Origin of the sequence: Stenotrophomonas maltophilia, from assembly GCF_006974125.1 — a bacterium.
Lineage (GTDB): Bacteria > Pseudomonadota > Gammaproteobacteria > Xanthomonadales > Xanthomonadaceae > Stenotrophomonas > Stenotrophomonas maltophilia_O.
Window position 1 is genome coordinate 114648 of record NZ_CP037858.1, and the last position, 226857, is coordinate 341504.

Below are 226857 nucleotides of genomic sequence, written 5' to 3' on the forward strand. Positions count from 1 at the left end.
GCGCCGGCCAGCAGCATCGCCACCAGCTTGTGCGGATCGGCGTCGGCAACCGCACTGGTCACTCCCACCTGGCGGTACTGCTCGGCATATTGACGGCTGGAACCGTACATTCGTGATTCTCCTTGCGCTGGGTGCCGCCGGCAGGTCGTGGGGACCGTTGCCGGCGGTGCGGCGTTGATTGCTGTTGCGTCCGTTATCGGTGCGTTGCACGCCAAACTTGAGCGTTGTACGCCGTCCTTTAGCGGTTCAGCTGTGCCAGCTGCTGCTGCAGCGACGTATTGCTCTGCTGCAGCTTGCCCATCAGGCTGTCCAGCGCGATGAACTGCTTCTTGTAGCGCTCTTCCACGTTCTTCATGCGCGTGTCGAGGTCCTTGCGGCGCTTGTCGATGTTGTCCAGCGTGGTGTTGAGGCCCTTGGTGCGGGCGACGAAGGCGCCTTCCTTGCCGACCGTGGTGCTGACGTAGCCGTCGACCATGGTGTACAGCGTGCCGGCACCACCGGTGTCGCCGGTGATCGCCGAGCGGATCTTCTCGGGCTGGCTGGCCAGCGCGGCGGCAAACTTGGTGGCGTCCAGCACCAAGCTGCCGTCGGCGTTGGGATAGCCGCGCGTCTGCAGTCCCAGCGTCTTCGGGTCCAGGCCATCGGCGGACAGCTCCTTCAACACGCCCGACATCACCGAGCGCAACTGGCTGGAGGCACCACGCATCTGCGCGTCGCCGGTCAGCGTGGCGGCTTCCTTGGTCTTGGCGTCGTACTTGGTCTCGGTGTTGATCGCCGCGATTGCTGCGTTGTAGGCGGTCACGAACTCCTGCATCACCTTGGTGGCTGCAGTGGTATCGGTGCTGATCACGACGGTGCTCTTGCCCTTGACCTTGAGGTTCAGGGTCAGGCCCGGCACGGCATCGGCCACGGTGTTGCTGGCGCTGACCACCGTGACGCCATCGATGGTCAGCTCGGCATCGGCTGCCGCGGTGTTCTCCTGCAGGCTGCCCACCAGTGCGCTCAGCTTCGGGTCGCTGCCGCCGTAATCGAGCTTGATGGCATTGGCGGCACCGGTCTTTTCCTGGGCGATCGACAGGTACTGGTTGTCGCCCGAGGCGATCAAGGTCGCCTGCACGCCTTCCTTGCGGCCTGCGGCGTCGATCTTGTTGCGCACGGTGGTCAGCGTATCGCCGGCTTCCACCTCGACCTTCATCGTCTTTGCCTTGTCGCCCACGCCAACGGTCAGCGTCAAGGTTCCGGCGCCGAAGGTGTCGGTCTTCCCCACCGAGGTATTGGCAATCAGCTTGTGTGCGGTGGCAAGGGATTTCACCTCCACCTGATGCGTGCCATTGGAGGCTGCTGCCTTGGTCGTGCCCAGGTCGTACAGCGCCACCGAGGCCGTCAGCACGTCGTCGGTGTTGGCGGGCTGCGCCTTGCCGGTGGCGGTCACCGTGCGGGTATCGAAGGCGGTGGTGGCCTTCAGTGCGGTCAGTGCGGTCTTCAGCTTGTCGAAGGCCGAAGTGACGGTGCCGATCGACGACAGCTGCATCTTGGCCTTGGACTGCTGCAGGTTCAGCGCGTTGTCGGCGGGCTTGCGGTCGGCTGCGACCAGCTGGTTGACGATGTCCGAGATGTTGAGCCCCGAGCCAATGCCACCGTATCCAAAGCTTGCCATGTGATTCTCCTGGTATCCGGGCCTGGCCGCCGTGCGGTGGCCCGTCGTCAACGAAAATAGCGGCCTGCGCCGCTGGGTCTTGAGGACTTCGTTGATGCATGCGCCGTGCCAGTTGTCTGGCGGCGGATCTGGCACGCGGATTGCAGGAGGGTTGGGGCAGGGTGCGGGTGGAATCACCGCAGGCTGCCGGGAGTCTGCAAAAAACCCTCCCCCAAGGCAGGGGAGGGATCAGGCTACTGACAATCGGGGGGAGACGAAGCCGCCCGGTACGTACAGTCAAAGGTACAGCGCTGAAAGAGAGGTCCGCAGGAGCGGGCGATGCCAAGCCGGTTCGGGAGCGATCCCGGGCCGGGCATGGCCCGCGCCTTCGTGCACCGTGGCTTCCGGGTTGCCGCTACCGTCGGTTCGATCCGACGGTAGCGGCGCCTTCTTGCCGTGGATCAGCGCAGCAGGCTGAGCACGCCCTGCGGCACCTGGTTGGCCTGGGCCAGCATGGCCGTACCGGCCTGCTGCAGGATCTGGGTGCGGGTCAGCTCTGCGGTTTCCTTGGCGAAGTCGGTGTCCTTGATGCGGCTGCGCGACGCCGACAGGTTTTCCGACGAGGTCTGCAGGTTGGCCACGACCGAGGTGAAGCGGTTCTGGATCGCGCCGAGGTCGGCGCGGGTGCTGTTGATCGCACCCAGGGCCTTGTCGACCACTTCCATTGCCTGCTGTGCACCAAGCACCGTGCTCACGTCCAGCTTCTGCACGTTGGCGGCGGTGGCGGTGCCAGCGGTGTAAGCACCGGCTGCGGTCTTCGCGCTCCACACGCCGGTCGCGGCGGTCAGATCGCTGCGCTCAAGCGCGATGTCGGCAGCGACGACGGCCTTGCCTTCCTTCACCGAGGTCAGTTTCATCGAGCCGTCGGCATTCGCCTCGGCATAGAGGCCGGCTTCGCCGATCTTTGCGTTGATCGCCGTGGCGACAGCCTTGGACGCGTCGGCAGTGGTGGCGCCGGCCTTGATCTCGACGGTGCCGATGTCCACGCCCATTACCTTGCCGGTAATGCGCGAGCCGTCGGTACTGGCGGCCAGTACGTCAGTTGCACCGCTTGCGAAGGTCGAGGTGCCGAGCGAACCCGCTTTCGCATCGATGGTCTTGTCGATGGCGATGGCCTGGCCGGCATTGGCGCCGACCTGGAACAGCTGGCTGGAGAACGTGCCGTCCAGCAGCTTGGTGCCGTTGAAGTCCGACTGCTTGGCGACGCGGTCGATTTCCGAGACCAGCTGGGTCACTTCGGCCTGCAGCGCCTTGCGGTCGCTGGCCGAGTTGGTGGCGTTGGAGGCCTGCACCGACAGCTCGCGGACGCGCTGCAGGTTGTTGCCGATTTCGGTCAGCGAACCTTCGGCGACCTGGGCCAGCGAGATGCCGTCGTTGGCATTGCGGATGGCAACGTCGGTACCGCGGATCTGCGTGCCGAAGCGCTCGGAGATCGCCAGGCCGGCGGCGTCGTCCTTGGCGCTGTTGATGCGCGAACCGGAGGACAGGCGCTGGATGGTGGTGGCCAGCGAGCTGCCGCTGGTGCTCAGATTGCGCTGAGCATTCAACGACATCGTATTGGTGTTGATGACTTGTGCCATGGTGCTTTTCCTTTGGCGAAGGTGGAACGTATTTCAGGATCCGGGCGCCGCGTCATGCAGCGCCCGGAGGTCGATCAGCGAGCGGATCAGCGCAGCAGGCTGAGCACGCCCTGCGGCACCTGGTTGGCCTGGGCCAGCATGGCCGTACCGGCCTGCTGCAGGATCTGGGTGCGGGTCAGCTCTGCGGTTTCCTTGGCGAAGTCGGTGTCCTTGATGCGGCTACGCGAAGCCGACAGGTTCTCCGACGAGGTCTGCAGGTTGGCCACGACCGAGGTGAAGCGGTTCTGGATCGCGCCGAGGTCGGCGCGGGTGCTGTTGATCGCACCCAGGGCCTTGTCGACCACTTCCATTGCCTGCTGTGCACCCTTCACGGTGGACACGTCGATCTTGTCGGCGAACTGCTTGCCCGGGACCGGGGTTGCCGCGGCGAAGCCGGCCAGCGAGCTGCCGATGGCAGTGAAAGCGCCCGCGTTGTTCACGCTGTCCTTGACCGAGGTCAGGGTCAGTGCGCCGGCGGCATCGGTTTCGGCCAGCACGCCGGTTTCGCCGATCTTGGCGTTGATGGCGGCAGCAACGGCCTTGCCGTTTGCAGCGGTGTTGGCGGCAGCGTCACCGACGCTCTTGACCGTCATGGCGCCGAAGTTGAAGACGGTGCCCTTGCTGTCGGTGATGGTGAACGCACCCACTGCGGTGTCGGTGTCAGCGGTACCGGCGATTGCGGTTGCGGTACCGCTGGAGAACTGTGCACCACCCAGGGCGTTGGCCTTGGCATCGATGGTCTTGTCGATGGCGATGGCCTGGCCGGCATTGGCGCCGACCTGGAACAGCTGGCTGGAGAACGTGCCGTCCAGCAGCTTGGTGCCGTTGAAGTCCGACTGCTTGGCGACGCGGTCGATTTCCGAGACCAGCTGGGTCACTTCAGCCTGCAGCGCCTTGCGGTCGCTGGCCGAGTTGGTGGCGTTGGAGGCCTGCACCGACAGTTCGCGGACGCGCTGCAGGTTGTTGCCGATTTCGGTCAGCGAACCTTCGGCGACCTGGGCCAGCGAGATGCCGTCGTTGGCGTTGCGGATGGCGACGTCGGTACCGCGGATCTGCGTGCCGAAGCGCTCGGAGATCGCCAGACCGGCGGCGTCGTCCTTGGCGCTGTTGATGCGCGAACCGGAGGACAGGCGCTGGATGGTGGTGGCCAGCGAGCTGCCGCTGGTGCTCAGGTTACGCTGAGCATTCAACGACATCGTATTGGTGTTGATGACTTGTGCCATGAGGAGAGGTCCTTGAGCGGTTGCACGTGAGTTGGGTTAGACGCCCCCGACGTGCCCCGGGAGCGGCTCATGTCAGCGCTGCAACAGGCTGAGCACGTTCTGCGGTACCTGGTTGGCCTGGGCCAGCATGGCCGTACCGGCCTGCTGCAGGATCTGGGTGCGGGTCAGTTCGGCGGTTTCCTTGGCGAAGTCGGTATCGCGGATGCGGCTGCGCGAGGCCGACAGGTTCTCCGAGGAGGTCTGCAGGTTGGCCACCACCGAGGTGAAGCGGTTCTGGATCGCGCCAAGGTCGGCGCGCACGCTGTTGACCGACTCGAGGGCCTTGTCGACGATCGACAGCGCCTTCTGCGCGCCCTCGGCCGTGGTGACGTTCAGGTCCTTGACGAAGTTGGCCGTGGCGCCGGTCAGCAGGCCGCCGTCGGTGCTGGTCTGGGTCAGGCCCAGGCCGGCGATGGTCGCGGCGGTGGCGCCGGCCGGCGGGGTTGCGGCACTGACGCCCAGGGTGAAGGTCTGGCCGTCCTTGACCGAGGCCAGGCTGATCACACCGGCATTGACCGAGGCCATGACGCCGGTTTCGCCCAGCTTGTTGTTGATCGCGGCGGAGGTGGCCGAGGTGATCGATTCACCCGCCTTCACGGTGAAGTCGTTGATGGTGACCGTGGTCGCAGTGCCGCCCGGCGGGGTCACCGAGATCTGCAGGCCGGAGTAGGTGGTGTCGGCGGTGGCCTTGTCGGCCGCGGCCAGGCTGGTGCCGGTGTAGCCGTTGGCGAAGGTCGCCGCGCCCAGCGAATCGGCCTTGGCGTTGACCACGCTGTTGATGGCGATGGCCTGGCCGGCGTTGGCGCCGACCTGGAACAGCTGGCTGGTGAAGGAGCCGTCCAGCAGCTTGGTGCCGTTGAAATCGGCCTGCTTGGCGACGCGGTCGACTTCCGAGACCAGCTGGGTCACTTCAGCCTGCAGGGCCTTGCGGTCGCTGGCCGAGTTGGTGGCGTTGGAGGACTGCACGGCCAGTTCACGGATGCGCTGCAGGTTGTTGCCGACTTCGCTCAGCGAACCCTCGGCGACCTGGGCCAGCGAGATACCGTCGTTGGCGTTGCGGATGGCCACGTCCAGACCGCGGATCTGGGTGGTGAAGCGCTCGCTGATGGCCAGGCCGGCCGCGTCGTCCTTCGCGCTGTTGATGCGCAGGCCGGACGAGAGGCGCTGGATGGTGGTAGCGAGCGAGCTGCCGCTGGTGCTCAGGTTGCGCTGAGCGTTGAGCGACATCGTATTGGTGTTGATTACCTGTGCCATGGGGTCGTCTCCTCTTATATGGAACCCGTTGGTGAATGAAACGAAGCGCCGCCTGTTTTTTTGTGTGGCTGTGTGCTTCGCTGTTGCCAAATGAATAACGGCGCTTTGTCAACAACCTTTAGCCGTGAATTCCGTCGAAGCTGAAATTCGGTGCCGGAGGCAGTTTTCCCGGGGTTTTTCAGCCCTGGTCGGGCGTGAAGGCAACCCCGGAAGGGGCGGTTGGGCATGCCCAACCAGCGCTGATGAAGGTATCGGCGGGGCAGGGCCGGGCTTGATGGGAAATCACGGAAAATGCGCCGGCGCAGCTTTCCGGCAGCGGCGGACCGCGCCGGGCGAGCGCGACGGAACGGGCACGCAGGAACGAAAAAGGCCGCGATGCAGGGCATCGCGGCCTTCAGAGGGTGACGCTTGGGAAGCGTCAGCGGATCTTGTTGAACAACGACATCGACTGCATCTGCGAGAAGATCGTCTGTGCCGCCTGCAGTGCGGTGCTCTGCAGCTGGTACTGGCTCAGCGCATCGGCGTAGTCCAGGTCGCGCATCTGGGACAACGTGGTCTTCAAGGTCACGCTGTTGGCTTCGCGCATGTCGGCGGCATTGTCCAGTGCTTTCAGCTGCGCACCGCCGGCCGCACGCGAATCGATCATCCGCTCCGACGCACGGGCCACATCGCGCAGGGCGCTCTGCAGTTCGTTCTGCTGCGCGCTCATCTTCGCGGTGGTACCGGTGTCGGCATCAAGCGCGGCAATCAGCTTGTCCATGGTGTCGAAGATGTCGCGGCTGGTTGCCGGCTTCACATTGAAGCTGTCACCGGCAGCAGGTGCGCCGGTGATCTGCAGGCGTACACCGTTGACTTCCACGTTGTCACCGGCCTTGAACGTGCCGGTGCCGGTCACGTTGCCAGCGCCGTCCAGTACCTGGTACTGGTCGGCGGCGGTGAGGCGGATGCTGAAGGACTGGCCGTTCCAGCTGTCGCTGCCATCGCGGGTGATGTTGGTCAGCACGCCGCTGCCGGTATTGCCGGCCGCGGCACCGCCATCGACGAAGCCGTCGCCGGTAGGAATGCGCATGAAGATTTCACTGCCGGGCAGGGCATCCCGCACATAGGTGTCGGGGCCGACTTCAATCTGGCGCTGGGTCTGGTCGCCACGGTAGACCACCTTGCCATTGATCTTGGCGAACGGCGGATCGCCATCGTTGGTGCCGCCGAACACGTAGCGGCCGGTGCCGTCGTCGGCGTTGGCCAGCGACAACAGGCCCTCGCGGATCTGGTTCAATTCGGTGATCAGCGTTTTCTTGTCGGCGGCGCCCAGTGCCGGATTGCTGGCCTGGATGGTCAGGTCGTTGACACGCGCCATCAGGTCGTTGACCTGGGCCAGGGTGTTCTCCTGCACCCCCAGCCGGTTCTGCACGTTGCCGGCATTGAGTTTCATCCGGTCCAGTGCGGCCAGACTGCGGTCAAGCCCAACCGCCGCACCAGCGGCGACCGGATCGTCCTTGGCGCTGACGATCTTGCTGCCGGTGGCGATCTGCTGTTCCAGGTGGCTGAGCTTGGCCTGCTTGGCCATCATCAGCGACACGGACTGGTTGAACATCATGCTGGTGGAGATACGGCTGCTCATCGGCGGACGGCTCCCAGGATGGTCTGGAACATGCTGTCGGCGGTGGAGATCAGCTGCGAGGCGGCCTGGTAGGCCTGCTGCAGGCGCAGCATGTCGGCCGCTTCCTCGTCCAGGTTGACGCCGGACACTTCATCGCGCGCTTCCTGCGCCTTGTCATTGATCACCAGCTGCGCTTCCAGCGAATACTCGGCCGAGCGGGCGGCTGCACCGACCTGGGTGGTCAGGCCGCCCAGAGCGCCGTTGAGGGTGACTGTGCCACTGTTGAATGCCTTGGTGCTCTCCACCTTGGACAGCCTGGAGGCGTTGCTGTTGTCCGAAGAGCCCGCCGGGGTCGGGGTGATGTTGAAGGTGTCGCCGACCTTCGGCGCACCGTCCAGCACGAAGCTCCAGCCATTGGCGCTGATGGTCTGGCCGGGCGTGTAGGTCTGCGGCGGGCCACCATCGATGGTGTAGGTGGTGGCCGAGGTGAACACGATCGCGGCAGGATTGCGCAGGTTGGCGTTGGTCGAATCGCTGACGGTGACACCGCTCAGCTTGCCGGTGCCGGTGTTGGACGTCGCCGCCGCGCCCTTCACCGCCGCTGCGGCGGCGATGCGCGAGGGATCGGTGATCGCCACTTCCATGCTGCCAGCCACGCCTGCGGTCGGCTGCAGCAGGAAGCGGTCGTTGGCTGCCGGGGTACCGCCGACCACCAGCTTGACGCCGTTGATCACCAGTGGATCGGCGGCCGTGCCGGTGCCGGTCAGCGGAACGTTGGCGCCGGTGTCGGCACGGCTGGCCTTCCAGTTGCTGCCATCGAACTGCAGCACCACGTTCTGCGCGTCCAGCTTGCCGAGGTCGCCGTAAGTGGCGCTGAGGCTGGCGGTACTGGTGTTGGCACTGTTGGCGGTGACGCGTGGGTTGCCGATGTTGAAGAAGTCCCCCCCCAGCTGGCCATACAGGTCCACGCCCTGGTGATGCACCTGGTTGAAGCTCTCGGCCAGCCCTACCGCCAGCTTGCCCAGTTCGGCCTGGGCGGGCGTCAGCACGGTGTCGCGGAACTCCAGCAGGCCGCCGATCTGGCCACCGACCGCCTTCGGGTCCAGCCGGATGGTGTTGCCCTGCGTTTCCAGCGCCAGCTGCAGCCGCTCCGGCTGGTACGGGTCGGCAACGGTGGTGACCTTGGTCGACGTGGTGCCCACCACCAGCGCGTTTCCGCCGGCGGTGTAGACATTCATGATGCCGCCGTCCTGGATCACGGCGGTGCCACCGGTGTAGCCGATCAGCTGGGTGATCAGCTGGTCGCGGCGATCGAGCAGGTCCGGTGCGGCGGTAGCGATGTTGGTGCCGATCGCACCGTTGATCTGCGCGATCTCCTGCGCCAACCGGTTGACCTCGGTAGCGCCGGCCAGCAGGCCGTTGTTGACCTCGCTGTTGAGGTTGTTCAGGTGCGTGTTGAGCTGCACGAAGCGGTTGGCCAGGGCCTTGCCACCGTCCAGCATGTTCTGGCGGTCGGCGGTGCCGGCGGCATTGGAGGACAGGCCGCTGACCGAATCGAAGAACTTCGACCAGACGCCGGACACGTTGGTTGCCGCGTCGGAGAACAACGAATTGACCCGGTCGGCCATGCCGGAGAGCTGCTTCAGGCGCGCCAGCTCGCCGCTGCTGTCGAGCAGGCGCGAGATCGCCAGCTGGTCGGCGGTACGGCGGATGTCGGTGATGCGCGTGCCGTTGCCGACCGTGCCGTAGCCGTAGTTCTGGGGATCAGCCGTGGCGAAGTTGACCTTCTGCCGGCTGTAGCCCGGGGTATTGAGGTTGGCCACGTTGTGGCTGGTGGTCGCCAACGCACGCTGGAAGGCGAGCAGGGCACCGGTACCGGTGGAAAGTACGCTGGACATGGGGTTCCTCAACGACGGGTGATACCCAGCGCCGCAGTTGCGGTGCTGGCGAAGGTCTGGCCAAGGCGCGCGCCGGCGTCTGCCACGGCGCTGACGGCGCGCTCGATGGTCGGTCCGCCGGCGATCGCGGCGATCTTTGCTGCGTAGCGCGGGTCGGTGGCATAGCCGGCGCGCTGCAGGCCACTGGCGAAGCCCTGCACATCGGTGCCGGCCTGCAGGGCCTGCTGGTAGCGCGGGCTGGTCTTCAGCAGGCGCACATAGTCGGCAAAGCTCTCGGCCGGCGAACTGTAGGCGCGGAAGCTGGCGGTCTCGTTGCGGCGCACGCCATCGACATACTCGTGGGTGCCGGCCACGGCGCGCTGGCCGTTCCAGCCATTGGCCTTGATGCCGAACAGGTTGTGCGATGTGCTGCCGTCGGCATGCTTGATGTGGCGCTTGCCCCAGCCGGTCTCCAGCGCTGCCTGGGCGACCAGGGCGCGGGCATCCACGCCCAGTTCCTTTGCCGCACGCTGCGCGTGCTGCCAGATGCTGGCGACGAAACCTTCGGGGGTGTGCTCGCCCAGCTGGGCGACCGCGGTGCGGGTAGCCATCGCATCGGCCGGGCTGATGGCCGTGCCGCGATTGCTGGCGGTGGCCGACCACTGATCGCTGTTGGCGGCCCAGTCCTCGCCCTGCAGGCTGCCGATGTACGGATCTTCGGTGCCCAGCGAGCGGTGCATGCTGCTGCTTTCGCGACCGGCGATCAGGTCCAGCGCCTGTTCCATCGGCGCAACCGCCGCGTGTGCGCCCGACTGGGCGCCGGCGGCCATCTGCTGCAGCAGGCGCACGGCCTGGCTGCCGTCTTCCAGCGGCAGCGATGGCGCAGGCTTGGCCGGTGCATTGAGCTGATAGGCACGACTGGCCTTGGCCGGGTCCACGCGGGTATCCAGCGCCGGGCCATCGGCGGCCTGGCCGGACAGCTGCCGGCTGATCATGCCGGACAGGCCCAGGCCCTTGCCGCGGGTCATCGCCTCGGCGATCTTCTGGTCGTACATGTCGCGGAACATCTTGTTCTCGCCGGGGAACAGCGAGTCGCCGAAGCTGGCGTCACGCATGCTCTTGACCAGCATCTGCGCGAACTGGCCTTCCAGCTGTCGCGCGACCTTGTCGATCTTGGCCGGATCGTTCTGTGGCGCCGGGTGCAGATCGAATGCGGGATTGATGCGCATGTCAGATCACCTCGAGCTCGGCACTCAGGGCGCCGGCCTGCTTCAGGGCTTCCAGGATCGCAATGAGATCGCCCGGTGCCGCGCCTACCGCGTTCACCGCGTGCACGATCTCGTCCAGGGTGGTGCCGCCGCTGAACTTGAACATGCGGCTGCCGTCATTGGTGGCGGTGATGGTCGACTGCGGGCTGGCCACGGTGCGGCCGCCGGACAGCGCGTTGGGCTGGCTGACATTGGTGTTTTCCTGGATCGTCACGGTCAGCGAACCATGCGAGATCGCGGCAGGTCCGACCCGCACCTGCTGGCCGATGACCACGGTGCCGGTACGCGAATTGACCACCACCTTGGCCGGGGCGCTGCCCGGGGTCAGTTCCAGGTTCTCGATGCGAGCCAGCAGGCCGATGCGTGCGCCCGGATCGGTCGGTGCGGTGACCGCCACGGTCACGCCATCGACCGCGCGTGCCGCACCTTCGCCGAACGCATTGTTGAGCGCCGCGACCATGCGCGAGACGGTCGTGAAGTCATTGTTGTGCAGGTTCAGGGTGATCTCGCCGCCATTGGCCAGCGGGTCGGGCAGGGCACGTTCCACGGTGGCGCCATTGGGAATGCGGCCGACACTGGGTACGTTCACCGAGACGCGCGAACCATCCTTGCCCTGCGCGCCAAAGCCACCCACGATCAGGTTGCCCTGGGCGATGGCATAGATCTGGCCATCGGCGCCGCGCAGCGGGGCCATCAGCAGCGAACCGCCGCGCAGCGACACCGCGTTGCCGATCGAGGACACCGTGATGTCGATCGGCTGGCCCGGCTTGGCGAACGGCGGCAGTTCAGCGTGGATCGCCACCGCCGCCACGTTCTTCAGCTGCGGATTGACGTTCGGCGGAACATTCACGCCCAGCTCGCCGAGCAGGTTCTTCAGGCTCTGCACGGTGAAGGGCGCCTGGCTGGTGCGGTCGCCGCTGCCGTCCAGGCCGACCACCAGGCCATAGCCCACCAGCGCATTGCCGCGTACGCCACCGACCTGGGCCAGGTCCTTGATGCGTTCAGCGCTGGCTGGGGCTGCCACGATCAGCAGCATCAAAGCGACGAACGACGCCGCGCGTCGCTGCCAGGAGGAAGAGAAGAAGGATTTCATGGCCATACTCAGAACGGCGTCAGGCCGGAGTTGAAGAAGCGGCTCAACCAGCCCATCGCGTTGGACTGCGCGACAGGGCCGCGGCCGCCATAGACGATGCGCGCCTCAGCCACGCGGCTGGAGGGCACGGTGTTGTCGGCGCTGATGTCGCCGGGGCGCACGATGCCCTGTACCTGCACCAGCTCGTCGCCCTGGTTCAGGCGCAGGTTCTTCTGCCCCTGCACCACCAGGTTGCCGTTGGGCAGGCGCTGCACCACGGTCACGGTCACGTTGCCCTGCAGGCGGTTGCTCTGCGCGCTGTTGCCCTTGCCGGTGAAGTCACGCGCACCCTTGGCCGTCGCACTGAGGATGTCCTTGCCGCCCAGCGTAACGGGCGCGCCGAGGATGGAGGGCGTGCCCAGGCTCAGGTTGGACTCCTTGTTGGTGGCTGTGTTGGCACTGGTCTGCGCGGTGGTGTTTTCCAGCAGGGTGATGGTCAGCAGGTCGCCGACATCGCGCGCGCGACGGTCCGAATACAACTGCAGGGTCGGGCCGGCCGCGTAGATCGCGCCGGCGGTCGGTTCGGCCTGCGGTGGCATGATCGGCTGGATCGGTGCCATTGCCGGATAGGGGCGCACATCGCCGGCAATCACGCAGCCACCGAGCAGGGCAGCCACGGCGCAGGCGAGGGCAGTGCGGGCGAAGTTGGAAATGGGCGACATGGCGGTTTCCCGGGTTGGCCGGTCAGAGCTTGTTGTTGAGGTAGCCGAGCATCGAATCGGTGGTGGAGATTGCCTTGGCGTTCATTTCGTAGGCGCGCTGGGTTTCGATCATCGACACCAGCTCTTCCACCACGTTGACGTTGCTGCCCTCCAGCGCACCCTGCACCACGGTGCCGAGGCCGTTGAGGCCGGGATTGCCGTTCTGTGCCGGGCCGGAGGCCGTGGTCTCCAGGAACAGGTTCTCACCGCGGGCCTGCAGGCCGGCCGGATTGACGAAGTCGGTCAGGGTCAGCGCGCCCACTTCCACCGAGGCGGCGCCGTCGGCCATCTTCACGCTGATGGTGCCGTCGGTACCGATGGTCACCGACTGCGCGCCTTCGGGAATCTGGATGCCCGGCTGCACCGGGTAGCCGCTGTTGGTGACCAGCTCGCTGTCCTGGTTGATCTTGAACGAGCCATCACGGGTGTAGGCCGAGCTGCCATCGGGCATCTGCACTTCGAAGAAGCCGCGGCCGTTGACCATCACGTCCAGTGCGCGGCCGGTCTGCTGCTGGCCACCCTGTTCGAAGTTCTTGGCGGTGGCGACCACGCGCACGCCGGTACCCAGCTGCAGGCCGGTCGGCAGCTGGGTCTGTGCCGAGGAGGAGCCGCCGGGTTGGCGTACCTGCTGGTACAGCAGGTCCTCGAAGCTGGCACGGTCCTGCTTGAAGCCGGTGGTGTTGGTGTTGGCGAGGTTGTTGGAAACCACCGACATGCGCATCTGCTGCGCATCCAGTCCGGTTTTCGCGATCCACAATGCCTGGTTCATCTTCGGTGTCCTGTCTGGTGGAGCCGGCCGCGCGGTGCGGCCCTTGTCTTCGGGTGTGCAAGCGGTGTGCCAGCGCCGCATTCAAGCGGCGCCGGAATTCCGTCAGCTGCCCAGGCGCAGCAGGCTGTTGGCGCTGCGCGCGTTGTCGTCGCCGTGCTTGATCACCTGCACCTGCATTTCGTACTGGCGCTGCAGCTGGATCATCTGCACCAGCGCACCGGCGGCATCGACGTTGCTGCCTTCCAGCTGGCCGCTGTGCACCGCCGTGCCCTGCGCAGGTGCAAACGGCTGGCGCGGATCGGTGTTGCGGAACAGGCCATCCAGGCCACGCTCCAGGCGCTCGTCCGGTGCCTGCACCACCTTGATCCGTCCGACCTGGGCCATCGTCTGCGGGCCTTCGCCCTGCGGAATGATCGAGATCGTGCCGTCGGCACCGATCTCCATCGCCTGGTAGGGCGGAATGGCGATCGGGTTGTTGTTGTCATCCAGCACCGGGCGGCCGCTGGACGTCACCAGCTGGCCGTTCGGCGTGACCGACAGTGCAGCGCCGCGCGTGTACGCCTCGCTGCCATCGGTGGACTGCACGGCCAGCCAGGTGCCGGTCTGCAGCGCCAGGTCCAGCGGCTTGCCGGTGATGTGCTGCGCGCCGGGCCGGCGGTTGAAACCGGCGTCGACGTGCAGTGCATCCACCCGCGAGGCAAAGCCCGGGCCCTTGATCGGGAAGGCTTCGGTGTTGGCCAGCGCTTCCTTGAAGCCAGGGGTGTCCGAGTTGGCGAGATTGTGGCTGAGCGTGCCCTGCGCCTGCAGGGAGGCGCGGGCACCGGTCATCGCCACGTAAAGGGCTTTATCCATGCGGGAAGTTCCGAGACGGGGTCAGCAGTTCATCAACGGATATTGATGACGGTCTGGGTGATCTGGTCCTGGGTGGTGATCATCTGCGCGTTGGCCTGGAAGTTGCGCTGCGCGGTGATCATGTTGACCAGCTGCTCGGTGAGGTCGACCGTGGAGGCCTCCAGCGAACCGGCCTGGATCTTGCCGAGGTTGGACGTGTCCGGCATGCCGGTACGCGGCGTACCCGAGCTGAAGGTATCCACCCACAGGTTGTTGCCCTTCGATTCCAGGCCCTGCGGATTGTTGAAGGTGGTCAGCGCGACCTGGCCCAGCGGCTTGTCGGCGCCGTTGGAATAACGGGCGTAGACCACGCCGGTTTCCGACACGGTGATCTCGTTGAGCTTGCCGGCGGCATAGCCGTCCTGCTGGGTGTTGCGCAGCGCGAACTTCTCGCCGTACTGGGTCGAGCCGTTGATATCCAGCGTCATGTTCAGCACGCCCGCACCCGTGGTCGGGGTGAAGGTGCCGAGGCTGACCTTGCCGTTGGCCGGCGCGGTGAGCTTGCCACTGTTGTCGAAGGTGACCGGGGTCGGTGCGCCAGCCGGCTGGCCGTCCACGTAGTTGCGCACGGTCCACTCGTTCGGGTTGGCACCCTTCACGAAATAGGAGACCTGGATGTGGCTCACGCCCAGCGAGTCGTACACCGTGATGCCGCCGCTGGAGTGGTTGTAGCTGTTGGAGTCGGTCGGGTCGAAGGTGGTGACGGTCGGCTGCTTGGCGTTGGCCGGCAGGGTGAAGCCGACCTTCACTTCGCTGGTCTGCTTCGGCGGGCTGTCGGTGGTCAGCAGCTGCAGGTCGACCATGCGGCCGGCATCGAAGTTGGTGCCGTCTGCATTCGGCGCGAACACCTGCAGGCGCGCTCCCTGCGGGTTGACCACGTAACCCGATGCATCGGTCTGGAAGTTGCCCGCGCGCGAATAGACCCGGGTGCCGTTCATGTTCATGGTGAAGAAGCCCTCACCGGAAATGGCCATGTCCAGGCTGCGGCCGGTCTGTTCGTTGTGGCCCTGCTTGAACTGCTGGGCAACATTGGAGACACGGACGCCCGAACCCACGGCGTTCTTCGACAGGCCGTAACCGGTGGCCGAGAACAGGTCGGCGAACTCGGCGCGCGATTCCTTGAAGCCGGTGGTGTTGACGTTGGCGACGTTGTTGGCGGTGACGCTCAGGTCGGAATTGGCGGCATTGATGCCGGACAGCGAGACATTGAAGCCCATGGGATGCTCCTGGTAAGTGCGGGGTGTGCGGCTCAGCTGACGCGGAGCACGTAGTCGATCGGGGCCGTGCCCAGGCCCTTGAGGTTCAGGTACAGGCCGTCGGAACCGACGGTCACGCTTTCCACCGGTGCCTGCACGTAGGTGGACAACTTGGTGCTCTTGCCGGCGGTGTCGACGTGGTTGGCGACGATGGAGTACTTGCCCGGTTCCATGCGCTTGCCGTTGGCGTCCTTGCCGTCCCACTTGAAGGCGGTTTCGCCGGCGGCCTTGGCTTCCACGCTCAGCGAAGTGACCTTGGCGCCGGTGGCATCGGTGACGTCGACGGTGATGATGCCGGCCGAAGGCGCGGCCACCGTGCCTTCAACGCTGCCTTCCTTCTCCAGCACCAGCTTTTCCGACGGCACCAGCACCTGGTGGCCGACCAATGCGGCACCGCGCAGCACCTGGTCGCTGGCCATCGATTCCTGGAAGCCCTTCACCGTCTTGTTCAGATCGGTGATGCCCTGCACGGTGGACATCTGCGCCATCTGCGCGACCATCTGCGTGTTGTCCATCGGCTTCAGCGGATCCTGGTGCTGCAGCTGCTCGGTCATCAGGCGCAGGAAGTCGGCCTGGTCCAGCGTGTTCTTCTTCTTCGTAGCGTTGCTGTTCGGGGCGTTCAGGCCGAGTGCGGCGTAGACGTCCTGATTGGTCTGGTTGTTGACGGCGGTGGTCATGGCGGTATCCGGTACTGCGGGCCTCAGCGGCCCATGGTCAGGGTGGCCAGGGCCAGTTCCTTGGCGGTGGTCAGCATCTCCACGCCGGCCTGGTAGTTACGCGAGGTCGAGATCAGGTTGACCATCTGCGCCACCGGATCGACGTCGGGCTGGTAGATGTAGCCATCGCCATCGGCCAGCGGGTGGCCCGGCTCATAGCGCTTGATCGGCGCGGCCTCGCTCTGGGTGATCTCCTTGACCTTCACCGAGGTGATGTTCGGATCGTTCTTGCTGGTGACGGCCTGGAAGATCGGCTCCAGCGGCTTGTACACCGCGTCGGCGGAGCCGGCGACGGTGTCGGCGTTGGAGAGGTTGGAGGCGATGGTGCTCATGCGCACCGACTGCGCCTGCAACGCGGAGCCGGCGATATCGAAGATCGGCAGGTTGCTCATGGCTTATTGCCCCGTGATCGCGGTCAGCATGGAACGCACCTTGCTCTCGACGAAGCTGAGCGAAGCGCGGTACTCGAGCGCGGCACGGCCATAGGCCGCACGCTCGGCATCGGGATCGACGGTGTTGCCGTCCAGGCTGGGCTGCACGCCGTCGCGCGCGATCTGGAACGGGTTCAGGCCACTACTGATCTCGTAGTGCTGCTCGTGGGTGGTGGCCATCAGGCCGTTGGCATCCAGCCCCTGGGCATGGCGCAGGGCGGCATCGAAGTCCAGGTCCTGGGCCTTGTAGCCGGGAGTGTCGGCATTGCCGAGGTTGCTGGCGATCAGCTTCATCCGCTGTTCGCGCAACGGCATGGCCTGGGCATGGACGCCCAGGTAGTCGGTAATCAGGTTGCGCACGGTGCACTCCCACGGGAACGTTGCCCGGGAAGCTGCAAGGGGTGTGCCAAATTCGAGAGGGTAGTGCCGGCCGCTGGCCGGCTCCCCGATAGATCTGCGAATGCCGGCCAGCGGCCGGCACTAGCGGATCAGTGGACGTCAGGCCGCCAACGCCACCTTGCGCAGGCGGTCCAGCACGAAGTCGGCCAGCTCGTGCGGCGAGTACTTGGCGACGAAGGCGTTGGCACCCACGCGCTCGACCATCGCATTGTTGAATACGCCCGACAGCGAGGTATGCAGCAGCACATACAGGCCGGCCAGGCCCGGATGGCGCCGGATTTCCGTCGTCAGCGTATAGCCGTCCATGGCCGGCATCTCGATGTCCGAGATGACCATGGCGTAGCGTTCGGCCGGGTTCTCGCCGGAAGCGTGGATCTGCAGCAGGTGGTCCAGTGCCTGCTTGCCGTCGGAGAGCAGGGTGGCACCTACGCCCAGCTGGTCGAGCACGCTGCGGATCTGCTGGCGCGCCACGCGCGAGTCATCCACCACCAGCACCTGCAGCTGCGGGCCGTCGGAGGGCATTGCCATCGCCGGGTCGAGCACCGCCTCGCCGCGCACCTGGGCAATGTCGGCCAGCACGCTTTCGACATCGATGACCTGGATCAGCTCGCCCTGGAAGCGGGTTACGGCGGTCAGGTAGCTCGATTCGGCGCCCAGCTCCGGTGGCGGATGGATGTCTTCCACCGCGATGTTGACGATGCGCTCCACACCGCTGACCAGGAAGCCCTGGATCGAGCGGTTGAACTCGGTAACGACCAGATAGCCGGGCGAGGTGTCGGCCTCCGGCTCGCGTTCGGGATGGCCGATGGCCAGGCCGAGATCCAGCACCGGCACCGAGCGGCCACGTACGTCGGCCACGCCGGAGAACTGGCTGGGCAGCCCGGGCACCTGGAACAGCTCCGGGCGCCGCAGGACTTCCTGCACCTTGAAGACATTGACGCCAAAAAGCTGACGTCCGCCGAGACGGAACAGCAGCAGCGCCAGGCGGTTGTGGCCGGCCAGGCGGGTCCGCTGGTCGATCCGGTTGAGCAGGTCATGGGACATGGCTGCTGTATCGGCGCTGAGGCGGCAGAACTTGAGGGTGGTGTGCCGCCCGCGTGCTCCACACCGCTTCTGTAGAGTCGACTGTCAGTCGACTGCTCTTCGATCCGTTCGTGGGAACCCCCGCGCTTCGCGCGAAAGTCGACTGACAGTCGACTCTACCCATCCGGTCGCATCCCCACCCCGGACTCGCTCAACAGGCCCCGTCGCTCTGGCACGCCCCTTGCACGCAGCTGGGCCAGGTCCCATCGACAGGAGGCGCCATGCGCCGGGTCACATCTCTATTGGCCGTCGCGCTTGCCCTGGCCTCGCCGTGGGCGGCGGCCTCCGACTGGCAGCCCGTAGCCAGCATCCGCGCCGCAGCGCTGACGACCCTGCCGGCGGGCAGCGAGGGCGAGGCCCAGGTGGCCGATGCGCTGCGCCTGCCGAAGTGTGGCGGCGCGCTGCAGGTGCAGCCCACTGCCAACACCACGGTCGAGGTCAGTTGCCCCGACGCGGGCGGCTGGCGCCTGTTCGTGCCGGTAAAGGTGCGGCGCAACCAGACCGTGCTGGTGCTCAACCGTGGAATCGGCACTGGAGAAACCCTCACCGCCGCCGATATCACGACTGCCCAGCGTGACGCGGCCCGGATTGCCGGTGCTGTGCTGGCCGATCCCAACGCGGCGATCGGTCGCATCGCCCGCCGTCCATTGCAGGCCGGGGCCCTGCTGTCGAACAACGATCTGGTGGTGCAGCGTCTCATCAAGCGAGGAGACAGTGTGGCCCTGGTATCACGTCGCGGCTCGGTCGAGGTCCGCATTGCCGGTCGCGCGATGGGCGATGCCGGTGAGAATGAACGGGTCTCGGTGGAGAACCTGTCCTCGCGGCGGATCGTGCAGGGCACGGTCGACGCCGCAGGTGACGTAATCGTGGCGCGTTGATTTACCGCAAAATATCCCTAAAGATCGCGGCCCTGAGGCCGTTATCCCTTGTGAACGGCAACTCCAGGACACCCCATGAGCCAGAAAATCGACGGCAACCTGCAGGTCCCCCAGGCACTGCGCAGCGTGACGACCCCGGCCAGCAAGCCCGGCGTCAGCAGCGATTCGCCGGCACGCCCGGTCGAGGCAGCCGACAGCCTGCGTCTGACCGGCGAGGCCACCAATCTGCAGGCCATCGAGCGTGGGCTGACCACCGCCCCGGCGATCGACGCCCAGCGTGTGGCCGCCGTGCGCGAGTCGCTGCAGAACGGCACCTACAAGATCAATCCGGACGCGATTGCATCGCGCATGCTCGATCTGGACCAGCAGCTGCAGGGATGACCGCAGCGATGAGCGAGCCGCTGCAGCGTCTCGCCCAGGCCCTGGACGTTGAGCGCCAGGCCCTGGTCGAGCACGACGTGCACGCCCTGATCCGTGCCACCGGCGCCAAGCTGGAGGCGCTGCGAGCGCTGGAAGGCGCACCGCCGGTCGGCGAGGGCGAACAGCTGCAGGAACTGGCCGAGCGCAACCGCGCCAACGGCGTGCTGCTTTCGCGGCGCCGGCGCGAGGTCAACTGGGCACTGCGCCAGTTGGGCCGTACCGAAGACGCCTCGGCCTATGACGCCAAGGGCCAGTCACACACCGTTACTGCCCGCCGCCCACTCGCCGTCGCCTGACGCGACGGCGGTCGCACTACCCACCCCCGCGGGCTGAAGCCCGCTGCGTGACCGCGTATATTGGGCGCCTGTTCGAATGCCCCGAGTCGCCGTGTCCGCTGCCAACGCCCTGGTTACCGCCCCCCTTCCGCCGCAGCCGGTGCTGCAGGCCCTGCTTGAGCGCCTGCGCGAAGGGCTGTTGCTGTTCACTGAAGACGGGCAGGTGGCGCTGGCCAATCCGGCCGCGCAGAACCTGCTGGCCGGCGGCGGGGAAGGTTCATTGCCGCCGCCGCAGCGGCTGCGTGAACTGCTGCCCCCCGATGCGCTGGAACAGGCGCGGCAGCATGGTCACTGGAATGGCAGCCTGCCGCTGGGAGAGGGGGTGGTCATCGCCCACCTTTACCACCACGGTCCGGTGGGCCAGGGGCACTTCCTGGCGTTGTTCCGCCATATCGAAGGGCAGGAAGACTACGAGCGCGAGCTGCAGCAGCGCCATGCGGAGCTGCGCCAGGCCTACCTGCGCCTGAACGGCACCCAGGAGAAGCTGCTGCAGTTGGAAAAGATGGCCTCGATCGGCCAGCTTGCCGCGGGCGTTGCGCACGAGATCAACAACCCGATCGGCTACGTGCACTCCAACCTGGGCAGCCTGCAGGAGTACCTGCGCAGCCTGTTCACGGTGATTGAAGCCTACGAACGCGCCCTGCGGGCACCGGACCCGAAGGCGTTGATTCCGGAAATCGACGATATCCGTGACCGCCTGGACATCGATTTCATCAGCCGTGACCTGCCGCAGCTAATGGCCGAATCGCGCGAAGGCATCGAGCGGGTCACCCGCATCGTGCGTGACCTGAAGGACTTCTCGTATTCCGGCCGCGACGAATCGTGGAAGCTGGTCGACCTGCATGCAGGGCTGGAATCGACCATCAACATCATCTGGAACGAGCTCAAGTACAAGGTCACCCTGCATCGCGAGTTCGGCCAGCTGCCGCTGGTGGAGTGCCTGCCGTCGGAGTTGAACCAGGTCTACATGAACCTGCTGCTCAATGCAGGCCACGCCATCGCCGAGCGCGGCACGATCACCGTGCGTACCGGTGTCGATGGTGACCAGGTGTGGGTCGAATTCGAGGACACTGGCGGAGGCATCTCGCCGGAACTGCGGCAGCGCATCTTCGATCCGTTCTTCACCACCAAGCCTGTTGGCAGCGGCACCGGCCTGGGCCTGTCGATCTCCTACAGCATCATCAACAAGCACCATGGCCGCATCGACCTGGACAGTACCCCGGGCGTCGGTTCGCGCTTCCGCGTGGTGTTGCCAGTGAAGCAGCCGCGCTGACCGCTTCCGGTCGTGCCGGCCGCTGGCCGGCAACCTCATTGAACCCGATATCCAGAGCAGCCGGCCAGCGGCCGGCTCTACCAGAGAGGATCATCACCGCAACGGGCGATCCTCACCGCCATCTCCGCTTTCCACCGGCGCCGGACCGGCGTTGCTGCGGCGCTGCTCCTCATAGGTGCGGAACGCCTGGTGGATGTGCTTGCGCAGCTCATCGTCGTTCCAGGGTTTGGTCAGGAAACGGTAGATCGCACCACGGTTGATCGCGTCGGTCACGGTGTTCAGATCGGTGTAGCCGGACAGCACCAGGCGGATCGTATCGGGGTACAGCATCTTCACCCGGCCCAGGAACTCGGTGCCGCTCATGTCGCTCATGCGCTGGTCGGACAGGATCACCTGCACGTCGTTGATCGCCAGCAGGTCGAATGCATCGCGCACGTTGCCGGCCGCCAGGATGCGGTAGCCGTCGCGGCGGAACAGGCGCACCAGCGAGCGCAGCACGTTCTCCTCGTCATCCAGCAGCAGCAGTGTCCGGTCCGGGCGCGTTTCGGCGAAGGCTTCCGGACGCAGGTAGCGTCGGCGCAGGGTCATGCCGGCGGCATCGGCCGACATCGGCTCGCCGAACAGGTAGCCCTGGAACACGTCGCAGTCGTTGCGGCGCAGGAAACCCAGTTGGGCCTGCGATTCCACGCCGTTGGCGATCACGGTCATGCCCAGCTGGTGGCCCATGGCGATGATCGCGCGGGCGATGGCCGCCTCGCGGTTGCCGGCTGGCGCGCTCTTGATGAAGCTGCGGTCGATCTTCAGCTTGTCCACCGGGTAACGCACCAGCGCGCTCAGGCTGGAATCGCCGGTGCCGAAGTTGTCCAGGCTGAGGCTGATGCCTTCGTTGCGCAGGTTGGCCAGCGTCTCGTGCACGAAGTTGACGTTGTTGGTCAGCGCGCTTTCGTTGATCTCCAGCGTCAGCATCTGCGCCGGCACGCCTGCAGCCTGGATCAGGCCCATGACTTCAGCGAAGAAGTTCGGCCGCAACAACTGCAGGGTGGAGACGTTCACGGCGATGGTGAAGTCGTCGAAGCCCTGGTCGCGCCACAGGCGGGCCTGCTTCAGTGCGCCTTCCAGCACCCAGGTGCCGATCTGCACGATGATGCCCAGCCGCTCGGCGGTGCGCATGAAGCGCTCCGGCACCAGCATGCCCAGCGTGGGGGACTGCCAGCGCAGCAGCGCCTCCATGCCCACCACGTGGCCGTCGCGGGCACTGACCAGTGGCTGGTAGCGAAGCTTCAGCTCGCCATTGGGGATCGCGTCGACGATCTGGCGCGCGATGATGCTCTCGCTGTGCGCGCTCGGCGGGGTATCCACTGCGTGGATGCGCACCGCATTGCCGCCTTCGCGGGCCGCCTGGTACAGCGCATCCTCGGCGTGGTCGAGCAGGCGCGAGGTGCTGCTGGCATGGTCCGGGCACAGGCTCACGCCCAGCTTGCCGGTCATGAACAATGTGTACGGCAGCACCGACAGGGGCAGCTCCATCTGCTGCCGGATCTCCTCGGCGAAGTCCTCCGGCAGCGGCACGTCGGCGGTGCGCGGCACCGCGATCAGGAACTCGTCGCTGCCATGCCGCCACAGTTTGCCGCGGCCGCGCAGGTAGGACTGCAACCGCTGCGCCACCAGCACCAGCGCCTGGTCACCTACCTCGGCGCTCATGTTCTCGTTCACCGAAGCGAAGTGGTCGATGTCCACGTGCATCAGCATCAGCGCGGTGCCGCCGGAGGCCGCCTCGGCGACCATCGCCTGCAGCTCGGGGTTGCCGGCACCGAGGCGGTCGGGTGCATCGTCGATGCTGACCGGGGGCTGGTTGGGATTCCACATAGGCTCAGTATTCCGGTGAATCGACGGCAGCCATGCTGGCCGCCTGGTAGGGGAGGTGGACGTCGATCAGGGTGCCTTCGCCATGTGCGGATTCGATCCGCACATGGCCGCCGACACTCTGCGCACGCTCGCGCATTACGATCAGGCCCAGGCCGCGCGGACCGTCCGGGTCGAACCCCTCGCCGTCGTCGCGGATCTGCAGGTGCAGGCCGCGCTTGCCGACGTCGCGCAGCTGAAGTTGTACCTGGCTGGCGCGCGCGTGCCGCAGCACATTGGTCAGGCTTTCCTGGGCGATGCGGAAGCAGGCCTGTTCGATGCTGTTGTCGGGGCGGTGCGGCAGGGGCTCGATCTCGGCCAGCAGTTCCACCGGCGACGAACGGAACAGCACCCGTGCCTGCCAGCTCAGGGCTGCTTCCAGGCCCAGCGCGTCGAGCTGCGGCGGACGCAGCAGGGTAGAGATGTCGCGCAGCTTGGCCACCGTGGTGTCGGCCAGGCTGACGATCTGTGCCAGGTCCTCGCCGCGGCGCTGTGGATCATGCTCGTCCTGCGCCGCATGGGCGGACAATTTGATCGCCGTGATCGCCTGGCCGATGTCGTCATGCAGGTCGCGCGAGATCGCGCGGCGTTCGTCCTCCTGCAGCGAGAACAGCCGGCCGGCCATCGCCTGCAGTTCGCGGTTGCTGGTTTCCAGTGCACTGCGCGTCCGTTCGGAATCGCTCAGGTCACGCACGATCAGCAGCTTGCAGTCGCGGCCGCCGTAGCGCACCTCGCCGACCGCCAGGCCGGCATGGAAGCTGCGCCCGTCTGCGCGCTGCATGGCCACCACGCTGCTGTGGCCGGGGCCCAGGTGTGGCTGCCCGGCGCGCAGCTGGCCGCGGACGCGCGCCAGATCACCGGCAGCGACCAGCGCCGACAGCGGCTCACCCAGCAGGGTGTGGCTGCCATAGCCGAACAGGCTGGCCGCCCAGGCATTGGTGTACAGCACGTGCTCATCGGAGAGGATCACCACGCCATCGGGCAGTACCCGCACCAGCTCGCGGAACTGTTCTTCGCGCTCGCGCAGCAGGCGTCGCGACTGCTCGCGCTCGGTCACGTCCTGCAGGGTACCCAGCACGCGGCTGCGACCGGACTCATCGACACCACTGGCGGCTCGCAGGTGCACCATCAAGGCGCGGCCATCCATCGACAGCAGGGGCAGCAATACGTCCACCTGCACCGGATCACCCGAGCACAGCTCGGCCAGCAGCTGCTCGGTCTGGGTGGCGGTGGCGGGGTCGGCGGGCACCAGCAGCTCATCGAAGCGGTGCCAGCGACGGGCTTCCGGAGGCCGGCGGCCAAGCAGTCGGTAGACCTGGTTGGAATAGCGGCCCATGCCGGTGGATGGATCCAGTTCCCAGGCGCCGATGCGCGCCAGCTCGTGGGCTTCCTCGACCCGGGCCAGTGCCTGGTCGCGGCGCAACTGGGCCAGGTCTTCGGCGGTGCGGTCGATGGCGATCAGCAACCGGGCATTGTGGCCGTCATAGCTGATGGCGTTGGAGCGCAGTTCCATCTGCCGCAGCGAGCCGTCGCGCAGCTGCAGCTGGGTCCGCAGGACGCACAGCTCCTCGGGTGCTTCACGGATCGCCTCCAGCTTGGTCTGCAGCGCCTGATCCTGGCCGGGTGGCCACAGCGAGTCGATGGTCTGCTCCAGCAGCTCATCGCGCTCCCAGCCGAATGCGCTGCAGGCCGCCGGATTCGCGTCGAGGATCGCCAGCGTGTCCAGGTCGTAGACCAGGATCGGGCCGGGGTTGCCTTCGAACATCTGCCGCAGGCGCAGCTCCGAGGCCTGCTGGCGTGCATGGGTGTGCAGCACGTGCTCGGCCAGCGGTCGCAGCAGCAGGTACAGCAGGCCGGCACTGGCCAGTGCGAAGAACGAGCCCTTCACGCTCTGCCACATCGCCGCCTGCTGCGGATCCGGCACCAGCGCCTGCACGGCACTGTCGGAGGCGATCATCCAGGCCAATGCCATCACCAGGTAGCTCAGCACCACCCGCCGCCGGTCGCGGCTCAGCGCCTGCGCCATCCGCGGGTCGGGAACAGGGGCGGTGCCGGTCGGTTCTGCAGGCATGGACGGGCTGGATGAAAGGGGCGCTGGCCATCTTACCGCGCGGGTGTGCCCTGACCACTCAATTATCCGCCGCAGGCGCCGTTAACCACTGCGTGCCCCGCTGACGGGCGTGTCATCCGGAGCAAGATCGCGTGGACCAAGGGATCATCGCCAGCCTGCTGCAGCACCCGCTTGCGTCGGCGCTGGTCATCGTCGACCGCACGGGCCGCCCGCTGGCGGCCAATCCGGCTGCGCGCGAGCATGGCCTGCCGGCCACCGTGGCCGCCTATGCGCCGATGCTGGAGGATCTGCGCCTGATGGCGGCCGATGGCGGCATCGTTGCCTGCACGCTGCCGGGTGGCCCGCACGGGCACTACGACGGCCACCTGCGCGCTGTGCATGATGGCGCCGGCAATCTGCTGGCCTTCACGTTGAGCATTCCCGAGCCGGTTCCGCTCGGCGGCGGTGGGCGCTGGGAGCTCGCGCTGGACAGCGCCGGCCACAGCCTGTGGGACTGGGACATTCCCAGCGACCGCGTGGTGCGCACCCCGGCACTGGGCGATGAAACCGCCACCGAGATACTGGCGCGCGTGCACAGCGAGGACATCGCCCAGGTGCGGTTCGCACTGGACGAGCATCTGCGTGGGCTGAGCGAGCAGTACAGCGCACAGTTCCGTTTCCGCCAGGCCGATGGCCAGTGGCGCTGGGTGCTGGACCGGGGCCGCGTGGTCGCGCGCACCGCCGATGGCCAGCCGTTGCGCATGGTCGGCACCCATACCGATATCGAGCAGCAGAAGCAGCTGGAAGGGCTGCTTCAGGAACAGCAGCTGCACCTGAGCGAGGCCCAGCGCATCGCCAGCATGGGCAGCTGGTCGTTCGACCCCAACAGCGGTCACTTCTGGTGGTCGCCGGAGCTGCGTTCGCTGCTGGCGCTGGAGCAGGGCGCCGTGCCCGGCCAGCGCCGCTGGCTGAAGCAGCTGCATCCGCGTTCACGTGGTGCACTGCGTGCGGCCTGGCGGCGGCTGTGGCGCGATGGCCGCGCCGCCAATCTCGAGCTGGAACTGACCCGCGGCCCTGAGCCATCGCAGCACCTGCGGCTGTGGATGCAGCCACTGCTGGACATGGACGGACAGCCCAAGCGGTTGCTCGGACAGGTGCAGAACATCACCGAGCAGCACCAGACCGATGCGCTGATCCGCTGGCGCACCGAGCTGCTCAACCGCGTCTCCGCGCTGGGCCGCATCGGCGGCTGCGAGATCGAGGTGCAGACCCGGCACATGCAGTGGACCGAGGAGTGCTACCGCATCCACGGCCTGCGCAAGGAACCGATCACCCTCGACCAGGCGCTGGCGTTGTATACCGAGGATTCACGCAACGCCTTCGAAGCGGCGTTGGGGCGCATCGCTGATGGTGGGCTGCCCGAGCAGCTGGACCTGTGCTTCTACCGGCAGTCCGGCCTGCGCGTCTGGGTGCAGGTGCTGATCGAACTGGACCGCCGTGATGGGCTGCCGCCGCGTTTCGTGGTGCTGTTCCGTGACATCACTCGGGAGCGCGAGGCCAACGAGCGCATCGAGCTGCTGGCCCATTACGATCTGCTCACTGGCCTGCCCAATCGCGTGCTGCTCGGCGAACAGACCGCCGAAGCCATCGAAGAGGCGCGCGACCGCGGCACATCGCTGGCGATGCTGTTCATCGATCTGGATGGCTTCAAGACCATCAACGACAGTTTCGGCCACGCCACCGGCGACGCCCTGCTGAAGGCGGCCGCCACCCGGCTGCACCAGAACCTGCGCAACAACGATCTGTTCGGCCGCTTCAGTGGTGATGAATTCATCGTGGTGCTGCGCGACCTGGCCGAGCCGGAGGATGCGGGCCATGTGGCACGCAAATTGATCGCTTCGTTGGCCGAGCCGCTGCGCCGGGGCGAAACAACGTTGAAGGTGGGCGCCAGCGTCGGCATTGCGATGTTGGGTGACGCACAGACCGACTTCGATTCCCTGCTGCGTGCCGCCGATGCGGCGATGTATGCAGCCAAGGAAGCCGGCCGCAATACCTACCAGTACTACAGCCAGGACGCGCTGGCCCGCATCCAGCGCAAGCTTGAGCTTGAGCATGCCCTGCACGGTGCCATCGAGCGCGAAGAGTTCAGCCTGGCCTACCAGCCGCTGCTGCATGCCCATCACGGCGAGCCGCCGGCGATCGAGGCGCTGCTGCGCTGGCACCGACCCGGGATTGGCTATTGCAGTCCGGCCGAGTTCATCCCCATCGCCGAGAAGTGCGGCGAGATCGTACGGATCGGCGACTGGGTACTGAATGAGGCCTGCCGCCAGGCCACGGCCTGGGACCGCGCTGGTCTGCGCTTCGACCGCATCGCAGTGAATGTCTCGGCGGTGCAGCTGCGTGACCGCGGCTTTGCCGAGCGCGTGATCGAAATCTGCCACGCCCATGGCTGGCCACCGCAGCGGCTGGAGCTGGAGCTGACCGAGTCGGCGCTGATCCGTGACACCGACATCCTGCGCCATTGCTTCGATGTGCTGGAACGGCACGGCGTACCGCTGGCGGTGGATGACTTCGGTACCGGCTTCTCCAACCTCAATTACCTAAATCGATTCCCGGTGGGCCGCCTGAAGATCGACCGCAGTTTCGTGCAGGGCATGCTGCATGATTCTGGCACGGCCGAAGTAACCCAGGCCATCGTGCACCTGGGCCACGCGCTGGGCATGAAGGTGGTGGCCGAGGGCGTGGAAACGCACCAGGAAGAGGACATGCTGCGCCGCCAGGGCTGCGACGAAATCCAGGGCTACCTGTACTCGCGCCCGCTCAGCCCGCGTGACCTGGCGCAGTGGCTGCGCCAGCCGCAGCCGGCGCCGATGCGCACCGACGCCAGCGGGGAAGCGGTGCTGGTGCGCTGACAACCCGACGTTGGTAGGTGCCGGCACTTCGCGATCAACCACGCATGGCGTGGATCTACTGGCCGTGCCGACTTTGGTGGGTGCCGACCGTTGGTCGGCACGGAAGCCCGTGCCTCTCGATCATCCACGCATGGCGTGGATCTACCTCGGAAACTCCGCCTTCAACTGCATGCGCAGCGCTTCCACGATGGCAGCGTAGCGCCGCTTCTGGACCAGATAGCTGGCCAGGAACAACGGCAGCACCAGCAGCATGGGTGCCACCATCGGGCGCATCGCCACCAGTGGCAACAGCAGCAGCGACAGGGTTGCCACGAACCAGCTGCACAGGCCGATCACCCGCACTTCGTGCCGTCGCGCGTTGAGTACGATACGACCGCGCATCACCGGGAAGTAGCGCAGGCCGAAGCTCGGCGCGAAGCTCTCGCGGAACGCCATGCTGCCGTCGGGCAGCGCATGGAAGGCCAGTTGCAGCCATCTGTCCTGCGGCAGGTCACGCTCCAGGTTGCCCAGCGAGAGCCGGGCCTGCATGGCCGGTGACGCCGCGATGCGCTCATTGAACAGGGTGATGCCCCAGCTGAAATAGGCGGCCACCCACGCCATCAGAAGGATGGTCTCGATCAACAGCACTGCGATCAGGGCGATGGCCATCGGTCTTCCATGAACGGGACCGGGGCATCATGCCACAACGATTTCGCCACCCCGGTAGATCCGCGCCATGCGCGGATGTTGCGGCGAGGGCCAGGCGTCACACCGGCAGATGAAAGCCATCCACGCATGGCGTGGATCTATCGGTTCATCAACGCAATGCCTGCAATGGAATAGCTGGCGATCATCAGTCCGACCACGTACGCCGCCACGATGATCAGCCAATACGTCACCGGCTCGATGTCCCGCCATGCATCAATGGTGCCGGCGCGGTGGTGGCTTAGATGGACATGCCCGGTGTTGATCGCAGTTGCCGCCATCCAGGCACATAGAAAGGCCATCAGCATGAAGAGCAGGCTGCCGAACAGGAACGCGACAGGTCGATGCCGGGGCGGCCGCAAGGTGGCGTAGGCGGGGCGCCAGGTGAATGTGACGGCGATGAATACCATCGCAGCAAATCCCAGCCAGGTCATGAACGTGGTGCTCATGCGACGACACTCCGTGTCCAGCCGTAGGTGGCATGGCCGGATCATGCCATGGGTTTGGAGCGGGTGGCGGTGACAGCCATCCACGCATGGCGTGGATCTACTTCAGGGCTTCGCCATCCAGCCCCAGGTCCCACGCCAGCCCCAGCAGCTCCTCGTCCGCGCGGGACGGCGCCGGACGTGCATCGGCCAGCTGCTGCAGTTCGCGGATCTCTTCGCGGGCGACCTCTTCCAGCTGCTGCAGCTGCTCACGCACGCTCGCGTTGCGCGGGCGCTCGGTGTCGGTGAGGGAGGGCAGGGCGCGGATCAGGGTCATGGTGCGCGTACAGGATGCATCCAACGGCGGGTCACAGGCAAAGGCCCCGGACGAACCGGGGCCTTGCGGGCTGCCGGCGAGGGCAGCGGACATCAGGATCAGAACAGCTCGACGGTGCCGGCGCCCATGCTCTGCTGGGCAACTGGCTTGTGCGGCGGGCGCTCCCATTCGCTGCGCAGTTCGCGCAGGCGGCTGCCGGTGCGCTGCAGGGCGGTGGCGATCTCTTCGTCGAACACGCCGCCATTGCGGTGCAGCAGTTCCTGCAGGGCCACCGCTTCACGGTTGATCGCGGTCAGGCGGTCCAGGTGGGTGTGCACGCCGCCCAGCGCCTGGGTCGCGATGTCTTCGAACTGCAGGGCGCGCACGGCTTCGGCCACGCTGCCATCGATCGAACGGGCGCAGTCGGACACTTCGCGCATGCCGTCGCCCAGCGAGGCATTGATCTGCGCGACGTTGTCGAGCATTGCCGCTGCTTCCTGGCGGGCTTCGCGGGAGCGGTCCATGTCACGCGAGGCCATGTGCGAGACCGTCTCGCGGACCTTGGCGATGGCGTCCTTGGAGCTGTGCGCCAGCTTGCGGATCTGCTCGTTGAAGGTGGTCGAGCGCTCGGACAGGTTGCGCACTTCGTCGGCGACCACCGCGAAGCCACGACCGGCTTCACCGGCACGCGCCGCTTCGATTGCAGCGTTCAGGGCCAGCAGGTTGGTCTGGTCGGCGATCGACTTGACGTCTTCCAGCAATGCGAAGATGCCATCCAGGTGCTGCGCCATCTGGTCGATGTGCTGCACGGTGGTGCTGCTCTGGCCGCTCACCTGTTCCAGCGCTTCCACCAGCTGTTCCATGCGGTGGCTGGCGTGCTGGGCGAAACGGGCAACGTCCAGGCCGGCATTGCCTTCATCGCCGGCGCGGTCGACGATGCGCGACAGGGCCTGGCTCTGCTGGCGCGACTTGCGGTTCATCGCATCGAAGCTGCCACCGAGGCTGGAGACGGCCTGGCGGATCAGGTCACGGGCGCGTTCCACTTCGCCACGCGAACCGTCGATTTCGTTGCCGACGAAGTTGCGCAGTTCGGTCAGCAGCTGGTCCTGCTCACGCAGGACACGGGCATGTTCCGGGGAACGGTGCGCCTGGGCGCGGGTGGTCCACCACGCAAAGCCGAGCCAGCTCAGCGTCATCGTGGTCAGGATCGCCCAGCGCAGGGCGGCCGGCCATTCGAAACCGATGGCGAAGGGGAGCAGCAGGGTCAGAGCCAGGGGGGGCGGCCAGACGGATGAAAATGCGTGAGTACATGGACGTTCTCGGGAGGTGCACGGAGGATGTATCGGCCGTACCCCCTTTCTCTTTAACGTCGATGTGCCTCGAAGTGCATTCTGAATGCGCCGGTTTTCCGGCGCGGCCGGGCGACTCGGGGTCAGAGCCCTTTCCGTGCCGGAAAGGGATCCGACCCCTGGGAAGGCAGCGGCGGGGGCGGATCCCTTTTCATGGAAAAGGGCTCTGACCCCACACCCTCAGGCCAGCTGCCGGTCCACGGCCTCGATCATCGCCTTGCGGCTGAACAGGAAGTCCCAGTAGCTGCCGCCCAGCTGGCGCCACAGCACTGCCGACCGTACCGCAGCCAGCAGCAGGGCGCGGATCTCGGCCACCACCCCGGCCTGGCCGAGGTAGTGCGGGTTGCCCTGCACCATCACCCGCGGCTTGAGGTGGCTGATGGTGTCCGCGTACAGGCCACCCAGATTGGCCAGCACGTCCGGATGGCCGCTGTCGCCCAGCTCGGTGGCCTGGCGCTGGGCGCGTTCGATGCCCGAGGCGACCTTGTTCACGGTGGCGCCGTCCTGCACGAAGCGGCGCTCCAGCTGCAGCACCGACAGGGCCAGCTTGGGCAGGATCGGGTCTTGACCCTGGCTACGGAAGTAGTTGTGCAGCAGGCGCAGGCCGGCCTTCAGTGCATGGCGGTCACCGAACACCTCCTGCGGCGAGGACGCATCGACACGGAACACGCTGTCCACGGCGGTGCGTACGGCGGCGGCGTCGGAATGGCCGGTATCGGCGATGCGGCGTACCTGCTGCAGGGCCTGGGCAATGCCGGCCAGGGCCAGGACGCGGTCGTCGACAGTGAAACTCATGCAGCGATTACCTCAAAAGGGGAAGGGGTGGTGCGCAGGCGCTGTTCCAGCGGCGCATCGGTGGCGGCGATCACCGCGCCACCCAGGCACACATCACCGTCATACAGCACCAGCGATTGACCAGGGGTAACGGCGCGCTGTGGGCGCGCGAAGGTGACCAGCACGCTGCCATCGTCCAGCACCTCGACCGTACACGGCTCGTCGGGCTGGCGGTAGCGGGTCTGGGCGGTGCATTCAAAGCGCCGTGCCGGCGGCGAACCGGCGATCCAGTGCGCGGTTTCCGAGCGCAGCCGGTCGGACAGCATCCACTTGCTGTCGCGGTCCTGGTCCACGTACAGCACGTTGCTGGCCACATCCTTGCCGACCACGTACCACGGTGCGGCCGGGCGGCCGCGCACGCCGCCGATGTTCAGGCCCTCGCGCTGGCCGAGGGTGAAATAGAACACGCCCGGATGTTCGGCGATGACGCTGCCGTCGGCCGGGTCGAGGATCTGGCCGGGCTTGGCCGGCAGGTAACGGCCGAGGAACTCCCGGAAGTCACGCTCGCCGATGAAGCAGATGCCGGTGGAGTCCTTCTTGGCGTGGGTCGGCAGGCTGACGTCACGGGCGATCCGGCGCAGGTCGGTCTTTTCCAGGTCGCCGATCGGGAACAGGGTCGCCGACAGCTGCTCCTGGCCCAGTTGGTGCAGGAAGTAGCTCTGGTCCTTGGAGCGGTCGGCGCCGCGCAGCAGCAGCCACTGGTGGCCGCGCTGGGCCACCCGTGCGTAGTGGCCGGTGGCGATGCGCTCGGCGCCCAGCTCGCGGGCGGCATCCAGGAAATGCTTGAACTTCACTTCGCGGTTGCACAGCACGTCCGGGTTCGGCGTGCGGCCGGCGGCGTACTCGGCCAGGAAGTGTTCGAACACGCCCTGCCAGTACTCGCTGGAGAAATCGCGGAAGTGGAAGGGAATGCCGAGCAGGCCGCACACCGCCACCGCATCGCGGCGGTCGTCCTCGGCGCGGCAGTCGCCGCTGCCATCGTCGGCCCAGTTCTGCATGAACAGGCCGGCCACGGCCTCACCCTGCTGTACGAGGCGCCAGGCGGCGACCGAAGAGTCGACACCACCAGAGACGCCCACCATCACGCGCGGAGTGCTCATGCGACCTCCCGGACCAGCGAAAGCGGGTGGCGCTGGCCACCCAGGTAATCGGCCACTACCTGCCAGACCAGCGGGCTGCGCTGGCGATCGCCGGCGGCCTGCAGTTCGGCCGGGGTCAGCCACAGCGCGCGATCAATGCCGGTGTCCAACGGCTGCGCCGGGTCATGCGAGACCGGGCGCGCCGCATAGCAGAAGCGCAGGAAGGTCGTGCCGTCGCCGGCAGTCCACTGGTAGCAGCCGATGAAATGGGTCAGCTGCACCGTCCAGCCGGTTTCCTCGCGTGTCTCGCGCAGGGCTGCCTCGGCCAGGCTTTCGCCGGGTTCAAGGTGGCCGGCCGGCTGGTTCAGCACCTGCCGGCCGTCAATGGTCTCTTCAACCAGCAGCACGCGGCCGCCGTCGACCACGACAGTGGCGACGGTGGCGTGCGGTGCCCAGCGCGGGTCCGGCGTGGCGTTCAACTCAGAACTCGTCCTTCTTGGTCAGTTCCAGCTCCATGGCGTCGGCGGTGCGGATGGCCGCATCGATGGCGTCGCTGAGCTGGTCGGCAGTGGCATCGGCGTCGATCTTGACCACGAACATGGCGGTGGTGTCCTGCTTTACCCAGCCGCCCATCTTGGCATCCTGCGAATCTTCCAGCAGGCGGTTGGCCACGGCCACCGGGAACTGCTTGGTCTTGGCGCTGTAAGCGGGCGACCAGATCTCGCGGATGTTGTGGGTGCCGAAATCCTCCACCGACGAACGTACATAGACCATCTGGGTGCGGTCACCCTCGACGTCGAAGACCATGCGATAGTCGCCGTCCTCATCGACTTCGTAGGTGTAGCCCAGCTTGTCCAGGTGGCGGGCCACGGCCTTGTCGGCGTCTGCTGCAGCGGCGGAGCCGGATGCAGCCAGGGCGATCAGCAGGGTGGAGAGAAGGGTCCTTTTCATGAAGATCCTGTGAAACATTGCTGAGAGAGGGTGCAATTGTGACGGCGGGCGTGCGTGCCGTCCAATCTGCGGCGGGCCGACGCAGGCTCGCCCGAGCCTCTATAATGGCCCGATGCCCCATGAGTCTTCCCCCGATTCCCAGCACGAGCACGGCGTCGCCGTAGAGGCCGCGCGCCCGGAAGTGGCGCCGCCGCCGTTCTACCAGGTGATGCTGCTCAACGACGACTACACCCCGATGGATTTCGTGGTGGACGTCCTGCAGCAGTTCTTCAGCATGGACCTGGACAAGGCCACGCAGGTGATGCTGCACGTCCATACCCGCGGCCGTGGCGTGTGCGGGGTGTTCACCCGCGAAGTGGCCGAGACCAAGGTTGCCCAGGTCAACGAGTACTCGCGGATGAACCAGCACCCCCTGCTGTGCACCATGGAAAAGGCCTGACCGGCCCCGACCTGTGGCGCCGAGCCGATGCTCGGCTGCCTTTCGCCAAGGTGTGCTTACGCCTCACGCATCGTGCCCACCAGGGTGGGCGCCCAAGGGGTGGGTTTCATCCCTCCGCCAGTGCCTCCAGCGCCATTCGTGCCACGGTCTCATCAATGTCGGCCGGGTCGCCATCATCCCGGAACCATACCGCCGACAACCCCATGCTGGCCGCGATCCAGCGCAGCAGGCGCGTGCGTTCCAGCTCCGCCAGCGCTGTGACCTGTTCAAGGCGAGCCGCAAACCGTTCCGGTCGCGTCGCGACATGGATGCCTGGACCGCACAGGTCCGGGTTGCTGAACAGCGTGGTGTAATCGAAGGCCCGATCGCCCAGCAGCCGCTTCGGGTCGATCGCCAGCCAGCCGCGCGCGCCGAAATCCAGCACGTTGTCGTGGTGCAGGTCGCCGTGCAGCGGCCGGATCTCCTGTTCGTCCTGCAGCAGCCCCTCCGCCAGTGATCTGCACTGTTCCAGCAGTGGCGGCAGCGCAGCCCTTGGCTGCAGCAGGTCGGCGAACCATGTACGCAGGCAGACCAGTTCCGCTGGCGGCGCGCTCCGTGGCCGGTGCAGCCGCTGCAGGACCTGGCACAGGATCGTGGTGCAGGCGTCATCGTCGCCGTCGATCGAACGTTGCCGCAGCGAGTCGCCGCCGGCACGCTCGATCAGGATCGCCGGCCCCTCGTGGGCCAGCAGGCGGGCAGCGCCATCGCCCTCCCACCAGCGCAGCAGGCGATGACTGTTCTGCTCCTCGGTTTCGCCGCTGATCTTCAGCATGGCCGGCTCGCCGGCGGTGGTCAGCACCGGCCAGAGCCGGGCATGGGGCGTGTCGATGGCCGCGCCATCACGCCGCAATCGCCAGCGGCTCAGGTAGGGTTCGCTCATGCTGGGTGGGCTGTCCTGGAGTGAATGAAGATCAAGCGATCTGTACTGCTAACGCCATCTGAACGCAGCAATCCGCTAGGGTGATGGAAAACGCGTAGTCAGGCCGCATATTGTCCCCATCTGCCGCCGGAGTAATCCATGTTCAGCAAAGACCTCGAACACACCATCGGCCAGTGCTACAAGCGCGCCCGTGAGGCCCGGCATGAGTTCATGACGGTCGAACACCTGCTGTTGGCACTGCTCGACAACCCGTCCGCCCAGGCCGTACTGAAGGCCTGTGGCGCCGACGCCGAACGCCTGCGCCAGGAGCTGGAGCAGGCCATCGAGGCTTCCGTGTCCCGCCTGGCCGAAGATGACGGCCGCGATACCCAGCCGACCCTGGGCTTCCAGCGCGTGCTGCAGCGGGCCGTGTACCACGTGCAGTCCTCGGGCAAGAAGGAGGTCACCGGCGCCAATGTGCTGGTCGCCATCTTCGGCGAAAAGGACTCCCACGCCGTCTATTACCTCAACCAGCAGGACGTGACCCGGCTGGACGTGGTCAATTACCTGTCCCACGGCATCGCCAAGCTGGGCGAGGAAGGCGAGCAGCCGTCCTCCTCGTCCGAGGGCGAAGGCCGCATCGAAGGCGGGGAGGGCGAGCCGAAGGGGGATGCCCTGACCGAGTTCGCCAGCAACCTCAATGAACAGGCCCGGGCCGGTCGCATCGACCCGCTGGTCGGTCGTGCCGACGAGATCGAGCGCACCATCCAGGTCCTGTGCCGCCGCCGCAAGAACAACCCGCTGTACGTGGGCGAGGCCGGCGTGGGCAAGACCGCCATCGCCGAGGGCCTGGCCCGCCGCATCATCGAAGGCTCGGTGCCCGACGTGCTGGCCGACGCGGTGATCTACTCGCTCGACCTGGGCGCACTGGTGGCTGGTACCAAGTACCGTGGCGACTTCGAGAAGCGCCTGAAGAGCGTGCTGACGGCGCTGAAGAAGGTGCCCAACGCGGTGCTGTTCATCGATGAGATCCACACCATCATCGGTGCCGGGTCGGCGTCGGGCGGCACCATGGATGCGTCCAACCTGATCAAGCCGGCGCTGGCTTCCGGGGAGCTGCGCTGCATCGGCTCGACCACCTTCCAGGAATACCGTGGCATCTTCGAGAAGGATCGGGCGCTGGCCCGCCGCTTCCAGAAGATCGACATCGTCGAGCCGACCGTGGGCGAAACCTACGAGATCCTGCAGGGCCTGAAGTCCAAGTACGAGCTGCACCACGGCGTCACCTATTCCGACGAGGCGCTGCAGGCCGCAGTGGACCTGTCGGTCAAGCACATCGGCGACCGCCTGCTGCCGGACAAGGCCATCGACGTGATCGACGAGGCTGGCGCCCGCCAGCGCCTGCTGCCGGAAGGCCAGCGCAAGGAGCTGATCGACGTCGAGGAAGTCGAGGCGATCGTGGCCAAGATGGCGCGCATCCCAGCCAAGCAGGTCAGTGCCACCGACAAGGATGTGCTGCAGCACCTGGAGCGCAACCTGAAGATGGTGATCTTCGGCCAGGACCCGGCCATCGAGACGCTGTCCTCGGCGATCAAGCTGGCCCGTTCGGGCCTGGGCAACCCGGAAAAGCCGATCGGCAACTTCCTGTTCGCCGGCCCGACCGGTGTCGGCAAGACCGAAGTGACCAAGCAGCTGGCGTTGCAGCTGGGCATCGAGCTGGTCCGCTTCGACATGTCCGAGTACATGGAGCCGCATTCGATCAGCCGCCTGATTGGTGCTCCTCCGGGCTACGTCGGCTTCGACCAGGGCGGCCTCTTGACCGAGAAGATCGTCAAGACGCCGCACTGCGTGCTGCTGCTGGACGAGATCGAGAAGGCGCATCCGGACATCTTCAACATCCTGTTGCAGGTGATGGACCGCGGCGTGCTGACCGATACCAACGGTCGCGAAGCGAACTTCAAGAACGTGGTGCTGGTGATGACCACCAACGCTGGCGCGGCGCAGGCCTCGCGGCGTTCGATCGGCTTCACCAAGCAGGACCATGCCACCGACGCGATGGAGACCATCCGCCGCAGCTTCACCCCGGAATTCCGCAACCGCCTCGACGCGGTGGTGCAGTTCCAGGCGCTGGGCTTCGAGCACATCCTGCGCGTGGTCGACAAGTTCCTGATCGAGCTGGAGATGCTGTTGCAGGACAAGCACGTCAGCCTGTCGGCCACCCCGACGGCGCGCGACTGGCTGGCCCACCATGGTTTCGACCCGCTGATGGGTGCCCGCCCGATGGCCCGCGTCATCCAGGACAAGATCAAGCGCCCGCTGGCCGACGAGCTGCTGTTCGGCAAGCTGGTCAACGGCGGCAAGGTCAGCATCGACGTGCGCGACGACGAGCTGGTGGTCGAGACCCAGGCCGAGCCGGAGCGCCTGTTGCCGGTGACGGTGGAGTAACGTCGCGCCGGACCGATCCCGGTGCGGTTGGGAAACAAGGGCGGCTTAGGCCGCCCTTGTTGCATGTGCTGCAACTCATCGCCCCTGTTGCGCCAGGCGCCTGAAGGTCGCCGCATCGATCGGTTCGATCCGGGTCACGACGCAGTGGTTGCTGTCGGTCTTCAGGGTGCTGCGGGCGTCACCGCAGATCCGCTCAGGCGTACTTGGCGTGAAGAAGACGTAGCTGGCCGAGGCGGCAGCGCCCAGGCAGCGTTTCTGCAGATGCACCCGATAGTGGCTGTCACCGTCACGCAGCAGCACCTCGCGTTCCGTGCTGGAGGGGCGGATATCGCGATGGCTGCCGAGGGCAAGGCACTCGGACGGATTGGAGGGCTTTGTGGGTTCAGCGGCGAATGCCGCCAGGGGGAGGCTGACCAGCAGAACTGCCGGCAGCAGGACGTGCGGGAGCAGGGCGTTCATGATCGGGCGGGGGCGGCGATCCGGACTGGATCGGTTCCCACGATGCCGCGGCTGCTGCTAGCGCGAATCTGCCGCAAGCAGGGCTGACCGACGCCACGGTGAGCTCGGTCATGGTGACCTCCGGCAGGGCCGGATTCCGGGCATGACAAAAGGCCAGCAACCAGGGCTGGCCTTGTCGAAATGGCGCCAGGCGCCGACCGCTTACTTCATGCGGTAGGTGATACGACCCTTGGTCAGGTCATACGGGGTCATTTCAACCTTGACCCGGTCACCGGTGAGGATGCGGATGTAGTTCTTGCGCATGCGGCCGGAGATGTGGGCGATGATTTCGTGCCCATTTTCCAGACGAACGCGGAAAGTGGTGTTCGGCAGCGTCTCGCTGACGGTGCCCTCGAACTCGATGGAATCGTCTTTCGACATGTAGTCCTGTGCGGTTCAGAAAACGGCCACGCTGGGCCTAAGGCGCGGTATTTTACGCGTGACAGCGCCAGCTTGCAAAGTTTGTGTTAACCCCCGGCCAAACGCCGTGCTGGCAAGCGTCCGACCGCCCGGGTCCACGGGCCCTCCCGGCCGTCAACGCGCACGGCCCGGCGCACGTGCTGCAGGAATTCCGCGCGCGGGAGGTGCTCGGCACCCATCCGCAGCAGGTGCGGATTCTCTACCTGGGCATCGATCAGTTCCCAGCCCCAGCCATGCAGGGTGGAGGCCAGGGCGGCCAGGGCGATCTTGGAGCCGCCGCTGGCGCCACTGAACATGCTCTCGCCAAAGAACATCGACCCGATTGCCACCCCGTAGATACCACCGACCAGGGTCTGCCGGTCCCAGACTTCGAACGAATGGGCGAAGCCCAGGTCGTGCAGCTGGCTGTAGGCCTCGACCATCGCAGGGCTGATCCAGGTGCCGTCCTGGCCGGGCCGCGGTGCCGCAGCGCAGGCACGCATCACACGGCTGAAGGCGGTGTCGGCGGTGATCTCCCAGGTACTGCTGCGCAACTGGCGGCGGAAGCGGCTGGACAGATGCACGCCACCGGTGCGGAACACCACGCGTGGGTCCGGCGACCACCACAGGATCGGCTCGCCCTCACTGAACCACGGGAAGATGCCGCCAGCGTAGGCATTGAGCAGGCGCACCGGATGCAGGTCGCCGCCGACGGCGAGCAGGCCATCAGGCTGGCGCAGCGCGCTCTCGGCCGGAGGAAAGGGGGCGTCAGGCGTATCGGCCAGGCGCCAGGGCAACTGACGGGTCATGCCGGCATTGTATTCGTCGTGGTGATCGGCGATGTCTGGCACCATCAGTCTCCATCGGCAAGGAGCCCCGCATGAGTGAGTCGATCACTGCCATCCTCGATGTGCACGACACCCCGCGCACCCGCAACGACAGCCAGAACATGCTGCTGGTGCTGGCGACTGAGCAGCCGGTCCAGCTCGGTGTGCTGATGCTGCTGGCCCTTGCCCGGCGTTCACCCGGCTCGGCCTTTCTCGACATGGCGTTGGACCTGCTGCCCGATGAAGCTGTCGAGCCGGTCTGCGCCGAGGCCTGGCGCCGCTATCGCGACGGCGAGCGCGGTGAACTGCTGGCCAGCGTAGTGGAGTTCGCCAGCTACCAGGCGCCGCGGGTGCTGCAGGAGGACTGGGAGGCGTTGCTGGCGGTGGCCATTGAAGATGAGCTGCAGCTGGCCTCACAAGTATGGCGGGGCTTGCCCCCTGCCATTGCCGCGCACTGGGCGCAGATTCTGGCCGAAGCCGATGATGATCGCGAAATGGCGCGGGCCAGGGCGCTGCTGCTTGCCGCCCTGCCTGAGACCTACGCCGTTGCCCGCGGCTACGTGGTCGACTGGGGGCGGCTGGATGCCGAGGTCTGGGCGCACTGGGCCGGCGTCGCCGACGGGCCGCAGCCGCGACACCTGCATGACGAGCAGCCGCTGCATATCCGCTTCGGCCGTGAGCAGCATCGTGCGCAGCAGGCGGACGAGCCGAGCTGGCGCAAGCGCATCTGGCGCCTGCATCCGACCTGGAGTGGTGGGCAGGTGCGCCATGCTGGACACATGGGAGGGCGGCTGGAAGCGTTGTGTGGCAGCTGCCATGCACCGCTGCAGCGCCTGCTGAGAACCGACGCTGCCGCGCTGCAGCCGGGTGCGGCGGGCGAGATCACGCTGGGCCTCTGCCTGGACTGCTGCGGCTGGGAAGACCCGCCCGTGCGCTTCTATCGCCACGATGCCATCGGCCTGCCCAGTTGCCATCCCAGCCAGCGTCTGGAGGTGCCGGCCGCGCCGACCGACAGCGGTGACCTGTTGCGTGCCGAGGTGGGTCTGGCCGCCATGGACAGTGCGCGTTGGCAGCAGCAGGACTGGGGCCAGTCCAACCATCGGCAGAACCTGTCGCGCGTGGGCGGCGCACCGAGCTGGGTGCAGAGTGCGTGGTACCCAGCGTGCATCGATTGCGGCGAGGAGATGCCCTTCGTGATGCAGCTGGACTCGACGCTGCCGACCACGACTGAAGGCACGCTGCTGTGGGGCAGTGGCGGCATGCTCTACACGTTCTGGTGCGCGAAGTGCCGGGTGAGTGGGCATTTCTGGCAGTGCACCTGAGCACAGCGTCCTCGCCAGCGCTCTGGTAGATGCCAACCTTGGTTGGCAGGCCTCATTGCCCTGGTAGGGGCCAACCGTGGTTGGCGCGCTTTTCGGCACCGCGCCAGTCGAGCAAGCTCGACTCTACGGCTCTGCGCGGAACGGCCCATGTCCCTGCAGCTGCTGGTGGTAGCGCCGCACATCGCGTCGCTCCTGTCGGCACCAGTCCTGCAGTGCTTCTGCGAAATCCGCATCAGCCACCCAGTGCCGGCTGCGCACCAGCGTCGGCAGGAAACCCCGCGCCAGCTTGTGCTCGCCCTGTGCACCCGGTTCGAAACGGGTCAGCCCTTCGCGCAGGCAGTATTCGATACCCTGGTAGTAGCAGGCCTCGAAGTGCAGGCCGGGCAGGGTGGCGCCACCCCAGTAGCGGCCATACAGCGTGTCGCCACCGCGCAGGCACAGCGCGCCGGCAATCGGCTCGCCGTCCTGTTCGGCCAGGAACAGCACCAGCCCGCGGCCCAATGAAATGGCCAGATGGCGCAGAAAGGCCTCGGTCAGCGCCGGGGCGTTGCCGTACTCGAGGAACGTCTGCAGATAGAAGCGATACATCGCCTGCAGGTCTGCGCGGCCGGCTTCATCGCCGTGCACCACGCGGAAGGTAATGCCCTGACGGGTGACCTTGGCCCGTTCCTGGCGGATGTTCTTGCGGTGCTTGTGGTTCATCGCGCCGAGGAACTGCTCGAACGTGGCCCAGTCGCCAGGGTTCTGCCACTGGAACTGCACGTCCTCGCGCAGCAGCCAGTCGTCGCCGAACAGCGCCTCGTCTACTGCGGTGTGGAAGTTGATATGGGCCGAGGATACGTCCAGCGCGGGCAGTGCCTCTCGCAATGCCGACAGCAGCGCGGCGCGCTCTGAATCGTGACGGGCCAGCAGCCGCGGCCCGGTGACCGGCGAGTACGGCACCGCGCCGAGCCATTTCAGGTAGTAGTCGCGGCCATGGCGGGCATAGGCGTTGGCCCAGGCATGGTCGAACACGAATTCGCCGTGCGAATTGGTCTTCAGGTAGCCAGGAATGGCGCCGACCAAGGCGTCGCCTTCCCAGAGCGTGAAGTGCCGGGGTTGCCAGCCCCAGTCCTCGCGCAGGCAGCCGTGCTGTTCAAGGCCTGAGAGGAAGGCGTGGCTGACGAAGGGGTTCTGCCCATCGTGCAGGGCATCCCAGTCGGTGGCGGGAATGGACTGCAGGGAGTCGAGGAAGCGGGGGGAAGGCATGAGGGAAGGATAGGGCAGGCGGGGCGTCTTCGGGGCTTAGTGGGCGTTTGGTTACGCCTTTGGCTTGAGGAAATTCAGAACCTCATCGCATTGCGAACGGGGGCGCCCTGTCTCTCCGATCGCGCCGCCAAGGTGATGGCGCAGCCGCTGGACTGAACACCATCACTCGAGGAACTGCATATGAGCCACACACCTTTGCTTCGCAGTCTTGCCGCACTCTGCCTGATCGTCACAGGTCAAGCGATCCATTTGCCTGCCATGGCAGGCCAGGGGGGAGCGCAGATTGATGCTGCGCGAACTGATGCGGAGCTGGATACCGTTCTTACAAGAAGGGCGCAGGAAATCCTGGATCGATCACCAAGGCTTGAAGGGCAGGCGAGGCACATTCGAGTGCGGGTTGGGTTTGAACTGGGGGCGGGGATTCTGCGGATTGATTTCGGCCCGGGATTCATCCTGGAGCATCATGGCGCCAGCTTTGAAGATCAGCACGACGCATTCCGTCACGAGTTGACACTGCTTGCCGAACAGGTTCTGCCGGTTACGAAGATTGTGTATCTCTATGAGGGGCGCCCGAGGCAGGACTATTTTCCCGAGATCAAGGAGGAGGATGAGGCGGCGCTCCGCGCAAGGAGTGCTCCCCCCCGGCGTGGGCATGCATTCGTTTCGGCATCGCATGGCTACTACTATCATCACGGTTGGGGGCGATGGGTGTTGCAGCGGGATGAATTTCACGGAGTTCAAGAGGATTTCATTACGCCGGGGTATGCGGACGAGCTGCAGCTGTTGCTTGCTCAGCGGAGTGGGGTAGCGACGACGCGCCCACGATCCCAGCTGGCTGAAGTTGTTCACCCTGAAGCACTGCATCCGTGGTGGCAGATGGCCGCGCGTTACGCGATCAAGGAGCGCTTTCCAGAGAATCCCAGGATCTGGAACTCAAAAGGAGATCGCATCTACGCCAGGCGCGACTATGACGACGACATCAACAGCCGACCCTTGCTGGCAAATCACGTAGGTTCCGAGGTCGCACTGCACCTCCATACAGACGGTGTTGATGACCAGCGTGTGACAGGCACCCGCGTTGTCGTGCAGCCGGGGCGCCCGCGGGACGCGGAGCTGGGGCGAAACATCCTCTGCTACATGAAGGAGCTGATCCGAAGTGTCGACGGTTACGAGGAATTTCAGGTCACCAGCGAGCCGTTTCTTGAGGACAAAGGCGAAAATCGCCTTGCGGAGATGCCGTCGGCTATTGTGGAAATGGCCTTCCACACAAACCCAACCGATGCTGCAGCCTTGCTGGACCCGGCATTTCGCACCGCCTCAATGAAGGGTGTCGAGAAAGGCTATCGGCTGTTCCGTGAAGGGGAGGGTTGTGTGCCGTTGAAGGTGGAGCCCATCCAGTCCATCGAGCTGTCCGCAGGGAGTTCGCGGCGCGTCGATGTGGTGTTTGAGGGCCATCCCCGGTACCCGATTGATCTGGTCACCACCAATGTGGGTTGCCCGCCCGGATGGACCTGCACCGACGGCAAGGTCCACATCGCTGCGCCGGACGAGAAGTCCAGTCAGATCATCATGAGGTGCGAGAACGCTGGCAGCGCCCCCTTGTTCTGGAACACCCAGGTGGTCGATGCCGATGGCGTGAAGTCGCCGCCGGTCAGGCACAGGGTGCAGTGCATACGGCGGCCGGGTGGGTTGAGTGTTGCGGCGACAGGGCTGTCCGGCTCGTGAAAACGAAAAGGCCGACGCACTGGCGTCGGCCTTCTATCCGGAGTCGAGCGTGGCTCGACCCTACAGAAGCGGGTCAGCCTCTCAGCTGGCCTTGCCCTGTGCGTCCAGGTAGCGCTCGGCGTCCAGTGCGGCCATGCAGCCGAAGCCGGCTGAAGTGATCGCCTGGCGGTAGTGCTGGTCGGCCACGTCGCCTGCGGCGAACACGCCTTCCACCGAGGTCTGGGTGGCATTGCCGCCCAGGCCCGAGCGGATTTCCAGGTAGCCGTTGTTCATCGCCAGCTGGCCGTCGAACAGGGTGGTGTTCGGGTGGTGGCCGATGGCCACGAAGAAGCCGTGGGCGTCGATGTCGCGGGTGCTGCCGTCCAGGGTGGACTTCACGCGCACGCCGGTCACGCCGGCGTCGTTGCCCAGCACTTCCTCCACCTGGTGGTGCCAGACGGTCTCGATCTTGCCTTCGGCCACCTTCTTGAACAGCTTGTCCTGCATGATCTTTTCCGCCTTCAGGGTGTCGCGGCGGTGGACCAGGTAGACCTTGCGGGCGATGTTGGACAGGTACAGGGCCTCTTCCACGGCGGTGTTGCCGCCACCGACCACGACCACGTCCTGGTCGCGGTAGAAGAAGCCGTCACAGGTGGCACAGGCGGACACGCCGCGGCCCTTGAACTCGTCCTCGGTCGGGATGCCCAGGTACTTGGCGGTGGCGCCGGTGGAAATGATCAGCGCATCGCAGGTGTACTCGTGGCTGTCGCCGATCAGCTTGAACGGGCGCTGCGACAGGTCGGCGGTGTGGATGTGGTCGAAGATGACCTCGGTCTCGAAGCGCTCGGCATGGGCCTGCATGCGCGCCATCAGGTCCGGTCCCATCAGGCCGTGGGCGTCACCCGGCCAGTTGTCCACCTCGGTGGTGGTCATCAGCTGGCCACCCTGCTGCAGGCCGGTGATGACGACCGGCTTCAGGTTGGCGCGGGCGGCGTAGACGGCGGCGGTCCAACCGGCCGGGCCGGAACCGAGGATGACGAGGCGCTGGTGGCGGGAGGGCAGGCTGGTGCTCATGTAAACTCGCGAAAAGGTAGATGGGACAAGGTGCTGGCGATGTTTGCGCAGCATCCGTGGCAGGTCATAGAGTGGCGGCTGGGGCAGGGCGATTCAAGCCGATGAACAGAACGCCGTCATCCAGCGGTGGTTCCGGCCCTCCGCAGGCCCTGTCAGATGTCGCATAACTGAAAACTGACGCCGTCTCATTTATTATCAATCACTAACAGCGCATTCCAAAGGTATGGTCTAAGGTGGCGAAGCAGGTCCCCGAACGCTCCAAGTCCGACGACAGCAAGGCGTCACGTCGCACGGCTGCGGCGGCGACGACCGACAATCCACGCCGCCAGCGCCTCTGGCGCGATCTGGGCCTGATCGCCATCGCGCCGGCCCTGCTGTACCTGGCGGCCAGTCTTTTCACCTATTCAGCCACTGATCCGGGCTGGTCGCATACCGGCAGCGTGGTCGCGCCGGTGCACAACCTTGGCGGCCGCGCCGGGGCCTGGATCGCCGACGTGCTGCTGCAGTTGTTCGGCTACATCGCCTTCCTGCTGCCCGTGGTACTGGGCGCGCTGGCGTGGATCGCGATGTTCGGGCTCAAGCGCGAGAGCAAGGGCGAGAACGACCTGGACCCGGCGCTGCGCCTGGTCGGCCTGGTCGGCTTCCTGATCGCCGGCACCGGCTTCCTGCACGTGCGCCTGTTCAGTGGCGATGTCTCCAGTGCCGGCGGCATCCTCGGCAAGCTGGTCGGCAACTCGCTCACGGTGGGCTTCGGCGCGCTGGGCGCGAACCTGTTCGTGCTGGTGCTGCTGCTGGCTTCGATCACCCTGGCCACCGGGCTGTCCTGGTTCACGGTGATGGAGAAGATCGGCCGCGGGGTGATGTCGCTGGCGCCGCTGCTGGCGCGCAAGAAGGAAGAAGTCACCGAGTGGCAGCAGACCCGGGTGATGCGCGAGGAGCGCCAGGAAGTGCGCAAGGCCGACGCCGAAGTGCGCGCCAAGCGCGAGCCGGTGAAGATCGAGCCGCGCCCGGAGCCGGTGATCGAGAAGAGTGACCGGGCCAAGCGTGACACGCAGATCCCGATGTTCCGTGGCGTCAACGGCGATGGCTCGGACCTGCCGCCGCTGGCCCTGCTGGATGACCCCAAGCCGCAGCCGGTGGGCTATGACAAGGACACGCTGGACGCGCTGTCGCGACAGATCGAGTTCAAGCTGAAAGATTTCCGCATTGACGCCCAGGTGGTCGGTGCCAACCCCGGCCCGGTCATCACCCGCTTCGAGATCGAGCCTGCGCCGGGCATCAAGGTCAGCCAGATCAGTTCGCTGGACAAGGACATCGCGCGCGGCCTGTCGGTGAAGTCGGTGCGCGTGGTGGACGTCATTCCGGGCAAGTCGGTGATCGGCCTGGAAATCCCCAACGTCACCCGCGAGATGATCTATCTCTCCGAGTTGCTGCGTTCGAAGGAGTACGACAAGTCGGCCAGCGTGCTGACCCTGGCGCTGGGCAAGGACATCGCGGGCCGCTCGACCGTGGCCGACCTGGCGCGCATGCCGCACCTGCTGGTGGCTGGTACCACCGGTTCGGGCAAGTCGGTGGCGGTCAACGCCATGGTGCTGAGCCTGCTGTTCAAGGCCTCGCCGAAAGACCTGCGGATGCTGATGATCGACCCGAAGATGCTCGAACTGAGCGTCTACCAGGGCATTCCGCACCTGCTGGCGCCGGTGGTCACCGACATGAAGGAGGCTGCCAACGGCCTGCGCTGGTGCGTGGCCGAGATGGAGCGCCGCTACAAACTGATGAGCGCGGTGGGCGTGCGCAACCTGGCCGGCTTCAACAAGAAGGTGAAGGAAGCCCAGGACGCCGGCCAGCCGCTGATGGACCCTCTGTTCAAGCCGAACCCCGAGCTGGGCGAGGCGCCGCGCCCGCTTGAGACGCTGCCGTTCATCGTCATCTTCATCGACGAATTCGCCGACATGATGATGATCGTCGGCAAGAAGGTGGAAGAGCTGATCGCGCGCCTGGCACAGAAGGCACGTGCGGCCGGCATCCACCTGATCCTGGCCACGCAGCGCCCGTCGGTGGACGTGATCACCGGCCTGATCAAGGCCAACATCCCGACCCGCATCGCCTTCCAGGTCAGCTCCAAGATCGACTCGCGCACCATCCTCGACCAGTCCGGCGCGGAAACCCTGCTCGGCCATGGCGACATGCTGTACCTGCCGCCGGGTACGGCCATGCCTGAGCGCGTCCACGGCGCCTTCGTCTCCGACGAGGAAGTGCACCGCGTGGTCGAACACCTCAAGGCGATGGGCCCGGCCGACTATGTCGACGGCGTGCTGGACGAAGTGCAGACGATGGGTGACGGCGTGGTCGTCGGCGCCACCGGCCTGCCCGAGAACAGTTCTGCCGGCGACGAGTCCGACCCGTTGTATGACGAAGCGCTGCGGGTGGTCACCGAGACCCGCCGTGCTTCGATCTCCGGCGTGCAGCGCCGGCTGAAGATCGGCTACAACCGCGCGGCGCGACTGATCGAGGCCATGGAAGCGGCCGGCGTGGTCAGTGCCCCCGAACACAATGGCGACCGTACGGTGCTGGCGCCGCCGCCGCCCAAGTAAGACCCGACGTACCCCCACGACGTCCAAGGAACCGACGCATGCTTCACCCCGTACCCAGCGCGCTGGCACTGGCGCTGGCAGCCTTGATGGCTGCCGGCCCGGCACTGGCAGACACCGCCACCTCCGCGCCCGCCACGGCGCCGCCTTCCACCAGCGGCGATACCGAAGCCAGCAACAATTTCAGCATTGTCCGTTACCGCGCCGACTACCAGGTGCGGCCGGACGCGGGCAATGTGCAGACCGAAACCTACGAAGTCCTGCTCAAGACCAAGGCCTCCGTCGAGCAGTTCAGCCAGGTGCGGCTGAGCTACAGCGAGAAGATGGAGACGCTGGAAGTGCTCGGCGCCTACACCATCACCGCCGACGGCCAGCGCCGCGACGTGCCGGCCGACCGCATCTACACCCAGGAGAGCTACTCCAGCGCCTCGGCGGCGATGTATGCCGATCGCAAGGTGCGGGTGATCGTGTTCCCGAACCTGGCCCCGGGCACGCGCCTGTACTATCAGGTGCGTCGCACCCAGGCCACGCCGTACTTCCCGGGCTACTTCGGCCTGTGGGAGACGTTCAATGTCTTCACCGAGTACGAGGACGCCGAGGTCACCCTCAGCGCGCCGGCCAGCCTGCCGATGTTCGTCGACAGCCGTGGCGTACAGGGCAGCGACCGGCCGACGGTGAAGAACGGACAGGCGCAGTGGCGCTGGCGCTACCAGCGGCGCGAAGCCATGCCGGCACAGAACTGGTCGGCGGCGGGCTGGGAGTTCGGCCCCAACATCATGGCCAGCACGTATCGTGACTGGTCGCAGATGGGTCGCGCCTACCAGCTCAAGGCCGGCCCGGCGGCCGAGGTGACCCCGGCGCTGCAGGCGCTGGCTGATGAGATCACTGCTGGCATCAGCGACCGGCGCGAGCAGGCCGATGCGCTCTACCGCTGGGTGGCGCAGAACATCCGCTACGTGGCCGTGTATCTGGGCAATGGCGGCCTGGAGCCGAACAGTGCGCAGAGCATCCTCGACAACCACTACGGTGACTGCAAGGACCATGTGACGATCCTGGAGGCGCTGCTGGCGGCCAAGGGCATTGCCAGTTCGCCGGTGCTGATTGGTGCCGGCGGCGGTCCGACCCTGCCGAAGATCCCGGTGCTGGGCCGCTTCAACCACGCCATCACCTACATTCCCGAGTTTGATCTGTACCTGGATTCGACCACCGCGTGGGCGCGTTTCGGACAGCTGCCGGAAGGGGATCTGGGTGCGCCGGTGATGCGGACGCGCGATGCCACGCTGGCGCGCACCCCGGCCAACACGCCGGAGCGCAATGCAACCTCGATGGAGGTGCGCTTCACCTTCGACGCCAACGGCAACCTGCGCGGCGAGACCATTCCGAAACTGGGCGAGAACGCCGAGATCGGCATGCGCGCCCAGTTCTCCCAGCTCAACGCGCAGAACCGCGCGCGCGCTGAAGAGCAGATCATGGCTGCCTCCGGTTTCGACGGGCGAGGGCAGCTGCAGATCCAGGGCGTGCCGGTCGACCTGACCCGGCCGTTCGGTTATCGCATGGGGTTCCAGGCCGAGGACTACGCCGATTTCAGCGTGGCCGGCGGCATGGCCGTGCCGGACCCGCCGGGTGGTGAGTCGGTGCGTGGGCTGTATGCCACCGCCTCGGCGCCGGCCAACGAGACCCCGTTCTACTGCAATGCCAGTCTGCGCGAGGAAACCTATCGCCTGCAGTTCCCGGCCAACGCACCGATCATCGCGGTCCCGGCCAGCCAGCGCTTTGCCAACGCCGCCGGCGAGTACCGGGTGGAATGGAGTCGCGAAGGGCAGGAGGTGACCGTGCATCATCGCTTGCAGCAGAACGCGGTGCGTGGGCCGGAGGCGCTGTGCCAGCCGCAGGACTACGCCGCGTTCCGCGCGCTGTACCGCGAAGTGCGGCGCGGCTTCCGCGGCCAGGTGCTGTACGGCAAGCTGAAGTAGATCCACGCCGCGCATGGATGGCGCAACGCCTGGCGGGCATGGCCCGGCACTACTGGGTGGCAGTAGATCCCCGCCACGCGTGGATGAAATCGTCCTCGTGCGTGCATCGCCGTTCGACGATCGGGGCGTCATAATGACGCCCTGATCGCCCATTCAGCTTGTTCCGGGCACACTCGTATCCAACTTTCCTGGCCTGCGTGCCGACAGGATCTCCGCATGAACGTCCGCCTTCGCCGTTTCCTTGCCACCACCACCCTGGCCGTGGCCTGCGCCGCCGCCGGCAGCGCCTGGGCCGGTGCTCGCGATGACCTGAAGACCTTCACCAGTGGCCTGAAGGGCCTGGATGGCCAGTTCAGCCAGCAGGTGTTCGACAGCCGCGGCAAGGTGAAGGAATCGACCAGTGGCCGCGTGGCGCTGTCGGCGCCGCGCCTGTTCCGCTGGGAGTACGTGCGCCCGCACGAGCAGCTGATCGTGGCTGACGGCAAGAAGGTCTGGATGTACGAACCGGACCTGGAGCAGGCCACCGTGCGCGAGCAGGGCAAGGAAGAGCAGAACAGCCCGCTGACCGCACTGATCAATCCGGCGCTGCTGGAGCAGCAGTACGACGTCAGCGAAGAAGCCGCACAGCGTGACGGCCTGCAGTGGCTGTCGCTGTCGCCGAAGCGCGAAACCGAAGCCAGCTTCCAGTACGCCGCGCTGGGCTTCAATGCCCAGGGCCTGGCCAGGATGGAGATCACCGACGCTGTCGGCCAGCGCACCGTGATCAGCTTCAGCGGCTGGAAGCGCAACCCCGGCTTCGCCGCGGGCACCTTCAGCTTCACCCCGCCGAAGGGCACCGACGTCATCGGTAATTGATTGCGGTCGCCGGGCATGGCCCGGCGCTACCTGTCCTGGTGGGTGTCAACCGGCACCGCCTTGGTGGGTGTCAACCTTGGTTGACACTTTCTTGATCAGCCGGCCAGCGGCCGGCTCTACCGGTTCCTGAGGCCTGGCGCTGGTGGGCGCCAACCTTGGTTGGCACGCGCTCGCGGTACAATGAGCGGGTGGCAAGACATCGTTCAACTTCCTTCCCCGGCCCCGATCTGCTGAGCGTCGATCGGGAACATCTGCGCCCGCTGGCCGAGCGCATGCGCCCGCGCACCCTCGACGAAATGGTCGGGCAGAAGCGCCTGCTGGCGCCGGACAGCGCGCTGCGTCGCGCGGTCGAATCCGGCCGCGTGCATTCGATGATCCTGTGGGGGCCGCCGGGCTGTGGCAAGACCACGCTGGCGCTGCTCTTGGCCGAGTACTCCGACGCCGAATTCCGTGCCATCTCTGCGGTGCTGTCCGGCCTGCCGGAGGTGCGCCAGGTGCTGGCCGAAGCCGCGCAGCGCTTTGCCGAAGGCCGGCGCACCGTGTTGTTCGTCGATGAGGTGCACCGCTTCAACAAGGCGCAGCAGGATGCGTTCCTGCCGCACATCGAACGCGGCACCATCCTGTTCGTCGGCGCCACCACCGAAAACCCGTCCTTCGAGCTGAACTCGGCGCTGCTGTCGCGGTGCCGCGTGCACGTGCTGGAAGGCGTTTCGCCCACTGACATCGTCGAGGCGCTGGAACGTGCGCTGGGTGATCGCGAGCGCGGCCTGGGCGAAGAGGGCATCGAGGTCGCGCCCGAACTGCTGCTGGAAATCGCCACCGCCGCCGATGGTGACGTGCGCCGTGCACTGACTCTGCTGGAGATCGCCGCCGAGCTGGCAGGCGGCGAGGGTGGCCGCATCACCCCGCAGACCTTGACCCAGGTGCTGGCCGATCGCACCCGCCGCTTCGACAAAGGGGGCGAGCAGTTCTACGACCAGATCTCGGCGCTGCACAAGTCGGTACGCAGCTCCAACCCGGATGCCGCGCTGTACTGGCTGACCCGCATGCTCGATGGTGGCTGCGATCCCTCCTATCTGGCGCGTCGGCTGACCCGCATGGCGATCGAGGACATCGGCCTGGCCGATCCGCGCGCGCAGAGCATGGCGCTGGAAGCCTGGGACATCTATGAGCGGCTGGGCAGCCCGGAAGGCGAGCTCGCCTTCGCCCAGCTGGTGCTGTACCTGGCCAGTACCGCCAAGTCGAATGCGGGCTACGCCGCGTTCAACCAGGCCAAGGCCGATGTGCGCGCGAGTGGCACCGAAGAAGTGCCGCTGCACCTGCGTAACGCACCGACCAAGCTGATGAAGGAGCTGGGCTACGGCGCCGAGTACCAGTACGACCATGATGCAGAAGGCGGCATCGCGCTGGACCAGACCGGCTTCCCGGATGCGATGGGTGAGCGGGTGTATTACAACCCGGTGCCGCGCGGGCTGGAAATCAAGCTGAAGGAAAAGCTGGATCGGCTGCGCGCGGAGCGTGAGGCAGCTCGGGCAGCAAAGGGTCGCTGACCCCGCTTGTGTAGCGTCGAGTCATGCTCGACTTCGCTCTTGGCCGGGTTGTTGGCACATTCGGTAAGGCAGTCGAGCATGGCTCGACTCTACAGTGGCAACATTGTTCCCGGCGCGTGCATTTGGCACACTGCGCGGCTACTTTTTCAAGGATCGATGCCGTGCAGGAAATGATTCTGCCGTTGAAGCGCTATGCCCAGTTCGAGGGCCGCGCCAACCGCCGCGAATACTGGATGTACCAGCTGTTCCTGTTCCTGGTCGCAACGGCAGTGATGCTGCTGGCCGGCGTGCTGGCGATCCTCCTGCGCAACAGTGCCGATGCACTGGCCGCCATCCTGATCGGCATGGTGGTGCTGCTGTGTGTGATGTGGCTGGTCACGATCGTGCCGCTGATCGCGGTGACCGTACGCCGCCTGCATGATTGCGGCCAGTCCGGCTGGCTGTTCCTGCTGGCGCTGGTGCCGGGCGGCGGGATCGTGATCATGATCTTCGCGCTGCTGCCGGGCACGCCGCAGGAGAACATTTATGGTCCGGTGCCTGCGGGGCCGTGATGCTGCATGAGTCGAGCATGGCTCGACTCTGCAGGGCAGGTAAATGAAGCCGGCATTTTTGCCGGCTTCGTCTTTACTTGACGGCGCAATCGCCGAAGGACAGGTAGTCCGTGCCCGAGCTGAACTGCAGCGTGCAGCTGGCGGTGAAGAGGGCGCCTTCTTCCAGGGCGCCCAGCTTGGCGGCCTGCTGGTCGTCAGAGGTGGTCAATCGGGCCAGAACATTGCCCTGGTCATCACCGGCCTCAATGAGCGGTTCGCCAGCCAGGTTGCTGGAGACGCCCAGCGCCACAGCGGTGAAGGTCACCGTCTGGTTGAGCTCTTCCATGCTCAGGGTCGAATTGCCGGCCTCTTCATAGGCCTGGTAGAGCGTAGGCAGATCCTGCGCGGCGTGCGCGGCCAACGGTGCAAGCAGGCCGAGGGTAAGGGCGATCAGTGCGGTGTGCTTCAAGGGGGTCTCACATTCATGGGATCCAATCCCATGGCGGTTGTGCGCAGATGAACGCGACCCGGATGGCGGCAAGTGCCCGCCGTCCATGGCTGCGCTGGAAGCGGGGCGATCCAATGCCCCGGTGCGCGGAAAATAGGGGAAGTGCCGCCTCCTGTGCAACCGGGCATGCGCGCGCGTGATACACAGCGTGACGTTCGATCGATGTGATAATCATTCGCGTTTAAGGTAGACTGCGGTCCCTTGTGAACCGGCGGCCGCGGGCCGCTCCTGCCGTCGCCGATGAAGCATTTCGTCCTGCCCTCGCACCGTGGTCCGCTGGCCCGCGGACTGGTCGCCTTGATGATGGGTCTGCTCCTGGCCACCCCGTACGCCCATGCGCAGCAGCGCAATCCGCTGCAGAAGATTGGCCGCACCGTGCTCGACGAGCCGGCGGCCAGCTATCGCTTCGAGCATTTCGTGGTGGACAGCCCGGACCAGCAGCGCCGTTGGCGGGTGAACCTGGCAATCCCGGCCAAGGCCGGCAAGACGCCCTCCCCAGTGCTGTACGCGCTGGACGGGAACGCCGTCGCCATGGTCCTGGACCAGCCGCTGCTGGCCGAACTGGCCGCGCGCAAGGCGCCACCGGTGCTGGTGCTGATCGGCTACGACAACGACCTGCGCATCGACTCCAAGGCGCGCACCCGCGACTACACCGCATGGATCGATCGCGCCGACGACGAAAGCGGTACGACCCAGGCGGTCGGCGGTGGCGCGGCGGCCTTCCTGGATGTGATCGAACGTCGCATCAAGCCGGAAGTCGAGCGCCGCGCACGCATCGATGCGCAGCAGCAAGCGCTGTGGGGCCACTCGCTGGGTGGGTTGTTCGTGCTCAATGCGCTGTACACCCGTCCTGCCGCCTTCCAGTCCTATCTGGCGGCCAGTCCCTCGCTGTGGTGGAGCCAGGGCGCGGCGCTGGGTGATCCGGAACAGCAGTTCGTGCAGAACGTGCATGGCCAGCCGACAAAGCTCTGGTTGATGCTGGGCGGTGCCGAGCGTGTTGGCGATCGTGGCAAGCGTGACATGAACAATCCGCGCGTGGTCGCGCATCTGCGCCGCATCGGTGGCGCCACGCCGGATGCGGCGATGCAGTTGTCAGAACGGTTGGCCAAGGTGCCGGGCATGAGCGTGCAGTACCGTGAGTTCGACGGCCTCGGCCACGGCCCGATGCTGCCCGCGTCGTTCCATGCCGCGCTGCATGAACTGTACGGCGTGACCGACCGCAGTACCGGTGACGGTGCGTCCAACGGCGGTGACAACGCCGCCGAATGAATCCCTTCGCACGCGATGCCGTGCGACCCCACTACCCAGGCGAGGCTGCCGGCGTGCAGTGGCCCAGGCAACCGATGAATCCCGCGCCACGTGGCGCGGCCTACGTGTGCAAGGAGCCTTCCATGTCGTTCCGTCCGTCTCTCCGTCTTACCTCTCTCGCCGCCGGCCTGTTGCTGGCGGTGACCGCCACCGCGCAGCCGGTGTTCGATCAGCCGGCCAACGCCACCTTCAAGGGTGAGGTTGTCTCGCGCGGTGAGAATGTGGTTCCCGGCAGCACTGCCGACGTGGTCGGTCGTGGCTTCGTGCCGGGCCAGAAGGTCCGCCTGCTGCGTGGCGACAGCGTGCTCAACACGCAGCCGCTGGTGGTTGATGCCGATGGCAACTTCAAGACCCAGCTGAGCATTCCGGCCGACGCGGTGCCGGGTACGCACCCGGTGGTGGTGCGCGCCAGCCAGCCTGCAGCGGCGACGGTACTGAAGCTGCGTGTCTCGCCGCAGCTGCCGCTGTCCGGCCAGGCGCAGTTCGCTACCCAGTCCAACAAGCTGGTGCCGGGCCTGTACCAGTCCGCCTACAGCGCCGCCAGCAACGCGGTGTTCGTGACCTCGGCCGTGGGCCGCCCGCCGGTGACCCAGTCGCAGCTGCTGAAGCTGGACCCGAAGTCGCTGAAGGTGACCAAGGCGATCACCCCGGCGCAGGTGCCGGGCAGCACCAACGGTGCGGTGTACGCGGTCTATGGCGTGGGCGTGGATGACACCAACGGCAATGTCTGGGTGACCAATACCCGCCAGAACTCGATTGCGGTCTATCGCCAGAAGGACCTGTCGCTGGTCCACCAGTTCCCGGTCGATGCCGTGCCGCATGCGCGCGACGTGGTGGTTGACGGCACCCACGGCAAGGTGTTCGCTTCGGCCACCGGCGAGGACCACCTGTCGGTGTTCGATGCCAGGACCCTCAAGGAGCTGCCGGCAGTGACGCTGGAATCCGGCGTGGACGACGGCAAGTTCACCCCGATGAGCCTGGTGCTGGACGAGAAGGGCGGCAAGCTGTTCACCGTCAGCATCGGCACCCCGGAAGCGGCGGTGATCGATGTGGCCAGTGGCAAGGTCGACAAGGTCATCGACCTGGGCAATTCGATCAGTGCCTCCGGCGTGGCCTTCGATGCGGCGCGCAACCGCCTGTACGTGGCCTCGCAGGGCACCGACAACCTGCTGATCGTCGATGTGGCCGCCGGCAAGGTGCTGCACGATGTGCCGGTCGGCGCCGGTGCGCTGAACGTCGCCTTCGATGATGCCTCCGGCCTGGCCTATGTCAGCAACCGCGGCGCCGGCACCGTCACCGTGGTGAATGGTGACGGCAAGGTGGTCGCCAACCTCGACGGCGGCACGCTGCCGAACCATGTCCGTGCCGATGGCAAGGGCAATGTGTTCGCGGTGAACAAGTCGCGCGGCGCAGAAGACCCGAAGGGTGACCGCATCACCCGCATCACCCCGAAGCAGTAAGTCACACGGCGGGGCGGCATAAGCGTCGCCCCGTCAGCAAGGAGAATGTCCATGAACATCGCGTCCCGTCTGCGCCTGTGCGCGCTTCCGTTGGCTGTTTCGCTGGCGCTGTCTGCCTGCAGTGGTTCGTCGACGCCGCCGGATGGCCAGAAGGCCGCCGAGCCGCCCGCCGCAACGGCCGCTGCGGAAACCGCGTTGCCGGCAGGCTGGCAGCGCGTGGCCGGTGCCGAGATGCCGGCGGTGCATGACCAGAAGGCGGTGCTGCCGGCCAAGGTGCATTCCGACGATGGCGCCGACGTCGAAGTGGCCGACACCAGCCGCATCATTGCCGGCGGCGACGATGTCATCGCGGTGATCGAGGCGCTGGGGCTGGGCAAGCAGGTGTTCGCCGCGCCGACCAACACCACCACCCAGGCCGGCCTGGCCGCACCGCACCAGTTCCTGTTCAACCGCACCACGGGCGTGGAAGGCGTGCTGAGCCTGAAGGGCTCGCTGTTCCTCGGCAACAGCCTGCGTCGGCATACCGAGCTGGCAAAGAAGCTGCGCGAAGTGGGTGAGCCGGCGGTGGTCATCGATGACCTGCAGCCGGCACCGGACAAAGTGCGCAAGGTCGCCGCCGCACTAGGGCTGGCCGAGGCAGGGCAGGCGATTGCCACGCAGGTGCAGCGTCAGCTCGACGAGGCTGCAGCGATTGGCAAGGGGCTGGGCCATGCGCCACGAGTGATCCACGTCTCGGCAACAGGTGCCGGTGGCTCACCGACCGTTGCGGGTGCCGACAGCGCGTCGGCGCAGCTGATTGCATTGGCTGGTGGCGTCAACATCGGCACCGAAGCGGGGGTGAAGAACTACTCGCAGCTGAGCAATGAAGGCGTGGTCGCCGCGGCGCCGGAGGTGATCCTGGTGACCGAGCACGACCTGCAGCTGTTCGGCGGTGCCGAAGGCCTGTGGAAGGCGTACCCGACGCTGAAGCAGACCCCGGCCGGGCAGGCCAACCGGGTCTGGGTGATGCCGGATGTGCAGCTGAAGTACACCAGTGTGGGCTCCGGTGCTGGCGCGCTGGCGCTGGCCAAGGCCCTGGCGGCGTTGCCGAAGGCATGAGTCCGGCGGATCGGCGCCGCCGTCGCGGGCGGACGATGTTGCTGGTGGCGTTGCTGGCACTGCTGGGGGCGGTGCTGGCGTCGTTCGCCGTGGGTCCGTTGCGGTTGCCGCCGCTGGAGGTGATGCAGGCGCTGGCGGTGAAGCTGGGCCTGCTCGATCCGCAGGCGGTCAGCAGCCGTGATCTGGCCGTGGTCTGGCAGCTGCGCATTCCGCGTGCGCTGTTGGGCGCGATGGTGGGTGCGTCGCTGGCGATGGCCGGTGCCAGCCTGCAGGGCCTGTTCGGCAACCCTCTGGCTGATCCGGGCATCGTGGGTGTGAGCCAAGGTGCCGCGCTGGGTGCGGTGGCCGCGATCGTGCTGGGCGCTGCCGGTGCCGCCGGCTGGCTGGTGCCGGTGGCCGCATTTGCCGGCGGTGCGCTGGCGATCGGCCTGACGTATGCATTGGCCCGGCCGGGCAAGGGCACCGGTAACGCCACGCTGCTGCTGGTGGGCATTGCGATGGCGGCGTTCTGCTCGGCGCTGATCGGGTTCCTCACTTACATTGCCAGCGAAAGCGAACTGCAGTCGCTGGTGTTCTGGCAGATGGGCTCGCTGGCGCGTGCCAACTGGGCCGATGTGGCGGCGGTGGTGCCGTTGTTTGCGATTGGCGTGTTTGCGCTGCAGCGACTGGCCACGCCGCTGGACATGCTGGCGCTGGGCGAGCGCCAGGCACAGCACCTTGGGCTGGACGTTACACGCACGCGTCGCCGACTGGTGGCGTTCAGTGCGCTGCTGGTGGGTGCGGCCGTCGCCTTTGCCGGCTCGATCAGCTTCGTTGGCCTGGTGGTGCCGCACGTGGCACGCCTGCTGGTCGGCCCCGGGCATCGCTGGCTGCTGCCGTTGTCCGGACTGCTCGGTGCGCTGCTGATCGTGGTGGCCGATACCGCCGCCCGCACGCTGGATCCACCGGCGGAGATTCCGCTGGGCCTGTTCTCGGCTGCGCTTGGCGCGCCGTTCTTCCTCTGGCTGGTGCTGCAGCAGCGCCGCAAGGCGGCACCATGAGCGTGCTGCTGAAGCTGCACGAGGTGGTGGTGCGCCGCCAGCAGCGCGAGATCCTGCACGGCATTTCGCTGGCGTTCGAGCCGGGCACGGTGACCGCCCTGGTTGGCCCGAATGGCGCGGGCAAATCCACGCTGTTGGCGGTGGCTGCCGGTGACCTGCGTGCCGACGTGGGTGAGGTGAGCCTGCTGGGGAAGCCCTTGGCCAGCTACAAAGCGGGGCCGCTGGCACGCGAGCGCGCGGTGATGCCGCAGGAGCACGGCGTGCGCTTTGCCTTCAGCGTGGAGGAAGTGGTGGCGATGGGGCGGTTGCCGCATCCGCCGGATCCGCGTGTGGACGACGCGCAGGTGGAAGCTGCAATCGATGCCGCCGAACTGCAGGCCCTGCGCCTGCGCGAGGTGCAGCAGCTCTCCGGTGGCGAGTCCGCCCGCACCACGTTCGCGCGGGTGCTGGCGCAGGATACGCCGTTGCTGCTGCTGGATGAGCCGACCGCTGCGCTGGATCTGCGCCATCAGGAGCGCACGCTGCGCAGTGTGCGTGCCTGTGCCGAAGCGGGCGCCTGTGTGATTGTGGTACTGCACGATCTGAACCTGGCGGCCGGCTATGCCGATCGCATCGTGTTGCTGGAGCAGGGCAGGGTAGCTGCCGATGGCACGCCGCTGCAGGTGCTGACCGAGGACAACCTGCAGCGGGTCTACCAGCAGGATGTGGTGGTGCTGGAGCATCCACGCCGCGGAGTGCCGCTGGTGGTGGTGACCTGAGCGAAGGCTCGCCAGGTTGCTCCGGGTATCATGGTTGCTTCGTTTTCTTCAATGGACTGATGCCATGTTCCGTACCGTTACGCGAAGCGTGTTGCTTGCTGCGATGATTGCTTCGGTGTGCGCTGCCAATGCAGCTTCGACCTCCCAGGTTTCGCTGACCAGCGCGGCCGAGAACGCTTCGCTGATCGAGACGCGGCATTCCAGTGGCGATGGTGCCGCTGTGACGTCGATGAAGACGCAGTACTTCGCCAACGAGGAAATGTCGGTGAGTTGGGACGACCAGCAGGTGCTGGTGCTGTGCAGTGAAGCGGCGTACCTGCAGATTCCTGCCGCCAAGCTGAAGTCCGGAGCGTTGACCCCCGAGCAGCGGCAGATGATCGTCTATCAAGCGCTGATGTCAGGCCTGGGGGCTGTTGCGGGCGTGGTCGGGCCGGCAGGCGAGGTGGTGGCCGTGGCTGATGACGGTAGCGAGACCCGCAGCGTTGGCGAAAACAGGTGGGCATATGGCGTCGAGCGCTACGACGTGATCACCCAGCGGCTGCCGGACGGTGCACTCCGGGTCCGAGCCCGCAAGACGGAAACCGTGAATACCACGCCGCCGGCGGGACCGGACGACATGTTCAGCACCGAGGACGACCAGGCGGCACGCCTGTCCGAGCTGGCGCCGGTGGGCAGCTGGACCGAAGTCGTGGTCCGTGACGGCGCACGCCAGCCGCATGTCGATCCATCGATGTCGCTGAAGGGCTGGATCTCGATGGGCGATGACCAGGCTGCGACGGTGGCCGAGGCGCGGAAGCTGCACGGCTGCAAGTAAGGCAGACAGGGCGTCGGATCCCTTTGCCGTTGGCAAAGGGATCCGGCCCCAATGCTGGCCGGCCTCATCGTTCCATTTTTGCATTCAATATTCACTTGCGCGCCAGATTGGCAGGTCTAGAATGCGCCCCATGAACCGGATGCCGCTCCTGAAGTTTTTCACCCTGACCCGCGCAAGCGCGGAACGGGCGTGTCTGCCTGGAGCCCCACGAAGCCGTTGAGACGGCCATCGCTGGACCTTCGACAGAGCGCCCTCCGGGGCGCTTTTTTCGTTTCTGATTTCCCGCAAGTCGACTGACAGTCGACTCGACCCAGTACCGCCAAGGAGAACGTGCCATGCACCAGATCGCCGAGACCGAACGCTAGCCGCGTGCCCTGTCGCCAACCGGGGTGCGCGGCCCCTGGAGTTGGCTTTGCAGGAATCCCTTTATGAACACCCAAGTCCTTTCCCGCCGTCGCAACCTCGGCATCATTGCCCACATCGACGCCGGCAAGACCACGTTGACCGAACGCCTGCTGTGGAAAAGCGGCGAGATCCATCGTGTCGGCGAAGTACACGACGGCAACGCGACCACCGACTTCTCGGCGATCGAGCGCGAGCGTGGCATCACCATCGGCGCGGCCGCCGTGCAGGCGCAGTGGGCGCCGCGTGACCTGCCGCCGCATCGGCTGACCCTGATCGATACGCCCGGCCACATCGACTTCGCCATCGAAGTCGAACGTTCACTGCGCGTGCTCGACGGTGCCGTGGCCGTGTTCTCGGCCGTGGACGGCGTGCAGCCGCAGTCCGAGACGGTGTGGCGCCAGGCGCGCCGCCATCGCGTGCCGCTGATCGCCTTCGTCAACAAGATGGACCGCGTCGGCGCTTCGTTCGAGCGCGTGCTGGAGCAGTTGCAGGACAAGCTGCGGGCGCGGCCGTGGGCACTGGGCGTGCCGTTGGGCAGCGAAAGCGGCTTCAACGGCTGGGTCGATCTGGTCGACGAGCGCGTGCTGCAGTGGCGCGACGGTGCGGCGACGGTCATCACCCCGTGGGACGACGCGGCGCGCGCGCAGTGGCAGGCTCAGCGCAATGCGCTGGTCGAAGCCGTGGCCGATCACGATGAACAACTGGCCGATGCCTGGCTGGAAGGGCGCGTGATCGATGCCGAGCAGCTGCGCGCGGCGATCCGTCGGGCGACGCTGGCGGGTGCGGGCGTACCTGTGCTGGCCGGTGCTGCGTTCAAGGACAAGGGCATCGAGACGCTGCTGGATGCAGTGGTCGATTACCTGCCGTCGCCGCTGGATCGCCCTGCCGTCAGCGCTGAAAGCGATGAAGGCGAGGTGGTGCTGCCGCCGGATCCGGATGGCCCGCTGGCAGGCCTGCTGTTCAAGATCACTCATCAGCAGCACGGCGCGCTGAGCTTCGTGCGGATGTACTCGGGCACCTTGAAGGTGGGCGACGCGGTGGCCAGTTCGCAGCATCCGCAGGGGCGGCGCGTCAGCCGCCTGGTGCGGGTGCAGGCCGACCAGACCCATGACATCGAACAGGCCGTGGCCGGTGACATCGTCGCGGTACTGGGCTGGAAGGATGCGGTCAGTGGTGAAACGCTGAGCGGCCGTGCACAGCCGCTGCGCCTGGAGAACATCCAGGCACAGGCGCCGGTACTGGCCTGGCGGCTGGAGCCTGCGCGTGCGGCGGACCTGATCCGGATGGCGCAGGGGCTGGCCAGCCTGGCCCAGGAAGATCCCTCGTTCCGCGTCGAAACCGACCGCGACACGGCGGAGACCCTGGTCTGGGGCATGGGCGAGCTGCACTTGGAGGTGATGGTCGAGCGCCTGCGTAGCGAGTGGAGGGTCGATGTCGGCGTGGGTGCGCCACGCGTGGCCTACCAGGAGACGCCGATGCGTGCGATGGCCGGCGTGGTCGGGCGGCTGGTCAAGCAGACCGGCGGCCAGGGCCAGTTCGCGCACGTGGTGCTGGACGTGGCGCCGCGCGAGGACGATCAGGTGGTGTTCAATGACCGCATCGTCGGTGGCGTGGTGCCGCGCAGCTTCATCGCAGCGGTGGAGAAGGGCGTGCGTGCCGCGCTGTCGGAGGGGCCGCAGGGGCATCCGGTGGTCGGTATCGAGGTCAGCCTTGTCGATGGCCAGACCCATGCCAAGGACTCTTCTGAGATGGCGTTCCATCGCGCAGGTGCCGAGGCGATCAAGGCGGCGCTGGCCGAGGGTGGCACGCAGCTGCTGGAGCCGGTGATGGCGGTGACGGTGCATTCGCCGTCGGCGTCGGTGGGTGACGTTGTTGGCGACCTCAACCGCCGCCACGGGCGCATCACCCGCATCGACGACCAGGAAGGTCGCGCCGAGGTCAGTGGCTTTGCGCCGCTTGCGCAGCTGGTGGGTTACACCACCTCGCTGCGTTCGCTAAGCCAGGGACGGGCGAGTAGTGAGGCGCACCTGCACGGCTACGAGCCGGTACGCGCTGCATGAGGAAAGGTGGGGAGCCCGTTCGCGGGCTCCCCTTTTTTGTGTTCGGGGCGCGCATCCACGCATGGCGTGGATCTACCGGGCGATCGGGTCGCGAGCTCTGCAGTAGATCCACGCCATGCGTGGATGGGGCCCTCGGGATGCGATTTTTTTGCATTGCATCGCAACAAAACTGCAGAAAAAGCTGGATTAAAGTGATGCCTCACGATAAATTGCGCACCCCCCGTTGCTCGCCGCCGCCCGCACCCCTCTCATGCGTGATGACAAAGACCCCGGAACCCTGGAGCTGACCCTGCCGCGAAAGCGCGGTCGTCCGCCCAAGTTCGGGTACGCCATGAGTGATGCGCAGCGGGCCGCACGCTATCGTGCGCGCCGGGCGGGGCAGGCCAACCACGCCGATGTGCGCTCCTGCTCGGACATGGTGCTGCTGGACAAGATCCGCGCGGCGGTCAGCGCCCGCGACACCGAACTGGCCGGTTTCCTGGTCCATGTGCTCTGGCAGCGGTACCCCCTGCAGCTGAAATAGGCCGTCGATGGGGTGGCCGTTGTCATCGAGCTTGTTGATAATGCGGGATTCAGGTTGTTCCCGCTGGCGCGCCCGGGATGGCAGGCGCGCATGATCGAACGGTTCCCAAGATGACCACCACCAGCGACACCACCACCGAAGCGGCGCCGAGCAACGCCCCCCTGTTCTACACCCGTCCGGTGCCGCTGCAGGCCGATGTGCACGCCGACCTGCGCATCCTGCCGGGCAGGCTCGAGTTTGCCGCGGGCAACAACGCCATTCCGCTCGTGCTCGGCGAGTTCTCGCTGGCGCTGCACCACTTCCCGATCCTCTTCGCTGGCCCGACCGCGGTGCCGATGGCTGCCGTTGGCGTGTCCGACCAGAACCTGTTCATCAAGGACGGCCTGTGGGAAGACGAGGCCTATATCCCGGCCTACCTGCGTCGTCACCCCTTCATCTTCATCGACACCGGCTCGGACAATGATTTCCTGCTGGGCATCGACGAAGAGAGCTCGCGCTTGGTCAAGGGCGGTGACGAAGGCCAGCCGCTGTTCGTCGACGGCAAGGCCACCGAGATGGTGCAGCAGGCGCTGGAGTTCTGTGGCCAGTTCACCCGTGAGCACGAACAGACCCAGGCCTTCTCCAGGGCCCTGATCGACAACGGCCTGCTGGTCGAGCGCAATGCCACCGTGCGTACCCCGGATGGCCGCGAGTTCAACCTCAATGGCTTCCAGGTCGTCGACGTCGAGAAGTTCGTGGCGCTGCCGGAAGCGACCGTGATCGAGTGGCATCGCAGTGGCTGGCTGGCGCTGATCCACCAGCACCTGATGTCGCTGGGTCGCTTCAACGACCTGACCCGTCGCCAGGTTGAGCGTCTGGCGGCCTGATCAGGCCCTGGGCATGGCTTCCGCAGTGCGGGAGCCATGCCATTGCTGAAGGACCCGCAACAGGCGTCGCGCATCGACCCAGTCGGGCGTGGCGTCGCGACCCAGTGCCCACAGGTCGGCCGCCGTGTCCGCCTCTGCGGCAGCCCCGTACATCTGCAGGGCCCCCTGTAGGCGATGCGCGTGATGGCATAGGTCAGTGGCGCTGGCCTCATCCATGGCCTGTTCGATCCGCACCAGTTCGTGGCCGATGTCCGTGATGTAGGCAGGGTCACAGGCAGCTGTGCCCGTTGTGATGGCCTGTCCGGTCACCGGCAGCTCCAGCGCCCGCAGCAGCGACTCAAGCTGTAAAGGCTTGGCCAGGGTGGCGTCGAACCCTGCTTTCCGGCAGCGCGCCACATGCCGACGATCACGGCGTGCCGACAGCGCGATCAGTCGCAGTGGGTTGAGCGCCTGCCTGCGCAGCTGCATGGCCAGTGCATAGCCATCCATATCCCCGAGCCCGATGTCGAGCAGGGCTACGCTGCGCGGCCTCACAGCCTGCTCGGCAAGCGCGCTGGTGGCGTCGCCAAAGGCGTGCACATCGGCACCCGCGCGGCGCAGCTGCTCGCTGATGACCCGGCGATTGAGTGCATTGTCTTCCACCAGCAGCAGCTCAAGCCCGCCCAGCGGCCTTCCGACCTCGGCGGCGGCTGACACGGTCTCGGCCCTGGCGGCGCGTACCGGCAGGCGAAGGGAGAAGCGACTGCCGCGCCCGGGGATGCTGTGCACTGACAGGTTGCCGCCCATCGCGCGGCCAAGCTCATGCGCGATCATCAGTCCCAGTCCGCTGCCTCCGCGCGTCCTGCCGTCTTCGCCCTGCTGGAATGGCTGGAACAGCACGGCAAGTTGCTCGGCAGCGATGCCGATACCGCTGTCGATCACATCCAGCATGAGTTCACGAGGGTCGTTGCCGGGCGTCAGTTGAAGGCGCAGTTCGATACCCCCGACATCGGTGAATTTGAGTGCGTTTCCCAGCAGGTTGTCGATGATCTGGCGCAGCCCCTCCGGGTCGATGGCGACAATGGGGCAGGGCTCGGGAAGACAATCGAAGCGAAGCGCCAGCCCGCGCTGCCGAGCCTGGGGGCGAATCGCATCCAGCGATTGGCGGCAGAGTCGTGCGATGTCGCAGGGTCGTGCGCTCGGCTTGAAGGTGCCGCTGGCCAGGCGTGAGAATTCCAGCGAGCGATTGAGCAGGCTGCGCAGCGAGGAGCCCGCGGCATGTGCGGCCGCCAGCACTTCGCGCTGCCCCTTGGGTGACGACGGCTGGCTGAGCAGGTCGATCGAGGCCAGTACCGTCTGAGCCGAATTGCGCACTTCGTGGCTGAACATACCAATCGCGCGGGCACGAGCGCGGCCTTCACCACGCAGGCGCCTGTGCCAGGCATGCCACAGGAACGGGGCAACTGCCAATGCGGCAGCCAGGGCCGGCAGCCACAGCGGGGGAAGCTGGCGCATCCAGTCCAGGGCGTGGTCGACCGAGGGGGGCGCCACCTGTCGGGCCCACAGCTGCAGCAGGCTGGCATGTTCTTCCAGCGTAATGTCGTGCAATGCCCGCTCGATGCGCTCCAGCAGCTGGCGATCTTCGTGGTGCGCAAGCAGGTGCAGGTCGGTTGAGAAATCACTGTCGAACGACTGCAGGTGCAGGTGCCCGGCGAAATGCCGGCGGATCAGCGGGCGCAGCGTGGCTTCCAGGCCGATTGCCAGATCGGCGGTACCGTTCTCGACGGCTGCCAGTGTGGCGTGACGATCGGCCAGGTGCAGCAGGCGGAGGTGTGGGTGGCGCGCCGCCAGCCATCCCGCATACGGTCCTCCTTCGACCACGGCCAGGACTCGATGATCGAGCTCCGTGATGTCGCGCGGCAGGCGTTCGCCGCTGCGCCCGGCGAGCATCGTCTTGCCACCGCGGAACGTTCTGGATGCCACCAGCCCGTGGCAGGGGGGTGGCAGGTGGGTGCCGATCACCAGTACCAGATCCGCTTCCCGCCTGCAGACGGCAGCCACTGATGCACCGGTGCTGGCATGCGGGTGTTCCTGGAACTGCAGTTGCGAACGCCGTGCAACCAGATTGGCGTAGCCGTGGGCCAGGCTTGGCAACGTGGTGCCGTCAGCGAGTGCGGCGGGTAGCGGGTGCAGCGATGGCGCGGTCGCCACCCGCACTTCGCGTCCCGGCTCCCATCCAGGCGACGATGCATCCTCGGCCGACGCGGCAGGCAGCAGGATGAGCGCCAGCAGCAGGAGGGGGGATGTGTACAGTCGATCGCGCATCTTCAAAGTGATTCCAGCTGCTGCCGCATGGCGTAGATCTCGGCATCGTTGCGCAGCCTGAGCTTGCGCAAAGCCGCAACCTTCTGCGTGCTGACAGTCTTGATGCTGCGATGACGCCGGAGCGCGATCTCCGAAACAGTCAGGCCGGCCAGCAGAAGCTCCAGTACTTCGCGCTCGTTGCGGCTGAGTTCTTCGCAGTCTCCCGGCAGGGTGCAGTCGGGTGGCAGTCGCGGAAGCCCCTGCGATACCCGCACGATCGCGTCCGACAGCATCGACAGTGGTTCGGTCTTGCTCACCACGCCACTGATGCCGGTGGCGATGAGCTGGTTGATGTGGGTCAAGGGTGACAGGGTCGCAAAAGCGAGCAGGGGGACGCGTGGAAAGTGCTCGCGCAGCAGCGGGGTCAGCTCGGCCGCGCTGCGATCGTCGCGGGCCAGGGTCAGATCGATGATCGCGACATCCACCCGCATCTGCTGGAGGCTGTCGATGAGTTCTTCGCTGCGGGCATGGCTGGCGACAATATGGAAGCGGACGTCGCGGGAGAGATGCAGGGCAGTGCCGCGACGGACGACCTCATGGTCGTCCAGGAGTGCCAGTTGCAGCGGGCGCGGGGCAGGAAGTCCATTCATGCGCAGGGAGGTGATCGGCGCCCGTGGGGCGTGATGATCATTCTGGCGCTGCTGTCGCGGCGAACATCGAAATTGCCTGATTTTTGCGATTATTCCTAAGAGTCGATGCGCTGCATCCATCGATTCGGGGCTATCCATTGGCGGGATGGATTGCAAAGCCGGAAACAGGCCATTTCCGCATGCGTGATGGGCGTCTGGCGTGAATGTCACCGGGAACCATCAGGGGCGGCGCGGCACCGATCCGCAACGCCCGGGATCGGTTTCAGGGCGTTCGACCCCCAGCGCGCAGGCTGCGCGCCATCTCGCTGGTTCCGGCCCAGCCAAGGTCGGCATAAAGTGGCTTGCCCTGCGCGGTGGCATGCAGGACTGCGTAGGTGGCGCCACGTTCGGCGAAGGCGTCGTCTGCCAGAGCCATCAGCTTCCGGGCGATGCCCCGGCGGCGGTACTCCGGATCCACGTACACGTTCAGGACGTAGCCACGGCAGTCCTGTTCCGGATGGGCAGGGTGGGGTGGCCAGTCGATCAGCATCAGTCCAATGCCGGCGATGGTTCTGCCGTGGTCTGCAAGGACATGGCCGAAGTACTCGCCAGAGGCCAGGCGCGGTGCCAGCCAGGCACGGAAAGGAGCCGCCATCGCCCGCAGGATCTCCTCGGCGCGCCCATTCTCGCGGAACATGGCTTCGCGGTGGGCGCAGATCGCATCCAGGTCGCTCGCACGGATCTGCCGCACTTCAAGCCCGTTCCATGCCGCTTCTGCGTGGCTGCCCATCGTGCTGATCCCCGGCTCAGGCCTGTCCGGCAATTCTGGCATCCTCTGCCGGGTGATGCATGACGCAGGACGCAACCGGATCGTTGTTGCGACGCACTACCGGATGGATTGCGGCACGCGCCGCAGTCGGCGGATGTCGTAGCCCATTTCGGCGATGCGCTGCACGGCTTTCTGGTAGTCGCCGTCGGACACCTGCGGCGTACGTGCCATGTACCAGACATAGTCGCGCTTGCTGCGCGCCACGATGGTCTGGCGGTAGTCATCATCCCGCCAGGCGATGATGTACTCGGCCTGGATCGGCCAGATGAACTGCATGCCCCATACCGCGCCATGGCCTTCCTCTTCGACATGGCCGATGGGGTGCATCGACCTCTGCGGGGCATCGAATCTGCCCTTGCGATAGGTGAAGGTGGTCTGGATGCGCCCGTCGGGCTTCAAGGCATAGCTTTCCACTGCGTCGTAGGCATCGCGTTCGGGCCAGGACGGGATATGGGCGATCACGTACCAGTCGCCCATGAAGCGTGGCACATCCACCGAAGGCGCATGCGGAAGTGGCCGGGTGTCGCTGGAGGAGCAGCCTGAGCCGAACAGGCCGACCGCGATCAGCGGAAGCAGCGGGAACACGCGCATGTCACACCTCAGCGGGGACGGAACAGGTAGTGGGCCACCAGCCATTGCTGGCCGCCGTCGTAGCCGAACAGTTCGGCGCATGCCATCCAGAACATCCGCCAGCGCTGCCACCAGATCCGCGCGGCCACCGGTCCATAGGTTGCCGACAGCACCGGCATCACCCGGTCGCGTGCTGCGTCCTGATTGGCCAGCCAATGCTCGGCAGTGCGCTGGTAGTGGCGGCCATCCAGCAACCAGCGCTGATCGAGGCGCAGGTCGCGCTGGAAATGCAGCAGGGTATCGGCCGCCGGCATCAGGCCGCCGGTGAAGAAGTGGCGGCCCATCCAGTTGTCGCCGCCCTCGGTTTCGAACGGGTACATCAACGTGCGATGGGCGAAGATGTGCACGAACAGCGCACCGTCCGGCTTCAGCCACTGCGCGATGCGCGCCAGCAGGCGCTCGTAGTTGCGCACGTGCTCGAACATCTCGACCGAAACGCAGCGATCAAACTGCGCCGAGGGCAACTCCAGCTGGTTCACGTCACGGGTGAGCACCTGCACGTTGTGCAGCCCGCGGGCCTGGCACTGCGCCATGATGTGCTGGCGCTGGCTGTGCGAGTTGGACACGGCAGTGATCGCTGCGTGCGGATAGCGCTCGGCCATCCACAGCGTCAGCGAGCCCCAGCCGCAGCCCAGTTCGAGAATGTGCTGTCCATCGGCCAGGCCTGCGCGCTGGCCGTACAGTTCCAGCATTGCTTCTTCAGCCTGGTCCAGCGTTTCGTGACCGGTGGGGTAATAGCAGCTGCTGTACTTCAACCGCTTGCCGAGGCAGGCCTGGAAGAACGCCGCGGGCACTTCGTAATGCTGGCGATTGGCTGCATCGGTATGCAGGGCGAGCGGGCTGTCGGCCAGCTCGGCGATGCGGCGGCCGAAACGCGCGGACTGCGCTTCAATACCACCTTCCGATTCTTCCTGCAGGCGCTGCGCGCACAGTCGCCGGATGCCGGCACGCAATGCGGCATCCGGCAGCAGGCCACGTTCGGCCCAGGCAGTCAGCCCGGTTTCTGCTTCCTCGGCCGGATTCAGTGACGGTATCGCGTTCATGCGGAATGCTCCTTGGAAGGGCGGGGGAACCAGGGGAAGAACATCGGCGTGCTGTGCTGGTAGTCACGGTAGTCGTCGCCGCGGCTGCGCAGAGCCTGCTTTTCGGTGAACGGGATGCCGCTGAGATAGCGCAGGAATACATACATCAGCACGGGGCCGAGCCAGGCCAGCCACCACAGTGGGGAGCCGATCGCCAACAGCACGTAGGTGAACCAGTGCAGCCATTCGAAGAAGTAGTTGGGGTGCCGGGAGTACCGCCAGAAGCCATCTCGGCAGGTGCGACCCTTGTTCGCCGGGTTGGCGCGGAACCGGGCCAGCTGGTGGTCGGCCAGCGCCTCGCCGCCCACGCTCAGCAGCCAGACGAGCACGGCGGCCAGCAGCCAGCGCGTCATGCCAGCGGTTGGGTTGGCGGCGACCGCGACGAAGGGCAGGGCGAACAGTACCACCAGCAGTGCCTGCGCCATGAAGAACCCGAAGATCTTTCCCTGGTGTCCCTGCCAGTGGTCACGAAGGTAGCGATAGCGCCCGTCCTCTTCCTCGTGCCGGACGCGATGCCATAGATGAAGGGCCAGGCGACCGCCCCACAGGCCACCGAGTACAGCCAGCGCCACCCGTGGCGCCACCGCGCCATCGCCCAGCAACGCCAGCAGCAGCGCGGCCGCGGCCACGCCTTTGGCCCAGAGCACATCCACAACACCGATGTTGTGCTGGCGGCGCTGCCAGGCCCAGCCCCAACTCATCACCAGCGCCGCATACAGCAGCACCCAGAGCAGGTTGATCATGATGACGCTCCGGCGAGAGGTGGCTGCGCTGTAGTGCGCGGGCGGGCGGCGCGGCACATCAGGGAAAGTGCAATGGCCCAGCCTGCACCCAGTACCAGGACGCCCTGCCACAGCGGGCTGTTGAACTGCACCGCACCGAATCCACGCGCGGCCGACAGGTAGGCCAATGGCGCCAGCAGCAGGCCGAACAGGGGCGGCAAGGCAGGATGGCGCTGCAGGAAGCGCATCGAGGTGGTCAGGGTCATTGCGAACGCAGCCCACAAGGCCATGATCCAGGGCGGCGGCACCCACCCCAGCGGGGCAGCGGCGTAGCGCACGGTGCCGCTGGCGGCAGCACTGGCATCGACCAGCCAGGCACAGGCAAGCGCCAGCGCCAGCAGCCGCAGGTCCAGTCGCGGATGCGCCGAGGTCAGCAGCTGGCTGCCGATGTAGAGCGAAGCAGCCAGCAACGCGGGCCATTGCCAGCCGCGCCCGGCGCCGGCGACGGCGCACAGCCAGACCAGCTGGTTGCCAAGCAGGTTGGCCCAGAACCGCCGCATTTCAGTTGCCCTCACCATGGGGGGCCGCAGGCCGATGGCCCGGGCGTGCCAGCAGCAGGTGCGAGACCCCGATTGAGCGCTCCAGGAAGCCGCCTTCGCAGTAGGCCAGGTAGAAGTCCCACAGGCGGCAGAAGCGCGCATCGAACCCCTGCGCCTGCACCGCAGGCAGCTGCGCGAGGAAACGCTGGCGCCAGGCGCGCAGGGTCAGCGCGTAGGAATGGCCGAAATCCTGCTGGGCGATCAGCTGCAGGTCGCTGGACCGCGTCTTGGCCGCCATGATGGCGTTGACGGAGGGGATGAAGCTGCCGGGGAACACATAACGCTTGATGTAGTCGACGCTGCGACGTGCCTGCTCATAGCGATGGTCTTCGATGGTGATGGCCTGCAACAAGGCGACACCATCGGGCTTCAGCAGCCGCTGCAGCGTGGCCATGTAGGTGTCCAGGTACTCGGCGCCGATGGCTTCGATCATCTCGATCGACACCAGCTTGTCGAACTGGCCCTGCAGGTCGCGGTAGTCCTGCATCAGCAACGTCACCCGATCCTGCAGGCCGGCGGCCCGTACGCGCTCGGCGGCCAGCGCAAGCTGTTCGGCGGAGATGGTGGTGGTGGTGACGTGGCAACCGTAGTACTGCGCCGCGTGCACCGCGAAGCCACCCCAGCCAGTCCCGATTTCCACCACGCGATCACCGGGCTTGAGCTGCAGCTGCTGGCAGATGCGGTCCAGCTTGCGCCGCGAGGCGGACTCCAGCGAGTCGGATTCGCTGGCGAACAACGCCGACGAGTACATCAGGTCCGGTGACAGGAACAGGGCGAAGAAATCGTTGCCCAGGTCGTAGTGGGCGGCGATGTTGCGCCGGCTGCCCTCGCGGCTGTTGCGGCGCAGCCGGTTCCAGCCGCGCAGCAGCCACCCACCCACCTGGGCCGGGCCGCGCTCCATGCCGTCCAGCAGGTCGCGGTTGCGGACCAGCAGCTGTATCAGTGCGACCAGATCATCACAGCGCCAGTCGCCCTGGATGTAGCTCTCGCCAGCGCCGACGCTGCCCTGCGCAGCGACCTTCCGGTAGAACGACGGGTCGTCGATGGTCACCGTCACCTGCAGCCCGGCGTGGGCGTTGCCCAGCCGGACCTCGCCAAGGGCATCGCGCACGCACAGGTGGCCGTCGCGCAGGGGGGCAAGCTGTGCCAGCAAGCGGCGGCGCAGGAAGGCATCCAGCGCGCCGGGGCGCGGCAGGGTAACCGAAGGTGTCATCGAGTTCATCGCGGTTTCCCGGCAAGGGTGGGGTGGTCGTGTACGGGGTTGCGCTTCAGCCACAGCCGCAGTGCGTGCCAGTGGATGGCGGCCACCACCTGGGTGGTCATCAGTGGGTAGCAGGCGAGTACCCGCGCCAGCCCGCTGCCATCCAGCGGTCGGCGTTGCAGCGTCTGGGTGGCATCGAACTGGCGGATGCCGTCGCGCCAGACCTGCATGTGCACGCGCAGGTGCTCATCGGGGCTGCTGAAGCGCCAGTCGTAACGGCAGTCCATCGGCATGAACGGCGAGACGTGGAAGCGCTTGTCGAACTGCCAACGCAGTGACGCGCCTTCGTGGACGGCCGTAGCGACCGGCAGCACGTAGGCGTGCCGCTCCTTCCAGGGCGTATTGGTGATCTCGGCCACGATGCAGTCCAGCGTGCTGCCGTCGGCCTGGTAGCAGTAGTAGAAGCTGACCGGGTTGAACACATGCCCGGCAAAGCGAAGATGGGTGAGCAGCCGCACCGGACCCGAGGGTCGATGACCGAGCGTCTTCGCAGCATGGTCGCGCACGGCATCGGCCAAAGGCTGTGCGGGATCGCCGAAATAGTCGCTGCGCCGGAACTCGGCAAGGTTGCGGCGATTGACCGACCACAGCCAGCGCCCGGCAAACACGGTCTCCAGTTCATCAAGGTCGAGCAGCAGCTGCGCAACCGGGTAACGGAACGCATGCGGGTGCGGATGATGCCGACGATGCATCACCTGCCCGAAGTAAAGCGCGCTGGCGCTCATGCCGCCACCTCGGACGCTACCGATGCCTCGCGATGCGGTGCGCGGGCCTCCAGCGCATCCACCACGCGGCGGGCGCTGCGGATGCCATCCTCATGGAAGCCCCAGCCCCAGTAGGCCCCTGCGAACCAGGTGTGGCGATGGCCCTGCAGCTCCGCCCAGCGCTGTTGTGCGCGCACAGCGGCGTGGTCGTGCACCGGGTGCGCATAGTGCAGCGTTCGCAGCACCCTGGCCGGGTCGATGGCATCGCTGCGGTTGAGGGTGACTACCAGCGGCGTGCTGCCGGGCAGGCCCTGCAGCAGGTTCATGCAGTAGCTGACCGTGCAGGGTGCTGCTGGATCCTGCGGCACATGCGCGTTCCAGGCCGCCCAAGCCTTGCGGTTGCGCGGCAGCAAGGATGCATCCGTGTGCAGTACCGCCTCGTTGGATTGGTAGCGGATTGCGCCGAGGATGTCGCGCTCGGGGGCATCGGCATCGGTCAGCAGGGCCAGCGCCTGGTCGCTGTGGCACGCCAGGATCACCTCGTCGAAGGCCTCCACGCCAGCGGCGCTGTGCACGCGCACGCCCCAGGGCATGCGCTCGACGGCCGTGACCGGGCATTGCAGCCGCTCATGCACCCTCCAGTGGCGGCGCAGTGCATCCACATAGCGGGCCGATCCGCCCGTGACTACGCGCCAGTCGGGGCGACCGGTCATCTGCAGCATCTGGTGGTTGGCCATGAACTGCGCCAGGTAGCGGGCCGGAAATTCTCGCACCGTGGCCGCAGGAGACGACCACAACGCCGACGCCATCGGCAGCAGGTGCTCTTCCATGAACGCCTCGCCATAGCGCCGGCTGTGCAGGTACTCGCCCAGCGTCGGGCCTTCTTCCTCGGCCAACAACAGCGGGGCATCCCGATAGAAGCGACGCAGGTCGGCCAGCATGCCCCAGAAACGCGGTGACACCAGGTTGCGTCGCTGGCAGAACAGGCCATCCAGCGAGGTGGCGTTGTATTCCACGCCACTGCGCTCGCTGTGCATCGAGAAGCTCATCGTGGTCTGCTGCGACGCCACGCCCAGCTCATCGAATAATGCCGTCAGCAGCGGGTAGTGCAGGGGATTGAAGACGATGAAGCCGGTGTCCACGGCCATGCGTGTGCCTTCCACCTGCACCTCGTGTGTGTGGGTGTGGCCGCCAAGATAGTCGTTGGCTTCGAACAGCGTGACGTCGTGCTGGCCATCCGGCCACCAGGCACTGGCCAGCCCCGCGATACCCGATCCGATGACCGCGATGCGCATGTCAGTACCTCGCCTTGGCCAGGACCCACTCGGGGATGGGCTTGAGCCCCTTGACCAGCCCCAGCGCCGCCATCGCGCGCAGCCCATACCAGGTCAGGTCGACTTCCCACCAGCGGAAGCCCTGGCGGACGGTGCCGGGAAAGAAGTGATGGTTGTTGTGCCAACCCTCGCCGAAGGTCAGCAGGGCCAGCCAGAGGTTGTTGCGGCTGTCGTCGCGGGTCTCGAAGCGGCGACGGCCGAAGCGATGCGCCAGCGAATTGATGGTGACGGTGGCATGGAACAACACGATGGTGGAAATGAAGAAGCCCCACACCAGTAACTGCGGGCCAGTGGTGTGCAGGCCCGGCGCCCAGCGCTCCAGCCCGGCACCCAGCGCGTACAGTGCCGCGGCCAGCAGGACCGGCACGGCCGTATCAAAGCGGTCCAGCCAGCGCAGCTCCGGGAAGCGTGCCAGGTCCGGCACCCGCGACAGGTCGGTGGTGAAGGCTTCACGGGTCAGGAACCAGCCCATGTGGCTGCGCCAGAAGCCGCCTTCGCGCGGCGAATGCGGGTCCAGGGGCTGGTCGGCGTGGCGGTGATGGTGGCGATGATGCGCGGCCCACCACAATGGCCCGCGCTGCACGCTGGAAGCGCCGATCACCGCGAACACGAACTGCACGGCGCGCGATGCCTGGAAGGTACGGTGCGAGAAGTAGCGGTGATAGAACGCGGTGATGGCGAACATGCGCACCGCATAAAGCGCCGCGGCTACGATGACTGCCGTCCACGAGACACCGACCCAGATCACCGCGATGCAGGCCAGGTGCATCAGTGCGAACGGCACGGCGCGCAGCCAGTCGATCCGCCCAGGCCGCTCGCCAGTGGCTTCCGTGGCATTGCCGGTATCGAACCAGCGCTGCAGCGTGCGCAGCAGGCGCCAGCGTCGACGGGGAAGGGGCGCTACAGAGGCCATGGCGGATCTCGGCGGGTGTCGTGTCTTCCTGTACGCAGCAGGATGCGCAATGGATGCGCCACGGCGCAGTAAATTCCAACTTCACCTGGGCGTCACGACGCAACGCTCAGCCAAGGGTTGCGTCCATGCCTGTTGCCAGTCGCCTGCCGGTCGCTCGGCAGCAGGCGAGCTGAAGCGCACGGTCACCTGCGGGTAGCTGCCACGCTCATCGCGAAGGTTGCTGGTGCCGCGGAACTCCAGCAGGCGACGGTCGGCGCTGGCGTAGACCAGTGACAGGCGCGGTGCGATGCCGCCGTACCAGGTGTCCAGGCTGACCTCGATGGCCTGGGCGTCCAGGCCCTGCCAGCGAACAGGGCCGGTGCGCCGCACCTGCACCGGGAAGTAGCGCTGTCGGCCGGGCACCAGGAACGGCAGGCTGATGTGCTCGCCGCGCATCAGCGCGGGCCAGTGCAGGCGCACCGCTGAGTCGAATCCGGCATCGATCACTGCATCCGGCGGTGATTCAAGGCGGCGCTGACGCAGCTCACTGGCGGCATTTTCCTTCCAGTCAATCGACACGGAATCGCCGGCGGCCTGCACCTCTGCGGCCTGGCCGCTGCGGCGGTCTTCCAGCGAATAGCCCCGGGCCTGCGGGCGGGAGCTGGCAGGCAGATGCTTGCGGGCAAAGGGCTGGCCGCCCGGGCACTGGTACAGCACCCAGCGCTCGGCGCCCTCCGTCGCCTCGCGCCGCCAGTGCACTTCACGGTAGAGAATCTCGCCCTGCGCGGAAGTGGCCACGCCCTCGCTTCGCAGCCAGGGTGCCGCCAGCGCGGCATGGGGCAGGCACAGCAGCAACCAGGCAATGCGCATGGCGTTCATCCGGGAGGGGAGTGCTCAGGTCATACGGCGGGGATGGGCGGTTGGATGCGTTGCGCTGCCTGCATCCAATTGCTGCCCCCGCGCGTACAGAGGACAGACCTTCACCCGCCCGCCGCGAACGCAGATGTACCCTGACGCCGCCAGCACCCTCGCCAACTTCAACAGCGCACGCACCGTGTCCAGCTCCCAGCAGCCCAGCAGCGAGCCGAAAAACTGGGCCGGTGACATGGACGGTGTCGCGCGGCTGCGCGACCGCGACTGCTTCATGCGGATCTACGACTACTTCATGCCGCGGCTGTGCGTGTACCTGCGCGGCCTGGGCGCACCCGACGCCGTGGCCGAGGAGCTGGCGCAGGAATGCCTGTTGCGCCTGTGGTTGCGGGCCGTCGACTACGATGCGGCCCAGGGCGCGCTGAGTACCTGGCTGTACCGCATCGCCCGCAATCTGCATATTGATCGAGTGCGCCGTGAGCGTGGCTGGATGCAGGTGCAGGCCGCGGTGGAGGACGCGGCAACACTGGATGTGATCGAGCGCAGCAGCGCCGAACAGTTCGCTGACCACGCGCGTCTTCGCCAGCGCATCAATGAGCTGCCTGCGGTGCAGGCGCGGCTGGTGCGGATGTCCTATTTCGAGGCCAAGAGCCACAGCGAGATCGCCGAGGCGCTGGGCATGCCGCTGGGCACGGTGAAATCACACCTGCGGCGCGCGTTCCTGCAGCTGCAGTCGAAAGTAGGAGGTGCGCTGTGAATCCGCACCACCATCTGCACGAATCCACGCTGATGAGCTACGCCGCAGGCGCGCTTCCGGCGCCGTTGAGCATCGTGGCGGGCGCCCACCTGGAGCAGTGTGCGCATTGCCGCCAGCGTCTGCGCGACGCAGAGGCGATCGGCTCGGTGCTGCTGGAACAGACCCAGCCGTCCGCTGGCGACGTGCGCCGCGAACGGTTGCGCGAAGCAATGCTGATGCAGCTGTCCACGGAAACGCCGATGGCCGTGGCTGGAGCCGCGCGCCAGATGCCAAAGGAGCGCCCCGAGGCCGATCCCGATCATCTGCCGGTGTCACTGCATCCGTACTTTGGCACCTCGCTGGGTGGCCTGCGCTGGCGCTGGATGGCGCCCGGGGTGCACTGCATCCGCGCCGAGCAGATGCCCTCGCTGATCATGCTGAAGATCGCCCCGGGCAAGTGCCTGCCCATGCACAGCCATGGCCGCAGCGAACTGACCCAGATCCTGCGGGGCTCGTACAACGATGCGCTGGGGCTGTTCGCGCCCGGTGACGTGGCGGACCTGGACGAGGATGTGGAGCACCAGCCGGTGACCGCGCCAGGGGTGCCTTGCATCTGCGTGTCGGCACTCGACGCGCCGCTGGTGTTCAGTGGTTGGCTGGCGCGGAAGATCCAGCGCTTTGTGAAGCTCTAGGATGGTTGCAGCGATGGCCACAGGCGCGCTGCGGGTTCTGCTGACCGGTGCCGCGGGGCTGGTCGGGCAGGGTGTGGCCCTGGCCTGCCAGCGCTCGCCACGGGTCGCCGATCTGACCGCACTGGTCCGCCACCCGGGCAGCCTGAACGGTCGTGGCAGCGGGCTGATCGTGCCGGACTTCCTCGGGATCGAGGAACGGCAGGATGATCTGTCGGGGTTCGATGCCTGCTTCTACTGCGCGGGCGCTCCACCGTTGGGCACTGCCGAGACCGAGTACCGACGGGTGACGCTGGACACCACTCTGGCCGTCGCCGGGCACGGTGGAGTGCGCAGACATCAACCGGATCGCCGCTGGCGTGCGCGATCCGGCGGCCTGACCCCAGTGTGCTCGCCCGTCGTTGCATCCGGAAACAGTGCGGCGTAGTCGTGATCGAGAAGCTGTTGCCAGCCTCGATAACCCGTCGGTTTCGCAGACAGGACATCCGCGCTGCACGCCGGCTCGACAGCGATTGCCCTACGGTAATCGTGAATTCCAACAGATGCCACGCCCGTGAACCTGCAGACCGCACCCGCGCCCCAGTACCGCATGCTCCCTGACAGCTGCCAGTTTGAACTGCTGGATGTGGATGTGCTGCAGGATCCTGCCAGTGGCCGGCTGCTGCACCTGTACTCGCTGGTTGCCCGTTGCCTGTCCTGCGAGACGATCTTCAAAGCGGAAGAGGGGCAGGGCCTGGTCAGCCATACTGTGGCACGGGTGGTGCGATGCCCCACAGGCTGCGGCCAGCAGGCGTTCAAGCCGGCCCTGCTGCGGTCATGGCGCCCTCAGGCCATTGCCCAGGCATGAGCGGCTGGCGACCTGGTCACAGCAGCCCGGGATTGGCCCGCCACACGGCGAAGTTGAGCGCCGAGGCGAACGAGATCCAGGCCAGGTAGGGAAGCAGCAGCACCGCCGCGATCGGGCGGATTCGCGCAAACGCGACGATCGTCGCGCACACCATCACAATCAACACAAGAATGTCAGCGAAGGCCAGGGCGCCCAGCTTCCAGCCGAAGAACAGCCAGCTCCACAGTGCGTTGACGGCCAACTGCACCAGATAGAGCACCAGCGCGGATCGTCCGTCACGCCAACCGCGTTCGCGCCAGACCAGCCATGCGGCCATTGCCATCATGGAGTAGAGCAGCGTCCACACCGGACCAAAGACGCTGGCCGGTGGCGCCCACGCTGGACGGGTGAGGGTGGCGTAGAAGCTGGCCGCAGACGTGGATGCCCATGCACCCAGGGCCGCCGCAACGAAGGTGATCGCCACCCATCCCAGAAGCCCGGAAACCTGTGAACTCCGCTTCATACCTTGCAGCTCCCTGATACAAGCGCTTTTGTATACGCACAGAGGCTGCGAATGGATGCAGGCTGCGGACCTTCAGTCTGAAGAGCCGGCGGCAGCCGTTCCCTGGCTTGCTGGCAGCAGGGAAGGCTGTTGATCGAACCACTCGCGTGCCTTGGCCAGATGCCATTGGCGCCGGTCACCGTCCAGCTCGATCCCCGCACCCAGCAGCCCCCAGCGCAGGTAGAGGTCGCCGCGTTTGCGCTGTTCCAGCAGATCCAGCCGCGCGCGCACTGACAGGCGATCATTCTCGGCCTGCAGGCCATCGATCACCAGGTGGCCCGGGCGCCAGCGCAGCCTCGCCTGTGCATCCACCTGGCCGGAATCCAACAGCGACAAGGTCCAGCGCGGGTAGTCGGTGCGTTCGGCGAACAACGCCAGCAAGGGGCGCGCATCACTGAGCGTCAGATCGGTGGTGACGTCTACCTGGAAAGGCGACTGCGCATCGATGCGGCCGCGCTTGAAGGCCGCACGCCCTTTCCACGCAGTCGAGCGTTCACCACCGGCCAACTGCACGTTGCGTAGCTCGACCGTGGTGCCGGACAGATCGAAATGACGCTGGTTGAAGTCGCCCCGGCGCAGCGTTGCGTTCACGTCCACATCGCCCCCCATGTCCAGGCCGGCGACCTTGGCGCTGGTGTTTCGCCCCTGCAGGCGGGCCGTGCCATGGCCAACGCGGCCATCGGTATCGAGGGTGGCATCACCACTGAGTGAGCCGGTGCCGCGCAGCAGGCGCACCTGCTTTGAACCGAGATAGCGGTTGTAGGCGGACAGATCCGGAATCGTGGCCTCGCTGAAGCTCAAATGGGCGCGGACGCCCTTGCGCAGTTCCTGCAAACGGCCGTCGCCGGTCAGATCCAACGCCAGATCGCGGCCGTCGAACAGCCGAACGTCCTTGACATCGGTGGGACGCGCGGTGAAGTGGGGCAGGCGGACGGCAAGCAGGGCCTGATTTGGAGCGCCTGACTTCAGTTCCCCGTGCGCGCTGGCGGTACCGGCAAGCCGGACGCCCGCCACCTCGGCAACTGCTTCGGCAGAGGGAATGTCCACCGTGCTGCCTTCGCTCAGCTCGCCGTTGCGCAGCCGCAGGTCGGCCTTCAGCGTGCCGCCGCCGTCCAGTTGCAGCCACGGCTTGCGGACGAACAGGGCGGGGATCCAGTTGAGCGAGGTGAACGTCCATTCGCCGCGCACCGTGCCGGAGCTGCGCTCCAGCAACCGGGCGGGATCATGGAAGGGAATGTCACGACCGGTGATGTGCAGGTCCGCGTCCACTTCGCCGCCCGAGCCGGGCCGGGGTGGCAGGCGTGCCTGCAGGCGCAGGTCATTGGCCACATTGAGCTGAAGGGCCAGCACGCCGCGGTCGGGAGCACCGTCGCCAAGATAGAGCGGCACCTGCCAGAGAGCGTGATCGCCGGGCTGCAGCTGGCCGTCGATCAGGTGCGCCGAAATCTGCAGGCGGCCGGGCACCGGTGCGCTGGAGATCTTCGGGGCGGTGGCGTCCGTATCCATGCGCAGGCCCTGGCTGCGTGCATCAACATCCAGCTGGGCATGCAGGATCTTCAGTTTGGCGAGCCCAGGCGCCTGGTCCCGGTAATGGCGCGGGTAGCTGAAGCGCGCAGCCAGGTTCATGTTGCCCAGTAGCTGCACGCCGTCGAAACTGGTGTCCGCACCCTTGAATGTGACGGTTGAATCCAGGAGTTCCGAAGGACCGCCGCGCAGCTGCTTGACGAAGCCGACCGTGCCCTGGCCCTTGCCGATGATCAGCAGCTTGCCGAAACGGGCGCTGCGGATGCTGTCGCTGTGGATGGCATCGAAACGCAGCGTCCAACCCTGTTCGCTGCGTGGGGGCGGCGGAATGGCCTCTTCAACACGGCTGATCTCGGCCGATACGCCCGTGGCCTGCAGGCGCGGAACCCGTACTTCGCGCTGGAACAGCGGCAGGACTGCCAGTCTGGCGCTTGCCCGGTCGGCATGCAGCACGTAGACGGTGTGGTTGACGTGGCCGCGCATGTGCACGTTCCAGGCGATCACGTGGCCGGGCAGCAGCGTGATGGCCGGGCCCGTGCTCATCACGAACTTGTGCGGTTTGCGGTTGGTGACCTGGTCGAACAAGGGCGTGTTGAGGAAGATGTTGCCGGCCAGGAGATACAACAGGTAGATGCCCAGCAGGACGTAGGCAGGCACGCGCCATCGTCGAAGCCGGTGCGGGATGTGCGCGGATACAGGGGGCATCTACTGCTCTAAAGGCCGGAATTTCCTCAACTATTGCGGAGAGCATGGCGGTGGCGCGTGAAGCAGCTACGGCGCCAGAGCTCGATTCTGGTAGTGTCCGGCCTGGCCACCACCTCAGATCTGCAGGAGTCGCATGGAAATTCGACCGGCCAGCGAAAGTGACTTCGACGCCATGTGGTGCATGTTCAAGTCAGCCATTGCGACGCAGGATGCGCTGCCTTTCGGCGGTGCTTTTGAGGTCGAAACGTTTCGCACGCATTGGTTCCAGGCCCAGACCCCTTATGTGGCCGTGCTGGAGGGCCAGGTTGTGGGCATGTACAAGATGGGGCCGAATTACCCTGATCTTGGGGCGCATGTGGCCAGCGCCACCTATGTGGTGGATGCGCCGGCACGAGGGCAAGGCGTGGGCCGGGCTTTGGCGGAGCACAGCCTGGAGCGGGCGAGGGCGGAAGGATTCCTGGCCATGCAGTTCAATTACGTGGTCGGTACCAATGGCCCGGCCGTGGCGCTGTACCGGAAGTTGGGGTTTGCAGTGGTGGGAACGTTACCGAAGGCGTTCCGGCATGGGACGCTGGGCCTGGTGGATGTCTTTGTGATGCACAGGTTCCTGTGATGCGATGTGTCCGTCGCGCGTGTTCGGCGATATCCAGCCCAGGCTGGCTGCTCAATCCTTGAGGATGTCCCTTGGATCCATTGGTACAGTTTTTGCTGAGTCTGCTGGCGGGCGCGTTCCTATTTCTGTTGGATGTGGGGCATGACTACTGGAAGCGCCTGCGCTGGCTCTTCGGATGGGATCCCAATCTGGGCCATGAATCTGCCGACAAGCTCATTTCCATTGCCAACAGGATGGCGATGGTGACGACCGCCTTGCTGTTGGTTTGGGCGATGACAGGCCCATCGCCGTACCGGAGGAACTGGGAGATGGAGGTTTGGGGATTGGCGACCGGCACGTTGATTACGTATGTAGCGATCATCCTCAGCGCATCGGCGCGGGCCCGAGCCTAGCGAGATACGGCAGCCACTGGGTTACGGCCTGAAGCTCCCCGGGGTGGAATCTGCCGATTAACGTGACGCATCACGGACGATGGCCTCGAGCCTCGGCGCCGAATCGGCGAAGGCTGTCCTGCCAGGCGGGCACGTAGTCACGGCGAGAACAACTGCAAGGCGCGCTCGCAAAGCCGGCCTGGCCCGTCACTTGGAAATCCTCATGATTCGCCGCCATTCCTGCAGAGGTTGGCCGCCGGCGGCGGGCAGGCGAAAGGACGGCCAAAAGGACGGTTGACCGCCATTGGTCAGTGACAATCAGACTTGGCGTCAAGATCGGACCTGGGCCATGGCAAGCGAAGCATGGATCGGGCGATGGTGAGCTGAACATAATATACATTATGCGAAATAGCGTATCCGCCGAATCTGGGCCTTCGTCGGGTCCTCTTGGCAATGGCTGCGGCTCTGGCTTGGCTCTTGCCTCCCTGTTGGAACCCCCGACAAGGATGAGCTCGCAGCATGATCAAGATCGATCCGCACGAACGAATTGACCTGGCCGGCACCTGGGCCGGCTTCGGTTTCCAGGCTGGGCACATGTTCACTCCCGAAGGTCACCAGCTGGAGCCCTGCGACATGGCCTGGTGGTCCCTGATCTGCAATATCGCGCGGGAATGGCGGCTGATGATGGCTGAGGCGCGGCTCCCCGGGCCTCAGCTACATGAAAGGCCTCGGCCACGGCGAAATCCAGCGTGATCTACCTAGCTGAAGCGCTCAGAATTCGCCGAGAACGACGGTTCGGCGTGCGTGATCCCGACCCCGACGCCGAGACGTCCAATGTGGTCTACATGAGTCGTGGGCCGAAACCGCATCAGCGCGTGTGAGGCGTTGTTCGTAGGGGCGTAGCCCCTACCCCCGCTTCGGCTAAGCTTGCTGGTGACGCGCCGCGCGCCGTTCGGCTGCCCCTTGAAGTCGCGCCTTTCGCGTGTAGTGGGACTCCAGCAGCTCGATGGTGAAGTCGAGCAGGTCGTCTGCGTCGGCTTGGGACAGCGTGCCTCTGTGAGCTCCGTCGTTCCCATCATCCTTGATGCAGGCGGACAGTTCGTGAAGCTCCGGCGAAATTCGGTTCTCATCGTAGAGCCACTGAAGAAGCAGGCCCAGAGATCGCTTTGTCCTGGCGTCTGGCTGTTTATCCCTGTTGGCATTGACAAGGTCAGTGGCAACGAAATCAACGCACAATCGAAACATGGTGCCTGCGGCATTGATACAACCAACCGCAAGACATGTCGCGCCCTCTTGGAATGCGGCTTTCACCTGTTCGGGCAGGTGCTCTGGCGGCGAAATTCCGGCAGCGTCCTTGCAGCTTACATGCCCGTCAACCTTCATAACATGGTTGAGGCAAACTGGTACGCCGCCAGAAACTGCTTCGTCCTCATCCTCACTATCTACTTCCGAGCTTTTGAGAACAAGGATGCTCATCAGGCTGCATTTTCGGCAGACGGCTGAAGCCTCATAGATCTTTTGCCAACGATAGGCGACGCCAACCTTGTGAATCGAGTGGACATCAAAAGTAATCTGATTCGCCCGGCAGCGCGGGCAGTTATAGACGGCCTCGACAGATCTCAACATGCTTCCCTCAAGCTCCTTTGCAGGTCTGCAATTCTCTGTTTCGCTCGGAATTTTCATCGGAAGCGCGTTGGCGGACAACCTACAATCCGCCCTCTGGGGCGGCGAAAGCTGTTCCTCCAATGCATCCGGATCGAATCTCTATAGCCGTTACAGAGGCGTGGAGGCATGTTAACCGATGGGCTTCTCGACGTGGCAAGCCGCAACACTCAGAAGCTGGCCGGATATGGCGGCGTCTCGGGGAACGTGCCCAGCGGGCGCTTGCCAACTGCAATCAAGGTGCTCCCGTTCGCCGCGGCGGCGGTCGGCTGTGTCTCGCTCGCGCTCGTCACAGGCGACCCCGCCGCAGCCCTTATGCGCTCGGTGGTCGAATCGGATTGTTCGCCGAACGGATCAACGGGCCAAGTGGTCGCGATGATCTCGTGGCCTTTCGCCGACAGCAGTACGCCGAACTCCGTCCGTTTGACGGACCAGCCCAAGGCCCAAAGCTGTTCGGTGGTGAAACGGTCAAGCACCTGGCCACCGCCCAACGCCCGGAACTCGACAATATCGCGGCGCCCATACCAGCCGGCGTGCCGCGCCCTGGCTTGAACTGCCATGTCCAGGATGTACTGCACGCCGGCTGGAATAACCTCTTTCTGCTTGGGTGCATCCGCCACCTTGGTCACCACAGTGGCCGGTTGCGATCCGGGTGCATGACCCATCGCCGGGATGGCCGCCTTCTGCGAAGCGACCGCCTCTTTCATCTTGTCCGCCGTGCCGGTCGAATCGCTGCCCAGGAGGAAGAACCGGCCGAGCACGTACACGCCGACGATCAGCGCCAGACCCATCAGAATTGAAGGCGCGCGCAAGGTCTTCCACAGCCTGCGGGTGTTCCCCTTGTAGACCTCGTTGCTCTCGATGTCAGGTTGAACGCCGTGGTACAGCTCCCAGATGGCCGGGTCATACTTCCGGGTCTCGGTGCCGACCGTCTCGTACTTGCCGGTGCCCGTGGCGGCGTAGAACCTCACCGAATAGCGCTGATCCGAGCCGAGCGCATCGAGCTTGGTGTAGGTGTTCTTCTTCGCCATTCGGCGAATGATCAGCCGGTGCAGGTCTTTGCAGTCCTGCGAAATGATGACCATGTCCAGGCTGATATGGCCGTGCTTGGCAAAGAAGTTGGCCGCCCGCTCCGGGAGGTTCGCCCGGTTGGTGGGCCAGTACTCGTGCGCCTCATCGATCACCACCAGGGCGTGCTTCTCGATGTGCGGGAACGTGACCCTGCCGTCATTGTCAGTGTCGCAGACGCACCACTCCACGACCTCTTTGTCGCCCATCACGTGGACCAGGCTGCGCACCTCTTCTTCTGGCATTTCCAGGTGCGCTGCGATCTTGTCGAGCTTGTCCCCTACCCCATTCAACCGCACGTACACGTGCCGCTTGGCGCGCAGCGCCGGCAGGATGTGATGCAGCACCGCTTCGTAGCTCTTGCCGCTCCGCGGCAGTCCTTCGTGACCGAAGATCATGTCGTTACGTCCACTGGAATAGGGTCAGGAACACGCGCACAAGGCGGAAGATCAGTGCCGCGGTGAGCAGCGCGATGGCCTCGCCAGCGCGAAGCTGGGCGACGATGAAGGCCGTCCACGGACCGGCCGCGGTGAGCATCGCGCAGAAGCTCATTTGAGACAGGAAGTCCGGCGCCGGGATCAGGTAGACCAATGCCTTGACGCAGGACAGCACCAGCTCGATGAAGTCCGTCTGCAGGTCCGTCATGAAGTCGGTGAAATCGGCCCACAACGACGTGATCTGTTCCTTGGCCCGGGCTGTAATGGCGGTCAAGGGGCCAACGCCATCGGCGTAAGCCCAGGACGCCGACAGCACCAGTACGGCCGGTGCCGCGGCCAGCACGACCAGGTGTTTTCGCTTCATAGCAATGCCCACCTCAATGCGACAACACCCATGCCTGCCAGGAACACGAAGCCGGCGTACTGGAACAGCTGCAACAGCGGCCCGCTGCACAAGCTGGCCAGGTCGAACTTGCCGGCATACTGACCGCCGTCCCAGGTCGCCGTGGGGCACGATCCGCCACCCATGCAGGTGCCAAAGAAGCCCTTGACCTTGGACAGGATCGGGGCGCCCTCAATGCCGGCCTTGAACTCGGCGAGGACCTTGGCAACGGTCTTGCCCGACTTCTTGTACAGCCGTCCAGTCGTTGGCCCTGCCCTGCTCCGCCACCGTCGCCGCCCTCTTCGGCATCTCCCTTGCGAATGCGTGTGCCGTCCTTGCGGGTCCGTCCCTGGGCGATGACGTGGGTGGAGCGGCCAAGGCGCAGGGGCATCGGCGGCAGATCACCAGGCTCAATGCCGACGATGTAGATCCAGGTCGGTTTGTCGGCGCGGTGCCGCCACGCGCTTTGGAGAATCGGCAAGGTCCAGCCACCAAACTCATCGCGCTGGCCAGGTGCCGGCAGGCCAGCCGCTGCCCACAACGTTGAGCCGGCTGGATGCTCCAATGCCCCGCCCCACTTCTGCACTTGCGCGACGGCGAACATGGCCAGGTCGCGCTCACTTGGTGCCGGAGTGACGAAAGCACGAAGGCGGCCCCATGACCGGCACGGGGGATGGGCCACAACCTGCATGCCGCCGGCGAGGCTCAGCGCGTTTCGGTCGAAGTCGAACGCATCAACGCCGGGCATGGCCTTGTAGATCGAGTCACGGCGAACAAACAGGGCGGCAACCAGGCTCATGGCATGGCCTCCTGCTGCGCGGCATAGCGCGCCGCGGCGCTCCGGTCACCGCGCTTGGTGGCGGCGATTTCGGCCTGATAAAGGGTTTCGTGCTCCGGGGTCCAGCCGGTTGCGGCCAGGTCGGCACGTGCCTTGGCGACGAAGGCGGCTTCACGCGACTGCTGCGAGGCGGTGAAATCACGCCAATCGAGCAGCCAAGACACCAGTTTTGCGCAGCCGATAGAGAAGGCTGCGATGGCCACCAGCAGGGCGAAGGCAAGGAGGGGCCCTGTCATGCCAGAATCTCCTTCTTTGAAAGGATGCTCAGGGGGCTTGCGTGGACGATGACGTTGAGAACGCGATTAGCCGGAAGGACGCGACAATTGCGGCAGTCGTATCCCTTTTGCTTGGGGCTTTCATCTCCGCCGTGGTGCTTATCGGGAGCGACATCCCTCTTAAGTGCTTCGAGGCTGGAAATCTTGCGGACTGGGTTGCTGCAATAGGTGCATGGGCGGTGGGCTTGGCGGCTCTTGCCTTCACCGTGACTACCCACAGCGATAAAGTTAGAAGCCAGCGAGAGAGAGAGGCTCGCGAACAAGCGGCAGTTAGGGCGCGGCTTACGGAGGTGCTTGCGGCGATCGATCGGGCGGATTTCTTGGGCGGGGTGTTTTCGAGGTTCTCTACACTTGCTCCTGAGGAGCAAACAGTCTCGAAATTCCAGCTCATGGCCCGAATCCTGATCAGTACGTCCAAGATGATCGGCTGGGCGCAAATTCCCCGAGGAGACCTGATGCCCCGCCAGGTGGAGAAGCTTGCGGAACTCGAGTTCGCCGTCGTGCGCCTTGGTGCATTCGTTGAACTGCTTCTCGAAGAGCATGGCACGCGCCCAACTGAGAGCAGTAATCGCACATCCATTGCCAAGGACCCGCTGATCGCCGGGATGGGTAGCGCCATTCAGGCAATTGAGCTCTTGACTGCTGCCCTCCGCAAGGAAGTTTCCGAGCTTATTAGTCGGATGTGGTGACACGTGTTTTCCCCCTTTTCGTCTCGCACTCAATTCCGTTGAGCGCAAGGCGAAGATGCCGACGGCAGGAGGTGCCCACGGGAAGGAGCTGTTACGGAACATGGATGCCTTCCTGTTGTTCGGCGAAGCGGGCTGCGGCCAGCAGATCGCCGCGCTTGGTGGCGGCAATCTCAGCCTTTGCGAGTGCAATGACCTCGGCTTCGCGGGACTGCTGCGAGGTGGTGTAATCACGCCGGTCGAGCAGCCACGAAGCGATCTTTGCGCAGCCTATGGAGAAGGCAGCAATGGCTCCCAGCAGGGCAAGTGCGAACTCGGGTTCGGTCATGACAGAATTTCCCTGAGTCGCGGGTAATCACAGGAACGGGAATGGACATTTCGAAATGGAAGACCAAAGAGGCCGCGTTCGCAGGCGCAATCGGCGTATTCGCGGCCGGGGCTCTGTCGGCTTGGACGTTGATGGGCGCAGAGCCAGGAAGCAGGGCTGACTGGGTCGCTGCCGTGGGAACTTGGGTGATCGGCCTTGGCGCTTGTACGCTCAGCTACCAAGCAGCGACTGCTCAGCTGAGGGAAAAGCACGCTGATCAAAGGAAACATCTGCGCCGCATTACTCTCGAAGCTCATAGCTTGAGAAGCTTTTCGAGCAATCTGGAGAAGCTGGACAAGAAGGGCAACGCGTCCCTCGCTCAGGCAAGGACTGCAGCTGGCGCGTTGAACTATAGGTGCGCCGCAGTAAAGCTCGAGCTGCTTCCGCTCAATGCTGATGTTGCGCTGGAACGTGCTGTTTTCAGTGTGGAGTACAACGCAATGGCCCTTCGCGCCTTGATTGAGAGCTTTCTCGAAAGAACCAAGGATGTCGCTGACTTCGATAGAGGCAGCTGCCAGGAATACAGGTGGATGTTGGAGACGAGCGGTTGGCTGTCTGAATCGGCCCAGAAGCTCGCAGATGAAGCAGACGCGTTTCGAGAGAAGTTGGAGTGAAAGCGAAGCGATGATCATGCGCTAAACCCCTTCCCAGGCCCCCAAGGAGCCCACCAGCGGCCTTGGGGTGCCGATGGTGGGATGCTCAGCACCGTTGAACGCGAGGCAATGTATAAAGGGGTTGAACAAGGGTGTCAACAGAGTTGAACGATGCAGACGGTTAAAGATCTCATAGACGCAGCTCGAAAGGCGCTGAACGTCAACAGTGACGCGGAATTTGCGCGTCAACTGGGCGTGTCACGCGGAACGATTGCGAACTGGAAATCGGGCTATTCGCTTCCTGACACGGTGATGTGCGCAACTTTGGCCGGTCTTACTGGCCTCCCGTTGGCTCGAGTCCTGGGCATTGTCGGCGAGGCGCGTGCCGTCAGTCGGGAGGAAAAGGCGGTTTGGCGAAAGTTGGCCGCCACCGCGATGGCCTTGTGCCTAGCTGTGGGGTTCGCCCTGCCCCACAAGGCTCAGGCGGCGGTGGCGGGCTTCGATGCCGCACCGTCTATACATGATGCGAAATGCTGTATCGATCCTGATCCGGTTCGTGGGCTTCGCTTGGCAATTGACGAAGCAGGTAAATCTGTTACCAAGCGCCAGGTAAAAGTGTTACTTGTTCGAACACGGCGCCTCGGATCGTGAGCCTTTGCTCATCATCCCACGATCCTTTCCCGGCCTCGCATGCCGAGGCTTCCAACCAAGATGCAGCCATGCTGCCCGCGCTTGGGCGGGCTCTAGCTAAGGATTCTTTCGAAAGAACCTCAAATGCAGCCACCGCGCCCGCGCTTTCGCTCCTTAGTGTCAGATATCATGGCAAAGACGCAAAGGCTCAACTTCGGATAATCCCTCAATGAACGACACTGATCGAGAGATCATGCTGGTTGCCATGGCAATCGTCGGATTTGCGGTCTCATTCGTCTGTTGGGCTGCCTGGCTAGAACGCTATCACTCTTCGATCTCTATTCTCACAACGAAGTCCAGATACTGAGGAAGCCCATTTCTCAAGGGACACTTAAGCTCATCGTACGCATAGTGGATTTGAACTTGCCGTCCGATGGCGTATGCAGAAATGGAATTTGGATCATCCGTCAAGATTGCTTCCGACCTTGAACTCCCATCATTTAGGGTGAACTCGAATTCGTTTGGGTGATCGAGGCGCTCCTGCCCCGCAACGTACAGGCTCGCAATTACACCCGTGACGCACTCACCCTCAATGACTCCAGACTCGATATTGGACCACCACTCCTCGCTACCAAATAGACCCTTATTGCCCTTTAATCCAAGCAATGGCTTCGCGTCGTTCAACGTCAGGGATTGCGTATCTCGAATCCTGGACTGATCTTTCTCAAGATCATTGCGCAAGCTGTAGACGACCTTCATCCATCGCTCCTGACAGTGTGAGCCCGTGGTATCGGGAGATCGTACTTGAGGACGCTCGCGTTGAAAATATAGAGCGTGATCCCCATTCCAGGCACAGCTTTCACAGTCTGTCCTTGCATAAAATTTATCTCGCCTTCCTTGATTGGCAAATCATTGGTGCGCAGAAGCAAGATCTCTATCGGGCAATCGCCGCCGAGCATCGTTGCGCTGGCAATGGCTGAGGATCACTTAGATCAACCCGATGTTAGCAGGTATGTTCGAGATCCAATAAACCCCACGTCTTCACCCGTTAGATAAAGTGCACCGGTCGCGCCATCAGGTAGCGCCTGCACTCGCCGCCTGTTTGCATCTATTGCATCCACACGAATAGAGATGTCACGGACGTTTTCTGGAGAGATGCGCCGGCGTCCCAGTTGGATGTCTTCCAGTGTTCTCGGAATTTCATACATCGAGACAAACTTGTCTCCGACGCATATCGGGCCGCCTGTGACAACAAAACCTACGTACACCGACTGCCCACTGCGATCTTTGGCGATCGTCTCAACAAAGAACTCGACGGTCGAACTCATGACTGGCCTCTAGCTATTGGGATGCGCCGGACTTCTGCGATTCGTTCCAGCGTAAATTCCTGTCGCTACGTTCGAAAAGTGCTATCCGCGCCACCCGGCATCTCATCCCGTGAAGAGCAATCGTATTGTTCAGCCAATCAAACTAGCATAATCAATGGAGCGTGCAGAAATGCATCTCCAAGATCCTCAAGCCCCCCCCCTGAGCCGAAGTCATCACCTGAAATGGTTCTTCGTGCTCCACGTAGGTGTGTAGAGTCGAATTCTGGCGTCACACTGGCTTACGCCATTTATCGGATTGATCCTGTCCGTACTCTCTCGCAGGCGGATGGCTGCACCTATATCGGAATCATCTGGACCGCGGGTCCGCTTCGGCCAGAAGCGGACATCCACCCTGCCCTCGATAAACATCCCTTATCGCGACTGAACCGGTTTGGCAGGCAGAACCGGTTTTTGCGCAATCTCCAGCCTGCTCACATCGCCAGTAGGCACAAGAACTGCAGTCCTCTGCGCCGGATCCCAAAGCACATAGCTATCACCCAAGCGCCCCACCAGACTCAGGCTGCCTTGCACCTTCTCATCAATAGTCACATTGGCCGTGTACTTGCTGCCGCCAGAAGTAATCGCCTTGGCGCGTTCGAAGCCAAGCCAGTTTGACGAGATCGGGACATAGACAATCATCACGAGCGCATAGACCAGCCACGGCGAGTCCTTCACTGCGGCTGGCAGCACTGGGGACAGGCGTACTGCCATTGCACATATGCCCGTCAGCGCCACACCTATCAAAACGGGCCAGGCATTGGACCACCAAAGCAAGGCGCCCATTCCAACAAGACAAAGAGCAAGGGTCAGCCACATCAGCAGATTGGCTTGGGGCGGCCTCGCTGTCACCTTCCCTTCGACCCACCCTCCAAACAGCAGCGCAATCAGTATGAAGAACAGCACCATGCCGATCCCCGCAAGCCCTGCCAGCGCAAGCTCGCTTACGGCGACAAACTGAAAGGGATCCAGGCCGAAGTGTCCCCAATACGCCTTCAAATAGAAGGCGCCTTGAACCAAACCGAAGGTGACCAGCGCCGAACCCCAGCCAGCAACATCGGCCATCGTTAGCGTCTTCTGTGTACGTTCCATGTATCCCCTTCCATCAATGCAGCCCCGCCACATAGTGGCATGCAGCGTTCCGTCCTGCGGAACTCACCCTATTAACGTGACGCGTCACACCCAGCTGCCCCAACCCATTGGCGCCCCATCCCTACCCCACTATAGTTCCAGCCCCCACAAGGACGAGGCGGCGCACATGCCCTATATCGGAATCGGACTCCACGTACTGGCAGCCATCTACTTCGCGGTGCACGCCATCCGCTCGGGCCAGAGCCTCTACTGGCTCATCCTGCTCTTCTCGTTCCCGCTGCTCGGCAGCGTCGTCTGCTTCCTGGCGATCTACTTTCCGGAAGTCCGCCACTCGCGCGGCGCCCGGCAGGTCGTCCGTTCCGCCAAGCAGCTCATGGACCCGGGCCAGGACCTGCGCAACGCTCGCGCCGAACTGGCGCGCACGCCCACCGTGCAGAATCGGGTTCGCCTGGGCATGACGCTGCTGAATGCCGGCCAGGCCGAGGAAGCCAGAACCTTGCTGGAGCAGGCGGCCAGCTCACCGCTGGGCGACGATCCCTACATCCTGAGCGACCTCGCCCGCGCCCACCTCGAGTCCGGGCACGCCGCGCTTGCGGTGGAGACGCTGGACGGCCTGTTCGCCCGCCATCCGGATGTGCGCCGCAAGGCGGAACAGGCCCTGCTTTACGCGCAGGCACTGGCGGCCGCGCAAGCGCCCGGCACTCGCGCCGCGTTCGAGCGAGCCGTGGAGTGCGGAAATGATGCAGCTGCTCGCTGCCTGTACGCCGAATGGCTGATGGCACAGCCGCAGCCCGCCGACCGCGAGCAGGCTCGCAGCCTGTTCGCCAGCATCATCGACGATGCCCAACACTGGTCCCGGCACGCGCGCGGCCACAATGCCGCATGGCTGGAACGGACCAAGGCCGCGTTGAAGGGCTACTGACGCCTGACGGCCTTTGGCAATCCTGTCGCATCCGCCTCGCTGATGGTCTCGCCGGGCGGATGCCGACAGTCCGTAGGCCTGCACCACTGGCATCGCCGATAGCATTGCAACGCAAGGCTCCAGCCTCATTACGCGGCATGCAACGATTCTGAAAATGTTGAAAGTGGTGACGGCATCAGCCCTACTGCATTGGCATCGCGCACAACCGGGCGTATTCCTTGCTGTGCCACCTCGAACAGGTGGCCGGGCTTCGAAACCCCGGTTGTGCAATCGTAAAAAGCGCTTGCCAGTCGGCACCACCTCGCGCGGTGCCGGCTGGCAATCCGTCAGCCGGCTATGGCGGGCGGTGCGTGGGGGCCTTGCGCCCGCCGGTCTGATTGCACACCGGGTTTCGAACCTCGCACCGTCCGCCACCTTTATCGGTGGCGGCTTCTGCCTTCCCGCAAGGAGCCCAGCCATGACCCAGCCCCACTCCCCTGCCCCGCACCCGATCCACGACGCGCCCGCCAACAGCCCCGCGCTGGATCCGAACACGCTCATCGCCCTGCTGCACAGCATCGGCTCGGGCGCCGCCTCGGATGGTCAGCCCTGGCCAGAGCGACATCAGATGCCCGGCCGACGTCTCGCTCTGGCCGACACCGATTGCTCGCTGGCCGGCCTTCGCGTGGTATTGGAGATCCTGTTGGCTGCGCAGCGCGCCCGCGAAAACGGCGAACTGGAGCAGTACGTCGGGCCCCGCGTCATGGAGGGCCTGATCATGGCCGGGCTGGGCCTCGTGGCGCACGCCAGCACACGGGTACGGCCGGACGACTGAGTGGCGCGGTACTGCCGGGCGGCCACGCTGCTGTGCCTCGTGGCGGTGGTTGCGGCACAGACGCGGTGGCTGTCGCCGCCACTGCCATCTCCTATCGGGTTCCAAAGCATCAACGACGATCGAATCTCACATCTGCGCCGCCAGGTGATTCAATTCGTGGAGTCTCGGCCACGACAGGGCTTCCAGTTCGTGGAACAGCATGAAGACGCCTCGTTCCAGATTCATTGCAGAGGCGTTCCCGTGCTGTGGCTGGAGCGGCGGCCCCAGCATGTGCTGTTGCAGGTCTCACTGGATGCCATGCAGCGTGCGCCCGCAGTTCTTCAGATGCGGGCAATCCTCCAATGGCAGCTGGAGCCATTGAATTATCTGGAGCAGGTGCTGGCTGGTGTACCGGAGCCTGTTCTTATGGATCGGATGCTGCAGATTCTCGCCGGCAAGGTGCCTGATGGGGCGCGATGCGGCCCGCAGTAGTCGAGCATGGCTCAACTCTACAGCGGCGCGGGTTGCGACTGCTCCGGTTCCTGGATGGAGCCTTCCAGCAAGGCCACGTAAGTGTCCAGGCGTGTGCGCATGCTGATCAGCATCCAGCCCAACAGGTACAGCAGCACCATGGCGAAGATCAGCAATGCGCCGACAAGGCTGACGTCGAATGCGCCAGCCCAGTCGCCCCATTTCCATCCCCGGAACTGCAGATAGAGCGCAATCAACAGTGGAAACGGCCCAAGCCGCTGCAGGCCGCCATACATCATGCCCATGCGCTCGATCATGTTGGTCCGCAGCGTGCTGACATAGTGAAGGCGTCGCTCGCGCTCGATGCGAGGGAAGCCGCGAAGCTCGGTAACCACCGTTTGCCAGTGGGCGAAGTCGCCGTCCATTTCCTTGGCGTGCGAGAGACGTGGTTGGCTGAACTGACGGATGCCTCTGCGGGCGGCCAGGGCGCCTCCAACGACGAACCCACCAATCTCGATGGCCAGGCACGCAACAACCACTTGCAACACCACACTGGCGGGTAGCCACCGATCAGGCAGCTGGCCACAGAGAATGCCAACGATCGCGGCGGCCAAGCCAATGCGAAACGCCCACGTCTCCACCCTGCCCGCCTTCGGGTAGATGCTGTGCTCAACCAACCCCTGCACCCGCTGGTAAAGCCAGTGGAAGGTCAATTCCCGCGAATCGGCCTTTGTCAGCGAATCGAGTCCGCCCCCTGCCTGCATGTCCATTGCGTCCCCTGCCCCCCGGCTACGATACCGGCCGTAGCATCGTAGCCGACGCGCAGCATCTTTCAGAAATAGAACCCGATATTGAGGTTCAGCCGTGAATGCCAGCGCGACGGGCCGCCATTGTTGATGCCGATGCCATCACCGCCGGCAAACCACATGTTGCGGCCGGCAATCCAGTCGACATAGGTGAGCATCACGCCCTTCTGCAGGCTGCAGCCGGTAACGTTCTGCCAGGAGTCGCGCACCCCGCTGCTGTGTCCCACCGGGCGCGTCATGCTGAGGTTGTTGTAGCAGGTCAGGTCGTCCATCCAGCCGCGCGGGCCAAAGGAATAGGCAACGTTGGCACTGGGTACATCGGCCTCGGCCGCGATTTCAAACGGGGCCTGGAACGCCGACAATGCGATGCGCTCGCCGGGCACGGTGTAGCGATAGCGCGCCCATTGCAGCTGGGTGGTCCAGCCATCGCGCTTCCACTGCGCGTGCACGGCGGCGGCCTGATGGCCGTGATGGCGGCGGCTGCGGGTGTTCTGCACCTTGCCGGCGAAGGCCGACGCGCCGACCCGCAGTTCGCCGCCTGCCCAGTCGTGCGATTGCTCGACGCGTACATTGAACCGCTGCCGTTCGCGATACGGCAACGCATCGGTCTGTGCCACATCGAAGGAATAGCGGTCGTAGCGGGCCCCGGTTCCGTATTCGTCACCGGAGAACCAACCGAGGTGCCAGGTGGTCTTGCCGGCCTGGTGGATCACTACCACGCCCGGGTCGTAGTCGTCCTCGATGCCCAGGTAGTAGCCGGACCCGAACCAGAAACTCTGCGAGACCGTGGGCAGCAGCCCGAAGGGCACCTGCTGGATGCCGGCCTTCAGCTGCGTGGCGTCGGTGAACTGCCAGCCTGCGTAGGCGTGATGGATGGCATCGAAGCCGTCGTACCACCGGTATTGCGCAGAGAAGGAGAAAGGCCCGCTGCCGGCGTCGATGTCGGCGCGAAGCAGCTCCAGCTGCAGGCGGCTGGTGGGCCCGTAATCGAGCCAACCATAGTTGAATCGAATGGCACCGCCGAGATCGAAATGAGGCGCTGTGTTGCGGTCTTCGCTGGCCGCGCGCGCATCAAGCGAGGGTGCGGCCAGTGCTGCTGCGATGATGATGGGAACTGCCCTCACGGTCGCGTCCTGCCTCCTGTTCTGCGAGTGAAAATACTCGATTCCAGCCTTGGTGCACGTCATACCTCAACGTGAGGCATGACGTGCTGCGGCGTACAGGTTACGCAATGGAGGGTGAAGCGAACGTGGGCCGGCCGTGCTCACATACCCAGATCAGACAGCCCCGGATGATCATCCGGGCGACGCCCCAGTGGCCAATGGAACCTGCGCTCGCTTTCCTTGATCGGCATGTCGTTGATGCTCGAGAACCGATGCTCCATCAACCCATCCGCTCCGAATTCCCAGTTCTCGTTTCCATAGGAACGGAACCAGTTGCCGGAGTCGTCATGCCACTCATAGGCGTAGCGCACGGAAATACGGTTGTCGGTGAATGCCCACAGTTCCTTGATCAAACGGTAGTCCAGTTCCTTCTTCCATTTGCGGGCCAGGAATTGCCGGGCTTCCTCGCGGCCATGGGTGAACTCGGCGCGGTTGCGCCAGCGGGTGTCGAGCGAATAGGCCAGTGCGACCTTGTCGGCATCGCGGGAGTTCCAGCCATCTTCGGCAAGGCGAACCTTCTCGATGGCCGATTCACGAGTGAACGGCGGCAGCGGCGGACGGGGTGCTTCAGTGGGCACGGCGGGGCCTCCAATCAAATGGATGAACGGGGTACTTCGACGGATTCTGATGACTCAGGCGTCAGCGCCTGGCCTGCTCCAACAACACTTCTGCAACATCCCTGGCGGTGTCTGCGGCGTTGTAGTCGCCCATCACGCGCGAGACGGTGATGGCGCCCTCCATGAGAACCAGCAGCTGCCGCGCCAGTGCGTCCGGCTGCTTGATATCCAGTTGCGTGGTGAGTCCCAGCGTGTAATCCAGCAGCTTCTGCTTGTGGTGTTTTGCGATGTGGCGAATCGGATCGTCGGGGTCGCCTACCTCGCCGGCGGTATTGATGAAGGCGCAGCCGCGATAGCCCTCGGACTGGAACCAGCCCTTGAGCACGGTGAACATGCCGAGGACGCGTGCTTCGGGGCTGTCGGCCTTGTCGCACTCCTGCTGGAACCAGTCCAGCCAGCGCACGTCGCGCGCGTTCAATGCCGCAGCGGCCACCTGGTCCTTGTTTTCAAAGTGCCGGTAGATGCTCTTCCGGGCAACGCCGGAGGTCTTCACCAACAGGTCCATACCGGTGGCGTGGATCCCGTTCTGGTAGATCAGCGCCTCGGCCGTGGCCAGGATCTTCTGCTGGGTTTCGGTGGTGGTTGTGTTCACGACGCAAAGGTAGAACGATCGTTCTACCCTGTCAATGGGCGGCGAAGCTGATCAAGTGCGCCAGGCTGATTGTGTACCCAGGGGCGACCCACGGCCTGACCGATACCCACATCGATAGCCGAGCATGGCCCGGCTCTACAGGGAAGCCAGCTCGCGCGCAAGGAACGGCGCCGTCCTGCTGCCTTTGGCCCGCGCAACCTGCTGCGGCGTTCCCTTCACGACGATGGTTCCCCCTGCCCCGCCAGCTCCGGGGCCTACATCAATCACCCAGTCCGCCTGTGCGACCGAGCGCATGTCGTGCTCGATCATCACCACGGTATTGCCCGCGTCCACCAGCCGCTGCAGCTGCACCAGCAGCCGATCCGCGTCCGATGCATGCAGGCCGGTGGTGGGCTCATCCAGCACGTACAGCGTGCGCCCACGCTGGCTGCGCTGCAGCTCGGTCGCCAGCTTGATGCGTTGCGCCTCACCGCCTGAAAGCTCGGTGGCCGGCTGGCCCAGCCTCAGGTAGCCCAGGCCGATTTCCTGCAGCAACTGCAGCGGGCGGGCAATGGCGCCTTCTTCGGCGAAGAACGCGTGCGCCTGGTCAACCGTCATCTGCAGGACCTCGGCGATGTTGCGGCCGTTCCACAACACCTTCAGCGTGGCTTCGTTGTAGCGGGCGCCATGGCAGGTGGGGCATGGCGCATAGACGCTGGGCATGAACAGCAGTTCGACGCTGACAAACCCTTCGCCTTCGCAGGTTTCGCATCGGCCCTTGGCCACGTTGAACGAGAAACGGCCTGCGTCGAAACGGCGGCGGCGCGCGGCCGGTGTTGCGGCGAACAGCTTGCGCACGTGATCGAACAGGCCGGTGTACGTGGCCAGGTTGGAGCGTGGCGTGCGGCCGATGGGCTTCTGATCCACCTGCACCACGCGTTGAATGCTATCCACATCGCCGGCCAAGCGGCCTCGTGTTGCTTCGATCACGCTCGGTCCATCGTTGGGCTCGGCGTCCGCGCCCTCGTCCACCGGCTCGTGCCCGAGGTGCAGCAGCATCAACTCCGGCAACGCCTGTGCCATCAGGCTGGACTTGCCCGAGCCGGAAATGCCGGTCACTGCCGTCAGCAATCCCAGCGGTACCTGTGCGTCCACACCCTGCAGGTTGTGCCGGTGGATGCCCTGCAGTTCCAGCCAGTTGCCGGCGCTGCGTTGCCGGCTGGCAGGTGCAGGCACCTGGTCGAACAGATACAGGGCCGTACGCGAGTCCTGGACGTGGCGCAGGCCGTCGGGCTCGCCACTGTAGAGCACGCGGCCGCCGTGTTCCCCCGCCTGCGGGCCCACATCCACCAACCACTGCGCGCGGCGCATCAGCTCCAGATCGTGTTCAACAACGAACACCGAGTTTCCGCCGTCGCGCAGCCGCTCCAATGCGTCGTACAGCGCCTGGCTGTCGGCCGGATGTAGGCCGGCCGAGGGTTCGTCGAGCACGTACAACACACCAAACAGCAAGGAGCTGAGCTGCGTGGCCAGCCGCAGGCGCTGCAGTTCGCCGGCCGACAGCGTGGGCGTGGCGCGATCCAGTGAGAGATAGCCCAGGCCCAGGTCACGTAACTGGCGTACACGCGCCATGACCCCGCCGGCCAATCGTTGTGCCGCCAGGCGCTTCTCTTCGGACAAGGCCGAGGTCAGGCGCACGTCGGGAGCACCCTCGTGGGTCGCCTGGCCACTCGCCGCCCGACGGGCGCGATCGCGGGGTGTCGCACTCCTGCTGGTGCGAGCGCCATTGCCGTGCGCACCGAAATCACCCTGCGCGATGGGCTCCAGCAGCGCCGCCAGCTGATCCAGGGGCAGCCGCATGAACTCGCCGATATCCACGCCCGCGAAGGTGACCGAGAGTGCCTCAGGCTTCAGGCGTTTCCCGTGGCAGGCCGGGCACAGCCTGCCTTCCATGTAGCGCGAAACGCGCTTGCGCATCAGCGCGCTCTGCGTGTTGGCAAAGGTGTGCAGCACGTAGCGACGCGCGCCGGTATAGGTGCCCATGTAGCTGGGTTCCTGCTTCCGCTTGAGGGCGGCGCGCGTCTCGGCGGGGGTGAAACCGGCATAGACCGGGACGCTGGGTGCTTCCTCGGTGAACAGGATCCAGTCGCGGTTCTTCTTCGGAAGCTTCTTCCACGGCACATCGATGTCGTAGCCCAGCGTGACCAGGATGTCGCGCAGGTTCTGGCCATGCCATGCCGGTGGCCACGAGGCGATGGCACGCTCGCGGATGCTCAGGGACGGGTCCGGCACCATCAACGCTTCGGTCACTTCGTAGACATGCCCAAGGCCATGGCACGTGCTGCACGCGCCCTGTGGCGTATTGGGCGAGAAGTCCTCGGCGTACAGCATGGGCTGGTTGGCCGGGTAGGCGCCTGCGCGCGAATACATCATGCGCACCAGGCTGGACAGGGTGGTCACGCTGCCCACCGATGAGCGCGCGTTGCTGGCGCCGCGTTGCTGCTGCAGGGCTACCGCCGGCGGCAGGCCATCGATGGCGTCCACATCGGGCACGCCCGCCTGGTCGATCAGGCGCCTGGCATACGGCGCAACGGACTCGAAGTAGCGCCGTTGCGCCTCTGCGAAGACGGTACCGAAGGCCAGCGAGGACTTGCCCGAGCCCGATACCCCGGAGAACACCACCAGTGCGTTGCGCGGAATGGAGACGTCGACATTCTTGAGGTTGTGCTCGCGCGCGCCGCGGACCTCAACGCAACCGCTTGCGGCGGCAGCGCATGACGATTCACCAAAGGGGGTGTTGGACATCTTCGCGATCCTGCGGGCAGTGAACGGCGTGCGTCGGAGCGCGCCCAATGGTGCATTCTCGCTGCCGCGGGGTGAATGTGGGTGATGGCGCGGTCACGCAATGCGTGATTCCCGAACACCAGTACGAACACCAATAATGGACTGTCAGCGGCTATCTGGCCGAACCGGCTCGCGGGCGCCAGTCCTGGAGGCGAACGCCACCTTCTCTCCATTGACCAGCTCGACCACGAGCTGGTTGGAGCGATTGAAGCCGATGGTGCTCACCCAGGCGAAGTGCGAGACGGTACGCCGAAGCTGCGATGTGCGGCGATACAGTTGACCCAGGGTGATGGTGCGAACCAAGCGGCCACGATTGTAGAAATGCAGCACCGGCTCGCTCAACGTCACGTCAGCCGGAACCAGGTTCATGCCCTCGTAGCCGACCACGACCGATTCCCCATCGTCCGACGGGAACAGCCAGCGATGCCAACCGGGTATCAGCCAGGCATCCCCACCCGATGCCTGGGGCGTTACCCGCGTTGAATTGAGCGCCGGATCGGAATCAACACAGAGATTCCGCGTGGGGGAGCATGCCGTGAACCTCTCCGGCGGCGGCAGCGGGGAGTCGGCAAGCGCCGGGCCCGCAGCCAGTAGTGCAGCGACAAGCGTGATGAGAACCTTCATGTCACTGCACCCCTCGATGAAGTGGTGGCCGAAGCGGAAACTAAGCGGCGTGCACGTAGGGCGCTACCGCCGCGGCAAGCACATCGATTCCCCACGCGGAGCCCGCGATCTCCTCGGGCTGGCTTCTCTTGAAGCGTGACCAGTCGGCCCTGGCAAGTCTGCCGACCAGAAGCTGATCGGCAGGAAGCTGGTGCATCGACCAATAGGGAAACTGCCGGGTGGAGACGCGCCCTCGCGCCAGCTCCACCACATCGGTATGGCTGGACGATTGCAGCACGCGCTCATAGACGCTGGCCACTCCATCTTCCGGCCCTTCGAAGTACTGCACGAATCGCGCGCCGTCGTGCAGCAGCACGCCCGTCACGCCCGCCACCTTGTTGAACCTCGCGGCATCGGCCACGAGCGCCTCCAGGCGATCAATCGTAAGGCCCTCTACTGCTTGACTTGCATATACAACGGCCCGAATGGGCATGAATTTCGCCTTGAATGTGGCGCCACATCGGCACCTGTTCACACTCTAGCACCCGGTACAAGCCTGCCCCCTGATCCTGATTCTTAACCCTTCAGAATACGGAGGGTCGATGGGTGAGCCTTACGGCACGTCAGGCGGCATGATGGGCGCCCCACACGTTCAGGGCATTGTTCATCTTCATGCGAGACATCGGACAGTTCTATGTAGTAAGCGTCGAAGGAGTGGCGCGTGAGGATGGCACCCTGCTGCAGGTCACCCGGATTGATTGCTCCTGCCTGAAATGCTCAAGGCAATTCCGGGCCATTCCTGATCATGGGCTTGTCGACCTCAACGGCGCTGCTTCGCTCAGCTGCCCGGGGTGTGGCAACCACCAGTCCGTCAGCCGTGCACGGCTGGAGGAATTCACGTTGAGTAGTGACCCATGAACTGACCCGCACCACTTCTCGACACCGCGCCAACGCGCCCGACACCTCTGCATCGATATCTTCCCGTAGTAGACCCACAACGGCGTTCCAATGAGTCATACCGGCATATTCAAGATCACCGACCTTACCTACAGACCGGGTGCGGAGGGCGACCTGGCCCGGGCCCTGCAGATCGAAGCAACCTGCACGGCGTGCGGCGCAACCAGCGTCTGGGGTGAGCAGGAGATGGAGCATGTGAGAGGCGGAACCGTGCTTGCATGCCGCGCGTGCGGTACGCGCCAGGCCATCAGCAATGCCGGCCTGATCAGTTGCCCGTCCGAGATACGACAGCGCCAGGGCTGACCGGGACGGGACCGGGCAACCACATGCGCTGCCCGGTAGCCGTCATCGATGGCCCATCAGCCGCCGACTGCCGATGCCTGCGGCCGGTGCCGTTTGATCCAGTCAAGTGATTGGGCAATACCACCGAACGGAAAGAAGTGCGGGCTGACCAAGCCATGGGCGTCAGTCAAACCGCCCACCAGGTGGTCCACGAATACTTCCGGCCCTGCGGTTCCGAGCAGCCGCCCGATCGAGATGCCGTATCTTGCCAGCATCGATGCACTGGCACCCACCCCGCACATTGCGGCGTAGCGTGCCAACCGCGCGATGCTTGCCGGACCCGGCACACCGACCAGCACCGGAACGTCGATGCCACGGGCGCGCAGCGCGTCCAACCAGGCCAGAACGATGTCGGCATCGAAGGCGAACTGCGTGATGATCATCGGTGCCATGCCGCGCGCTACGATGGCCTGGCACTTGTGTTCCAGCACCTGCCAGCACTCGACACTGCCCATGACCGGATGGCCCTCGGGGTGACCGCCGATGGCGACGGCCTTGATGCCGGCCTTCTCTAGAAGCCCGGTCTGGATGATCGAAGCGCTATCAGCAAATGGGCCGGCGGGCGTGGCCAGATCGCCGGCGATCACCAGGCACTGGGCGACACCGGCCTCGTTGGCGGCGCGCTGCAGGAACCGTTCAAGCACTGCACGCGACCCGATGCGGCGGGCCGAGAGATGCGGCATCGGCTCGAAGCCCAGTTCGCGCACCCTGCGCGTCGCAGCCAGTCGTGCGTCGTCGTCCTCGCTGGCCAGCCAGGGAATGGAGATTGTCGTGCCGCGTGGAATGCGGGCAGCCTCCGTGCGCAGTGCCGGCATGGCTTTGGCGCTCACCTCCAGCGAAAAGGCATCAAGAAAGGCCCGCGTCCGCAGCGACGAAGGTGCGGACATTACGTGCCCCCGCGCGCATTGCTGGCCAGCGGCGTGCTGTTCCGCGCCAGTTCGATGAAAGCCTGCAGGTAGTCGATACCGGTATCAGCCTCGCGCGCACCCAGGTAGATCTGCTTGGGAATGCCCTTCGCACCCAGGCGAACGGGCACCACATCCATGCGGGCGGCATACTCCTCCACCAGCCAGCGTGGCATGGCCGCCACGCCGCGGCCGCTGGCCACCATCTGCATCATGATGTCGGTGGTTTCAATGGCCTTGTGCCGGCGTGGGGTGATGCCCGCCGGCAGCAGGAACTGGTTGTAGATGTCCAGGCGCTCGAACGGCACCGGGTAGCTGATCAGCACTTCCTGGCCGAGCTGGCGCGGCTTTACATGGTCGACCTTGGCCAGGGCGTGGCTGCTGGCCACCACCAGCACCTGTTCGTAGTCGAATACGGGAATGAACTTCAGGCCCGGCTTCAGCAGCGGGTCCGGGGTGACCAGCAGGTCGATCTCGTAGCCGAACAGCGCGCCAATGCCGCCGAACTGGAACTTCTGCTTGACGTCCACGTCCACATCCGGCCAGGCGGCCAGGTACGGCGAGACGATCTTCAGCAGCCACTGGTAGCAGGGATGGCACTCCATGCCGATGCGCAGTGCGCCTCGCTCGCCCTGTGCGAACTGGCCCAGTCGCTCCTCGGCCAGGTCCAGCTGTGGCAGCACCCGGTTGGCCACCGCCAGCAGGTACTGCCCGGCCTGGGTCAGCCGCAGGCTGCGGCCTTCGCGCAGCCAGACGTCGGTGCCCAGCTGCTGCTCCAGCTTCTTCATGCTGTGACTCAGGGCCGACTGGGTCAGGTTGAGTACGCCGGCGGCAGCGGTGAGCGAGCCTTGCTGCTCGACCTGCTGCACGATACTGAGGTGGATCCGCTCCAGCATGATAATGAATCCCGCTCATGGATTGGTGAAGTAATACCATTTTACGTCATGGAAGGGCGTGGCTAGCATCGGGTCATGCTTTCACCTACCCGCCCCCTTCGAATCGTCGCCGTTTCCGGCGGATTGCAGCGCCCCTCGAGGGCCGCCACCCTGGCCGAGCATCTGCTGGGCCTGATCGGCGAGGACATCCATAGCGAGCAGCACCTGGTCGAGCTGGGCGAACTGGCCCCGCAGCTGGCGGGCGCGCTCTGGCGTTCGCAGCTGCCCGACATCGTGGAACGCCAGTTGGCTGCCGTCGAGCAGGCTGATGTGCTGGTGGTGAGCACGCCGGTCTATCGCGGGTCGTACACAGGGCTGTTCAAGCATTTCTTCGACTTCATCCACCAGGACGCACTGGTCGACACCCCCATCCTGCTGGCCGCCACCGGTGGCAGCGAGCGCCATTCGCTGGTGATCGACCATCAGCTGCGCCCGCTCTTCAGCTTCTTCCAGGCACGCACCCTGCCGTTGGGCGTCTACGCCACCGACCGCGATTTCGCCGACGGCTGCGTGCACAACGATGCCCTGATCGAGCGGGCACGGCTGGCGGTGCGGCGGGCCTTGCCGCTGCTGGCCCTGCCCCGCCATCGCGCTGCCGCCCTCGAGGCCGCCGCAGCATTCTGAATGCCGGATGCCTTCGCCCGCATCCGGATGTCACCCCGCAATACGGAACGCCGCCCATGACGACCGACACCTTCACCTTCAGCATCACGCGCATCCCCTTCAACGAGGACTACCAGCCCGCCGATGGCACGCGCATCACCACCAATTTCGCCAACCTGGCGCGTGGTGCATCCCGGCAGGAGAACCTGCGCAACACGATCAGCATGATCAACAACCGCTTCAATGATCTGGCGCACTGGGACAACCCGAGTGCGGATCGCTATGCGGTCGAGCTGGACATCATCTCGGTGGAGATGCACATCGACGGCGGCGATGGCAGCGATCCGTTCCCGCTGATCGAGGTGCTGCGCCCGACCATCGTCGACACCCGCACCGGTGCCCGTACCGAAGGCATCGTCGGCAACAATTTCTCGTCCTACGTACGCGACTACGATTTCAGCGTGGTGCTGCCGGCCAGCAACGAAGGCAAGGCCACCTTTGGCATTCCGGACGGCTTCGGCGACCTGCATGGCAAGCTGTTCAAGCATTTCCTGGAGTCTGATGCCTACCGTGCCAACTTCAGCAAGGGGCCGGTGATCTGCATCAGCGTATCCAGCAGCAAGACCTACCACCGCACCGAGAACCACCACCCGATCCTGGGCGTGGAGTATCGCCAGGGCGAGTTCTCTCCCACTGACCAGTACTTCGACAAGATGGGCCTGCAGGTGCGCTACTTCATGCCGCCGGGCAGCGTCGCACCGCTGGCGTTCTATTTCCAGGGCGACCTGCTGGGCGACTATTCGAACCTGGAACTGATCGGCACCATCAGCACGATGGAGGCCTTCCAGAAGATCTACCGCCCGGAGATCTACAACGCCAACTCCGTGGCCGGCAAGGTCTACCAGCCCAGCCTGAAGCACCAGGACTACTCCTCCACCCGCATCGTCTACGACCGCGAAGAGCGCAGCCAATTGGCGGTCAAACAGGGCAGGTTCACCGAAGAACACTTCATCAAGCCGTACCGCGCCGTGCTTGAGCAGTGGGCTGCCCGCTGATCCATCGATTCCCCATTCGCCCCCAGGAAACAAGACGCAATGTCGACGAAGAAACTGCTTCCCACCTCCACCGCAGGCAGCCTGCCCAAGCCATCCTGGCTGGCCGAGCCCGAGAAGCTCTGGTCACCCTGGAAGCTGCAGGACGACGGCCTGATTGAAGGCAAGCAGGATGCACTGCGCCTGTCCCTGCAGGAACAGCAGCACGCCGGCATCGATATCGTCAGCGACGGCGAACAGACCCGGCAGCATTTCGTTACCACCTTCATCGAGCACCTCAACGGTGTCGATTTCGAGAAGCGCGAAACGGTGCGCATCCGCAACCGCTACGATGCAAGCGTGCCGACCGTGGTTGGCGCGGTCAGCCGCCCGAAACCGGTGTTCGTGGAAGATGCGAAGTTCCTGCGCCGCCAGACCGCACAACCCATCAAGTGGGCCCTGCCCGGCCCGATGACCATGATCGACACGCTGTACGATGCGCACTACAAGAGCCGCGAGAAGCTGGCCTGGGAGTTCGCGAAGATCCTCAACGAAGAGGCAAAGGAGCTGGAGGCCGCCGGCGTGGACATCATCCAGTTCGACGAGCCCGCCTTCAATGTGTTCTTCGACGAAGTGAACGACTGGGGCGTGGCTGCGCTGGAGAGGGCCGTCGAAGGCCTGAAGTGCCAGACGGCCGTGCACATCTGCTACAGCTACGGCATCAAGGCCAACACCGACTGGAAGCAGACTCTGGGCTCGGAATGGCGCCAGTATGAAGAGTCGTTCCCCAAGCTGCAGACCTCCAGCATCGACATCATCTCGCTGGAATGCCAGAACTCGCATGTGCCGATCGACCTGATCGAACTGGTGCGCGGCAAAAAGGTGATGGTGGGCGCCATCGACGTGGCCTCCAATACAGTGGAGACGCCGGAAGACGTGGCCAACACGCTGCGCAAGGCGCTGCAGTTCGTGGATGCCGACAAGCTCTACCCGAGCACCAACTGCGGCATGGCACCGCTGGCGCGCGAAGTGGCGCGCGGCAAGCTGCGCGCGCTCAGCGCCGGGGCGAAGATCGTGCGTGAGGAGCTTTCGGCGTGATCATCGACGGGGGATTGCGCTGGCGTCCCCCAAACTGCATCCGGGGCTCACGCATCAGCCCCGCCCTGGATGGCGGCCGAGCGGCCTCTTTTCCGCGCCAGCCGCAGAAAGAAGTATGCGATCACGACCAGGCCGATCACCGAAGGCAGCATCTGTGACCAGGGCTGCCCAACGCGGACGACGTTGCCAGTCAATGCAGAAAGCATGGCGAATACGGAGGCTGTCATCTTGTAGGCATGCTCGAACTGCCAGAGCGAGTGATGCCAGCGCCGGGGAAAGACCCATTTGACGGCGTCATACACGAGGATCAACCACAGCGCCGCAACGGCGGAGTAGTCCACTGTCGTCAGGCGGCCCGGGCGATCCAGTACCTCGATAGAAAGGGGCAGCGCAATCGACACAGCTGCCAGCAGCGCGGCTGCGTCGACCAGCGACGGCCCGGCACCCTGCGCTCGTGCCACGCGCCAGCCCCCCAGCAGCTGGTAAGGCACGAGCAGGCTCAGGACGGCAAATGCGGGAATGAACCGGAAGAAGATCGTGCCGGCAGCGGCCGTCGCACAGACCACCAGGGTGAGCCAGATGAAGGCCGTTCCGAGGCGCTTGTGCGCGGTGGTGCCCTTCTCCCTGAACAGGATGAGGAAGCCTACAGCCAAGGCGATGGAGCCTGCTGTCACATGAATTGCGATATTTGCCAGATGCACTGCTTTCCCCCTGGAAAGTGCCGGACCTGAAGGAGGAGTGCGCCCCTTCTCCCGCTCACTTTCGTGCTGCTTCCAGGTCAGCTGCAAATGGGTTGCGACGAGAGGCGGCTTGGGGTGACGAAACATGCTCCAGCCGCCGTGGAACCATCATCGCCTGCGTGCACGGCGCTCCGGGCAGTCCTTCGGATCGAACAGTTCGAGGGCGCTCATTATCTGGAGATTGGTAAACGCCCCGTCATGTCCCTGTGCGACAGCCTTGCAGTACCAGTAGATCTGCTCATCCCTGTCCTTGGGCACGCCCTGCCCGCTGGCATACAGGTTCCCGAGTTCGAACTGGGCGGGCGCGTAGCCCGCCATTGCCGCCTTGCGGAACCAGGCGGCTGATTGGATATCGTCCTTCGGCACGCCGATACCATCGGCATACATGGTCGCGAGCACGGCCTGGACCTCGGCGTCGCCACTTTTGGCAGCTGCCATCAGTTCCTCAACCGAGTTGAACCTCGGCGGGGGTTCGATCTGGTCACACCACACCTGGCCCTCCTTGCCACTCGAGCACAGCTTCTGGCGAGCATCGCTGACCAGAATTCCCTTCAGATCCTGGACGGCCGCCTTGGTGTACCAGCGCATGGCCTCGGCCCGGTCTTTGGTGAGGCCCGCGCCGCCGCGCTCATACAGGCTGCCAAGGTTGTACTGCCCCGCGGAAGCTCCTCCTTCGGCCGACCTGCGGATCCAGAAGAGGCCCTGCGCATCATCCTTTGACACGCCCAATCCCTCCAGGTACATCATCCCCAGGTCGGACTGTGCAAGACCGTTGCCTTGCTCCGCCGCCTTGCGCACCCAGAACAGTGCTTGCGCGAGATCCTTGGGAACCCCGGTTCCATTCAGATACATCACGGCAAGGGAGGATTGGGCAGATGCATGGCCCTGCTCAGCAGCCTTGCGATACCACTCAACCGCCGTCACCGGGTTCCTGACCACACCGTTGCCTTGGTTGTAGCGATCTCCAAGATCATTCTCGGCATCTGCGCTGCCGGTCTCGGCTGCTGCCAGCACGCTCTTCAACGAGGCCGCTTCGTCATTGCCAAGCGCGTGGGCGCTGCAGGCGAAAACAAACAGGCCCGTGCACAGAACTGTGCGAACCCGGGCTCCAATCGAATCTTCCATGAACTTCTTCACTCTTCATCAATTCCAGAAAAATACCGCGTGCAAATCAAACTCAGGCTTTGCCGCTCACTATCGCCATGCGCGCTGCACCTTTCCGGGCTTCCGCAACGGAAAATATTCCTACGCGCGTGGTCACGGCATCCCCCGGAACCCCGAGCATCGAGGGTGGCGATCGATGCTCAGGGCGCGATTATAGGTGCTGGTACTGCCCTTCGCAGCGCCAGGACCTTCTTGATCCGTGCCACTTCCCCGGCTCCGGCCTCGGCCAACCGACGGGCCTGCTGCCGTTGCTGCCGCGACTGTACTGGTGACGATCTGCCCGCTTCGAGTGTGGCACCCACCACCCTCGCCACCGCATCGCGCAGCCGCAGCTGCGGGCAGAGTCGTGCAGCGCACCAGCGCTCGGCGTAGCGCTTGGCCTGCCGTGCATTCGCTGCTGCAACGATCTTTGCCTTGGGCACTCTGCGTGCTTCCAGGCACACCCGGAAGCCAAGCACTGCATGCGGCACGATGTTCGCTACGGAGCGCCCATTCCACCACAGGTCCCAACGTTCGCCGCTCTGCACCCAGCCGGAATGCTGGGGGACGGACATTGAATCTGCGATCTCAAGGCGGGAATCCATGGCCGGAAGAATACGATCGGCTGTCGCACGGATTGAGATTGCGATGGCAACGCGATCATCGACCATGAATCGTTCAAGAAGGCGCCGGCTGTCCGCTGCCTGGACGCGCTACCCTGTTGCCCGATGTCTTCCATGCGCAACGTCCTCCATCGCGATCTCGTGTCCAAGGCCGCATCGCTGCCCCGGTTGCCTGGGGTATACACCTTCCACGATGAGGCGGGAGCCGCGCTGTACATCGGCAAGAGCGTGGACATCCGGCGACGGGTGCTGGACCACCTTCGGGCGCCGGACGAACAACGGCTTGTCGGCAGGACCGACGGGTTTTCCTGCATCCGTACCGCCGGTGACATCGGGGCGCAGCTGCTGGAAGCGCGGCTGATCAAGCAGGCCAAGCCGCTGTTCAACAGGAAGCTTCGCCGCAACAAGCGACTGTGCACGATCGTGCTGGCGGCTGACGGGGTCCGCATCGAGGATGTCCACGGCGCCGATCCTGCTCAGGCCCATGGATTGTTCCCCGGCCGTCATGCCGCCATCGCCGCACTGCAGCGCCTGGCGGACGAGCACCAGCTCTGCTACGGGCGGCTGGGGATCGAATCGGTGCGCGCCGGGGCGCCCTGCTTCCGCCACCTGCTCAGGCGCTGCGCGGGCGTCTGCAACGGCAGCGAACCGGCTTTGGCACATGACGAACGCCTGCGAAGTGGCCTGGTGGGCTACCACCGGCGGGCATGGCCCTACGCAGGTGCGATTGGCATCGAAGAGCACTCGGCGGACATGCGGCAGATCCATGTGGTGCGTAACTGGACGTACCTGGGCTCGGCGCCGACGATCGCGGCAGCGCGAAGGCTCGATACGCCAGCAGTCGGTTTTGATCGTGACGGCTACAGCGTGCTTGCAAGGCCACTGGTCGGTGCGTCGGTGAAGGTCATCGCGCTCTAGTGGAATGCTGGCCGCGGGGCCACCCGAGCCCACGGGCGATGCGCCTTCGCACAGCCATACGAACAGAACTGCGTTCAACGTGACGGGTCACATTGAACCGGACCGCAGCAACGCTATGCACAACGCCATGAAGCCGCCACCAACGGCCAACGCCAGCCACGCCCTGCCCATGCTGCGGGCACTGAATACGCCCACGCCCACCGCCACCATCAGCACGAACCCCAGCAGCGAGCTGGCCAGCACGGAGACTGCCGGCGGCACATCGGTCAGCGCAGGCAAGCCCAATGCCAGCGCGGTGGCGGTTGCCGCGGTGAACGCGTAGCCGCCGGCCGAAGCGGCCAGCACGCGACCGGCCACCTGCCAGCGATAGCCGGCGCCCCGCCCTTCCACGGGCTTGGCGCTGCGTGGCGCCTCCTGCACCTGCGGCCAACGCCGCTGCAGCATCACCGCCATTCGTGCCAACACCAGGCCGAATGCCAGTGCGGTGAGCTCCACCCCGGCCTGCTGCCACGCACCCCGCTGCAGGTACATCACCAGATGCTGGCCGGTGGTGGCCAGATTCACCAGCGGCAGCGCCAGGCACAGCACCGCGGCCAGCCACAGCTGCTCGATCCATGCCTGGCGTGGCGGGCGCCACAAGGCATGCAGCAACGAGACCGCCCAGGCCAGCAGGAATATGCGTATCTCCCAACCGCTACGGTCAGTCATTGCCAACGGCAGCAGGCGATTGGCATGGAAGTAGACAATGCTGGCCAGCGCGATGCCGGCCAACGACACCACATTGAACGCTTCCATCCATCGGTAGATGCCCGCCGTAGGCGCACCGAACTCATGCTCGCTGCGCTTGCGCCGCTTGATGGAGAACAGCAGCGTACCGATCGCGATCATCGCCGTGCCCAGCAGGCCACTGATGAAGTACAGCCACTTCATCGGCCAACCGCCGAAATCCGCTTTGTGCAGTGCTTCGATGCTCTCGTGCACCTGCGCCGCACCCACGCCATGCGGGTGCGATGCGTGCTGTTGCAGCAGTGTGCCGCTGGCAGCATCGAACGTGATCCGACTGGCCTCGGTCAGCAGGCGCCTCTCCGCGCCTTCCACCGGTTTGCGACCCACCACTTCCACCACGCTGTGCACGGTGCCGGGCGTCTGGATGATGATCTGTGCCGGCGATTGCCCGCTGATGGCCTGCGCGCGCGCCAGCAATTGCGGCAGGTCCGGCAGTCGTGCAATGGAAACCAGGATGGCGGGCGGAACCGGCTGTGCGGGCGCCAGTTCGGCTTCATAGCGCGCGTACGCGCCATCTGCATCGCCATAGGTTGCATGCACGGGCCACGGCAGGTAGCTGCTGTAGAAGAATGCGAGCCCGGTGTAGCCGATCATGAACAGGAAAGGCAGAGTCAGCACAGCGCTCAGGTTGTGCGCATCCAGCCAGCTGCGCTGGCCCTTGCCGGGGCGGAAGGTGAAGAAGTCCTTGAAGATGCGCTTGTGCACCACTACGCCGGAGACCAGCGCCAGCAGCATGCAGGCCGTGATCCAGCCGACCAGCCAGTAGCCGGCCATGCCACCGTGCAGGGTGTAGTGGAAGGACATGAAATGGCGCCCGCCCTCGGTTTCCCGTAGGCGAGGTGGCGGTTGTGGCATGCCCGTGCTGGCATCCACCCAGCGTTCGTGCGCGATGCCGTCGCCCTCCTCCCATGACAGTTCCAGCGGCCACCCTTGCTGGGCAGGCCAACGGATCTGCCATGCCTGCGCATCGGCGGCGTGGGTGGCCAGCCATTGCTGCGCACGTGCCGCCTGCGCTCCCGCGTCCATCGCTGGCGAGGAGGCCGGCATGGGACCGGCCTCCATCCAGCGCGTGATCGGCTCACGGAACACGCTGAGCGTGCCGGTCAGGAAGATCGCGCACAGCAGCCAGCCACTGGCAAGGCCACACCAGGTATGCAGCCACGACATGCTTTGGCGGAAACCTGCCTTCATGCCGTTGCCGTGGCGGGCACGCTGTCGCCCTGCCGGTTGTGGAGGATCACAGCGAGCCGCGCAGCGTCAGCGTCACGTTGCGGGGTTCACCAAAGAAGTTGCCCCGGCGGATCTGGCTGAGCATGGCGTAGTAGCGCGTATCGAACAGGTTGGCCACGTTGAGGCCAACGCTCCAGCGCGGATTGATCCGATAGCCGGCACGCAGGTCCCACACGGCGCGCCCCGCCGCCCCCATACGCCAGTCCGGGTCGTCGTAGGCCGGATAGGAGTAGCTGCTCTGCGCCGACACGCCACCGCCCACGGAGAACGCATTCCACTTGCCGGGCAGCTGGTAGGACGTCGACAGGCGCAGCAGGTGGCGGGGCGTCTCGGCGCTGATGGTCGCGCCCTCATCGTCACGGCTGGTGACGTGGGTATAGCCGGCCATCAACTGCCAGCCCGGTGCCAGTTCGCCGCTGGCTTCCAGCTCAAAACCCTTGCTGCGCAGCTTGCCGCCATTGCGGTAGCAATCGGAAGACGCCAGCGAGCCCCGGCAACTGCCCGGGTCGGACTCGTCCACCACGGCGTTGCCGGTCTTGCGGATGGAAAACACCGCAGCGGAAAGATTCAGGCGCCCATCGTTCAATTCGCCCTTCACGCCCAGCTCGTAATTGGCGCCGATGGCCGGGTCCAGCACCGAGCCGGAGGAAGTGACATACGAGCTCTGCGGCTGGAAGGTATCGGCGTAGCTGGCGTAGACCGACCATTGCGGCCCCAGGTCGTAGACAAGCCCGGCGTACGGAGTGAATTCGTGCTTCTGTTCGTAGTCACGGCTCCTGGCACCGCTGAAGCCATCGCTGGACTGGTACTTCACCCAGCTCAGCCGGCCGCCCAGCGTGAGGTGCAGGGGCTCCGCCAGCTGCAGGCGCAGGTTGCTGTACACGCCGCTCTGCTGTGCGCGGGCGTTCTCCGCCCAGTCCCAGGCTGGCTGGAGGGGCTGCGCAATGGCGCTGTGGTCCGGTGCGTAGACATCGATCGGCACGTCGATGGCCAGGTCCGCCGAGCTTTGCCGCGTACGCTGGCGCGACCACATCGCGCCCAGCAATACCTCGTGGCTGCGACCAAAGGCTTCGAAACTGCCGGTGGTGTGCAGGTCGATGCCATCGCTGCGCACGCGCGAGCGGTTGAAATAGATGTCGTAGAAGCGCGAACCGACGCCGGTGGCGCGGTCCACCCCGCCGAGCGGAACCGCAACGCGCTGGTCCAGGTCGGACTCGGTGCGGTTCACCGACAGGCGCGCCTTCCAGCGCTCGTTGAAGCGGTGCTCCGCCTCTGCGAAGGCTTCGTCGACGGTGCCTTCCTGCCGGTTCCAGTCCTGGATGAGCGAGGTGGAACGCTTGATGTCCAGTGCGCCGCCGTCGGTGTAGCGCGGCAGGCCGAACAGCCAGTAGCCGTCAGTGTCACTCTGCTGATGGCGCAGGCCGAAGGTCAGCGTTGTGTCCGCGCCCAGGTCGGCGTCGATCACACCATAGGCGACCGGTGCCTTCGAGGAGGTGCCCTGCTGGAAGTATCCACGGTCCTGGTAGGCCGCAACCAGTCGGCCGCGCACACTGCCGGCGGCATTGAGCGGGCCGCCGCCATCGACCTCGAGGCGATAGTTGTCCCACGAGCCCACGGTTGCTGCCAGATCGAGATGGGCCTGGTCGCGCGGGCGCTTGCGCACCATGTTGATCGCCCCGCTGGGGTCGGCTGCGCCCAGCATCATGCCGCCGGCACCGCGCAGCACTTCAACCCGCTCCAGTACGGCGGTGTCGATGGGCAGCCAACCCACGGGGGCATAGACGATGCCGGCCACGCCATCGACCAGATAATTGCTGTCGTCCACGGTGAAGCTGCGGATCGAGAACTTGTGGTTGCCGAAGTTGCGGGCGGTCTTGGTCACGCCCGTGGTCTGCGCCAGCGCTTCGTCCAATGTGGTGAGGTTGCGGTCGTCCAGTTGCTGGCGGGTAATCACGCTGACCGATTGCGGGGTCTGGCGGATGCTCTGCCCCAGCTTGCCCAGACTCAGCTCACGTGCCGTGTAGGAGCCGTCGCTTGGTGCATTGGCGGTCACGTTCACCGTCTGCAGGGTGGTCTGGGTGTCTTTGCTGCGCGCAGGTGCTGCTGCTTCCTGCGCCAGCGTAAACACGCCCGGACGGGTGGCGTTGACACGCACCCCACTACCCTCCAGCAGACGCGCCAGTGCCTCCTGCGGCGTGTAGCTGCCGGTCAAGGCCGGGGCGCGACGGCCCGCCACCGCTGATTCGCTGAACAGCACCTGCTGCCGGGACTGCTCGGAGAAGCTGCGCAGTGCGGCATCCAGCGATTGAGCCGGAATGTTGAACTGCATGCGCGCGGCCGGCTGGGCCTGTGCGATGGCCGGTGCCGCCAGTGCGCTGGAAATGCACAGTGCCAGCAGCGGCAGCCGCTTGGCGTGTACCCCCGTAGAGAACGCGCGGGCAACAAGTGCGCGCTTGATCTTCATGTACCCCATTACCGCTCCATCATGCTTGGCCACCACTGGCCTCACTGGGGTAAACGGAAAATGGCGGTGGAGTGGGAACCCGCGCCGGAAGAATTTTTCCTCGGGGCGTCAGCGGGTCACAGGCCGTTCGTCGATGCGATAGCCGCCCTGGGCATTGCGGGTCACCTGCACAGGCAACAGATCCGGCAACGCCTCCAGGAAAATGGCCGGGGCATCGGTGGCTGCGTACCCGGAGACGGGCAGGAACTTCAGCCCGGGCTGGCCCAGCGTGACGGGATGGCCCAGATACTGCCCGACTTCCTGCACCACTTCGTCCAGCGGGGTACGCCGGAACACCAGGCGCCCGTTGCGCCAGCCGCCGATGCTCTCTGCGTTTGCCGCAATGGGGCGATAGGCGGCTGTAAACGTGGCAACGGCCAGGCCCTGTTCGGCGTGCAGGCTGAGCGGCGCGGTGCCCTCGGCCCGATCCGGCTGTACCCGCACGTGCCCATGCAGCACCTTGACCACGACTTCGCCGGGCGCATTGCGCACGTTGAAGGCCGTGCCAATCACTGTCACCCGGCTGCGCTGCGCATCCACGGTGAAGGGCCGGTCGGCCGCCGGGGCGACCTCGAAGAACGCCTCGCCCTGGCTGAGCACGACTTCACGACGGGATCGATAGAAGTGCACGGCCAGCGAGCTGCGTGCATTGAGCGAAATCCGCGAGCCATCCGGCAGTTGCAGGTCACGGATCTCGCCCGCGCCAGTGGCCACGTCCTGCACATAGCTGGGCGCGGTGTACCAACCGTAGCCGACGTAACCCAGGGCCAGCATCGCCACGGCCGCAGCCGCCGCAACGCGTGGCAGGCGCCGCGACCGCCCACGCCACGCCCTGCCGTCCCGTCGCGGAGCTGCAAATGCCGTTGGTGCGAGCGCCGCAGGCCCGTCCGAGGCCAGCATGGGGCGCGGCAGCTGGCCCAGGTCGTGCCAGGTTCTGGCCACCTCGGCGAATGCCTGCTGGTGCGCTTCGCTCTCGGCCAGCCACCGCTGCAGGGCCGCCTCATCTTCCGGCTGCCAGTCCGCATCCTGCTGGCGCACCAGCCACGCAGCAGCCGCCTCATGCAGGGCAAACGGATCGAAACCTGCGGCAGGAGGAGTGTCGTTCATCGGCAGGAGAGATCAGCATCAGAGGCAGGCACTGCATCGCCCGCCCCGGTTGGCCGATGCAGTGCCTGCATCTGCGCCAGGGATGCATGGCGTACCCGCACTTCGCAGTAGGCAACCGCACGCGACAGATGCTTGACCACCATGCGCCGGGAGATCTGCATGCGGGCAGCCACGTCTTCCTGGGTCAAGCCATCAAAGCGGCTGAGCACGAAGGCCTCGCGCTGACGCTCGGGCAGTTCGGAAAGCGCTTCCGCCAGGCGCTGCAGGCGCTGCCGTTGTGCAGTGACCTGCAACGGGCACTGTGATTCATCGCCGGCCATCACGTGGCCGGCTTCCTCAGCGTCTGCCAGAGGCATGACCTGAAGGCGGCGGCCGGCATGATGTTCGCGGTATTCGTCGGCCACGGTGTTCATCACCGTCCGCCGGAGATAGGCGCCCTGCTTGTCACAGGAATCGAGCGCCGGATGGGCCGCGATCCACTTCACCGCACCGTCGTGCAGCGCGTCCTCGCTGTCGACGACGCTGCCTCTGAAGCGGGTAAGGCTGCGCAGTATCGGTCGCCGCCAACGCTCATAGGCCTTGGCCAGGATGCCGCCAGTGGCGGTGCTGCCGGCATCCGGGCGAGCTGCCGCAACCGATGATGCGTCGGGCCCCTCCATATCCTCCGCCGTGTCGCGACCTAGCGCAGGCACGGTATCCCCGTTGCAGGGATCTGCGATCGGCACAGGAGGGGCGTGAACGTCACTGGGGTAGCCGGATGAACTGCCGACGTGGGCGGCAGGCGTCAACAATGGGGAAGTGGCCGGAGTGTAATGCGAGTCATTTGCAATTGAAACACCCCCTGCCCGAGTGGAAGTCCAGCAGGACCGATGCAAGGCCTGGCAGGCAGCCGCGCCAGGGTCAGTGGGCAACCCCTGCCAGCGCCGGTATCACGGCTGACGGCAGGCACCGCCGTTGCGGCACATCACGTCCTCGATCCAGTCGATGTAGCGGGACACGCGAACGTTGTAGACCACCTGGCCATAGAAGCCCGCTTCAAGGGCGTGCTCGGGAACGGCAGTGATCCAGGACCCAAGGCCAACCAGCTTCCACGCACCTTGATCCTCGATCAACAGCGGGCCACCGCTGTCGCCGTTGCCGAGTACGCCTTCAAGCGGCAGGCCCTGCGGCGGCCGATCGAACCGGTACCAGAGGTAGCGTTCGTTGCCGCCGGTGATGGCGTTGTACGCCCGGCGCAGGGTCGTGCGATGCAACCCGTTCGGCACCAGGCCCGTGGCGCCGTTGCCGGTAGCGCCCTTCCCGATCAGGGCTGCAGCCTGCCCGGCCTCGCCCGTTCCCCGATAGAGCGCTACCGGTAGCACATCGCTGGCTGGCGCTGCCAGCCTGATCAGCGCGATATCGTCCGACGTGGCCAGGAAGGCGTGGATCCTGGAGGGACTTCCCGTTGCCATGGCCTCCTTGCCCAAGGCGTCCGGCATTCGTTTGAAGCCTGGATGCAGGAAAACCCGAGCAACGCCGTAGCTCTTCCCGTTGATGGCGATGGTTGCACCCATCCCTTCCATCGGCGCTGCATGGGCCGCGGTCAGCACCCATCCGGGGGCGATGAGGACACCGTGGCCCTCGCCTGGCATGTCGGCCAGCGCCGGGAACGCCGATGCTTCAATACGGTACTTCGCATCATCGACATCATCGCGGATGACAACCGCGCCGGCGCCGAGTGGAAGCACGGCGAGCGCCAGGAAGAGCCAGCGTCTCATTGGAGACCCTTAGTGTGGTTGCGACGCCCCATCATCCGCGAGCTGCTCCCGTGCAGCAATTCTCTCGACCAGCGTATCGATCGCTGCCTCCATGGCCCGCGCGGTCTGGTCGCCGCTCTGGTTGGTGATGACGAAGATGCCAAGATCATGCTTCGGCACGATGTAGATGTAGCACTGGGAGCGTGGCACGCCACCGTGGTGGGCGTAGTACACGCCCTTCCGATCGTCGCCGGAAACGATGTTCCAGAAATAGCCGATGCTGAAGTCGTCGTCGAACGTGGCCAGCGTACGGTGTGATTCCTTTACAACGGGACCGTTGGCCAGCTCGAACTGAAGGTACTTCACCATGTCGGGGACGGTTGCCTTCACGTTTCCGGAAGCGCCCCATGGCAGCTGCGGCATCGGCGTGGTCGGTAGCGGATTGTCGCTGTGGTAACCGACGGCCAGCCGTGGCGTTTCGGCATCGCCCAGGTTGATCCTGACGCCCGTCATGCCGGCCGAATCACGGAAGAAGTCACGCAGCAGCGGCTCGTAGTCACGCTGATGGACCCGTTCCAGAATGTGCGCGGAAAGCTGCGTGCCGACGCTGGAGTACGCGTACTCTTTCCCCGGCATCCGCGGAATCTGCACGGCATGCAGGTCCCTCAGGAAATCGGCCTTGCCGTAGCCTGCGTAGATCGCGTTGAGTTCAGCCGGTGTGCGGTGGTCGGTGAAATCCTCCAGCACCGTGTTCGCACGTTCCGGCAGCATGTTCGGCAGGCCACTGGTATGCGACAGCAGGTGGCGGACGCGGATGGGGTGGCCCTGGTACTGCAGGTTCGGATAGTCGCCCTGCAGGTACATGCGGATGTCATCCTCCAGGCCCAGCCTGCCTTCCAGGACCGCGTTGGCCATCAGGGTGCCGGCCAGGGTCTTGCTCAACGAGCCGATTTCGTAAACGGTTGCGTCGGTGGGCGGCCCTGGCTTGCCGGTTTCCATGTCACCGCGATGGCGGATGAAAGTCCTGCCCCGGTACACCACTCCGATGGAGGCAGCATGCAGCAGCGGTTGCTCGATCAAAGTCTGCGCGACCTGGTCGATGTCCGCCCCCAGATCCTTCGGCGTAGCCTTTCCGGCGGAGCAGCCTGCGCCAAGCAGGGCGGCGGACAGGGCGAAGGCGTTGAGCCACCGTCGGTTTCGAACGGTCATCGAAAGGGCTTCCATGCGCTGGCGCTTGAAGGGCGATCGGGAATGAGCGCACACGATAGCCCATTGCCAGGCCGATCACCCGGAGGCGGAAAGCGCCCCTGCCCCGCCTTGATGGCCCTCCCCGAGATCGATCAGCCGATCGGTCGCGGTCACGATGCTGCGCCGGTGGGTGATGGCCACGACGGTGACGTCACCGGCAATGGCACGGATGTGGTCCATGATCTCGCGCTCGGTGGCTTCATCCAGGGCAGAGCTTGCTTCGTCCAGGAACAGGATTGCCGGTTCACCATACAGCGCACGCGCGATTGCGATGCGCTGCCGCTCCCCGCCGGAAAGCTTCAGGCCACGCTCGCCCACCGTGGTCTCCAGCCCCTCGGGCAACGCCTCGATCAATGGCAGGATCGCGGCCCTGCGTGCGGCATGCCGCAGCCGGCCATCATCACGCGCACGCCCCAGCAGGATGTTGTCGGCCAGGCTTTCATTGAGCAGGATGACGTCCTGGGGAACCACCGCGACCGCGGCATGCCACGCAGCACGGTCGATATCGGACAGTTCGACGCCATCCACGAGAATCCGGCCACGCTGGGGATCGATCGACTTCAGGGCCAGCTTGAACAGCGTCGACTTCCCCGACCCGGTGGGCCCCATCAGGAAGGTGATGCCGCCCCGCCCGGCCTGGAAGCAGACATCGTCCACCCCGCGCCCGTTGCCGTAGCGATGGCTGACCCGCTGGAACTCGAGCCGGCCATTGCCTCCGGCGAAGCGCTGGGCATGGGCCACCTGCCGTTCTTCGGGCGCCGCCCACAGGGTTGAAAGCGGGCCCAGCATGCTCCAGGAGCGCGCGACGTCGTCGATGGAACGGGCAATCATCTCGAACGGCATGTTCAGCTGGAGCAGCAGCAGATTGAACAGGACGATGTCGCCGACGCTGAGCGCCCCACTCTGGTAGCGCGGCAGCAGCAGATGGAAGGTCACGATGAACTCCACTGCGAGGCAGATGCCCAGCAGGGCGATGAAGCCTATCCGCTGCAGCACGTAGGCGCGCCAGCTGTCACGCACGTCCTGGGCCTTCCGCTCGAAGCGCTGCACCATCCAGGCGCTGCCGCCGAACTGGCGCAGCGTTTCCATGGCGTTCATGGCGTTGCCAACGAAACGGGCATTCTGCTGCCCGGCTTCGACGGCGGCTTCGCGATGGATGCGGGCACGGCGGGTGGCAATGGCCGAGAGCGTGACCGCCACCGTGCCGTAAGCCAGCACGATCACCACCACCTGCAGGTTGATCAATGCACCCAGCGTCACCAGGGTCAGCAGGATCTGCAACGCACTGGGAATGAAGGCAACCAGCCCAAGCTGCACGATGATCTTCAGTGCGCCACGGCCTTTTTCCCCGGCCGATTGCAGCTCGGCGGGGTTGTGGTCCAGGAAGAAGCTGTTGGTCTTCTTCAACAGGCGGGCGAAGTAGCGGGTGCTGGTGATGAAGCCCAGATTCTCGCCACTGAGGAACGACAGGTACTGCACCGTGTTCTGCAAGGCACTGCCCACGCCCAGCACGACGGCGTAGAGCAGGAATCCCCACGCCAGCGCGTTGACTCCATCGATGGGCAGGCGGTCGATCAGGCGCGAGAACAGGTACGGCGCTGCAACACCTGCAAGACTGGATAGCAGGACACTGCCGGCGATCAGCAGCAGGAGCCTACGGTCAGCCTTCCAGTACGCCGCCAGGATCTCGGCAACAGGCGGCGGAACTGCGATCTTCGTCATTGATGTCGTCCCAGCAGCCCGACGGCGCCTGTCCATTGCCCCTTGAATGATATGATATAACATCGCTATCTGGGGCGACGCAGCCGCGTTGCAGGCCACTTTCGGATGGGATCGATGGACCGGGGAATGACGAACGTATCCACTGCCACGCCGCGCGCATGCATGGCCCTCGGCATCGCTGCTGCATTGCTGGCCAGCCTGCCGGCGGCGGCACAGAGCACGGTCGCTGGCCGTGGCTCAAGCGCGGCAGGCCCGCCGCCCGAGGCCCCGACTGCCACCCTGGACAAGGTCCTGGTGGTGGGCAGCAACATCCGCAACGCCGTAGGTGGCGGCGCCTCCCCGGTCATCGTGATCGACAGGGAGGCCATCGACCGCACAGGCGCAGCCACCGTGCAGCAACTGTTCGAGAAACTGCCGCAGAACTTCGGCGGTGGCGCGAACGGTGCGAACGTTGCCAACCTGGGTGTTGACCGCGATACCGGCAACAACTTCGGCCAGGGCACTGCCCTGAACCTGCGCGGGCTGGGTACTGGCACCACCTTGACCCTGATCAACGGCCACCGCGTGACCTCATCGAACCGCTATCAGTATGTGGATGTCTCGCTGATCCCGCTGAGTGCCGTCGAGCGCGTGGAAATCCTTACCGATGGCGCCTCGGCCATCTACGGTACCGATGCGGTCGGGGGCGTGGTCAACATCATCCTGCGGCGCGACTTCACCGGTTACGAGACCGCTGTGCGCTACGGCACGGTGACCGCCGGCAGCATGGAGGAATACCAGGCATCGCAGTCGGCGGGCTGGTCGTGGGAAGGCGGCCACGTGCTGGCCAGCTACGAGTTCCTGAAGCAGGGCAACCTGCCTGCGGTGGAGAAGGACTTCTCGAGAAACGTGCGGGTCAGGCCCTACGACCTCTATCCAGGATCGAAGCGGCACAGCCTGTACGTGGACGGCGTGCAGCAGCTCAGTGATGTGCTGACCCTGAACGTCACCGGCTCGTTTGCCAAGCGCGAGATGGATACCACCATCTCCGGCACGGCCGACGAAACGCGGCTGTTCCCGCACACGCGGCAGTTCGACCTGTTCGCCGGCCTCACGCTGGATCTTCCCAATGAGTGGCAGGCACGCCTGGATTCCGGGTTCGGCAGGAGCGATGTGTCCTACCAGCGCACCACCATCACCGGCAGCTCCGCCAGTACCGCGCCGCCCACCAACACCAATTCCGAGTCGCGCTACCTGGACGTGGTTGCCGACGGCGAACTGTTCAACCTGCCCGCCGGCGGCGTACGTGCTGCATTCGGAGCGGGGTACCGTCGTGATGGCTACGAACTGGTCGATCACCGCGGCCTGGAGAAGCCGCTCGACCTGCAGCGCACCGTCAGGTCCGCCTTTGCCGAGCTCAACGTTCCGCTGCTGAAGGACCTGCCGGGTGTGCGCAGCCTGTCCCTGACCGCGGCGGCGCGCTATGACGACTACAGCGATTTCGGTTCCACGCTGAATCCAAAATTCGGCGTGCTGTGGGAGGCCACCGAGGGGTTGTCGTTCCGCGCCAGCCATGGCCGCTCCTACCGGGCGCCGGTGTACCAGGACATGCAGTTGAACAACACCGTGGTGGTGGCGAACGTACCCAACCCGGCCGCACCCGGCGGCAACACGATCCTCATGATGCTGTCCAATGGCAACCCGGATCTGGGCCCCGAACGTGCCAAGACCTGGACCGGCGGTTTCTCGTTCGCGCCACCGTCGGTGCCTGGCCTCAAGATCGACGCGAACTACTACCACATCGACTACGCCGACCGCATCGGCAGTGGCTTCGGCGGCAGCTTCCCCTCGCTGTTCCTCCAGTCCACGGCCCCCTACGCGGACATCCTGACCACCAACCCCACGCAGCAGCAGATCCAGCAGGCACGCCAGCTGGGTGTGTCGGGGCTGGGCCTGTTCGTCTCGCGCGTGGGCCCGTATGCGCTGCCCGCCGGAACGGACGAAACCAACAGCCAGGTGATCCTCGACAACCGCTTCCGAAACAACGCCTTTACCCGGCAGCGAGGCATCGATTTCAGTTCTTCCTACGGCTTCGACGCCGGCCAGGCCCGCATCGCCATCGACCTGGCCGGGCAGTACATCATCGATTCGAAGCGGCGCGTGACCAGCACCTCTCCGGAAGTGGATGCGGTGAACGCGGTGTACTACCCGGTGGACCTGAAGCTGCGCGGAGGCATCGCACTGAGCCGGCAGCAGGCCGCGGGCGGGCTGTTCGTGAACTACGTGGGCAGCTATCGCGATCCGGCCAACCTTGCCCGCCCGCACGTCAGCTCGTGGACGACCGTCGACCTCAACCTCGCCTATCACTTCGGACCGTCGCCGGACCCGCAGCGCGGCACCTCGCTCGCGTTCAACGTGCAGAACCTGTTCGACCGGGATCCGCCGTTCATCATCAACAGCATCAATACCGGCTACGACCCCACCAACGCGACAGCGCTGGGGCGCTTCCTGTCCATGACGCTGACCCATCGCTGGTAGGCCCGCATGCACGCCCACTCCCCTGCCCGGTCGAGGCCGACGATGGCCATCCAGCAGGCCTTCGCAGTTGCGTCCACCCAGCTCACGCTGATGTGGCGAGAGCGACGTGTGCTGTGGCTCGCCGTTGCCCTGTTGCTGATTGCAGGTGCGTCGGTGCTCAGCGGTGCCGCACGCATGACCCTGCAGGCGCAGGAGCGCCAGGCAGTGAGCGAGGAAGAGACGCGGCTGTGGGACAGCCAGGGCACGATCGATCCCCACAGTGCCGCCCATGTGGGGCGTGCCATTCCTGCACCCGTGCGGCCGCTGGCGGCGCTGGACCCGGGGCTGACGGATTTCCTGGGGACCTCGGTGTTCATCGAGGGCCATGCACAGAACCCGGCCCGGCACCGCGCCGTGGACGCCGGCACCGCACTCAGTCGCTTCCAGGGCTTCTCCGCAGCATGGGCGCTGCAGGTCGTGGCGCCGCTGCTGATCATCCTGGCCGGCTTCGCCAGCCTGTCCGGCGATGTAGCCCGTGAGACGCTGCGCCAGGAACTCGGCACCGGCGCCTCGGCCGGCGTGCTGATCAGCGGGCGATTGATTGCCCTGGCGGCCGCCTCGCTGCTGCTGGTGATGGCCATGCTGCTGATCAGCCTTCCAGGGCTGTCCATCCAGTACGGGGGGGCCGCGGATATCGCCGCCCTGCTCGCACTTGCCGCAGCCTATGCGCTCTACCTGCTGGTGTTCTGCGCGTTTACCGTGGGCGTGTCGGCACTTGCCGGCTCCGCTCGAACGTCGCTGGTGGTGCTGCTGGGCTTCTGGGTGGTATCCACGCTGCTGGTGCCAAGGGTGGCGCCCGCCGTGGCCGAATCCCTGCATCCGACCCCTTCCGCACCCTCCTTCAGGGCTGGCGTCACCGAAGAAGCGGAGAACGGTGCGGATGGCCATGACCCGGCGGACAAGCGGCTGGATGCCTTGCGCACGGCGTTGATGGCGCGCTACCGCGTCGACAACGTGGACGACCTGCCGGTGAACTTCCGCGGCGTGGCCCTGGAGTTTGCCGAGGCGAACTCGACGCGCGTCTACAACCGCCACTTCGACAACCTGCATGCCACCTACCAGCAGCAGGATGCCACGCAGCGGCTGTTCGCCATTGTCTCTCCAACGCTGGCGCTGCAGTCCTGGTCGCGTGCGTTCGCGGGCACGGATTTCCGGGCACACCTGGCATTCCTGCGTGGCGTGGAGGATTACCGCTACCGGTTGATCCAGGCACTCAACCAGGAAGTGAAACTGCACAAGGCGCCAGGGGGCGGGAAGCATGTGGCCGATATCGCCGGCATCACCCGTCCGGTGCAGTACCGGGCGCCGCAGCAGACCCTGGCCGGCATCGCCGCAATCCAGGGCGTGAACCTCGCCATTCTGCTGGCCTGGCTGATGCTCGGCCTCATGGTGGTCGTCATTTCGTCCCGGCAACTGGGCAGATCGCCATGAGCGTGGTGTCGATTGCCCGCTACGAGGTCCGTCGCCTGCTGCGCGACCGGGCGCTGCCGGTACTGCTTGTCCTCCTGTTGGGGCTGGTGGCCTACGCTGCCTGGAACGGCCGCGCCTGGGTGGACCAGCGCGAGGCGGCCATCGCACTGATCAAGCAGGAAGAGCAGCAGACCAGGGATCGCAGCCGCGAGTTCGTCGGCAAGGCGCCGTCGGTGCTGCCCCGCGTGCAGCCGGTGCTTGTGCCCGGTGAGATGGCATCGCTGTCGATCGGCCAGGCGGATGCCTATCCCTACACCGCCGACGTGGTCGCGCTGGGCGATCCGACCCAGCTGCTCAAGCACGTCTGGGCCGACATCGGCAATCCGGCGGCACGGGCTGCAGGGCGATTCGATCTGGCCTTCGTCATCGTCTTCCTGCTGCCGTTGGTCATTCTCGTGGCCACCCATGACCTGTGGTCGCGTGAGCGCGAGCGCGGGATCGCGGCGCTGGTGTTGTCGCAGCCGGTTTCGGCGACGCGACTGCTCGTGGTCAAAGCCATGGCCCGCGGCCTGGTGGTGCTGCTGCCCACGCTGGCCATCATCGTCGCAATGGCCATCTGGTCAGGCGCCCGCAGCCCTGCGGGACTGATCATGCTGGCCCTGACCGTATTCGCCTACAGTGCTTTCTGGCTGGCATTGGCGATGCTGATCGCGTGCCTTTCCCGCCGCACCACCGAGGCGGCCATCGCCGCTGGCGCGCTGTGGCTGCTGATCGTGGTCATGGCCCCCTCATTGACCCTGGCCGCGGTGAACCTGATCGCGCCGCCACCGTCGCAGATGCGGTTCGCCACGGAAGTGAAGGCGATGCAGTCAGATATCGCCAATCGCCAGCAGCGCGAGCACCTCGTACGCTCGGCACCCCAGCATTGGTCATCGCCCGTCATCCCCGATGCCGTGCGCCAGGCCTATGCCGACCGGGTTGCCGCTGATCGTGAACTGGCCACGCTGATGGCCTCGCACGCCCGGGCGGAGGCAGCGCACCGTCGCGTACTGGACAGGGTGCGACTGCTGCTTCCCGCCGTGGCCACCCAGGATGCGCTTGACCGCATCGCAGGCTCGGATGCCGGCCGCGCGCTCGACTTCCAGCGTCAGGTCCACACCTTCTGGCAGGCCCGGCGGCTGTTGCACAAGGGCTATCTGGATCGCGACCGGTCGCAGACCCTCGACGAGTACGAGTCGCTCCCGCGCTTCCAGTTCCGCGACACCCAAGGCGCTGCCCAGCGGGGTGTCCTGGCCGACCTTGCCGCATTGATCATCGCCAGCCTGATTGTCCTGCTTGCCGCCACCATGCTGCGCGGCCGGCTGGCCACGCCCTGAGGAAACATCCACATGCTGTCTGCAAAAAGCCTGGTCATGGAACACGGCGCGCATCGGGCGCTGGACGACGTCAGCTTCGAGGTGAAGCCGGGGGAAATCTTCTGCCTGCTGGGCGCCAACGGCGCGGGCAAGTCGACGACCATCAAACTGTTCCTCGGGTTCCTGAAACCCACCTCCGGCTCGGCCGATGTGGACGGGCTCAGCGCGCACCGGCAGCCACAGGAGGTACGCCGGCGGCTGCTGTACATCCCCGAGACCGTGGCGCTCTACGACGAATTGACCGGCTATGAGAACCTGGACTATTTCGCCCGCCTGGCCGGTGTCGAGGAACGCTCGCCTGCGCGGCTGAAGCAGGCGTTAAGATCCGCCGGGCTGGCTACCGAGGCCTTTGGCCGGCGCGTGGGCCTCTATTCCAAGGGCATGCGGCAGAAGGTCGGCATCGCACTGGCCATCGTCAAGGAAGCCAAGGCGCTGCTGCTGGATGAGCCGACCTCTGGCCTGGACCCCACGGCATCCGCCGAATTCCACGAGCTGATCGTACGGGAGCGTGATCGCGGTACGGCGATCCTGATGGCAACCCACGATCTGTTCCGGGCCCGCGAGGTGGCGACCACGATCGGCCTGATGCGCGCCGGCCGCCTGCGCAGGACGCTGGATGCCAGCACGATCACCGCCAACGATCTCGAGAGCCTCTACCTGGAAGAGATGAGCCGGAACGCCTAGACCACGCCGACTGTCTGCGGGCCAGCCTGGCCGGACCAGCGCCTGAGCCAGGCTTCGATGTTGATCTGCGGGCCGAAGATGCCCAGCACCTGCGACGAGTGATCCGGGCTGACCCGCCGGATGCCCGCATCGGCCAGTGCGCTGTCGAGGTAGCCACGCCTGGCCAGGAACCCATCGACAAGCAGACTGCTGATGAACTGCTGGTGCCCCTGGGTGACGGCCACGGAGTGATCATCCAGATACGACTTCACCTTTCGCGACAGCAGCGCCTCCGGCAGCAGGCCGTTCAGTGCACGCCGCGCGATGGTGCGGTCCTCCGCATCGGCCATGAGCAGGTGCAGCGGTATGCGCGCGAACAACTCGACAAGCGGCTGCGCACTGATCGGTGACACGCCATGCCAGCGTCCCACGCCCTCGAACGGATCAAGCACACTGGTCGGGAATATCATCCGGCCGATATGGGCCAGCTTGTAGGGGGATACATGATGCCCCTGCTCCAGGGCATGCCGAAGCCAGGCCGGCTGCATTCCATCCTGCTCGGCGCACTCCACCCGCACCCATGGGCAGGGCTTGCCCCATCGGCCGTTGATGCTGGCCGGACGCCTGAGCAGGCCATGGACGAGCGCATCCCGCAGTACGCCGTACAGCGAGTCGCCGGACTGCGCGGTTTCGAAGGCCACGCGGAAGAATCCCCGGTCGATGCCACGACGCCAGGCGTAGTCGATCGCAGCAGCGTTGCCCTTGAAACGCAGGAACACTGCATCACCACCGACACCGGTGAACTGTACGGTGTCGCCGTCGAAGTCCACGTCGCGTCGATGGAGGAGATAACCGGAGCAATGCGCTGGCCGCGCTGTCCTCGGGAAGGACATGATCTCTTCCAGCGCGCAGTGTGGCTGCCGTCGATACTCGATGAATTCGCAGTGCCTGCCCGAGGATTGCCGGGCCCCTTCGACGGCCATTCGTGCGAATCGCCGCTCGTCGGCACCGATGCCGTCATCGTAATGATGGACACAGGTCACCTCGGGAGCTGAGGGCGCATGCAGCAGGCCCGCCAGGATGATCGAGGAGTCCAGTCCACCGGACAGCTGCAACTGGATTTTCCGGTGCTGGCCGGCCAGCGCGCCGATGCAGCCGAGTAGTGTTGAACGGGCCAGCTGCACGGCCTCGTCGATCTCCTCGACAGCCTGGTCGCGGGCCAGCCGCACCACGTCCCACTGGCATTGCCGGCCGGCCGGCTCGCCATCGCGGATCGAAACCGCTTCGCCGGGCTCGACGGAAGTGACCTCCTCGAAGCCGGTCTGCAAGCCATCACGAAACGGGTACAACAGGGAGTAGGACAGGAACGACCAGTCCACGCTGAAATCGCGCAGGCCCAGCCTCAGGCAGTCCTCCATGTTGGAGAAGACGATCGTCACCTGGCCCACCGTGGTCATGTAGCACGGGATCTCCGCAGTGGGATCGCGCAGGACAAACCAGCTCGCTGTCTGCGGCTGGTAGCCGAACGCCACGTACCGGCCCCAGTACCGCTCGACGATGCTGCGGCCGAGGGTGCTGCAGGCGCTGTCGGCCGAGTCCGCATCGAGGTCTACGCGCTCAGGTACGATGCCTGCGCCAAAATGCTTGTGGAACAGCGCTCCGAGCACCGCCAGGGAACCGGATCGATTGCATTCGAAATAGCCGGGATTGTCAGTCTGCGCGTAGATCGCAGCCCCGTTTCCGTTCATCACGCAGCTGGCACCGGGCAGCGTGGCCTCGACCCTTGCCACCGCCTGGCCCGCGTGGGCAGTCGCGGATTCGGAGAACGTGTTCCAGAGCACGGCGATGTATCGATACATGCGACAGGTTTCGTTACAGCACCAGGATGGGGACCATCCGGCGCAGGTTGAAGGGAATATCGGTCAGCACGTGATCACCGTGCTGCAGCCAGCAGTGCGCAGCGAACGGCTGTGTCCTGACTGCGAACACCCAGGCAGGGACGATCCCGTACTTCGACAGGAACTCCCTCATCGCCATGCAGTAGAGAAAGCACTCATCGGTCTTCCTGAAGGCGACGGGCCGGAGCCAATCGAACACCCGGACCAGGAAGGCCAGCTCCTGCAGGCTCGCCGCCGAGCCTTGGGAGATGTCGGCGCGCCTGCGGGCCGATGACACTGTGGCGCTGAAAGGCAGGGCCGCCCTGAAGCAGGCCGCATGGGCCGCCGACGCCATGAACCTTCCCACGTCGCGCGCGGTGATCTTCGGGCATCCCCTCGGCTCACCCTCGCGTACCCAGTGCCGTGGCAGTTCGAGACTGGGGCTTGCCGCGGACTTCCCCTGCCGTGGATCCCGGGTGATCAGCTGGCGATCGATCAGCGACTGGAGGAGCTTCGGCATCCGTCGCCCATCGGGCGGCAAGGGCCAATCGAGAACCAGGCCCCCCAGGCTTGCGGCGCCACGCCTGTCGATGGAGAGATATTTTCCCGTGCCCTGGTCAAGGATCACCATCGCATCACCGGTGACGCAGACATGCGCCTGCTTCGACAGGAAATAGGGGGTGGCGCCCTGCTCCATCACGTGCTCTCCTGCCCTGGGACCAAGAAGCGGTGCATGCAGGGCATGCACCGCAGTGACCGCATTGCGCGGCAGATCAGGGCGAGGTGGTCGGGAAGACGCCATCCCACAACGTGCCGTGGTTGTGTGCCTTCGTTTCCGAAACCACCGAGCCCAGCTCGATCAGTTCACCACCCACACCCTGTTCGTCAGGGTTCTGCTGTCCTGCCACTACACCCAGCTCAATCAGCTCGTTCATGAACATCTCCTCTAGTCAGTGGATGTATCCAGGCGTTGCATTGGATACGGAGCAGCCAAGCCACCATCGCCGCGCATGTTGCAGGGCGATTGCCGCCAAGGCATTTAAATGTTACGATATAACATATTACTTTGGCGTGACGAACAGGACGGTCTGCTGGCCGTTGATGCAATCCCCGCGACGGAGAATGGATGAGCAGCGAGATCACTGACGACGGCGTGGACGCGACCGTTCTACTGAAGGGTCTGTTTCCATTGCCGGCCTTCGTCCGCTTCATCAGGGAGCGCTGCCCGCCGGGACGCTTCGACGAGGCCGCACTGGTGGCCGCCTGGAGGGCCGCACGCAGCGACGTGCATCGCCTGCGCCAGGACGAGGCGAATGAGGCGGACGCCATTGCTGTCCAGCCGTTGACCGGGGAGATGATGCCGCTGGCCGATCAGGCGCTGCGGCAACCTTCGATGCACGGCATGACCAGCGTGCTGCCGCGCGCCTGGCAGATGGTCGAGATTGATCGACTGGTGATCTTCCAGGAATGCATCAACCTGCGTCACATCGACCAGTTGGCAGCGACAATGCCCACCTCGCCCACCGCACAGGAGATCATGCGGCTCGTCGCCCGCAGCGGACGCCATGCACACCCCGACGTCAGGTTCACCCAGTCCGATGGCAGCTACACATTTGCTTCCGCGTCCAATGACCTGCGATTCCTCGATGTGGCGACCATCGATCCGGCGACCATCACCGGCTACGAGCCGTTCGGCGCGGCCAGCCACGCCGTCGTCATCTATCTCGGTTTCAGTGACAACCTGATCAGCGCCACCCGGTTCGGCAAGCGCGTGATCCTGACCAATGGCTCCCACCGCCTGTACCTGCTGCGCAAGCTCGGCTTCCGCCATGTGCCCTGCCTTGTCACCGATGCATCCGACGGCGACCTCAGCGAAGTTCTGCTGCCAGCGGCGGTCAGGCAGGATCGCGGGTTCTATCTTTCGTCGCCGCGGCCGCCCCTTTTCAAGGACTACGTTGACCCCCGCCTGACCAGTGTCGTGCCGGTCACCCGCAAGCACTACGCCCTGCGGGCAAAGCTCGACCTGCAGCGGATCACGGTTCCTGCACTGTAGCGCACCGGGCGCAGCACTCGTCTGGGCTGTTGCACGGTAGATGGCCGGATTGCTGAATCACCTGGCGGAACTGTCGAATGACGGCCCCCGCTTTGCCCAATACGCTTCTGATCCTCGACAGAAGAGGATGCCAGCATGCGTGCAACCACGCTGATTGCCGAAGCCGGAAGAGAAGAGCTGCCGATCGTTCATGTCCTGATGGGATTCGTCTGTGTCTGGCACAGACATGAACCGCAGCAGGCGGATCATGAAGATTGACAGCGCGCACGTCCCCCCCGCCGTGTTGTGCTGGGCGATGCAGTGGTGACGTCAACTATCGAGCTGGAGGGTATCGGGGCGGACTACCCCGATCGCGTCGACAGCCCGGTCATGGTGCTGGGCGTGGACCCCATCACCGATGCTTGGGAAATGCCCTTTCATGAGCATCGGAAAGCACAGCTCCTGGTAGCCACGAGCGGATTGATCACGCTGGAGACCCGTGCAGGCCTGTGGGTCGTCCCGCCACAGGGAGCGATCTGGATTCCCGGAGGGCTGTCCCACCGGGCCAGCAGCACAGGAAAGCCGCATGGCTTCGTCGTATTCGTGGAGCCCGGGGCTATCGCTGGACTGCCGACACACTGCTTCGCAATGGCGATCAGTCCATTCATGCATGCCCTGCTTGAACGAACCTCAGCGCTTCCCTGGCGGTACGCCGCTGGCAGTGCGGACGCGCGCCTGATGGCTGTGCTTCTGGACGAGCTCATCGCGGCACCGCCGGAATGGCTGCACCTGCCCATGCCCTCCGACCCAAGGCTGCGAAAGCTGGCCAATGCAATGCTGACCGCTCCGGCCGGGCGGGCCACGCTCGAGGTATGGGCGAGCCGGATTGGAATGAGCGAGCGCAACATGTCCCGCCTGTTTTCCGGCGAAACGGGTCTGAGCGTGAGACGCTGGCGCAGACAGCTGCATGTGGTGGTCGCACTGCCGATGCTGGCCAAGGGCCGTACGGTGCAGGCCATTGCCGATGACCTGGGCTATGACAGTTCGGGCGCGTTCGTGACCATGTTCCGAAAGACGGTGGGCGCCCCACCCAAGCGATTCCTTGCCGAACGGGGTGCACGGCTGCGCGGACCTGGCGCTGAAACCCTGGCGGTACGGGAGCCCTCGGCTCCCGTACCGCCAGTGACCGCCCTGCCCCTCAGCGCTGGTAGCCCTTGAGGAACAACCAGGTGATCAGCGTGGCATCCGGGCCCTTCGGGTCGGTGAACGGCAAGCCCGACTGGCTGCCACTCCACGCATGCCCCATGCCCTGTACCACATAGTGCTGTGCCAGCGTGCGCCCGCCATAGGTATAGGTGTCCACCGTATAGGCGCGCCCACCCGGTACCTGGCCGTGGTAAGTGCTGGTCGGCACGTACTTCACCGAGTCGTTGTCCTGGCCGTCATCGGCCAGGTCGTTGGTCTGCAGGAACTGGCGCACCGCCTGCTGGCCGTTCACCGGGTTGACGGTGAGATCGGCACTGCCATGGAACACCAGCACCGGCAGCGGCCGCGGCGACGGTGAGCCCGAGCACTGCCAGGCCAGCCGACCGTTGCTGTCCGGCGAATAGATGCTGCCGGCCAACAGCGCATAGGCGCTGCCGGAGATGGTGGTCGCGCCCTTGAACATGCCGCCGGAATGGATGGCACCGGCGGCGAACACGTCTGAGTAGCAGGCCAGCATGATCGAGGTCATCGCACCGCCAGCAGAAATGCCGGTTACATAGACCCGATGCGGATCGACGCTGTAACCGGCCTTCACCTTGTCCACGATGCCGGCCAGGATCGAGGCCTCGCCGCTGTCACGGGCCTGGTTGATCGGCAGCTGCCAGTTCCAGCAGCGCGCCGGGTTGGAGGTCACGTTCTGGCGCGGATAGACCACGATGAAACCTTCGGTGTCGGCCACATCATTGAAGCCGGAGGCCTCGCCCATCAGGTTGGGCCCGTTGACGCAGCCGTGCAGCACCAGCAGCAACGGCAGCGGCTGCTGGTCGTTGTAGCCGGCCGGCACCCAGACCTGGTACTCGCGGGCGCCGAACAGATTTCCGTACAGGCCGATGTCCCAATGCCCGGCGGGGTCCGCGGCGAGCACGCTGCCTGCCGACGTCAACCAGCAGCACATTGCCAGCAGTACCGCCTTGATCGAATCGATTCCGGATTTCATGGCCAGATCCTCATGCGTGAGTCGTGGATGAAGGGGTACCGGGGAGCGCGTCCGGCTGGGGGCACGCCCAGTATCCGCATCCGGCGGCCGCTGCCGACTGGACCTAGGTCCACTCGCCGCTGCCGGATGACACCGCTAGCCTTGGCTGCAGGGGTGGCAATGGGCCATCTGTGAGCACTCGCCTGGGGGAGGACCGAATGAAACGGAATTGTCTGAGTCTCATGATCGGCGCACTGCTGGCCTCCGGGCCGGTACTGGCACAGGACACGCCACAGGCCGTGCCGGCGGCAGGCAGGACCGCTTCACCCACGAACCTGGACAGCATCAAGGTCACCGCACGCAAGCGCGAGGAAACCCTGCAGGAGGTCCCGGTTGCCGTCACCGCCTTTACCTCGGAGGCGCTGGACAGGATGAATGTCCAGGACATCAGCGACCTGGATGCGCAGGTGCCGAACCTGACCATCTACGCGGCGCGCGGCGCCAGCAGCACGGTCACCGCCTACATCCGTGGCATCGGCCAGTCCGACCCCACCTGGGGCGCCGATCCGGGCGTGGGCATCTACCTGGATGACGTCTACATCGCGCGCCCGCAGGGCGCGCTGCTGGACGTGTTCGATGTCTCGCGCATCGAGGTGCTGCGCGGCCCGCAGGGCACGCTGTATGGCAAGAACACCATCGGCGGCGCGATCAAGTACATCTCGCGCGGCCTGCCCACCCAGACCGAGGGCTTCGCCCAGGTCACCGTGGGCAACTACAGCCAGCTGGATGCGAAGGCGGCCATCGGCGGCCCGATTGGCGGTGCCGACAGCGGCCTGCGCGCCCGTGTGGCGGTGGCCAGCATGAACCACGACGGGTTTGGCGAGAACACCTTCAACGGCCAACCGGTCAGCGACAAGCAGATCAACGCTGCACGCGTGAACCTGGGGGCGTATACGGGCGACGACTTCGACGTGCAGTTCGCGCTGGACTGGATCGACGATCAGTCCGGCATGCGCGGCTCGAAGATGCTGGCGCCCAATCCGTTCCTGCGCGCCTACCCGCCGATGGACAGCCGCTATGACATCCGCTCGGGCATGCGCAACCTCAACAACGTGGAGAGCAAGGGCGCGTCGGCCACGGTGAACTGGCGACCGAACGAAGACATCGCAGTGAAGTATGTGGTGGCCAAGCGTGAATCGGACAGCGAGGCCAACATCGACTTCGACACCACGCCGATCAAGCTGGCCGATGTGGGCGGTACTTACCACGACGAGCAGGTCAGCAACGAGGTTCAGCTGAACTACGATGCCGGCGGACGCGTGCGCGGCGTGGTCGGCCTGTACCAGTTCAGTGGCGAGGCCGGCGGCCAGATCCAGAACAACTACTTCAGCGCACAGTTCGCCGACAACCAGGGCAAGGTACTGACCGACAGCGTCGCGCTGTACGCAGACTGGACGTTCGACCTGACCCGCAGGCTCAAGCTTGATGTGGGCGCCCGCTACACCGACGAGGACAAGCGCGCGATCGTGCTGAACCGCCTCTATGCCGACCCGGGCTTCAGCCGGCCGGTGGCGGTGACGGCGGACTTCGACAAGAAGACCAACTTCAAGAACGTCTCGCCCAAGGTTTCGCTGGACTACCAGATCACCCCGGACATCATGGTCTACGGGCTGGCCACGCGCGGTTTCAAGTCGGGCGGCTACAACATCCGCGCCAACGCGGTGGCGGTGCCCCGCTCGGCGGAGCCGTTCGATGACGAAACCGTGGACAGCTACGAGGTCGGCAGCAAGATGGCCTTCCTCGACCAGCGCCTGTTCCTGAACCTGTCAGCGTTCTACAACAAGTACAAGGACATCCAGCTGTCGGTGTTCACCGGCCTGGATACCAATGGCGACGGCATCGATGATTCCTTCTTCGGCGATTTCACCAATGCCGGCGCCGGTACCGTCAAAGGCCTGGAAGTCGAATACCAGTACCTGCCCAGCCAGCACTGGCTGATTTCCGGCAACCTGGCCTGGCTGGATACCAAGTACGACGAGTACATCGACCGCGGCGTCAACGTGGCCAGGCAGATGAAGTTCACCAATGCCCCGGAGTTCTCCGGTGCGTTCAACGTGGAATACCGCACCGACCTGGCCAACGGCAGCAACCTGTCGGCACGGGTGAGCTACAGCTACCAGAGCGAAGTGTGGCCCACCACCGACCTGAGCCCGGTGATCCGCCAGGACGGCTATGGACTGGTCAATGCCGGTGTGATCTGGCGCTTGGATGACGCCTGGACCTTCTCGCTGCAGGGCACCAACCTGGCCGACAAGGAATACCGCACCACCGGTTACAACATCCCGGCGGTCGGCACGCTGATTGGCTTCTATGGCCCGCCGCGCCAATATAGCCTCAGCGTCCGGTACGATTTCTAGCGCATCCGTTACGATTTCCAGGAAGCCCCTGCATGATGCAGTCCTACGTAGATCTGTACTGGAACAGCAATGATGGCCTGCGCCTGCACGCGCGCGACCATGCACCGGGTACGGGAACGGCACCACGCGGCACCGTGGTCTGCATTCCCGGTCTGACCCGCAATGGTGCCGATTTCGATGCGCTGGCCGGTACGCTCACTGCCGAGGGCTGGCGCGTGATCGCGGTCGACCTGCGGGGGCGCGCGGGGTCGGAGCGTGCGCATGATCCCACCAGCTACAACCCACGCACCTATGCCGACGACCTGGTCGCGCTGCTGCGCGCGCAGAACATCGACAAGGCCGTGTTCGTCGGCACCTCGCTGGGCGTTCTGGTGACCATCACCCTCGCTTCGCGCGCGCCCGAACGGATCGCTGGCGCGGTCCTCAACGATGCCGGCCCCAGGGTGCCGCGTGAGGCGCTGGCACGGATCGGCAAGTACGCGGGCAAGCCGGTGCCGCCGATGGATCTCGAGCAGGCCACGGCCTATGTGGCATCGATCGGAAAGACCGCGTTTCCGCGCTTCAGCAGCGATGACTGGCGGCAGATGGCGGTGCGTACCTTCCGCACGCGCAGCGATGGGCTGCTGGAACTGGACTACGACCCGGCGGTGATCCGTACCACGCGACCGTGGGTGCTGTGGCTGCTGCGGCCGGTGCTGTGGCGCGCGGTGCGCGGGCTGACCTCGCGCGTGCCGGTGCTGGTGGTGCGTGGCGCCCTGTCCGACATCCTGCCGGCCGACGTTGCACGGCAGATGGCGGCGACGTCGGAGAATGCCCGGCTGGTGGAGGTGCCGGATGTCGGCCACGCGCCCATGCTGTCCGAGCCTGAGGCGCGTGACGCGATCCTGACCTTGCTGGAGCGTGTGGCGTGAGTGCGGACAGCGGCCTGCCTCCCGCCCTGCAGGCGTTGCAGCAGTGGGCCGCCAGTGAGCGGCTGAGTGGCGTGACCCGCGTGGACCAAGCGCGCATCGATGCTTTTGCCGACGCCACCGGCGACCACAACTGGATCCATGTCGATCCAGCACGGGCGCAGGCGCAGATGCCGGGTGGGCATACCATCGCACATGGCTTCCTGTTGCTCTCGCTGACGGTGGAGGACGATGTGGCCGCCCTGGCCGGCTTCCCCGGCATCGCCCACGTACTCAACTACGGCTTGAACAAGGTCCGCTTCCTGGCGCCGGTGCCGAGCGGGTCCGAGGTGCGGGTACGCTCGCAGCTGGTGTCACTGGATGCGCGCCAGCCCGGCCAGTGGCTGCTGACCCAGCGCAAGGCCGTCGAGCGGGTCGCCGATGGCGAGCTGGCACTGGTCGCTGAGCAGCTGTCACTGATCGTGATCGCCGCCTAGCACCACCCTGCCCGGTTCTCTCCCTACACTGGAGCGATGTTGACGCCCTCCATCGTCCTCTTCGCCTGCATTGCATGGACCGCACTGCTGTTTGGCGTGGCTCTGTGGGGCGAGCGCCGGGGGCATCGGCTTTCGAAGGCATGGCCGCTCATCTATGCACTGTCGCTGGCGGTGCACTGCACCGCATGGACGTACTACGGCGCGGCGTCGCAGGGGCTGCAATGGGGCTTCCCCATTCCGCCTACCCTCGCTGGCATGGCGCTGATCTTCGCGTTCGGCCTGCCGTTCCTGCTCCGCCTGGGGCGGCTGGCCAAGCAGCACAACAGTGCCACCATCGCCGACCTGGTGGTCGCACGGCTGCGTGCGGATCGCGGCCTTGGCTTCACCATCACCCTGGTGGCACTGTTCGGCATCATTCCCTACATCGCGCTTCAGCTGAGAGCGGTCAGCCAAGGGCTGGGGGCACTGTTGGGTGATCGTTTCACATCTGCCGACTGGCAGCTGGACATGTCGTTCTGGTTCGCATTGACGATGGCCACCTTCACCCTGCTGTTCGGTGCGCGCAAGGCATCGGCCACCGAACCGAACCGCGGCATCGTGGTCGCATTGGGTCTGGAGTCGGTACTGAAGCTGACCGCTCTGCTGGCCATTGGCCTGTATGCGGCGCTGTCCGTGCACAAGGCCGGCACGCCGCTGCTGGAAAAGATGGCGCAGCTGCCGCCACCGGCCATCGTGCCGGACTATCTCACCATGGTTGCGCTGGGCGCCATCTCTGCATTCACCCTGCCGCACCAGTTCCATGTCGGCGTGGTCGAGCTCCGCCAGACCTCGGACCTGAAGACGGCACGCTGGATGTTCCCCGTCTACCTGCTGCTGATCGGGCTGCCGTCGGTGCCGATGGCGTTGGCCGGTGCGGCGCAGCTGCCGGCATCGGTATCCCCCGACCTGTATGTGCTGGCCCTGCCCCAGGCTGGCGGCCATCACCTGCTTGCACTGCTGGCCTACCTGGGCAGCCTGAGCGCGGCCACCGGCATGATGATCCTCTCGGGGCTGACCCTGTCGATCATGCTTGGCAACCATGGATTCGGATCGCACCTGCTCGGCAGCATCGGCGGCGTGGCCAATGCCGACCTGCGCCCGCGCGTTCTGGCGTTCCGACGTGCCGGCATCCTCGCCGTGTTCCTGATGGCGTGGCTGTACAGCCGCGCGATGAGCGATACCGAGGCACTCAGTGATTTCGGCCTGATGTCCTTCACCGCCCTCTCGCAGCTGGCACCGGCGGTGCTGCTGGCCGTGTACCGCCCACGCACGCCTTCCCCGGCCATCATGGCCGGCATCGTGCTGGGTTCGCTGGCCTGGCTGTGGCTGGTGTTGCTGCCGATGATGATCCCGGCCGCAACACCGTCGGCCAGTCCCGATGGACTGCACTGGCTGGCCGTGGTCTCGCTGCGCGTGCAACCCGGCCATATCGCGATCAGCATGGGCGCCAGCCTGGCGATCAATCTGCTGACCGTGGCCCTGGTGTCGAGGGCCGTGCGTCCGCCGCTACCCCGAAGGCGGGATGCGGTGGCTGCCGCTTCCCTGCGCAGGACCGCCGGTCGCTTCCTGGGCCAGGAGCGTGCGCGCCAGCTGCTGGAGGGCCACGCCGGGCAGATGCTGGATGATGACCGGGTTACCGCCGTCGAGCGTGAGCTGACGGCCGTGGTCGGCGCAGGCATGGCACGGCTGCTGGTCGAAGCCGCACGCGAGGGTGGCGCCGCGCCGCTGGATGCGGTGACTCGCGCCGTTGGCGAAGCGACCCAGGTACTGCGCTTCAACCAGCGCCTGCTGGAAGCCGCGCTGGAGAACATGAGCCAGGGCATCAGCGTGGTGGATGCACAGCTGCAGCTGGTGGCCTGGAACAGCCGCTACGCCGCGTTGTTCAGGTTCCCGCCGGAGCTGCTGCAGGTCGGACAGCCCGTGGTCAACCTCACGGCATGGGCGCTGGACCAGCTGAAGATCGGTGACAGCCCCGGTGACACACCCGACAAGGCGCTGCAGCGCCGCGTTGCACACATGCGGCGTGGCACACCTCACCTGTCCGAGCGGGTTTTCCCCGACGACACCATCGTCGAGATCCGCGGCAACCCGATGCCGGGTGGTGGGTATGTGGCCACCTTCACCGATGTCACGGCGTTCCGCAGGGCGGAAGATGCACTCAAGCGCAGCAATGAAACCCTCGAGCACCGCGTGCAGGACCGCACAGCCCGGCTGGAGCAGGCGGTGCAGGAAGCCGAGCGCGCCAATGCGGCCAAAACCCGCTTCCTGACTGCCGTGGGCCACGACCTGATCCAGCCGCTGCATGCGGCACAGCTGCTGACCGACGCGATGTCGCAGCACATCGAATCGGAGTTCCTCGACAGCTTCCTGCACCAGATCCGTGGTGCGCTGGATTCCACCGATGACCTGCTGTCCGGCCTGCTGGACATCTCTCGGCTGGAGGCCGGTGGGCTGGTGGCCGATCCTCGGCCGTTCGCGGTGTCGAACGTACTGGATCCGCTTGCACAGGAGTTCGCCGTGCTCGCGGCCGCCCGCGGCCTGCAGTTCGGCTATGTGCGAAGCCATGCCTGGGTTCACAGCGATCCACTGCTGCTGCGCCGGGTGCTGCAGAACTTCCTGGCCAATGCCATCCGCTACACCCGCCGTGGCGGCGTGCTGCTGGGGGTCCGCCGCCAGGGCCAGAGGCTGTCGATTGGCGTGCATGACACCGGCCCCGGCATTGCACCGGAGCAACAGGCGGTGGTCTTCGAAGAATTCCACCGGATCGATCGCAGCAATGGCCAGGGCCTGGGGCTTGGCCTGACCATCGCCCACCGCATCGCCGATCTGCTGCATGCACCCCTGCACCTGCGCAGCGTGCCCGGGCACGGCTCGGCCTTCTCGATCAGCGTGACCCGCGCTGAGCGTCCGGAAGCACCGCGCGGCGGGCCCATGGTCAATGGCAGCACCGCCCTCAAGGGCATCCGCGTGCTGGTGGTGGACAACGACCCGGTTGCGCTGGAGGCGATGCGGCAGCTGCTGCACTCCTGGGGATGTGATGTCATTGCGGCAACGGGCGCCGATGTGATCGGAGCATCAGCACATGAGGCCGCGCTGTGGCTGTTCGACTATCACCTGGACGACGGTGATACCGGTGTCGCGTTGTGGAAGCGGCTGTCGACCATGCATGGGCTGCGGCCGACGGTGATCCTCAGTGCGGACACCGGCAGCGCGACGCGCGATGCAGTGCGTGGCGCGGGGCTCTCATTGTTGAGCAAGCCGTTCAAGCCGCTTGCACTTCGCTGGGCGATCAACCACCTGCTGGCCGCGAGCACTGCGGCCACGCCCTGATCCATCAGGGCCCGGGCGCTTCTTCGATCTGCCGGGATGGATCGGCCAGTCCCATTTCGTGCAGCACGCGGATGGCCTGCGCGCGGTTGCGTACCCCCAGCCGCTCCATGATGCGTGTCATGTGCGCCTTGACCGTGCGCAGCTGCACACCCAGCCGGTCAGCAATCTGCTTGTTGAGCAGCCCTTCGGCCACCAGGCCCAGTACCTTGTACTGGTGAGCGGAAAGGCTGGCCAGGCGCGCGGCCAGATCGGCGTCCCTGCTGAACGGCGCAACGCGCGCCACCGGCTCCCGCAGCACGGCCGGAATCCAGCGTTCGCCCTCCAGTACCGACTGCAGCGCCGCCTGCAGCTCGTGCAGGCCCGAACTCTTGGGCAGATAAGCAGCCGCGCCGAGGTCGATGGCACGCCGGATCACCTGCGGTTCCTCATTGGCCGAGACGATGATGATCGCCAGCCCCGGCTGCAGCGCACGGATGGTCGCCAGGCCAGCAAGCCCGTGGTTGCCCGGCATGTGCAGGTCCAGCAGCATCAGGTCGATCGACTGGCTTTCCAGCGCATCGAGCACGCTGTCCAGCGAATCGGCTTCGCGGATCTGCAGGCCGGCGACCGCCTCTTCGGCCGCGCGATGCAGCGCCGCGCGGAACAAGGGATGGTCGTCGGCGATGAGCAGGGTCGGCATGTCCAGGTGAGATTAGCAAATCGGGTGCGCGCGGGAACAGGTACCTAGGTACGCTGGTACAGCAGGAAGGGCTTGCTAGTGTGGTGCGGAGAAGGCCGGCGACCGCAACGCCGCCCACGAGGAAATGCCATGTCATCCGCCCCCACTCCCGATGCCCATGCCTATCCACTGCTGATCAAGCAGCTGCTGCTGATGCCGCTGGCGGTGAGTCCTGAACAGGAAATCGTCCATGGCGACCAGGTCCGTTTCAATTACCGCACCCTGCAGGTGCGCATTGGCCAGCTGGCGGGCCTGTTGACCTCGTTGGGAGTCGGCCACGGCGACACGGTGGCAGTGATGGACTGGGACAGCAACCGCTACCTGGAGGCCTATTTCGCGGTGCCGATGATCGGTGCGGTGCTGATGATGGTGAACGTGCGCCTGGCCCCCGAGCAGATCGCGTACACGCTGAACCACAGCGGCGCGCGGGTGATCCTGGCCAACCGCGAGTTCCTGCCGCTGCTGGACGCCATCGACGAGCAGCTGCCGGACCTGCGCACGCGCATCCTGCTGGACGATGCCGGTGGCCCGCTGCCGCCAGGCTTCGCCACCGAGTACGAAGCGGGCCTGCGTGATGCCACGCCGGTCGTCCGCTTCCCGGACTTCGACGAGAATGCCCGTGCCACGGTGTTCTACACCACGGGAACCACCGGGCAGCCCAAGGGCGTCTGTTTCAGCCACCGGCAACTGGTGCTGCATTCGCTGGCGGCGATGGCCGCGCTCGGCGGCGCACCCCGCCAGGGACGCCTGCATCGCGACGATGTCTACATGCCGATCACCCCGATGTTCCATGTGCACGCGTGGGGCCTGCCCTACGTGGCAACCGCGATGGGCATCAAGCAGGTCTATCCGGGGCGCTACCTGCCGGCCAGCCTGCTGGCACTGATCGCCCGCGAGAAGGTGACCTTCTCGCATTGCGTGCCAACCATCCTGCACATGCTGCTGGAGCACCCGGACGCGGCGCAGACCGACCTCGAGGGCTGGAAGGTGATCATCGGCGGTGCCGCCCTGCCCCGTGCCCTGGCGCAGCGTGCACTGGCACGGGGCATCGACATCTTCGGCGGCTATGGCATGTCCGAGACCTGCCCGCTGCTCACCATCGCCCAGATCGATGTGGAAGACGTGACCGATGAGGATGAGGTGCTGTCACTGCGGACCAAGGCCGGCCTGCCGGTGCCGCTGGTGGACCTGCGCATCGTCGATCCGGACATGGCGGATGTTGCCCACGACGGCATCGCCACCGGGGAAGTCGTGGCGCGCGCACCCTGGCTCACCCAGGGCTACCTGCATGATCCGGAGGCCTCGGCGTCGCTGTGGGCCGGTGGCTACCTGCATACCGGTGACATCGGCAACATCGATGAGGGCGGCTACCTGCGCGTGACCGACCGCATCAAGGATGTGATCAAGACCGGTGGCGAGTGGATTTCCTCGCTCGCGCTGGAAGACATCATCGCGCTGCATCCGGCGGTCAGCGAGGTCGCGGTGATCGGTATCGCTGATGCGAAATGGGGTGAACGGCCGCTGCCACTGGTGGTCAGGCAGGCAGGCCGTGACGTGTCAGAAGCGGAGATCATCGAACTGGTCGCAACGCGCAGCCGTTCCGGAGACATCTCACGCTATGCGATACCGGACCGCGTGAGCTTCGTGGATGCAATCGAGCGGACCAGCGTGGGCAAGATCAACAAGAAGAAGCTGCGCACCCTGCATGATCCGGGCCCCGGCACCGGCGGGGGCTGACGCCCCTGCCGGCACCGCTCAAGCGCGCGACGCCCCGCCCTGCAGCAGCTGCACCCAGCTCTGGAATCCCTCCAGGAACCGCAGCAGGCGCTTGCGCGTCGCCGCGTCGAAATCTTCCGCGTCATTGTCGTAGGCGGCCGCCGCTTCGGCCACATAGAGCTGTGGCGAGGCCATGGTCAATGCACCCATGGCGGTCAGTGTATGGCGCAGCTGCGACTGCGCGAGTTTGGTGCCCCAGTGACCCGGCGTGGCGCCGATGATCGTCACCGGCTTGGCCGAAAGGACCGTGCGGTACTCGGCATCGTCGCGGGACAGCCAATCGAGCGTGTTCTTGAGTACACCAGGCAGTGACTGGCTGTACTCCGGCGTGGCGATCAGTACGCCGTCAGCGGCTGCAATGGCCGCGCGCAGGCGCTTGACCCCGGCAGGGCCGGTCGGGTCGGCGGCTTCCAGGTCTTCGTCGAACAGCGGAATATCGGCAATGGTGTCATGCACGGTCAGCAGCAGGCCCGGAGGCGCGGCGCCTGCCGCCGCCCTGACCAGGCGCCGGTTGTAACTGTTGCCACGCAGGCTGCCGGAAAACGCCAGGATGTTCAGCGGTGGAGGGTTGTCGGACATGCGGGTTTCCTCGGATGCGTCAGTGCGGGATCACGGGCCAGACGCCGACAGCACGGGTGGGCCATGGCCAGACTGGATCTGCAGAGGATCACGGCTCCGGCGGCGTAGTGCCTTCGTCCTTGCTACTCCCTCTTCCAGGGCGAACAAGGCGCGGCGGGGCAGTCGAGCACGTGCCACTGCCCCCGTTGCGGCCCATGCCCAGCCACACCGTACGCCTACTGCACGGGCTGGCTGGCTTCAGTGATGGACACAGGTCGTGCCATGCTGTCGAACGTATTGACCTTCCAGATATAGCGTACGCCATCCTGCTCGATGACCTTCTGCAACAACGGTATCTGCTTGGCTGCGATGATTCCACTTGCACGCTGATATGCCGGTCGCCCGGCCAACGCCGGATAGCTCCCGGAAGCGTCAAGCTGATAGCTGAGGGTGGTTGCGCGGCCCGGCTGGACCGATGAAAGCAGATAGCCTTCGTCCACATTGAATCGATTGCCAAAGGTGTGCCGGGTGGTGACACCCTCTGCATCCTTGACGTCCACCCACTTCGTGGCCGGCGAATTCGCCTGGCACGGTTCCTTGCTGCCGTCGGCATAGCACCCGTTGGCCGGGCCGTAGCTGTAGGCCCACGTATAAGGCTGGTCGATGCCCGGCCCGGTGACTGTCTTGGAAACCAGCGACCACATGTAGTACTTGGCGGGCGTGTATTCGATCGAGTCAAGGAAACCGCTACCCGTGCTGTCGGGCATATTGCAGCCATAACGCGCCCACGAGCGGCCATGCAGCGTCGGCTCAAACCGATACTTCGCCACTGCGCCACTGGGATGGCGGATCGAACCGGAATGGCCGTAGGTCACCACACCCGGATTCCGGCAGAAACCCCGCTCTGCGGGGACGGCACCGGCACCCATGGTGCCTACATTGAACCCCGTACTCTGCCAGTAGGACTGGTCTGGGAAGGTGACCTTGTAGCCACCCACGACAGTACCGTAGGTCCACGTCCTCCCGCCCGCATGGACCGCACTCACTTCGCTTGGCAGCGTGCTGGGCGATCCAGCCGTCCACTCGAGATCGACGATGCGGCCGTCGTTGGCTGCGATGCGCAGCAACTGCCGCGGATTTGCCGGATCCCACGTGTAGGTCACCGAATTACCAGACCGGTCTCGGGCACTGGTCGGAAGAATATGGAACTCCTGCCGGAAAAGAACGAACTCGAACTCCGTAACCGAGCCGAAGTTTCCCCGCGAGTACCCCTTCTTGATCAATGGCGGTCCGCTACCAAGGCTGGCCATATGATTGAGCGTGTAGGTGATACCGGCAGGCGTCGTGACTTCGAAGCCTTCACCCGCCCCATCGTCCATGGCGACGCAGCGGATGACATTGCCGCTCTTGGTTCGCATCGGGTAGGCATGGCCTGTACTTGGCACGGGCCATTCGTTGCTTTGCACGAGTAGATCCTCGTCACCGGTCTCTGGCAGGTAGAGCTGCGTTCCATGCCAGAACTCGTCGGGGTTGAAGTACTCGGTGAATGTCCCCGGCCCTGTCGGCGTCTGTGCCTTCACCGTGACGATCTCGGTTGGAGGCGGGGTGAACTTCGAACAGCGGTTGAGCGGCTCGGCCACCACGTAGTTCTTCCACCCACCCTGGGTGCTGAACGTTCCATACACCCTGGGCAGGGCCAGGTCCCACACCCCGAACATGCCCAATCCCTGCCGGCCCTGCGCACCTGCCACCAAGCGCCGCTTGATGCTCACCTCCAGCGCACTGTTGCCCGGCAGGTCGACGTCCGTCTGCAGAAATTCCACCGAGCCGGTAAACAGCCCGATCTTTTCCCCGAACATATCTCCGGTATCCAGCTGCAGAATCTGCCCGCGGGCATTCAGCGCCGCCGCGTAATCCTCCATCACCGTCGAGCCACGGTTGGCGCTCGACGCAGGCAGGGCCGTCATACACAGCAGCGCAGCTGCCGCAATCCTTGCGTACATGATGTCCCCCTCGTAGACGAAGCAGAGCTTACTTCGCGCTCGTCGGCACCCGCAAGGATGATTCCCCGCACGTCACAGCATCCTGACCCACCACGGCGGCTCTGGGAACGCCGTCACTCAGATTCGCGTCGTGGCCATGAACCGTTGGCGGTCCTGCTGCGTGCGGCGACGGATCTCCTCCAGCACGTCCTGGGCGCGCTGCTGCTGGGGCGCGACGGCACGCGGACGCAGGCACCACCGCGCCGGCTGCGAAAGGCAACGGCAGGATCGACATCGCGCTTTGAAGCGCAGTACGAGGCAGTCCGCACATCCGAGGGCTCCTTCGGTCAGTAGAGCTGCAGCGGTTGCCGGGCGCATTGCGGGTTGGATGCAGCTGCCGGTGAAAAGGTTCAATGCGCCAGAACCGCTTCACCGATACGCCGCCGGGACCGGTTCATCGTCCGCGGATCCACGCTTCAAGTGCCGCGGTATCCCGCATGTCGCCGTCATAGCGACGATCCGGAACGTGCGGCTCATTCGAACCACGCACCCGACCTCGAAAGACCTTCATCGGCACGGAGATCCTTGCCAGGCCACCCGGCAGCCGCTCCGGCCTGACATCCATGTAGAGGCTGTCGGCCGAGGTTTCGACGCCTACCTGCTTCGCGCCCAGCCGCTTCCACAGATCCAGTGCATCGAGGCAGGCCGAGCCGCACGACGCATCGGCCACGATCACCACCCTGCCCCTGCCCCTGCCCCTGCGTCCGGGTCCGGCCTGCTCTGCCTGCGCTACCGTGGCGGGCGGATCATTGGCGGGTTCCCGCCACAATGGCTGACCTTGCTCCCTCGCCTGCGCCATCCCTTCGGTCACGGTCCCCAGCATGCGAAGCAGTGCCGGTGATGCATCAGGCGCCTGCTTCAGCTTCTCCAGAAAGCCACGCAGCTGGGCGATGTTGGGCTCGGACGGCCGCCACTCCACCCAGCTGTCGTCACGCAATGTGTCCACAGCCCTGGCCCCCCAGATCAAGCGCGCCAGCACGATGCTCCAGTGCGACGAACCACCGGTGTTGCCGCGCACATCAAGCACGACCAGGGGTGCGTTCTGCAATGCGTCGGCTGCAGGAGTGAGTTGCTGCAGCAGCCGGGTCAGCTGCCGGAAATTGTCCGCTGCGGGATCGGCGTTGAAGCTGCTGGTGGTGATCCAGTAGCCTGCGCCGCGCAACACGTGCCAGCCATTGGCTGGGCGGAAGGAGCGCCGTGTATCGTCCAGACGCGCCTTCCGCGCTTCCGGCCCCAGCGGTTTCCACTGCAGCAGATAGGCCGTGTCACGTGCATCAGCCCGGAAGGTGCACTCGCGTAGCGCCGGCACGAAGGGATTGCCCTGTTCAAGCAGCACCTCACCGCCATCGTGGATGCGGCTGGCCTGCAGGTTCCAGCGCCCGCTGAAGTCACCCACCCGGCGTGCAGCCAGCGTCTGCGCATCGATGCCGTCACAGGAAAGCAATCGAGCCCCCAGCGGCGGATGGCCCGGACCACCGTCGACGGTCATGACCACCTGCGCATCGCCGTCGAAGCCGGTCAGGAACCCGGGCCACTGCGTCGGAAGATCGGGCGCGTCGGCAAGCGCGTTGAGGCTGACGTGGCCGTCGTTGAAGGAGGCCGCGTAACTCTTCATGGCCCACCAGTAGCCCGCGAAGCTGTCGACTTTGGCCGCGCGCGCGCGGGCAAGTGCCGAGGCAGCCTCCAGCTGCGGAAGGAAACCGGGATTCCGCAGATCCACGGCGCCCGGATGACTACCGCGCATGGCCGCGTCGGCAGCGTCCAGATCCTTCGACAGCGTGTCCGACCAGGCGATCGGCGCACCCTGTGCGGTGGGCGCCGCAAGCACCGCACCGAGCAGCAGCCCTGCAATGACCATGGATTCATCCCATTCCCGGACCAAACGCCAGTCTCGCAGTTTTCCAGCCTGGCGTACCGCGCCCGCCGCAACGGGCGCGGCCTTCCATCAATGCAGCGGCACCTTCAGCACCGAAGGCGCGTTGGCTGGCGAACTGAAGGTCACCGTGCCTCCCAACTGGCTGATACCCGAGTAGCGCAGATCCACCGTATCAACCACCAGGGTCAGGCGGCTGCCAGCCGGAATGTTCCAGCTGCTCGCTTCCAGGCGCAGGTCCAGCGTCTTCGGCTGGCCCGGCGTGACACCGCGCAGCGTGTAAGGCTTGTGGCTGATCAGCTGGCCATTGCCCAGCACATCCTCGGCATACAGGTAGGCATACAGCGTGGTGTTGGCGCGGCTGGGCGTGACGGTCAAGCGCACCTCCGGCGCGCCGTCCAGGCGTCGTGCACTCCACTGGACCGGCCCTTGCCAGACGCCTGCGGCGTTGCGGCCCACGAACGGAACATAGGCGCCTGGCGGCAGATTGATCATCTGCAGCGCGCCGGAGGCCATCGCCACGCCAGAATTGGCAGCGGTCAACAGGCCACTGCCGATACGGTAGTTCCAGCCGGTGCTGCTTCCACTTTCGGCCAGGCCTCCGGTGGGCAGCAGCAGCCCTTTGGGTGCGGTCAGCGCATAGCTGATGGCGCCGGCATTGGTCGCCTGCCAGTTCGGATACGTGCTCCAGCTGCCCTTCTGTGACTTCAGCTGCACCGCAGGCTGCCGGTCGATGCCATTGGCTTCACCCTTGAGGTAGTGGTCGAACCAGTCGCCAACCGAGTCGTAGACCTCGTTGGGAATGCCCAGTGCGCCAAAGGCTTCGTTGAGCGCGTGGTCGCCATGGCGCAGCTGCAGCTGCTTGGGGCCCTTCAGGCGGTTGAAGAAGTCCACCAGCTGGCCTGGCGGAAACAGGCTGTCGTTGAAGGCGTTGGCCAGGAACACCGCCGGCTGGTTGGCGTTGATCTCATCGATGCTGGCCCCGGGGCTGCGCTGCGCCGCCACAGGCAACAGTGAGTCCACCGCACCCTGGTAGTTGCCCCGCAGCACATTGCGGTTGATGGTGGCCAGTTCCGTTCCCGGACGGCCGGTGGCCAGGCCAGCCGCCACCAGCAGCGCGATTCCCTGTGCGCTCGGGGTGTCGTTGCTGTACAGCGAGGCCTGGAGATCGGCCCAGCCACTCAGTGCCGCCACCGCCTTGATGCGCGGGTCGCGTGCTGCGGCCAGCAGGCTGGTGCCGGCGCCGTACGAGATGCCCGAGACGCCAACACGCGTGGGATCGGCCCGGGTGTTGTCCAGCGCCCAGTCGATCAGGGCGCTGACATCCTCGACCGTGGCCGGCCCGGCGATGTCGATGCTGCCGCCCGATTCCCAGAAGCCACGCGAGCTGTAGCTGATCACCACGTAGCCACGGCGCGCCAACGACTGTGCCACCCCCACGTACTCCACGCTGGGCACCGCCCAGCTGCTGGGCATCACCAGCAGCGGGTAGCGGCCATTGCCCGCGTCCTGCGGTTCGATGACGAAGGCCCCGAGAGGCGTTCCATCCCAGCTGGGAATGGTGCGATGGGTGGTCTTGACCGTCGCCGCCCAGGCGGTGGGCGCCAGCCCGGTCAGCAGGATCAACAGCAGCAATACCTTGCGCATCGTCGTCTCTCCCCGTCGGTGGTGGTGCAACGGGTCGGACCGTACCAGTGCGAATGGTGGCTGGCACCTTGCGACGCAGCAAAGTGGTGGTTGCGTCGCGCCTACTATTGGAACAGGGCCATGACGGCTCCTTCCCGAGAATGGAGGGCGTCACCGAGCTTCCCCCCCCAGCTGCGGCGCCGAGACGCGGCGACTGGAAAGCCCTGTTCGTGCAGCCGACCGGAACGACCCCCACACGAGGCGGTGCCTGGTCGTTGGGTTTCAATGGCGCGGACGAGCCGGGCTCTCAAGGAGAGAGCCGCAGTAGCGACCATGGACTGCGGCCCTCCAGTACAGCGCACCCGGCGGAAGCCCACGTCAAAAGACAGAGCAGTTGACCTTGTGTTCCACTGCTGACGTTTGCACGCCGGACGCGTCCTTCAGTGAACTCCGCAGGATAGCGGTCATGGGCGGGCTATCCCACCACAGCCCATCGATGAGCTGACACGCCCACGCGTAGACAAACGGCGTCTGGATCTTTTCAGGGAACTCGAACGACCACGTCCCGCAGGGCTGTGATGGAAGGCAGTTGACAGACGTGATGGAGAGCGTCAGGGGAAATTTGGGTTTACCCCGAAAATCGATCGCCACGGGAATGTCCGACGCATAGCGCCCTGATACTTCGTCGATTTTCTCGATCTCGAACGATTCGGTAAGTACCGCCAGGCCCAAGGAGGAGATGCGCTCGATGGGCATGTAGAACAGATCATTCCTGTATGGCGTTCCTGGTTCTCCGCGTCCGTGGACGATGCCCGCCGCTGCATTTCCGACGAATACCGGACCGCCGCTGTCGCCGCCCACTGACATTGCTTCGCCGGTCGTGCTGCTGGCGCGGATGTAGTTGCCGATCACGTTGTTGTGGATCGAATGCGAGTTCTTGTCGATAATCGTGCCGCACATGTAATGGCCCGCATATCCGCTCTTGCAGATGGATGCGCCCACAGGAAGCGAAGCAGATGCCAAGGTGCTGGTGATGTCCACTGTCGACGTCGGTCCGGCAACCAGCTCGATCTGGTTCTTCTGGACCTGGCGTGCACCCGAACTCGGCTCCTTGTGCCACTGCACATCGAAGTCCCCCTGGTTGTTCTCGGCCTGGAATACAAGTGGTGCGGACAGGCCGACGTAGGCCACCGCATTGTCACAATGACCGGCAGTTGTAACGCCGAGCTCGTGATCGGCATCGAAGACGTTGAAGCCCGTGGTGCAGTCCTGCGCAGGCCCGTTGATCCGGTGCCCTCCGGAAATGGCAGTGGTTTCCACGAAGCCGGCAGTTGGCAGTATCTCGACGAAATCAACGGCACGCAGCAAATGCCGCATTGCGCGGGCTGCGCTGTCAACATTCTTGACGTGGAATGTAACCATCGATCGCTTGATATCGATCCCTGACAGAAATTCGATGCCTGCGGAGCGCAACTGCGCGTCTCCTTCATCTTGCACCGCGAGCATCATCTCCAGTGATTGAGGGGCGATCTCTGCCTTATAGCGTAGATCCGTAGTGAAACCCTGCAGCGTGTGTGCAGGCGTGGACGTGAACTTCACCACCACGCGGAAATCGGGCATATGCTCGATGTAAAGGCCCGCGAACGTATCTGGATGCAGGGTCTGCAACTGTCTTTCGAGCTGCCCCGCCATCACCGTGGCCGACTGTCGCTGGGCCGCCTCTCTTTCTGTCACGCCATACGCGCGCGAATAGGAGTAGGTCGATGGGTTGATGTTGCCGGTTGTCGCAGACACCGAAAAGGCCAGGGGCAGAAGAAGCACTCCCGCCACTCCCTGCATTCTCCTCCAACGTTGCTTGCGCATTACCCCGCTCCTTGTTCTCTGAAAGGTGGACTTCCTCTTCATGCCCGTGTTGCCGGGCCAGAATTCATGTGAAGAAAGCGATCGGGTACGTCAACGGGATACGTTGACCAACATGCCGGCGATGAGTGGATTCGTGCTCAAGCACTACTGCATCGACAGGGCCTTGCAGGTTTCCAGCTGAGCAGGCTCTTTCCGCCGGCGAAGGCCGGAGAGAGCCGGGCTGGACGATGTGACCGGGCGAACGCGGTCATGCGCACCGCCTGATGGGGCCTGTGCACGAGAGAAGCTGAAAGGAATCCGGCCAGCGCCACCCGGGACAGTGGCCGCGACACGGCATACGACGCGATTTTCGAACTGCGCGCATCTCCAATCTCCCTCCTTGGATGCACCTGGTCCCGCTTGCGCGGTCCATTCGTGCTGGAAGCCCGGCGTCCTTGGGCGAAGCTTAGCCTGAACACATCAGTGGAAATGCGACATCAATTCCAGATTGGTGACAGTTCGAATTCCGCTTGAAGAAGGCAATCGACGGCGTACTGCGAGACCATCTGCACCTAGCACGCGTACGTTGCACCCACGCGCCGCGTGATCTGACATCTCTCCAGTGCTTGCGGGCGGTCACAGCTTCGGCTTTTCCTCGTTGACCAAAAGACGACAGCTTGTGACGCTTACGGCACCGCAGGGCCTCCGCAGCCCAACAACGCGGTCACGTCCCACCGCAATCCGCCGCACCCGACTCCGCACCGTCTCCCCATGACCGGCCCTGCCAGGTCGAGGCGGACGGCTGCGCCCTGAACTTTCTGCTGGAGAACCGCAATGCGCCTTGCAAGCTTCTTCTTCACGTTCGTCCTCAGTGCTTTCGCCGGCGCTGCCCAGGCCCAGGTCGTCACCCTCAACAAGGGCGGCTTCGTGCTCACCTATGACTGCAGCATCCACAGCGCCACCCGCTACGAGTACACGCTCACCGCCGATACCGGTTCCGCCGCACGGCCGTCCAGTTTCTACAAGGACCCGGACCTGCCGGCAGGCTGCCTCGGCCAGGCCAGTACCGCCTCCTACGCCAGCATCAAGTCCGGTTATGACCGTGGCCATCTGGTCACGTCCAACCACATGGATTACAACGCGACCTACATCCGCCGCGCCAACTACATGACCAACATCGTTCCGCAGGTGTCCAGCTTCAACCAGGGCATCTGGGTGAAGGCCGAGAACGTGGCCGAGTGCTACCGCGACATCGCGCCGGTGGATGTCTACGGTGGCGTGGTCTACGGCGATGCGGCCAACGACTATTTCCTGGCCAGCCACGGCATCCCGACGCCGGAGTTCTTCTGGAAGACGATCATCACCCGCGACCCGAATACGGGAACCGCCAAGGCGATCAGCTGGATCATCCCCAACGAGGCCAACCTGGGCAGCCTGGACAACTACCTGGTGACGATTGCCGATCTGGAGGAGCTGCTGGGCGCCAGCTACGTGGCGATCAACGCACCGGCCTCGCTGAAGAACATGCTACCGGCCACCACCTGGCCGCAGCCGGCCGGGTGTGACCTGGGCTGATCGGCGGGCAGAGGAACGTCACGATGCCTGTACGCGCAGCCATCGTGACGCCAGCACTCTGGTCAGCAGGAGCTGCACTGCAGCGCCGACGACGGTGGCAACGACAAGCCCGCGACCTATCGTCGGCGCCCCAGCGGACAGCGCTCGCAGCAGATAAGCCATGCTGGCCAGGATGATCAGCAGCGTCGTGGCAAGCAGGATCAGCGACACCCCCATCCTGCGCGCCATCGATACGGGTTCTGGCGACGGCGCACTGGCCCACAGCCCGACAAACGTGGCCAGCGCGCAGGCGATCAGCAGGATCAGGCTCGCAATCTGCAGCTGCGCGGCGCCGTCGGCAACGGGCATGATGAACTCGCCTGGCGAGAATCCCACCGGCAGCTGCGCCACCAGGATGGGGAGCAGGCAGCTGCCGGCCACCAGCGTCACTGCGCCGGCGATGCTGGCACTGATGAGATGATGGTGCCTGCCCTCGGCACGTACGCGCCGCTGCATCAGCAGCGCTGGCACCAATGCCAGCAGCGTGAGAAGCAGTGCATGCGCAAGCATGCCCAGACTGATGGCGGCGACGCTGTAGACGGGAAACTGCGCCTGCGCCAGTGGAATGCGTATCGCGCGATCCAGCACGATCAGCAACCCGAAAAAGGCGACCGAAGCGATCAGCGGGTGCCGGATCCGTAGCGCGCCGCGACGCCCGAACAGCAGCATCGACACCAGTACCGCCGCTCCGGCGAAGAGACTCAGCCTGAAACCGAGCTCCGCCAGCGCGTAGCCGATTTCACGTGAGGCCTCGGGCGGCCCCAGGTGGTACCCGAGTTCGACCAGGCGGAGGGCTACGGGCAGATGCAGGCAGAGCACGTACAGCTTGGCGGCCATCGCGAACTGGATGGGGTACGCACTGAAGAATGATCGCAATCGGTTCAAGGCGTATTCCCGTGCAGGCGCTGGGCGGGGTGGCCCGGCAGTCTAGCGTTCCTGTGGCCCGCGTGCCCTGCCCGTCCCGCTATGGGAAAATAGCGGGCACGTCGCCCCTTTGGCTGTTCCCGGAGTAGTAGATGTCCCGTTTCCCCTTCGATGCCGTGCTGTTCGACTGCGACGGCGTACTGGTCGATTCCGAGCCGCTGGTGGCCCGTGTGCTCTCGGAAATGCTGACCGCACGCGGCTGGCCGCTGACCCCGGCGCAGGCGGGTGAGGTTTTCCTGGGCCAATCCGTGGCCCATCTGGCCGGGCTGATCGCAGAACGCACCGGCAAGCCGTTCACCGAGCAATGGCTGGAGGAATTCCGCCAGCAGCGCAACCGTGCGCTGGAGCAGGACCTTGAGGCGATCCAGGGGGCACCCGAGGCCGTGCGTGCGATTGCCGCGGCCACCGGCGGGCGGATTGCCTGCGCTTCCGGTGCCGACCTGTTCAAGGTGAAGCTGCAGCTGGGCAAGGTCGGCATCCTCGATGCCTTCGGCGACCACGTCTTCAGCGGCCAGGACATGCCGCGGACCAAACCCCACCCGGACGTGTATCTGGCCGCTGCCGCTGCACTGGGCGTGGACCCGGCCCGCTGTGCGGTGATCGAAGACACGGTCACCGGCGCAACCGCCGGCGTCGCGGCGGGTGCGACCGTGTTTGGTTTCAGCGAGGGCGGCCCGCACCACAGCACGCCGGAAGCCCTGCGTGCTGCGGGTGCGAAGGTGATCTTCCAGCGCATGGACCAGCTGCCCGCATTGCTTGCGGCCTACGCCGCCGACGCAGCCGCCTGAGGCAGCCTCAGCCCGCAGCGCCCAGCGCGGCGTTGCGGCGCTTCCCGGCGTAGTGCAGCACGAACAGGTACAGGCCGGTGAACAGCTGCAGGAACAGTGGCGGCAGCGGCGAATAGGTGATCCACGCTGCAGGCTCGCCCTGCCCCAGCCCGCGAACGGCGAAGTTGGCAATCACCGCCAGGGTGAAGACGATCGAGGTCCAGCGATGCACGGGCCGCGCCCAGCCACCCCGGTTCATTGCCGGCGCCTCGCTTGGGAGCGGGCTTCGATCATCTTCCAGCCATTGCCGGAGGGGTCACGGAATCCGGCATCGACGGCGCCGTAGCGTTCGACCGGCTCCTGGGTGAACTCCACGCCCTGCGCCAGCCATTGCGTGTAGCGCGCCTGGCAATCGTCCACGGCCAGCACCAGCGGCGGCATTGCGCCCTTGGCCACCAGCTGCTGCAGCGCCTGCGCGGTGGCGGCATCGTGGGTGGGCGGACCGGGCACGAACAGGCCCAGCTGGAATCCGTCCTGGCCGGGGCTGCGTACCGTCAGCCAGCGGTAGCTGCCATTGCGCACGTCGGTGTGCACTTCAAAGCCGAGCGTGCCGACGTAGAACGCGAGTGCTTCATCCTGGTCGCGCACATACAGGCCGACCGTGTTCACAGTGTTTGTCATGGGACCTCCCTCAGGTGGGATCCACGTTAGCAACCGCCTCACGGCGCCGCTTCTCCAAAACTGCGATGTTCAGGTCCGGTCGCTGCGCGGCACGTGCGTGGCACTCCGGCACGCTGGCCAGCGTCGCCTGGCCCGAGCGCTCGCGCCCGCGCACATTGCCCGGGCTGTCGCCGGTGATGTCACGGAAGATGCGGCCAAAGGTGCCCAGGCTGCTCCAGCCGGTCTGCGCGGCGATCTCGGTGACCGGCAGGTCGGTGTCACGCAGCATCGCCACGGCCCGTTCGATGCGGCGGCTGAGCAGGTAGCGGTGCGGCGGCAGCCCGAATGCCTGCTTGAATGAACGCGCGAAATGCGCCGGCGACACTGCGCTGACCTCCGCCAGGCGGGCCACCGGCCAGTCCTCGTGACTGGCGTGGTCCATCCGGTCCTTGGCGCGCAGCAGGCGCCGCAGCAGTTCGGGGCTCTGGTTCATGGCGTCACCGTGCGCGCCAGATGATGTCGCGCCGCATGCCTGGCCTGCGCGGCCTGCTCGCCCAGCCAGTCACCGAATGCAATGACTTTGGCGCTGCGGCTGCGCGCCGTCGGTGCCACGAACCAGAAACCACGCCCGTCGCTCGCCACCCCCGGATGTGCCTGCACAAGGCGCCCGCTGTCCAGTTCGGCCTGGAACAGGATCGGCGAGCCGATGGCGATGCCCTGCCCGGCAATGGCAGCACCGACGTCCAGATGCTCCATCGCAAAGGGGGTGACGAAGCTCTCCTTGGGCGGCGGCGGAACAGCGCCATGTGCGGAAAACCACAATGCCCACCAGTCGGGCCTGCCGAGCAGCGGAACTTCCAACGCCCGGCGACCGAGTCCGTCTGCCGCCGGCAGCAGCGCCGGCGCACACAACGGTGTGAACACACTGGGAAACAAGGGAGTTGCCTGAAGACCTGGCCATTCGCCCTGGCCATTGCGGATGGCGGCATCGAAGTGACCGGCGGCCAGGTCCTGCGGCTCTGCCGACAGGTCCAGCTCCAGCACGAACTGCCGGTGGCGGGCGCGGAACGTGCCCAGCCGCGGCGTCAACCAGCTGGTGCCCAGCGTTGGCAGCACGGACAGGCGCAGTCGCGCCGCATCCACCTCAGCGGCGCGCATGAAGCTGGCGCGCAGTGCATCGAATGCCCGGGTGGCCTCCTGGGCGACGCTGGCACCTGCCACCGTCAGTTCCACGTGCTGTGCGTGGCGCACGAACAGGCAGGTCCCGGTCTGGGCCTCCAGCCGCCGCACGTGGTAGCTCACCGATGCCGCACTGGTGTCGAGCTCTTCGCCGGCACGCGCGAAGCTGCCCAGCCGCGCCGCCGCCTCGAAGGCGCGGATGGCGGCAAGCGATGGCAGCTGGCGTTGGGTGACCATAAGTGTGACTTAGCCTGAGCCCCGATATCTGCGTGGTCAATCCCCCTCCTGTCCGCAACGATGGAGGCACCTTCGACAGGGGATCACGCACATGGATCGACGGCAGTTCCTGGCCACCCTGGCCGCCGCGGCGGCGTCCACTGCCCTGCCCTCCGGGTGGGCCCTGGCCAGCCACGGCGAAGACTGGAAATGGTTGCAGGGCAACTGGCAGGTCCGGCATCAACGGCTGAAGGAGCGCCTGGTGGGCGACACCCGTTGGGAAGCCTTCACCGGCGCCAGCGCGGTCTGGCTCACCCTGGGCGGACTGGGCACCATCGACGACAACGTCATGGCGCTGCCTTCTGGCCCCTACAGGGGCCTGGGCGTGCGTGCATTTGATCCAGTGTCTTCCACGTGGTCGATCTGGTGGATCGATGGCCGCAACCCTGCCCATATCGAAGCGCCCGTGCGCGGCGTCTTCGAAGGCAATGGCGGCAGCTTCCGCGGTCGCGATGACTTCAAGGGACGCCCCATCGAGGTCTGGTTCCGCTGGCATGACATCCATGGCGAGGAGCCGTGGTGGGAGCAGGCGTTCTCCGACGATGCCGGTGCGCACTGGGAAGTGAACTGGCGCAACGGGTTCCGCCGCACTGCGGTGGCCCCCTCTCCGCTTCCGAAGCTGCCGGATGCACCGGGCGATTTTGATTTCCTGGTGGGCCATTGGAACGTGCGCCATCGCCGCCTGCGCGCTCGGCTGGCAGGCAGCGATGCATGGGACGCGTTCAACGGCACCCTGCACAACTGGCCGGTACTGGGGGGATTCGGCAACGTGGGTGACAACCTGATGGACGTGCCTGGAGCACCGCTGCGCGGCATGGGCATCCGCGCCTGGAATGCGGCGGAGCAGCACTGGTTGAGCTGGTGGCTGGATGGCCGGGAGCCGACCCGGATCGGCGCGCCACTGCGCGGTGGTTTCCAGGCCGGTGTCGGCCGCTTCTTCGGCGAAGACCAGCACGACGGTCGAACAATCCAGACACGGGTGATCTGGTCACGCGTCACCCCGCGTTCGGCGCGCTGGGAACAGGCGGCTTCGATTGATGGTGGGCGCAGCTGGGAAACCAACTGGGTCAGCGACTTCGAGCGACAGGCATGAAGGCGCTGTTGCCTGTGATGCTGCTGGTTGCTGCGTCGCCTCCCGTGCCTCCATCCAAGGTGCTGCAGATCGTCGGCCCCGCCGAACGCTTTGCCCCGGGCGTTGCATCCACGCAGTACGACGAGATTCGACTGACCTTGAGCCCGGACGGAAGAACCGCACTGTGGTTCAGCCGCAACCGGCCCGGTGGTCCGGGTGGGTATGACATCTGGGTCTCCCGCAACGATGGACAGCGCTGGCGGTCGGCGACGCCGGTGCCGTTCAACACGCCGGGGCGCGACTTCGATCCCGCCTTTTCCGCCGATGGCCGCGTGGTGTATTTCTGTTCGGATCGCGCAGGCGGCCAGGGCGGCGACGATCTGTATCGGGTCAGCATGGGGAGCGACGGTCGATTCGGGGAGCCAGTCAATCTTGGCCCCGCAGTGAACAGCGCGGCCGATGAGTTCGCGCCGATGCTCTCGCCGGACGCAGCCACGCTGCTGTTCTCCAGCGATCGCACAGGCGGTGCGGGTGGCCATGACCTCTACGTCGCAGCGATGGTGCGTGGCATGGCGCAGCCGGCACGGCCGCTGGCGGGAGACCTCAATACCGCAGCGCAGGAGTTCGATGCCACTTTCCTGGGCGACGGCCGGACGCTGGTGTTTGCCCGCGCTCTGGACTTCGGCAGTGCACCGGTGCGCCAGTTCATTGCCTACGAGCATGGAGGCCGTTACGACGCGGGCCATGCATTGCCCGCCCCCTTGAACGATCCCTCCCGCGACAGCTACGGCGCGATGCTGGATGGCTCGCAACCCGACACCATGACCTATTCAGCGCGCCGCACGGACGGTGCAGGGTTGGACCTGTACCGCATCCGCTACCGGATGATGCGTCCTTGAAGGCAGATGTTGTCGAGTTTCGGTGCCCCGGTTCGTCGAGAGGATGAAACCCCAGGAGAAAATGCAGATGCCCTCCCACCAGTCCCTTGCCTGCGCCTGCGGCCAGGTCCGCCTGACCACCACCGGCAGTCCCATCGCCACCGTCGAATGCTGCTGCGACAGCTGCCGCAGGGCCGGCGCTCAGCTGCAGGCGATGCCTGGCGCACCGCAGGTGCTGGGGCCGCAAGGCCAGACGCATTTCGTAATGCAGCGCAAGGATCGCGTCAGCATCGATGCCGGGCATTCCATGCTGCGTGCGTTGCGGTTGTCCAGCAGGGGCGGCAGCCGCCGCGTTGTGGCGGGCTGCTGCAATACACCGCTCTTCCTGGAGTTCAGCGGTGGCCATTGGTTGAGCCTGTACGGCCTGTTGTGGCCGGCCTCGATACGCCCCGCCGTCGAAATGCGGACGATGGTCAGTGATCTTCCTGACGCGTCTGTCCTTCCCGACGATGTGCCGAACCTGGAGACCCGGTCGCTGCGGTTCTATGCCCGGTTGATGAAGGCGTGGATCGCCATGGGCTTCCGCAGCCCACGCATCGAAGTCACGGGAGATACCCATGTCTGAGCCCGAGCGGATCGAGATCGAGAGCATCACCACGCCCGGGCACTTCCAGCGCGTGGATCGTGCCAAGTATCTCGCCATGCGCCATGCCTTGCTGCGGGCCCTGCCTGCGCAAGCGCCAGGCCTGACCGTTGCGCAGGCAAAACAGGCACTGCTGCCACATCTGCCCGCCGCCCTGTTCCCGGCTGGTGTCACCGCCGGCTGGTGGTTGAAGGCCGTGCAGCTGGACCTGGAAGCCAAGGGCGTGATCGAGCGCGTCGCGGGCAGGCCGTTGCGCCTGTTCAAGCACCTCGCGGCCGGCTGATCAGCGCTGCGCAGGCAGCTCCAGCCGGTGCTTGCGGCACAGCCGGTACACCGTCACCCTCGAAATCTGCATCTGCCGTGCACACTCGGAGACGTTGTAGCCGGTCTGGCGCAGGGTCTGAAGCAGCACATCACGTTCGGCCTGGCCACGCGCATCATGCAGCATCGCGCCGGGCAGGACCGGCACCGGCGCGCCCAGTTCCAGGTCCCGCTCGCTGATCAGCTCGCCTTCGGCCATGATCGCAGCGCGCTGCACCCGGTTGAGCAGTTCACGGACATTGCCCGGCCAGTCGAAGCGGCGCATCGCCTGGATCGCCGCCGGTGAGAAGCCGCGTGCGCGTACCGTGTGGCGCAACCGGAAGCAGCGCAGGAAGTGCTCGGCCAGCAGCTGAACATCGGCACCACGTTCGCGCAGCGGCGGCATCAGCAGCCGCAGGACGTTGAGGCGGTAGTAAAGGTCACTGCGGAAACGGCCGTGGGCCACGGCATGCTCCAGCTCGACATGGGTTGCGGCAAGCACCCGCACGTCGGCGCGCAACGGCTGGCTGCTGCCGACCCGCTCGAAGGTACCTTCCTGAAGCACCCGCAGCAGGCTTGTCTGGGCCTCCGCCGGCAGATCGCCCACCTCATCGAGGAACACGGTGCCGCCCTGGGCCGTTTCAAACACGCCGATCTGGCGCTTGTCGGCACCGGTGAACGAGCCGCGCTCGTGTCCGAACAGCTCCGACTGCACGAGGTTGGCTGGGATCGCACCGCAGTTGACGGCAATGAATGGCCTGCCCGCGCGCCCGGACAACGCATGCAGCGCGTGTGCGGCCAACTCCTTGCCAGTGCCGGTCTCACCTGTGACCAGCACCGGCAACTCCACTGGAGCGAACTTGTGCAGCACCGTGCGCACTGCATGCAGCGCGGGGCTCTCGCCGATCAATGAACGCGGCCCTTGCCCATTGCACGCGCCATCAACAGAGGGTTCATCCGCATCGAACTGCTGGCGCATCGCACTGACCAGGTCCTGCAGGCCGAACGGGAGCGTGAAGCGCGCCAGGCAGAACTGCAGCAGCGGCAGCCACGCCATTGGCGTGGCGCCTGCGCCGGGCGGCAGCACTGCCAGCCAGGGCAGATGCTGGTGCTGTTCGATCCACGGCATCAGCAGCTGCAGCGCCTGCGCATCCATATGGCGTAGATCGACCACTGCGAGCAGTCGATCGCGCCCACGCAGGCCAATGGCCATGCCGGGATCGGGATGGATGCTGCGTACATACCAGCCTGCGGCCGCCAGCGCGCTTCGCTCGCTTGCCAGCGGTTCGCCGAACCAGAGTACGCAGCGCGATGTTGAAGCCTCCGGGACCGCCGCCATGCTTCCCCCAGCATCCGGACACCGTCGGCGGACTGTCAGGCCATCACCGGCGTGCCGCCCCCCGCCGGGACTTCTTCGGCCACCGGGGCGGCCTTTGATGGGCGGATCCTAGCGCTGCGCTAAACGGCAGCGCAATGAGCAGCGCGTCAAGAAATCACCGGCTGAAGCGGCACCGTTGCAGTCGGCGATGTCACCTGTAACAAGAATGCGACAGTCGGGCGTCCGCCTTGCCCTGTGGCAGCTGCGGGCTGCGCAATCCCAACAATTCCCCCACGCGGTTGTAACGCCCTGGCGCCACCCGACCGCGCCGCACCCCTGCCATCGTCTGCGGCGCGGACCTCCGGCACTTGGCACGGTTGATGCGTGGTTCCGCCGCACCCACCGCGGGAGATCGGCATGGACGGCACCACCCTCATTCGTGGCCTGGCGGCACCGCTGGCGCTGGCCCTGTTGTCGGTCGCCATGAACGCGGCCGGTTCCGGCGCGCGCCAAGCGGTGAAGGCGCAACCGGGCGAAATCGTCCTGTTGCGCGATGTGTCGGCGCGCCCCGCCTACCGGATGGCACCGCCGGGCATGGCGCTGATCGCCGATCCAAAGCCTCAGCGGGAGATCGCCGCTGCGCTTGGCACCCGCACCGGCAGCGGCGAAATGGACGAGCTGAGTGACGAGGACTATGCAGGCATGGGTGCAGGGCATGCCGCTGCGGCCTCGGCACCGGGGGGGACGACGGTCGAGCGGGTCACCCAGCAGGCGCTGGGTGGCACGCTCGGTCGCGGCAGCGAAGGCATGGTCGGCAGCAGTCTCGGCGGCGCCATGAGCGGTCCGCTCGGCGCGGTGGGCAACAGCACACGCGGCATTGGCGATACGGTACGCGGCGCGCTCGCCCAGTTCCCACTGCAGGGTCCGGCCCCGGCAGGTGGCAAGTGAAACGCCCGTACCTGCCGCTGCTGATGCTGGCAATGGCGCCGTCGCATGCACACTGCGACGAGTACAGCGGCATGCTGGCCTATCTGGATGTGGCCCGTATCGAGGGCCACGCACTGGCCGGCGCCAATGGCGCGATCGCGGTGAACCAGGCGGCCGGTGATCTCAACCAGCAGGCCAACCTGCGTGGCATCGCCAGTGGCAAGCGCGCCGATGCGGCCATCAACGCCCAGCAACTGCTGCGCGGCAACCGGGTGCTGTCGGCCGCATTGCACGCACGCGCCGATATCGACGGCGACGCACTCGCGGGCGCCAGTGGCATCGCATCCATCAACCAGGCCAGCGGCATCGCCAACACGACGCTCAACGTCGTCAGCGCGACGCTGGCCCGACAGGGCATACGCGAAACCGACGACTCGGCCTTGGCCGCCGAAGGTTCCGCGTTGGCAGGGGGGCGGGACGACGCCGGTCGCGGCGTTGCGACGGGCACCCGTAGCGTCGGTGTAGCCAGCACCGCGCTGCGGGGATTCGACGGGGTCCTGCAACTCAATCAGATAGCGGGCAGCGGCAACGACACGGCCAATGTGCTGGGCCTGGTCGTGCAGGACCGCCCGTGACAACCACCCAACCGATGCACCACCTGATGAGAGAGAGGGCACCATGAAAGCGACCGTCAAACAGACCATGCTCGCCATGGCGATTGCCACTGCCTCGACCGCCGCTGCGGCCAATGGCTGGGACAACCAGAACGCCAACGCGAACATCAACCACAACCACACCGTCAGCGAAACCCGCAACGACACGCACAACCATACCGACAACGACGTGCGCAACCGCACCGTCAACGTCAATGTGCAGAAGCACAGCAACATCCAGGCCGACGAACGCAAGGAAAAGAACAACCACGGCGTCGACGTGAACCTGGAGAAGGACCTGCGGCTGAGTACCGATATCAACTTCTCCGGCGACCCGAACATCACCGGTGACATCGACCTCGACTCGGCCGCCATCGCAGTGATCGACAACCGCCAGTCGATCAGCAACAACGCCACCAGCAACAGCCTGGTCACCAACAGCGCCTCCATCGGTGACAGCGTGGGTGCCGGCGCATCGGGCAATCTCGGCTTCAACGTGGTCTCCGGCGACAACAATGCCCAGGACAATGCCGCGTCACTGTCCGCTGCCGACGCATCCTTCAGCTTCGGCATGGCCGACGCCGAGGTGTTCGTCAATCAGGCTGGATTCGGCAATGCCACCATGAACTCCGGCGTCACCAACGCCGCAGGCCTGGGCGGCAATGCCTTCGGCGGCGCGTCCGGCAATATCGGCGTGAACATCGCTTCGGGCAACAACAATGAGCAGAAGAACGCGCTCGCAGCCTCGGTAGCAACCACGGCGGTGGCACAATCGAGCATCAGTTCGAACCAGGTCTCCACCGGCAACACCGTCAGCAACGCCGGCTTCGTGCAGTCCTACACGGATACCGTGCAGGTGGGCATGCGTGGCGGTGTCAGCGGCCTGACCCTGGCCTATGGCGCGGGCACCTACCGCGGGACCGGCAACGCCTACCAGATGGCGAACTACTATCTGGATACCTGGAATGGCGAACTGCCACACCCGGGCGGCAACAGCACCGGCCACATCGACCTGGACAACGAAATCCAGAACGCCACGATGAACCCCAACCGGCCGGGGGTTGGCGGCCTGGGCTTCGACACGCGTGAGAGTGGCACCAGCCAGTTCGTCGAACTGGGCGTGGCCGACCTGTATGCCAGCCTCAGCGGCACGGTCAGCACCACGCGCTGGGTGAACGTCAACGCCACCAACACATCGGCATTGTCGGGCAGCGCCTTCTCCGGCGCCTCCGGCAACATCGGCGTGAACGTGGCGTCCGGCACCGGCAACCTGCAGGCCAACAGCCTGGCCCTGGCAGTCGCCCAGCCCAGCACCGGCGGTGGTGGTGGCAGCGGCGAGTAAGCGCAACACCCCGGCCGTCCGCCAATGGCCGGGTTCCCGGGAGCCCCTGTTCCTCCTCCCCCTTGGGACAGGGGCTCCCCCCTGCTGCCGGAGACCGTGATGATCCGTTGCCGTCTTTCGATACGCCTGCTCTCGTGCCTGTTGCTGCTGGCCACTGCTTCTGCGTGGGCGGGCGACGTGCGCTTCAGTGGCGTGCTGCCCAATGGCGCGCTGCTGCAGCAGAAGGTGGAGAGCATGCAGGAGCGGCGCTACCGCAACGTGGTACGCCAGCACACCGACTACAGCTGCGGGGCTGCGGCGCTGGCGACCATCCTGCGCCACGCCTACCACCTGGACACCGACGAGGCGACGGTCATCGAAGGGATGATGGGGGTATCCGATCCGGCGCTGGTCGCCGAACGCGGCTTCTCGCTGCTCGACATCAAGCGCTACGTGGAATCACTGGGCATGCGTGGGCGCGGCTACCGCATCGATGAACAACGCCTGCGCACACTGCGCGTTCCCGGCCTGGTGCTGATGGACGTGCGCGGCTTCCGCCATTTCGTGGTGCTCAAGCAGGTCCGGGAGGGCATCGTGGAAGTGGCAGACCCGATCCTCGGCAACCGCAGCCTGGCCCTGGCGGAGTTTCTGGGGGCCTGGCCCTCACGTGCCGTGTTCGTGGTGATCGGCAGTGACTTCGATCGCAACACGGTCTTGCTGCAACCCAACGAACGGCCCAGTGCCCGCGCGCTCTTCGCGCGACAGGGGCCGATCACCGATGCCGAGCTGGTCGACTTCGGCTTCAGCCATGCCGACCTGTTCTGAAGGAGGCTTTGCCATGTTCCGCCGCCCCTTGCTGATTGTCCTGCTGCTGGCAACCCCTGCCCTGCCCCTGCTTGCAGCGGAGGGCGCGCCGGGACGCGGCCTGAAGGAAATTCCGGATCCCGAGCTGAACCTGATGCGTGGCCGCTACACCGTAGGCGGAAACACCGTGGCCTGGTTCGGGGTAACCATGGTTTCGCAATGGCAGGCCGGCAACGGCGCCACGCTGCAGGGCGCACTGACGCTGGGCATGGACTTCCGAAGCGGCGGCGCCCCGAAACTGAGCTTCCAGCCCAGCGTGCAAGTGACCGCCGCCGACGCACCGTTGCCGGACACGCGGGGCCGCAGCATCGACAGCACCGGCCTGGCCAACGCCAGTGGGCTGGTGCAGAGCGTGCAGGTAGCCGGCGACGGCAACGTCGCACGCAACGCCACCACGCTGGTGGTGCGCGACGGTGCCGTGCCCGCAGTGACATCCGACGGCGCTCACTCGGCCAGCGCACAGCAGGCCGGTATCAGTGCCAGTGCTGTGCTGGACGGCAACCAGGCACGCCTGATGCTGCAGGTGGACGGCCAGGGACTGGTGCAGCAATGGATACGCAATGGCAGTGTCGGCCAGGGCATTGCCCTGGCCGGTGACGGCCAGGCAGCCAGCAACCAGCTGCGGCTGGAACTGGTGAGGAACACCGCGGGCGGCAACCTGCCGTTGAGCCAGAACGTGGCCCAGGCAATCGCGCTGAACCGTGGCATGGGGCCGGGCCAGTAACACGGCACGGCATTGGGGGACGCGTTCCACATCGCAGGACACGAACATGCACACCCTTCTGAGGATCACCCCGCTGGCGCTGGCGGCGCTGGCGGGCACCGCCCTCGCCGCGCCTCCAGCGGTGGCCGACGACAGCGCGGACGTACAGGCCTTGGCCAACCAGCTGGAGCAGCTCAAGAGCAACTACGCACAGGAAGTTCGACGATTGCGCGAACTGGACATGCAGGTGCAGGCCATGCAGGCGCGATTGAGTGGCCGGGTTGGAACGACGGGTCCGGCAGCCGCGACTGCTCCGGCAACGGCAGTCGAGCATGGCTCGACGCTACAGGGCGGTGCAGCCGCTCCACCGGGCAGCGAGGGCTACGCAAGCACGGCGGCCGAGGCGCAGCAGGCCAGGCAGGAGTCGCGACGCAGCGTGGATGATGTGAAGCAGCAGCAATCGGCCCTGTTCTCCCGCCGCTTCACCGTCGAGAACAGCCTCACCTACGCCCGCTACGACCGCAAGCAGCTCACCCTCAACGGTTTCCTCGCTCTGGACGCGATCTTCCTCGGCAACATCGCCATCGAGAACGTGGAATCCGATTCGCTCACCTACAACCTGGCCGCACGCTGGGGCGTCAGCCCGAACCTCACGCTCAATCTGGACGTGCCCTACCTGGCACGTCGCACGGTCTACCAGAAAGGTGGGGCGGGCGGCGCAGCCGCTGCCATCGCCCAGGAAGAGACCAACGGCAACGGCCTGGGCGATATCGGCCTGAGCGCCAACTACCGGCTGTTCGGGGAACGTGGCTGGCGGCCCGAGACGGTACTGACGGCAGGCGTGACCGCACCAACCGGCCGCGCGCCCTACGGCCTGGACTGGAAGGTGATCGAGCGCGACGACGATGACTACATCCGCTTCGCCGTGCCGCGCGAACAGCCCACCGGCAACGGCGTATGGCAGGCCAACCTGGGTCTTTCGATGGTCAAGACCGCTGATCCGGCGATCCTGTTCGCCAACATCGGCTACGTGCACTCCATCCCACGCGGGTTCAACGATATCGACAGCAATCCGGATACCGTGAACCCGGGTGATGTGAAGCTGGGCGGCTCGGTGTACTTCGGTGCCGGTGTTGCCTTCGCGTTCAACGAACGCACCAGCCTCAGCCTGTCCTTCAGCGACCGCATCAGCGCCCGTGCCTCGACCCGCTTCCAGGGCGGCAAGTGGACGAAGGTGATCGGCAGTGACGCCAATGCGGCGTCACTGAACCTGGGCGTGACCTACGCGCTGAACCAGCACACCACGCTGGTGACCCTGCTCGGCATCGGCCTGACCCCGGACGCCCCGGACTTCACCCTGGCCTTCAAGATCCCGTACATGCTCTAGACCCCGCGGCCCGGCGACGGCGTGGCTGTGGCCCGCCGTCGTCGATTCCGCCGCATCGGTGCCGATCCACGCAATGGCACCGCATTGCGCGTCGATTTCGCCGATTCCCGCAGTCTCCCCGTTTCTAGCATGCCCCTGAGCCGGCCATTCCCGGTCGCGCACTCATGCAGGGGCTTCGCATGGCAATCATCACGATAGACAAACGGCTTGGCTGGATCGTCAGCAAGCCCCCGGAGGTCCAGGGCATCGACATCGGCAAGGGCGGTGAAGCGCTGACGGACAACACCTATGGCATCGAGATCGAGTTCTGCACCCATGACAGCGTGATCTTCGCGTTCACCCATATTGTCGCGGGGGTCTTCAACATCACCGGCACCCTGCCATGGAAGCTTGAATCCGATTCCGGCAACGTCTTCGAACTCGTCACGCCACCGCTGCCGTTCGAGACCATCCAGGGCGCCTATGCCTTCAAGGGCCAGCTGGTGGCAATGCTGCAGACGTCGATACAGAGCGCCCGCACGCAGGGAATCAATGCCATTACGCTGGGTGACTGGGCGCTTCAGTTTGGCCCAAAGCTGGTCGAACTTCTCAACACCCACATCAATACACGCCAGCTGAAGCTGCAGCCCGTCGAACTGCAACCCGTCGGCTACTCGAGCTGGGAAAAGGTTAGCGAAGGGCTGAACGTCGGCAATGTGGACGATGGCATCAATATTCCCGCCGCCCTGCTCCGTCACAAGCTACGCGAGCCGGACTGGGAGAGCTATACGCCGGGCATCGTCCTGGCCCGCTGCAGCAAGTTCTGGTCCGAAGGCTACGCCTCGCAGATGAATCTGCCGATGACGCTCAGCGGCTACTTCCTGTACATGATGGACAAGACCCACGACGTGACTTACTCGCACGCTGTCCGGGTGCAGAAGGAGCTGAAGGACGAGAAGAGCGGCCAGAAGCTCACCGCGTGGTACTGGCGGCATGTGCTGCTGCAGGCGTGGTGCCGGTACCAGCCCCTGCTCGGAAAGCACCCAACTGACGAAGACCTGTTCTCTCCCGATGCGATCTCCCGCTCGGCCCTGCTCTACCTGGTGGTCGGCAAGCTGTTGACCGGCGCCCTTGCCGAGCTGGGGGAGACGCCACAGCTCGAGCTGCAACAGCTGGCATGGGATGCCGGCTCCACCCGCGCGATCGACGCCGACGAGCCGGAGGTGATCCACGGCGACTGGGCCGCCTACCACAGCGCGCTGAAGGACCTGACCGGCATCTGGCTGAAGGCATCGCTTCTGGATGTGATGCGTACCCAGAATCTGCAGACCTATTCCTGGGCCGTCACCGAGCTGCCGAGCGTGCTGGCCACGCCGGAAGTGTGGCAGGAGACGCTGCTGGAGTGGAAAGGAATGAAGCGCATCACGGAAATGGGTTCAACCATCGAATGGACCGACCTGGAAGACTTCGCAGAACCCGAACGCAGGGCGGTGCTCTGCGAAAAGATCATCGCCGTTGCCGGCAGCCTGGCCGCGCGCTTGAAGCAGCTGGATCCGGACATACCGGGGCCACCCGATCTGCCCGACGAGACCGAACGACCGTTCCTCGACCGCCGCAACACACCTCCATGGGAAGCTCGCTACGACACCCTGCTGGCCCCCATTCCGCCGCGCGTCAACACGCGCAATGAGTTCACGTACCTGGTCGAGCATCGCAATCACTGAGCCGCCAGCGTGATCCACGCTGCCGGCCTGGCGTTCGCCTCGGCTCGCAGCCCGCCGTTCCCAACAGGAGAAACGACATGCCGCAGGTCTATGCAACCCTTCGCTCAGGCGACCAGTACCTCATCGCACGCAAGCAGATCACCAATGCATGGTGGAGTGGATATGCCGCACCGGTCCTGGTCGCCGAAGCGGCCGCAGCGTTGGTTGCGGTGGCCAATGTGGCCGCCGACCCGCCAGCTGATGCCGATGCGGTCGCTGTGGCCGCCATCAACGCCACGCTCAGCCATGCCGCTCTGGCCGCGAAATCTGCATGGCCGGGACCGATGCCGCTCAACGGCGCAGCCACCCGCGCCGCGATCGATCAGGCGCTCGCGGACGTCAGCAACGCTGGCCAGGCCATCGACCAGTTACAGGCCGCCGTGCCCGTCGTGCTTGCCGCTGTGAACCGTGCTGCGCGCATGGGAGCCAGTCGCTGGCCGCCGGCACGTCCGGGCGTTCCAACGCCGCCCTGGGCCGACCTGGTGATTGCGGGCATGGCCGCATGGCCGATCGCCGACCTGGGGGTGCAGGTGAACACGGCGCTGGATCGCATCCGCAACTGGGCCGGGAGCCGGCCAGCGACACTGGTCAACCAGGCCGGGCAATGGGTATTGCCGGGTGGGCGCATGGGCAACGCAGAACCCGCCGAAGACGCCGCCAGGCGCGAGTTCCAGGAAGAAACCGGTGTCGTGCTCGGCGCGCCCTTCGTGATGGCGTACAACACGGCCTTCCAGACCGCGCCTCAAGGCGCCCGGTTCCATCTGGTGTGTTTCGACGTGCCGGATGACCAGGACATCGCGGCGCTGGCAGCGGACATCAACGCCAACCTGATGGCCCGCCAGGCCTGGCTCGATCGGCCGGTTGCCGGGTCAGTAGTCGATTGGGAGCTGGACGCGGTGCGTATCGTGGCGCAGAACGAGCTGACCGGCTACCTGGGCGCGTATCAGGCCACCCGCATTCCAGACAATTGCCTGCCGGTTCCGTTCCCGCCGCCAGTGGGCGCGGATGCGATCGCGGACTGGGTGGCCGAGCTTCGAGGCTTCGCCGATTCACAGTCCATCGATTGGTACCTGCGAATGGCCTGCTACATCGAACAGCAATAGGCGGCCGACGCGGATGCGGAGAAATCGATGATGCGGCGACGGCACCACCCGCATCACCGCAGCCATCTTCACACCATTTCCCCCGCATTCTCCGTCGATTCCACCAATCCGCCAGCAGCGCTTGTTTCTACTCTGCATCCACGGTGAAGCACAGGCAGTTACGCACCACGCACCGTGACACTGGATACCACGCACTTCCACCTTTTCGCAGGAGCAGGACATGGCATTTCCAACCGCGGTAAACGACCAGATCACCGATTCAGTCACCCAGGCCAATACCAAGGTACTGGGCGACGCGCCGGCTGTGGCGGTCGGCAATCTGTACCAGGCCACTGCCCAGGCGCTGGCCAACGCCGCCCACAACGCTACCAACGCCCAGCAGCAGTCCTACGTGACCGCGCAGTCGGCCACCACCATGGGCGTGGCCACGCTGTACTCCATCGATACCGCCACCACCGCGGTGGCCAGCAAGGAAATCCTCAGCACCCGCGTCCGCGGCCTGGGTTCCTGATCCGTCGTTCCGTAGCTGACCCGCCAACCTCAAGGAGCATCACATGGCATTCCCGACCGCTGTCAACGACCAGATCACCGATTCGGTCACCCAGGCCAATACCAAAGTGCTGGGCGACGCCCCTGCCGTGGCGATGGGCAACCTGTACCAGGCCACCGCGCAGGCGCTGGCCAATGCCGCCCACAACGCCACCAACGCCCAGCAGCAGTCCTATGTAACCGCGCAGGCAGCCACGACCATGGGCGTGGCCACGCTGTACTCCATCGATACGGCCACCACTGGCGTGGCCACCAAGCAGATCCTCGGCGCGTGATGCGCCGGCAGGCAAGGAGCTGAGCCATGGCATTTCCCACGGCCGTCAACGACCAGATCACCGATTCGGTCAGCCAGGCCAACCTGCAGGTGCTGGGCGTGGCGCCGGCCACGGCAATGGGCACGCTGTACCAGGCCACCGCGCAGGCGTTGGCCAATGCCGCCCACAACGCGACGCTCGCCCAGCAGCAGATGTATGTCACGGCGCAGGCCGCGACCACGATGGGCGTCGCCCTGCTCTACGCCGTCGATACCGGCGCCACCGGCGCCGCAACCCGGAAGATTCTCGGCTGAGTCCGCTAGCCGCCGGCAATCTCCATTCCTGTAGTGCTGTCCATCCAAGGAGCATTCACCATGGCTTTTCCCACCGCCGTCAACAGTCAGATCACCGACTCGGTCTCGCAGGTCAACACCAAGGTCCTCGGTGATGCGCCGGCGATCGCAATGGGCAACCTGTTCGTGGCCACCAGCCAGGCGCTGTCCAATGCCGCGCACAACGCCACCAACAACCAGCAGCAGTCCTACGTGACCATGCAGGCGTCGACCACCCAGGGGGTATCCACCCTGTATGCGATCGACACCGCCTCCAACGGCGTAGCCACCCGCGAAATCCTGGGCCTGCGCTGACGTGTCGGCCCGGCGTGACATCCACTACCGCGCCCCCGCCCCATGTGGCGTCACGCCGGGCCCCTGATCGATGCCCGCATCGCCTGCCACCGGTTATCTGCTGGACGCTGCCAGCGCCGGCTCCGGGCTGGCGATCGCGCTGGCACCCTCGTTCGCGATGTCGGCCACCTACCTCGCGATGGCCGACAGTCTCGGCCTGGCCATGCAGAACGCCGTCGCCAACCAGCAACGCGGCCAAGTGACCGCCGGCGCAAGCCTGGCCCAGGTCCTGGCCCTGATCATCCAGAAGGGAGCCGTTCCGTCATGAGCAGTGATAACACCGTCAACAGCCAGATCGTCGACAGCGTCGCCGCCGCCTCCACCCTGTTGGTAGGCCAGGCGCCGGCGCAGGCCTTCGGCATGCTCGACATGGTGATGCTGGAGACGCTGGGCACGGCCATGCACAACGCGGTCGCGCGCCAGCAGGGCGCTGGCATGGTCAGCTCGGCCGCGGTCACCGCTGCCTGCGCGAAGATGATCAACGCGCCGTGGCCGGTGCCACCACCGGCTCCGCCACCGCCCACCCCACCGCCGCCGAACGTGATCCCGCTACCCGGTCCGGTGCCGCCCCCGCCTCCGCCAGCGGCCGTGATCGCCGCGGCCACCGCAGAAGGAAAGACCGCCATCAGCGTCCTGCAGGCACAGACCCACGGTGCCACTGCCGACGCTGCGGCCGCCACCGCCAGCCTGCATACGCTCGAACAGCTTGCAGGCAACGGCGCGGCGCAAGCGCCCGGTCCTGCGCCCGACTCCACGCCTGGTCCGGAACCGGCAGCGGGTCCCGCCCAGGACCCCACGCCCGACTCCCCCTCCACCCCGGCCACCGACGGTACCGACCCGGCGCCGTGACCCCGTAGCGGCCGCCGCCCGCCGCACCCGCCCATCAAGGAGCCCGTATGGACCCGAGCAACGTCAACGCCCAGGTCATCGATGTGATCAACCAGGTGCAGACGGCCACCATGGCCACAACCGTGGTGAAGACCAGCGGTGCCGGCAAGGCCTACCAGTCGGTCGCGCAGTCCGCGGCGATCGCCGTGCAGGATGCCGCCGACGCGCTGCGCAACGTCTCCACCATCGCCACCACCGCCGCCGGTGTGGCCATGGCCCAGTACCTGGCGACGGGGGACGAGAAGTATGCGAGGGTGCTCACCCAGGCGCAGACCATGATGCAGGGCGCCACCGACGACTTCACCCGCGTCGGCAGTGCGGCTGCGACCGTCCTCAAGGATTTTCCGGCCACGTGAGGCCGCCAGGAGAGCCACGCATGAGCGTTTTCATTGACGGTCGTTCCATCCCCCATCCCGGCCAGCTTGGTTCACGCACCCGACGCGTGCTGCCCTTCATCGACGGCGGCCAGTACTGGCTGCAGTGGGCCATCGATTCGCACGAGCACCGCTACGGGTTCAGCGACGAAGGCATGATGCTCGACGGTGTGCAGCAGGGCCTGCATGGTTCGCGCATGACCTGGCTGCCGAACGCCGGCGTGCAGGTCAGCCCGGTCAAGCTGCTCAGCCTGAACAATGACGAGCTGGACGCACTGCGCCAGCTCGAAGCGGGCCAGCCCAGCAACCTGCTGAGCCATGAGGTGCAGGGCGTGCTGGCCCGCCACAGCCTGCTCAGCAACCAGGCACTGGGCGCGTATCGTGCCTTCCTCGTCGCAGTCGGCGCCGGCGATGCACCGTTGCTGCAGCAGCTGGACTTCCGCGAGTCGCTGGCGCTGTGCCAGCTGGCCAGCGAGCAGGGCGGCCAGGGCCACGCCTCCGAGATGCAGGCCGAGGCCGCCCGCTTCGCGTTGCTGCATGCACGCAGGCCGATCGAGTTCGCCGACTACTTCCGTTTCTACCAGCGCTCGCATCCCACCGGCTCCAGCAGCGAGTTGCGCCTTGAACGTGCAACCCATGCCCTGCAGACCCTGTTGCCGATGCTGTTCGGTTACCTCGACGGCCCCCTGCTCCCGCACCTGCCGTCGCCGGACCAGGTGCGCGCGGCGATGGCCGAGACATTGGCGGCGAACCGCCAGATCGGCTACGCCCGCATCTCGCTGGCCGCCCAGCAGGTCGCCCAGTTCATGAGCGATGGCAGCGGCGTACCCCTGGACGGCGAGCGCCTGCGCGAGGCCGCGCGCCGGCAGCTGCGCAGCGCGCAGGAGTTCCTCGACAGTCACCCGGTCTCGCACGGCCGGCTTGGCCAGGATGGTGCCAGCGTCCAGTTTGCCATCGACGGCTCGAAGGAACAGGCGGTCATCCAGGTGGAAGACAACGTCATCAGCCTCCTCGACTACCGCCGCATCCGTCGTTTCGCCGAGGATGAGGCCGAGATCGGCTACCAGGCGGATGCGGTATGAGCTGGGAATCCTCCGCCGCCGGGCCTGATCAAGGTCCGCAGGCGACGACGGCAGCACTGGGATCGGCTGCCGGCGTGGCAGTCGCTGCCGGGCGCGTGGCCGCACGGCAGCAGGCCCAACAGATCCTGGCCGATGCCCAGGCGGCATTGCGCCATATCCTGGGGGACCGCAACGGCGGTCCCCCATCCCCAGCCCCAGAAGGAGTTCCAGCGATGACCTTCCCGATCCCGCCCTCTCCGTTCCCCACACCGGACCATCCCGGCGGCAAGACCCCCATGCAGATCGCGCAGGAGCTGGCCGATGCGGCAATGGCCGCCAGCGAGGAAGGCATCCGCGCGGCAATGGCGGTGTCGCAGCAGGCCGTCGAGGCTGCCAGCCACGCGGCGCGACTTGCCGACGAGGCCGCCGAAGAAGCGGTGCGTCGCGCGACCGAAGCGAGCGCCAGATAGCGCCCGCTCCGGCGATGACCAGCCCCGGCCAGGCCCGCGCCTGCGCCGGGGCTTTTCATTGCTCCGTCGTGCGGCGATAGCTGCGCGGGCTGACCCCGACCACGCGCCGGAAACTCTTCTCGAAATGACTCAGGTCGCCGAAGCCGACCTGCAGCGCGACATCGGTGATGCGCAGGCGCTGGCCACCGCGCAGCAGTTGCTTGGCGTGTTCGATGCGCAGCTGCTGCAGCAGCAGCTTGAAGGTGGTGCCCAGTTCGCTGCGGAACAGGAAGCCCAGGTGTGACTGGCTGACATGCGCCTGACGAGCCAGGTCACCCAGCGTCACCGGTTCGGCGGCGTGATCCTTCAGGTAAGCCAGCGCACGTTTGAGGCCCTCGTGCAGGCCCTCGCGTGAAGCAGCCGCGGGGTCCGTCGCAGCCGGTTCCGGCACAGGCACCGGCACGCCCGCCAGCGGATCGTCCGCACGCCGCAGAGGCATCTCGCTGCCGGCAGGACCGGTGCAGGCCAGCTTCAACCCTGGTGCATGGCGCAGCACGTCCTCGCGGCGGATGTTGCGGCCACCCGTCATCACCGCAAGACGGACCACCACACGCTCCATCTCCAGAAGATTGCCCGGCCAGTCATGGCCGCGCAGCGCTTCCAGCACATCTTCGCTGATGACCTGCGGGTTGAACCCATGCAGCTGCAGCGAACGCGCCACCAGCGCATCGACGTCCTCGCTGCGCTCGCGCAGCGGGGGAATGTCCACGGTCAGGAACTCCAGCCCGGCCAGCAGTGCGCGCGAGAACTGGCGTTCCCGCACGCGCTGCTCCAGGTCGGCACTGGTCGAGGCGATGACCCGGATCGCGCGCGCAGAACCGGCGTCGGTCGAGGCTGGCTGCAGGCCGCGAATGCAATGCGAGAGTTGCGCCTGCAGCGGCACCGGAAGTTCGTCCACCTCATGGAAGTACACGGTTCCGCCACGGGCCCGGTCGAACCAGTCGGCGGGTCCTTCCTGCGGATGGGCGCAGTTGACCTCGACGAAGGGTCCGCGCCGGCGCGGGCCGCAACTGTGCAGGGCAGCGGCCAGCTCCATCTTCTCGGTGCCGAACTCGCCACGCAGCAGCACCGGCAGCCGGCTGGCGGCGGCGCGCTCGACGAACTCCTCCATCCGCTTCAGCGCGTCGCAGGCACCCACCAGCAACAACGACCGGCTGAGCGTCTGCTCCGCCCAGGCCTGCGCCTCGTAGCGTTTGATCAGGTGCGCGCAACGGTGTGCGAACACCTCGCCCAGCGCCAGCGCACTGCTGTCCAGATCACCGGCGTCCCCTTCCAGTTGCAGCTCACCCAGTACTTCGCCGCCATAGCGGATCGGCAAGCGCTGGCTGCCGCCGCGCGCCCGCGTACCGCCCGCGTCGTGGCCTGTTTCCGACGCGTTGGCGCCAGGGCCGCGCAGATGGACGCGACCTCCGCGCAATGCATGGTGCTGCGAGAACTCCTTGACGAACGCACCCAGCAGGTCGGGCAAGGACCGGTAGGGTTGATAGGCGCGCTGCAACATCTCACTGACTTGCCTGTGCATTGAAACTCCCCTTGCGAATGGCGCCCCGGTGCTTCTGCACCAGGCGATCGCGCAATGCGTAGCGTCTGGCTTCATTGCGTGATGCTGCGATGCCTACGCCGCGCTTCGCGCCAGCCGCTGCACGCACAGATCAACGCGCACGCTGTCCGCCCCCATGCACCCAGGGGGTCGCCGTCGGTGGGTCGACGATGCGGACGTCGGACGGATCAGGAGCCCGCCGGCGTCTTCACAGCGCCGGCGTTTCCGATTATCGAATCGGAGCTTCAAGAGAAACATGATGATAATCACGTGAATATCCATGGCATCCAGGCGCCTTCACGCCTCACAGGTTGCCGCACCGGCAGGAAGCACCCTTTTTCACAGGCTCTGGCGCGGCCCAGCGATGTCTGCTCAGCGCGCAGTATTCCGCCCCTGTCCTGCACCGGGAACGGACCACATAATCCGCTCCCCCGATCAAGGAGATTCAATACATGGAACACACCACCCCGGCGGCCCCGAAGAACCATCTGATGTGGGCGATCCTGAGCATCTTCGGTGGCTTCTGGCCCTTCGGCATCGTCGCCACGGTCTACGCCAACCGCACCTCCTCGTTGCTCGCCGCCGGCCAGATCGGCCCGGCCACGGTGGCATCGCGCAAGGCGCTGCGCTGGATGATCGCCTCCTTCGTCACACTGCCGCTGTGCGTCCTGCTGCTGGTGGGCTACGCACTGATCCTGCGTGCGGGCACCTGAGCCACAGGGCGCCCATCTGCGTCATGATGGGCGCCCTGTCCAGATCTGGAGTCGGCCATGCCCGTTGGATTCATCGGCCTGGGCGTGATGGGAACGCCGATGGCGGCGCATCTGGCGCATGCCGGCCACATCGTGCGTGGCTGGTCGCGCTCCGACCGCAACCATGCTGCCGCGCGCACCGCCGGCATCGACGTCTGCGGGACAGTGGACGAGGTATTCGCGGCCTGCGACACCCTCATCCTGATGCTGGCCAATGACGATGCCATCGACAGCGTGCTCGATCGACATGGTGCGGCGTTCGGCGAGCGGGTCGAGGGCCGCCTGCTGATCAACATGGGCACCAGCTCGGCAGCGTACTCGCAGGCGCTGGACGAGCAGATCCGTGCCGCGGGCGGCCGCTACGTGGAAGCGCCGGTATCCGGCTCACGGGTGCAGGCCGAAGCGGCGCAGCTGGTGATCCTGCTGGCCGGTGCGGATGCCGACCTCGCGGCGGCCGCCCCACTGGTTGCACCGATGGGCAGGCAAACGGTGTGCTGTGGTGCAGTGCCGTCCGCGCTGCGCATGAAACTGGCGGTGAACCTGTACCTGATCACTCTGGTCACCGGCCTGGCCGAAGCGGTGCACTTCGCCGAAGCCCACGGCATCGAGCTGGACCGCTTCGCGCAGGTGCTCAACGCAGGACCGATGGCCAGCGAAGTTTCCCGCATCAAGCTGGACAAGATGGTCCGTGGTGACTTCACCGTGCAGGCGTCGATCACCGACGTGCGCAAGAACAGTGGGCTGGTGGCTGCTGCCGCCCATGAGGTGGGCATGCATGCGCCCTTGATCGACGCCAGCGATGCGCTGTTCGCACAGGCACTTGCGTCCGGGTCGGGGGCGCTGGACATGGCTGCCGTGCTGCAGGCTGTACGGGCCGGGCCAACCGGCCCTGGCCGGCGCTGATCCGGATTCATGTTCCGGCACTACTGCCGCCCCCACCGCTGCTATATTCAGTCCAGCTCGGCAGGCACGGTGCCTGCCCTCGAATCACAGGGAGTTGGACATGGGTCTGGTACAGGCGGTGAAGGGTGCGGTTGGCGGTGTTCTGGCCGACCAGTGGAAGGACTTCTACACCGTGCCGGCGGGCCTGCCGTCCACGGCGGCGCTGTTCGCGGCGGTGCCGCAGGGCACCAATGCCGGCCGCGGCTCCAACACCAGCGGCTCGTCCAACATCATCACCAACGGCTCGAAGATCATCGTGCCCGAAGGTTACGGCCTCCTGTTGTTCCAGGACGGCGCGATCACTGCGTTCGTCGCCGAACCGGGTGGCTATGAGTGGCGCTCGGACGATCTGAACTCGCAGTCGATCTTTGCCGGCGACGGCCTGGTCAGCACCTTCATCAAGCAGAGCTGGGAGCGGTTCAAGTTCGGCGGCCAGCCGGGCTCGCAGCAGGCCGCCTACTTTGTCTCGCTGAAGGAGCTGCCGGACAACCGCTTCGGCACCCAGTCGGAAATCTACTGGGACGACGGCTTCCTCAACACCCAGGTCGGCGCGGTCACCCGTGGCTCGTACACGCTGAAGATCGTCGACCCGATCCTGTTCGTGAAGAACTTCGTACCGGCCAGCTACCTGCGGCCCGGCCAGGTGTTCGACTTCACCGATCTGGACAATGCCGCCGCCAGCCAGCTGTTCAATGAAGTGGTCGGCTCGCTGGCACCGGCCTTCAGCCTGTACACCAACGATCCAGGCAAGGGCAACCGCATCACCAAGCTGCAGCAGGACTCGCTGGGCTTCGCGCAGAGCCTGTCGGCCGCGGTCGAGCAGGGCTACCAGTGGAAGTCGGACCGCGGCCTGGCCATCGTCAAGACCGCCATCGTCTCCATCGAATACGACGCCAACACCCGCGAACTGCTGAAGACCGTGCAGCGCGCCGATGCGCTGTCCGGTGCGCGTGGCAACTCCAACCTGCAGGCCAGTGTTGCCCAGGGCATCCAGTCGGCAGGCGAGAATGGCGGCGCGGCAGGCCTGGTCGGTGTCGGCATGGCATCTGGCATGTTCGGTGTCGGCGGCATGCAGCAGCCGGTGGCCCCGGCTGCGGACGACCCGGTCGCCAAGCTGAAGAAGGCCAAGGAAATGCTGGACCTGGGCCTGATCACGCAGAGTGACTACGACGCACTCAAGGCCAAGGCACTGGGCCTGTAACCGGCAGGACGCATACACAACATGTCCGATCCCCGAAACGGCCCACCGCCGCTGCCCGGATCCCTGCCCGCGACGCCGCCGCCCTTGCCGGCGGCGTCGTTGGATGGGCCGGGTTCGCCGCAGGACGTCCCTCCCCTGCCCGGCAGCTTCCCGTTGGACACCTCGAAGCTGCCGCAGGCGATCCGCGATGAAGTGGAAGCGCCTGATCCGGTCGCCATCGACACCTCGGCCAGCGAGCTGAAGGATGGCCTCAACCGCTGCCCGAAGTGCGGCGCCACCGACATCCGGCCCAAGGCCGGCACCGATATCCTGGTCTGCCTGTACTGCCGTCACGAATGGCATGGTGCGCGGGTCGAGGAGGAATTCGGGCTGGGTGAGGCCATCGACCAGCTGCGCGGCACCGTCGTCGCCTCCGGCGCACGCGACATCGACGCCGACACCTCGGCATTGATGACGTTCAAGTGCACCGGCTGCGGCGCCGAAGTCACGGTCAATACCGAAAGCACGATGACAGCCCGCTGCCACTGGTGCCGCCACGTCTTCGGCGTCAACGAACAGATCAGCAATGGCGCGGTGCCTGATGCGGTGCTGCCCTTCCATATCAGGAAGGACGACGCGGTCGCGCGCATCCGCCAGTTCGTCGACAAGCGCCGAATGTTCGCGCTGAAGGCATTCAAGGACCAGTTCACCCCGGAGAACGTGGTGGGCGTGTTCCTGCCCTACATGATCGTCGACAGCAATGTCAGCGCGGCCGTGGCCGGCAAGGGCGAGATCAGGACGCGCGAATACACGGTGGGCAGCGAGAAGAACAAGCGCACCCTGTACGACGCCGATGTCTACCAGGTCGAGCGCCAGGTGGATTTCACCGTCGATGACCTGCCACTGGAATCCTCGGCCGAGCGCGGGAATCTCGATACCCGCGCCAACACCAACAACATCATCAACACCATCCTGCCGTTCGACACCAAGAACGCGGTGAAGTGGAACGCCTCGTACCTGGCCGGCTTCACTTCGGAGAAGCGTAACCTGGACGTGGAGAAACTGCGGCCGCGACTGGAAGACCAGCTGCTGTCGATTGCCCGTTCGCAGGTGGAAGGTTCGGTGAAGCGCTACAACCGTGGCGTGCGCTGGGAACAGGAACAGCTGGAGGTGCATGGTACCCGCTGGGTATCGATGTACCTGCCGGTGTGGCTGTACTCCTACCACCAGCCTGGAAAGAACGGCGGCATGCTGCACTACATCGCAGTGAATGGCCGCACCGGCGAGACCATGGGCAGCGTACCCGTGCAGCAATGGAAGATGCTGCTGGCGGCACTGGCCACCGGCACCGTCATTGAAGCCCTCGCAATAGCATTCCTGGTGGCATCGACATGAGCGACGACAGTGGCCTCTGGCTGTTGGCGGCAGGTCCGGCCGGCGCAACCGCGCTGTACTGGGCGCTGTACCGCTATTACCGCAACACCGACAAATCCCACTCCTTCGAACATGAAACCGAGATCGAGGCGAAGCCCATCACCGGCTCGGACCAGCAGGTGGGCAGGGTCACCGGCACCGAGGAGAAGCGCATCCGTGGTGACAACGTCTACGAGTACCGGAAGCGAGTGGTGAGGGTGAAGCCGGACGGGGATTGAAAACTTCGGCCAGCGGTTCCACGCTGCGCTACGCTGTTGCACAACCCAACAAGGAAGCAGGTTCATGCAGCGCATTCCAAGAGCGGTCGCGGGGCTTCTGGTCGCCATGGCGGTAGGCGCCGCGACGGGCCCCGCCCATGCCCAGAAGGTGTGCAACGTCATCGGAAAAGTCGCGGGCCTGATCCCGTCGCAGGGCGTCGCTGGTTTCGGCATGACAGTGCCGCTGACCGGCTGCTCCTGCGATCACTCCATGATCTGGATTGATACCGCTACGGATGGTGGAAAGGCCATGTACGCAGCGGTTCTGGCAGCGAAATTGAATGGCAGCCTGGTGCAGGCGACCTTCCAGGATGGCCAGGGCGCCAGCGCACCGGGAAATTCCTCGATCGTGTTCCGCTATTCGGCCACCTGCAAACTGGCGGCGTTCGAAATGCTGTAGCCGGTGTGGGCCTCGGCCCACCACCGGTCAAGACCGGCGCGGAACCCGTGGGCTCGCCCGCAGATCGCTGCGGGGGAGCCCCTACCTGGCCACCGCCCTGCTCAGCCGGCCTGACCCAGCCGCACCTTCAACTGCTGGATCTCCTGCTCGCTGACCCCGATCGACTTCAGGTACCCTTCCGCACCACCGTACTGGCGGTGCAGCGCCGCCAGGAACTGCTCCATGTTGTCCGGCGCGGTACCGGCCATGCCTGCCATCCTGCGGCCGATCTCCGGGTTCTGCTTGACCAGCGCCATGATCTGCGCGTTCATCGCGCTGTCCTTCGGCTGCCCTTCCAGGTAATGCGCGGAGATCGCGTAGTTGTGCACGATCTCGGCCTTGGGCACGCCGGCCAGGTCCAGCAACAGCCCGGCGATGATGCCGGTGCGGTCCTTGCCGGCCGTGCAATGGAACAGCACCGCACCGTCCTGTTGCGCGGCGATGCGCTGGAACACCTGCTTGAACTGCGGCTGGCTGTGACCCAGCCACTGCACATAGGCTTCGCCCAGCGAATCCGGGAAGCTGGTCATCATCTTCTGCAGGTCCATCTTCTCCGTACCCATCAGCGAGATACGCTGGTAGTCGAAGCGGTCGTCCCTGGCCAGCACGTCCGGTGACTGTGCTTCCTCATCGGCGGTGCGCAGGTCGATGTCCAGCTTCACACCGGCGGCGACCAGTGCATCACGGTCGGCGTCGGTCAGGCGGCCGAGGTCAGCGGTACGCACGAACGCATCGGCCGGAATCGGGCCGTGGCGGCCCTGGAGGCCGGCGAACGTGCGCACGTTCCAGGCGCCCTGCAGCGGGATCACCCGCTGCGCATCGGCTGCGACGGGTTTCACATTGGCGGCGGCCGTCGTCTTCGCGGCAACAGCCTGTGGCGCATCAGCGACAACAGCCGTCGCGGTCAGCGGCAGGCCCAGCATCAGGGCCAGCGCGAGTTCGGTATGGCGGGTCTTCATGGGGTTCTCCGTTCGAATCAGAAGTTGACGGCCATTTCCAGGCCGAAGGTACGCGGGTCGTTGAAGATGCCGCTCTGGCCCAGTGCCGCGCTGTTGATCTTGTAGAACAGGTGCTGCTCATCCAGCAGGTTGCGTGCCCACAACGAGAACGACATCGTGGTGCCGGTGCTGTTGACCGGCACATCCACCAGCGCCACCCGTGCATTCACCACGAACGAACTGTCGGTGAGCATCTGGTCGTATTCGCTGGTGTAGTACCCATCAGACCAGTTGCCGTCCACATGGAACTTCAGCGCCGAGAAGTTGGCGAACGGCACCAGATAGTCGGCCGACAGGCTGCCCGCATTCTTCGGTGCCAGCAGCGGCTGCACGGTCACCTGCACGCCAGCGCCGAACGGGTCGGATGCTGTCTGCGCATCGATCTTCGTATAGGCGTAGTTGAGGCCGAGGGTGAGGTTGTCCACCGGCATCACGTTGAATTCCAGCTCCGCACCCCGGGACTTGCCATCGCTCAGCGCGTTGGTGGTGACCATGGTGGTGCGGGTTTCACCGCTGTTCGGGTCGAACGGCAGCGAGAAGTCCATCTGCTTGTGTGCGATGGTGGAATCGAACACCGCCAGGTTCAGGCGGGCACGGTTGTCCCAGAACTGCGATTTGAAGCCGAGCTCGTAGGCCGTCACCTCTTCCGGGCCGAACGCGCTGTAGTTGGTCGAACGCGAGTTGGCACCGCCGGCCTTGAAGCCGGTGCTGTACTTGGCATAGACCATCGCGTGCTCGCCCAGGTCGTAGGCGATGTTGACCATCGGGTCGAAGCGGCTCCAGCGGTCCTTGAATGCAAGGTTCGTTGCCGTGCCGTTGACGATGTACAGGCTGCCCTTCTTGTCATCACGGGTGTAGCGACCACCCGCGGTCAGGTGCAGGCGCTGCATTGCTTCCGGCGTCCAAGTAGCCTGCCCGAACACGCCCAGGCTGTCAGTCCACGCCTTGCTGGCACGGTCGATGCGCACGCGGGAGAGATCCAGCGGATTGGTCGCGGGGTTCACCGTGTAGCTGTTGCCACCCGGCCCCCACACCAGCATGTTCGGGGTCTGCGCATTGTCGCCAGCGGTCTCGTGGTAGTAGAACGCACCGCCAAGGAACTGCACCTGCGAGGTGTTTCCAATCAGCTGGAATTCCTGGCTGTACTGGTGCTGGTAGACCTGCGCCAGGCTGTAACGCCCGAACGGCGTGCCGGCGCCACCGTAGGCCGATATCGCATCGACCAGGCCCATGTCGAACTGGCCCTGGGTCAGTTCGCGGTAGGAGCTGATCGACTTCAGCTCAAGGGTGTCACTCAATGTCCACGACAGGTTCAACAGATGGCCACTGGTGCGGCCGATGTTGTCTTCCTGCGGCCCGCCCAGGATGGCGCTGTCGCGGCGGTCCTGGCTGGCGCCGGCCTTCTGCAGCGGGCTGAGGTAGGCACCCGGTACCAGCACCTGGGTATGGTACGGCGTGGTGGCATCGTAGGAGCGGTCGAAGGCATACAGCAGCGAGAAGTCATCACTCGGCTGCCACAGCGCGCTCAGGCGGGCGCCACGCTTGTCATAGCTGTTGAAGTCACGCTCGCCGCGCATGGGATTGTCGGTGGTGCCACCGCGCTTGGCCTGCACGGCGTCGATCTTGAAGCTGACATCGCCCACCTTGGGCAGGTCCAGGTGCAGTGCGCTGTTGTAACCGCTGAAGTTGGACACCCCTGCGCTGACGCTGCCACCAAACTCGCCGGTCGGCGCCTTGGTCACGATGCTCACCGCGCCGCCTTCGGTATTGCGGCCGAACAGCGTGCCCTGCGGGCCCTTCAGCACTTCGATGCGCTCCACGTCGTAGAGCATGCTGCCCAGGCCCTGCGCGCGGCCCATGAACACACCATCGACATAGATGCCGACGCCCGCGTCGCGGGCTGGCTGGTTGGCATCACCGGAGGCACCGATGCCGCGGATCCCGATATTCAGCGCCGAACTGCGGGTGGCAAACGGCGTGACCCGTAACGATGGAATGGAACCATCGGACAGGCTGCCCAGTGAGATCGCGCTGCGATCCTTCAGCGCTTCGGCATCGACCACCGACACCGAGATGGGTGTCTCCTGGAGGTTGGTGGCACGCTTCTGCGCGGTCACCATCACCTGGTCGAGGGCGACCACGGTGCGTGCGGCATCGGCGGACGCGCTGGCGTCGGCGCCCGGACTGTCTTCGGCATGGGCCAGCGCCGGCAGCGCGGCGGCGATGGCGAGGGTGAGCAACGGGCGGTGCAGCGTGGCGTGGCGCATCGGACTCATTCGCGGAAGGAGAAGGCCGGCGCAGTCTGGGAGGCGGGAATTACAAATGAATGACCGTTCATTCACACCTTTTGTGACGTACTATCCCGCCTCTGGACGCCCTGACCGCACGCAATGACGCCGAAATCCGCCGAAGCCCCGACCACCGAAGATCCTGCTGCAGCCCATGCCGAGGCCCAGCGCCGCCGCATCCTCGACGCCGCCCAGAAGTGCTTCATCACCCGCGGTTTCCATGCCGGTTCCATCGGCGACATCGCCGCCGAGGCCGAGATCAGCCAGGGGCTGATGTACCGCTATTTCGCCAACAAGCGCGCCCTGATCCTGGCCCTGATCGAACGCCAGCTGCGCCACGACCAGGCATCGATCAGCGCGATGCCGGCCGCGTCCGATCTGGTCGACGGACTGCTGGAGTGCTACCAGCAATGGGCGCGCGGCGAAGTGCTGCCGATCCATGGCAATGCCATCGCCAGCGTGGCGCTGTACGCGGAAATCAACGCCGAGGCCCATCGCGATCCGGAGCTGGCCGGTGTGCTGCGTACCCATGACAAGCAGACCAGCGCCGCCATCCAGGCTTGGCTGCGCCAACGCGATGCCAGCCTTGGCAAGGTTCTGGACGAAGAGCGGATTGCCGGCCGCACCCTGTTGCTGCGGTTGCTGGTGGAGGGCCTGGCGATGCGTGCCGTGCGCGATCCGGACCTGCCGCCGGCGCGCGTGCGCGCCCTGCTGGCCGATGCCATCGGGCGGGTGATGGCCGATTGAGCCGCCCTCACACGGTCTCCCACCCCACCGGCTCGATACTCGCGCGGCCCACCCTTCCGAGGATCCTGCGATGGCTGCCCTGCTTGCCCGTAGCTGCCTGTCCGCGCTGTGCTGCCTGGCCCTGCCCGCCCTGGCCCAGGATGCCTCGTTCGGCTTCGGCGAACAAACCACCCGTACCGAACAGACCACACAATCGAGCAGCACCGAGACCCGGACCAGTGGCGCGATGACCACCCAGACCACCACCAGCGGCAGCTCGCAGTCCGGGACACGCAGCGAAAGCAAAGGGATGGACGTGGACTTCAGCTTCCACGACAACAGCGATGACTGGGGCCATGACCGCCGGCGCGATGACCGCGATGTGCGCGACAGCGACCTGTTCGGCAGCTGGACACTGGGCCAGGAGAACGGCAGCAGCTGCACCATCGAGCTGAAGAACATCGAATGGTTCGGTGGCTACAGTGCCTATGTGCCTGCCGGCTGCCCGGATGGCTTCTTCTCGGCCAACCGCTGGGTGCTGTCGGGCAACCAGTTGCTGTTGACCGACACCAGCAACACCGTATTCGGGCGTTTCCGCGCGTCGGGCGGAGGGCGTTGGTCGGGGTATCGTGAAACGGATGGGGCGCGGTTGTACCTCAACCCCAAGGGGCGTTGAAATGCCCTGTCCACGCAACCTGCTTGGCGTCGGTCGCGGGCTGCTGATGGCTGCGCTGCTGCCCGGCGCTGTGATCACCGCAGCCACCGCTGCAACGCCGCCGTTGGCACCTGTCGAGGCCCGCATACCGTTCGCGCCCGCGCCGTTTACCGGCAGTGACGGCGCACGCCATCTCGCCTACGAACTGCACATCAGCAATTTCTACGGCGACACCGGCACGCTGCGGCCGCAGGGGCTGCAGGTGTTCGCGGACAGCTCTGCCTCGCCACTGCTGGACATGGACGCCAGTGCGCTGTCCACATGGGTGCGTCCCGCCGCCGCCGACGGTGCGTCACCCTCGATCGCTGCCGGCAAGCGCCTGGTCGTGTTCGTGTGGCTGACACTGCCAGCGGATGCACCGATTCCCCACGTGCTTCGTCACCACATCGATTTCGCCACAGAAAAGGCCGGAATCACGACGCTTGATGGCGCAGCGGTCAACGTCGCCACACAGGCGCTACCAGTGCTCGGGCCACCACTGGCGGGAGGCCGCTGGCTCGCGCATGAAGGCCCGGGCGCCGCGCGGTCGCACCATTGGGGTAGCCTGGTGGCGGTGAATGGCGCGCTGACCATCCCGCAGCGGTTCGCGCTCGATCTGGTCGGCGTGGATGCACGGGGGCGTGCGGTGCATGCCGCTCCCGAGCATCTGCAGAACGCGCGCCACCAGGATTGGGTGGGCTATGCCGCGCCGGTGATTGCCGTCGCCGACGGCGAAGTCCGCGATGTACGCGATGGCGAGCCGGAGCACCCTCCCCTTACCCCGCAGCCCGAACCGGCGTCACTGACCAGCCACGGCCTGTTCGGCAACTACGTGGTGCTGGAAATTTCACCCGGGGTGTTCGCCAGCTATGCCCACCTGCGCACGGGCAGCATCAAGGTCAAGCCCGGCCAGCGCGTGCAGCGCGGGCAGGCGCTGGGCGCGCTGGGCCAGTCGGGCAACTCCGCGGCGCCCCATCTGCACTTCCAGCTGTCCAACGGCGTCCGCTTCGAAGGCTCGGAGGGCATGCCCTATGTGTTCGATCGGTTCCAGTACTTCGGCCCGGAATCCGAAGCGCAGCTGTTCGGCCAGGGGGAGCCCTGGACCGCGCTGCCCGCAGAGCCACGCCAGCAGCAACTACCACTCAACGATGTGGTGATCGGCTTCTGAGCACGCCTTCACGGCAGAATTCTGTGCATCCGATCACATGGCAGATGCGGTTGTTCCAGGACTCACACCCACATCACCCAGCTGTGGCGATAGATAACACATGCTCACATAGCGTCATGCCGACGCCTGTTGCTACCGCCCTCGCCTCCAGTCACGCCACGCGCCATGGACGAAGCCGACCGCCTGCTTGAAATCGACCGCCTGCACCTGCTCGACACGCCAGCCGAACCGGTGTTCGATGCAATCGTTGCTGCCGCCCGCGCAGCGACCGGCATGACCATGGGCCTGATCTCGGTGGTAGCCGAGGAGCGCCAATGGTTCAAGGCCAATATCGGTCTCGAGGGTGTCAGCGAGACTGCACGCGATATCTCGTTCTGCACCCACGCCATCGAGCAGGATGAACTGTTCGAGATCCCGGATGCACGGCAGGACCCTCGCTTCTCCACCAATCCTCTGGTGACCGGTGGTCCGCGCATCCGTCACTACGCGGGAATCCCGCTTGGCTCGGCGCAGGGCGCCCGTATCGGAACACTGTGCCTGCTCGATCCGATGCCGGGCGTGCTGTCGCCCTCGCAGCGCGAACTGATGGTGCATCTGGCGCGGGTCACCACCCAGGTGCTGGAACAGCGCAGCACCCTGATGGCGCAGGTCGGCCAGGCCAAGGCACTGCACCGCGAACTGAAACGCAGCGAGGACTTCCTGGAACGTACCAACCGCGCGGCACGGGTGGGTGGCTGGGAGATGGACCTGCTCTCCCACGAAGTGCGCTGGACCCGCGAAACCAAGCAGATCCACGGCGTACGCGGCAACTATCAACCCACGTTCGATACCGCGCTGTCCTTCTATCGCGAGGACAGTCGCAACATCATCCGCAGCGCGGTGCGGCGCTGCATCGATGAAGGCACCTCATGGGACGTGCAGTTGCCGATGACCACCGCCGATGGGCGCTCCATCTGGACCCGGGTGGTCGGAGGCCGTCAGCAGGTGGATGGGCACCCTCGCCTGGTCGGTGCCATCCAGGACATCACCGAGGAGCGTGCCGCGCTGGATGCCCTGGAGGCGAGCGAGACGCGCTACCGGCGCCTGTTCCACTACAGCCTTGGCCTGATCTGCACGCACACGCTGGAGGGCGTGCTGACATCGGTGAACCCGGCGGCCGTGCAGTCGCTGGGCTTCGATGAAAGTCATATGATCGGGCGCAGCCTGTGTGATCTGATGCCTCCCGAGAAGCGTGCTGCATTCAAGGCCTATCTCGCGCGGATCACGGTCAACCACACCGATGCCGGCGTCATCGAACTGATCGCCGCCGATGGCACCCGCCATTTCTGGGCGTATCACAACGTGCTCGACAGTGAGGCGAACCCTCCCTATGTGCTGGGCCATGCGCAGGATGTGACCGCACTGCGGATGCAGGAGCAGCAGCTGCGCGAGATGTCCTTCAAGGATCCGCTGACCCAGAGTTACAACCGCCGCTTCCTGCCGCGCCTGGACGAGCTGGTTGATCACCCCTGGGCCTGCCTGATGTTCGATCTGGATCATTTCAAGCAGATCAACGATACGCAGGGCCATGCACGGGGTGACACCGTGCTGGTCGAGTTCGCCGCCTTCCTGCGCGCGCCACTGGGGGCAATGGAAAGCGTAGTGCGCATGGGCGGCGACGAGTTCATGGTGGTGCTGACCTGCCCGGAGCCGGGGAGGTTGGCCGCGCTGGAGCAGTGGTATACGCAGCAGGCCGGTCGCTCGCCCACGCCCTTCTCGCTGGGCGCGACCCACCACGTGCCGGGTGAGTCGGTGGCCGACACCCTGCAGCGTGCCGACAGTCGTCTGTACCGCGAGCGCGCACGCGTGCGCACGCACCCGCGACCTGCAACCTGAGACCCTCCCCGCAGCGGCCGCGACCCTACTCCGCCGCCAACGCCTGGATCGGGTCCAGCTGCGCAGCACTGCGCGCCGGGAAGTAGCCGAAACCGAGCCCGATGGCAGACGAACACGCCAGCGCGGCGAGCACCGGTCCAGGCGTGAACAGGAACGGCACGCCCAGCGACAGCAGGCTGGACAGCGCGCCCACGCCGAATGCGAACAGCACGCCCAGCACGCCACCGAACAGGCAGATCAGCACCGCCTCGATCAGGAACTGGCGCAGGATGTCGCCCTGCCGGGCACCCACCGCCAGGCGCACGCCAATCTCGCGCACGCGCTCCTTCACCGATACCAGCATGATGTTCATCACGCCTACGCCTCCCACTACCAGCGCCACCGCAGCAATGGCCGAAACCAGTGCCGCCATGGTCTGGCTGGACTTCATCACCGCCTTGCGGATCTGGTCGGCGTTGTAGATGAAGAAATCACGCCGGCCGTGCAGGCGTTGCAGCTCCGCGCCCAGCGAGGCCTCCGCGGCGGTGGTTGGCACGTCATCCCGCACGCGTACGGTGATGCTCTCCAGCCGCTGGCTGCCAAGCAGGCGCGAGGACGCGGAGGTGTAGGGCACATAGACCGTCGGCGTCGCCCCGCCGGCAAACGTGTTTGGACCGACCACGCCGATCACTTCCACCGGCATGCCTCCCAGCAGCACCGTGCCACCGATCGGATTGCCGTTGAACAATGCCTTGGCCGCCTTCTGGTCGACCACGCCCACCGCACGATGCGCTTCCACCTCGGCATCGGTGAAGAACCGGCCCGCCTTCAGTCGCAGCCCGCGTACCCGCGGTAGATCAGCGCCCACGCCAAGCACCTGCGTATTGGCGCGCCGGTTGCCCTGCAGTGCGGCCACCGAACCGCTCAGATTGGGGCTTACGCTGTCTACGTAACTCAATGCGGCCAGGTGATCGGCATCGTCCACGACCAGCGTTTCGATCTCTGCCGAGCGCGGGTCACCAAAGTCCGCGCCCGGGAAGATGTCCAGCGTACTGGCACCCAGCTCGTTGATCTGTGACTCGACCTGCGCCTGTGCGCCCTTGCCCAATGCAACCACGGTCACCACTGCAGCCACGCCGATGATGATGCCCAGCATGGTCAGCAAGGTGCGCAGCCGGTGGGCCAGCATCGAACGCACCGCCATCCGTGCAGCTTCCCTGATTGCATCCAGGCGCGCGCGGCGCGCGGCGCCCGGTTCTGGACTGCGTTCGTGGGCAGCAGCATTGCGTGCAACCGGAGGATCACCCGTACCACGGTCGGATACGACCCGACCGTCTGCGATCTCGATCACGCGTGTAGCGTGCGCGGCAATCGCTGCATCATGGGTCACCAGGATCACGGTATGGCCCTGCGCATGCAGGCGCTTGAGCTCCGCCATCACCTGCCTGCCGCTGGCATGATCCAGCGCGCCGGTCGGCTCATCGGCCAGCACGATGGCGCCGCCGTTCATCAGCGAACGCGCAATGGAAACGCGCTGTTGCTGGCCGCCGGACAGCTGGCTGGGCCGGTTCGTGGTGCGCTCACCCAACCCCAGTGTTTCCAGCAGCATGCGCGCACGGGCGGTGCGCGCATCGGCATCCACGCCGGCATAGACCGCCGGCAGCGCCACGTTCTCCGTGGCGCTCAGGTTCTCCATCAGGTTGTAGCGCTGGAAGATGAAGCCAAAATGCTCGCGACGCAGGTGCGCCAGTTCATCCGGTGACATCTGCTCGGTTGCTGCGCCCTGCACGCGGTAGCTGCCTTCGGTTGGCCGGTCCAGGCAGCCCAGGATGTTCATCAGTGTGGACTTTCCCGAACCGGACGGGCCGATGATGGCGATGAACTCGCCCGCCTCGATGCGCAGTGACACGTCCTTCAACACCACCACCTCGCCGGCGGCCGAGCGATAGGCGCGCGATACGCCATGCAGTTCCAGCAGCGCGTCGGCCATGCTCACATCCCCAGCAGGCTGGTGGGCTCGGCTTCCGCGCCGCTGGGCGCCTGCCCGACCACCACGTTCTCGCCTGCCTTGAGGCCGGACAGGATTTGCACCGCAGTAGCGGTGCGCAGGCCGGTCGTCACCACGCGCTCGCGGGCGCGGCCCTTGGCATCGATCACCTGTACGGTCGCGCGGTTGCCCGCCTTGTCGTCGCTCTCGGACGCTGCCGTCAACGGCACCTGCAGTGCATTGGCGGCGCGCGCCAGCTGGATCATCACCTTCACCGTCATCGACGGCTTCAGTTTCAGGCCCGGATTGGGTACGTCAAACAGCCCGGCGTAGTACACCGCCTTCGGCGTCTGCGCCGATCCGCCGGTATTGCCGGTGGCCACGTCGGCAATCGACGATGGTGCAGGTTCAAGCTGCTGCAGATGCGATTCGTAGCGGCGTCCGCCCGGCCCCAGCGTGGAGAACCACAGGGGTTGGCCAGGCGCGATCAGTTCCACATCGGCCTCCGCGATCTCGGTGCGAACCGTCATCGTGTCCATCTGGGCCAGCATCACGATGGTCGGCGTGGTCTGCATCGAGTTCAACGTCTGCCCGGCCTTGGTGACGATGGCCACGATGTAGCCGTCGGAAGGTGAGAGGATGCGGGTGTAGCCCAGGTTGATCCGCGCGGTTTCCACCTGGGTCACCGCCTGGTCGATCTGTGCCTGCAGCGCTGCGACGTCCGAGCGCGCCGCTTCGCGCGCCACCCGTGCGGTCTCGAAACCTTCCTGCGAAACCAGCCGCGACGCCACCAGCTGCGCCTGGCGCTCATGCACGCGGATGGCCTGGGCATAGCGCGCCTCGCTGGCCGCATGCTGGGCACGCAGCGTGTTGGCAGCCGCTTCGGCGCTGCGCAGGGCGATGTGCTGCGGCTGCGAATCCACTTCGGCAATCAGGTCGCCAGCGTGCACACGCTGGCCCAGCACCACATGCAGGCGCTTGACCTGGCCCGATACCTGCGCCCCCACCGCCACCAGTTCCTTGGGGTTGACCCGGCCAACGGCCTGCACGGTCTTTTCCAGGTCCGCCACCCTTGCCGGCGCCGTGATCAGCGCGGCATCATCACCCTCGGCAAACAGCCACCAGCCGGTACCCCCTGCAAGAAGCGCAACGATTGCGGCAATGATCCAGGTCCTGCGGTTGTTCATCGGAAGGCTCGCATGCACGCAGCCACCGGATGTGACCGCAGAATCCGCAGTCTGGAAGGTGGTGGTGGATGTTTCTTGGAGCCACTGTGGAGATTGCATGGAGGCCGCACCTCCGTTCAGGCACGGGGCCCGCTCCTGAACGGCACGGATCGCGTCCACGAAATCTCGACACAATCTCGACCAAGTCTCCATCAACGGCCCTTAGCCTTGTCGGCCTCGCCGACTGCGTCCCCGCCGTGTCTCTCCCGTTTCCAGACCTGCCTCCCATCGATGTCCGCCGCGCCTACCTTGCCTGGTGCGCGCCTTCGCCGTGGCTGCTTGCACTGGTACTGGCGTCGACCAGCGCCTGGATGCTTGCCAGCGCGAACCCGGCGCCGCCCCTGCTGGCAGGTGCCGGAGCCGCCGCGCTGGTGGGGTTCCGCAGCGAAGGCCCCGCCCATTCGGCACGCACGGGCACCTTGGCGTCGCTGGCGCTGATCGGCCTCGCGTCCTGGTCCGCCTCCAGCGCTGACGTGAGCCTCATGCCTGCAGGGATAGCAGCTGTCCTCGTCGCCGCGTTGCTTGCCCTGCGCCTGCGGGCCTTGGTCCGCATGGCCCGACGCCTGCAGGACCGGGTAGATGCAACGGGCATGGAATCACGGTGGAACAAGCTGCCTGCGACCGTATCGACCCTGCTCGCACAGCACCTGCACGGGACCGCAACACTGGCGCCTGCCCTGCAGCACACGCTGGTTCTGGCCACGCTCGCGTGGGCAGCCGACGAAGAAGCGCAGACCCTGGAACGGCCGCGATGACACCGTCGCCGGCGTCTCCCATTCCTCACTTGAAACCGCAGCATGCAATGAAATCCGATGCCCGCACGCGCCAGACGCCCCTGGTGCTGATTGCCGAAGATGAAGGTGAAATCGCCGACATCCTCGGCGCCTACCTGGCTCGTTCAGGCCTGCGCAGCGCCCGCGCTGCCGACGGCGAAGCCGCCCTCGCCAGCCACCGCCAGCTGCGCCCCGACCTGGTGCTGCTGGATGTACAGATGCCCAAGCTGGACGGCTGGCAGGTGCTGAGCGAACTGCGCCGGCGCGGCAACACGCCGGTGATCATGCTCACCGCGCTCGACCAGGACGTGGACAAGCTGACCGGCCTGCGCGTGGGTGCCGACGACTACGTGGCCAAGCCATTCAACCCGGCCGAGATCGTGGCGCGCATCCAGGCTGTCCTGCGCCGCAGCGCTCGTACCGTGGTCGAAGAACCCAACGGGCTGATCCGCCAGGGGCCGTTCGAGATCGACCTGCGCAGCCATGAGGTCACCGTGCGCACCCATGACCACGTGCATGCTTTGAGTTTCACGCTCACCGAGTTCCGCCTGCTGGTGCACATGGCCCGCGCTCCCCGCCAGGTGCATGCACGCGTTGACCTGCTGCATGCCTGCCTGCCCGAAGGCGATGCGCAGGAACGCACCGTCGACAGCCACGTCAGCAAGCTGCGCCGCAAGCTGGAAGAGGTGGGCGTGATCGGCATCCCCGCCACCATCCGCGGTGTCGGCTATCGTTTCCTGGACTGAATGATGAACCCCAAAGGCAAGAGCATCGGCCGCCAGATCACGCTGTCCATCACGGTCGCATCGTTGTGTTCGACGGTGCTGTCGATCAGCGGCTTCTACCTGTTCTACTACCTGATGGAGGTGTTCTATCCGCGCTGGTATGACGAGCCGGAAACGATCATGCCGTCCGGGCTGGAATGGCTGTGGATCGGCCTGACCGCCACCGTCGTCGTCATCTTCGCCACGCTGGTCGCCTCGCGCCTGACCCGTCGCATCATCACCCCGTTGAACTCCGTGGCCGAGAGCCTGCGCCGGGTGGCCAGCGGCGATCTGGATGCCCGTGCACGCGGTGGTGATGCATCGATGGCCGAGGCGGCCGCGCTGGTCAGCGATTTCAACTCCATGGCGGAGCGCCTGAGCCGCATGTCGGAGAACAGGGTGTTCTGGAATGCCGCCATCGCGCATGAACTGCGTACGCCGATGACCATTCTGCGCGGGCGTCTTCAAGGCATCGCCGAAGGTGTGTTCGAGCCCGGCCCCGAACAGTTCAACAGCATGCTGACCCAGCTGGAGGGCCTGACCCGCATCATCGAGGACCTGCGCGTGGTGAGCCTGGCCGAGAGCGGCCATCTCGACCTGCGCCTGCAGCGCAGCGATGTCAGCGTGCAGGTGGCGGCAGTGGTGGAGGCGATGTCCGAGGCGCTGACCGAAAGTGGCTTCTCGGTGAGCCTGGACGCGCGGCCGTCGCTGGCGGACTGCGACCCGGCCCGCGTCCGCCAGGCGGTGCTGGCATTGCTGGAAAACGCCCGTCGCCATGCCATCCCCTGCCCGCTGCGGGTACGCGTCACGCTGGCGGAGGGGCACTGCACGGTGGCCGTGGAAGATGGTGGCCCCGGCGTGCCGGACGAACTGCGTGACAGCATCTTCGAGGCGTTCCAGCGCACCGATGTCTCACGTTCGCGGCAGAGCGGTGGCTCTGGGCTGGGGCTGGCGGTGGTGCGCGCGATTGCCGTGGCACATCACGGAACCGCGCGATGCCGTGCTACCGAACGTGGCGGCAGTGCCTTCGAAATCCGCTGGCCGGTGCACGCGCGCCGTTGAGGGCGCAGCGTTGCGGCAGACGCTGCTCTGGTAGTTGCCCACCGTGGTGGGCACCACGCGCCTCGCTGAACGCCGCCGGTTTCTCCACGCAATCTCCATCGTCCCTCCATGCCCGCTCCAAAGGGCTGCAGATACTGGGCACAACACGGGAGATGGCAGGCATGCGTCCCCTGCCCTGCCCCCGACCCCACCCAGGCATCCCATGAAACACCCCCACGATCCGGCGGCCGCTGCCGGCAGCATCGGCCAGCAGAATGCGGCCGCCACCCTGAAAGCCATCCTGCGCACCTATCCCTGGCAGCTCACCGGCACCTTCTCGCTGGTCGCACTGGAGAACGCGCTGCTGCTGGCCTATCCACTGTTCGCCGGTTTCGCGGTGGATGCCATCATCCGCGGCGACATCGGCCATGCCATTTCCTACGCCGGCGTGGTGCTGCTGTTCTGGCTGGTCGGTGCCGCCCGCCGCGCGGTCGATACCCGAACGTTCACCCGCATCTATGCCGACCTGGCGGTGAACGTGGTGCAGGCGCAGCGCCGCTTGGGCCAGGCTACATCCACTTCGGCGGCCCGCGTGGTGCTGGCCCGTGAGTTCGTCGACTTCTTCGAGAAGCACGTGCCGATCATCGCCACGGCATTGGTGTCGATGTTCGGTGCAGCGGGGATGCTGCTGGCGATCGAGCCGCTGGTCGGCGCCGCAAGCCTGGTCGCGCTGCTGGGTGCATTGTTGCTGCTGCCGTCGTTCGCACGCCGCAACGAGCACCTGCATGGACGCCTGAACAACCGGCTGGAGCATGAGATCCGCCTGGTGGACCGGGTCAGTCCCTCGGTGTTGCGTCGCCACTACACCACGCTGTCGCGGCTGCGCATCCTGCTCTCCGATCGCGAAGCGAGTGCCTTTGTGGTCGTTGGCGCGGCGGCAGCGGTGCTGTTCGCGCTGACCATCGGCCGCCTCGCCACCACCGACGGAGTTACTCCGGGCCATGTGTATGCGGTGATGACCTATCTGTGGACCTTCGTCGGCAGCCTCGATGATGCGCCGTCAATGGTGGATCAGCTGGCGCGGCTGAAGGACATCGGCCGGCGAGTCAGCCCGGGCATGGAGGACGCGGAGCACAAGGACGCCGCTTGACCGGTGGATGCCCATCCTGGTGGGCAACGATGTGTCGCGGCGCCAACCAAGGTTGGCGACTACCGGGGCAACGCTGCCAACCAGGATTGGCGGTTACCTCCCGCCTGCCGTGCGCCCGCACATCGTCAATGCACCGATGATCAATGCCTGCATGCTGCGGTCGAACTCGGCCTCCTGTGCTTCCCGATCCAGTGGCCGGCGCGTGGTGTCCGCCACGGCGTGCCGCGAGTACACGGTGTCGGCCAAGGCCACGGCGTGATAGGCCACGGTCGACAGCAGCCATGCTGCCTGTTCCTGCGGCAGATCATGCACACGACTGAACTCGGCATGGTGGCGCTGGATGCGTGCCACCATCTCCGGCGTCTTCGCACCGTGGCTCACCAGGAACGGGGCGAGACCCGGATTCTCATCCACCAGTGTCCGCAATGAACGCTGGAACGCGCACAGATCGTCGTTGATGCTGCATCCCGCACCGACCTCCATTGGCGGTGCCTGCCAACGCTCGAAGATCACCTCAGCCACCAGCTCGCGTAGCGCTGCCAGATTCGCCACATGCTTGTACAGCGCGATGTGGCTGACCCCCAGCGCTGCCGCCACGCCCACGAAGCTCAACCCCGGCAGCGTCATCGCGATGCCAGCGTCGGCGATGCGCTCGCGGGTGATGGTGGGCGGTCGCCCACGGGCAACGGTCTTCTTCGGTGCAGCCATGCTGTTGCGGTTCCTGCGCGGCGCGCTGGCAAGGCCTGTCATGGTGGTCTGCGGCAACGCAATGGTCAACGCGTTGCATACGCCTCCAGCAGGCCTGGGTTGCGGGGCGATCAATTTAGTTTACTATTATGTAACTAATTCGCATTCGCAGCCTTCTGGATCGTTGTCGATGTCCGCGCCCACCCTTTCCACCACCCCGGCCGGGCCGTTGCGCGGCGCCGACCACGACCGTGGCCTGCAGGCGCTGCGCGTCCACGTCGTTGACGTCACGCAGCCCTGTACCAGCCTGCTTCGGCTGGTCGTACAGCTGCCGCCACAGGCAGAGCTTGCACCTTGGCAGCGCGCCAACACCGCCGTGCGCATCCAGCTGGGTACCGCGTTCGGCGATGTGTCACGGATCTACACCGTGCGCAGCGTCGACGCCCGGACCCGCCGTTTCACGCTGGACGTGGTGCTGCACGAGGCACCGGGGCCGATGTTGGCCTGGGTGCGTGCTCTGCAGCCCGGCGACGCCTTCGATCTCACCGGTCCGCGCCCACATCTGCAGGTGCCACATCGCGAGGGCAGCGTTGCCCTGCTGTTCGCCGATCAGAGCGCCATCCCGGCACTGTTCGCCTTGCTGCAGCAGTGGCCGAGCGGCCTTCGCGCGCAGGCCTGGATCGCTTCGGATGACCCCTTCCCGGTAGGCGAACTACCTGCCGTCGACGGCGTCTGCATACAGCGCCTGGCCACGGGCGCTACGCCGTTGCTGCAGCAGGCACGCCGGTTGCACACGGGGGCCGACAACACCGTCTGGGCCGCAGGCGAACGCGAGGAGATGCGCGCCCTGCGCCGCTACTTCATTGAAACGTGCGGTCTGCCGCGCGCAGACGTCGCCGTGGCCGGCTACTGGAAACACGGCCAGACCACCACCGAAACCGACCAGCGCCGCCGTCGCAACTACGAACGCGTGCTGGCGCGCGGCGGTGGCCTGCAGGACCTCGACGACCTCGCCGACGACATCTGATCCACCCCGCAACACCCGCGCCCTGCGTTTCGTTCCACCCAGCCACAGATCGCCCACGCACCTCGCGTGCAGCATTGCCCCAGCGGCAGTGCCGTGCCCTCTGCCAGCCATTCCACAGCCCGCGTCGTCCTGCCCGTGCAGGCCACCGACGGCGCCGTGCTGGCCGATTGCACGACCCACCACACGAGAACTGCCATGTCCCTCCCCGCCCGAATCCTGCTCTCCCCACGCCGCACGACCCTATCCCTGGCCGCGCAGGCAGCGCTGCTGCCGGCGTTGCTGCTCGCTCCCCTCGCCCATGCAGATGAAGCAACCGACAGCGCCCGCCAGCTGCCCACGGTGAACGTGCGCGCCGACAAGACCGCGCCTGCCGATGCCTATGCCGGCGGCCAGGTCGCCCGCGGCAGTGGCGTCGGCCTGCTCGGTGAGCTCGACTTCATGGACACCCCTTTCAACACCACCCGTTACACCGCGGGGTTCATCGAGAACATCCAGGCACCGGACCTGGTCCGGGTAATTGCGCTGACCGATCCCAGCGTCTACAACAGCGGCTCCAGCGGCGGCATCACCGACTACTTCAACATCCGTGGCTTCGGTGTCGCCTCGTCGGATATTGGATTCGGCGGACTGTACGGCCTGATCCCGTACTACCGCGTCACCCCGGAGCTGGCCGAGAGCATCGAAGTGCTCAAGGGGCCATCGGCGCTGCTCAACGGCATGCCACCGGGTGGTTCGGTGGGTGGCGCAGTGAACCTGGTGCCCAAGCGCGCAGGTGATACGCCGTTGACCCGCTTCACGGCCAGCTACAGCAGCGACGCGCAGTCCGGCGGTCATCTGGATGTTGGCCGTCGCGGTGGCGAGCAGCAGCAGTTCGGCGTACGCCTCAATGCCGTGCATCGCGAAGGCGACACCGCCACCGATCACCAGCAGCACAGGACGCAGCTGGCATCGCTGGGCCTGGACTGGCGAGGTGAACGCTCGCAGGTCTCGCTGGACCTGTTCAGCAGCCGTGACCATGTGGATGGCCTCAATCGCGGCGTTTCGCTGGCAGCCGGACTGGCCGTGCCCCGCCCGCCAAAGGCCAGCACCCTGTTCGCACCGGATTGGACCTTCAGCAACGTCAAGGACTCAGCCGCCGCGCTGCGCTGGTCGTTCGACATCAATGACCACCTGCAGGCGCATGCCAGCTACGGTCACGGCCATACCGATTTCGATTCCATCGCCAGCGCCACCACGCTGATCACCAACACCGCCGGCGACTTCCGCAACAACTTCGCCCACCAGCGCTTCATCTACAGCAAGGACTCCGCCGAAGCCGGCCTCTCGGCGCGCTTCCGCTCCGGCGCGGTCGATCACGCACTGGCGATCAGTGCCGCGTGGTACCAGCACGACCAGAAATTCGGCTTCAAGCGCAATCTGCTGGCCCGCGACTGGGTAACCAACCTGTACGACCCACAGTGGGGCCCGGCCATCGATCGCAGCTTCAGTGATGCGTCGCTGCCGAAGACCGCGGAAGTGCGTACCACCAGCTTCGGCATCGCCGACACGTTGTCCTTCATCGATGACCGCGTGCAGCTGACCCTGGGCATCCGTCACCAGACCGTGCTCAGCGACACCTTCGATGGCAGCACCGGCAAGCGCACCGCGCGCTACGACGCCCGCGCCAATACCCCGGCTGGTGCACTGCTGTTCAAGGCCAGCGATCGACTTTCGCTATACGCCAACTACATTGAGGGCCTGAGCCAGGGCAGCACCGCCCCGGTCAGCGCAGCGAATGCGGGCGACGTGTTCCCGCCGTACAAGACGCGCCAGCGCGAGGTGGGTGCCAAGTTCGACTTCGGTCATTTGGCCAGCGCAGTGAGCGTGTACGAGATCGAAAAGCCCAGCGCCTATACCGACCCGGCCACCAATGTGTTCTCATTCGGCGGCCAGCAGCGCAACCGTGGCGTGGAATGGACCGTGTTCGGCCAGGCCACCGAACGGCTGCGCGTGCTGGGCGGCATCGGCTGGCTGCAGCCGAAGCTGACCCGCACCCAGGGCGGCATCAACGAAGGCCGGCTGGCCACGGCCACCCCGCAATGGCAGGGCAAGCTCGGCGTCGAATGGGACGTGCCGACCGTGGCCGGCCTCACCCTCACCGGCAACGCGGTCAGCCTGTCCAAGGGCTACATCACTGCTGACAACAGCCAGTGGGTTGCAGGCCGCACCGTGTTCGATCTCGGTGCCCGCTATGCGACGCAGGCGGCCGGCCATCCGCTGGTACTGCGCGCGACGGTGCAGAACGTGACCAACAAGGCGTACTGGGCGGGCAGCCTCGGCTCCGGGCTGGGCACGCCACGCACCGCCCTGCTGTCGGCCACCGTCGATTTCTGATCCTCGTTTCAAGGGCACCACACCATGGTGCGTGGTGCCCTGGAGAAGTGCCTTGACCGTTTCCCGAACTGCTTCCGTGCTGGCCTGGCTGCCCCTGGTCTCACGCATCATCGCCGCGTTGTTCGGCGGCTATGTACTGGCCGCACTGTGCAGCATCGCCACACTGGCGCTGCCCATCGATGTCCGCCAGGCCGTGTTCACCGGCATGTTGGCCAGCTTCCTGCTGTATGCCGGCGCCGTGGTCTGGGTGTTCGCGGTGCGCTCGGCGTGGCGCGCATGGATCGGGCTGATCGTGATCGCCCTGCCACTGTGGCTGGTCGCGCGAGCGGTCGGCCAGGGAGCGGGCGCATGAGCAAGGGTGATCGCACCGCGAAGCCACGCGGCATCCGCCAGACCATGTCCGACCTGCATATCTGGGTCGGATTGCTCGCGGGCTGGATCCTGTATGCGATGTTCCTCACCGGCACCGCCAGCTACTTCCGCGACGAGCTCTCGCGCTACACACGCCCCGAAATCGCCACGCCCTCCAGCCTGCCGGAGGCGGCGGTGGTCGCGCAGCGCACGGTCTCCAACCTCATGGCCGATGCACCGGATGCCAGCCAGATCAACCTGAGCCTGCCAAGTGCGCGCATGCCGTGGGTGTCGGCGATGTGGGCCAGCCCGGGCGGCCGCGGCCGGCATGGTTTCGATTCGGGCCTGTTCGATGCCAGCACCGGTGCGCCCTTGCAGGCGCGGGACACCGGCGGTGGCGACTTCTTCTATGCGTTCCACTTCAACCTGCACTACATGCCAGCCATGTGGGGCCGCTGGATCGTGGGCGTCTGCGCGATGTTCATGCTGGTGGCCATCGTCAGCGGCGTGATCACCCACAAGAAGATCTTCGCCGACTTCTTCACCTTCCGCTGGGGCAAGGGCCAGCGCTCGTGGCTGGATGGTCACGCGGCGCTGTCGGTACTCGGCCTGCCCTTCCATTTCATGATCACCTGGAGTGGCCTGGTGATGCTGGCGGTGCTGTACATGCCGTGGGGGCTGGCCAAACTGCCGGACAAGCGCCAGCAGGCCGAGGTGGTCAGCGAAATGCGGCTGTTCCTGCCGCCGCAGAAGGCCGCAGGGCACACCGCTCCACTTACGGACATCGGCGCACGGGTGCGACAGGCCGAACAGCGCTGGGGAACCGGCGCGGTGGGCAGCGTGCAGGTGCAGAACCCCGGCGATGAGAACGCACGCGTGGCTGTGGTGCGCGCGCAGTCGAGCCGCGTTTCGACCACGCCGAACTACCTGCTGTTCGATGGCAGCGGTGGGCGGCTGCTGCAGATCAAGGAGCACTCGGGCGTCGCCGCTGATACCCAGGGCGTGCTGTACGGCCTGCACCTGGGGCGCTTTGCTGACACTGCGTTGCGCTGGCTGTACTTCATCGTCAGCCTGGCCGGCACCGCCATGGTCGGCACCGGGCTGGTGCTGTGGACGGTCAAGCGCCGTACACAGCTGCCCGACCCGCAGTGCCCCCACTTCGGCTTCCGCCTGGTCGAGAGGCTCAACATCGCCACGGTGGCTGGGCTGTCGGTGGCGATGGCGGCCTATCTGTGGGCCAACCGCCTGCTGCCCACCGGACTTGATGGGCGTGCCGCGTGGGAGGTGCACGTATTTTTCCTGGCCTTGGCGGCAATGTTCGTTCATGCCACGCTGCGTGCGCCGAAGCGTGCATGGGTCGAGCAGTTCGTGTTGGGTGCGTTGATGCTGGCGTTGCTGCCGGTACTGACGGCAGTGACCACACCGCATCCGCTGTGGCACACGTTGGCCACGGGCGACTGGGCGTTCGCCGGCACCGACCTGACCCTGCTGGCCCTGGCCGCCCTGCACGCTCTGCTGGCGTGGCGAACCTGGAAGCATGCGCCAAAGTTGAAGCGTGCACGGCCGTCTGCAGCGTCATGCAATGCCGCTGCGGAGGCCAGCGCATGATCCACGTCATTCTGTTCGTGTTGTCTCTGGCCGCGTTCATCTGCCTGGCACTGGCAATGGAGCGCCATCAGCGGGACGTGCTGCATCGCGTGTTGAGCGTTGCTACGACGCAGCAGCTGCGCGCGGTCGGATGGGCGCTACTGGTGTTCAGCACCGTGTTCGCGATGCGCGGGTTGGGCCTGGGTCTGGGTCTGGCCGCGCTGTCCGGTCACACCAGCGTCGCCGCTGGCGTGGTCGTGCTGGCGATGGTGGCGCATGGGCGGCTGAATCGGTAGCTGCCCACCTTGGTGGGCACCAACACTGTGCGGTGCCGACCAAGGTTGGCGGCTACCCGGGCAACGTACCGCACGATGCCGGAAACGGCCGGGGGTCCAGGGTGATCTCGATGCGCTCCACGCCCTTGCCCTGGTTCTTCCGCTTCAGCGAGAGCGTGCCGATCTCCCCGGTACGGCGTGGATGGGTGCCGCCACAGCCCATCTGCGCGAAGCCCTCCACCTGCCAGAAGCGGCGGTGGTTGGCCTCGTCGGAGAACGCGGTAATGATCGGCAGGTCGGCAGCGACCAACGCGGCGGACTGGGCCTGCAGCGCATCAAACAGCACCGAGATGCTGCCTTCCCGCGCGAAATCGATGCGGGCCTTGGCCGGGCCGATATGCGCACCGACCTTGTCGATGCCCGGCTCCAGCGCATACACCAGCTGCAGGATCATCTCCGCCGCAAAATGGTGGCGCATCAGGCCGTAGCGGCGCAGGCCATCAACCTCGACCATGACCGCATCGCCTACCCGCAGACCGTGCCCCTGGGGCAGTCGATAGGCGATGTCCAGTCCATCCCTGCGTGCTTCCAGCACCGGATGGCCACCGATGGACCCGGCGTCGCTTTCCTGGCCCCGGAGAACGCGAAGAAGATGGTCTCGTCCACCCGGACCTCATCACCCAAGGCAGAGCTGACCCGCGCCTCCTGGCGCAGGCGGTAGGGATCGTCCCAGAATGCCTTGATCGTCATCGTGACCTCCAATCCATGGACGCTAGCACGGCGAAGGCCTGTGAGCGCGCTGGCCCGGGCGCGCATGCCCCTGCGCGATGATCAACACGACTGGGACGCCATCGGTGGGTGCACCTTCGGTTGCTGCTGGCGTATCCGTTGTTCGCCGGCGCGGGCTCGCGCTCTACGGCCGTCACAGGTCAGTTGCCAACGCTCCATGCAGCCATGCCCGCCAGCTTGGCCGGTTGCAGCAGATGCACCTCGCGGTGCTGCAGCCGGATCAGCCCGGCCTCGCTCATGCTGCGCAATGCGCGGCTGGCAGTAGCCGGTGCCATGCGCAGATGGTTGGCGATCTCCGAGCGCGCCATCGGCAACCGGAACCGGACCGGCGACAGGCCTCGGCGCTGATGCCTTGCCCCCATATCCAGCAGGAACACGGCCAGCCGCTCTTCAACCCGACAGTTGGCGGCAAGCAGCGCGGCCTTGCCGATTTCCATGCTCAACAGCGAGAACAGGCGCGACTGCAGCGGTGGAAACCGTCGTGCCAGCTCCGCAAGCCCTGCAAACGGCATGCGGCACAAGTAGACGGTGTCCAGTGCCACCGCGCTGCTGGGATGGCGCGCACCCTGCGCGCCATTCAAGCCAAGCAGCTCGCCCGGCAGCGTGAATCCCAGGATCTGTTCGCCGCCCTCACGATCATCGACAACGCTCTTCACCGCGCCGGAGCGCACCTCGCAGACACCGTGAGAGGGATCGCCGATCCGGTGAATGTACTCCCCCGCCCGGAACGGGCCTACGTGCTCGATCAAGCCGCGCAGTTCGCTGATCAGTGCCGGGTCGGGGGCCGCCTCCGGATCCGCGTCGATGAACGCACACGGGCGTTGCAGACAGCAGACCGGCTGCAACGCACTCAGCGAGTACCCTGCCCCGCCAGCGCGCCGCACCATCGCATCGGCAGCGACTGCCGTCGCCGCGCCCTGAAAACCGATACCCACCGCACCACCTGCACGCTGCCAGACTACGTTCGGCAGTGTCGCCAGGGATCGCCCCGTGTTCCATCGTACCTGTACGAGTTGAACCGATGCCGGGCGCAGGCCCAGTGCTAGAGGAATGCGGCCATGCGCTGCAGTTCGTCTTCGAGCGCGCCACGAAATACCTTGTCGCGGGTCAGCGACTTGCCGGCATAACCCACGTTCGACACCAACTCACCGTCGCGCACGCTGAGATTGGCCCAGCCCACCACCTGGTCGTGCCACAGCACTGGCAATGCGTAGTAGCCGTACTGGCGCTTCGGTGCAGGCGTGTAGGCCTCGAACTTGTACACCCATCCCCACAACAGCTCGAAGCGGCGGCGGTCCCACACCACCGGATCGAACGGCGCCAACAGGCGCACGTGCTCGTCCGGCGCATGCCGGCGCGAGCGCGGATTCTCGTCCGCCGGCCAGTACCAGGTGGTGCCCTCCAACGTGCAACTGGCCAGCTGCTGCTTGGCCAGTGACAGTGCCTTGCGGGTCTGCTCGGCCAGATGCGGCGCGCCATAGCCCAGCAGGCGCACCAGATAGGTCAGGCTGGCCGAGGGCAGCGGTGCGTACTTGCGCACCACCAGATCGATCAGGGCAGCGGCGCGTTCGATCTGCGCCTGCTCGCTGGCATCCGGTTCGGCGTGCTCGGCCACTGCATAGATGCGGGTGCCACTGTCACGCCGCTGCACGCGCAGCAGGCCGCGGTAGTGCATGCCGTCCAGCAGGTGCGTGCTCGCGTTGCTGGTGCCGCCCCAATAGTTGGTCACCCGCCCATGCGCGAACGCCTGGTCGACCTCGCGCGGGTGCACGCTGCCGCGCTCGCGCACGAAGGCCAGCACGTCGGCCGCGCGGCGATGGGTCTCGGCGTCCCACTCGCGCCTGGAGACGCGCGGGTGCATCAGTGCCAGGTGCTCGCGAGGCAGGAAACCGTAGTTCACCAGGCAATCCTCTTCCACCGGCAGACGCGTGTAGCGCCGCTCAAGGTCACCGGCGCGGTAGTCCTTCACCCGGTGGCGCAGGGTCAGGTCCTGCGCGCGTGCGGGTGCCCGGATCGGATCGGCCTGCACGAAGCCCAGCCGTCGTATCGCGGTCAGCAGCGTGGTCGGCTTGAACAGGGTGCGCGCCACCGCGTAGCGGCGAAGATCATCGAGAGTAGGCGTGGCAGGCATGGCCGCATTGTATTCTCGACACTACGCGATCGGTCCAGTAGAGCCAGGCCATGCCTGGCTGGCGTCGTGGTGAACGGCCACGATCATCCACGCAGGGCGTGCATCTACCGAAGCCGCGATACTTCCAGCGAACCGATCACCAGCGCCCGCATGCCCTGCTTGAACTCGGTGATCACCTGCCCCTCTTCGTCGTCCGCAATCGCATAGATCGTGTCGGCGCCGGCGATGCAGTAGAAGGCGATCGTGGCCAGCAGCCAGCGCGCCTTGTCCACCGGCAGGCCGAACACCTCGGCCACGTGCGCCTGGTGCGAGGCGATCTTTTCCAGCATCGGCGCGGTCGCCACCGTGCGCCGCAGCAGGTATGGCGGCAGCCCGGGATGCGCCTTCACCACCTCGCACAGTGACTCCACGAACCCCATCAGGTAGGCCTCCAGCCCACCCGGCGCGTCAACCGAGGCGCGCGGAATCTGCCAGCGCTGGAACACCGCCTCCGCCACCAGGCGCTTCAGCGCCTCCAGGTTCGCCACGCGCTTGTACAGCGCCGCCTGGGTCACCGCCAGTTCGGCGGCCACGTTGGCCATGGTCAGGTTGGGCAGGCCCAGGCGGATGCCAATGTCGGCCAGGCGCTCCGGGGTGATGGTGAGCGGGCGGCCACGGGTCGGCGCCGTTGGATCGGGGTGCGTGCTCATGCGGTGCCTGCTCTTACGGTGCGCGTCCATACCCTGCTGAGGGTGCCAGCAAAGGGACCCTCTTGTCCGCTTCGATTGATTTAGTTTAATTTACTCAACTAATTCGGAATGCGTCCAGCACGCTGCCCGTAATCGAGCCCATGGCTCACCTCCCGCCAGGTCCCCACCCAGCCAACAACCCTGCGCTGCGCCCTCTCCCCGTGCTTGCCGTCGGCAGCGCGCCAGGCGCGCTCGCGCCTGCGATTCACAGGACTCTGGCATGACCGTTTACAACTTCACTTCTGCACAGCATCGTGCCGCCGCCGCATCCTCCGGCCTGATGCATCCGCCGGGCATGCCCCTGCGCTACCGGATGTCCGCCCTCGCGCTGGGGCTGCTGGTCTCGTTTGCCGCGCTGGCCGACACCGCACCGTCCACCCTGCCCTCGGTGCAGGTGCAGGAACAGCGGCGGGTCACCGCGGACTATGCAGGCGGGCACGTGGCTGCCGGCAGCCGCGTCGGCCTGCTCGGTGACAAGGACTTCATGGACACGCCGTTCAGTACGGTCAGCTACACCGAGTCCTTCATCCGTGATCGCCAGGCCAAGGACCTGACCGACGTCATTGCCGCCACCGACCCCACGGTATTCAGCAATGGCGTCACCGGTTCCTGGAGCGAGAACTATGCGATCCGCGGCTTCGCCTCCAGCACCAGCGACACCACCTTCAACGGGCTCAGCGGCATGGCGCCGTACTACCGCACCTCGCCGGAAATGTTCGAGCGCATCGAAGTGCTGAAAGGCCCCTCCGCGCTGCTCAACGGCATGCCGCCGGGTGGTTCGGTCGGTGGCAGCGTCAACCTGGTCCCCAAGCGTGCCGGCGATCAACCGCTGCTGCGGGTCAGTGCCAACTTCGCCTCCGATGCGCAGTTCGGTACCCATGTGGACATGGGCCGTCGCCTGGGCGCCGACAAGCAGTTCGGCATCCGCTTCAACGGCGCCTGGCGTGACGGTGATGGCGCCGTGGGAAAGCAGCGCAAGAAGGTACAGCTCGGTTCGCTGGCACTGGACTGGCGCGGCGAACGTGCGCGGCTGTCCGCGGATCTATACAGCGCCGATGACCGTGTTGACGGCCCGGCACGTGGCGTCGGCCTGGCACCGGGCCTGGCCATTCCGCGGCCGCCGCGTGGCGATACGCTGATCAACCCGGACTGGGCCTACGTGGACAGCCAGGACAAGGGCGCGATGCTGCGGGGCGAACTGGATATCAACGATAGCCTGATGGCTTACCTGGCTTACGGCACCAGCAAGACCGACTACCGCTACAACGGTTCGATCAGCGCGCAGATCCTCAATCCGGCCGGCGACTTCACGACGGTGATCGGCCAGCTCGCCTTCGACATCAAGAAGCAGTCCGGTGATGCCGGCCTGCGCGGTTCGTTCCGCACCGGCAATGTGGGCCACCAGTGGGCCGCCAACGTGACCCATTACCAGCACACCCAGAACGACTACGGCCGCCGCAGCGTGCCCGGCTGGGACTGGACCACCAACCTCTACAACCCGGTGTGGGGCCCGGCCGCGCCGTTCGTGGCGCCGCACATCTCGCATACCGAACTGAAGTTGGATAGCCTCGGCTTCGCCGATACCCTTTCCTTCGCCGATGACCGCGTGCAGCTGACGCTGGGCGTGCGCCGCCAGCAGGTGGTCAGTGAGACCTTCAACGTGGCCACGGGCGCACGTACTTCGCGGTATGACGAGAGCGCCACTACCCCGGCAGCAGCCTTGCTGGTGAAGGCCACCGACACGATCTCCCTCTACACCAACTACATCGAAGGCCTCAGCCAGGGCGCTACCGCGCCGATGACTGCTGCCAACGCCGGCGATGTGTTCGCCCCGTTCCGCACCAAGCAGAAGGAGCTGGGCCTGAAGCTGGACCTGGGCAGCTTCGCGCACACCTTCAGTGTGTACGAGATCAAGCGACCGAGCAGCTACACCGACCCGGTCACGAATATCTTCTCGTTTGGTGGCGAACAACGGAACCGTGGCGTGGAATGGGGCTTCTTCGGGGCACCCATCGACGGCGTGCGCCTGCTCGGTGGCGTGGCCTATGTGCAGCCGAAGCTGACCCGCACGGCCGGCGGCGTGAATGAGGGGCGCATCGCCACTGCCGTGGCGCAGCGGCAGGCCAAGCTCGGTGTGGAATGGGATGTGCCGACCTTGCAGGGCCTGACCTTGACCGGCAATGCCACGGCGATGTCGAAGCAGTACATCAGTGCGGACAATAGCCTGTCGGTGCCGGGACGCACCCTGTTCGACGTGGGCGCGCGCTACAGCACGACGCTGGCGGGTCGACCGCTTGCGCTGCGGGCCACCGTCAACAACCTGACCAACAAGGCTTATTGGGGCATGCCGTTGTTGTCGAGCCTGGCGCTGGGTGCACCGAGGACGGTGCTGGTGTCGGCGACGATGGATTTCTGAGGCGGCGGCATCCCTGCATCGCTCGGCCCCACTGCAGGGCCGAGCCATGCTCGGCCCCGGTTCGTCCGCGGAGTCGAGCATGGCTCGACGCTAAAGGGGGGGGCGGCCATCCACGCGCGATGCGGATCTATTCCGGTTGCACGCGAACGATCGCGTAGTTGGTCAAGGCCAGCTCGGCCAGCTTCATCCCTTCCATCACATGGCCGCCCACGCCACGCATTCCTTGACCGCGCACGCCATCAAGTCAGTCGGCACGCTATTGGCGTCAGCGCAGTACGCGCCGCTCAGCGTGCAAGGCACCATCGTCATCCACCCAGCTGTAGCGCACCGCCGTGGCCGGGCCCTTGAAGCCTGCCGGGAACGCCAGCGCCTTGGTTTCCCCCGGCGCCACGTAGAAGCTGCCCAGCGCGCCTTCCCCAGCCGCCGACTCCAGCACGGCCTCACCTACATTGAAGTAGTGGACGGCGGCGTTGTGCACCTGCAGCTGCCCCCCCTCAACATTCACGGTCACCTGTGCATCCGGGTCCTGCGGCGCCCCGACGCCTTCCGGCCGATACAGCAGCTTCAGGCGGAAGCGAACCGCAACCTGTATCACGTTGTCGCCCGCCTCTGCCTCGCGCGGCGGCACGTCCACCAGGTTCAACCAGTACAGATGCTCGCGGTGGTCGGCCGGAACCGCGGTGGCAATGCTGCGTACCCGCACGCTGTGGGATTGCCCCGGGTCGAGCCGGAACACGGGCCGGTCAAGAATGAACGGTGCACGCGAGGCCTCCGGCGTCTGCTCGATGTCGCCATCAGAGACCCAGGCCTGCACCAGGGATGCGCGCGCGCCCTCGTTCTTCAGCGCGACACTGATTTCAGGCGCGCCGGCTGGAAATACCGCCCGCGTGCGCATCACGGTCACTTCGGCCAGCGCAGGGCCACACAGCGGCAGCAGCGCGATGGCCAGAATCGTAGAAGAGAGGCGTGTCCTCACAGCGCGGCGTCCTGGCAGCATCACGGAAAGGTCAGGCTGAACATCAGGCCGGCATTGGCCGGGCCCGGGGTGATGGTGGGCAATGTCTGCTGGTAGCGCACACCGAAGGTCTTGCGCAGGATCAGCGCGCTGGACGAACCATGGCCGAACAGCTCGGTGCTGTAGAAGCGCATGGGCGAGCCGTCGCCATTGAGGAACTGGTAGGCCACACCGGCCACACCGCCGCTGGCTTCGGCCAGCCCCTGCTCGCTGTTGATCACGGCGGTGGTGGGCACCACCTGGTAGTCCACCTGGCCGACGCCGGCCTCGCATTCCAATGCCAGTTCGTACGGGCGCTGGCCGGCATGGCTGCCGACGCCGCCGAATGAACCCAACGAGACCGTCCCCATCTTCACTTCCCGGGTCTGCATCCGGCAACGGGGCGGGTCGGACACGTTCAGTGTGGTTGGCGAGATGAAGATGTCCCTTCGCAGCGGCTCACTGGCCCCGCCCTCATACAGCCGCGTCTGGATGACCATGGTGGAACTGGTGAGATTCCTGCCAGAGCGCACCGTGCCAGTACGGATCAGCTTGGCCCGAATGCGCGCACCGACTTTGGCGACGCTCTGCCCGGAATAGAGCTCGATCTCATCGAATCCCAACGCGCTTGGCTTGCCCGGGGCGGCCAATGGCGATTCAACCAGGAAGGCCATGCCTACCCCCTGCGCGCCGGTGGGATACACCATGAACTGCGCACCACTTTCCACGTATCGATCGGCGACAAAACCGCCGTGACTGATCGCGCGATAACTGACCCCGACACTGCTCGAACAGTTGAAGTCCTGCGTGACAGCGCCGCCATCGATATCAAGCCAGGGGGTGAGCGCCTGGTTCAGCCCCACGTCCTTGGCAGAGAACTCGATGTAGGTAGGAAGGGCCGCGAAAAGGCTGCCATCGCCCCGACAGCTGGCCGCGTGCAAGGGCGATGAAACGATGGCCAACAGCAAAAGCACACACCATCCCCCGGCCCTTCGCCGGGCGATGGGCGTGCGAGTGTGCAGAACGGGACGACCGACGCAGGCCAGCATGACGCCTCATGGGCAGGGCATGGCCGAGATATACCCCGCTACCCGCGATCGTGCAAGCAGCGCATCGAAGCCGCTTCCCTCTGCAGTGGAGCCTCAGTCGATCTGTGCCTCCAGATCCTGCGCCTTGCCCGTGTCGTCCAGCCACACCATCTTCAGCGGCGTGCGCCCGGCCCGAAGCGGGCCGGCCATCGGCAGGGACCATTCCGAATAGGGCCTGATGACGGCGTTGTCCACGGGAAGATCGATGTCCTTCCCGTCCACGCTCATCGACTGCAGGCTGACGTGATAGGGGCTGTCATTGCGTGCCAGCAGGCGCGTGCCCTCTTCGCCCTCTTGCCGCCGCCATGCCAGCTGCGCCGGCGCGGCTGCCGGCGTGCCCGCCAGGCCCGCCGGGCGATGAAACAGCTTGATGCGCCAGCGCACGGCGTAGGCGATGTTCAGCCTGTCGGCCGCCTTCTCGCTGGCGGGCAGGTCCAGGATGTTCAGCCAGTACAGCGCCTCGCGGTCGGTCGGCAGTGCCCGCGCATCCACCAGGCGCACGCTGACATCGCGGTTGAGGCCCGGCTCCAGCTGGAACAGCGGCGGCATAGCAAAGAACGGCAGACCGCGGGCGCTCGCCGGTTGTTCGCGGTCACCGTCGTCAATCCAGGCCTGGATCAACGATGGCTTGTCACCCTGGTTCCAGATGCGCTGTGACACCATTCGCTCGCTGCCCTGGTGAACCAGGCGCGTGGTGTGGATGGCGATGTCGGCGCGGCTCGCCAGCGGCAATGCCAAAAGGCTGATGACGATCAGCAGTCGATGAAGCAACATCAGGCGCACTCCCTTTCAGATGATTGATCACAGCATGGGACGCGCATCTTCCTGCCCAGAGCCTGGCTCAGCGAACATCCAGATGAACGGTAAGGCTGCCATTGGCCTCTCCCACCTTCAGCGTGCCGCTTCCGCGTACGTAGCGCACATCCAGGTACTCCACCCCACTTGTACCAAGAAGGAAATTTCTATTGAACTGAAGGTTCTCCTTCCTGCCCGTGGGGCTGGTGCCACGCCGCACCGCCAGCTCAACGCCTTCGGCGCTTCCGTCGCCCGACTGAATCGCCATGCGCCCCGACGCCGGATCCGTGGTCGACGTACCCGGCGTGTACGACACGGTCGCCCCGTTTGGCCTGGTGCCGCCACAAGCATAACGCCACGAGAATTCCGTTGCGGAGCCCTCGCCATTCTTCTCCAGCATTCCCCTCGTAGTGAGCGGCAACTCCACCGCCTTCACCGGGAGGCTCGTGAATGAGCAGTACGGGGTCACATATCTATCGAAGCTTTGCGAGTTTACAAACTTGTACGAACTCAAATCTGGTTGAGTCTCATTGTCGAAGCCCCAGTTATAGCCGGCGGCAACCAGAGTACTCTGTGACGAGACATCCTCAATGGCCACATAACGGTACCAAATTCTTGCGCGAAGATACTGGTTACCCGCCGAAAGGGACAACTTCACGCCCGAGCTCGTCACAGGCTCCGCAGTGTGGACGGAGCCTCCGCCGTCACTTACACGGAACTGCACGCCGACTGTGGAAGTGCTTGGCGTGGAGAGATCGAAAATGGCGCCCCCGCCCGGAGCACTATCTGACCATACCGCTGTGTTTGCGAAGAGCGTTATCGTGTACGCAGAGCCCGGCGTGCAGTTCCTGTACAGGTATATGTTGGTCTGCGCTGCGGCTCCGCCAAGCTCCGCCCAGTCTGTCAATGGCTGCCCGACGCCCCGGTAGGTCCAGTCGTTGAATGCATTGGTTCCCAGTCCGTCGCGATCGATATCGCATGCCTGTGCGGTCCACGCTGCAATGAGTAGAGCGGCAGCAAACCCGGCTCTCGCATGCCATACCCGCTGCTTGTTTCGAATGCTGCCTTTCATAATAATTCCTGCCTTTTACTGATGATGGTAGAGGGCTGTGATCAGATGGCTCGACGGGAACGCCGAGCCGTTTCAGTCGTGCGCACCGGAAAGTACTGAGTGTGCTTCGCTCGCTGCAGCGCTGGCGGCACCGGGCTGCAGGCAACGGCTGACATGCAGCGCTTCGCTTTCCACCCCTGCCAGGTCGTAGGCAATGGCGCAGCGCTGGCCGATGTCGTCACCTGTATTGACGAACAGCTGACCGGACTCGTTGACGCCGCGCACCCACAGGCGGCTGCCCTGCCCCACGACGCCCACCACCTCGCCGGCCTCGTCATACACATCCAGGCCGAACGGCAGCGGCTGGCCCTGTGCATCCATGACCTCGATCAGGGCACTGCGGCCGGTCACGGTGGGAATGACCAGCTTGACGATGGCGCCGGCGGTGGGCACGGCAGAAACCGAGCCGGCCTTCAGTTCAATATCCATGGGCAATCCCTTCGGATCCACCGACACTTCGTTCAATCGATACGGGCTGAGATAGGGCACCACCGCATAGCCACCCTTGTTGGTCTTGACGCCGCGCTGATGGCCCACGGCGGCGTTGGACGCGCCGGGCACATGCAGCAGGCCCACGGTGTCGCCCAGGCGCTGGGCGAAGGCGATGCCCTGCCCATGCGCCAGCACGCTGCCGCTGGCCGACAGGCCAAGCTGCTGGCCGGCCGAACTGCGCGTCCACGACGCTCCCAGGCTGGCCATGGGAGTTTGGTATCCAACACCGGCGCCGAAATCATGGCCGCTGCGGTTCTGGCTCATCGAAACGTTGTAGTTGCCCTGCAGACCACTGCCGAACTGGCCGTCCACGCCGCCGCTGTAGCCGGTGCCGTAACGGTCACTATTGACGGTGACACCCAGGCGCGGCGAGGCCGGCGCACGGCCCAGCGGCATGTGGATGCTGAGGTAGCCACCGGTGCTGGTGGCCTTGAACCCACCGGACAACGTCGATTCCATGCTGCGGCGCGCACTGATGCTGTACGACGCCGGACCCAGCCGGCCATTGTAGCCCAGGCTGAAGTTGGTGGAACGGCGGTTGTCGCTCCAGTAATCGGTGGTGCTGCCCTGCAGATACAGCGAGCCCTTCGGCAGGCGCTGATTGATGGTCAGGTCCAGGCGGCTGCGCTGGCGCGAGACCACCGAAGGCGACGACCCGGCATGCAGCGCCGCCTGCAGGCGCGCGGCATCGCTGAAGTCCAGATAGCCATCGGTGGAATATCGATAGGCTGCCAGCGTGAAGCTGGTCGCCTGGTTGAACGAACGGCTGTAGGCCAGGCGGTACGACTGGCCCTGCATGCTCCGGCCGAAGCCTTCCATCTGGCCCGGCAGCACAGCGTCGGAGAAGGTCACGTCGCCAGAGAAGGCGCCGATGCGCGTATTGAGCGCGCCACCAAGCACGATGGCACGATAATCCTCGGCGGCCAGCAGGCCACCATAGCCGGTGAACGCGCTGCTGAGACCGCGACGGACGGTGGCCTGAACGAAGCGCGGTGCGGTGGCATTACCGTTGCGCAGCTCACCCACGGTGACACTGCTGCGCTGCTGGCCCTGGCGCAGCAGCTTGGGCACCGCTGCGAAAGGCACCACGAACGACTCGACGCGTCCATCGGCCTCGGCCACCTCCACATCCAGGTCGCCGCCAGTGGCCATGTTGCGCAGGTCATCGATTTCGAACGGACCCGGGCTGACGGTGGTCTCGAAGATCACATGACCACGCTGGCGGATGGTTACGCGCGCGTTGGTCTGGGCCACGCCACGCACCACCGGCGCGTAGCTGTTGAGAGTATCAGGCAGCATGCGCGGATCGGTGCTGACGTTGACGCCGCGATAGCCCACCGCGGTGAACAGATCGCCATCGGTGGACGATTCGCCCAGGGTGAGCTGCGCGTTCCAGCGGCGGATCTCACGCTGCGCATAGGTATTGCCGGCCGCATAGTTCGGCGCGCTTTCGCTGCTGCGCGAGAAATAGCCGTTGTGGCGCACGCGCCAGGCGCCCAGGTTCACGCCGGCATCGATGCTGGCACTGCTGTGGTTGCTGTTGCGGCCATCGAACTGATACTGCGAATGGCTGATGCTGTAGTTCACGAAAGCGGCATTGATGCCCTGGTCCCAACGGTCCGGGCCAACCCAGCCGTGCAGGTTGGAGCGCATGTAGGCCTGCGGGATGCTGACCTCCAGCATCTGCTCGGCCGCATCCAGGCTGACCGCGGCAGCAGGAATGAAGCGCGCGATGTCTTCGCAGCTCGGCGCGTCGGGGAACGGCAGCAGGTCTGCATGCTCACCGCTGGCGCGTGCGGCCTCCAGCTTGGCCTCGTCGAAGCCCAGCATGGCCAGCAGCTCCGGGGTCAGGCAGACCCGGGAGCGCCCGTCGATATCGCGCACGTCCACATCGCGGCGGCCCACGCGGGTGCCGTTCACGCTGATGTCAGCGCTGTAGATGCCCGGGGCAAGATCGTCGCGCTCGAAGCGGCTGACGTCGATGCCACTGCCGTACAGCAGGTCGGCATTGAACTCCAGTGCCGGCGCCGCCATCGCCGCTGCGGGTAGCAGCGCGACAAGCACGGCGACGGCGAGACGATGCTGGCGCGGCGAAGTTGTCGGATGTCGGTTCATGGCGAAGTCCTGCACGTAGGCAAAGGGAGTCCTGCGACCCCCTGCGGGGCCCGAAGGCAGAGATGAGGCGGGGTGGCTGAAGCGGTTTGAATCAGGGCTGCGTGAGCGGCACTGTTACCGGAATCTTGGCGCCATGGTCACTCACGGTCTCAAAGGTCACAGCCGATCCGATTGCGTTGAGCTGAGCCTGGCTGAGGGTGTAGCGGGTCGTTGCGAACGGAGCCGCCAGCCCCGCTGCAATTCGTTCGTTGGCCGTGATGATCGAATTGATGCTGACGTGATAGGCGGTGGGATTACGCGCCTCCAACACCCAACCGCTACCTGCACGTGATGCGGTCCAGACCAGCTGGGAAGCTGCCTTGGCCGCGCCCGCTGCGGACAGACCCTTGGGGCGATAGAACACCTTCAGCCTGGAGCGGATAATCAGCTGCAGATGCGCCTGATCAGCTTCAGCCCCCGCTGCAGGCACCTCAAGTACGTTCAAGTAGTACACGCTCTCGCGATCCTCCGGCATCGGCTGGCCCGTGTGCAGGATGCGCAGCGCCTGCCCGCTGTCCGCGTTCATGCGGAACACCGGTGGGCGCAGCACAAATGGAACCGCCGTAGCCTGTGCGGGTGTTGAGCGGGCGTCACCGTCGTCAATCCACGATTGGACCAGCACGGGCTTCTGAGCCGTGTTGGTCAGGCGGAGCGTGACTTCACGCTCCTGTGCTGGAAAGATCACCCGCGTTCCGGTGATCACCACGCCCGCCTCGGCAGGCTGCGCGGCCAGCATGATGGCGGCCATTGCAGTGGCCAGCGCAAGATTCCTATGAATGCGGAACATGATGCACACTCCAGAAAGTGGATTGATCCAGGGCCCGAAGGCCCTGGAACTGAAAAGCGCTCACATCAGTAGTTGACGGAGATCTCCAGCGCGGTGGCGAAATCACCCTCGCCCGCGTTGCCTGCGGCACTCTTCTCATAGCGGGCAACCAGGGGAATGGTGGTGGAACCGCCACCGGCGGGAATGGTCTTGCTGATGGTTTCGGTCTGCAGGTCCATCACGGTGCTTCCGTTCAGGATTGCGAGCTGGACATTGTCTGCACCGCTGGCTGCAGTGTTCTTCAGACGACCGTCTTCCACGTTCCTGCCCTGGAAGCTGAAGATGTAGTCACCCGCACCACACTCCGTGGAGCCTGCAGTACCCACGTTCAGGGTGAAGGCCTGCTCGCGGGCACCCACGCCGCCGTTGATGACATTGGGCGACACGGTCGGCATGGTGACGGAGGTGCCGCTGCTGCCCCCAGCGCCAACGGTGATGGTGCAGGTCAGCGCCTTGATCTCGCCGGTGAAGTTGATGGTGGCGTCGGCCGCGTTGGCCGAAGCGATGGCGCCCAGCGAGAGCGCGGCGGACAGTGCGATTGCAATCTTGTTCATGGGAATGAATTCCTGTTGTGAATGGTTTTGGTGTTCAAGCCGCGCTGTGCTGGGCTTGAGGGAAGAGGGCGTCCCCTTCGAGATCAAATGCTACGGAGCGGCGGATTCGGCAGGCATAGGACAACGACTAAATGTCGTTTCCACCATGCCGGCTGGGCCAGTGGCGCCTTACTGCACCTGCTCCCAGGTGTAGACGATCGCGTTGTAGCGGAAGCGGAGTTCGCGCCCATCTTCCAGCGATACCGGTGCCGGCAGATTGGTGTTGGCCGTCTCGACGTGGTGGCCAACTGCGCCGGAGTTGTCCACGATCGCGTAGACGTCGCCGTGCACGGCCCATGCCGGCAGCGTGATGCGGGTTGCCGGATCCAGCGCCGGCTTCGCCACCACGCGCATCACCGTGCGCGACGGGAACGGCAGCTGGGCCTGCGGACCGATCGTGCTGGTGCCGGTTGCGGCACGCCACCGCTTGGCACCGGTGTCGTAAAGGAAAGTGCAATCCTGCAGGGAGCCACACTCATGCCAATCGCCCTTCAGGGTGCCCGGAGCAGCATTGATGCGGGTAGACCAGGTGGCGCGGTTGGCCACTGCAAGAATGGCATGCTCCTGCGCCTGCACCGGCAGATGCAGCTCCTTGGCGTGCATGCCGTCAATCATGGTGTACTGGGTCAGCAGGTGCGGCGATGGCGCGATGTGGTCAACTGCCAGATTCGGGCCGAGCAGTGCGCGGGCCATGGGCCCATCCTGCACGTCCCAACGGCCGGCGTAGGTGTTCCAGACGAAGTCCAGCAGCACGTCCTTGACGAACGGTGCGCCGGCCGCCGATTCAAAGACGGTACCCGTGAGATCGAAACGCGCAATCCAGTGCGCATCGGACATCGCTGCAACGCGATCGCCGTGCGTGGCCGCGGTGGGCAAACGAATGTCGGTGACCCAGTCACCATTGCTCAGCAGGAAATTCAGCTGACTGTAGCCGGACGGCATGTTGCCGGTGCCGCCATTGGTGTTGGGGGAGAGATTGGCCTCTTCGGCCCATGCGGTTGCGGAGGGCATGCAGCAGATGGCCAGCAGGGCGGCCAGTACGGTCGGGGTGTTCTTCATCGCGATACTCGTTGTAAGGGAAGCCGAGGCGTCCATTGCAACGGCGCATCCTTCGGCACGGCATACGATGCCGGGCCGAATGCGGGGCGACTGTCTGACTAGTTCGAATTTTTCACGCTGTCATCACATGATGCGTCTTCGATGTCCTTCCACGTGCGACGCAGCTCCCTGCGTTGCGCAGGCGAGGCGTAAAGATAGGCGTTGAGCAGCTCGGTGAATCGACGCTGTGCATGCGGGGTCAGCTGTGAGAAACGGCACATCAAGGCTGCGATGCGTACATCGAGCGAGCTTGGCACGGCGGCTCCTGGGAAAGGGTCAATGGGCCCTTCCACCGTAGCTGCCATGAACACGCGATCCATCGGACGATGTCCGATTGCAGATGGATCAGTCATCGTTCCTGCCGCCGGGACAATGAGCCCGCATTGCCTGCGAGGCCGAGACCATGCCGGTTCGCACCGCGTATTCGAAGATCTCCGCCGAACGCTGCAGACCCAGCTTTTTCATGGCCGAGTGCTTCTGCGTGCTGATGGTCTGCCGGCTGCGCTGCAGCTGCGCAGCGATCTCGGTCTGGGTGAGCCCTTCGGCGATCAGGCGCAGCACCTCGGCTTCGCGCTTGGTCAAGCTGCTCTCATCCGTATCGTCGCGGCCGTTCAACTGCCGCTGGATCCCGGCGGACAGATAGCCTTGGCCGGCATGGGCGGCACGGATGGCGGTGGTCAGTTCGGCAATGGGATCTGCCTTGGCCACGATGCAGGCAACGCCGGCCCTGCGGATGCTGGCCAGTACCTGCCCCCCCCCGACACCGGTCAGCACCACCAGCGGCACTTCGGCGAATCGACGGCGCAGGAAGCCGATCAACGCCACACCATCGCCGTACCTGCCGCCGGGCATCGAGAAATCGGTGACGGCAACCTCGACCGGGAATTTGCTCAGTACATCAACCAATGACGTAGAATCCTCGGCGCCAGCCACCACCGTAATGCCTGGTTCGTGGCCGAGCGCTTCGCGCACGCCGGCCAGGATGACGGGGTGGTCGTCGGCGATGACGATACGGATGTTCATGCTGCTTTCTCCATTGAGCGGTTCGCACCACTGACCTTGACCGGACACCCGACCCCATGACCCAGTTGTCCATCCGCGTTGCCGTTGCCGATGATCACCCGGTGATACGCCTGGGCGTGCAGAGCGTGCTGGACGAGGCCCCAGCCATTCATTGCGTGGGTGCGGTGGAAAATTCCACGCAGCTGGTGGAGCTGCTGCAGCGCGAGGCCTGCGATGTACTGGTGACCGATTACGCGATGCCGGGCGGTGCCCACGGCGATGGCCTGGAAATGCTGGATCACCTGCGCACGCTGTTTCCCGCGCTGCGGATCGTGGTGATGACCGGGCTGGACCAGCCCGCGCTGCTCAACAGGCTTGACGCCAGCGGCGTGCTGGGCATTGTCAGCAAGGGCGATGACCTTCAGCAGGTACCGGCGGCGGTGATGGCGGTCTATGCCAACCGCCGTTATCTCTCGCCCAGCGTGAGCGACATTCTCAAGCGACGGGAGCGCCGCCGCATCACCGATCTCTCGCCGCGCGAACATGAGGTCGTCGCCCTGTTCATCGCAGGCCTGAGCGTGGCCGAGATCGCACTGAAGCTGGACCGCAAGAAGCAGACCGTCAGCACGCAGAAGATCAATGCGATGCGCAAGCTGGGCATCGAGCGCGATGCCGAGCTGCTGACGTTCGCTGCAGAGCTTGGCCTGAAGGACGTTCAGCGCTGATGCCTGCGGTGGGCGCATCGAGCTGCTCACGCTGATGGCTCCAGGCCGCGACGGTATTCGTCCAGGCGCTCGCGCAGCGCCGACTGCAAGGCATCCAGTGCTGCGTCGCTGACCGCAGCGTTCTCGCGCAGCGCCAGCTCGACGGCGCCGCACTGCTCGCCCAGCGCCTTCTCGCCCAGCATCAGCAGCGCGCCCTTGAACGCATGCACACGTTCCAGCAGGTGCGTGGCATTGCCTTGCGCACGCGCCTCGGTGATGGCCTGCAGGTCCTTTTCGCCGGTATCCACGAACAGCCGGCGGATGGCCACCGAAACGGTCTGCGGTGCGGTTGCGGGTACAGCTGGCCTTGGCGGCCCCTGCAATCGCGCCAAGCCCGCTTCCAGGCGCACAAGATCGAGGGGCTTGAGCAACAGATCGTCGATGCCTGCCGCCAGGCAACGCTCACGTTCACTGGCCAGCGCGGTCGCAGTGATGGCCAGGATCGGCAGTGAATGTCCGCGCCGCCGGAGCTCACGTGCCAGCGCATAGCCATCCATCACCGGCATGTTGATGTCGGTCAGTACCGCGCGGTAGAGGTCGTCCTGCCACAGCGCCAGGGCCGCCTGCCCGTTTTCGGCGGCGTCCACGCTGAAGCCAGGCTCTTCCAGCTGCTGCTGGATCAGCTCGCGGTTCACCGCATTGTCTTCAACCAGCAGGACGCGCCCGCGCGTGCCGGCCGGTACGGTTTCCGGCAGCGACGGTGCGGCCTGTTCGCCCGCCTCCGCCGCCAGCGCCTCCAGCAACGCGTCGCTGGCGTAGCAGCTGACCTCCAGGCGATCGCCGCGGCGCTCGGCGGTCAATGGTCCCTGCGCGTACGAATACACGGAACGCGCGTGCGCCTGCACCAGGCGGCGCTCCTCCTCCGCGCTCCAGGCCCGATGATCGCCAACAATCAGCAGCGCGTCACCGCCGGCATCATCCTGCGGGCGATCCAGCACCGTGGCAGTGCCTCCCCACGCCGTCACCAGGCGCTGCATCTCGGCGCGCCATTCCGGCGTGCTCGACAGCACCGTGATGTGCGAGCCCCGCAATGGCTGCGCGGGCGCGGGCAGCAGCGGCTGCATCTGCACTGGCAGCAGCAGGGTGAAACTGCTGCCGACGCCCTCGGTGCTGTCCACGGATACCTGGCCACCCATGGCCTGCGCAATCTGCTGGCACAGTGCCAGCCCCAGGCCGCTGCCGCCATAGCGGCGGGACACGCTGGCGTCGGCCTGCTGGAACGGCTGGAACAACTGTGCGATCTGCGCCGGGCTCATGCCAATGCCGGAGTCGATGACCTGTACCCGCAGCAGCGAGCCCTGGCCTGGCGCGGTTTGCACTTCTGCACGCAGCAGGATGCGGCCTGACTCGGTGAACTTCACCGCGTTGCCGACCAGGTTGGTCAGGATCTGGCGGATGCGGTGCGCGTCGCCGATGCAGGCCTGCGCAGCGGGCGCTTCCACGGTGAAGTACAGGCGCACGCTCTTGCGCAGCGCGTCGGGCGCGAACAGCAGCGCCACGCCCTCGATCAGCGGCCGCAGCGCGAACGGCGCGGGCTCTACATCCAGCTGGCCTGCTTCGATCTTGGAGAAATCCAGTACGTCGCTGATGATCCGCATCAGCGCGTCTGCGGAGAAGCGGATGCGGTCCAGCCGTTCGCGCTGGCCCGCCTGCAGTGGAGAACGCGCCAGCAGTTCCAGGTGGCCAAGCACCCCGTTCAGGGGCGTGCGGATTTCGTGGCTCATGGTGGCCACGAACGCGGACTTGGCACGGTTGGCGGCTTCGGCGGACTGGCGCGCAACCTCCGAGTCCTCGCGTGCGCGGCGCAGATTGTCTTCCAGCTCGACCTGGGCGGTGACATCACGCAGTGCGCAGACCCAGACCGGCTGTTCGTAGTAGGTGGCCTGCGCCATGCTGATCTGCAGCTGGGTGGCGGTGCCCGACTCTGCCGGTGACCACTGCAGTTCCAGCACTTCGCCGATGCCGGCGCTGCGCCCGAGCTCTGCAAGGCGTGCATACAGCGGCGGCAGCGTGATGTCTTCGCCGGCGTGGTGCACGGACTCGACCAGCTCGCGTGCCGTGTGGTTCTGCAGGAGCGGTTCGCCGCTGCTGCGGGCCAGCAGGGCCAGCCCGATCGGCGCGGTGCCGATGATGACCCGGCTCAGCGCTTCGCTTTCGTACACCCGCGTCGCGTCGGCCAGTGCCGGGGTAAACACCCGCCGGTCGATGCGCAGCAGCAGCCACCACAGCAGGCCGATGATCAGCAGTGCACTGAGCGAGCGGGCCAGCAGGTAGGGCCCCTGGCTGCGCCAGATATCGGACCAGTCATAGACGTGGCCGAGCGCCCAGTCTACGCCCGGAAGCCGGCTTGCCACGACGAACCGTCCCTGGCTGTAACGACGCACCGGCTGCGCGGCCACCTGCCCTGCCCCAGCCGACGGGAGCGTCATCAGCAGCTCCTGTTCCCTGCTGGACAGACCCCCGGTACTGAGCACCACCTGGCGGTCGGCGGTGGTGACCAGATAGCGCCCCTGCTCGCGGGCCTCGAGCTGGGACTTGATGTTGCCGATCGATTCAAACACCACGCGGCGGAAGTACGGCGTGCTGCCCTCGGCCAAGGTGACCATGCCCACCAGCGACGGCTGCCCGGTGAACGGATTGGTGCCATAGCGCGACAGCAGGCGTCCTTCGCGTGCCGCTTCCCGGATCGGGCCGGGCCGCGCTGGCACCTGGCGGATCTGCGCCTCTTCCTGCAGCAGCCGCGCAAACGCCTGCTGGCGGGTGGCCACGCCCAGCGTCTGCAGCAACTGGGCTTCGTCGCGGATGTTGGAAACCGCCAGCAGCCGCCCTTGAGGCTCGTAGGCATAGACCAGCAGCGGCCCGGACGCATTCTGCGAGGTGATCGAATCGGCGGTGTAGGCCGAGTAGATGTCCACCATGCCCAGGTACGCGTCCAGCTCCTGCGCAGGCAATGGATTGTTCTTCAGCCCCAGCACCAGCCACGGCACGGCGGTGCGTCCTTCGGCACGCACCAGCACTTCCTCGCCCTGCGCGTGGAACCGCGCGGCCAGGGTGGCCCCGCTGGCGATCAACCCGGCGCGCTGGTCGCGCCACAGCACATCGTTGCCATTGATGGACGTGGCATAGGCGCGATCACGTTGCAGCAGGTAGTACTCGACGGCGGCGCGTGCCTCGTTGAATGAATGCCGCTCGCGCGCATGGAACTCTTCAACATCGGCAATGGAGCTGACGATGGCGGTCAGCAGCACCAGTACGGTGATCAGCGCGCCGCCGCCGAACAGCAGCCGGCGGCGCAGCTGGCGCAGGTCGTCCAGCCGCGTGGCGGCAGCGTGCCTGCCAGGGCCATGCACTGCGTCTGAGCCTGCCATGACCGTGATCCTGAGGTGAGTGCCCATGCAATCTATCCGATTGCTACGTGGGCTGTCAGGTCGGGCCCTGGCACCGGCAGGGCCTGCTGCAGCGCCTGGTACAGCGCGTTGCTGCTGTAACAGGAGACCACGGCAACCTGCCCGTCCCAGCGCACACGCACCGGTCCATCGCGGCTGACCTGCACGCAGGGGATGCCATGCGCTGCGATTCGCGGCAGCGGGTCCTGCAAGGGCTCGAACACCACGATGGCGGCGAGGTCGACCAGGGCCGGCGTGCCATGCTCCGACGGGCCCAGGAACTGCACCTGGGCGCCCCAGTCCTGCAGGCGGCGGCCCAACTCATCGCGCCACGGGCCAGCCGAGGCCAGCAGGCCGATCAAGCTGCACTTCAGCGGCACAGCGGGTCGGATGCTGGGGATGCCCTGCAGTGGCGCCTCGGCGATGAAGCGGCTGCCGACCCCCTGCGTGCTTTCCACCCAGATGCGCCCGCCCATGCGCTCGCACAGCTGCTGGCACAGGGCCAGGCCCAGCCCGGAGCCACCGAAGCGCTGCAGGATGCTGGCATCGGCCTGCACGAACGGCTGGAACAGGCGCGCGCACTCCTCGGCGCTGAGCCCGATACCCGAGTCGGTCACTTCCAGGCGCAGGTAGCTGCCGTTCTCGCCACGCAGGCACGACACGCGCAGTTGCACCCGCCCCGAGGCGGTGAACTTCAGCGCATTGCTGGCCAGGTTGCGCAGTACACGCTCGATCGTGCCCATCGGCGCGACCACGGCGGCCGGAACGCCCGGGTCCACCACGCAATCCAGCTGCAACCCCTTTGCCTGCGCCACCGGGGCATACAGCATGGCCACCCGCTCGAGCATCACCACTGGCGAAAAACGCTCGGGGTTCAGCGTCCACTGCCCCGATTCGATGCGCGACAGGTCCAGCACATCGGTGATCACATCCATGAGCGAGTCGGCCGACTGGCGCAGGCGCAGCACGCGCTCGCCGGCCTCCGCCAGCAATGGTGCCCGGCCCAGCAGCTCCAGATGGCCGATGATGCCGTGCAGCGGCGTGCGCAGCTCGTGACTCATGGCCGCCACGAAATTCGACTTGGCATGGCTGCCGGCCTCGGCCTCTGCCCAGCGCATCTGCTCGTGCTGTACCGCATGCACGTGTTCGCTGATGTCCTCCACGATCAACAGCACACTGCCTGGCCAGCATTCACTGCTGCAATGCAGGTGCGTGCGGTGGTGGAGGCGCTGGCCGCGATCAAGCACCCGCGGCAGATCATCACTGACGGTGACCGGCCCGCTGCCCAGATCGACGCTCATGGCCACTTCACGCAGCTGCCGGATCAGTCGCGTCCCCGTTACCCGGTCCATCTCCCGCAGCGGGCCGTTCCAGTGCTGTATGTCGCCCGTGGCCGCGTCCATCAGCGCTATGCCCACCGGGACGTGTTCCAGCAACAGGCCCAGGCGTCGATCGCGGGCATAGATCGCCTTGACCTGGCGCAATGCCGGCACGTACATGCGGCGATGCAGCCATAGCAGCAGCCCCCACAGCAGCACCAGCCCAACAAGCAGCATCGCGGCGCTGCCGAGCAGCATCGGCGTGATGCCACGCAGGATGTCCTGCCAGCAATATGTCTCCACCAGCGTCCACGGCGTTCCGTCCACCGCCAACGCAAGCGTGAAGCGACCGTTGTGATAGCGCGCACGGGTGGCATCGCCCAGCAGCACCCAGTCACGATCCATGGCGGGGCCACCGCGTGCGGCCATCGGCTGATTGGCGCTCAACAGGCGCAGGCCGTCACGATCAAACAGCGAAAGATAGCCCTGGCTGTTGCGGGCAAGCAGGGACTGCAGGCCGGATATGGGTTCGTAGGCAACAAAGGTGGCGAACGGGCGCCCGGCTTCGCTGGCCTGGAACACCGATACCAGCGACGCTTCGCCGCTGATGGGGTGGAGCCCGAACGTGCGCCGCGGCAGGTTGCTGCTGGCGACGCTCTCCAGCAGTGGCACCTGGTCGACGCTGGATGCGGGCGCCAGCAGGTGCGCGGGGGAGCGCAGATGCTCGAACACCTCGGCGCGTGAATTCACCGCCAGGGATTCCCTCAGGCTGCGCTCGGTCAGGCCCTTGTCCAGCGACAGGTATTGGCCGCTCGGGTCGAAAAAATAGGAAACAGCAGCCGGCTCGCCATCATTCGGCGTGGTGATGAGCCGCTGGATGAGCGAGACTGCCGCGCTCAGCTCGAGGTAACGCTCCAGCTGCGACGTTGCCCAGTCTGCAGTGGACAGGCCCAGCGCCATCTGCGGCTTGCTGCCCTCATCGGCCACCACCACCAGGCGTTGGTCACCCGCCAGATACGCCTTGCGCAGGGCTTGGGGGCTGTACCGGCCAAGCTGGATGCCACGGCCCCATGCGTACTCGGCCATGTTGGCCAGCCGCGCGTAGCTGGCGTCCTGCCGGCCCAGCTGGATCTGCAGTGCGTTGTGCGCACGGCGGAATTCAGCAATGCGGCGCGCCTCATAGGCATTGACCTGCACCACGATGAGCGTGACCAGCACGCTGACCGACAGCAGGCCGAGCACTGCGGCAAAGGACAGCATCAAGCGCCGCGGGTAGCGCTTCAGCGCCAACAGCTCGCCCGCAGCGGCCGCGCCCATCTTCGTACGGGTACGCAGGCGGCGCAGGGTCTCTGCAATGGAAGGGGCGGCGGAAGTCATGACGGGTGCACCCGTGTGACGCCTTGTGTGGGCTGGGCGAACAGCATGGAAGCCGCGGCCCACCGCCGATGTAGGACGATGTCCAATAATGGGGCTGTGAGTGACGCATTCGACTGCCTGCGATATTTCGAACTTGTCAGCTATGTGCACGGTTCCCGCTGCGCGACGCTGCGTCCGAACGCAGCGGGAGCGCAGCAATGCACGGACGGAGGATGGGCGAGCGGGTGTGGGCGCTGAAGCTGATGCTGGGCCATGCCTGTGGGCGTGCCAGCCTGCAGCTTGGCGCCCGGCTATCAGGACTGTTTCCCGGCACCTTGCAGCAATGCATTGCCGAGCGGGTCTTCGCCGGCTTGGGCCCGACGCTGCAGGCCCGGCGCTTCGATCGCATGCGTACCCTGCTGCGCGCCTCCGGGTGTACCCCGATGGAGGCGACCCGGTGGACAGCACGCACGCTGGCACGCGACTGGTTGCGGCAGGTTCACCGGCAACGCCTGCAGCGGCTTCCGTTTGCCGAGCTCCAGCGCCACCTGCGATCCATGGCCTGGCACGACCCCTTCCATCTCTGGCCCGCTGCCGCCGGCCGGCGCTGCGTGGTGTGCCTGCTGCCGAGCGGCGACGCGGAACTGGGATTGGCCGCAGCACTGGATCGCCCCGGTGCGCCCGCGCACTTCTTCGTGCAGTGCCCACATCGCGAACAGTCACACCAGTATCGCACGCTGCAGGCATTGCAACGCGGGGGGCACCGGCTGGATGTGGATCGCAGCGGAAGGCACGGGTCGGCGTGGCGCCAGCTTCAGCGAGGTGCCACGGTTTTCACTGTGCTGACCGCGGAGGCTCTTGCCAGCGGCGGCCGCTTGCCCGGCCCGCTGCGCCTTGCCCGCCGCGCAGGCGTGCCAGTGCTGCTGCTGGGGCACCGCAGCGACGTACCGGATGCCGGTACGCTGCACGTGCTGGGCGAGTACGCGGGAACGGCGCTGGAAGGCGGGGCGCCACGCCTGCTTGACTCAGCCCGGCGCTTCCTTCAGGCCGGTGCTGTTGACTGCAGCGCTGCCGTTCGCTGAGAACCAGCAGCCGCGATCAGGCCTGCAACCACGCATATCCGGCCAGCACCGCCAGATGGCCCACGTAGTAGCCATAAAAGGCCCAGCGCCAACGTGGCAACTGCCACTGCACGCGCGCAGTCAGCAGCACTACAGGAATGGACAGCAGCGACCAGCCGTTCTGATTGACCCAGCACACCGCCGCCAAGGCAATCAGCAGCGGCCACCACGCGCAACGCCGGAACGCGATCCAGGCCAGCAGCACGCTGCCAACCCCGGCCCACTGGTAGTCCACGAACATCGGCAACACGCCTGCAGCCAGCAACAGCTGCACCGGTCGATTGTTTGCCAGCGCATGCACGGCGACTGCCGCCAGGGCAAAGGTCAGCAGGATGTTGAGCGGCAGCCAGGAACCGAACGCGAGTGCGTGCAATGGCTGCGCGATCAGCCCCCATAGGGCCAGCCGACGCATCGACTTGCGCAGGTCGGCCCCCGGCTGGGCCAGGTTGCAGGCCATCACCAGCGCGAACAGCGGGAAGGCGATGCGCCCCAGCTCACTGACCACCGGCACGTAGCCACCGAACACCACCTTGGCCACGTGATCGCCGGTCATGGCCAGTAACGCGATCCACTTCAGCAGCTCGCGCGCGCCGCTGCTGAGGCCGGGATCGAAGGTGAACATCCGTGTCGTGGTCGCTTGCATCATCGAAGCTTATGCGCATCGGCAAGCGCAATTCCATCACCGGGCAGGCAACCAGCGCTGCCGGGTGCCACGGGCGGGGGTATGCTGGCCGCCCCTGCTTGTGAGGCCCCTGCCATGCGCACCCTGTACCCCGCCATCGAGCCCTATCGCGAGTTCACCCTGAAGGTGAGCGATCTGCACACGCTTCACATCGAAGAGTGCGGCACGCCGGAGGGCATTCCAGTGGTGTACCTGCACGGTGGCCCGGGCGCCGGCATCTCGCCGACCCATCGCCGCTTCTTCGACCCGGCGCGCTACCGCATCGTGCTGATCGACCAGCGCGGCAGCGGCCGCTCCACGCCGTTCGGCGAACTGCGCGACAACACCACGCAGGATCTGGTGGCCGACATCGAGAAGGTGCGCGAGCATCTGGGTATCGAGCGCTGGCTGGTCTATGGCGGCTCCTGGGGCTCGACGCTGTCGCTGGCCTACGCACAGGCGCATCCGCAGCGTGCTACCGGCCTGATCGTGCGCGGCGTGTTCCTCGGCCGCGAGATCGAGAACCGCTGGTTCGCCGAGGCCAACGGCGGTGCACGCTGGATTTTCCCGGAGCGCTGGGACCGCTACGAGGCCTACATCCCGGAAGCTGAGCGTGGCGACATGATCGCGGCCTATTGGACGCGCATGGATGGTCCGGATGAGGCGACCCGCATCGAAGCCGCACAGGCCTGGCTGGGCTGGGAAGACAACGCCGCCACCCTGCAGCACGACGTGGATGCCGAATCCACCGATGATCCGCTGGCTACGCTGGCGAAGGCCCGCATCGAGGCGCACTACTTCCGCAACGGCATCTTCCTGGAGCCGGACCAACTGTTGCGTGATGTCGATCGTATCCGTCATCTCCCGGGCGTGATCGTACAGGGCCGCTACGACATCATCTGCCCGCCGCGCAGCGCCTGGGATCTGGCCAAGGCCTGGCCGGAAGCCCGGCTGGAGATGGTGACCTCCGGGCACAGCGCCAACGAGCCGGCCACGGTGGATGCGCTGGTGCGCGCGACAGATGCCTTTGCCGACCGCGTCTGAGCAGATGGGTAGTGCCGGCCGCTGGCCGGCATTCCACCGTTCAAGGGTAGAGTCGTCTCCGTCCAACGGCCTCCCCGGGCATCTCTGCGCAATCGCCGCTACGCGGCCCGGTGAATGGCGGCCCACCGACACATGTCCACCCGGTCGGTTCTTCGCAGCCCGCTTACAGCCCCGCGCAGAAGATCCGGCCGTGGCCACCGCACCGGTGGTTCGCCCTTTCCCCAGGAGCACGCCATGACCGGTTTTCGCCGCCTCCCCCTCGCCCTCGCGCTCTGTGCAGGCCTGCTGCTCGGCGCGTGCTCCAAGACCCAGGAGGCCAGCAAGGCAACGGCCGCCGAGGACGTGACCGAAGTAAGGCTCATCCCTGCCTACGAATCGTTGGACAAGGACAAGGACGGCATCGTCACGCTGGCCGAGGTGGATGCCGTCGCACCGGACTGGGCCGAACGCCTGCATGCCTGCGATACCGACCGTGACAAGACGTTGACCCGTGGCGAGTACGACGTGTGCAAGCAGACCAGCGCTTCGCATTGATCCATCACTGAACCCTCGATTGGCGCTACCGGTACCCGGCTATACCAAGGTATAGCCGGGCTAACCCACGGGCCTCTAGGACTGCCCCATTCAGGGGCGGACAATAGCGCCACTGGCCAGGGCAATCCTGGCCGGCACCCTCCCCTCATGGAGACGCAGATGGACCCCGACCCTGCCGGGCGCACCGCGCCCCGGATGCCCGCGTGTTGCCTGTTCCTGGCGCCTGCCCGCCGGTCCCTGCCTGCCTGAGTGACGGGGGACCGCCAGGTGCCGCCTGCCTGGAGATCCCCCCATGTCCTACAAGATCCTCTACATCACCCTGCGCCGCCTGATCGGCGAGCGCGATGTTGCCGCGCTGCGCAGCCAGCTGCTGCAGCACGGCCCGGTCACGTTTGCCCGTTCGCTGTCGCTCGGTTCGCCACGCGTGGTGGCCGACGCGCTGTCGCTGCTGCCGATCAGCGAGCGCATCAATGTGCTGCGCCACCTGCCCTATCCCCTGCGCGATGCGATGAAGCCGCTGTGCATCGGTGGCAGCCAGCGGCTGCACATGCAGCCGTGGTCACCGGCGGTGCTTGCGATGCGCCACGCCTGACCTGTTCCAACTATTCCGTTCGTGTTCCGGCCGCGGCCGGCTCTGACATTCGAGGAGAGTCCCATGAGCCTGCTCAACGCCTGGTTCAATGCCTTCCTGCGCAGCCGTCGCGCAGGCAACCTGTTCCGCCGCCGTGCGATGCCCGAAGCCGGCTTTGGCCCGGGCAGCGCCGAAGCGGCGCCGTTCGCGCTCACCACCGGCCTGGTCACCCTTGCCCAGCAGGAGGAAGCCGAACTGCTGGCCACGCTGGAGTCGCATGCCGATGGCCTCAGCCCGCATGAGGCCGGGGAGCGGCTGGCCACGCTCGGCCCCAACGAGGTGGATCACGAAAAGCCGCTGCCGTGGTGGCGGCACCTGTGGCAGTGCTACCGCAATCCGTTCAACCTGCTGCTGACCGTGCTTGCGGCGGTTTCCTGGCTGACCGAGGACATCAAGGCCACCGTGGTGATCGGTGCAATGGTGCTGCTGTCCACGCTGATCCGCTTCGTTCAGGAGGGTCGTTCGAACCGTGCGGCCGAGCGGCTGAAGGCACTGGTCGGCAACACCGCACGCGTGCTGCGCCGCAATCCCGGTACCGAGGCCGCCGACGTGGCCGACCAGTACTTCGGCGCGCACCTGCACAGCCGTCGCCCGGCACGCCTGCTCGACCTGCCGATCCGCGAGCTGGTGCCCGGTGACCATATCGTGCTGTCGGCCGGCGACATGATTCCGGCCGACTGCCGCGTGCTGACCGCCAAGGACCTGTTCGTGGCGCAGGCCGCGATGACCGGCGAGTCGCTGCCGGTAGAGAAGTTCGCGCACCCCGGCGACGGCCTGGCCGGCCTGCTGGAACAGCACAACCTGCTGTTCATGGGTACCAATGTGGTGTCCGGCACGGCCACCGCCGTGGTGCTGGCCACCGGCAACCGCACCTACTTCGGCACGTTGGCCCAGCGCAGCACCGCCACCGACCGTGCGCCGACCGCATTCCAGGCCGGCGTCAACAGTGTCAGCTGGCTGCTGATCCGCTTCGCGCTGGTGATGGTGCCATTCGTGCTGCTGATCAACGGCTGGACCAAGGGTGACTGGACCGAGGCATTCCTGTTCGCGCTGTCGGTGGCGGTGGGCCTGACGCCGGAGATGCTGCCGATGATCGTCACCTCCACCCTGGCCAAGGGTGCGGTGCTGCTGTCGCGGCGCAAGGTGATCGTCAAGCGCCTGGATGCGATCCAGAACTTCGGCGCCATGGAAGTGCTGTGCACCGACAAGACCGGCACGCTCACCCAGGACAAGATCGCGCTGGAGCGGCACACCGATGTGTTCGGTCACGATTCGGAAGACGTGCTGACGTTCGCTTACCTCAACAGCCACTTCCAGACCGGGCTGATCAACCTGCTGGACCGCGCGGTGCTGGAGCACGTGGAGCTGCAGAGCTCGCTGCGGCTGTCGCAGGACTACCACAAGGTGGATGAGATCCCGTTCGATTTCGAGCGCCGCCGCATGTCGGTGGTGGTGTCCGAGCGCGAGGATCACCACGAGCTGATCTGCAAGGGCGCGGTCGAAGAAATGCTGGCAGTCTGCAGCACCGTGCGCGAGAACGGCCACGACATGCCACTGGACGAGCACCGCCTGGCCCGCGTGCGGCAGACCACCGAGGAACTGAACGAACAGGGCCTGCGCGTGGTGGCGGTGGCGATGAAGGAGACCGCCGCCAGCCAGACCACCTATTCGCAGGCCGACGAGTGCGGCCTG

The 226857-nt window shown here is 65.7% G+C and carries 216 protein-coding genes and 1 pseudogene (2 of these 217 running past the window's edge); 102 read left to right on the plus strand and 115 right to left on the minus strand.

Annotated elements, in window-relative coordinates; all coding sequences use genetic code 11:
- The 17 genes from fliS to EZ304_RS00575 form a co-directional block, all read right to left on the minus strand.
- A protein-coding gene (gene fliS, locus EZ304_RS00495; protein ID WP_049448908.1) for a flagellar export chaperone FliS crosses the window boundary here: on the minus strand, positions 1 to 110 show its beginning. It extends 307 nt beyond the left edge of the window; the window shows 110 of its 417 coding nt (coding positions 1-110); its start codon is at positions 108 to 110; its stop codon lies off the left edge, out of view.
- A gap of 128 nt (positions 111 to 238) precedes the next feature.
- A complete protein-coding gene (fliD, locus tag EZ304_RS00500) occupies positions 239 to 1657 on the minus strand; it encodes a flagellar filament capping protein FliD (protein ID WP_142805923.1) in 1419 nt (472 codons plus the stop codon).
- 440 nt (positions 1658 to 2097) lie between these two features.
- Positions 2098 to 3276 (minus strand): flagellin, encoded by a 1179-nt coding sequence (locus EZ304_RS00505; RefSeq protein ID WP_005413265.1) that lies wholly within the window; start codon positions 3274 to 3276, stop codon positions 2098 to 2100.
- An 86-nt stretch (positions 3277 to 3362) separates the two neighbouring features.
- Positions 3363 to 4538 carry a flagellin gene (locus tag EZ304_RS00510; RefSeq protein ID WP_099473109.1) on the minus strand — a complete coding sequence of 392 codons (1176 nt, stop codon included), beginning with the start codon at positions 4536 to 4538 and terminating at the stop codon, positions 3363 to 3365.
- A 72-nt stretch (positions 4539 to 4610) separates the two neighbouring features.
- Positions 4611 to 5831, minus strand: coding sequence for a flagellin (locus EZ304_RS00515; protein ID WP_099552278.1), 1221 nt, complete (start codon positions 5829 to 5831; stop codon positions 4611 to 4613).
- 418 nt (positions 5832 to 6249) lie between these two features.
- Entirely contained in the window at positions 6250 to 7452 is a 1203-nt protein-coding gene (gene flgL, locus EZ304_RS00520; RefSeq protein WP_142805924.1) for a flagellar hook-associated protein FlgL, read from the minus strand.
- Entirely contained in the window at positions 7449 to 9329 is a 1881-nt protein-coding gene (gene flgK / locus EZ304_RS00525) for a flagellar hook-associated protein FlgK (RefSeq protein WP_142805925.1), read from the minus strand. Before flgK ends, flgL begins: the two co-directional genes overlap by 4 nt.
- Before the next feature lie 8 nt (positions 9330 to 9337).
- Positions 9338 to 10537, minus strand: coding sequence for a flagellar assembly peptidoglycan hydrolase FlgJ (gene flgJ / locus EZ304_RS00530; RefSeq protein ID WP_142805926.1), 1200 nt, complete (start codon positions 10535 to 10537; stop codon positions 9338 to 9340).
- Position 10538: 1 nt separating this feature from the next.
- Positions 10539 to 11675: a flagellar basal body P-ring protein FlgI gene (locus EZ304_RS00535; protein WP_099552275.1), complete on the minus strand. Its 1137-nt coding sequence runs from the start codon at positions 11673 to 11675 to the stop codon at positions 10539 to 10541.
- Positions 11676 to 11677: 2 nt separating this feature from the next.
- The gene (gene flgH / locus EZ304_RS00540; protein ID WP_106549947.1) at positions 11678 to 12370 is read right to left on the minus strand and encodes a flagellar basal body L-ring protein FlgH; all 693 of its coding nucleotides are present in this window, start codon (positions 12368 to 12370) and stop codon (positions 11678 to 11680) included.
- A 22-nt stretch (positions 12371 to 12392) separates the two neighbouring features.
- Entirely contained in the window at positions 12393 to 13178 is a 786-nt protein-coding gene (gene flgG, locus EZ304_RS00545; RefSeq protein WP_005409571.1) for a flagellar basal-body rod protein FlgG, read from the minus strand.
- 102 nt (positions 13179 to 13280) lie between these two features.
- Positions 13281 to 14030 carry a flagellar basal body rod protein FlgF gene (locus EZ304_RS00550; RefSeq protein ID WP_099552273.1) on the minus strand — a complete coding sequence of 250 codons (750 nt, stop codon included), beginning with the start codon at positions 14028 to 14030 and terminating at the stop codon, positions 13281 to 13283.
- Between the two features lie 32 nt (positions 14031 to 14062).
- A complete protein-coding gene (flgE, locus tag EZ304_RS00555) occupies positions 14063 to 15286 on the minus strand; it encodes a flagellar hook protein FlgE (RefSeq protein ID WP_099552272.1) in 1224 nt (407 codons plus the stop codon).
- 32 nt (positions 15287 to 15318) lie between these two features.
- Positions 15319 to 16002, minus strand: a complete 684-nt coding sequence (locus tag EZ304_RS00560; RefSeq protein WP_099552271.1) for a flagellar hook capping FlgD N-terminal domain-containing protein — start codon at positions 16000 to 16002, stop codon at positions 15319 to 15321.
- A 23-nt stretch (positions 16003 to 16025) separates the two neighbouring features.
- Positions 16026 to 16433, minus strand: coding sequence for a flagellar basal body rod protein FlgC (flgC, locus tag EZ304_RS00565; RefSeq protein ID WP_010485892.1), 408 nt, complete (start codon positions 16431 to 16433; stop codon positions 16026 to 16028).
- Between the two features lie 3 nt (positions 16434 to 16436).
- A complete protein-coding gene (gene flgB, locus EZ304_RS00570; RefSeq protein WP_099552270.1) occupies positions 16437 to 16832 on the minus strand; it encodes a flagellar basal body rod protein FlgB in 396 nt (131 codons plus the stop codon).
- 138 nt (positions 16833 to 16970) lie between these two features.
- On the minus strand, positions 16971 to 17915 hold the full coding sequence (locus tag EZ304_RS00575) for a chemotaxis protein (RefSeq protein ID WP_005409577.1): 945 nt from the start codon (positions 17913 to 17915) through the stop codon (positions 16971 to 16973).
- 260 nt (positions 17916 to 18175) lie between these two features.
- Between EZ304_RS00575 and flgA the strand changes: the two genes are divergently transcribed.
- The 4 genes from flgA (at position 18176) to EZ304_RS00595 (ending at position 20860) form a co-directional block, all read left to right on the plus strand.
- Positions 18176 to 18832, plus strand: coding sequence for a flagellar basal body P-ring formation chaperone FlgA (flgA, locus tag EZ304_RS00580; protein WP_099552268.1), 657 nt, complete (start codon positions 18176 to 18178; stop codon positions 18830 to 18832).
- Positions 18833 to 18907: 75 nt separating this feature from the next.
- Complete coding sequence (flgM, locus tag EZ304_RS00585; protein ID WP_142805927.1) at positions 18908 to 19213, plus strand: flagellar biosynthesis anti-sigma factor FlgM; 306 nt, start codon at positions 18908 to 18910, stop codon at positions 19211 to 19213.
- Positions 19210 to 19548 carry a flagellar protein FlgN gene (locus EZ304_RS00590; RefSeq protein ID WP_006366325.1) on the plus strand — a complete coding sequence of 113 codons (339 nt, stop codon included), beginning with the start codon at positions 19210 to 19212 and terminating at the stop codon, positions 19546 to 19548. Before flgM ends, EZ304_RS00590 begins: the two co-directional genes overlap by 4 nt.
- Before the next feature lie 91 nt (positions 19549 to 19639).
- Positions 19640 to 20860 carry an ATP-binding protein gene (locus EZ304_RS00595; RefSeq protein WP_142805928.1) on the plus strand — a complete coding sequence of 407 codons (1221 nt, stop codon included), beginning with the start codon at positions 19640 to 19642 and terminating at the stop codon, positions 20858 to 20860.
- Positions 20861 to 20953: 93 nt separating this feature from the next.
- Here EZ304_RS00595 and EZ304_RS00600 read toward each other — a convergent pair whose 3' ends face one another.
- Positions 20954 to 22726, minus strand: coding sequence for an EAL domain-containing protein (locus EZ304_RS00600; protein WP_032127372.1), 1773 nt, complete (start codon positions 22724 to 22726; stop codon positions 20954 to 20956).
- Positions 22727 to 22730: 4 nt separating this feature from the next.
- Entirely contained in the window at positions 22731 to 24833 is a 2103-nt protein-coding gene (locus tag EZ304_RS00605) for a PAS domain-containing sensor histidine kinase (RefSeq protein ID WP_142805929.1), read from the minus strand.
- Between the two features lie 131 nt (positions 24834 to 24964).
- Here EZ304_RS00605 and EZ304_RS00610 point away from each other — a divergent pair, with 131 nt between their 5' ends.
- A complete protein-coding gene (locus EZ304_RS00610; RefSeq protein WP_099552265.1) occupies positions 24965 to 27724 on the plus strand; it encodes a bifunctional diguanylate cyclase/phosphodiesterase in 2760 nt (919 codons plus the stop codon).
- A 141-nt stretch (positions 27725 to 27865) separates the two neighbouring features.
- Here EZ304_RS00610 and EZ304_RS00615 read toward each other — a convergent pair whose 3' ends face one another.
- From EZ304_RS00615 to EZ304_RS00650, 8 genes are all read right to left on the minus strand, one after another.
- Complete coding sequence (locus EZ304_RS00615) at positions 27866 to 28372, minus strand: hypothetical protein (RefSeq protein WP_142805930.1); 507 nt, start codon at positions 28370 to 28372, stop codon at positions 27866 to 27868.
- Between the two features lie 137 nt (positions 28373 to 28509).
- Positions 28510 to 28857: a hypothetical protein gene (locus EZ304_RS00620; RefSeq protein WP_142805931.1), complete on the minus strand. Its 348-nt coding sequence runs from the start codon at positions 28855 to 28857 to the stop codon at positions 28510 to 28512.
- A gap of 97 nt (positions 28858 to 28954) precedes the next feature.
- A complete protein-coding gene (locus EZ304_RS00625; RefSeq protein ID WP_049446361.1) occupies positions 28955 to 29170 on the minus strand; it encodes a hypothetical protein in 216 nt (71 codons plus the stop codon).
- Positions 29171 to 29268: 98 nt separating this feature from the next.
- Positions 29269 to 30423 carry a methyl-accepting chemotaxis protein gene (locus tag EZ304_RS00630; RefSeq protein ID WP_142805932.1) on the minus strand — a complete coding sequence of 385 codons (1155 nt, stop codon included), beginning with the start codon at positions 30421 to 30423 and terminating at the stop codon, positions 29269 to 29271.
- 255 nt (positions 30424 to 30678) lie between these two features.
- Positions 30679 to 31293 carry a high frequency lysogenization protein HflD gene (gene hflD, locus EZ304_RS00635; RefSeq protein WP_010485865.1) on the minus strand — a complete coding sequence of 205 codons (615 nt, stop codon included), beginning with the start codon at positions 31291 to 31293 and terminating at the stop codon, positions 30679 to 30681.
- Positions 31290 to 32432, minus strand: coding sequence for a tRNA 2-thiouridine(34) synthase MnmA (gene mnmA, locus EZ304_RS00640; protein ID WP_099552261.1), 1143 nt, complete (start codon positions 32430 to 32432; stop codon positions 31290 to 31292). The genes hflD and mnmA overlap by 4 nt, the downstream gene beginning before the upstream one ends.
- On the minus strand, positions 32429 to 32890 hold the full coding sequence (locus EZ304_RS00645) for an NUDIX hydrolase (RefSeq protein WP_142805933.1): 462 nt from the start codon (positions 32888 to 32890) through the stop codon (positions 32429 to 32431). Before EZ304_RS00645 ends, mnmA begins: the two co-directional genes overlap by 4 nt.
- Before the next feature lies 1 nt (position 32891).
- Positions 32892 to 33362 carry a hypothetical protein gene (locus tag EZ304_RS00650; protein WP_111112597.1) on the minus strand — a complete coding sequence of 157 codons (471 nt, stop codon included), beginning with the start codon at positions 33360 to 33362 and terminating at the stop codon, positions 32892 to 32894.
- A 112-nt stretch (positions 33363 to 33474) separates the two neighbouring features.
- Here EZ304_RS00650 and clpS point away from each other — a divergent pair, with 112 nt between their 5' ends.
- A complete protein-coding gene (gene clpS, locus EZ304_RS00655) occupies positions 33475 to 33801 on the plus strand; it encodes an ATP-dependent Clp protease adapter ClpS (RefSeq protein WP_005409592.1) in 327 nt (108 codons plus the stop codon).
- A 106-nt stretch (positions 33802 to 33907) separates the two neighbouring features.
- On the opposite strand, the gene EZ304_RS00660 is transcribed toward clpS, so the two are convergent.
- Positions 33908 to 34720, minus strand: coding sequence for an APH(6) family putative aminoglycoside O-phosphotransferase (locus EZ304_RS00660; RefSeq protein ID WP_142805934.1), 813 nt, complete (start codon positions 34718 to 34720; stop codon positions 33908 to 33910).
- Between the two features lie 138 nt (positions 34721 to 34858).
- On the opposite strand from EZ304_RS00660, the gene clpA reads away from it, so the two are divergent.
- Positions 34859 to 37144: an ATP-dependent Clp protease ATP-binding subunit ClpA gene (gene clpA / locus EZ304_RS00665; RefSeq protein ID WP_099552257.1), complete on the plus strand. Its 2286-nt coding sequence runs from the start codon at positions 34859 to 34861 to the stop codon at positions 37142 to 37144.
- 75 nt (positions 37145 to 37219) lie between these two features.
- On the opposite strand, the gene EZ304_RS00670 is transcribed toward clpA, so the two are convergent.
- From EZ304_RS00670 to aat, 3 genes are all read right to left on the minus strand, one after another.
- The gene (locus EZ304_RS00670; protein WP_142805935.1) at positions 37220 to 37603 is read right to left on the minus strand and encodes a hypothetical protein; all 384 of its coding nucleotides are present in this window, start codon (positions 37601 to 37603) and stop codon (positions 37220 to 37222) included.
- A 201-nt stretch (positions 37604 to 37804) separates the two neighbouring features.
- Positions 37805 to 38023 carry a translation initiation factor IF-1 gene (infA, locus tag EZ304_RS00675; protein WP_005409596.1) on the minus strand — a complete coding sequence of 73 codons (219 nt, stop codon included), beginning with the start codon at positions 38021 to 38023 and terminating at the stop codon, positions 37805 to 37807.
- A gap of 86 nt (positions 38024 to 38109) precedes the next feature.
- Complete coding sequence (aat, locus tag EZ304_RS00680; protein ID WP_142808046.1) at positions 38110 to 38850, minus strand: leucyl/phenylalanyl-tRNA--protein transferase; 741 nt, start codon at positions 38848 to 38850, stop codon at positions 38110 to 38112.
- Positions 38851 to 38921: 71 nt separating this feature from the next.
- Between aat and EZ304_RS00685 the strand changes: the two genes are divergently transcribed.
- Complete coding sequence (locus EZ304_RS00685) at positions 38922 to 40190, plus strand: hypothetical protein (protein ID WP_142805936.1); 1269 nt, start codon at positions 38922 to 38924, stop codon at positions 40188 to 40190.
- Between the two features lie 123 nt (positions 40191 to 40313).
- Here EZ304_RS00685 and EZ304_RS00690 read toward each other — a convergent pair whose 3' ends face one another.
- Entirely contained in the window at positions 40314 to 41438 is a 1125-nt protein-coding gene (locus EZ304_RS00690) for a GNAT family N-acetyltransferase (protein ID WP_142805937.1), read from the minus strand.
- Positions 41439 to 41618: 180 nt separating this feature from the next.
- On the opposite strand from EZ304_RS00690, the gene EZ304_RS00695 reads away from it, so the two are divergent.
- Complete coding sequence (locus EZ304_RS00695) at positions 41619 to 43163, plus strand: N-acetylmuramoyl-L-alanine amidase family protein (RefSeq protein ID WP_260678168.1); 1545 nt, start codon at positions 41619 to 41621, stop codon at positions 43161 to 43163.
- A gap of 81 nt (positions 43164 to 43244) precedes the next feature.
- On the opposite strand, the gene trxB is transcribed toward EZ304_RS00695, so the two are convergent.
- On the minus strand, positions 43245 to 44216 hold the full coding sequence (gene trxB, locus EZ304_RS00700; protein ID WP_057501125.1) for a thioredoxin-disulfide reductase: 972 nt from the start codon (positions 44214 to 44216) through the stop codon (positions 43245 to 43247).
- 233 nt (positions 44217 to 44449) lie between these two features.
- Here trxB and EZ304_RS00705 point away from each other — a divergent pair, with 233 nt between their 5' ends.
- The 5 genes from EZ304_RS00705 (at position 44450) to EZ304_RS00725 (ending at position 51736) form a co-directional block, all read left to right on the plus strand.
- Positions 44450 to 46810 (plus strand): DNA translocase FtsK, encoded by a 2361-nt coding sequence (locus EZ304_RS00705; protein WP_099552253.1) that lies wholly within the window; start codon positions 44450 to 44452, stop codon positions 46808 to 46810.
- A gap of 38 nt (positions 46811 to 46848) precedes the next feature.
- On the plus strand, positions 46849 to 48780 hold the full coding sequence (locus EZ304_RS00710) for a DUF3857 domain-containing protein (RefSeq protein WP_099552252.1): 1932 nt from the start codon (positions 46849 to 46851) through the stop codon (positions 48778 to 48780).
- A gap of 216 nt (positions 48781 to 48996) precedes the next feature.
- Entirely contained in the window at positions 48997 to 49635 is a 639-nt protein-coding gene (gene lolA, locus EZ304_RS00715; protein ID WP_099552251.1) for an outer membrane lipoprotein chaperone LolA, read from the plus strand.
- 272 nt (positions 49636 to 49907) lie between these two features.
- Positions 49908 to 51185, plus strand: a complete 1278-nt coding sequence (locus tag EZ304_RS00720) for a replication-associated recombination protein A (protein ID WP_260678169.1) — start codon at positions 49908 to 49910, stop codon at positions 51183 to 51185.
- 161 nt (positions 51186 to 51346) lie between these two features.
- The gene (locus EZ304_RS00725; protein ID WP_142808048.1) at positions 51347 to 51736 is read left to right on the plus strand and encodes a DUF805 domain-containing protein; all 390 of its coding nucleotides are present in this window, start codon (positions 51347 to 51349) and stop codon (positions 51734 to 51736) included.
- A gap of 73 nt (positions 51737 to 51809) precedes the next feature.
- On the opposite strand, the gene EZ304_RS00730 is transcribed toward EZ304_RS00725, so the two are convergent.
- On the minus strand, positions 51810 to 52184 hold the full coding sequence (locus EZ304_RS00730) for a hypothetical protein (RefSeq protein ID WP_099552248.1): 375 nt from the start codon (positions 52182 to 52184) through the stop codon (positions 51810 to 51812).
- A 279-nt stretch (positions 52185 to 52463) separates the two neighbouring features.
- Here EZ304_RS00730 and EZ304_RS00735 point away from each other — a divergent pair, with 279 nt between their 5' ends.
- The 9 genes from EZ304_RS00735 (at position 52464) to EZ304_RS00780 (ending at position 62555) form a co-directional block, all read left to right on the plus strand.
- Positions 52464 to 53492: an alpha/beta hydrolase gene (locus EZ304_RS00735; RefSeq protein ID WP_142805939.1), complete on the plus strand. Its 1029-nt coding sequence runs from the start codon at positions 52464 to 52466 to the stop codon at positions 53490 to 53492.
- Positions 53493 to 53614: 122 nt separating this feature from the next.
- Positions 53615 to 54991 (plus strand): YncE family protein, encoded by a 1377-nt coding sequence (locus EZ304_RS00740; protein ID WP_142805940.1) that lies wholly within the window; start codon positions 53615 to 53617, stop codon positions 54989 to 54991.
- A 51-nt stretch (positions 54992 to 55042) separates the two neighbouring features.
- Entirely contained in the window at positions 55043 to 56089 is a 1047-nt protein-coding gene (locus EZ304_RS00745; protein WP_142805941.1) for a heme/hemin ABC transporter substrate-binding protein, read from the plus strand.
- Complete coding sequence (locus tag EZ304_RS00750; protein ID WP_014037165.1) at positions 56086 to 57129, plus strand: FecCD family ABC transporter permease; 1044 nt, start codon at positions 56086 to 56088, stop codon at positions 57127 to 57129. Before EZ304_RS00745 ends, EZ304_RS00750 begins: the two co-directional genes overlap by 4 nt.
- Positions 57126 to 57887, plus strand: a complete 762-nt coding sequence (locus EZ304_RS00755) for a heme ABC transporter ATP-binding protein (protein WP_049467698.1) — start codon at positions 57126 to 57128, stop codon at positions 57885 to 57887. The genes EZ304_RS00750 and EZ304_RS00755 overlap by 4 nt, the downstream gene beginning before the upstream one ends.
- Before the next feature lie 64 nt (positions 57888 to 57951).
- Positions 57952 to 58701, plus strand: a complete 750-nt coding sequence (locus tag EZ304_RS00760; protein WP_142805942.1) for a hypothetical protein — start codon at positions 57952 to 57954, stop codon at positions 58699 to 58701.
- Positions 58702 to 59129: 428 nt separating this feature from the next.
- Positions 59130 to 61166, plus strand: a complete 2037-nt coding sequence (fusA, locus tag EZ304_RS00765; protein WP_142805943.1) for an elongation factor G — start codon at positions 59130 to 59132, stop codon at positions 61164 to 61166.
- Between the two features lie 250 nt (positions 61167 to 61416).
- Complete coding sequence (locus EZ304_RS00775; RefSeq protein WP_005409616.1) at positions 61417 to 61689, plus strand: hypothetical protein; 273 nt, start codon at positions 61417 to 61419, stop codon at positions 61687 to 61689.
- 110 nt (positions 61690 to 61799) lie between these two features.
- Positions 61800 to 62555, plus strand: coding sequence for a SapC family protein (locus tag EZ304_RS00780; RefSeq protein ID WP_142805945.1), 756 nt, complete (start codon positions 61800 to 61802; stop codon positions 62553 to 62555).
- Here EZ304_RS00780 and EZ304_RS00785 read toward each other — a convergent pair whose 3' ends face one another.
- From EZ304_RS00785 to EZ304_RS00840, 12 genes are all read right to left on the minus strand, one after another.
- Positions 62556 to 64859 carry an ATP-binding protein gene (locus EZ304_RS00785; protein WP_142805946.1) on the minus strand — a complete coding sequence of 768 codons (2304 nt, stop codon included), beginning with the start codon at positions 64857 to 64859 and terminating at the stop codon, positions 62556 to 62558.
- A 2-nt stretch (positions 64860 to 64861) separates the two neighbouring features.
- Positions 64862 to 65626 (minus strand): response regulator transcription factor, encoded by a 765-nt coding sequence (locus EZ304_RS00790; RefSeq protein ID WP_260678170.1) that lies wholly within the window; start codon positions 65624 to 65626, stop codon positions 64862 to 64864.
- Positions 65627 to 65750: 124 nt separating this feature from the next.
- A complete protein-coding gene (locus EZ304_RS00795; RefSeq protein WP_142805947.1) occupies positions 65751 to 66257 on the minus strand; it encodes a GNAT family N-acetyltransferase in 507 nt (168 codons plus the stop codon).
- Between the two features lie 96 nt (positions 66258 to 66353).
- Positions 66354 to 66887, minus strand: coding sequence for a lipocalin family protein (locus EZ304_RS00800; protein ID WP_099552236.1), 534 nt, complete (start codon positions 66885 to 66887; stop codon positions 66354 to 66356).
- Positions 66888 to 66895: 8 nt separating this feature from the next.
- On the minus strand, positions 66896 to 67969 hold the full coding sequence (locus EZ304_RS00805; protein WP_142805948.1) for an SAM-dependent methyltransferase: 1074 nt from the start codon (positions 67967 to 67969) through the stop codon (positions 66896 to 66898).
- Positions 67966 to 68751 carry a DUF1295 domain-containing protein gene (locus EZ304_RS00810; RefSeq protein WP_142805949.1) on the minus strand — a complete coding sequence of 262 codons (786 nt, stop codon included), beginning with the start codon at positions 68749 to 68751 and terminating at the stop codon, positions 67966 to 67968. The genes EZ304_RS00805 and EZ304_RS00810 overlap by 4 nt, the downstream gene beginning before the upstream one ends.
- On the minus strand, positions 68748 to 69290 hold the full coding sequence (locus EZ304_RS00815) for a DUF2878 domain-containing protein (RefSeq protein WP_142805950.1): 543 nt from the start codon (positions 69288 to 69290) through the stop codon (positions 68748 to 68750). Before EZ304_RS00815 ends, EZ304_RS00810 begins: the two co-directional genes overlap by 4 nt.
- A 1-nt stretch (position 69291) precedes the next feature.
- Positions 69292 to 70551: an SAM-dependent methyltransferase gene (locus EZ304_RS00820; RefSeq protein ID WP_142805951.1), complete on the minus strand. Its 1260-nt coding sequence runs from the start codon at positions 70549 to 70551 to the stop codon at positions 69292 to 69294.
- The gene (locus EZ304_RS00825; protein ID WP_142805952.1) at positions 70548 to 71315 is read right to left on the minus strand and encodes a DUF1365 domain-containing protein; all 768 of its coding nucleotides are present in this window, start codon (positions 71313 to 71315) and stop codon (positions 70548 to 70550) included. The genes EZ304_RS00820 and EZ304_RS00825 overlap by 4 nt, the downstream gene beginning before the upstream one ends.
- The gene (locus EZ304_RS00830; RefSeq protein WP_142805953.1) at positions 71312 to 72589 is read right to left on the minus strand and encodes an NAD(P)/FAD-dependent oxidoreductase; all 1278 of its coding nucleotides are present in this window, start codon (positions 72587 to 72589) and stop codon (positions 71312 to 71314) included. The genes EZ304_RS00825 and EZ304_RS00830 overlap by 4 nt, the downstream gene beginning before the upstream one ends.
- Position 72590: 1 nt before the next feature.
- Positions 72591 to 73541: an acyl-CoA desaturase gene (locus EZ304_RS00835; RefSeq protein WP_142805954.1), complete on the minus strand. Its 951-nt coding sequence runs from the start codon at positions 73539 to 73541 to the stop codon at positions 72591 to 72593.
- A gap of 81 nt (positions 73542 to 73622) precedes the next feature.
- Entirely contained in the window at positions 73623 to 74390 is a 768-nt protein-coding gene (locus EZ304_RS00840) for a hypothetical protein (protein WP_099552291.1), read from the minus strand.
- Positions 74391 to 74523: 133 nt separating this feature from the next.
- Between EZ304_RS00840 and EZ304_RS00845 the strand changes: the two genes are divergently transcribed.
- The 4 genes and pseudogenes from EZ304_RS00845 to EZ304_RS00860 all read left to right on the plus strand — a co-directional run bounded on the left by EZ304_RS00845 (position 74524) and on the right by EZ304_RS00860 (position 76662).
- Positions 74524 to 75147 (plus strand): sigma-70 family RNA polymerase sigma factor, encoded by a 624-nt coding sequence (locus tag EZ304_RS00845; protein ID WP_142805955.1) that lies wholly within the window; start codon positions 74524 to 74526, stop codon positions 75145 to 75147.
- On the plus strand, positions 75144 to 75818 hold the full coding sequence (locus EZ304_RS00850) for a ChrR family anti-sigma-E factor (protein WP_099552227.1): 675 nt from the start codon (positions 75144 to 75146) through the stop codon (positions 75816 to 75818). The genes EZ304_RS00845 and EZ304_RS00850 overlap by 4 nt, the downstream gene beginning before the upstream one ends.
- A 13-nt stretch (positions 75819 to 75831) precedes the next feature.
- Positions 75832 to 76131, plus strand: a pseudogene (locus EZ304_RS00855) (oxidoreductase); the annotation flags it as partial.
- Positions 76132 to 76368: 237 nt separating this feature from the next.
- Positions 76369 to 76662, plus strand: a complete 294-nt coding sequence (locus tag EZ304_RS00860; RefSeq protein ID WP_099552226.1) for a hypothetical protein — start codon at positions 76369 to 76371, stop codon at positions 76660 to 76662.
- A 16-nt stretch (positions 76663 to 76678) separates the two neighbouring features.
- Here EZ304_RS00860 and EZ304_RS00865 read toward each other — a convergent pair whose 3' ends face one another.
- On the minus strand, positions 76679 to 77164 hold the full coding sequence (locus EZ304_RS00865) for a TspO/MBR family protein (protein WP_142805956.1): 486 nt from the start codon (positions 77162 to 77164) through the stop codon (positions 76679 to 76681).
- 72 nt (positions 77165 to 77236) lie between these two features.
- Complete coding sequence (locus EZ304_RS00870) at positions 77237 to 79432, minus strand: hypothetical protein (RefSeq protein ID WP_142805957.1); 2196 nt, start codon at positions 79430 to 79432, stop codon at positions 77237 to 77239.
- Between the two features lie 133 nt (positions 79433 to 79565).
- Between EZ304_RS00870 and EZ304_RS00875 the strand changes: the two genes are divergently transcribed.
- From EZ304_RS00875 to EZ304_RS21055, 3 genes are all read left to right on the plus strand, one after another.
- A complete protein-coding gene (locus tag EZ304_RS00875) occupies positions 79566 to 80045 on the plus strand; it encodes a GNAT family N-acetyltransferase (RefSeq protein WP_142805958.1) in 480 nt (159 codons plus the stop codon).
- Between the two features lie 71 nt (positions 80046 to 80116).
- Entirely contained in the window at positions 80117 to 80437 is a 321-nt protein-coding gene (locus EZ304_RS00880; RefSeq protein WP_142805959.1) for a hypothetical protein, read from the plus strand.
- 498 nt (positions 80438 to 80935) lie between these two features.
- Positions 80936 to 81169 (plus strand): DUF3653 domain-containing protein, encoded by a 234-nt coding sequence (locus tag EZ304_RS21055; protein ID WP_260678172.1) that lies wholly within the window; start codon positions 80936 to 80938, stop codon positions 81167 to 81169.
- Between the two features lie 168 nt (positions 81170 to 81337).
- On the opposite strand, the gene EZ304_RS00890 is transcribed toward EZ304_RS21055, so the two are convergent.
- The 4 genes from EZ304_RS00890 to EZ304_RS00910 all read right to left on the minus strand — a co-directional run bounded on the left by EZ304_RS00890 (position 81338) and on the right by EZ304_RS00910 (position 85039).
- Positions 81338 to 82120: a DUF4145 domain-containing protein gene (locus EZ304_RS00890; protein ID WP_099481981.1), complete on the minus strand. Its 783-nt coding sequence runs from the start codon at positions 82118 to 82120 to the stop codon at positions 81338 to 81340.
- Positions 82121 to 82248: 128 nt separating this feature from the next.
- Positions 82249 to 83544: a zonular occludens toxin domain-containing protein gene (locus EZ304_RS00895; protein WP_142805960.1), complete on the minus strand. Its 1296-nt coding sequence runs from the start codon at positions 83542 to 83544 to the stop codon at positions 82249 to 82251.
- A gap of 4 nt (positions 83545 to 83548) precedes the next feature.
- The gene (locus tag EZ304_RS00900; RefSeq protein ID WP_142805961.1) at positions 83549 to 83947 is read right to left on the minus strand and encodes a hypothetical protein; all 399 of its coding nucleotides are present in this window, start codon (positions 83945 to 83947) and stop codon (positions 83549 to 83551) included.
- An 813-nt stretch (positions 83948 to 84760) separates the two neighbouring features.
- Entirely contained in the window at positions 84761 to 85039 is a 279-nt protein-coding gene (locus EZ304_RS00910) for a hypothetical protein (protein WP_142805962.1), read from the minus strand.
- A 41-nt stretch (positions 85040 to 85080) separates the two neighbouring features.
- Between EZ304_RS00910 and EZ304_RS00915 the strand changes: the two genes are divergently transcribed.
- Entirely contained in the window at positions 85081 to 85767 is a 687-nt protein-coding gene (locus tag EZ304_RS00915; RefSeq protein WP_142805963.1) for a hypothetical protein, read from the plus strand.
- A 91-nt stretch (positions 85768 to 85858) separates the two neighbouring features.
- Here EZ304_RS00915 and EZ304_RS00920 read toward each other — a convergent pair whose 3' ends face one another.
- The gene (locus EZ304_RS00920) at positions 85859 to 86092 is read right to left on the minus strand and encodes a hypothetical protein (RefSeq protein WP_142805964.1); all 234 of its coding nucleotides are present in this window, start codon (positions 86090 to 86092) and stop codon (positions 85859 to 85861) included.
- 41 nt (positions 86093 to 86133) lie between these two features.
- Here EZ304_RS00920 and EZ304_RS00925 point away from each other — a divergent pair, with 41 nt between their 5' ends.
- Both EZ304_RS00925 and EZ304_RS00930 read left to right on the plus strand, forming a co-directional pair.
- Positions 86134 to 86745, plus strand: coding sequence for a hypothetical protein (locus EZ304_RS00925; RefSeq protein ID WP_142805965.1), 612 nt, complete (start codon positions 86134 to 86136; stop codon positions 86743 to 86745).
- A gap of 150 nt (positions 86746 to 86895) precedes the next feature.
- Positions 86896 to 87375, plus strand: coding sequence for a DUF3693 domain-containing protein (locus tag EZ304_RS00930; RefSeq protein ID WP_142805966.1), 480 nt, complete (start codon positions 86896 to 86898; stop codon positions 87373 to 87375).
- 303 nt (positions 87376 to 87678) lie between these two features.
- On the opposite strand, the gene EZ304_RS00935 is transcribed toward EZ304_RS00930, so the two are convergent.
- The 3 genes from EZ304_RS00935 to EZ304_RS00945 form a co-directional block, all read right to left on the minus strand.
- Complete coding sequence (locus EZ304_RS00935; protein WP_142805967.1) at positions 87679 to 88113, minus strand: hypothetical protein; 435 nt, start codon at positions 88111 to 88113, stop codon at positions 87679 to 87681.
- Between the two features lie 233 nt (positions 88114 to 88346).
- Positions 88347 to 88682 (minus strand): hypothetical protein, encoded by a 336-nt coding sequence (locus tag EZ304_RS00940; RefSeq protein WP_142805968.1) that lies wholly within the window; start codon positions 88680 to 88682, stop codon positions 88347 to 88349.
- Positions 88683 to 89093: 411 nt separating this feature from the next.
- The gene (locus EZ304_RS00945; protein WP_142805969.1) at positions 89094 to 89810 is read right to left on the minus strand and encodes a hypothetical protein; all 717 of its coding nucleotides are present in this window, start codon (positions 89808 to 89810) and stop codon (positions 89094 to 89096) included.
- A 166-nt stretch (positions 89811 to 89976) separates the two neighbouring features.
- Between EZ304_RS00945 and EZ304_RS00950 the strand changes: the two genes are divergently transcribed.
- The 3 genes from EZ304_RS00950 (at position 89977) to EZ304_RS00960 (ending at position 92017) form a co-directional block, all read left to right on the plus strand.
- The gene (locus tag EZ304_RS00950) at positions 89977 to 90732 is read left to right on the plus strand and encodes a tetratricopeptide repeat protein (protein ID WP_142805970.1); all 756 of its coding nucleotides are present in this window, start codon (positions 89977 to 89979) and stop codon (positions 90730 to 90732) included.
- Positions 90733 to 91189: 457 nt separating this feature from the next.
- Positions 91190 to 91546, plus strand: a complete 357-nt coding sequence (locus EZ304_RS00955; RefSeq protein ID WP_142805971.1) for a hypothetical protein — start codon at positions 91190 to 91192, stop codon at positions 91544 to 91546.
- Positions 91547 to 92017, plus strand: a complete 471-nt coding sequence (locus tag EZ304_RS00960; RefSeq protein WP_142805972.1) for a hypothetical protein — start codon at positions 91547 to 91549, stop codon at positions 92015 to 92017.
- A gap of 17 nt (positions 92018 to 92034) precedes the next feature.
- Here the strand turns inward: EZ304_RS00960 and EZ304_RS00965 are convergent, their stop codons facing one another.
- The 7 genes from EZ304_RS00965 to EZ304_RS01000 all read right to left on the minus strand — a co-directional run bounded on the left by EZ304_RS00965 (position 92035) and on the right by EZ304_RS01000 (position 99093).
- On the minus strand, positions 92035 to 92766 hold the full coding sequence (locus EZ304_RS00965; RefSeq protein WP_142805973.1) for a hypothetical protein: 732 nt from the start codon (positions 92764 to 92766) through the stop codon (positions 92035 to 92037).
- 62 nt (positions 92767 to 92828) lie between these two features.
- Positions 92829 to 93989, minus strand: a complete 1161-nt coding sequence (locus tag EZ304_RS00970; RefSeq protein WP_260678173.1) for a hypothetical protein — start codon at positions 93987 to 93989, stop codon at positions 92829 to 92831.
- A 77-nt stretch (positions 93990 to 94066) separates the two neighbouring features.
- On the minus strand, positions 94067 to 94543 hold the full coding sequence (locus tag EZ304_RS00975; protein WP_142805974.1) for a DUF1348 family protein: 477 nt from the start codon (positions 94541 to 94543) through the stop codon (positions 94067 to 94069).
- Between the two features lie 61 nt (positions 94544 to 94604).
- Positions 94605 to 95174, minus strand: a complete 570-nt coding sequence (locus tag EZ304_RS00980) for a TetR/AcrR family transcriptional regulator (RefSeq protein WP_142805975.1) — start codon at positions 95172 to 95174, stop codon at positions 94605 to 94607.
- Positions 95175 to 95309: 135 nt separating this feature from the next.
- Positions 95310 to 97958, minus strand: coding sequence for an excinuclease ABC subunit UvrA (locus EZ304_RS00990; RefSeq protein ID WP_142805976.1), 2649 nt, complete (start codon positions 97956 to 97958; stop codon positions 95310 to 95312).
- Positions 97959 to 98102: 144 nt separating this feature from the next.
- Complete coding sequence (locus EZ304_RS00995; protein WP_142805977.1) at positions 98103 to 98621, minus strand: hypothetical protein; 519 nt, start codon at positions 98619 to 98621, stop codon at positions 98103 to 98105.
- Between the two features lie 40 nt (positions 98622 to 98661).
- Positions 98662 to 99093 carry a BLUF domain-containing protein gene (locus EZ304_RS01000; protein ID WP_142805978.1) on the minus strand — a complete coding sequence of 144 codons (432 nt, stop codon included), beginning with the start codon at positions 99091 to 99093 and terminating at the stop codon, positions 98662 to 98664.
- 515 nt (positions 99094 to 99608) lie between these two features.
- On the opposite strand from EZ304_RS01000, the gene EZ304_RS01010 reads away from it, so the two are divergent.
- A complete protein-coding gene (locus EZ304_RS01010; protein ID WP_142805979.1) occupies positions 99609 to 99860 on the plus strand; it encodes a hypothetical protein in 252 nt (83 codons plus the stop codon).
- Positions 99861 to 99916: 56 nt separating this feature from the next.
- On the opposite strand, the gene EZ304_RS01015 is transcribed toward EZ304_RS01010, so the two are convergent.
- Together EZ304_RS01015 and EZ304_RS01020 are read right to left on the minus strand one after the other, a co-directional pair.
- A complete protein-coding gene (locus tag EZ304_RS01015; RefSeq protein WP_142805980.1) occupies positions 99917 to 100786 on the minus strand; it encodes a methylenetetrahydrofolate reductase in 870 nt (289 codons plus the stop codon).
- Positions 100786 to 101700 carry a LysR family transcriptional regulator gene (locus EZ304_RS01020; protein WP_142805981.1) on the minus strand — a complete coding sequence of 305 codons (915 nt, stop codon included), beginning with the start codon at positions 101698 to 101700 and terminating at the stop codon, positions 100786 to 100788. The genes EZ304_RS01015 and EZ304_RS01020 overlap by 1 nt, the downstream gene beginning before the upstream one ends.
- 75 nt (positions 101701 to 101775) lie before the next feature.
- On the opposite strand from EZ304_RS01020, the gene msuE reads away from it, so the two are divergent.
- Genes msuE through EZ304_RS01035 form a run of 3 tightly spaced genes read left to right on the plus strand, consistent with a single transcriptional unit; the run spans position 101776 to position 104471 of the window.
- On the plus strand, positions 101776 to 102363 hold the full coding sequence (gene msuE, locus EZ304_RS01025) for an FMN reductase (protein WP_099552176.1): 588 nt from the start codon (positions 101776 to 101778) through the stop codon (positions 102361 to 102363).
- A 56-nt stretch (positions 102364 to 102419) separates the two neighbouring features.
- Positions 102420 to 103397, plus strand: coding sequence for a DUF1852 domain-containing protein (locus tag EZ304_RS01030; RefSeq protein ID WP_099552175.1), 978 nt, complete (start codon positions 102420 to 102422; stop codon positions 103395 to 103397).
- 39 nt (positions 103398 to 103436) lie between these two features.
- Positions 103437 to 104471 carry a methionine synthase gene (locus tag EZ304_RS01035; RefSeq protein ID WP_142805982.1) on the plus strand — a complete coding sequence of 345 codons (1035 nt, stop codon included), beginning with the start codon at positions 103437 to 103439 and terminating at the stop codon, positions 104469 to 104471.
- A gap of 47 nt (positions 104472 to 104518) precedes the next feature.
- Here EZ304_RS01035 and EZ304_RS01040 read toward each other — a convergent pair whose 3' ends face one another.
- From EZ304_RS01040 to EZ304_RS01050, 3 genes are all read right to left on the minus strand, one after another.
- Positions 104519 to 105298, minus strand: a complete 780-nt coding sequence (locus EZ304_RS01040) for a hypothetical protein (protein ID WP_142805983.1) — start codon at positions 105296 to 105298, stop codon at positions 104519 to 104521.
- 21 nt (positions 105299 to 105319) lie between these two features.
- Positions 105320 to 106348 carry a tetratricopeptide repeat protein gene (locus tag EZ304_RS01045; RefSeq protein ID WP_142805984.1) on the minus strand — a complete coding sequence of 343 codons (1029 nt, stop codon included), beginning with the start codon at positions 106346 to 106348 and terminating at the stop codon, positions 105320 to 105322.
- Positions 106349 to 106515: 167 nt separating this feature from the next.
- Positions 106516 to 107025, minus strand: coding sequence for a hypothetical protein (locus EZ304_RS01050; protein ID WP_260678174.1), 510 nt, complete (start codon positions 107023 to 107025; stop codon positions 106516 to 106518).
- A 57-nt stretch (positions 107026 to 107082) separates the two neighbouring features.
- Here EZ304_RS01050 and EZ304_RS01055 point away from each other — a divergent pair, with 57 nt between their 5' ends.
- A complete protein-coding gene (locus EZ304_RS01055) occupies positions 107083 to 107895 on the plus strand; it encodes an endonuclease (protein ID WP_142805985.1) in 813 nt (270 codons plus the stop codon).
- A gap of 87 nt (positions 107896 to 107982) precedes the next feature.
- On the opposite strand, the gene EZ304_RS01060 is transcribed toward EZ304_RS01055, so the two are convergent.
- The 7 genes from EZ304_RS01060 to EZ304_RS01090 all read right to left on the minus strand — a co-directional run bounded on the left by EZ304_RS01060 (position 107983) and on the right by EZ304_RS01090 (position 118326).
- A complete protein-coding gene (locus tag EZ304_RS01060) occupies positions 107983 to 109848 on the minus strand; it encodes a PepSY-associated TM helix domain-containing protein (RefSeq protein ID WP_260678175.1) in 1866 nt (621 codons plus the stop codon).
- Positions 109849 to 109918: 70 nt separating this feature from the next.
- Positions 109919 to 112375 (minus strand): TonB-dependent siderophore receptor, encoded by a 2457-nt coding sequence (locus tag EZ304_RS01065; protein ID WP_260678176.1) that lies wholly within the window; start codon positions 112373 to 112375, stop codon positions 109919 to 109921.
- Between the two features lie 108 nt (positions 112376 to 112483).
- Positions 112484 to 113521, minus strand: coding sequence for a FecR family protein (locus tag EZ304_RS01070; protein WP_142805988.1), 1038 nt, complete (start codon positions 113519 to 113521; stop codon positions 112484 to 112486).
- Positions 113518 to 114246 carry an RNA polymerase sigma factor gene (locus EZ304_RS01075; RefSeq protein ID WP_260678177.1) on the minus strand — a complete coding sequence of 243 codons (729 nt, stop codon included), beginning with the start codon at positions 114244 to 114246 and terminating at the stop codon, positions 113518 to 113520. The genes EZ304_RS01070 and EZ304_RS01075 overlap by 4 nt, the downstream gene beginning before the upstream one ends.
- Before the next feature lie 204 nt (positions 114247 to 114450).
- Entirely contained in the window at positions 114451 to 115278 is an 828-nt protein-coding gene (locus EZ304_RS01080) for a S1 family peptidase (RefSeq protein WP_142805989.1), read from the minus strand.
- 9 nt (positions 115279 to 115287) lie between these two features.
- Positions 115288 to 116466, minus strand: coding sequence for a serine hydrolase domain-containing protein (locus EZ304_RS01085; RefSeq protein WP_239503717.1), 1179 nt, complete (start codon positions 116464 to 116466; stop codon positions 115288 to 115290).
- A 75-nt stretch (positions 116467 to 116541) separates the two neighbouring features.
- Positions 116542 to 118326 carry an ABC transporter ATP-binding protein gene (locus EZ304_RS01090; RefSeq protein WP_260678178.1) on the minus strand — a complete coding sequence of 595 codons (1785 nt, stop codon included), beginning with the start codon at positions 118324 to 118326 and terminating at the stop codon, positions 116542 to 116544.
- Between the two features lie 27 nt (positions 118327 to 118353).
- On the opposite strand from EZ304_RS01090, the gene EZ304_RS01095 reads away from it, so the two are divergent.
- From EZ304_RS01095 to EZ304_RS01110, 4 genes are read left to right on the plus strand one after another with little or no spacing between them, the layout of a single operon-like run.
- Positions 118354 to 120744, plus strand: coding sequence for a TonB-dependent receptor plug domain-containing protein (locus EZ304_RS01095; protein ID WP_260678179.1), 2391 nt, complete (start codon positions 118354 to 118356; stop codon positions 120742 to 120744).
- A 42-nt stretch (positions 120745 to 120786) separates the two neighbouring features.
- The gene (locus EZ304_RS01100; RefSeq protein WP_260678180.1) at positions 120787 to 122214 is read left to right on the plus strand and encodes a DUF3526 domain-containing protein; all 1428 of its coding nucleotides are present in this window, start codon (positions 120787 to 120789) and stop codon (positions 122212 to 122214) included.
- The gene (locus EZ304_RS01105; protein ID WP_142805992.1) at positions 122211 to 123569 is read left to right on the plus strand and encodes an ABC transporter permease subunit; all 1359 of its coding nucleotides are present in this window, start codon (positions 122211 to 122213) and stop codon (positions 123567 to 123569) included. Before EZ304_RS01100 ends, EZ304_RS01105 begins: the two co-directional genes overlap by 4 nt.
- A 36-nt stretch (positions 123570 to 123605) precedes the next feature.
- Positions 123606 to 124292, plus strand: a complete 687-nt coding sequence (locus tag EZ304_RS01110) for an ABC transporter ATP-binding protein (protein WP_260678181.1) — start codon at positions 123606 to 123608, stop codon at positions 124290 to 124292.
- Here EZ304_RS01110 and EZ304_RS01115 read toward each other — a convergent pair.
- The 3 genes from EZ304_RS01115 to EZ304_RS20935 all read right to left on the minus strand — a co-directional run bounded on the left by EZ304_RS01115 (position 124289) and on the right by EZ304_RS20935 (position 127083).
- Positions 124289 to 126130: an asparagine synthetase B family protein gene (locus EZ304_RS01115; protein ID WP_142805994.1), complete on the minus strand. Its 1842-nt coding sequence runs from the start codon at positions 126128 to 126130 to the stop codon at positions 124289 to 124291. The genes EZ304_RS01110 and EZ304_RS01115 overlap by 4 nt on opposite strands.
- Before the next feature lie 13 nt (positions 126131 to 126143).
- Complete coding sequence (locus EZ304_RS01120) at positions 126144 to 126845, minus strand: lasso peptide biosynthesis B2 protein (protein ID WP_142808054.1); 702 nt, start codon at positions 126843 to 126845, stop codon at positions 126144 to 126146.
- 76 nt (positions 126846 to 126921) lie between these two features.
- Positions 126922 to 127083 (minus strand): hypothetical protein, encoded by a 162-nt coding sequence (locus EZ304_RS20935; protein WP_164145897.1) that lies wholly within the window; start codon positions 127081 to 127083, stop codon positions 126922 to 126924.
- A 191-nt stretch (positions 127084 to 127274) separates the two neighbouring features.
- Here EZ304_RS20935 and EZ304_RS01125 point away from each other — a divergent pair, with 191 nt between their 5' ends.
- From EZ304_RS01125 to EZ304_RS01130, 3 genes are all read left to right on the plus strand, one after another.
- Positions 127275 to 128201, plus strand: a complete 927-nt coding sequence (locus EZ304_RS01125) for a hypothetical protein (protein ID WP_142805995.1) — start codon at positions 127275 to 127277, stop codon at positions 128199 to 128201.
- Between the two features lie 135 nt (positions 128202 to 128336).
- Positions 128337 to 128459, plus strand: a complete 123-nt coding sequence (locus EZ304_RS21060; RefSeq protein ID WP_260678182.1) for a hypothetical protein — start codon at positions 128337 to 128339, stop codon at positions 128457 to 128459.
- Positions 128460 to 128504: 45 nt separating this feature from the next.
- Entirely contained in the window at positions 128505 to 129398 is an 894-nt protein-coding gene (locus EZ304_RS01130; protein WP_260678183.1) for an AraC family transcriptional regulator, read from the plus strand.
- On the opposite strand, the gene EZ304_RS01135 is transcribed toward EZ304_RS01130, so the two are convergent.
- A complete protein-coding gene (locus EZ304_RS01135) occupies positions 129379 to 130383 on the minus strand; it encodes an extracellular catalytic domain type 1 short-chain-length polyhydroxyalkanoate depolymerase (protein ID WP_142805996.1) in 1005 nt (334 codons plus the stop codon). The two genes, EZ304_RS01130 and EZ304_RS01135, sit on opposite strands and share 20 nt — an antisense overlap.
- A gap of 221 nt (positions 130384 to 130604) precedes the next feature.
- On the opposite strand from EZ304_RS01135, the gene EZ304_RS01140 reads away from it, so the two are divergent.
- From EZ304_RS01140 to EZ304_RS01155, 4 genes are read left to right on the plus strand one after another with little or no spacing between them, the layout of a single operon-like run.
- Positions 130605 to 132779 (plus strand): TonB-dependent receptor, encoded by a 2175-nt coding sequence (locus tag EZ304_RS01140; RefSeq protein ID WP_142805997.1) that lies wholly within the window; start codon positions 130605 to 130607, stop codon positions 132777 to 132779.
- A gap of 32 nt (positions 132780 to 132811) precedes the next feature.
- A complete protein-coding gene (locus EZ304_RS01145; protein WP_142805998.1) occupies positions 132812 to 133690 on the plus strand; it encodes an alpha/beta fold hydrolase in 879 nt (292 codons plus the stop codon).
- On the plus strand, positions 133687 to 134163 hold the full coding sequence (locus tag EZ304_RS01150; protein ID WP_142805999.1) for a MaoC family dehydratase: 477 nt from the start codon (positions 133687 to 133689) through the stop codon (positions 134161 to 134163). The genes EZ304_RS01145 and EZ304_RS01150 overlap by 4 nt, the downstream gene beginning before the upstream one ends.
- Before the next feature lie 36 nt (positions 134164 to 134199).
- Entirely contained in the window at positions 134200 to 137532 is a 3333-nt protein-coding gene (locus EZ304_RS01155) for a hybrid sensor histidine kinase/response regulator (protein WP_142806000.1), read from the plus strand.
- A 4-nt stretch (positions 137533 to 137536) separates the two neighbouring features.
- Here the strand turns inward: EZ304_RS01155 and EZ304_RS01160 are convergent, their stop codons facing one another.
- Positions 137537 to 138211 (minus strand): response regulator transcription factor, encoded by a 675-nt coding sequence (locus tag EZ304_RS01160; protein ID WP_099552151.1) that lies wholly within the window; start codon positions 138209 to 138211, stop codon positions 137537 to 137539.
- A 129-nt stretch (positions 138212 to 138340) separates the two neighbouring features.
- On the opposite strand from EZ304_RS01160, the gene EZ304_RS01165 reads away from it, so the two are divergent.
- Entirely contained in the window at positions 138341 to 139987 is a 1647-nt protein-coding gene (locus tag EZ304_RS01165) for a fatty acid--CoA ligase (RefSeq protein ID WP_142806001.1), read from the plus strand.
- A gap of 18 nt (positions 139988 to 140005) precedes the next feature.
- On the opposite strand, the gene EZ304_RS01170 is transcribed toward EZ304_RS01165, so the two are convergent.
- The 5 genes from EZ304_RS01170 to EZ304_RS01195 all read right to left on the minus strand — a co-directional run bounded on the left by EZ304_RS01170 (position 140006) and on the right by EZ304_RS01195 (position 147988).
- Positions 140006 to 140605 (minus strand): NADPH-dependent FMN reductase, encoded by a 600-nt coding sequence (locus EZ304_RS01170; protein WP_142806002.1) that lies wholly within the window; start codon positions 140603 to 140605, stop codon positions 140006 to 140008.
- Positions 140606 to 140820: 215 nt separating this feature from the next.
- Positions 140821 to 142587 carry a wall associated protein gene (locus tag EZ304_RS01175; RefSeq protein ID WP_142806003.1) on the minus strand — a complete coding sequence of 589 codons (1767 nt, stop codon included), beginning with the start codon at positions 142585 to 142587 and terminating at the stop codon, positions 140821 to 140823.
- A 433-nt stretch (positions 142588 to 143020) separates the two neighbouring features.
- Entirely contained in the window at positions 143021 to 144484 is a 1464-nt protein-coding gene (locus tag EZ304_RS01185) for a S41 family peptidase (RefSeq protein ID WP_142806005.1), read from the minus strand.
- 87 nt (positions 144485 to 144571) lie between these two features.
- The gene (locus EZ304_RS01190; RefSeq protein ID WP_142806006.1) at positions 144572 to 146146 is read right to left on the minus strand and encodes a S15 peptidase family protein; all 1575 of its coding nucleotides are present in this window, start codon (positions 146144 to 146146) and stop codon (positions 144572 to 144574) included.
- Positions 146147 to 146503: 357 nt separating this feature from the next.
- Positions 146504 to 147988, minus strand: coding sequence for a S1 family peptidase (locus EZ304_RS01195; RefSeq protein WP_185959207.1), 1485 nt, complete (start codon positions 147986 to 147988; stop codon positions 146504 to 146506).
- Positions 147989 to 148801: 813 nt separating this feature from the next.
- Here EZ304_RS01195 and EZ304_RS01200 point away from each other — a divergent pair.
- Complete coding sequence (locus EZ304_RS01200; protein WP_142806008.1) at positions 148802 to 149542, plus strand: DNA/RNA non-specific endonuclease; 741 nt, start codon at positions 148802 to 148804, stop codon at positions 149540 to 149542.
- 18 nt (positions 149543 to 149560) lie between these two features.
- Here the strand turns inward: EZ304_RS01200 and EZ304_RS01205 are convergent, their stop codons facing one another.
- Complete coding sequence (locus EZ304_RS01205; protein WP_260678184.1) at positions 149561 to 150418, minus strand: hypothetical protein; 858 nt, start codon at positions 150416 to 150418, stop codon at positions 149561 to 149563.
- 179 nt (positions 150419 to 150597) lie between these two features.
- Between EZ304_RS01205 and EZ304_RS01210 the strand changes: the two genes are divergently transcribed.
- Positions 150598 to 151293 carry an HAD family hydrolase gene (locus tag EZ304_RS01210; RefSeq protein WP_142806009.1) on the plus strand — a complete coding sequence of 232 codons (696 nt, stop codon included), beginning with the start codon at positions 150598 to 150600 and terminating at the stop codon, positions 151291 to 151293.
- Between the two features lie 7 nt (positions 151294 to 151300).
- On the opposite strand, the gene EZ304_RS01215 is transcribed toward EZ304_RS01210, so the two are convergent.
- From EZ304_RS01215 to EZ304_RS01230, 4 genes are read right to left on the minus strand one after another with little or no spacing between them, the layout of a single operon-like run.
- Complete coding sequence (locus EZ304_RS01215; RefSeq protein ID WP_099552141.1) at positions 151301 to 151531, minus strand: hypothetical protein; 231 nt, start codon at positions 151529 to 151531, stop codon at positions 151301 to 151303.
- Entirely contained in the window at positions 151528 to 151953 is a 426-nt protein-coding gene (locus tag EZ304_RS01220) for a VOC family protein (protein ID WP_099552140.1), read from the minus strand. The genes EZ304_RS01215 and EZ304_RS01220 overlap by 4 nt, the downstream gene beginning before the upstream one ends.
- Before the next feature lie 10 nt (positions 151954 to 151963).
- Entirely contained in the window at positions 151964 to 152425 is a 462-nt protein-coding gene (locus EZ304_RS01225; protein ID WP_142806010.1) for a helix-turn-helix domain-containing protein, read from the minus strand.
- A complete protein-coding gene (locus tag EZ304_RS01230; protein ID WP_099552138.1) occupies positions 152422 to 153348 on the minus strand; it encodes a LysR substrate-binding domain-containing protein in 927 nt (308 codons plus the stop codon). Before EZ304_RS01230 ends, EZ304_RS01225 begins: the two co-directional genes overlap by 4 nt.
- Before the next feature lie 91 nt (positions 153349 to 153439).
- Here EZ304_RS01230 and EZ304_RS01235 point away from each other — a divergent pair, with 91 nt between their 5' ends.
- The 4 genes from EZ304_RS01235 to EZ304_RS01250 all read left to right on the plus strand — a co-directional run bounded on the left by EZ304_RS01235 (position 153440) and on the right by EZ304_RS01250 (position 156263).
- Positions 153440 to 154480: a hypothetical protein gene (locus EZ304_RS01235; protein ID WP_099552137.1), complete on the plus strand. Its 1041-nt coding sequence runs from the start codon at positions 153440 to 153442 to the stop codon at positions 154478 to 154480.
- Complete coding sequence (locus EZ304_RS01240) at positions 154477 to 155358, plus strand: TolB family protein (RefSeq protein ID WP_142806011.1); 882 nt, start codon at positions 154477 to 154479, stop codon at positions 155356 to 155358. The genes EZ304_RS01235 and EZ304_RS01240 overlap by 4 nt, the downstream gene beginning before the upstream one ends.
- Positions 155359 to 155419: 61 nt before the next feature.
- Complete coding sequence (locus EZ304_RS01245; RefSeq protein ID WP_099552286.1) at positions 155420 to 155962, plus strand: GFA family protein; 543 nt, start codon at positions 155420 to 155422, stop codon at positions 155960 to 155962.
- Positions 155955 to 156263 (plus strand): DUF6958 family protein, encoded by a 309-nt coding sequence (locus EZ304_RS01250; protein ID WP_142806012.1) that lies wholly within the window; start codon positions 155955 to 155957, stop codon positions 156261 to 156263. Before EZ304_RS01245 ends, EZ304_RS01250 begins: the two co-directional genes overlap by 8 nt.
- Here the strand turns inward: EZ304_RS01250 and EZ304_RS01255 are convergent, their stop codons facing one another.
- Positions 156264 to 157619, minus strand: a complete 1356-nt coding sequence (locus EZ304_RS01255; protein ID WP_099552134.1) for a sigma-54 dependent transcriptional regulator — start codon at positions 157617 to 157619, stop codon at positions 156264 to 156266.
- Between the two features lie 396 nt (positions 157620 to 158015).
- Here EZ304_RS01255 and EZ304_RS01260 point away from each other — a divergent pair, with 396 nt between their 5' ends.
- The 17 genes from EZ304_RS01260 to EZ304_RS01340 all read left to right on the plus strand — a co-directional run bounded on the left by EZ304_RS01260 (position 158016) and on the right by EZ304_RS01340 (position 170580).
- The gene (locus EZ304_RS01260; RefSeq protein ID WP_099552133.1) at positions 158016 to 158546 is read left to right on the plus strand and encodes a hypothetical protein; all 531 of its coding nucleotides are present in this window, start codon (positions 158016 to 158018) and stop codon (positions 158544 to 158546) included.
- A gap of 23 nt (positions 158547 to 158569) precedes the next feature.
- Positions 158570 to 159160: a hypothetical protein gene (locus EZ304_RS01265; protein WP_099552285.1), complete on the plus strand. Its 591-nt coding sequence runs from the start codon at positions 158570 to 158572 to the stop codon at positions 159158 to 159160.
- Between the two features lie 43 nt (positions 159161 to 159203).
- A complete protein-coding gene (locus EZ304_RS01270; RefSeq protein ID WP_099552132.1) occupies positions 159204 to 160520 on the plus strand; it encodes an adhesin in 1317 nt (438 codons plus the stop codon).
- 99 nt (positions 160521 to 160619) lie between these two features.
- Positions 160620 to 161324: a C39 family peptidase gene (locus tag EZ304_RS01275; protein WP_099552131.1), complete on the plus strand. Its 705-nt coding sequence runs from the start codon at positions 160620 to 160622 to the stop codon at positions 161322 to 161324.
- A gap of 13 nt (positions 161325 to 161337) precedes the next feature.
- A complete protein-coding gene (locus tag EZ304_RS01280) occupies positions 161338 to 162087 on the plus strand; it encodes a hypothetical protein (RefSeq protein WP_142806013.1) in 750 nt (249 codons plus the stop codon).
- Between the two features lie 46 nt (positions 162088 to 162133).
- Positions 162134 to 163453 carry a transporter gene (locus tag EZ304_RS01285; protein ID WP_142806014.1) on the plus strand — a complete coding sequence of 440 codons (1320 nt, stop codon included), beginning with the start codon at positions 162134 to 162136 and terminating at the stop codon, positions 163451 to 163453.
- Between the two features lie 179 nt (positions 163454 to 163632).
- Positions 163633 to 165156 carry a hypothetical protein gene (locus tag EZ304_RS01290; protein WP_142806015.1) on the plus strand — a complete coding sequence of 508 codons (1524 nt, stop codon included), beginning with the start codon at positions 163633 to 163635 and terminating at the stop codon, positions 165154 to 165156.
- A gap of 77 nt (positions 165157 to 165233) precedes the next feature.
- On the plus strand, positions 165234 to 166298 hold the full coding sequence (locus EZ304_RS01295; RefSeq protein ID WP_142806016.1) for an NUDIX domain-containing protein: 1065 nt from the start codon (positions 165234 to 165236) through the stop codon (positions 166296 to 166298).
- A 220-nt stretch (positions 166299 to 166518) separates the two neighbouring features.
- The gene (locus tag EZ304_RS01300) at positions 166519 to 166809 is read left to right on the plus strand and encodes a RebB family R body protein (RefSeq protein WP_005416648.1); all 291 of its coding nucleotides are present in this window, start codon (positions 166519 to 166521) and stop codon (positions 166807 to 166809) included.
- 43 nt (positions 166810 to 166852) lie between these two features.
- The gene (locus EZ304_RS01305) at positions 166853 to 167122 is read left to right on the plus strand and encodes a RebB family R body protein (protein WP_005416649.1); all 270 of its coding nucleotides are present in this window, start codon (positions 166853 to 166855) and stop codon (positions 167120 to 167122) included.
- A gap of 26 nt (positions 167123 to 167148) precedes the next feature.
- The gene (locus EZ304_RS01310) at positions 167149 to 167415 is read left to right on the plus strand and encodes a RebB family R body protein (RefSeq protein ID WP_006446865.1); all 267 of its coding nucleotides are present in this window, start codon (positions 167149 to 167151) and stop codon (positions 167413 to 167415) included.
- A gap of 60 nt (positions 167416 to 167475) precedes the next feature.
- Positions 167476 to 167748, plus strand: a complete 273-nt coding sequence (locus EZ304_RS01315) for a RebB family R body protein (protein ID WP_005416651.1) — start codon at positions 167476 to 167478, stop codon at positions 167746 to 167748.
- A gap of 70 nt (positions 167749 to 167818) precedes the next feature.
- Positions 167819 to 168055, plus strand: coding sequence for a RebB family R body protein (locus EZ304_RS01320; RefSeq protein WP_053511975.1), 237 nt, complete (start codon positions 167819 to 167821; stop codon positions 168053 to 168055).
- A complete protein-coding gene (locus tag EZ304_RS01325; protein WP_142806017.1) occupies positions 168052 to 168636 on the plus strand; it encodes a RebB family R body protein in 585 nt (194 codons plus the stop codon). The genes EZ304_RS01320 and EZ304_RS01325 overlap by 4 nt, the downstream gene beginning before the upstream one ends.
- A gap of 47 nt (positions 168637 to 168683) precedes the next feature.
- The gene (locus EZ304_RS01330; RefSeq protein ID WP_099551024.1) at positions 168684 to 169031 is read left to right on the plus strand and encodes a hypothetical protein; all 348 of its coding nucleotides are present in this window, start codon (positions 168684 to 168686) and stop codon (positions 169029 to 169031) included.
- Between the two features lie 20 nt (positions 169032 to 169051).
- The gene (locus EZ304_RS01335) at positions 169052 to 170131 is read left to right on the plus strand and encodes a hypothetical protein (protein ID WP_142806018.1); all 1080 of its coding nucleotides are present in this window, start codon (positions 169052 to 169054) and stop codon (positions 170129 to 170131) included.
- Between the two features lie 212 nt (positions 170132 to 170343).
- Entirely contained in the window at positions 170344 to 170580 is a 237-nt protein-coding gene (locus tag EZ304_RS01340) for a hypothetical protein (RefSeq protein WP_142806019.1), read from the plus strand.
- A 55-nt stretch (positions 170581 to 170635) separates the two neighbouring features.
- Here EZ304_RS01340 and EZ304_RS01345 read toward each other — a convergent pair whose 3' ends face one another.
- Complete coding sequence (locus EZ304_RS01345; RefSeq protein ID WP_142806020.1) at positions 170636 to 172141, minus strand: helix-turn-helix domain-containing protein; 1506 nt, start codon at positions 172139 to 172141, stop codon at positions 170636 to 170638.
- Positions 172142 to 172611: 470 nt separating this feature from the next.
- Between EZ304_RS01345 and EZ304_RS01350 the strand changes: the two genes are divergently transcribed.
- The 6 genes from EZ304_RS01350 (at position 172612) to EZ304_RS01375 (ending at position 177124) form a co-directional block, all read left to right on the plus strand.
- Complete coding sequence (locus EZ304_RS01350) at positions 172612 to 172872, plus strand: CD225/dispanin family protein (RefSeq protein ID WP_142806021.1); 261 nt, start codon at positions 172612 to 172614, stop codon at positions 172870 to 172872.
- 57 nt (positions 172873 to 172929) lie between these two features.
- Positions 172930 to 173814: an NAD(P)-dependent oxidoreductase gene (locus EZ304_RS01355; protein ID WP_142806022.1), complete on the plus strand. Its 885-nt coding sequence runs from the start codon at positions 172930 to 172932 to the stop codon at positions 173812 to 173814.
- 100 nt (positions 173815 to 173914) lie between these two features.
- Entirely contained in the window at positions 173915 to 175054 is a 1140-nt protein-coding gene (locus EZ304_RS01360; RefSeq protein ID WP_099551030.1) for an SPFH domain-containing protein, read from the plus strand.
- Between the two features lie 21 nt (positions 175055 to 175075).
- Complete coding sequence (locus EZ304_RS01365) at positions 175076 to 176428, plus strand: TFIIB-type zinc ribbon-containing protein (RefSeq protein WP_142806023.1); 1353 nt, start codon at positions 175076 to 175078, stop codon at positions 176426 to 176428.
- Positions 176425 to 176685 (plus strand): hypothetical protein, encoded by a 261-nt coding sequence (locus tag EZ304_RS01370; protein WP_099551032.1) that lies wholly within the window; start codon positions 176425 to 176427, stop codon positions 176683 to 176685. The genes EZ304_RS01365 and EZ304_RS01370 overlap by 4 nt, the downstream gene beginning before the upstream one ends.
- A 64-nt stretch (positions 176686 to 176749) precedes the next feature.
- Positions 176750 to 177124, plus strand: a complete 375-nt coding sequence (locus EZ304_RS01375; RefSeq protein WP_142806024.1) for a hypothetical protein — start codon at positions 176750 to 176752, stop codon at positions 177122 to 177124.
- A 101-nt stretch (positions 177125 to 177225) separates the two neighbouring features.
- Here EZ304_RS01375 and EZ304_RS01380 read toward each other — a convergent pair whose 3' ends face one another.
- Together EZ304_RS01380 and EZ304_RS01385 are read right to left on the minus strand one after the other, a co-directional pair.
- Complete coding sequence (locus tag EZ304_RS01380; protein WP_142806025.1) at positions 177226 to 178122, minus strand: tyrosine-protein phosphatase; 897 nt, start codon at positions 178120 to 178122, stop codon at positions 177226 to 177228.
- Positions 178123 to 178139: 17 nt separating this feature from the next.
- Positions 178140 to 180428, minus strand: a complete 2289-nt coding sequence (locus tag EZ304_RS01385; RefSeq protein WP_185959208.1) for a TonB-dependent receptor — start codon at positions 180426 to 180428, stop codon at positions 178140 to 178142.
- Between the two features lie 123 nt (positions 180429 to 180551).
- Between EZ304_RS01385 and EZ304_RS01390 the strand changes: the two genes are divergently transcribed.
- From EZ304_RS01390 to EZ304_RS01405, 4 genes are all read left to right on the plus strand, one after another.
- Complete coding sequence (locus tag EZ304_RS01390; RefSeq protein ID WP_099551036.1) at positions 180552 to 181196, plus strand: TetR/AcrR family transcriptional regulator; 645 nt, start codon at positions 180552 to 180554, stop codon at positions 181194 to 181196.
- Positions 181197 to 181266: 70 nt separating this feature from the next.
- Positions 181267 to 181851 (plus strand): AprI/Inh family metalloprotease inhibitor, encoded by a 585-nt coding sequence (locus EZ304_RS01395; protein ID WP_142806027.1) that lies wholly within the window; start codon positions 181267 to 181269, stop codon positions 181849 to 181851.
- A 1-nt stretch (position 181852) separates the two neighbouring features.
- On the plus strand, positions 181853 to 183037 hold the full coding sequence (locus tag EZ304_RS01400) for a M23 family metallopeptidase (RefSeq protein WP_185959209.1): 1185 nt from the start codon (positions 181853 to 181855) through the stop codon (positions 183035 to 183037).
- A gap of 165 nt (positions 183038 to 183202) precedes the next feature.
- Positions 183203 to 184912, plus strand: a complete 1710-nt coding sequence (locus tag EZ304_RS01405) for a sensor domain-containing diguanylate cyclase (RefSeq protein WP_142806029.1) — start codon at positions 183203 to 183205, stop codon at positions 184910 to 184912.
- A gap of 25 nt (positions 184913 to 184937) precedes the next feature.
- On the opposite strand, the gene EZ304_RS01410 is transcribed toward EZ304_RS01405, so the two are convergent.
- Together EZ304_RS01410 and EZ304_RS01415 are read right to left on the minus strand one after the other, a co-directional pair.
- Entirely contained in the window at positions 184938 to 186881 is a 1944-nt protein-coding gene (locus EZ304_RS01410; protein ID WP_142806030.1) for a MacB family efflux pump subunit, read from the minus strand.
- Positions 186882 to 186883: 2 nt separating this feature from the next.
- Positions 186884 to 188065: an efflux RND transporter periplasmic adaptor subunit gene (locus tag EZ304_RS01415; protein WP_142806031.1), complete on the minus strand. Its 1182-nt coding sequence runs from the start codon at positions 188063 to 188065 to the stop codon at positions 186884 to 186886.
- A gap of 236 nt (positions 188066 to 188301) precedes the next feature.
- Between EZ304_RS01415 and EZ304_RS01420 the strand changes: the two genes are divergently transcribed.
- The 4 genes from EZ304_RS01420 (at position 188302) to EZ304_RS01435 (ending at position 191832) form a co-directional block, all read left to right on the plus strand.
- Positions 188302 to 188859 carry a hypothetical protein gene (locus EZ304_RS01420; protein WP_260678189.1) on the plus strand — a complete coding sequence of 186 codons (558 nt, stop codon included), beginning with the start codon at positions 188302 to 188304 and terminating at the stop codon, positions 188857 to 188859.
- A gap of 47 nt (positions 188860 to 188906) precedes the next feature.
- A complete protein-coding gene (locus EZ304_RS01425) occupies positions 188907 to 189623 on the plus strand; it encodes a response regulator (protein WP_099551042.1) in 717 nt (238 codons plus the stop codon).
- 3 nt (positions 189624 to 189626) lie between these two features.
- Positions 189627 to 190703: an ATP-binding protein gene (locus tag EZ304_RS01430; RefSeq protein WP_142806032.1), complete on the plus strand. Its 1077-nt coding sequence runs from the start codon at positions 189627 to 189629 to the stop codon at positions 190701 to 190703.
- Between the two features lie 202 nt (positions 190704 to 190905).
- Positions 190906 to 191832 carry an ABC transporter six-transmembrane domain-containing protein gene (locus EZ304_RS01435; protein ID WP_142806033.1) on the plus strand — a complete coding sequence of 309 codons (927 nt, stop codon included), beginning with the start codon at positions 190906 to 190908 and terminating at the stop codon, positions 191830 to 191832.
- A gap of 93 nt (positions 191833 to 191925) precedes the next feature.
- On the opposite strand, the gene EZ304_RS01440 is transcribed toward EZ304_RS01435, so the two are convergent.
- Positions 191926 to 192540, minus strand: a complete 615-nt coding sequence (locus EZ304_RS01440; RefSeq protein WP_142806034.1) for a TetR/AcrR family transcriptional regulator — start codon at positions 192538 to 192540, stop codon at positions 191926 to 191928.
- A gap of 169 nt (positions 192541 to 192709) precedes the next feature.
- On the opposite strand from EZ304_RS01440, the gene EZ304_RS01445 reads away from it, so the two are divergent.
- The 5 genes from EZ304_RS01445 (at position 192710) to EZ304_RS01465 (ending at position 198153) form a co-directional block, all read left to right on the plus strand.
- On the plus strand, positions 192710 to 193546 hold the full coding sequence (locus EZ304_RS01445; RefSeq protein ID WP_142806035.1) for a siderophore-interacting protein: 837 nt from the start codon (positions 192710 to 192712) through the stop codon (positions 193544 to 193546).
- Positions 193547 to 193741: 195 nt separating this feature from the next.
- Positions 193742 to 195919, plus strand: a complete 2178-nt coding sequence (locus EZ304_RS01450; RefSeq protein ID WP_142806036.1) for a TonB-dependent receptor — start codon at positions 193742 to 193744, stop codon at positions 195917 to 195919.
- A gap of 52 nt (positions 195920 to 195971) precedes the next feature.
- Positions 195972 to 196271, plus strand: coding sequence for a DUF3649 domain-containing protein (locus tag EZ304_RS01455; RefSeq protein WP_099551046.1), 300 nt, complete (start codon positions 195972 to 195974; stop codon positions 196269 to 196271).
- A complete protein-coding gene (locus EZ304_RS01460) occupies positions 196268 to 197878 on the plus strand; it encodes a PepSY-associated TM helix domain-containing protein (protein ID WP_142806037.1) in 1611 nt (536 codons plus the stop codon). Before EZ304_RS01455 ends, EZ304_RS01460 begins: the two co-directional genes overlap by 4 nt.
- Positions 197875 to 198153, plus strand: a complete 279-nt coding sequence (locus EZ304_RS01465; RefSeq protein ID WP_142806038.1) for a DUF3325 domain-containing protein — start codon at positions 197875 to 197877, stop codon at positions 198151 to 198153. Before EZ304_RS01460 ends, EZ304_RS01465 begins: the two co-directional genes overlap by 4 nt.
- Before the next feature lie 52 nt (positions 198154 to 198205).
- Here the strand turns inward: EZ304_RS01465 and EZ304_RS01470 are convergent, their stop codons facing one another.
- From EZ304_RS01470 to EZ304_RS01485, 5 genes are all read right to left on the minus strand, one after another.
- Complete coding sequence (locus EZ304_RS01470) at positions 198206 to 198646, minus strand: hypothetical protein (protein WP_221931195.1); 441 nt, start codon at positions 198644 to 198646, stop codon at positions 198206 to 198208.
- 11 nt (positions 198647 to 198657) lie between these two features.
- A complete protein-coding gene (locus EZ304_RS21015; RefSeq protein ID WP_221931196.1) occupies positions 198658 to 198882 on the minus strand; it encodes a hypothetical protein in 225 nt (74 codons plus the stop codon).
- A 179-nt stretch (positions 198883 to 199061) separates the two neighbouring features.
- Positions 199062 to 199856, minus strand: a complete 795-nt coding sequence (locus tag EZ304_RS01475; protein WP_142806039.1) for a helix-turn-helix domain-containing protein — start codon at positions 199854 to 199856, stop codon at positions 199062 to 199064.
- 107 nt (positions 199857 to 199963) lie between these two features.
- A complete protein-coding gene (locus EZ304_RS01480) occupies positions 199964 to 201052 on the minus strand; it encodes a DNA glycosylase AlkZ-like family protein (protein WP_142806040.1) in 1089 nt (362 codons plus the stop codon).
- A gap of 104 nt (positions 201053 to 201156) precedes the next feature.
- Positions 201157 to 201741, minus strand: a complete 585-nt coding sequence (locus EZ304_RS01485) for a TetR/AcrR family transcriptional regulator (protein WP_142806041.1) — start codon at positions 201739 to 201741, stop codon at positions 201157 to 201159.
- Between the two features lie 259 nt (positions 201742 to 202000).
- Between EZ304_RS01485 and EZ304_RS01490 the strand changes: the two genes are divergently transcribed.
- Entirely contained in the window at positions 202001 to 204196 is a 2196-nt protein-coding gene (locus tag EZ304_RS01490) for a TonB-dependent receptor (protein WP_142806042.1), read from the plus strand.
- A gap of 265 nt (positions 204197 to 204461) precedes the next feature.
- Here EZ304_RS01490 and EZ304_RS01495 read toward each other — a convergent pair whose 3' ends face one another.
- The 10 genes from EZ304_RS01495 to EZ304_RS01540 form a co-directional block, all read right to left on the minus strand.
- A complete protein-coding gene (locus EZ304_RS01495) occupies positions 204462 to 205172 on the minus strand; it encodes a fimbrial biogenesis chaperone (RefSeq protein WP_260678190.1) in 711 nt (236 codons plus the stop codon).
- A gap of 20 nt (positions 205173 to 205192) precedes the next feature.
- On the minus strand, positions 205193 to 206158 hold the full coding sequence (locus EZ304_RS01500; protein ID WP_260678191.1) for a fimbrial protein: 966 nt from the start codon (positions 206156 to 206158) through the stop codon (positions 205193 to 205195).
- A gap of 174 nt (positions 206159 to 206332) precedes the next feature.
- Positions 206333 to 207052 (minus strand): fimbrial biogenesis chaperone, encoded by a 720-nt coding sequence (locus tag EZ304_RS01505; protein WP_142806045.1) that lies wholly within the window; start codon positions 207050 to 207052, stop codon positions 206333 to 206335.
- A 67-nt stretch (positions 207053 to 207119) separates the two neighbouring features.
- On the minus strand, positions 207120 to 208145 hold the full coding sequence (locus EZ304_RS01510) for a hypothetical protein (protein ID WP_142806046.1): 1026 nt from the start codon (positions 208143 to 208145) through the stop codon (positions 207120 to 207122).
- 72 nt (positions 208146 to 208217) lie between these two features.
- Positions 208218 to 210791, minus strand: coding sequence for a fimbria/pilus outer membrane usher protein (locus EZ304_RS01515; RefSeq protein ID WP_142806047.1), 2574 nt, complete (start codon positions 210789 to 210791; stop codon positions 208218 to 208220).
- Between the two features lie 91 nt (positions 210792 to 210882).
- Positions 210883 to 211617, minus strand: a complete 735-nt coding sequence (locus EZ304_RS01520) for a fimbrial biogenesis chaperone (protein ID WP_142806048.1) — start codon at positions 211615 to 211617, stop codon at positions 210883 to 210885.
- 65 nt (positions 211618 to 211682) lie between these two features.
- Positions 211683 to 212210 (minus strand): fimbrial protein, encoded by a 528-nt coding sequence (locus tag EZ304_RS01525; protein WP_142806049.1) that lies wholly within the window; start codon positions 212208 to 212210, stop codon positions 211683 to 211685.
- A gap of 168 nt (positions 212211 to 212378) precedes the next feature.
- A complete protein-coding gene (locus EZ304_RS01530) occupies positions 212379 to 213308 on the minus strand; it encodes a hypothetical protein (RefSeq protein WP_142806050.1) in 930 nt (309 codons plus the stop codon).
- A 98-nt stretch (positions 213309 to 213406) separates the two neighbouring features.
- Complete coding sequence (locus tag EZ304_RS01535) at positions 213407 to 213604, minus strand: hypothetical protein (protein ID WP_142806051.1); 198 nt, start codon at positions 213602 to 213604, stop codon at positions 213407 to 213409.
- A gap of 88 nt (positions 213605 to 213692) precedes the next feature.
- Positions 213693 to 214370 (minus strand): response regulator transcription factor, encoded by a 678-nt coding sequence (locus EZ304_RS01540; protein ID WP_142806052.1) that lies wholly within the window; start codon positions 214368 to 214370, stop codon positions 213693 to 213695.
- 56 nt (positions 214371 to 214426) lie between these two features.
- Here EZ304_RS01540 and EZ304_RS01545 point away from each other — a divergent pair, with 56 nt between their 5' ends.
- Positions 214427 to 215074 (plus strand): response regulator transcription factor, encoded by a 648-nt coding sequence (locus EZ304_RS01545; protein WP_142806053.1) that lies wholly within the window; start codon positions 214427 to 214429, stop codon positions 215072 to 215074.
- Between the two features lie 26 nt (positions 215075 to 215100).
- On the opposite strand, the gene EZ304_RS01550 is transcribed toward EZ304_RS01545, so the two are convergent.
- Positions 215101 to 218481: a hybrid sensor histidine kinase/response regulator gene (locus EZ304_RS01550; protein ID WP_142806054.1), complete on the minus strand. Its 3381-nt coding sequence runs from the start codon at positions 218479 to 218481 to the stop codon at positions 215101 to 215103.
- Between the two features lie 32 nt (positions 218482 to 218513).
- Positions 218514 to 221195, minus strand: coding sequence for a sensor histidine kinase (locus EZ304_RS01555; protein ID WP_142806055.1), 2682 nt, complete (start codon positions 221193 to 221195; stop codon positions 218514 to 218516).
- Between the two features lie 212 nt (positions 221196 to 221407).
- On the opposite strand from EZ304_RS01555, the gene EZ304_RS01560 reads away from it, so the two are divergent.
- Positions 221408 to 222256, plus strand: a complete 849-nt coding sequence (locus tag EZ304_RS01560) for a hypothetical protein (RefSeq protein ID WP_260678198.1) — start codon at positions 221408 to 221410, stop codon at positions 222254 to 222256.
- Between the two features lie 16 nt (positions 222257 to 222272).
- Here the strand turns inward: EZ304_RS01560 and EZ304_RS01565 are convergent, their stop codons facing one another.
- A complete protein-coding gene (locus EZ304_RS01565) occupies positions 222273 to 222938 on the minus strand; it encodes a TraX family protein (protein WP_142808058.1) in 666 nt (221 codons plus the stop codon).
- Between the two features lie 114 nt (positions 222939 to 223052).
- On the opposite strand from EZ304_RS01565, the gene pip reads away from it, so the two are divergent.
- From pip to mgtA, 4 genes are all read left to right on the plus strand, one after another.
- Positions 223053 to 224000, plus strand: a complete 948-nt coding sequence (pip, locus tag EZ304_RS01570) for a prolyl aminopeptidase (protein ID WP_142806056.1) — start codon at positions 223053 to 223055, stop codon at positions 223998 to 224000.
- 234 nt (positions 224001 to 224234) lie between these two features.
- A complete protein-coding gene (locus tag EZ304_RS01575; protein WP_142806057.1) occupies positions 224235 to 224534 on the plus strand; it encodes a hypothetical protein in 300 nt (99 codons plus the stop codon).
- A gap of 292 nt (positions 224535 to 224826) precedes the next feature.
- Positions 224827 to 225126 (plus strand): hypothetical protein, encoded by a 300-nt coding sequence (locus EZ304_RS01580; RefSeq protein WP_099481573.1) that lies wholly within the window; start codon positions 224827 to 224829, stop codon positions 225124 to 225126.
- 63 nt (positions 225127 to 225189) lie between these two features.
- Positions 225190 to 226857 carry the 5' portion of a magnesium-translocating P-type ATPase gene (mgtA, locus tag EZ304_RS01585; protein ID WP_142806058.1) on the plus strand. It continues 1092 nt past the right edge of the window, so the window shows 1668 of its 2760 coding nt (coding positions 1-1668); it begins with the start codon at positions 225190 to 225192; the stop codon falls past the right edge of the window.

Bases quoted from the DNA above. Each gene is read 5' to 3' on its own strand.
- fliD (WP_142805923.1), bottom strand. From the start codon at position 1,657: ATGGCAAGCTTTGGATACGGTGGCATTGGCTCGGGGCTCAACATCTCG.
- EZ304_RS00505 (WP_005413265.1), bottom strand. From the start codon at position 3,276: ATGGCACAAGTCATCAACACCAATACGATGTCGTTGAATGCTCAGCGC.
- EZ304_RS00510 (WP_099473109.1), bottom strand. From the start codon at position 4,538: ATGGCACAAGTCATCAACACCAATACGATGTCGTTGAATGCTCAGCGT.
- EZ304_RS00515 (WP_099552278.1), bottom strand. From the start codon at position 5,831: ATGGCACAGGTAATCAACACCAATACGATGTCGCTCAACGCTCAGCGC.
- flgL (WP_142805924.1), bottom strand. From the start codon at position 7,452: ATGAGCAGCCGTATCTCCACCAGCATGATGTTCAACCAGTCCGTGTCG.
- flgK (WP_142805925.1), bottom strand. From the start codon at position 9,329: ATGTCCAGCGTACTTTCCACCGGTACCGGTGCCCTGCTCGCCTTCCAG.
- flgJ (WP_142805926.1), bottom strand. From the start codon at position 10,537: ATGCGCATCAATCCCGCATTCGATCTGCACCCGGCGCCACAGAACGAT.
- EZ304_RS00535 (WP_099552275.1), bottom strand. From the start codon at position 11,675: ATGGCCATGAAATCCTTCTTCTCTTCCTCCTGGCAGCGACGCGCGGCG.
- flgH (WP_106549947.1), bottom strand. From the start codon at position 12,370: ATGTCGCCCATTTCCAACTTCGCCCGCACTGCCCTCGCCTGCGCCGTG.
- flgG (WP_005409571.1), bottom strand. From the start codon at position 13,178: ATGAACCAGGCATTGTGGATCGCGAAAACCGGACTGGATGCGCAGCAG.
- EZ304_RS00550 (WP_099552273.1), bottom strand. From the start codon at position 14,030: ATGGATAAAGCCCTTTACGTGGCGATGACCGGTGCCCGCGCCTCCCTG.
- flgE (WP_099552272.1), bottom strand. From the start codon at position 15,286: ATGGGCTTCAATGTCTCGCTGTCCGGCATCAATGCCGCCAATTCCGAC.
- EZ304_RS00560 (WP_099552271.1), bottom strand. From the start codon at position 16,002: ATGACCACCGCCGTCAACAACCAGACCAATCAGGACGTCTACGCCGCA.
- flgC (WP_010485892.1), bottom strand. From the start codon at position 16,433: ATGAGCAACCTGCCGATCTTCGATATCGCCGGCTCCGCGTTGCAGGCG.
- EZ304_RS00575 (WP_005409577.1), bottom strand. From the start codon at position 17,915: ATGTCCCATGACCTGCTCAACCGGATCGACCAGCGGACCCGCCTGGCC.
- flgA (WP_099552268.1), top strand. From the start codon at position 18,176: ATGCGCCGGGTCACATCTCTATTGGCCGTCGCGCTTGCCCTGGCCTCG.
- flgM (WP_142805927.1), top strand. From the start codon at position 18,908: ATGAGCCAGAAAATCGACGGCAACCTGCAGGTCCCCCAGGCACTGCGC.
- EZ304_RS00590 (WP_006366325.1), top strand. From the start codon at position 19,210: ATGACCGCAGCGATGAGCGAGCCGCTGCAGCGTCTCGCCCAGGCCCTG.
- EZ304_RS00600 (WP_032127372.1), bottom strand. From the start codon at position 22,726: ATGTGGAATCCCAACCAGCCCCCGGTCAGCATCGACGATGCACCCGAC.
- EZ304_RS00605 (WP_142805929.1), bottom strand. From the start codon at position 24,833: ATGCCTGCAGAACCGACCGGCACCGCCCCTGTTCCCGACCCGCGGATG.
- EZ304_RS00615 (WP_142805930.1), bottom strand. From the start codon at position 28,372: ATGGCCATCGCCCTGATCGCAGTGCTGTTGATCGAGACCATCCTTCTG.
- EZ304_RS00620 (WP_142805931.1), bottom strand. From the start codon at position 28,857: ATGAGCACCACGTTCATGACCTGGCTGGGATTTGCTGCGATGGTATTC.
- EZ304_RS00625 (WP_049446361.1), bottom strand. From the start codon at position 29,170: ATGACCCTGATCCGCGCCCTGCCCTCCCTCACCGACACCGAGCGCCCG.
- hflD (WP_010485865.1), bottom strand. From the start codon at position 31,293: ATGAGTTTCACTGTCGACGACCGCGTCCTGGCCCTGGCCGGCATTGCC.
- mnmA (WP_099552261.1), bottom strand. From the start codon at position 32,432: ATGAGCACTCCGCGCGTGATGGTGGGCGTCTCTGGTGGTGTCGACTCT.
- EZ304_RS00650 (WP_111112597.1), bottom strand. From the start codon at position 33,362: ATGAAAAGGACCCTTCTCTCCACCCTGCTGATCGCCCTGGCTGCATCC.
- clpS (WP_005409592.1), top strand. From the start codon at position 33,475: ATGCCCCATGAGTCTTCCCCCGATTCCCAGCACGAGCACGGCGTCGCC.
- EZ304_RS00660 (WP_142805934.1), bottom strand. From the start codon at position 34,720: ATGAGCGAACCCTACCTGAGCCGCTGGCGATTGCGGCGTGATGGCGCG.
- clpA (WP_099552257.1), top strand. From the start codon at position 34,859: ATGTTCAGCAAAGACCTCGAACACACCATCGGCCAGTGCTACAAGCGC.
- EZ304_RS00670 (WP_142805935.1), bottom strand. From the start codon at position 37,603: ATGAACGCCCTGCTCCCGCACGTCCTGCTGCCGGCAGTTCTGCTGGTC.
- infA (WP_005409596.1), bottom strand. From the start codon at position 38,023: ATGTCGAAAGACGATTCCATCGAGTTCGAGGGCACCGTCAGCGAGACG.
- aat (WP_142808046.1), bottom strand. From the start codon at position 38,850: ATGACCCGTCAGTTGCCCTGGCGCCTGGCCGATACGCCTGACGCCCCC.
- EZ304_RS00685 (WP_142805936.1), top strand. From the start codon at position 38,922: ATGAGTGAGTCGATCACTGCCATCCTCGATGTGCACGACACCCCGCGC.
- EZ304_RS00690 (WP_142805937.1), bottom strand. From the start codon at position 41,438: ATGCCTTCCCCCCGCTTCCTCGACTCCCTGCAGTCCATTCCCGCCACC.
- EZ304_RS00695 (WP_260678168.1), top strand. From the start codon at position 41,619: ATGAGCCACACACCTTTGCTTCGCAGTCTTGCCGCACTCTGCCTGATC.
- trxB (WP_057501125.1), bottom strand. From the start codon at position 44,216: ATGAGCACCAGCCTGCCCTCCCGCCACCAGCGCCTCGTCATCCTCGGT.
- EZ304_RS00710 (WP_099552252.1), top strand. From the start codon at position 46,849: ATGCTTCACCCCGTACCCAGCGCGCTGGCACTGGCGCTGGCAGCCTTG.
- lolA (WP_099552251.1), top strand. From the start codon at position 48,997: ATGAACGTCCGCCTTCGCCGTTTCCTTGCCACCACCACCCTGGCCGTG.
- EZ304_RS00720 (WP_260678169.1), top strand. From the start codon at position 49,908: ATGCGCCCGCGCACCCTCGACGAAATGGTCGGGCAGAAGCGCCTGCTG.
- EZ304_RS00735 (WP_142805939.1), top strand. From the start codon at position 52,464: ATGAAGCATTTCGTCCTGCCCTCGCACCGTGGTCCGCTGGCCCGCGGA.
- EZ304_RS00740 (WP_142805940.1), top strand. From the start codon at position 53,615: ATGTCGTTCCGTCCGTCTCTCCGTCTTACCTCTCTCGCCGCCGGCCTG.
- EZ304_RS00745 (WP_142805941.1), top strand. From the start codon at position 55,043: ATGAACATCGCGTCCCGTCTGCGCCTGTGCGCGCTTCCGTTGGCTGTT.
- EZ304_RS00750 (WP_014037165.1), top strand. From the start codon at position 56,086: ATGAGTCCGGCGGATCGGCGCCGCCGTCGCGGGCGGACGATGTTGCTG.
- EZ304_RS00755 (WP_049467698.1), top strand. From the start codon at position 57,126: ATGAGCGTGCTGCTGAAGCTGCACGAGGTGGTGGTGCGCCGCCAGCAG.
- EZ304_RS00760 (WP_142805942.1), top strand. From the start codon at position 57,952: ATGTTCCGTACCGTTACGCGAAGCGTGTTGCTTGCTGCGATGATTGCT.
- fusA (WP_142805943.1), top strand. From the start codon at position 59,130: ATGAACACCCAAGTCCTTTCCCGCCGTCGCAACCTCGGCATCATTGCC.
- EZ304_RS00775 (WP_005409616.1), top strand. From the start codon at position 61,417: ATGCGTGATGACAAAGACCCCGGAACCCTGGAGCTGACCCTGCCGCGA.
- EZ304_RS00780 (WP_142805945.1), top strand. From the start codon at position 61,800: ATGACCACCACCAGCGACACCACCACCGAAGCGGCGCCGAGCAACGCC.
- EZ304_RS00785 (WP_142805946.1), bottom strand. From the start codon at position 64,859: ATGCGCGATCGACTGTACACATCCCCCCTCCTGCTGCTGGCGCTCATC.
- EZ304_RS00790 (WP_260678170.1), bottom strand. From the start codon at position 65,626: ATGGATAGCCCCGAATCGATGGATGCAGCGCATCGACTCTTAGGAATA.
- EZ304_RS00795 (WP_142805947.1), bottom strand. From the start codon at position 66,257: ATGGGCAGCCACGCAGAAGCGGCATGGAACGGGCTTGAAGTGCGGCAG.
- EZ304_RS00800 (WP_099552236.1), bottom strand. From the start codon at position 66,887: ATGCGCGTGTTCCCGCTGCTTCCGCTGATCGCGGTCGGCCTGTTCGGC.
- EZ304_RS00805 (WP_142805948.1), bottom strand. From the start codon at position 67,969: ATGAACGCGATACCGTCACTGAATCCGGCCGAGGAAGCAGAAACCGGG.
- EZ304_RS00810 (WP_142805949.1), bottom strand. From the start codon at position 68,751: ATGATCAACCTGCTCTGGGTGCTGCTGTATGCGGCGCTGGTGATGAGT.
- EZ304_RS00815 (WP_142805950.1), bottom strand. From the start codon at position 69,290: ATGCGGCGGTTCTGGGCCAACCTGCTTGGCAACCAGCTGGTCTGGCTG.
- EZ304_RS00820 (WP_142805951.1), bottom strand. From the start codon at position 70,551: ATGAACTCGATGACACCTTCGGTTACCCTGCCGCGCCCCGGCGCGCTG.
- EZ304_RS00825 (WP_142805952.1), bottom strand. From the start codon at position 71,315: ATGAGCGCCAGCGCGCTTTACTTCGGGCAGGTGATGCATCGTCGGCAT.
- EZ304_RS00830 (WP_142805953.1), bottom strand. From the start codon at position 72,589: ATGCGCATCGCGGTCATCGGATCGGGTATCGCGGGGCTGGCCAGTGCC.
- EZ304_RS00835 (WP_142805954.1), bottom strand. From the start codon at position 73,541: ATGGCCTCTGTAGCGCCCCTTCCCCGTCGACGCTGGCGCCTGCTGCGC.
- EZ304_RS00840 (WP_099552291.1), bottom strand. From the start codon at position 74,390: ATGCGCATTGCCTGGTTGCTGCTGTGCCTGCCCCATGCCGCGCTGGCG.
- EZ304_RS00845 (WP_142805955.1), top strand. From the start codon at position 74,524: ATGTACCCTGACGCCGCCAGCACCCTCGCCAACTTCAACAGCGCACGC.
- EZ304_RS00865 (WP_142805956.1), bottom strand. From the start codon at position 77,164: ATGAAGCGGAGTTCACAGGTTTCCGGGCTTCTGGGATGGGTGGCGATC.
- EZ304_RS00870 (WP_142805957.1), bottom strand. From the start codon at position 79,432: ATGCCCCCTGTATCCGCGCACATCCCGCACCGGCTTCGACGATGGCGC.
- EZ304_RS00875 (WP_142805958.1), top strand. From the start codon at position 79,566: ATGGAAATTCGACCGGCCAGCGAAAGTGACTTCGACGCCATGTGGTGC.
- EZ304_RS21055 (WP_260678172.1), top strand. From the start codon at position 80,936: ATGATCAAGATCGATCCGCACGAACGAATTGACCTGGCCGGCACCTGG.
- EZ304_RS00895 (WP_142805960.1), bottom strand. From the start codon at position 83,544: ATGATCTTCGGTCACGAAGGACTGCCGCGGAGCGGCAAGAGCTACGAA.
- EZ304_RS00900 (WP_142805961.1), bottom strand. From the start codon at position 83,947: ATGAAGCGAAAACACCTGGTCGTGCTGGCCGCGGCACCGGCCGTACTG.
- EZ304_RS00910 (WP_142805962.1), bottom strand. From the start codon at position 85,039: ATGACAGGGCCCCTCCTTGCCTTCGCCCTGCTGGTGGCCATCGCAGCC.
- EZ304_RS00920 (WP_142805964.1), bottom strand. From the start codon at position 86,092: ATGACCGAACCCGAGTTCGCACTTGCCCTGCTGGGAGCCATTGCTGCC.
- EZ304_RS00925 (WP_142805965.1), top strand. From the start codon at position 86,134: ATGGACATTTCGAAATGGAAGACCAAAGAGGCCGCGTTCGCAGGCGCA.
- EZ304_RS00930 (WP_142805966.1), top strand. From the start codon at position 86,896: ATGCAGACGGTTAAAGATCTCATAGACGCAGCTCGAAAGGCGCTGAAC.
- EZ304_RS00935 (WP_142805967.1), bottom strand. From the start codon at position 88,113: ATGAAGGTCGTCTACAGCTTGCGCAATGATCTTGAGAAAGATCAGTCC.
- EZ304_RS00940 (WP_142805968.1), bottom strand. From the start codon at position 88,682: ATGAGTTCGACCGTCGAGTTCTTTGTTGAGACGATCGCCAAAGATCGC.
- EZ304_RS00945 (WP_142805969.1), bottom strand. From the start codon at position 89,810: ATGGAACGTACACAGAAGACGCTAACGATGGCCGATGTTGCTGGCTGG.
- EZ304_RS00950 (WP_142805970.1), top strand. From the start codon at position 89,977: ATGCCCTATATCGGAATCGGACTCCACGTACTGGCAGCCATCTACTTC.
- EZ304_RS00955 (WP_142805971.1), top strand. From the start codon at position 91,190: ATGACCCAGCCCCACTCCCCTGCCCCGCACCCGATCCACGACGCGCCC.
- EZ304_RS00965 (WP_142805973.1), bottom strand. From the start codon at position 92,766: ATGGACATGCAGGCAGGGGGCGGACTCGATTCGCTGACAAAGGCCGAT.
- EZ304_RS00970 (WP_260678173.1), bottom strand. From the start codon at position 93,989: ATGACGTGCACCAAGGCTGGAATCGAGTATTTTCACTCGCAGAACAGG.
- EZ304_RS00990 (WP_142805976.1), bottom strand. From the start codon at position 97,958: ATGTCCAACACCCCCTTTGGTGAATCGTCATGCGCTGCCGCCGCAAGC.
- EZ304_RS00995 (WP_142805977.1), bottom strand. From the start codon at position 98,621: ATGAAGGTTCTCATCACGCTTGTCGCTGCACTACTGGCTGCGGGCCCG.
- EZ304_RS01000 (WP_142805978.1), bottom strand. From the start codon at position 99,093: ATGCCCATTCGGGCCGTTGTATATGCAAGTCAAGCAGTAGAGGGCCTT.
- EZ304_RS01010 (WP_142805979.1), top strand. From the start codon at position 99,609: ATGAGTCATACCGGCATATTCAAGATCACCGACCTTACCTACAGACCG.
- EZ304_RS01015 (WP_142805980.1), bottom strand. From the start codon at position 100,786: ATGTCCGCACCTTCGTCGCTGCGGACGCGGGCCTTTCTTGATGCCTTT.
- EZ304_RS01020 (WP_142805981.1), bottom strand. From the start codon at position 101,700: ATGCTGGAGCGGATCCACCTCAGTATCGTGCAGCAGGTCGAGCAGCAA.
- msuE (WP_099552176.1), top strand. From the start codon at position 101,776: ATGCTTTCACCTACCCGCCCCCTTCGAATCGTCGCCGTTTCCGGCGGA.
- EZ304_RS01030 (WP_099552175.1), top strand. From the start codon at position 102,420: ATGACGACCGACACCTTCACCTTCAGCATCACGCGCATCCCCTTCAAC.
- EZ304_RS01035 (WP_142805982.1), top strand. From the start codon at position 103,437: ATGTCGACGAAGAAACTGCTTCCCACCTCCACCGCAGGCAGCCTGCCC.
- EZ304_RS01040 (WP_142805983.1), bottom strand. From the start codon at position 105,298: ATGTTTCGTCACCCCAAGCCGCCTCTCGTCGCAACCCATTTGCAGCTG.
- EZ304_RS01050 (WP_260678174.1), bottom strand. From the start codon at position 107,025: ATGGTCGATGATCGCGTTGCCATCGCAATCTCAATCCGTGCGACAGCC.
- EZ304_RS01055 (WP_142805985.1), top strand. From the start codon at position 107,083: ATGTCTTCCATGCGCAACGTCCTCCATCGCGATCTCGTGTCCAAGGCC.
- EZ304_RS01060 (WP_260678175.1), bottom strand. From the start codon at position 109,848: ATGTCGTGGCTGCATACCTGGTGTGGCCTTGCCAGTGGCTGGCTGCTG.
- EZ304_RS01065 (WP_260678176.1), bottom strand. From the start codon at position 112,375: ATGAAGATCAAGCGCGCACTTGTTGCCCGCGCGTTCTCTACGGGGGTA.
- EZ304_RS01070 (WP_142805988.1), bottom strand. From the start codon at position 113,521: ATGAACGACACTCCTCCTGCCGCAGGTTTCGATCCGTTTGCCCTGCAT.
- EZ304_RS01080 (WP_142805989.1), bottom strand. From the start codon at position 115,278: ATGAGACGCTGGCTCTTCCTGGCGCTCGCCGTGCTTCCACTCGGCGCC.
- EZ304_RS01085 (WP_239503717.1), bottom strand. From the start codon at position 116,466: ATGACCGTTCGAAACCGACGGTGGCTCAACGCCTTCGCCCTGTCCGCC.
- EZ304_RS01095 (WP_260678179.1), top strand. From the start codon at position 118,354: ATGACGAACGTATCCACTGCCACGCCGCGCGCATGCATGGCCCTCGGC.
- EZ304_RS01100 (WP_260678180.1), top strand. From the start codon at position 120,787: ATGGCCATCCAGCAGGCCTTCGCAGTTGCGTCCACCCAGCTCACGCTG.
- EZ304_RS01105 (WP_142805992.1), top strand. From the start codon at position 122,211: ATGAGCGTGGTGTCGATTGCCCGCTACGAGGTCCGTCGCCTGCTGCGC.
- EZ304_RS01110 (WP_260678181.1), top strand. From the start codon at position 123,606: ATGGAACACGGCGCGCATCGGGCGCTGGACGACGTCAGCTTCGAGGTG.
- EZ304_RS01115 (WP_142805994.1), bottom strand. From the start codon at position 126,130: ATGTATCGATACATCGCCGTGCTCTGGAACACGTTCTCCGAATCCGCG.
- EZ304_RS01120 (WP_142808054.1), bottom strand. From the start codon at position 126,845: ATGGAGCAGGGCGCCACCCCCTATTTCCTGTCGAAGCAGGCGCATGTC.
- EZ304_RS20935 (WP_164145897.1), bottom strand. From the start codon at position 127,083: ATGAACGAGCTGATTGAGCTGGGTGTAGTGGCAGGACAGCAGAACCCT.
- EZ304_RS01125 (WP_142805995.1), top strand. From the start codon at position 127,275: ATGAGCAGCGAGATCACTGACGACGGCGTGGACGCGACCGTTCTACTG.
- EZ304_RS21060 (WP_260678182.1), top strand. From the start codon at position 128,337: ATGCGTGCAACCACGCTGATTGCCGAAGCCGGAAGAGAAGAGCTGCCG.
- EZ304_RS01135 (WP_142805996.1), bottom strand. From the start codon at position 130,383: ATGAAATCCGGAATCGATTCGATCAAGGCGGTACTGCTGGCAATGTGC.
- EZ304_RS01140 (WP_142805997.1), top strand. From the start codon at position 130,605: ATGATCGGCGCACTGCTGGCCTCCGGGCCGGTACTGGCACAGGACACG.
- EZ304_RS01145 (WP_142805998.1), top strand. From the start codon at position 132,812: ATGATGCAGTCCTACGTAGATCTGTACTGGAACAGCAATGATGGCCTG.
- EZ304_RS01155 (WP_142806000.1), top strand. From the start codon at position 134,200: ATGTTGACGCCCTCCATCGTCCTCTTCGCCTGCATTGCATGGACCGCA.
- EZ304_RS01160 (WP_099552151.1), bottom strand. From the start codon at position 138,211: ATGCCGACCCTGCTCATCGCCGACGACCATCCCTTGTTCCGCGCGGCG.
- EZ304_RS01165 (WP_142806001.1), top strand. From the start codon at position 138,341: ATGTCATCCGCCCCCACTCCCGATGCCCATGCCTATCCACTGCTGATC.
- EZ304_RS01170 (WP_142806002.1), bottom strand. From the start codon at position 140,605: ATGTCCGACAACCCTCCACCGCTGAACATCCTGGCGTTTTCCGGCAGC.
- EZ304_RS01175 (WP_142806003.1), bottom strand. From the start codon at position 142,587: ATGTACGCAAGGATTGCGGCAGCTGCGCTGCTGTGTATGACGGCCCTG.
- EZ304_RS01185 (WP_142806005.1), bottom strand. From the start codon at position 144,484: ATGGTCATTGCAGGGCTGCTGCTCGGTGCGGTGCTTGCGGCGCCCACC.
- EZ304_RS01190 (WP_142806006.1), bottom strand. From the start codon at position 146,146: ATGCGCAAGGTATTGCTGCTGTTGATCCTGCTGACCGGGCTGGCGCCC.
- EZ304_RS01195 (WP_185959207.1), bottom strand. From the start codon at position 147,988: ATGCGCAAGCAACGTTGGAGGAGAATGCAGGGAGTGGCGGGAGTGCTT.
- EZ304_RS01200 (WP_142806008.1), top strand. From the start codon at position 148,802: ATGCGCCTTGCAAGCTTCTTCTTCACGTTCGTCCTCAGTGCTTTCGCC.
- EZ304_RS01205 (WP_260678184.1), bottom strand. From the start codon at position 150,418: ATGGCCGCCAAGCTGTACGTGCTCTGCCTGCATCTGCCCGTAGCCCTC.
- EZ304_RS01210 (WP_142806009.1), top strand. From the start codon at position 150,598: ATGTCCCGTTTCCCCTTCGATGCCGTGCTGTTCGACTGCGACGGCGTA.
- EZ304_RS01215 (WP_099552141.1), bottom strand. From the start codon at position 151,531: ATGAACCGGGGTGGCTGGGCGCGGCCCGTGCATCGCTGGACCTCGATC.
- EZ304_RS01220 (WP_099552140.1), bottom strand. From the start codon at position 151,953: ATGACAAACACTGTGAACACGGTCGGCCTGTATGTGCGCGACCAGGAT.
- EZ304_RS01225 (WP_142806010.1), bottom strand. From the start codon at position 152,425: ATGAACCAGAGCCCCGAACTGCTGCGGCGCCTGCTGCGCGCCAAGGAC.
- EZ304_RS01230 (WP_099552138.1), bottom strand. From the start codon at position 153,348: ATGGTCACCCAACGCCAGCTGCCATCGCTTGCCGCCATCCGCGCCTTC.
- EZ304_RS01235 (WP_099552137.1), top strand. From the start codon at position 153,440: ATGGATCGACGGCAGTTCCTGGCCACCCTGGCCGCCGCGGCGGCGTCC.
- EZ304_RS01240 (WP_142806011.1), top strand. From the start codon at position 154,477: ATGAAGGCGCTGTTGCCTGTGATGCTGCTGGTTGCTGCGTCGCCTCCC.
- EZ304_RS01245 (WP_099552286.1), top strand. From the start codon at position 155,420: ATGCAGATGCCCTCCCACCAGTCCCTTGCCTGCGCCTGCGGCCAGGTC.
- EZ304_RS01250 (WP_142806012.1), top strand. From the start codon at position 155,955: ATGTCTGAGCCCGAGCGGATCGAGATCGAGAGCATCACCACGCCCGGG.
- EZ304_RS01255 (WP_099552134.1), bottom strand. From the start codon at position 157,619: ATGGCGGCGGTCCCGGAGGCTTCAACATCGCGCTGCGTACTCTGGTTC.
- EZ304_RS01260 (WP_099552133.1), top strand. From the start codon at position 158,016: ATGGACGGCACCACCCTCATTCGTGGCCTGGCGGCACCGCTGGCGCTG.
- EZ304_RS01265 (WP_099552285.1), top strand. From the start codon at position 158,570: ATGCTGGCAATGGCGCCGTCGCATGCACACTGCGACGAGTACAGCGGC.
- EZ304_RS01270 (WP_099552132.1), top strand. From the start codon at position 159,204: ATGAAAGCGACCGTCAAACAGACCATGCTCGCCATGGCGATTGCCACT.
- EZ304_RS01275 (WP_099552131.1), top strand. From the start codon at position 160,620: ATGATCCGTTGCCGTCTTTCGATACGCCTGCTCTCGTGCCTGTTGCTG.
- EZ304_RS01280 (WP_142806013.1), top strand. From the start codon at position 161,338: ATGTTCCGCCGCCCCTTGCTGATTGTCCTGCTGCTGGCAACCCCTGCC.
- EZ304_RS01285 (WP_142806014.1), top strand. From the start codon at position 162,134: ATGCACACCCTTCTGAGGATCACCCCGCTGGCGCTGGCGGCGCTGGCG.
- EZ304_RS01290 (WP_142806015.1), top strand. From the start codon at position 163,633: ATGGCAATCATCACGATAGACAAACGGCTTGGCTGGATCGTCAGCAAG.
- EZ304_RS01295 (WP_142806016.1), top strand. From the start codon at position 165,234: ATGCCGCAGGTCTATGCAACCCTTCGCTCAGGCGACCAGTACCTCATC.
- EZ304_RS01300 (WP_005416648.1), top strand. From the start codon at position 166,519: ATGGCATTTCCAACCGCGGTAAACGACCAGATCACCGATTCAGTCACC.
- EZ304_RS01305 (WP_005416649.1), top strand. From the start codon at position 166,853: ATGGCATTCCCGACCGCTGTCAACGACCAGATCACCGATTCGGTCACC.
- EZ304_RS01310 (WP_006446865.1), top strand. From the start codon at position 167,149: ATGGCATTTCCCACGGCCGTCAACGACCAGATCACCGATTCGGTCAGC.
- EZ304_RS01315 (WP_005416651.1), top strand. From the start codon at position 167,476: ATGGCTTTTCCCACCGCCGTCAACAGTCAGATCACCGACTCGGTCTCG.
- EZ304_RS01320 (WP_053511975.1), top strand. From the start codon at position 167,819: ATGCCCGCATCGCCTGCCACCGGTTATCTGCTGGACGCTGCCAGCGCC.
- EZ304_RS01325 (WP_142806017.1), top strand. From the start codon at position 168,052: ATGAGCAGTGATAACACCGTCAACAGCCAGATCGTCGACAGCGTCGCC.
- EZ304_RS01330 (WP_099551024.1), top strand. From the start codon at position 168,684: ATGGACCCGAGCAACGTCAACGCCCAGGTCATCGATGTGATCAACCAG.
- EZ304_RS01335 (WP_142806018.1), top strand. From the start codon at position 169,052: ATGAGCGTTTTCATTGACGGTCGTTCCATCCCCCATCCCGGCCAGCTT.
- EZ304_RS01340 (WP_142806019.1), top strand. From the start codon at position 170,344: ATGACCTTCCCGATCCCGCCCTCTCCGTTCCCCACACCGGACCATCCC.
- EZ304_RS01345 (WP_142806020.1), bottom strand. From the start codon at position 172,141: ATGCACAGGCAAGTCAGTGAGATGTTGCAGCGCGCCTATCAACCCTAC.
- EZ304_RS01350 (WP_142806021.1), top strand. From the start codon at position 172,612: ATGGAACACACCACCCCGGCGGCCCCGAAGAACCATCTGATGTGGGCG.
- EZ304_RS01355 (WP_142806022.1), top strand. From the start codon at position 172,930: ATGCCCGTTGGATTCATCGGCCTGGGCGTGATGGGAACGCCGATGGCG.
- EZ304_RS01360 (WP_099551030.1), top strand. From the start codon at position 173,915: ATGGGTCTGGTACAGGCGGTGAAGGGTGCGGTTGGCGGTGTTCTGGCC.
- EZ304_RS01365 (WP_142806023.1), top strand. From the start codon at position 175,076: ATGTCCGATCCCCGAAACGGCCCACCGCCGCTGCCCGGATCCCTGCCC.
- EZ304_RS01370 (WP_099551032.1), top strand. From the start codon at position 176,425: ATGAGCGACGACAGTGGCCTCTGGCTGTTGGCGGCAGGTCCGGCCGGC.
- EZ304_RS01375 (WP_142806024.1), top strand. From the start codon at position 176,750: ATGCAGCGCATTCCAAGAGCGGTCGCGGGGCTTCTGGTCGCCATGGCG.
- EZ304_RS01380 (WP_142806025.1), bottom strand. From the start codon at position 178,122: ATGAAGACCCGCCATACCGAACTCGCGCTGGCCCTGATGCTGGGCCTG.
- EZ304_RS01385 (WP_185959208.1), bottom strand. From the start codon at position 180,428: ATGCGCCACGCCACGCTGCACCGCCCGTTGCTCACCCTCGCCATCGCC.
- EZ304_RS01390 (WP_099551036.1), top strand. From the start codon at position 180,552: ATGACGCCGAAATCCGCCGAAGCCCCGACCACCGAAGATCCTGCTGCA.
- EZ304_RS01395 (WP_142806027.1), top strand. From the start codon at position 181,267: ATGGCTGCCCTGCTTGCCCGTAGCTGCCTGTCCGCGCTGTGCTGCCTG.
- EZ304_RS01400 (WP_185959209.1), top strand. From the start codon at position 181,853: ATGCCCTGTCCACGCAACCTGCTTGGCGTCGGTCGCGGGCTGCTGATG.
- EZ304_RS01405 (WP_142806029.1), top strand. From the start codon at position 183,203: ATGGACGAAGCCGACCGCCTGCTTGAAATCGACCGCCTGCACCTGCTC.
- EZ304_RS01410 (WP_142806030.1), bottom strand. From the start codon at position 186,881: ATGGCCGACGCGCTGCTGGAACTGCATGGCGTATCGCGCGCCTATCGC.
- EZ304_RS01415 (WP_142806031.1), bottom strand. From the start codon at position 188,065: ATGAACAACCGCAGGACCTGGATCATTGCCGCAATCGTTGCGCTTCTT.
- EZ304_RS01425 (WP_099551042.1), top strand. From the start codon at position 188,907: ATGAAATCCGATGCCCGCACGCGCCAGACGCCCCTGGTGCTGATTGCC.
- EZ304_RS01430 (WP_142806032.1), top strand. From the start codon at position 189,627: ATGAACCCCAAAGGCAAGAGCATCGGCCGCCAGATCACGCTGTCCATC.
- EZ304_RS01435 (WP_142806033.1), top strand. From the start codon at position 190,906: ATGAAACACCCCCACGATCCGGCGGCCGCTGCCGGCAGCATCGGCCAG.
- EZ304_RS01440 (WP_142806034.1), bottom strand. From the start codon at position 192,540: ATGGCTGCACCGAAGAAGACCGTTGCCCGTGGGCGACCGCCCACCATC.
- EZ304_RS01445 (WP_142806035.1), top strand. From the start codon at position 192,710: ATGTCCGCGCCCACCCTTTCCACCACCCCGGCCGGGCCGTTGCGCGGC.
- EZ304_RS01450 (WP_142806036.1), top strand. From the start codon at position 193,742: ATGTCCCTCCCCGCCCGAATCCTGCTCTCCCCACGCCGCACGACCCTA.
- EZ304_RS01460 (WP_142806037.1), top strand. From the start codon at position 196,268: ATGAGCAAGGGTGATCGCACCGCGAAGCCACGCGGCATCCGCCAGACC.
- EZ304_RS01465 (WP_142806038.1), top strand. From the start codon at position 197,875: ATGATCCACGTCATTCTGTTCGTGTTGTCTCTGGCCGCGTTCATCTGC.
- EZ304_RS01470 (WP_221931195.1), bottom strand. From the start codon at position 198,646: ATGGTCGAGGTTGATGGCCTGCGCCGCTACGGCCTGATGCGCCACCAT.
- EZ304_RS21015 (WP_221931196.1), bottom strand. From the start codon at position 198,882: ATGACGATCAAGGCATTCTGGGACGATCCCTACCGCCTGCGCCAGGAG.
- EZ304_RS01480 (WP_142806040.1), bottom strand. From the start codon at position 201,052: ATGCCTGCCACGCCTACTCTCGATGATCTTCGCCGCTACGCGGTGGCG.
- EZ304_RS01485 (WP_142806041.1), bottom strand. From the start codon at position 201,741: ATGAGCACGCACCCCGATCCAACGGCGCCGACCCGTGGCCGCCCGCTC.
- EZ304_RS01490 (WP_142806042.1), top strand. From the start codon at position 202,001: ATGACCGTTTACAACTTCACTTCTGCACAGCATCGTGCCGCCGCCGCA.
- EZ304_RS01505 (WP_142806045.1), bottom strand. From the start codon at position 207,052: ATGTTGCTTCATCGACTGCTGATCGTCATCAGCCTTTTGGCATTGCCG.
- EZ304_RS01510 (WP_142806046.1), bottom strand. From the start codon at position 208,145: ATGAAAGGCAGCATTCGAAACAAGCAGCGGGTATGGCATGCGAGAGCC.
- EZ304_RS01515 (WP_142806047.1), bottom strand. From the start codon at position 210,791: ATGAACCGACATCCGACAACTTCGCCGCGCCAGCATCGTCTCGCCGTC.
- EZ304_RS01520 (WP_142806048.1), bottom strand. From the start codon at position 211,617: ATGTTCCGCATTCATAGGAATCTTGCGCTGGCCACTGCAATGGCCGCC.
- EZ304_RS01525 (WP_142806049.1), bottom strand. From the start codon at position 212,210: ATGAACAAGATTGCAATCGCACTGTCCGCCGCGCTCTCGCTGGGCGCC.
- EZ304_RS01530 (WP_142806050.1), bottom strand. From the start codon at position 213,308: ATGAAGAACACCCCGACCGTACTGGCCGCCCTGCTGGCCATCTGCTGC.
- EZ304_RS01540 (WP_142806052.1), bottom strand. From the start codon at position 214,370: ATGAACATCCGTATCGTCATCGCCGACGACCACCCCGTCATCCTGGCC.
- EZ304_RS01545 (WP_142806053.1), top strand. From the start codon at position 214,427: ATGACCCAGTTGTCCATCCGCGTTGCCGTTGCCGATGATCACCCGGTG.
- EZ304_RS01550 (WP_142806054.1), bottom strand. From the start codon at position 218,481: ATGGCAGGCTCAGACGCAGTGCATGGCCCTGGCAGGCACGCTGCCGCC.
- EZ304_RS01555 (WP_142806055.1), bottom strand. From the start codon at position 221,195: ATGACTTCCGCCGCCCCTTCCATTGCAGAGACCCTGCGCCGCCTGCGT.
- EZ304_RS01560 (WP_260678198.1), top strand. From the start codon at position 221,408: ATGGGCGAGCGGGTGTGGGCGCTGAAGCTGATGCTGGGCCATGCCTGT.
- EZ304_RS01565 (WP_142808058.1), bottom strand. From the start codon at position 222,938: ATGCAAGCGACCACGACACGGATGTTCACCTTCGATCCCGGCCTCAGC.
- pip (WP_142806056.1), top strand. From the start codon at position 223,053: ATGCGCACCCTGTACCCCGCCATCGAGCCCTATCGCGAGTTCACCCTG.
- EZ304_RS01575 (WP_142806057.1), top strand. From the start codon at position 224,235: ATGACCGGTTTTCGCCGCCTCCCCCTCGCCCTCGCGCTCTGTGCAGGC.
- EZ304_RS01580 (WP_099481573.1), top strand. From the start codon at position 224,827: ATGTCCTACAAGATCCTCTACATCACCCTGCGCCGCCTGATCGGCGAG.